At 71.1% G+C, this 227,679-nt stretch carries 198 protein-coding genes, 3 tRNA genes, 3 pseudogenes and 1 riboswitch (1 of these 205 only partly in view); of the genes and pseudogenes, 88 read left to right on the plus strand and 116 right to left on the minus strand.

Translation table 11 applies throughout. From position 1 onward, the window contains the following. The 4 genes from ACIG0D_RS12815 to glgB form a co-directional block, all read left to right on the plus strand. Positions 1–484, plus strand: a 484-nt coding sequence (locus ACIG0D_RS12815; protein WP_399799320.1) for an alpha-glucosidase C-terminal domain-containing protein, incomplete at its 5' end; no start/stop codon positions are given. Continuing rightward, positions 481–2,181, plus strand: a complete 1,701-nt coding sequence (gene treS, locus ACIG0D_RS12820) for a maltose alpha-D-glucosyltransferase (RefSeq protein ID WP_399799323.1) — start codon at positions 481–483, stop codon at positions 2,179–2,181. The genes ACIG0D_RS12815 and treS, both read left to right, overlap by 4 nt. Positions 2,182–2,289: 108 nt before the next feature. After that, on the plus strand, positions 2,290–3,687 hold the full coding sequence (locus ACIG0D_RS12825; RefSeq protein WP_399799326.1) for a phosphotransferase: 1,398 nt from the start codon (positions 2,290–2,292) through the stop codon (positions 3,685–3,687). Between the two features lie 32 nt (positions 3,688–3,719). Continuing rightward, the gene (gene glgB / locus ACIG0D_RS12830) at positions 3,720–6,536 is read left to right on the plus strand and encodes a 1,4-alpha-glucan branching enzyme (RefSeq protein WP_399799328.1); all 2,817 of its coding nucleotides are present in this window, start codon (positions 3,720–3,722) and stop codon (positions 6,534–6,536) included. Here glgB and ACIG0D_RS12835 read toward each other — a convergent pair. The 3 genes from ACIG0D_RS12835 to ACIG0D_RS12845 all read right to left on the minus strand — a co-directional run bounded on the left by ACIG0D_RS12835 (position 6,511) and on the right by ACIG0D_RS12845 (position 9,647). Further along, positions 6,511–8,748 (minus strand): HelD family protein, encoded by a 2,238-nt coding sequence (locus ACIG0D_RS12835; RefSeq protein WP_399799330.1) that lies wholly within the window; start codon positions 8,746–8,748, stop codon positions 6,511–6,513. The two genes, glgB and ACIG0D_RS12835, sit on opposite strands and share 26 nt — an antisense overlap. A gap of 189 nt (positions 8,749–8,937) precedes the next feature. Continuing rightward, the gene (locus ACIG0D_RS12840; protein ID WP_277347413.1) at positions 8,938–9,270 is read right to left on the minus strand and encodes a co-chaperone YbbN; all 333 of its coding nucleotides are present in this window, start codon (positions 9,268–9,270) and stop codon (positions 8,938–8,940) included. After that, positions 9,267–9,647: a MerR family transcriptional regulator gene (locus tag ACIG0D_RS12845; protein WP_399799334.1), complete on the minus strand. Its 381-nt coding sequence runs from the start codon at positions 9,645–9,647 to the stop codon at positions 9,267–9,269. Before ACIG0D_RS12845 ends, ACIG0D_RS12840 begins: the two co-directional genes overlap by 4 nt. Positions 9,648–9,720: 73 nt before the next feature. Here ACIG0D_RS12845 and ACIG0D_RS12850 point away from each other — a divergent pair, with 73 nt between their 5' ends. Then, positions 9,721–10,665 (plus strand): RNA polymerase sigma-70 factor, encoded by a 945-nt coding sequence (locus ACIG0D_RS12850; RefSeq protein ID WP_399799336.1) that lies wholly within the window; start codon positions 9,721–9,723, stop codon positions 10,663–10,665. A 131-nt stretch (positions 10,666–10,796) separates the two neighbouring features. Continuing rightward, positions 10,797–11,999, plus strand: coding sequence for an NAD(P)/FAD-dependent oxidoreductase (locus ACIG0D_RS12855; protein ID WP_399799338.1), 1,203 nt, complete (start codon positions 10,797–10,799; stop codon positions 11,997–11,999). Positions 12,000–12,576: 577 nt separating this feature from the next. Here the strand turns inward: ACIG0D_RS12855 and ACIG0D_RS12860 are convergent. After that, positions 12,577–13,974 (minus strand): cation:dicarboxylate symporter family transporter, encoded by a 1,398-nt coding sequence (locus tag ACIG0D_RS12860; RefSeq protein ID WP_399799340.1) that lies wholly within the window; start codon positions 13,972–13,974, stop codon positions 12,577–12,579. A 189-nt stretch (positions 13,975–14,163) separates the two neighbouring features. Here ACIG0D_RS12860 and ACIG0D_RS12865 point away from each other — a divergent pair, with 189 nt between their 5' ends. Together ACIG0D_RS12865 and ACIG0D_RS12870 are read left to right on the plus strand one after the other, a co-directional pair. Then, the gene (locus ACIG0D_RS12865) at positions 14,164–15,810 is read left to right on the plus strand and encodes an ATP-binding protein (RefSeq protein WP_399799343.1); all 1,647 of its coding nucleotides are present in this window, start codon (positions 14,164–14,166) and stop codon (positions 15,808–15,810) included. Beyond that, positions 15,807–16,493: a response regulator gene (locus ACIG0D_RS12870; protein WP_399799345.1), complete on the plus strand. Its 687-nt coding sequence runs from the start codon at positions 15,807–15,809 to the stop codon at positions 16,491–16,493. The genes ACIG0D_RS12865 and ACIG0D_RS12870 overlap by 4 nt, the downstream gene beginning before the upstream one ends. Here the strand turns inward: ACIG0D_RS12870 and ACIG0D_RS12875 are convergent. Both ACIG0D_RS12875 and ACIG0D_RS12880 read right to left on the minus strand, forming a co-directional pair. After that, positions 16,378–18,501: an ATP-binding protein gene (locus ACIG0D_RS12875; protein ID WP_399799347.1), complete on the minus strand. Its 2,124-nt coding sequence runs from the start codon at positions 18,499–18,501 to the stop codon at positions 16,378–16,380. The two genes, ACIG0D_RS12870 and ACIG0D_RS12875, sit on opposite strands and share 116 nt — an antisense overlap. A gap of 53 nt (positions 18,502–18,554) precedes the next feature. Then, the gene (locus tag ACIG0D_RS12880) at positions 18,555–19,106 is read right to left on the minus strand and encodes a hypothetical protein (protein WP_399799350.1); all 552 of its coding nucleotides are present in this window, start codon (positions 19,104–19,106) and stop codon (positions 18,555–18,557) included. Positions 19,107–19,174: 68 nt separating this feature from the next. Between ACIG0D_RS12880 and ACIG0D_RS12885 the strand changes: the two genes are divergently transcribed. The 3 genes from ACIG0D_RS12885 to ACIG0D_RS12895 all read left to right on the plus strand — a co-directional run bounded on the left by ACIG0D_RS12885 (position 19,175) and on the right by ACIG0D_RS12895 (position 22,926). Next, a complete protein-coding gene (locus tag ACIG0D_RS12885) occupies positions 19,175–20,008 on the plus strand; it encodes a 5'-methylthioadenosine/S-adenosylhomocysteine nucleosidase (protein ID WP_399799352.1) in 834 nt (277 codons plus the stop codon). 115 nt (positions 20,009–20,123) lie between these two features. Beyond that, positions 20,124–22,064 (plus strand): tetratricopeptide repeat protein, encoded by a 1,941-nt coding sequence (locus ACIG0D_RS12890; RefSeq protein WP_399800269.1) that lies wholly within the window; start codon positions 20,124–20,126, stop codon positions 22,062–22,064. A 154-nt stretch (positions 22,065–22,218) separates the two neighbouring features. Further along, complete coding sequence (locus ACIG0D_RS12895) at positions 22,219–22,926, plus strand: helix-turn-helix transcriptional regulator (protein WP_365764483.1); 708 nt, start codon at positions 22,219–22,221, stop codon at positions 22,924–22,926. A gap of 28 nt (positions 22,927–22,954) precedes the next feature. On the opposite strand, the gene ACIG0D_RS12900 is transcribed toward ACIG0D_RS12895, so the two are convergent. The 3 genes from ACIG0D_RS12900 to ACIG0D_RS12910 all read right to left on the minus strand — a co-directional run bounded on the left by ACIG0D_RS12900 (position 22,955) and on the right by ACIG0D_RS12910 (position 29,243). Continuing rightward, positions 22,955–27,619 (minus strand): hypothetical protein, encoded by a 4,665-nt coding sequence (locus ACIG0D_RS12900; RefSeq protein WP_399799355.1) that lies wholly within the window; start codon positions 27,617–27,619, stop codon positions 22,955–22,957. 45 nt (positions 27,620–27,664) lie between these two features. Then, positions 27,665–28,003: a trypco2 family protein gene (locus ACIG0D_RS12905; protein WP_399799357.1), complete on the minus strand. Its 339-nt coding sequence runs from the start codon at positions 28,001–28,003 to the stop codon at positions 27,665–27,667. A gap of 214 nt (positions 28,004–28,217) precedes the next feature. After that, positions 28,218–29,243, minus strand: a complete 1,026-nt coding sequence (locus ACIG0D_RS12910) for an ATP-dependent 6-phosphofructokinase (RefSeq protein ID WP_399799359.1) — start codon at positions 29,241–29,243, stop codon at positions 28,218–28,220. 203 nt (positions 29,244–29,446) lie between these two features. Here ACIG0D_RS12910 and pta point away from each other — a divergent pair, with 203 nt between their 5' ends. The 3 genes from pta to pyk all read left to right on the plus strand — a co-directional run bounded on the left by pta (position 29,447) and on the right by pyk (position 34,258). Next, positions 29,447–31,537 (plus strand): phosphate acetyltransferase, encoded by a 2,091-nt coding sequence (pta, locus tag ACIG0D_RS12915; protein WP_399799361.1) that lies wholly within the window; start codon positions 29,447–29,449, stop codon positions 31,535–31,537. Next, positions 31,534–32,739: an acetate kinase gene (locus tag ACIG0D_RS12920; RefSeq protein WP_399799363.1), complete on the plus strand. Its 1,206-nt coding sequence runs from the start codon at positions 31,534–31,536 to the stop codon at positions 32,737–32,739. The genes pta and ACIG0D_RS12920 overlap by 4 nt, the downstream gene beginning before the upstream one ends. Before the next feature lie 88 nt (positions 32,740–32,827). Further along, positions 32,828–34,258, plus strand: a complete 1,431-nt coding sequence (gene pyk / locus ACIG0D_RS12925; RefSeq protein ID WP_399799366.1) for a pyruvate kinase — start codon at positions 32,828–32,830, stop codon at positions 34,256–34,258. A gap of 98 nt (positions 34,259–34,356) precedes the next feature. Here pyk and ACIG0D_RS12930 read toward each other — a convergent pair whose 3' ends face one another. From ACIG0D_RS12930 to ACIG0D_RS12945, 4 genes are all read right to left on the minus strand, one after another. After that, positions 34,357–35,733 carry a hypothetical protein gene (locus ACIG0D_RS12930; RefSeq protein ID WP_399799368.1) on the minus strand — a complete coding sequence of 459 codons (1,377 nt, stop codon included), beginning with the start codon at positions 35,731–35,733 and terminating at the stop codon, positions 34,357–34,359. Beyond that, positions 35,723–36,289 carry a DUF6114 domain-containing protein gene (locus tag ACIG0D_RS12935; RefSeq protein WP_399799371.1) on the minus strand — a complete coding sequence of 189 codons (567 nt, stop codon included), beginning with the start codon at positions 36,287–36,289 and terminating at the stop codon, positions 35,723–35,725. Before ACIG0D_RS12935 ends, ACIG0D_RS12930 begins: the two co-directional genes overlap by 11 nt. A gap of 110 nt (positions 36,290–36,399) precedes the next feature. After that, positions 36,400–37,035 carry a DUF6230 family protein gene (locus tag ACIG0D_RS12940; RefSeq protein WP_399799373.1) on the minus strand — a complete coding sequence of 212 codons (636 nt, stop codon included), beginning with the start codon at positions 37,033–37,035 and terminating at the stop codon, positions 36,400–36,402. Between the two features lie 622 nt (positions 37,036–37,657). After that, positions 37,658–38,629 (minus strand): tetratricopeptide repeat protein, encoded by a 972-nt coding sequence (locus tag ACIG0D_RS12945; protein ID WP_399799376.1) that lies wholly within the window; start codon positions 38,627–38,629, stop codon positions 37,658–37,660. Positions 38,630–38,865: 236 nt separating this feature from the next. On the opposite strand from ACIG0D_RS12945, the gene ACIG0D_RS12950 reads away from it, so the two are divergent. After that, a complete protein-coding gene (locus ACIG0D_RS12950) occupies positions 38,866–39,477 on the plus strand; it encodes a TetR/AcrR family transcriptional regulator (RefSeq protein ID WP_399799378.1) in 612 nt (203 codons plus the stop codon). A gap of 57 nt (positions 39,478–39,534) precedes the next feature. Here the strand turns inward: ACIG0D_RS12950 and ACIG0D_RS12955 are convergent, their stop codons facing one another. From ACIG0D_RS12955 to ACIG0D_RS12965, 3 genes are all read right to left on the minus strand, one after another. Next, the gene (locus tag ACIG0D_RS12955) at positions 39,535–41,235 is read right to left on the minus strand and encodes a methylmalonyl-CoA mutase (protein ID WP_399799381.1); all 1,701 of its coding nucleotides are present in this window, start codon (positions 41,233–41,235) and stop codon (positions 39,535–39,537) included. Between the two features lie 73 nt (positions 41,236–41,308). Next, positions 41,309–41,647 (minus strand): DUF3817 domain-containing protein, encoded by a 339-nt coding sequence (locus ACIG0D_RS12960; protein ID WP_399799383.1) that lies wholly within the window; start codon positions 41,645–41,647, stop codon positions 41,309–41,311. A 67-nt stretch (positions 41,648–41,714) separates the two neighbouring features. Further along, a complete protein-coding gene (locus ACIG0D_RS12965) occupies positions 41,715–42,224 on the minus strand; it encodes a MarR family winged helix-turn-helix transcriptional regulator (RefSeq protein ID WP_399799386.1) in 510 nt (169 codons plus the stop codon). A 164-nt stretch (positions 42,225–42,388) separates the two neighbouring features. Between ACIG0D_RS12965 and ACIG0D_RS12970 the strand changes: the two genes are divergently transcribed. Genes ACIG0D_RS12970 through ACIG0D_RS12980 form a run of 3 tightly spaced genes read left to right on the plus strand, consistent with a single transcriptional unit; the run spans position 42,389 to position 44,465 of the window. Then, on the plus strand, positions 42,389–43,141 hold the full coding sequence (locus ACIG0D_RS12970) for a hypothetical protein (RefSeq protein WP_399799388.1): 753 nt from the start codon (positions 42,389–42,391) through the stop codon (positions 43,139–43,141). Beyond that, positions 43,138–43,818, plus strand: coding sequence for a DUF4166 domain-containing protein (locus tag ACIG0D_RS12975; RefSeq protein ID WP_399799391.1), 681 nt, complete (start codon positions 43,138–43,140; stop codon positions 43,816–43,818). Before ACIG0D_RS12970 ends, ACIG0D_RS12975 begins: the two co-directional genes overlap by 4 nt. Then, positions 43,815–44,465, plus strand: coding sequence for a TetR/AcrR family transcriptional regulator (locus ACIG0D_RS12980; protein ID WP_399799393.1), 651 nt, complete (start codon positions 43,815–43,817; stop codon positions 44,463–44,465). Before ACIG0D_RS12975 ends, ACIG0D_RS12980 begins: the two co-directional genes overlap by 4 nt. Before the next feature lie 7 nt (positions 44,466–44,472). On the opposite strand, the gene ACIG0D_RS12985 is transcribed toward ACIG0D_RS12980, so the two are convergent. Both ACIG0D_RS12985 and ACIG0D_RS12990 read right to left on the minus strand, forming a co-directional pair. Continuing rightward, positions 44,473–44,769: an MTH1187 family thiamine-binding protein gene (locus ACIG0D_RS12985; RefSeq protein ID WP_399799396.1), complete on the minus strand. Its 297-nt coding sequence runs from the start codon at positions 44,767–44,769 to the stop codon at positions 44,473–44,475. After that, entirely contained in the window at positions 44,766–45,116 is a 351-nt protein-coding gene (locus tag ACIG0D_RS12990; protein WP_399799398.1) for a DUF3817 domain-containing protein, read from the minus strand. The genes ACIG0D_RS12985 and ACIG0D_RS12990 overlap by 4 nt, the downstream gene beginning before the upstream one ends. 174 nt (positions 45,117–45,290) lie before the next feature. Here ACIG0D_RS12990 and ACIG0D_RS12995 point away from each other — a divergent pair, with 174 nt between their 5' ends. The 4 genes from ACIG0D_RS12995 to ACIG0D_RS13010 all read left to right on the plus strand — a co-directional run bounded on the left by ACIG0D_RS12995 (position 45,291) and on the right by ACIG0D_RS13010 (position 47,941). After that, on the plus strand, positions 45,291–45,923 hold the full coding sequence (locus tag ACIG0D_RS12995) for an AIM24 family protein (RefSeq protein ID WP_399800272.1): 633 nt from the start codon (positions 45,291–45,293) through the stop codon (positions 45,921–45,923). A 1-nt stretch (position 45,924) separates the two neighbouring features. Next, positions 45,925–46,575, plus strand: a complete 651-nt coding sequence (locus ACIG0D_RS13000) for an AIM24 family protein (protein ID WP_399799400.1) — start codon at positions 45,925–45,927, stop codon at positions 46,573–46,575. Then, positions 46,572–47,372 carry an AIM24 family protein gene (locus ACIG0D_RS13005; protein WP_399799403.1) on the plus strand — a complete coding sequence of 267 codons (801 nt, stop codon included), beginning with the start codon at positions 46,572–46,574 and terminating at the stop codon, positions 47,370–47,372. Before ACIG0D_RS13000 ends, ACIG0D_RS13005 begins: the two co-directional genes overlap by 4 nt. Positions 47,373–47,464: 92 nt before the next feature. After that, on the plus strand, positions 47,465–47,941 hold the full coding sequence (locus ACIG0D_RS13010; protein WP_365764444.1) for a MarR family transcriptional regulator: 477 nt from the start codon (positions 47,465–47,467) through the stop codon (positions 47,939–47,941). An 18-nt stretch (positions 47,942–47,959) separates the two neighbouring features. On the opposite strand, the gene ACIG0D_RS13015 is transcribed toward ACIG0D_RS13010, so the two are convergent. Both ACIG0D_RS13015 and ACIG0D_RS13020 read right to left on the minus strand, forming a co-directional pair. Continuing rightward, positions 47,960–49,372 (minus strand): sensor histidine kinase, encoded by a 1,413-nt coding sequence (locus tag ACIG0D_RS13015; RefSeq protein ID WP_399799405.1) that lies wholly within the window; start codon positions 49,370–49,372, stop codon positions 47,960–47,962. Beyond that, a complete protein-coding gene (locus ACIG0D_RS13020) occupies positions 49,369–50,034 on the minus strand; it encodes a response regulator transcription factor (protein ID WP_399799407.1) in 666 nt (221 codons plus the stop codon). The genes ACIG0D_RS13015 and ACIG0D_RS13020 overlap by 4 nt, the downstream gene beginning before the upstream one ends. Positions 50,035–50,153: 119 nt before the next feature. Here ACIG0D_RS13020 and ACIG0D_RS13025 point away from each other — a divergent pair, with 119 nt between their 5' ends. After that, the gene (locus tag ACIG0D_RS13025) at positions 50,154–50,762 is read left to right on the plus strand and encodes a PepSY domain-containing protein (protein WP_399799409.1); all 609 of its coding nucleotides are present in this window, start codon (positions 50,154–50,156) and stop codon (positions 50,760–50,762) included. Between the two features lie 199 nt (positions 50,763–50,961). On the opposite strand, the gene meaB is transcribed toward ACIG0D_RS13025, so the two are convergent. Continuing rightward, positions 50,962–51,918, minus strand: coding sequence for a methylmalonyl Co-A mutase-associated GTPase MeaB (gene meaB, locus ACIG0D_RS13030; RefSeq protein ID WP_365758156.1), 957 nt, complete (start codon positions 51,916–51,918; stop codon positions 50,962–50,964). A gap of 44 nt (positions 51,919–51,962) precedes the next feature. Beyond that, entirely contained in the window at positions 51,963–53,177 is a 1,215-nt protein-coding gene (locus ACIG0D_RS13035; RefSeq protein WP_399799412.1) for an acetyl-CoA C-acetyltransferase, read from the minus strand. A 146-nt stretch (positions 53,178–53,323) separates the two neighbouring features. On the opposite strand from ACIG0D_RS13035, the gene mce reads away from it, so the two are divergent. From mce to ACIG0D_RS13070, 7 genes are all read left to right on the plus strand, one after another. Continuing rightward, a complete protein-coding gene (mce, locus tag ACIG0D_RS13040; RefSeq protein ID WP_399799414.1) occupies positions 53,324–53,764 on the plus strand; it encodes a methylmalonyl-CoA epimerase in 441 nt (146 codons plus the stop codon). Between the two features lie 211 nt (positions 53,765–53,975). Beyond that, the gene (gene scy, locus ACIG0D_RS13045; protein WP_399799416.1) at positions 53,976–58,088 is read left to right on the plus strand and encodes a polarized growth protein Scy; all 4,113 of its coding nucleotides are present in this window, start codon (positions 53,976–53,978) and stop codon (positions 58,086–58,088) included. A gap of 219 nt (positions 58,089–58,307) precedes the next feature. Then, positions 58,308–59,243, plus strand: coding sequence for a cellulose-binding protein (locus ACIG0D_RS13050; RefSeq protein WP_399799419.1), 936 nt, complete (start codon positions 58,308–58,310; stop codon positions 59,241–59,243). Between the two features lie 85 nt (positions 59,244–59,328). Continuing rightward, a complete protein-coding gene (locus ACIG0D_RS13055; RefSeq protein WP_399799421.1) occupies positions 59,329–60,288 on the plus strand; it encodes an ABC transporter ATP-binding protein in 960 nt (319 codons plus the stop codon). Positions 60,289–60,293: 5 nt separating this feature from the next. Further along, on the plus strand, positions 60,294–61,067 hold the full coding sequence (locus tag ACIG0D_RS13060) for an ABC transporter permease (protein WP_399799423.1): 774 nt from the start codon (positions 60,294–60,296) through the stop codon (positions 61,065–61,067). Positions 61,068–61,176: 109 nt separating this feature from the next. Further along, complete coding sequence (locus ACIG0D_RS13065) at positions 61,177–62,511, plus strand: ABC transporter ATP-binding protein (protein ID WP_399799425.1); 1,335 nt, start codon at positions 61,177–61,179, stop codon at positions 62,509–62,511. Beyond that, positions 62,508–63,359 (plus strand): ABC transporter permease subunit, encoded by an 852-nt coding sequence (locus ACIG0D_RS13070; protein WP_399799427.1) that lies wholly within the window; start codon positions 62,508–62,510, stop codon positions 63,357–63,359. The genes ACIG0D_RS13065 and ACIG0D_RS13070 overlap by 4 nt, the downstream gene beginning before the upstream one ends. 12 nt (positions 63,360–63,371) lie before the next feature. Here the strand turns inward: ACIG0D_RS13070 and ACIG0D_RS13075 are convergent, their stop codons facing one another. Further along, positions 63,372–63,713, minus strand: coding sequence for an ATP/GTP-binding protein (locus ACIG0D_RS13075; protein WP_399799429.1), 342 nt, complete (start codon positions 63,711–63,713; stop codon positions 63,372–63,374). Between the two features lie 221 nt (positions 63,714–63,934). Between ACIG0D_RS13075 and ACIG0D_RS13080 the strand changes: the two genes are divergently transcribed. Beyond that, positions 63,935–64,963 (plus strand): LLM class flavin-dependent oxidoreductase, encoded by a 1,029-nt coding sequence (locus tag ACIG0D_RS13080; RefSeq protein ID WP_399799431.1) that lies wholly within the window; start codon positions 63,935–63,937, stop codon positions 64,961–64,963. Between the two features lie 97 nt (positions 64,964–65,060). Here ACIG0D_RS13080 and ACIG0D_RS13085 read toward each other — a convergent pair whose 3' ends face one another. Next, positions 65,061–65,453, minus strand: a complete 393-nt coding sequence (locus tag ACIG0D_RS13085; protein WP_399799434.1) for an SCO5389 family protein — start codon at positions 65,451–65,453, stop codon at positions 65,061–65,063. Positions 65,454–65,716: 263 nt separating this feature from the next. Between ACIG0D_RS13085 and nucS the strand changes: the two genes are divergently transcribed. Further along, on the plus strand, positions 65,717–66,388 hold the full coding sequence (gene nucS, locus ACIG0D_RS13090; RefSeq protein WP_399799436.1) for an endonuclease NucS: 672 nt from the start codon (positions 65,717–65,719) through the stop codon (positions 66,386–66,388). Between the two features lie 71 nt (positions 66,389–66,459). Here nucS and ACIG0D_RS13095 read toward each other — a convergent pair whose 3' ends face one another. From ACIG0D_RS13095 to ACIG0D_RS13110, 4 genes are all read right to left on the minus strand, one after another. Beyond that, positions 66,460–69,018 carry an ATP-binding protein gene (locus ACIG0D_RS13095; protein ID WP_399799439.1) on the minus strand — a complete coding sequence of 853 codons (2,559 nt, stop codon included), beginning with the start codon at positions 69,016–69,018 and terminating at the stop codon, positions 66,460–66,462. Between the two features lie 360 nt (positions 69,019–69,378). Continuing rightward, positions 69,379–69,702: an STAS domain-containing protein gene (locus tag ACIG0D_RS13100; protein ID WP_365758127.1), complete on the minus strand. Its 324-nt coding sequence runs from the start codon at positions 69,700–69,702 to the stop codon at positions 69,379–69,381. 176 nt (positions 69,703–69,878) lie between these two features. Further along, entirely contained in the window at positions 69,879–70,727 is an 849-nt protein-coding gene (locus ACIG0D_RS13105) for a 3-hydroxyacyl-CoA dehydrogenase family protein (protein WP_399799442.1), read from the minus strand. Positions 70,728–70,853: 126 nt separating this feature from the next. Then, positions 70,854–71,495 (minus strand): TetR/AcrR family transcriptional regulator, encoded by a 642-nt coding sequence (locus tag ACIG0D_RS13110; RefSeq protein ID WP_399799445.1) that lies wholly within the window; start codon positions 71,493–71,495, stop codon positions 70,854–70,856. A gap of 83 nt (positions 71,496–71,578) precedes the next feature. Between ACIG0D_RS13110 and ACIG0D_RS13115 the strand changes: the two genes are divergently transcribed. Genes ACIG0D_RS13115 through ACIG0D_RS13125 form a run of 3 tightly spaced genes read left to right on the plus strand, consistent with a single transcriptional unit; the run spans position 71,579 to position 73,722 of the window. After that, complete coding sequence (locus ACIG0D_RS13115; protein ID WP_399799447.1) at positions 71,579–72,370, plus strand: ABC transporter ATP-binding protein; 792 nt, start codon at positions 71,579–71,581, stop codon at positions 72,368–72,370. A gap of 10 nt (positions 72,371–72,380) precedes the next feature. Further along, positions 72,381–73,130, plus strand: coding sequence for an ABC transporter permease (locus ACIG0D_RS13120; protein ID WP_399799449.1), 750 nt, complete (start codon positions 72,381–72,383; stop codon positions 73,128–73,130). Between the two features lie 19 nt (positions 73,131–73,149). Next, positions 73,150–73,722, plus strand: a complete 573-nt coding sequence (locus tag ACIG0D_RS13125) for a cob(I)yrinic acid a,c-diamide adenosyltransferase (protein WP_399799452.1) — start codon at positions 73,150–73,152, stop codon at positions 73,720–73,722. Positions 73,723–73,768: 46 nt separating this feature from the next. Here the strand turns inward: ACIG0D_RS13125 and ACIG0D_RS13130 are convergent, their stop codons facing one another. Further along, positions 73,769–74,353, minus strand: a complete 585-nt coding sequence (locus ACIG0D_RS13130; RefSeq protein ID WP_399799454.1) for a hypothetical protein — start codon at positions 74,351–74,353, stop codon at positions 73,769–73,771. A 152-nt stretch (positions 74,354–74,505) separates the two neighbouring features. Here ACIG0D_RS13130 and ACIG0D_RS13135 point away from each other — a divergent pair, with 152 nt between their 5' ends. From ACIG0D_RS13135 to ACIG0D_RS13145, 3 genes are all read left to right on the plus strand, one after another. Continuing rightward, entirely contained in the window at positions 74,506–75,693 is a 1,188-nt protein-coding gene (locus ACIG0D_RS13135; RefSeq protein ID WP_399799456.1) for a sensor histidine kinase, read from the plus strand. Between the two features lie 63 nt (positions 75,694–75,756). Continuing rightward, complete coding sequence (locus ACIG0D_RS13140; RefSeq protein ID WP_399799459.1) at positions 75,757–76,398, plus strand: response regulator; 642 nt, start codon at positions 75,757–75,759, stop codon at positions 76,396–76,398. Between the two features lie 137 nt (positions 76,399–76,535). Continuing rightward, positions 76,536–78,374, plus strand: a complete 1,839-nt coding sequence (locus tag ACIG0D_RS13145; RefSeq protein WP_399799461.1) for a glycosyl hydrolase family 18 protein — start codon at positions 76,536–76,538, stop codon at positions 78,372–78,374. Between the two features lie 65 nt (positions 78,375–78,439). Here ACIG0D_RS13145 and ACIG0D_RS13150 read toward each other — a convergent pair whose 3' ends face one another. The 26 genes from ACIG0D_RS13150 to ACIG0D_RS13275 form a co-directional block, all read right to left on the minus strand. Further along, positions 78,440–78,886: a DUF2550 domain-containing protein gene (locus ACIG0D_RS13150; RefSeq protein WP_399799463.1), complete on the minus strand. Its 447-nt coding sequence runs from the start codon at positions 78,884–78,886 to the stop codon at positions 78,440–78,442. A gap of 162 nt (positions 78,887–79,048) precedes the next feature. Next, entirely contained in the window at positions 79,049–79,423 is a 375-nt protein-coding gene (locus ACIG0D_RS13155) for a F0F1 ATP synthase subunit epsilon (protein ID WP_043504149.1), read from the minus strand. A 117-nt stretch (positions 79,424–79,540) separates the two neighbouring features. Next, positions 79,541–80,977, minus strand: a complete 1,437-nt coding sequence (atpD, locus tag ACIG0D_RS13160) for a F0F1 ATP synthase subunit beta (protein WP_399799466.1) — start codon at positions 80,975–80,977, stop codon at positions 79,541–79,543. Further along, a complete protein-coding gene (locus ACIG0D_RS13165; protein WP_399799469.1) occupies positions 80,978–81,895 on the minus strand; it encodes a F0F1 ATP synthase subunit gamma in 918 nt (305 codons plus the stop codon). A gap of 21 nt (positions 81,896–81,916) precedes the next feature. After that, positions 81,917–83,524, minus strand: a complete 1,608-nt coding sequence (gene atpA / locus ACIG0D_RS13170; RefSeq protein ID WP_399799471.1) for a F0F1 ATP synthase subunit alpha — start codon at positions 83,522–83,524, stop codon at positions 81,917–81,919. Between the two features lie 140 nt (positions 83,525–83,664). Further along, the gene (locus ACIG0D_RS13175; protein WP_399799474.1) at positions 83,665–84,480 is read right to left on the minus strand and encodes a F0F1 ATP synthase subunit delta; all 816 of its coding nucleotides are present in this window, start codon (positions 84,478–84,480) and stop codon (positions 83,665–83,667) included. Then, a complete protein-coding gene (locus ACIG0D_RS13180; protein ID WP_365758097.1) occupies positions 84,477–85,025 on the minus strand; it encodes a F0F1 ATP synthase subunit B in 549 nt (182 codons plus the stop codon). Before ACIG0D_RS13180 ends, ACIG0D_RS13175 begins: the two co-directional genes overlap by 4 nt. Before the next feature lie 39 nt (positions 85,026–85,064). After that, on the minus strand, positions 85,065–85,301 hold the full coding sequence (gene atpE, locus ACIG0D_RS13185; RefSeq protein WP_171118085.1) for an ATP synthase F0 subunit C: 237 nt from the start codon (positions 85,299–85,301) through the stop codon (positions 85,065–85,067). A 76-nt stretch (positions 85,302–85,377) separates the two neighbouring features. Continuing rightward, positions 85,378–86,196, minus strand: coding sequence for a F0F1 ATP synthase subunit A (atpB, locus tag ACIG0D_RS13190; RefSeq protein ID WP_365758095.1), 819 nt, complete (start codon positions 86,194–86,196; stop codon positions 85,378–85,380). A 225-nt stretch (positions 86,197–86,421) separates the two neighbouring features. Continuing rightward, positions 86,422–86,859, minus strand: a complete 438-nt coding sequence (locus ACIG0D_RS13195) for a hypothetical protein (protein WP_365758093.1) — start codon at positions 86,857–86,859, stop codon at positions 86,422–86,424. Positions 86,860–87,147: 288 nt separating this feature from the next. Next, entirely contained in the window at positions 87,148–88,449 is a 1,302-nt protein-coding gene (locus tag ACIG0D_RS13200) for an MraY family glycosyltransferase (RefSeq protein WP_399799479.1), read from the minus strand. Positions 88,450–88,578: 129 nt separating this feature from the next. After that, positions 88,579–89,817: a serine hydroxymethyltransferase gene (gene glyA, locus ACIG0D_RS13205; protein WP_399799482.1), complete on the minus strand. Its 1,239-nt coding sequence runs from the start codon at positions 89,815–89,817 to the stop codon at positions 88,579–88,581. A gap of 184 nt (positions 89,818–90,001) precedes the next feature. After that, positions 90,002–90,667: a protein-tyrosine-phosphatase gene (locus ACIG0D_RS13210; protein ID WP_365758086.1), complete on the minus strand. Its 666-nt coding sequence runs from the start codon at positions 90,665–90,667 to the stop codon at positions 90,002–90,004. After that, positions 90,664–91,311, minus strand: a complete 648-nt coding sequence (locus tag ACIG0D_RS13215) for an L-threonylcarbamoyladenylate synthase (protein WP_365758084.1) — start codon at positions 91,309–91,311, stop codon at positions 90,664–90,666. The genes ACIG0D_RS13210 and ACIG0D_RS13215 overlap by 4 nt, the downstream gene beginning before the upstream one ends. A gap of 51 nt (positions 91,312–91,362) precedes the next feature. Further along, a complete protein-coding gene (gene prmC, locus ACIG0D_RS13220; RefSeq protein WP_166002300.1) occupies positions 91,363–92,208 on the minus strand; it encodes a peptide chain release factor N(5)-glutamine methyltransferase in 846 nt (281 codons plus the stop codon). Between the two features lie 36 nt (positions 92,209–92,244). Continuing rightward, complete coding sequence (gene prfA, locus ACIG0D_RS13225; RefSeq protein WP_399799485.1) at positions 92,245–93,312, minus strand: peptide chain release factor 1; 1,068 nt, start codon at positions 93,310–93,312, stop codon at positions 92,245–92,247. A gap of 107 nt (positions 93,313–93,419) precedes the next feature. Next, a complete protein-coding gene (rpmE, locus tag ACIG0D_RS13230; RefSeq protein WP_030944953.1) occupies positions 93,420–93,644 on the minus strand; it encodes a 50S ribosomal protein L31 in 225 nt (74 codons plus the stop codon). Positions 93,645–93,762: 118 nt separating this feature from the next. After that, positions 93,763–94,956, minus strand: coding sequence for an LCP family protein (locus tag ACIG0D_RS13235; RefSeq protein WP_399799488.1), 1,194 nt, complete (start codon positions 94,954–94,956; stop codon positions 93,763–93,765). A gap of 213 nt (positions 94,957–95,169) precedes the next feature. Continuing rightward, the gene (locus tag ACIG0D_RS13240) at positions 95,170–96,990 is read right to left on the minus strand and encodes a trypsin-like serine protease (RefSeq protein ID WP_399799490.1); all 1,821 of its coding nucleotides are present in this window, start codon (positions 96,988–96,990) and stop codon (positions 95,170–95,172) included. Positions 96,991–97,119: 129 nt separating this feature from the next. Continuing rightward, positions 97,120–99,120 (minus strand): transcription termination factor Rho, encoded by a 2,001-nt coding sequence (rho, locus tag ACIG0D_RS13245; protein WP_399799492.1) that lies wholly within the window; start codon positions 99,118–99,120, stop codon positions 97,120–97,122. A 411-nt stretch (positions 99,121–99,531) separates the two neighbouring features. Continuing rightward, the gene (thrB, locus tag ACIG0D_RS13250; RefSeq protein WP_399799495.1) at positions 99,532–100,515 is read right to left on the minus strand and encodes a homoserine kinase; all 984 of its coding nucleotides are present in this window, start codon (positions 100,513–100,515) and stop codon (positions 99,532–99,534) included. A gap of 442 nt (positions 100,516–100,957) precedes the next feature. After that, positions 100,958–102,016 carry a threonine synthase gene (thrC, locus tag ACIG0D_RS13255; RefSeq protein ID WP_399799497.1) on the minus strand — a complete coding sequence of 353 codons (1,059 nt, stop codon included), beginning with the start codon at positions 102,014–102,016 and terminating at the stop codon, positions 100,958–100,960. Between the two features lie 6 nt (positions 102,017–102,022). Then, positions 102,023–103,315, minus strand: coding sequence for a homoserine dehydrogenase (locus ACIG0D_RS13260; RefSeq protein ID WP_399799500.1), 1,293 nt, complete (start codon positions 103,313–103,315; stop codon positions 102,023–102,025). Between the two features lie 152 nt (positions 103,316–103,467). Then, positions 103,468–104,859: a diaminopimelate decarboxylase gene (gene lysA / locus ACIG0D_RS13265; protein WP_399799502.1), complete on the minus strand. Its 1,392-nt coding sequence runs from the start codon at positions 104,857–104,859 to the stop codon at positions 103,468–103,470. 17 nt (positions 104,860–104,876) lie between these two features. After that, positions 104,877–105,854, minus strand: coding sequence for an ArgS-related anticodon-binding protein NrtL (gene nrtL / locus ACIG0D_RS13270; RefSeq protein ID WP_399799505.1), 978 nt, complete (start codon positions 105,852–105,854; stop codon positions 104,877–104,879). A 123-nt stretch (positions 105,855–105,977) separates the two neighbouring features. Continuing rightward, entirely contained in the window at positions 105,978–106,508 is a 531-nt protein-coding gene (locus ACIG0D_RS13275; protein WP_399799508.1) for a response regulator, read from the minus strand. A gap of 113 nt (positions 106,509–106,621) precedes the next feature. Here ACIG0D_RS13275 and ACIG0D_RS13280 point away from each other — a divergent pair. Continuing rightward, positions 106,622–106,693, plus strand: a tRNA-Arg gene (locus ACIG0D_RS13280). A 153-nt stretch (positions 106,694–106,846) separates the two neighbouring features. Here the strand turns inward: ACIG0D_RS13280 and ACIG0D_RS13285 are convergent. The 9 genes and pseudogenes from ACIG0D_RS13285 to ACIG0D_RS13325 all read right to left on the minus strand — a co-directional run bounded on the left by ACIG0D_RS13285 (position 106,847) and on the right by ACIG0D_RS13325 (position 121,407). Beyond that, a complete protein-coding gene (locus tag ACIG0D_RS13285) occupies positions 106,847–107,185 on the minus strand; it encodes a hypothetical protein (protein ID WP_399799510.1) in 339 nt (112 codons plus the stop codon). 32 nt (positions 107,186–107,217) lie between these two features. Beyond that, a pseudogene (locus ACIG0D_RS13290) lies at positions 107,218–108,058 on the minus strand (site-specific integrase); the annotation flags it as partial. A gap of 179 nt (positions 108,059–108,237) precedes the next feature. Continuing rightward, positions 108,238–108,366 (minus strand): annotated as a pseudogene (locus ACIG0D_RS13295) (transposase); the annotation flags it as partial. 134 nt (positions 108,367–108,500) lie between these two features. After that, positions 108,501–109,061: a hypothetical protein gene (locus ACIG0D_RS13300; protein ID WP_399799513.1), complete on the minus strand. Its 561-nt coding sequence runs from the start codon at positions 109,059–109,061 to the stop codon at positions 108,501–108,503. A gap of 33 nt (positions 109,062–109,094) precedes the next feature. Beyond that, entirely contained in the window at positions 109,095–110,540 is a 1,446-nt protein-coding gene (locus tag ACIG0D_RS13305) for a PIN-like domain-containing protein (RefSeq protein WP_399799516.1), read from the minus strand. A 119-nt stretch (positions 110,541–110,659) separates the two neighbouring features. After that, positions 110,660–116,242, minus strand: a complete 5,583-nt coding sequence (locus ACIG0D_RS13310) for a DEAD/DEAH box helicase (protein ID WP_399799518.1) — start codon at positions 116,240–116,242, stop codon at positions 110,660–110,662. Continuing rightward, positions 116,235–117,185 carry a hypothetical protein gene (locus ACIG0D_RS13315; RefSeq protein WP_399799520.1) on the minus strand — a complete coding sequence of 317 codons (951 nt, stop codon included), beginning with the start codon at positions 117,183–117,185 and terminating at the stop codon, positions 116,235–116,237. Before ACIG0D_RS13315 ends, ACIG0D_RS13310 begins: the two co-directional genes overlap by 8 nt. Next, a complete protein-coding gene (locus ACIG0D_RS13320; RefSeq protein ID WP_399799522.1) occupies positions 117,185–119,278 on the minus strand; it encodes a hypothetical protein in 2,094 nt (697 codons plus the stop codon). The genes ACIG0D_RS13315 and ACIG0D_RS13320 overlap by 1 nt, the downstream gene beginning before the upstream one ends. A 1,130-nt stretch (positions 119,279–120,408) precedes the next feature. Then, positions 120,409–121,407, minus strand: a complete 999-nt coding sequence (locus ACIG0D_RS13325) for a Ku protein (protein ID WP_399799524.1) — start codon at positions 121,405–121,407, stop codon at positions 120,409–120,411. 70 nt (positions 121,408–121,477) lie between these two features. On the opposite strand from ACIG0D_RS13325, the gene ligD reads away from it, so the two are divergent. Further along, on the plus strand, positions 121,478–122,359 hold the full coding sequence (ligD, locus tag ACIG0D_RS13330; protein ID WP_365758034.1) for a non-homologous end-joining DNA ligase: 882 nt from the start codon (positions 121,478–121,480) through the stop codon (positions 122,357–122,359). 22 nt (positions 122,360–122,381) lie between these two features. Here the strand turns inward: ligD and ACIG0D_RS13335 are convergent, their stop codons facing one another. Then, the gene (locus ACIG0D_RS13335) at positions 122,382–123,188 is read right to left on the minus strand and encodes a nuclease-related domain-containing protein (protein WP_399799527.1); all 807 of its coding nucleotides are present in this window, start codon (positions 123,186–123,188) and stop codon (positions 122,382–122,384) included. A gap of 100 nt (positions 123,189–123,288) precedes the next feature. Between ACIG0D_RS13335 and ACIG0D_RS13340 the strand changes: the two genes are divergently transcribed. The 5 genes from ACIG0D_RS13340 (at position 123,289) to ACIG0D_RS13360 (ending at position 129,346) form a co-directional block, all read left to right on the plus strand. After that, positions 123,289–123,795, plus strand: coding sequence for a dual specificity protein phosphatase family protein (locus ACIG0D_RS13340; protein WP_399799530.1), 507 nt, complete (start codon positions 123,289–123,291; stop codon positions 123,793–123,795). Between the two features lie 147 nt (positions 123,796–123,942). Next, positions 123,943–124,719: a hypothetical protein gene (locus ACIG0D_RS13345; RefSeq protein ID WP_399799533.1), complete on the plus strand. Its 777-nt coding sequence runs from the start codon at positions 123,943–123,945 to the stop codon at positions 124,717–124,719. Further along, positions 124,719–125,993, plus strand: coding sequence for an ATP-binding protein (locus ACIG0D_RS13350; RefSeq protein WP_399799535.1), 1,275 nt, complete (start codon positions 124,719–124,721; stop codon positions 125,991–125,993). Before ACIG0D_RS13345 ends, ACIG0D_RS13350 begins: the two co-directional genes overlap by 1 nt. A 492-nt stretch (positions 125,994–126,485) precedes the next feature. Next, positions 126,486–127,850 carry an FtsW/RodA/SpoVE family cell cycle protein gene (locus tag ACIG0D_RS13355; protein ID WP_399799538.1) on the plus strand — a complete coding sequence of 455 codons (1,365 nt, stop codon included), beginning with the start codon at positions 126,486–126,488 and terminating at the stop codon, positions 127,848–127,850. Then, on the plus strand, positions 127,847–129,346 hold the full coding sequence (locus ACIG0D_RS13360) for a penicillin-binding transpeptidase domain-containing protein (protein ID WP_399799540.1): 1,500 nt from the start codon (positions 127,847–127,849) through the stop codon (positions 129,344–129,346). The genes ACIG0D_RS13355 and ACIG0D_RS13360 overlap by 4 nt, the downstream gene beginning before the upstream one ends. Here ACIG0D_RS13360 and ACIG0D_RS13365 read toward each other — a convergent pair. Further along, the gene (locus ACIG0D_RS13365; protein WP_399799542.1) at positions 129,321–129,920 is read right to left on the minus strand and encodes a Uma2 family endonuclease; all 600 of its coding nucleotides are present in this window, start codon (positions 129,918–129,920) and stop codon (positions 129,321–129,323) included. The genes ACIG0D_RS13360 and ACIG0D_RS13365 overlap by 26 nt on opposite strands. An 81-nt stretch (positions 129,921–130,001) precedes the next feature. Further along, positions 130,002–131,114 carry a ferritin-like domain-containing protein gene (locus tag ACIG0D_RS13370; RefSeq protein ID WP_399799545.1) on the minus strand — a complete coding sequence of 371 codons (1,113 nt, stop codon included), beginning with the start codon at positions 131,112–131,114 and terminating at the stop codon, positions 130,002–130,004. Between the two features lie 145 nt (positions 131,115–131,259). On the opposite strand from ACIG0D_RS13370, the gene ACIG0D_RS13375 reads away from it, so the two are divergent. The 4 genes from ACIG0D_RS13375 (at position 131,260) to ACIG0D_RS13390 (ending at position 134,384) form a co-directional block, all read left to right on the plus strand. Next, positions 131,260–132,198 carry a diiron oxygenase gene (locus ACIG0D_RS13375; RefSeq protein WP_399799549.1) on the plus strand — a complete coding sequence of 313 codons (939 nt, stop codon included), beginning with the start codon at positions 131,260–131,262 and terminating at the stop codon, positions 132,196–132,198. A gap of 51 nt (positions 132,199–132,249) precedes the next feature. Further along, complete coding sequence (locus tag ACIG0D_RS13380; RefSeq protein ID WP_399799552.1) at positions 132,250–132,906, plus strand: TetR/AcrR family transcriptional regulator; 657 nt, start codon at positions 132,250–132,252, stop codon at positions 132,904–132,906. Positions 132,907–132,916: 10 nt separating this feature from the next. Continuing rightward, a complete protein-coding gene (locus ACIG0D_RS13385; RefSeq protein ID WP_399799554.1) occupies positions 132,917–133,231 on the plus strand; it encodes a hypothetical protein in 315 nt (104 codons plus the stop codon). A gap of 103 nt (positions 133,232–133,334) precedes the next feature. Beyond that, a complete protein-coding gene (locus ACIG0D_RS13390; protein ID WP_399799558.1) occupies positions 133,335–134,384 on the plus strand; it encodes an NlpC/P60 family protein in 1,050 nt (349 codons plus the stop codon). Positions 134,385–134,389: 5 nt separating this feature from the next. Here the strand turns inward: ACIG0D_RS13390 and ACIG0D_RS13395 are convergent, their stop codons facing one another. The 6 genes from ACIG0D_RS13395 to ACIG0D_RS13420 all read right to left on the minus strand — a co-directional run bounded on the left by ACIG0D_RS13395 (position 134,390) and on the right by ACIG0D_RS13420 (position 140,908). Beyond that, on the minus strand, positions 134,390–134,866 hold the full coding sequence (locus tag ACIG0D_RS13395) for a hypothetical protein (RefSeq protein WP_399799560.1): 477 nt from the start codon (positions 134,864–134,866) through the stop codon (positions 134,390–134,392). Positions 134,867–135,133: 267 nt separating this feature from the next. Beyond that, positions 135,134–136,393, minus strand: coding sequence for a styrene monooxygenase/indole monooxygenase family protein (locus ACIG0D_RS13400; protein WP_399799563.1), 1,260 nt, complete (start codon positions 136,391–136,393; stop codon positions 135,134–135,136). 25 nt (positions 136,394–136,418) lie between these two features. Further along, positions 136,419–137,057, minus strand: a complete 639-nt coding sequence (locus ACIG0D_RS13405) for a GTP-binding protein (protein WP_399799566.1) — start codon at positions 137,055–137,057, stop codon at positions 136,419–136,421. After that, the gene (locus tag ACIG0D_RS13410) at positions 137,038–137,460 is read right to left on the minus strand and encodes a DUF742 domain-containing protein (protein WP_166002276.1); all 423 of its coding nucleotides are present in this window, start codon (positions 137,458–137,460) and stop codon (positions 137,038–137,040) included. The genes ACIG0D_RS13405 and ACIG0D_RS13410 overlap by 20 nt, the downstream gene beginning before the upstream one ends. Beyond that, the gene (locus ACIG0D_RS13415; protein WP_166002275.1) at positions 137,457–137,960 is read right to left on the minus strand and encodes a roadblock/LC7 domain-containing protein; all 504 of its coding nucleotides are present in this window, start codon (positions 137,958–137,960) and stop codon (positions 137,457–137,459) included. Before ACIG0D_RS13415 ends, ACIG0D_RS13410 begins: the two co-directional genes overlap by 4 nt. Next, positions 137,957–140,908 (minus strand): nitrate- and nitrite sensing domain-containing protein, encoded by a 2,952-nt coding sequence (locus tag ACIG0D_RS13420; RefSeq protein WP_399799569.1) that lies wholly within the window; start codon positions 140,906–140,908, stop codon positions 137,957–137,959. Before ACIG0D_RS13420 ends, ACIG0D_RS13415 begins: the two co-directional genes overlap by 4 nt. A gap of 356 nt (positions 140,909–141,264) precedes the next feature. Here ACIG0D_RS13420 and ACIG0D_RS13425 point away from each other — a divergent pair, with 356 nt between their 5' ends. Next, positions 141,265–142,053 carry a protein phosphatase 2C domain-containing protein gene (locus ACIG0D_RS13425; RefSeq protein WP_399799570.1) on the plus strand — a complete coding sequence of 263 codons (789 nt, stop codon included), beginning with the start codon at positions 141,265–141,267 and terminating at the stop codon, positions 142,051–142,053. Between the two features lie 118 nt (positions 142,054–142,171). Next, on the plus strand, positions 142,172–144,604 hold the full coding sequence (gene lon / locus ACIG0D_RS13430; RefSeq protein ID WP_399799572.1) for an endopeptidase La: 2,433 nt from the start codon (positions 142,172–142,174) through the stop codon (positions 144,602–144,604). A 69-nt stretch (positions 144,605–144,673) separates the two neighbouring features. On the opposite strand, the gene ACIG0D_RS13435 is transcribed toward lon, so the two are convergent. Next, positions 144,674–145,495 carry a lysozyme gene (locus tag ACIG0D_RS13435; RefSeq protein ID WP_399799574.1) on the minus strand — a complete coding sequence of 274 codons (822 nt, stop codon included), beginning with the start codon at positions 145,493–145,495 and terminating at the stop codon, positions 144,674–144,676. Between the two features lie 235 nt (positions 145,496–145,730). Here ACIG0D_RS13435 and ACIG0D_RS13440 point away from each other — a divergent pair, with 235 nt between their 5' ends. The 5 genes from ACIG0D_RS13440 (at position 145,731) to ACIG0D_RS13460 (ending at position 153,095) form a co-directional block, all read left to right on the plus strand. Continuing rightward, entirely contained in the window at positions 145,731–146,222 is a 492-nt protein-coding gene (locus ACIG0D_RS13440) for a MarR family winged helix-turn-helix transcriptional regulator (protein WP_399799576.1), read from the plus strand. Positions 146,223–146,345: 123 nt separating this feature from the next. Beyond that, on the plus strand, positions 146,346–147,023 hold the full coding sequence (locus ACIG0D_RS13445; RefSeq protein WP_399799579.1) for a spermidine synthase: 678 nt from the start codon (positions 146,346–146,348) through the stop codon (positions 147,021–147,023). A 123-nt stretch (positions 147,024–147,146) separates the two neighbouring features. After that, positions 147,147–147,887 carry a response regulator transcription factor gene (locus ACIG0D_RS13450; protein ID WP_043504074.1) on the plus strand — a complete coding sequence of 247 codons (741 nt, stop codon included), beginning with the start codon at positions 147,147–147,149 and terminating at the stop codon, positions 147,885–147,887. Next, the gene (locus ACIG0D_RS13455) at positions 147,884–148,993 is read left to right on the plus strand and encodes a sensor histidine kinase (protein ID WP_399799583.1); all 1,110 of its coding nucleotides are present in this window, start codon (positions 147,884–147,886) and stop codon (positions 148,991–148,993) included. Before ACIG0D_RS13450 ends, ACIG0D_RS13455 begins: the two co-directional genes overlap by 4 nt. Before the next feature lie 292 nt (positions 148,994–149,285). After that, entirely contained in the window at positions 149,286–153,095 is a 3,810-nt protein-coding gene (locus ACIG0D_RS13460; RefSeq protein WP_399799585.1) for a multifunctional oxoglutarate decarboxylase/oxoglutarate dehydrogenase thiamine pyrophosphate-binding subunit/dihydrolipoyllysine-residue succinyltransferase subunit, read from the plus strand. Between the two features lie 80 nt (positions 153,096–153,175). On the opposite strand, the gene ACIG0D_RS13465 is transcribed toward ACIG0D_RS13460, so the two are convergent. Beyond that, positions 153,176–153,355 (minus strand): DUF6104 family protein, encoded by a 180-nt coding sequence (locus ACIG0D_RS13465; RefSeq protein WP_003992906.1) that lies wholly within the window; start codon positions 153,353–153,355, stop codon positions 153,176–153,178. 128 nt (positions 153,356–153,483) lie between these two features. Between ACIG0D_RS13465 and ACIG0D_RS13470 the strand changes: the two genes are divergently transcribed. Together ACIG0D_RS13470 and ACIG0D_RS13475 are read left to right on the plus strand one after the other, a co-directional pair. Continuing rightward, positions 153,484–154,692 (plus strand): hypothetical protein, encoded by a 1,209-nt coding sequence (locus ACIG0D_RS13470; protein WP_399799588.1) that lies wholly within the window; start codon positions 153,484–153,486, stop codon positions 154,690–154,692. A gap of 1 nt (position 154,693) precedes the next feature. After that, positions 154,694–155,734: a helix-turn-helix transcriptional regulator gene (locus tag ACIG0D_RS13475; protein WP_399799591.1), complete on the plus strand. Its 1,041-nt coding sequence runs from the start codon at positions 154,694–154,696 to the stop codon at positions 155,732–155,734. 87 nt (positions 155,735–155,821) lie between these two features. Here the strand turns inward: ACIG0D_RS13475 and ACIG0D_RS13480 are convergent, their stop codons facing one another. The 4 genes from ACIG0D_RS13480 to ACIG0D_RS13495 all read right to left on the minus strand — a co-directional run bounded on the left by ACIG0D_RS13480 (position 155,822) and on the right by ACIG0D_RS13495 (position 159,199). Beyond that, entirely contained in the window at positions 155,822–156,388 is a 567-nt protein-coding gene (locus ACIG0D_RS13480) for a Clp protease N-terminal domain-containing protein (RefSeq protein WP_399800274.1), read from the minus strand. Continuing rightward, positions 156,388–156,597 (minus strand): helix-turn-helix domain-containing protein, encoded by a 210-nt coding sequence (locus tag ACIG0D_RS13485; RefSeq protein WP_360214730.1) that lies wholly within the window; start codon positions 156,595–156,597, stop codon positions 156,388–156,390. The genes ACIG0D_RS13480 and ACIG0D_RS13485 overlap by 1 nt, the downstream gene beginning before the upstream one ends. 120 nt (positions 156,598–156,717) lie before the next feature. Beyond that, positions 156,718–157,683 carry a zinc-binding dehydrogenase gene (locus ACIG0D_RS13490; RefSeq protein WP_365757982.1) on the minus strand — a complete coding sequence of 322 codons (966 nt, stop codon included), beginning with the start codon at positions 157,681–157,683 and terminating at the stop codon, positions 156,718–156,720. Between the two features lie 292 nt (positions 157,684–157,975). Then, complete coding sequence (locus ACIG0D_RS13495; protein WP_399799594.1) at positions 157,976–159,199, minus strand: NADP-dependent malic enzyme; 1,224 nt, start codon at positions 159,197–159,199, stop codon at positions 157,976–157,978. A 550-nt stretch (positions 159,200–159,749) separates the two neighbouring features. Here ACIG0D_RS13495 and ACIG0D_RS13500 point away from each other — a divergent pair. Genes ACIG0D_RS13500 through ACIG0D_RS13510 form a run of 3 tightly spaced genes read left to right on the plus strand, consistent with a single transcriptional unit; the run spans position 159,750 to position 162,501 of the window. Next, positions 159,750–160,718 (plus strand): ABC transporter substrate-binding protein, encoded by a 969-nt coding sequence (locus ACIG0D_RS13500; RefSeq protein ID WP_399799596.1) that lies wholly within the window; start codon positions 159,750–159,752, stop codon positions 160,716–160,718. A gap of 41 nt (positions 160,719–160,759) precedes the next feature. Further along, complete coding sequence (locus ACIG0D_RS13505) at positions 160,760–161,698, plus strand: amino acid ABC transporter permease (RefSeq protein ID WP_166002259.1); 939 nt, start codon at positions 160,760–160,762, stop codon at positions 161,696–161,698. After that, positions 161,695–162,501, plus strand: coding sequence for an amino acid ABC transporter ATP-binding protein (locus ACIG0D_RS13510; RefSeq protein WP_399799599.1), 807 nt, complete (start codon positions 161,695–161,697; stop codon positions 162,499–162,501). Before ACIG0D_RS13505 ends, ACIG0D_RS13510 begins: the two co-directional genes overlap by 4 nt. A 78-nt stretch (positions 162,502–162,579) precedes the next feature. Here the strand turns inward: ACIG0D_RS13510 and ACIG0D_RS13515 are convergent, their stop codons facing one another. Further along, complete coding sequence (locus ACIG0D_RS13515) at positions 162,580–163,371, minus strand: class I SAM-dependent methyltransferase (RefSeq protein WP_399799601.1); 792 nt, start codon at positions 163,369–163,371, stop codon at positions 162,580–162,582. Between the two features lie 101 nt (positions 163,372–163,472). On the opposite strand from ACIG0D_RS13515, the gene ACIG0D_RS13520 reads away from it, so the two are divergent. Then, positions 163,473–164,102, plus strand: a complete 630-nt coding sequence (locus tag ACIG0D_RS13520) for a CGNR zinc finger domain-containing protein (RefSeq protein ID WP_365757970.1) — start codon at positions 163,473–163,475, stop codon at positions 164,100–164,102. Here the strand turns inward: ACIG0D_RS13520 and sodX are convergent. Then, complete coding sequence (sodX, locus tag ACIG0D_RS13525) at positions 164,006–164,440, minus strand: nickel-type superoxide dismutase maturation protease (RefSeq protein WP_365758170.1); 435 nt, start codon at positions 164,438–164,440, stop codon at positions 164,006–164,008. The genes ACIG0D_RS13520 and sodX overlap by 97 nt on opposite strands. Before the next feature lie 145 nt (positions 164,441–164,585). Between sodX and sodN the strand changes: the two genes are divergently transcribed. Together sodN and ACIG0D_RS13535 are read left to right on the plus strand one after the other, a co-directional pair. Then, positions 164,586–164,981: a superoxide dismutase, Ni gene (gene sodN / locus ACIG0D_RS13530; protein ID WP_100828187.1), complete on the plus strand. Its 396-nt coding sequence runs from the start codon at positions 164,586–164,588 to the stop codon at positions 164,979–164,981. Between the two features lie 153 nt (positions 164,982–165,134). Next, positions 165,135–165,575: a hypothetical protein gene (locus ACIG0D_RS13535; RefSeq protein ID WP_399799606.1), complete on the plus strand. Its 441-nt coding sequence runs from the start codon at positions 165,135–165,137 to the stop codon at positions 165,573–165,575. Here the strand turns inward: ACIG0D_RS13535 and ACIG0D_RS13540 are convergent. Next, a complete protein-coding gene (locus ACIG0D_RS13540) occupies positions 165,556–165,990 on the minus strand; it encodes an HIT family protein (RefSeq protein WP_399799608.1) in 435 nt (144 codons plus the stop codon). The genes ACIG0D_RS13535 and ACIG0D_RS13540 overlap by 20 nt on opposite strands. A 61-nt stretch (positions 165,991–166,051) precedes the next feature. Here ACIG0D_RS13540 and ACIG0D_RS13545 point away from each other — a divergent pair, with 61 nt between their 5' ends. Then, positions 166,052–166,795, plus strand: coding sequence for a VOC family protein (locus ACIG0D_RS13545; RefSeq protein WP_399799610.1), 744 nt, complete (start codon positions 166,052–166,054; stop codon positions 166,793–166,795). Here the strand turns inward: ACIG0D_RS13545 and ACIG0D_RS13550 are convergent. The 5 genes from ACIG0D_RS13550 to ACIG0D_RS13570 form a co-directional block, all read right to left on the minus strand. Then, positions 166,792–167,220: a YciI family protein gene (locus tag ACIG0D_RS13550; protein WP_399799613.1), complete on the minus strand. Its 429-nt coding sequence runs from the start codon at positions 167,218–167,220 to the stop codon at positions 166,792–166,794. The genes ACIG0D_RS13545 and ACIG0D_RS13550 overlap by 4 nt on opposite strands. A gap of 16 nt (positions 167,221–167,236) precedes the next feature. Continuing rightward, the gene (locus ACIG0D_RS13555) at positions 167,237–167,458 is read right to left on the minus strand and encodes a hypothetical protein (RefSeq protein ID WP_365757960.1); all 222 of its coding nucleotides are present in this window, start codon (positions 167,456–167,458) and stop codon (positions 167,237–167,239) included. Between the two features lie 92 nt (positions 167,459–167,550). After that, positions 167,551–168,162: a GNAT family N-acetyltransferase gene (locus ACIG0D_RS13560; RefSeq protein ID WP_399799615.1), complete on the minus strand. Its 612-nt coding sequence runs from the start codon at positions 168,160–168,162 to the stop codon at positions 167,551–167,553. Positions 168,163–168,706: 544 nt separating this feature from the next. Further along, positions 168,707–169,870, minus strand: coding sequence for a family 2 encapsulin nanocompartment cargo protein polyprenyl transferase (locus tag ACIG0D_RS13565; RefSeq protein WP_399800278.1), 1,164 nt, complete (start codon positions 169,868–169,870; stop codon positions 168,707–168,709). A 121-nt stretch (positions 169,871–169,991) separates the two neighbouring features. Further along, entirely contained in the window at positions 169,992–171,398 is a 1,407-nt protein-coding gene (locus ACIG0D_RS13570; RefSeq protein ID WP_399799618.1) for a family 2B encapsulin nanocompartment shell protein, read from the minus strand. A 366-nt stretch (positions 171,399–171,764) separates the two neighbouring features. Between ACIG0D_RS13570 and ACIG0D_RS13575 the strand changes: the two genes are divergently transcribed. After that, positions 171,765–172,355 (plus strand): N-acetylmuramoyl-L-alanine amidase, encoded by a 591-nt coding sequence (locus tag ACIG0D_RS13575; protein ID WP_399799621.1) that lies wholly within the window; start codon positions 171,765–171,767, stop codon positions 172,353–172,355. A gap of 35 nt (positions 172,356–172,390) precedes the next feature. Beyond that, complete coding sequence (locus ACIG0D_RS13580) at positions 172,391–173,296, plus strand: 1-aminocyclopropane-1-carboxylate deaminase/D-cysteine desulfhydrase (protein WP_399799624.1); 906 nt, start codon at positions 172,391–172,393, stop codon at positions 173,294–173,296. Here ACIG0D_RS13580 and ACIG0D_RS13585 read toward each other — a convergent pair. From ACIG0D_RS13585 to ACIG0D_RS13595, 3 genes and pseudogenes are all read right to left on the minus strand, one after another. Further along, complete coding sequence (locus tag ACIG0D_RS13585) at positions 173,293–173,451, minus strand: hypothetical protein (RefSeq protein WP_399799626.1); 159 nt, start codon at positions 173,449–173,451, stop codon at positions 173,293–173,295. The genes ACIG0D_RS13580 and ACIG0D_RS13585 overlap by 4 nt on opposite strands. Before the next feature lie 409 nt (positions 173,452–173,860). Next, positions 173,861–174,232: pseudogene (locus tag ACIG0D_RS13590) on the minus strand (toll/interleukin-1 receptor domain-containing protein); the annotation flags it as partial. Between the two features lie 125 nt (positions 174,233–174,357). Further along, positions 174,358–175,953: a Na+/H+ antiporter gene (locus ACIG0D_RS13595; protein WP_399799629.1), complete on the minus strand. Its 1,596-nt coding sequence runs from the start codon at positions 175,951–175,953 to the stop codon at positions 174,358–174,360. A gap of 61 nt (positions 175,954–176,014) precedes the next feature. Here ACIG0D_RS13595 and ACIG0D_RS13600 point away from each other — a divergent pair, with 61 nt between their 5' ends. The 3 genes from ACIG0D_RS13600 to ACIG0D_RS13610 all read left to right on the plus strand — a co-directional run bounded on the left by ACIG0D_RS13600 (position 176,015) and on the right by ACIG0D_RS13610 (position 178,113). Continuing rightward, positions 176,015–176,275 (plus strand): UBP-type zinc finger domain-containing protein, encoded by a 261-nt coding sequence (locus ACIG0D_RS13600; RefSeq protein WP_086168698.1) that lies wholly within the window; start codon positions 176,015–176,017, stop codon positions 176,273–176,275. Positions 176,276–176,551: 276 nt separating this feature from the next. Further along, complete coding sequence (locus ACIG0D_RS13605; RefSeq protein WP_015657891.1) at positions 176,552–176,965, plus strand: anti-sigma factor; 414 nt, start codon at positions 176,552–176,554, stop codon at positions 176,963–176,965. Positions 176,966–176,982: 17 nt separating this feature from the next. Further along, a complete protein-coding gene (locus ACIG0D_RS13610) occupies positions 176,983–178,113 on the plus strand; it encodes an RNA polymerase sigma factor SigF (protein ID WP_399799633.1) in 1,131 nt (376 codons plus the stop codon). 3 nt (positions 178,114–178,116) lie between these two features. Here the strand turns inward: ACIG0D_RS13610 and ACIG0D_RS13615 are convergent, their stop codons facing one another. Beyond that, positions 178,117–178,569, minus strand: a complete 453-nt coding sequence (locus ACIG0D_RS13615; protein WP_399799635.1) for a hypothetical protein — start codon at positions 178,567–178,569, stop codon at positions 178,117–178,119. Between the two features lie 747 nt (positions 178,570–179,316). Here ACIG0D_RS13615 and ACIG0D_RS13620 point away from each other — a divergent pair. Together ACIG0D_RS13620 and ACIG0D_RS13625 are read left to right on the plus strand one after the other, a co-directional pair. Next, entirely contained in the window at positions 179,317–180,285 is a 969-nt protein-coding gene (locus ACIG0D_RS13620; protein WP_399799637.1) for a diacylglycerol/lipid kinase family protein, read from the plus strand. A 319-nt stretch (positions 180,286–180,604) separates the two neighbouring features. Continuing rightward, on the plus strand, positions 180,605–180,862 hold the full coding sequence (locus ACIG0D_RS13625; protein ID WP_003992873.1) for a WhiB family transcriptional regulator: 258 nt from the start codon (positions 180,605–180,607) through the stop codon (positions 180,860–180,862). Positions 180,863–181,059: 197 nt separating this feature from the next. On the opposite strand, the gene ACIG0D_RS13630 is transcribed toward ACIG0D_RS13625, so the two are convergent. Further along, the gene (locus ACIG0D_RS13630) at positions 181,060–182,526 is read right to left on the minus strand and encodes a PAS domain-containing sensor histidine kinase (RefSeq protein WP_365758168.1); all 1,467 of its coding nucleotides are present in this window, start codon (positions 182,524–182,526) and stop codon (positions 181,060–181,062) included. 454 nt (positions 182,527–182,980) lie between these two features. After that, the gene (locus ACIG0D_RS13635; RefSeq protein WP_399799640.1) at positions 182,981–183,685 is read right to left on the minus strand and encodes a TetR/AcrR family transcriptional regulator; all 705 of its coding nucleotides are present in this window, start codon (positions 183,683–183,685) and stop codon (positions 182,981–182,983) included. An 88-nt stretch (positions 183,686–183,773) separates the two neighbouring features. Between ACIG0D_RS13635 and ACIG0D_RS13640 the strand changes: the two genes are divergently transcribed. After that, complete coding sequence (locus tag ACIG0D_RS13640) at positions 183,774–184,523, plus strand: SDR family oxidoreductase (RefSeq protein WP_399799642.1); 750 nt, start codon at positions 183,774–183,776, stop codon at positions 184,521–184,523. 200 nt (positions 184,524–184,723) lie between these two features. Beyond that, complete coding sequence (gene nagB / locus ACIG0D_RS13645; RefSeq protein WP_399799644.1) at positions 184,724–185,509, plus strand: glucosamine-6-phosphate deaminase; 786 nt, start codon at positions 184,724–184,726, stop codon at positions 185,507–185,509. A gap of 84 nt (positions 185,510–185,593) precedes the next feature. Here the strand turns inward: nagB and ACIG0D_RS13650 are convergent, their stop codons facing one another. The 4 genes from ACIG0D_RS13650 to ACIG0D_RS13665 all read right to left on the minus strand — a co-directional run bounded on the left by ACIG0D_RS13650 (position 185,594) and on the right by ACIG0D_RS13665 (position 190,349). Next, positions 185,594–187,150: a glycoside hydrolase family 3 protein gene (locus ACIG0D_RS13650; protein WP_399799647.1), complete on the minus strand. Its 1,557-nt coding sequence runs from the start codon at positions 187,148–187,150 to the stop codon at positions 185,594–185,596. Between the two features lie 8 nt (positions 187,151–187,158). Continuing rightward, positions 187,159–187,989: a carbohydrate ABC transporter permease gene (locus ACIG0D_RS13655; RefSeq protein WP_399799650.1), complete on the minus strand. Its 831-nt coding sequence runs from the start codon at positions 187,987–187,989 to the stop codon at positions 187,159–187,161. After that, positions 187,986–188,984: a carbohydrate ABC transporter permease gene (locus tag ACIG0D_RS13660; RefSeq protein WP_399799652.1), complete on the minus strand. Its 999-nt coding sequence runs from the start codon at positions 188,982–188,984 to the stop codon at positions 187,986–187,988. Before ACIG0D_RS13660 ends, ACIG0D_RS13655 begins: the two co-directional genes overlap by 4 nt. Positions 188,985–189,071: 87 nt before the next feature. Beyond that, on the minus strand, positions 189,072–190,349 hold the full coding sequence (locus ACIG0D_RS13665) for an extracellular solute-binding protein (protein ID WP_399799655.1): 1,278 nt from the start codon (positions 190,347–190,349) through the stop codon (positions 189,072–189,074). 373 nt (positions 190,350–190,722) lie between these two features. Here ACIG0D_RS13665 and ACIG0D_RS13670 point away from each other — a divergent pair, with 373 nt between their 5' ends. The 3 genes from ACIG0D_RS13670 to mctP all read left to right on the plus strand — a co-directional run bounded on the left by ACIG0D_RS13670 (position 190,723) and on the right by mctP (position 193,484). Beyond that, complete coding sequence (locus ACIG0D_RS13670) at positions 190,723–191,487, plus strand: GntR family transcriptional regulator (RefSeq protein ID WP_365757924.1); 765 nt, start codon at positions 190,723–190,725, stop codon at positions 191,485–191,487. A 114-nt stretch (positions 191,488–191,601) separates the two neighbouring features. Further along, on the plus strand, positions 191,602–191,856 hold the full coding sequence (locus ACIG0D_RS13675) for a DUF3311 domain-containing protein (protein WP_365757922.1): 255 nt from the start codon (positions 191,602–191,604) through the stop codon (positions 191,854–191,856). Beyond that, positions 191,856–193,484, plus strand: coding sequence for a monocarboxylate uptake permease MctP (gene mctP, locus ACIG0D_RS13680; RefSeq protein ID WP_399799659.1), 1,629 nt, complete (start codon positions 191,856–191,858; stop codon positions 193,482–193,484). The genes ACIG0D_RS13675 and mctP overlap by 1 nt, the downstream gene beginning before the upstream one ends. Before the next feature lie 93 nt (positions 193,485–193,577). Here mctP and ACIG0D_RS13685 read toward each other — a convergent pair whose 3' ends face one another. After that, on the minus strand, positions 193,578–197,159 hold the full coding sequence (locus ACIG0D_RS13685; protein WP_399799662.1) for an NACHT domain-containing protein: 3,582 nt from the start codon (positions 197,157–197,159) through the stop codon (positions 193,578–193,580). 393 nt (positions 197,160–197,552) lie between these two features. Here ACIG0D_RS13685 and ACIG0D_RS13690 point away from each other — a divergent pair, with 393 nt between their 5' ends. The 3 genes from ACIG0D_RS13690 to ACIG0D_RS13700 all read left to right on the plus strand — a co-directional run bounded on the left by ACIG0D_RS13690 (position 197,553) and on the right by ACIG0D_RS13700 (position 201,786). Then, positions 197,553–198,059 carry a GNAT family N-acetyltransferase gene (locus ACIG0D_RS13690; protein WP_399799665.1) on the plus strand — a complete coding sequence of 169 codons (507 nt, stop codon included), beginning with the start codon at positions 197,553–197,555 and terminating at the stop codon, positions 198,057–198,059. A 45-nt stretch (positions 198,060–198,104) separates the two neighbouring features. Next, positions 198,105–198,241, plus strand: a riboswitch (cobalamin riboswitch). A 120-nt stretch (positions 198,242–198,361) separates the two neighbouring features. Further along, positions 198,362–200,773, plus strand: coding sequence for a ribonucleoside-diphosphate reductase subunit alpha (locus ACIG0D_RS13695; RefSeq protein WP_399799668.1), 2,412 nt, complete (start codon positions 198,362–198,364; stop codon positions 200,771–200,773). Next, positions 200,773–201,786 (plus strand): ribonucleotide-diphosphate reductase subunit beta, encoded by a 1,014-nt coding sequence (locus ACIG0D_RS13700; RefSeq protein WP_399799671.1) that lies wholly within the window; start codon positions 200,773–200,775, stop codon positions 201,784–201,786. The genes ACIG0D_RS13695 and ACIG0D_RS13700 overlap by 1 nt, the downstream gene beginning before the upstream one ends. A gap of 49 nt (positions 201,787–201,835) precedes the next feature. Here ACIG0D_RS13700 and ACIG0D_RS13705 read toward each other — a convergent pair whose 3' ends face one another. The 10 genes from ACIG0D_RS13705 to ACIG0D_RS13750 all read right to left on the minus strand — a co-directional run bounded on the left by ACIG0D_RS13705 (position 201,836) and on the right by ACIG0D_RS13750 (position 212,008). Then, positions 201,836–203,215, minus strand: coding sequence for a cytochrome P450 (locus tag ACIG0D_RS13705; RefSeq protein ID WP_399799673.1), 1,380 nt, complete (start codon positions 203,213–203,215; stop codon positions 201,836–201,838). Continuing rightward, positions 203,212–204,336, minus strand: coding sequence for an epi-isozizaene synthase (cyc1, locus tag ACIG0D_RS13710; RefSeq protein WP_399799676.1), 1,125 nt, complete (start codon positions 204,334–204,336; stop codon positions 203,212–203,214). The genes ACIG0D_RS13705 and cyc1 overlap by 4 nt, the downstream gene beginning before the upstream one ends. 232 nt (positions 204,337–204,568) lie before the next feature. Then, the gene (def, locus tag ACIG0D_RS13715) at positions 204,569–205,219 is read right to left on the minus strand and encodes a peptide deformylase (protein WP_365757907.1); all 651 of its coding nucleotides are present in this window, start codon (positions 205,217–205,219) and stop codon (positions 204,569–204,571) included. Between the two features lie 127 nt (positions 205,220–205,346). After that, the gene (locus ACIG0D_RS13720; RefSeq protein ID WP_399799680.1) at positions 205,347–206,354 is read right to left on the minus strand and encodes a tetratricopeptide repeat protein; all 1,008 of its coding nucleotides are present in this window, start codon (positions 206,352–206,354) and stop codon (positions 205,347–205,349) included. 116 nt (positions 206,355–206,470) lie between these two features. Beyond that, positions 206,471–207,712: an HD-GYP domain-containing protein gene (locus ACIG0D_RS13725; RefSeq protein WP_399799683.1), complete on the minus strand. Its 1,242-nt coding sequence runs from the start codon at positions 207,710–207,712 to the stop codon at positions 206,471–206,473. After that, positions 207,709–209,100, minus strand: a complete 1,392-nt coding sequence (locus tag ACIG0D_RS13730) for an HD-GYP domain-containing protein (RefSeq protein WP_399799686.1) — start codon at positions 209,098–209,100, stop codon at positions 207,709–207,711. The genes ACIG0D_RS13725 and ACIG0D_RS13730 overlap by 4 nt, the downstream gene beginning before the upstream one ends. A gap of 163 nt (positions 209,101–209,263) precedes the next feature. Further along, entirely contained in the window at positions 209,264–209,566 is a 303-nt protein-coding gene (rsrA, locus tag ACIG0D_RS13735; RefSeq protein WP_043503995.1) for a mycothiol system anti-sigma-R factor, read from the minus strand. After that, a complete protein-coding gene (sigR, locus tag ACIG0D_RS13740) occupies positions 209,563–210,261 on the minus strand; it encodes an RNA polymerase sigma factor SigR (RefSeq protein WP_399800282.1) in 699 nt (232 codons plus the stop codon). Before sigR ends, rsrA begins: the two co-directional genes overlap by 4 nt. A gap of 279 nt (positions 210,262–210,540) precedes the next feature. After that, the gene (locus tag ACIG0D_RS13745; RefSeq protein ID WP_399799689.1) at positions 210,541–211,191 is read right to left on the minus strand and encodes an alpha/beta family hydrolase; all 651 of its coding nucleotides are present in this window, start codon (positions 211,189–211,191) and stop codon (positions 210,541–210,543) included. 1 nt (position 211,192) lies between these two features. Beyond that, entirely contained in the window at positions 211,193–212,008 is an 816-nt protein-coding gene (locus ACIG0D_RS13750) for an SOS response-associated peptidase (protein WP_399799691.1), read from the minus strand. A gap of 51 nt (positions 212,009–212,059) precedes the next feature. On the opposite strand from ACIG0D_RS13750, the gene ACIG0D_RS13755 reads away from it, so the two are divergent. The 4 genes from ACIG0D_RS13755 (at position 212,060) to ACIG0D_RS13770 (ending at position 215,739) form a co-directional block, all read left to right on the plus strand. Continuing rightward, entirely contained in the window at positions 212,060–212,770 is a 711-nt protein-coding gene (locus ACIG0D_RS13755) for a M50 family metallopeptidase (protein ID WP_399799695.1), read from the plus strand. Between the two features lie 137 nt (positions 212,771–212,907). Next, a complete protein-coding gene (gene aroA, locus ACIG0D_RS13760; protein ID WP_399799698.1) occupies positions 212,908–214,251 on the plus strand; it encodes a 3-phosphoshikimate 1-carboxyvinyltransferase in 1,344 nt (447 codons plus the stop codon). Between the two features lie 18 nt (positions 214,252–214,269). Continuing rightward, the gene (gene rsgA, locus ACIG0D_RS13765) at positions 214,270–215,280 is read left to right on the plus strand and encodes a ribosome small subunit-dependent GTPase A (protein ID WP_399799700.1); all 1,011 of its coding nucleotides are present in this window, start codon (positions 214,270–214,272) and stop codon (positions 215,278–215,280) included. A 135-nt stretch (positions 215,281–215,415) separates the two neighbouring features. Beyond that, positions 215,416–215,739, plus strand: a complete 324-nt coding sequence (locus ACIG0D_RS13770) for a DMT family transporter (protein WP_399799702.1) — start codon at positions 215,416–215,418, stop codon at positions 215,737–215,739. A gap of 7 nt (positions 215,740–215,746) precedes the next feature. Here the strand turns inward: ACIG0D_RS13770 and ACIG0D_RS13775 are convergent, their stop codons facing one another. Continuing rightward, a complete protein-coding gene (locus ACIG0D_RS13775; protein ID WP_399799704.1) occupies positions 215,747–216,418 on the minus strand; it encodes a TetR/AcrR family transcriptional regulator in 672 nt (223 codons plus the stop codon). Positions 216,419–216,561: 143 nt separating this feature from the next. Beyond that, complete coding sequence (locus ACIG0D_RS13780; RefSeq protein ID WP_399799706.1) at positions 216,562–217,026, minus strand: hypothetical protein; 465 nt, start codon at positions 217,024–217,026, stop codon at positions 216,562–216,564. A gap of 77 nt (positions 217,027–217,103) precedes the next feature. Here ACIG0D_RS13780 and hisN point away from each other — a divergent pair, with 77 nt between their 5' ends. Together hisN and ACIG0D_RS13790 are read left to right on the plus strand one after the other, a co-directional pair. Further along, a complete protein-coding gene (gene hisN / locus ACIG0D_RS13785) occupies positions 217,104–217,904 on the plus strand; it encodes a histidinol-phosphatase (RefSeq protein WP_399799708.1) in 801 nt (266 codons plus the stop codon). Between the two features lie 135 nt (positions 217,905–218,039). Continuing rightward, on the plus strand, positions 218,040–218,450 hold the full coding sequence (locus ACIG0D_RS13790) for a cyclic nucleotide-binding/CBS domain-containing protein (RefSeq protein ID WP_399799710.1): 411 nt from the start codon (positions 218,040–218,042) through the stop codon (positions 218,448–218,450). A gap of 142 nt (positions 218,451–218,592) precedes the next feature. Here ACIG0D_RS13790 and ACIG0D_RS13795 read toward each other — a convergent pair whose 3' ends face one another. Further along, positions 218,593–220,047 (minus strand): catalase, encoded by a 1,455-nt coding sequence (locus ACIG0D_RS13795; RefSeq protein ID WP_399799713.1) that lies wholly within the window; start codon positions 220,045–220,047, stop codon positions 218,593–218,595. Between the two features lie 152 nt (positions 220,048–220,199). Here ACIG0D_RS13795 and ACIG0D_RS13800 point away from each other — a divergent pair, with 152 nt between their 5' ends. Continuing rightward, positions 220,200–220,616, plus strand: a complete 417-nt coding sequence (locus tag ACIG0D_RS13800; RefSeq protein WP_365757874.1) for a Fur family transcriptional regulator — start codon at positions 220,200–220,202, stop codon at positions 220,614–220,616. 153 nt (positions 220,617–220,769) lie between these two features. On the opposite strand, the gene ACIG0D_RS13805 is transcribed toward ACIG0D_RS13800, so the two are convergent. The 4 genes from ACIG0D_RS13805 to ACIG0D_RS13820 all read right to left on the minus strand — a co-directional run bounded on the left by ACIG0D_RS13805 (position 220,770) and on the right by ACIG0D_RS13820 (position 226,106). After that, positions 220,770–220,843: transfer RNA gene (locus ACIG0D_RS13805), tRNA-Met, on the minus strand. A gap of 98 nt (positions 220,844–220,941) precedes the next feature. Then, complete coding sequence (locus ACIG0D_RS13810) at positions 220,942–222,795, minus strand: sel1 repeat family protein (protein ID WP_399799716.1); 1,854 nt, start codon at positions 222,793–222,795, stop codon at positions 220,942–220,944. Positions 222,796–223,001: 206 nt separating this feature from the next. Then, a tRNA-Met gene (locus ACIG0D_RS13815) sits at positions 223,002–223,075 on the minus strand. A gap of 43 nt (positions 223,076–223,118) precedes the next feature. Beyond that, complete coding sequence (locus ACIG0D_RS13820; RefSeq protein ID WP_399800284.1) at positions 223,119–226,106, minus strand: UPF0182 family protein; 2,988 nt, start codon at positions 226,104–226,106, stop codon at positions 223,119–223,121. Between the two features lie 163 nt (positions 226,107–226,269). On the opposite strand from ACIG0D_RS13820, the gene ACIG0D_RS13825 reads away from it, so the two are divergent. Beyond that, on the plus strand, positions 226,270–226,815 hold the full coding sequence (locus ACIG0D_RS13825) for a PPA1309 family protein (protein WP_399799719.1): 546 nt from the start codon (positions 226,270–226,272) through the stop codon (positions 226,813–226,815). Between the two features lie 98 nt (positions 226,816–226,913). On the opposite strand, the gene ACIG0D_RS13830 is transcribed toward ACIG0D_RS13825, so the two are convergent. Beyond that, positions 226,914–227,679, minus strand: the 3' portion of a protein-coding gene (locus ACIG0D_RS13830; protein WP_399799721.1) for a PDZ domain-containing protein. It continues 332 nt past the right edge of the window; 766 of the gene's 1,098 nt are visible here — the last part of the coding sequence; its start codon lies off the right edge, out of view; it ends in the stop codon at positions 226,914–226,916.

Here is a 227,679-nt window from a genome sequence, read left to right on the forward strand (position 1 = left end):
CTCCGGCTACGAGCTGTGCGAGAACACCCCGCTCAGGGAGGGCAGCGAGGAGTACCTCGACTCGGAGAAGTACCAGCTGCGGCCCCGCGACTGGGACGACCCGGACAGCATCGCCCCGCTCATCACCCGGCTCAACGAGATCCGGAGGCGGAGCCCGGCCCTGCGGCAGCTGCGCGATCTCCACTTCCACCACGCGGACCAGGACGCCGTGATCGCGTACTCCAAGCGGCACGGTTCGAACACGGTTCTGGTGGTCGCCAACCTCGACCCTCACCACACCCAGGAGGCCACGGTCTCGTTGGACATGCCGCAACTCGGCCTGGACTGGCACGAGTCGGTGCCGGTGCGCGACGAGCTCACCGGCGAGACCTATCACTGGGGCAGGGCCAATTACGTGCGTCTGGAACCGGGCCTCCGGCCGGCACACGTCCTCACCGTCCTGCGACCGTCCAACCCGCAGATCGGAGGGTCACCCACACCATGACAGTCAACGAGCCCGTGCCGGACACCTTCGAGGACACGCCCGCCCAGGACCGTGACCCGGAGTGGTTCAAGCGCGCCGTCTTCTACGAAGTGCTGGTGCGCTCCTTCCAGGACAGCAACGGCGACGGCGTCGGTGATCTCAAGGGTCTGACCGCCAAGCTGGACTACCTGCAGTGGCTCGGCGTCGACTGCCTGTGGCTGCCGCCGTTCTTCAAGTCCCCGCTCAGGGACGGGGGTTACGACGTCTCCGACTACACCGCCGTGCTCCCCGAGTTCGGCGACCTGGCGGACTTCGTGGAGTTCGTGGACGCCGCCCACCAGCGCGGCATGCGGGTCATCATCGACTTCGTCATGAACCACACGAGCGACCAGCACCCGTGGTTCCAGGAATCCCGCAAGGACCCGGACGGCCCCTACGGCGACTACTACATGTGGGCCGACGACGACAAGAAGTACCAGGACGCGCGGATCATCTTCGTCGACACGGAGGTCTCCAACTGGACCTTCGACCCGGTGCGCAAGCAGTACTTCTTCCACCGGTTCTTCTCCCACCAGCCGGACCTCAACTACGAGAACCCGGCGGTGCAGGAGGAGATGATCTCCGCGCTGCGGTTCTGGCTGGACCTGGGCATCGACGGGTTCCGGCTGGACGCCGTGCCGTACCTGTACGCCGAGGAGGGCACCAACTGCGAAAACCTTCCGGCGACCCATGAGTTCCTGAAGCGGGTCCGCAAGGAGATCGACGCCCACTACCCCGACACGGTTCTCCTCGCGGAGGCCAACCAGTGGCCGGAGGACGTGGTCGACTACTTCGGCGACTACGCCGGCGGCGGCGACGAATGCCACATGGCCTTCCACTTCCCGGTCATGCCGCGCATCTTCATGGCGGTCCGGCGCGAGTCCCGCTACCCGGTCTCGGAGATCCTGGCCAAGACCCCCGCGATCCCCTCCGGCTGCCAGTGGGGCATCTTCCTGCGCAACCACGACGAGCTGACGCTCGAGATGGTGACGGACGAAGAACGCGACTACATGTACGCGGAGTACGCCAAGGACCCGCGGATGCGCGCCAACATCGGCATCCGCCGCCGACTGGCCCCGCTCCTCGACAACGACCGCAACCAGATCGAACTGTTCACGGCCCTGCTGCTGTCCCTGCCGGGCTCGCCGATCCTGTACTACGGCGACGAGATCGGCATGGGCGACAACATCTGGCTCGGCGACCGGGACGCCGTCCGCACCCCCATGCAGTGGACACCGGACCGCAACGCGGGCTTCTCCACCTGCGACCCGGGCCGCCTCTTCCTGCCCACGATCATGGATCCGGTCTACGGCTACCAGGTCACCAACGTCGAGGCGTCCATGGCGTCGCCGTCGTCGCTGCTGCACTGGACCCGCCGCATGATCGAGATCCGCAAGCAGAACCCCGCCTTCGGACTCGGCTCCTACACCGAACTCCAGTCCTCCAACCCTGCGGTCCTGGCGTTCCTGCGGGAGCACGGCGACGACCTGGTGCTGTGTGTGCACAACTTCTCCCGCTTCCCGCAGCCGACCGAGCTGGACCTGCGCGAGTTCGCCGGCCGCCACCCGGTCGAGCTGATCGGCGGGGTCCGCTTCCCCGCCATCGGGGACCTGCCGTACCTGCTGACCCTGGCAGGTCACGGCTTCTACTGGTTCCGGCTCCGCAAGGACGCCGCCTAGAACCCGCGGCGGGGCGGTTTCCCCCGTCCCGCCCGGGGCACGCATGCCGTAACCCCCCGAACACTCCGGGCAACCCCCGAAACCACTTCCGGGGAAAGGACGCAGCCCATGTCGGAAGCCGTCACCCGCCCCGTCCTCTCGGCCCGCCCCGGCCTCCTCGCGTCACTGGAGCCCCTGCTGAGTCAGTGGCTGCCGCGTCAGCGGTGGTTCGCGGGCAAGGGACGCCCGGTGACCGGGTTCACGCTGGTTGCGGCCACCGAACTGATGCCGCCCGGTGGCCGGCTGGGCCTGTACCACCTGCTGGTCCAGGTCCACCAGCCGCTCACCCCGGTGCCGGGCGCGGCCCCCGGCCCCGGCGACTGCTACCAGTTGCTGATAGGCGTGCGCGAGGCGCTGCCGCCACGGCTGGCGCCCGCGCTGATCGGCCATGTCACCGAGGGCCCGCTCGCCGGACGCACCGTCTATGAGGCCCTGTACGACCCCCGGCCCGCCGACCTGCTCCTGGAGGCCCTGCGCACCCAGGCCCGCATCGGCGGGCTGCGCTTCGAACGCGACCCCGGCCAGGAGATCCGGCCCGGCCTCGTCGCGCGCGCGGTGACCGCCGAGCAGTCCAACTCGTCCGTCGTCTACGGCGATACGTTCATTCTGAAGCTGCTGCGGCGGATCGTCCCCGGCGTCAACCCGGACCTGGAGCTGCCCCTGGCGCTGGCCCGCGAGGGCTGCCCCCGGGTGCCCGCGCCGACCGCGTGGCTGCGGGCCGAGCTGGGCGGTGAGCCGTACGTCCTCGGCGTGCTCCAGCCCTATGTGCAGGGCGCGGCCGACGGCTGGGAGCTGGCGCTGCGGGAGCTGGCCAAGGGCGAGGACTTCGGCGCCGAGGCACGGGCGCTCGGGCGGGCCACGGCCGAGGTGCACACCGCGCTGGCCCGCGCCCTGCCGACCGTCACCCTCGGCCCGGCCCAGCTCCAGCCGCTGGTCGACTCCATGGTCGAGCGTCTGGACGCCGCCGCCCAGGCGGTGCCCGCGCTGCGCCCGTACGCGCCGAACCTGCGCAGCGCCTTCGAGGCGGTGGCGCAGCTCGGCGCGGAGGGCCGCACCTGGACCGCCCAGCGCATCCACGGCGATCTGCACCTCGGGCAGTGTCTGCGCTCGCCGGCCGGGCAGTGGACGCTGATCGACTTCGAGGGCGAGCCGGCGAAGTCGCTCGCGGAGCGGCGGATGCCGCAGCCGACCGTGCGGGACGTCGCCGGGATGCTGCGCTCCTTCGACTACGCCGCGCACTCCGTCCGCCCCGGCGTGCCGGGCTGGGCGGAGACCTGCCGGGCCGCGTACTGCTCCGGGTACGCGGAGGCCGGCGGGGGCGATCCGCGCCACGACCCGGTGCTGTTGCGCGCGTACGAAACCGACAAAGCGGTGTACGAAGTGGTCTACGAGGCCCGGCACCGTCCCGACTGGCTCCCGGTACCGCTGTCGGCGATACGGCGCCTCGCCTCGACCCCATCGACCTGACCTTCCCTGACCCCTCCCAGGAGGCTCCGCCCGTGACTCCCCGCACCCCGTCCAGCGGTTCGGACCCGAAGCAGACGGCCGAGAATCGCTCCGCGCAGGAGACGGCGGCGAAACAGACCGTGCCCCGGCAGGCGACGGCGAAGAAGACCGCCACGAAGAAGGCTGCCGCCAGGAAGACACCGGCACAGAAGGCCGTGGCGAAGAAGACGGCGGCGGAGCAGGCGCCGGTGGAGAAGGCCGTGGCGAAGAAGGCCATGGCGAAGAAGGCCGCGGCCGGGGCGCTGGTGCCGAAGGCGCCGGCCGAGCGGGCGGTGGCGAAGAAGGCGGCGCGGAAGGCGCCTGCGCGGAAGGCCGTCGCCGGGCCGTCGGCCGCCGAGCAGGCCGCGGCGGCCGGGGCCGAGCCCGTCTCCGGTGCCGAGGAGAGCGCCGAGAAGGCCGTTGCCAAGCGCGCCTCCGCCAAGAAGGCCCCGGCCAGGAGCACCGCCAAGAGCCCGGCCAAGGCCGCGGCCGAGAAAGCGACCGCGAAGAAGGCGCCCGCCAAGAGGACAGTTGCCAAGAAGGCACCCGCCAAGAGGACCGCGGTCAAGCGCGCGCCCGCCAAGAAGACCACCGGCGCCGGAGCCGGGAAGGCCGTCACCGCGCCCCCCGTCGTCCCCGCGCCCTCCCCCGCGCTGGAGGCGGAGGACCGGGAGCGGCTGCTGGCGGGGACGCATCACGACCCGCACGCGGTGCTGGGCGCGCACGCCGTGGAGGGCGGGGTGGCCTTCCGGGCGTTCCGGCCGTACGCCAGGTCGGTCACGGTCGTCTGCGGGGAGCTGCGGGCCGAGCTGTACGACGACGGGCAGGGGTTCTTCTCCGCGCTGCTCCCCCTCCAGGACGTACCGGACGGGTACCGGATGGTGGTGGCGTACGAGGAGACGGTCGTCGAGACGGAGGACGCATACCGCTTCCTGCCCACCCTCGGCGAGCTGGATCTGTATCTGATCGGCGAGGGCCGGCACGAGCAGCTGTGGACGGCGCTGGGCGCGCACCCGATGACGCATCAGGGCGTGACCGGCACCCGGTTCACGGTGTGGGCGCCGAACGCCCGGGGCGTACGGCTGGCCGGGACCTTCAACTTCTGGGACGGCACCGGGTTCCCGATGCGCTCGCTGGGCTCGTCGGGGGTGTGGGAGCTGTTCGTGCCGGGGATCGGCGAGGGCGAGCTGTACAAGTTCGAGATCACCCGGCCGGACGGTTCGCGGACGCTGCGCGCGGACCCGATGGCCCGCCGCACCGAGACCCCGCCGAACACGTCATCGATCATCCACTCGTCGACGTACGAGTGGGGCGACGCGGACTGGCTGGCCCGCCGCGCGGAGCGCCCCGCGCACGAGGCGCCGTTCTCCGTCTACGAGGTGCACCTGCCGTCGTGGCGCCCGGGGCTGACGTACCGTCAACTGGCCGAGCAGCTCCCGGCGTACGTCAAGGACATGGGCTTCACCCACGTGGAGCTGATGCCGATCGCCGAGCACCCCTTCGGCGGCTCCTGGGGCTACCAGGTCACCGGCTTCTACGCGCCGACCGCCCGGCTCGGCTCCCCGGACGACTTCAAGTACCTGGTGGACGCGCTGCACCAGGCGGGCATCGGCGTCCTCATGGACTGGGTACCCGCGCACTTCCCGCGCGACGACTGGGCGCTGGCGGAGTTCGACGGCCGGCCACTGTACGAGCATCCGGACCCGCGCCGGTCGGCCCACCCCGACTGGGGCACGCTGGAGTTCGACTTCGGGCGGCGCGAGGTGCGCAACTTCCTCGTCGCCAACGCGGTCTACTGGTGCGAGGAGTTCCACATCGACGGGCTGCGCGTCGACGCGGTCGCCTCGATGCTCTACCTCGACTACTCACGCGAGCCGGGCCAGTGGGTGCCCAACGAGCACGGCGGGCGGGAGAACCTGGACGCGGTGGCGTTCCTCCAGGAGATGAACGCGACCGTGTACCGCAGGGCGCCCGGCGTGGTGACCATCGCCGAGGAGTCCACCGCCTGGGACGGGGTGACCCGCGCGACCCACCACAAGGGCCCGAGCGGCTTCGGCGGCCTCGGCTTCGGGCTGAAGTGGAACATGGGCTGGATGCACGACTCGCTCCAGTACATGAGCAAGGACCCCGTGCACCGCAGGCACCACCACCACGAGCTGACGTTCTCGATGGTGTACGCGTACAGCGAGAACTACGTCCTGCCGATCTCCCACGACGAGGTGGTGCACGGCAAGCGTTCGCTGGTGTCGAAGATGCCGGGCGACTGGTGGCAGCAGCGCGCCAACCACCGCGCCTACCTGGGCTTCATGTGGGCCCACCCCGGCAAGCAACTCCTCTTCATGGGCCAGGAGTTCGCCCAGGGCGCGGAGTGGTCGGAGGCGCACGGCCCGGACTGGTGGCTGCTCGACCCGGCGTACGGCGCGGAGGCCGACCACCGCGGGGTCCGCGACCTGGTCCGGGACCTCAACTCCGTCTACCGCGCCACCCCGGCCCTGTGGGAGCGGGACGTCCACCCGGACGGCTTCCAGTGGATCGTCGCGGACGCCGCCGACGACAACGTCCTCGCCTTCCTGCGGCTGGACGCGGAGGGCACGCCGCTGCTGTCGGTCAGCAACTTCTCCCCGGTCGTCCGACACGACTACCGCCTCGGCGTCCCCGACGACATCCCCGCCTGGCACGAGGTCCTCAACACCGACGCCGCCCGCTACGGCGGCAGCGACGTCACCCGCCCCGACCCCGTCAAGCCGGAGGCCCAGGGCTGGCACGGCCGCCCCGCGAGCATCCGGCTGACGCTCCCGCCGCTGGCTACGGTGTGGCTGCGGCCTGCCTGAGCCCTTCCGGGAGGGCGCCGGTGTGCAGGACGCCGAGGCGCTGGGTGGCGCGGGTGAGGGCGACGTAGAGGTCGCTGGTGCCGTACCGGGCGGGTTCGACGACCAGGACGGAGTCGAACTCCAGGCCCTTGGCCTGGCGCGGGTCGAGGAGGACGACGGTCCGCGTCAGGTCGGGTTCGGCGCCGGCCGTCACCCCGTCCAGGCGGGCGGCGAGACTCCGGTGGAGGTCGCGCGGGGCGATGACGGCGAGGCGGCCCTCCGCGGGGGTCAGCTCCCCGACCGCCTTCGCGACCGCGCCGGGCAGGTCGTCGGTGGCGCGCACCCAGGGCCGTACGCCCGTGGAGCGGACCGAGCTGGGCGGTTCGAAGCCGGGGTTCTCGGCCCGGACGACGGCCGCCGCGAGGTCCATGATCTCGGCGGGGGTGCGGTAGTTGACGCGAAGCCGGGTGTGCTCCCAGCGGTCCTCGACGTACGGCTGGAGGATCTTGTCCCAGGAGCCCACGCCGGCCGCCTCCGCGGTCTGCGCCGGGTCGCCGACCAGGGTCATCGAGCGGGTCGGGCTGCGCCGCATCAGCAGCCGCCACGCCATCGGCGACAGCTCCTGTGCCTCGTCGACGATGATGTGCCCGAACGCCCAGGTGCGGTCGGCCGCCGCGCGCTCGGCGGCGCTGCGGTGGTCGGCCTCCTCGTGCCGCTCGGCGAACCGCTCGGCGTCGATGATGTCGTGCGCGGACAGCACCTCGGAGGCCTCCGGGTCGTCCTCCTCCTTGTCCTCGAACTCGTAGGTCCGGGAGGCGTACGACACGTCCAGCACGCCCTGCGCGTAGGCGATCTGGGTCTCCCGCTCGCGCTCGGTGCGGGCCCGGGCCGCCCGGTCGTCCTCGCCGAGGAGTTCGGCGGCCTCGTCCAGCAGGGGTACGTCCGCGACCGTCCAGGCCCGGGTGACCGGGCGGCGGATGGCGGCGGCGTCCTCGTCGCCGACGTACCCCTCGGGGTCGGCGAGGAAGTCGGCGACCAGCCGCTGCGGGGTGAGCACCGGCCACAGCCGGTCGATCGCGGACCACACCTCGGGGTTCTCGGCGAGGTCGTCGCGGATCTGGGTGATGTCGGCGGGGTCAAGCAGGCTGGAGCCGTCGTAGGGGTCGGTGCCGATGCGCTCGGCGTACAGCTCGGTGAGGGTGTTGAGGATGTGGCCCTCGAAGTGCTCGCGGGCCGCGTTGTGCGGCAGCCTGGTGGCCCGGGTCCGCTCGCGGGCGACGCTGACCAGGCCGTCGTCGAGCATCAGGACCTCCCGGTCGTGCTCGATCGCGATGACCGGATCGGGCAGCGCCTGCCGGTCGCGCACGACGGCGGCGAGCACGTCGGCCATGTCGGCGCGGCCCTTGACCGCGGCGGCCTCCGGAGTGTCCGTGGCGGTGGCCTTCACGCCGGGGTACAGCTCGCCGACGGTGGCGAGCAGCACCCCGGTCTCGCCGAGGGAGGGCAGCACCTCGCCGATGTAGCCGAGAAAGGCCGGGTTGGGGCCGACGATCAGCACGGCCCGCTTGGCGAGCAGTTCCCGGTGCTCGTAGAGGAGGTAGGCGGCGCGGTGCAGGGCGACGGCCGTCTTGCCGGTGCCGGGCCCGCCCTCCACCACCAGCACTCCGCGGTGCGGGGCGCGGATGATCTCGTCCTGTTCGGCCTGGATGGTCTGGACGATGTCGCTCATCCGGCCGGTGCGCGCGGAGTTCAGCGCGGCGAGCAGCACGGCGTCGCCGCTGGGGTCCTCGTGGCCGGTCCGCTCCCGGTCGCCGACGTCGAGGAACTCGTCGTGCAGGGCGGTGACCGTGCGGCCCTCGGTGGTGATGTGCCGGCGGCGGCGCAGGCCCATCGGGGTGTGGCCGGTGGCCAGGTAGAAGGGGCGGGCGACCTCGGCCCGCCAGTCGATGAGGACCGGGGTGCGCTCGGCGTCGTCGGCGCGCAGGCCGATGCGGCCGATGTGGTGGCGGACGCCGGAGGTCAGGTCGATCCGGCCGAAGCAGAGGGAGCCGTCGACCGCGTTCAGCGCGGCGAGCAGCCCGGAGCGCTCGGCGACCAGGATGTCGCGCTCCAGCCGGGCCTGCATCGGCTTGTCGCCCTGGGCGAGAGCGTCCGTGACGGAGGACTCGGCCTCGCCGCGCAGCAGGTCGACACGCGCGTAGAGATCGTCGATGAATTCCTGCTCCTGACGCATTTCATCGTCTGGAAATTCGGAGTTTGACAATTCCGCTCCCGGCCGGATATACTGTGGTCACTGAACTTCCCGCGACCAATTGCAATTGAAGTCGCGAATCATTGAATATACGCAAAGAAATCCCCCGGACGCAATTGCCCGGGGGATTTCTCGTACGTTCGTCGCTACGTTCCTCGCGCGCGCGTGGGTTCAGAGCGCCTCGGCGATCTCCTCAAGCAGCCGCCGCTTGGGCCGCGCCCCCACCATCGACCTCACCGGCTCCCCGTCGCGGAAGACCATGAAGGTCGGCATGGAGAGCACCTTGTACGCGTTCGTGGTCTCCGGATTGGTGTCCACGTCCAACTGCACCACCTTCAGCCGCTCCCCCTCCTCCGCGGCCACCGCGCTGAGCACCGGCCCCATCTGCCGGCACGGCGGGCACCAGTCCGCGGTGAACTCCACCAGCACCGGCAGCTCCGACCCGATCACCTCCGCCGCGAAGTCCGCGTCCGTCACCTCGGCCACACCCGCTGCCCTGATCACAGCCCCTGCCCTCCCAGTTCGCACATCGGATCCTCGGCCAGCGCCAGCCGCACGCCGATCTTCGCCCGCACCGCCTGCAACTCGCCGATCAGCGCGTCGAGTTCGTCCAGCTTGCGCCGGTAGACCGCGAGCGAGGCGGGACAGGCGTCGCCCTCCGGGTGCCCGGCCCGCAGACACTCCACGAAGGGCCGCGTCTCCTCCAGGTCGAACCCGAAGTCCTGCAGCGTCCTGATCTGCCGCAGCAGCTTCAGATCGTCCTCGTCATACGTCCGGTACCCGTTGTCGTCGCGCCGCGCGGGCAGCAGCCCCCGCGCCTCGTAGTACCGCAGCGTCCGCGTCGTGGTCCCGGCCCGTGCGGCCAGCTCGCCGATTCGCATGAGAAGGACCGTAAGCCTTGACGCCGACGTCAAAGCAAGGCGCCAACGGCCCCCGGGCGATTAGGATCGCGGCATGGCCCTGATCACGAGTGACGTGGACCGCTTCGAGGCCGCGCGGCCCCGGCTGGAGGCCATCGCCTACCGGCTGCTCGGCTCGGCGAGCGAGGCGGAGGACGCCGTGCAGGAGACGTTCCTGCGCTGGCAGGCGGCCGACGTCCGGCGGATCGAGGTGCCCGAGGCCTGGCTGACCAAGGTCCTCACCAACCTCTGCCTCAACCTGCTCACCTCGGCCCGGGCCCGGCGTGAGACATACGTGGGGCAGTGGCTCCCCGAGCCGCTGCTCGCCGGGGACCCGATGCTCGGCCCGGCCGACACGGCCGAGCAGCGCGAGTCGGTGTCGTACGCCGTCCTCGTCCTGCTGGAGCGCCTGTCACCCAACGAGCGCGCGGTGTACGTGCTGCGCGAGGCCTTCGACTACTCGCACCGGGAGATCGCCGAGATCCTGGACATCACCGAGGCCGCCAGCCAGCAGATCTTCCACCGGGCCAAGAAGCACGTCGCGGCCGGCAAGGCGCGCACCCGGATCGACGAGGCCGCCGCGCGCCGGGTCGTCGAGGAGTTCCTGGCCGCGGCGACCAGCGGCCGTACCGAACCTCTCGTACGCCTGCTCACCCAGGACGCCGTCTCCGTCGGCGACGGCGGCGGGAAGGTCCCGGCCCGCGCGAAGGCGTTCGAGGGCGCGCTCGCGGTCGCCAAGTTCCTGCGCGGCCTGTTCAAGCCCGGCGAGTCCAAGCGGGCGCTGGTCGGCGGCGCACCCGACATCTACGCCACGACCGCCAACGGCGAGCCCGCCATCGTGGCGGTCGTGGACGGCCGGGTCGTCGCGATCACCTGCCTGGAGGTCACCGAGGAGGGCATCGCCGCGGTCCGCAGCCAGGTCAACCCGGACAAGCTGGTCCGCGCGACCGAGCAGTGGGCGGCCGGGGACTTCGGCGGCACCCCGCTCTACACCCTCTGACCCGCCTGCACGCGATGTGACGTGCTTCACACCTTGATCCTGTCAGGAATCGCCGGGCCGCCCGGTTCAAGGGGCGAACCGCGCAAGACAGCGGCGGAACCCTCGCAGTACCCGCAGACAGGAGCAGGCCCATGCAGCACCGCATCGTCGTCCTCGGAGCCGGCTACACCGGAGCCGTCGCCGCCGGCCGCCTCGCCCGGCGGCTGCACCGCGCGGACGTCGCCATCACCCTCGTCAACCCGGAGCCCGACTTCGTCGAGCGCGTCCGGCTGCACCAGCTCGCGACCGGCCAGACGCTCACGCACCGGCCGTTGCGCGAGATGTTCGCCGGCACGGGCGTGGCGCTGAAGCTCGCGAACGTGACGGCGGTGGACGTGGACCGCAAGACGGTGACGGGCACCCCCGTCGACGGCCCCGAGCAGGAAGAACTGGAGTACGACACGCTGGTCTACGCCCTCGGCAGCGGCTGGAACGACGGAGGCGTCCCCGGCGTCGCCGCACACGCCCACGACATCGCGAGCCGCCCCGGCGCGCTGCGCCTGCGCGAACGCCTCGCCGCCCTGGAGGCCGGCCGGCCCGTGGTGGTGGTCGGGGGCGGCCTGACCGGCCTGGAGGCCGCGACCGAGATCGCCGAGGCCCGCCCGGACCTCGACGTGTCCCTGGCCGTCCGCGGCGCCCTCGGCGACTGGCTCTCGCAGAAGGGCCGCGCGCACCTGCGGAAGGTGGTGGACAAGCTCGGCATCACGGTCCACGAGCAGACCGCGGTCGCCGCCGTGGCGGCGGACAGCGTGACCACGGCCGACGGCCGGACCCTGCCCGCCGAGGTCACGGTGTGGACCACCGGCTTCGCCGTCCACCCGATCGCCCGGGCCACCTCCCTGGAGGTCACCGACCGCGGCCAGATCGTGGTCGACGGCACGATGCGCTCGGTCTCCCACCCGGACGTGTACGCCGTGGGTGACGCGGCGATGGCGATCGGCCCGGAGGACAAGCAGCTGCGGATGTCCTGCGCCTCGGGCGTCCCGATGGCCTGGCAGGCCGCCGACGCCATCGCCGCCCGCCTCGCCGGCACCAAGGTCCCCCACGTCTCGATCCGCTACTACCAGCAGTGCGTCTCCCTCGGCCGCAAGGAGGGCCTGATCCAGTTCGTCACCGCCGACGACCGGGCGAAGGACGGCGCCCTGACGGGCCGCGTGGCCGCCCTCTACAAGGAACTCATCTGCAAGGGCGCGGCCTGGGGCGTCGCCAATCCCACCGCGGGCCTGCCGACCCGCCGCCGTCACGTCGTACGGCAGGAGACCGGCAGCCGTACCCACGCGGAGGCGGCGGCCTGACGGGGGCGCCGGCCCGACCCGCGCCCCCTGCCGAAGCCCCCACCGAACCGCCGGTATCGGCCGACGCGCCCACCACGTCGGCCGATACCGGCGGTTCAACCATGCCCGGCGCTCGGCCACGCCGGCGGCCCGGCCACCCCCGGCGGCCCGGCCACCCCCGGCGGCCGGCCACCCCCGGCGGCCGGGCACCCCCAGGGGCAGCCACGCCCGGCGGTACGACCACACCGCCCGGCAGTCCGGCCACGCCCGGCGTCCGGCACACCCAGGGGCGACCACGCCTGACGGCTTCGACGACGCCTGACGGTCCGACGCCCGATGGTTCGACCACACCCGGCAGCCCGGCACCGCCCGGCGGTCCGGCAGGCACCGCCCGGTGGTCCGGCAGGCACCGCCCGGCGGTCCGGCAGGCACCGCCCGGCGGTCCGGCAGGCACCGCCCGGCGGTCCGGCAGGCACCGCCCGGCGGTCCGGCAGGCACCGCCCGGTGGTCCGGCAGGCACCGCCCGGTGGTCCGGCAGGCACCGCCCGGTGGTCCGGCCCACGGCCCTCCGGGTGCCGCCGCCGGCGGCTCGCGACGCCTACGCCTTCGCCAGCTCCACCCGCCGCTCGGGCGTCTCCTCGGCGGCCTCCGTCGGGGCGGCACCGTGGTCGTCGAGGAGGGTCTTCTCGTCGAACGGGGCCCGGCCCGCGAGGACCTCGGCGACCCGCTCCTTGTCGATCTCCTTGGTCCAGGTGCCGATCAGGACGGTGGCGACCGCGTTGCCCGCGAAGTTGGTCAGGGCACGTGCCTCGCTCATGAAGCGGTCGATGCCGACGACGAGGCCGATGCCGTCCACCAGGGCGGGCTTGTGCGACTGGAGGCCGCCCGCGAGGGTGGCGAGGCCCGCGCCGGTCACACCCGCCGCGCCCTTGGAGGCGACCAGCAGGAACAGCAGCAGCGGGATCTGCTCGCCGACCGACATCGGCGTACCCATGGCGTCGGCGATGAACAGGGACGCCATGGTCATGTAGATCATGGTGCCGTCGAGGTTGAAGGAGTAGCCGGTCGGGACGGTGATGCCGACCACCGGCTTGCTGACGCCCAGGTGCTCCATCTTGGCGATGAGCCGCGGCAGCGCGGACTCCGAGGAGGACGTGGACAGGATCAGCAGGAACTCACGGCCCAGGTACTTGAAGAACGTGAGGATGTTCAGCCCGGAGACGATCCGCAGCAGCGCGCCGAGGACGAGGAAGACGAAGAGGAAACAGGTGACGTAGAAGCCGAGCATCAGCACGGCGAGGCTCTTCAGCGCGTCCAGACCCGCCGACCCGGTGACGGCGGCGATGGCACCGAAGGCGCCGATCGGCGCGGCCCACATGACCATGGCGAGGATGCGGAAGACCAGCCGCTGGATGTGCTCGACCCCGCGCAGGATCGGCTGGCCGGCGGAGCCCATGGCCTGGAGGGCGAACCCGGCGAGCAGCGCGATGAGCAGGGTCTGCAGCACCTCGCCCTGGGTGAAGGCGGAGACGATCGTGGTCGGGATGATGCCGAGCAGGAACTCGGTGGTGTCCTTGGCCTCCCCGTCGACCTGGGCGTGCCCGGCGTCCTTCACCGCGTCGGTGACGGCGAGCCCGGTGCCCGGCTCCAGGAGGTTGCCGACGACGAGGCCGATGGCGAGGGCGACCAGCGACATCGCGAGGAAGTAGACCAGGGCGATACCGCCGACGGCACCCACCTTCGCGGCCTTCCGCACCGACCCGATACCGAGCACGATCGTGCAGAAGATGATCGGCGAGATCATCATCTTGATCAGGTTCACAAAGCCCGTACCGATGGGCTTCAGCTCGACCGCGAAGTCCGGAGCGGCCAGACCCACGGCGATACCGAGGGCCACCGCGATGATCACCGCGATGTAGAGATAGTGGGTGCGGTCCCGCTTGTCCCGCTTGGGCGCGGGGGCTGCGGCAGGTGCCGTTTCGGGTGTGCTGGTCACGGCTGCCCTCCTTGACGACGTCGTCGGCATCACCGGCGTGCGGCTCACGTCCGGGGGAAGATGCGGGGATTCTCCGGGGGAAGATCCGGCGAATCTCCGGGGAATGCACGTGACTATCTCCCGCCCTGTGAGGGCGGTCACCCTTCCGTTCATTTAGTTCACACTTCGACGGAGAGGCAGACTGAGGCCATGCGCATCCCGCCCGTCCCCCGCCCCCGCAGCCTGGCCGGCCAGCTCTTCGCCATGCAGGCCGTGCTGATCGCGGTGGTCGTCGCCGGGTACGCGTTCTTCACCTACGTCAGCGACCGCCGCCAGGCCGAGGAGGCGGCCGGCCGCCAGGCCGCGGCAGTGGCCCGCTCGGTCGCCGACTCCCCGTCCGTACGGGAGGCGATCCGCACCCCGGACCCGACGGCCGCGCTCCAGCCGTACGCCCTGCGGGTCATGCGGGACACGGAGGTCGACTTCGTCACGATCATGGACCCGCGGGGCATCCGCTGGACCCACCCCCGGGAGAGCGAGATAGGGCGGCCCTTCCTGGGCCACACCGAGCGCGCCCTGCGAGGCGAGACGTTCACCGAGACGTACACCGGAACCCTCGGCCCGTCCGTCCGCGCGGTCACCCCCGTGGTGGACGGGGACGGGGAGGGAGACGGGCGGATCATCGGCCTGGTCAGCGCGGGCATACGGGTCGAGGCGATCACCGAGCGGGTCCGCGGCCAGCTCACCGCGCTGCTGGGGGTGGCCGCGGGGGCCCTGGCCCTGGGCGCGATCGGCACCTACGTGATCAACGCACGCCTGCGCCGCCACACCCACGGCATGAACGCGACCGAGCTGAGCCGTATGCACGACTACCACCAGGCCGCGCTGCACGCCGTACGCGAGGGACTGCTGATGCTCGACGGGCAGTACAGGGTGGCGCTGATCAACGACGGCGGCCGGGAGTTGCTGGGCGTGTCCGGGGAGGTGATCGGCCGCTCGGTGGCGGAGCTGGGCCTGCCCGCCCCGCTGACGGGGGCGCTGCTGGCGTCGGAGCCGCGCGTCGACGAGGTGCACCTGACGACCGACCGGGTCCTGGTGGTGAACACCTCACCGGTGTCGGGCGGTGAACGCCGCGGCACGGTGGTGACCCTGCGCGACGTGACGGAACTCCAGTCCCTGATGGGCGAACTGGACTCGGAGCGCGGCTTCACCCAGGCCCTGCGCTCCCAGGCCCACGAGGCCGCCAACCGCCTGCACACGGTCGTCTCCCTCATCGAGCTGGGCCGCGCGGAGGAGGCGGTCGCCTTCGCCACCGCCGAACTGGAACTGGCGCAGGCGCTGACGGACCAGGTGGTGGCGGCGGTCGGCGAACCGGTCCTGGCCGCACTGCTGCTCGGCAAGACGGCCCAGGCCAACGAGCGGGGCGTGGAACTGGAGGTGTCGGCGGAGAGCCGCCTCGACGACGGCGTGCTGCCGGAGGACTTGTCCTCCCGCGACCTGGTCACCATCCTCGGCAACCTCATCGACAACGCGGTCGACGCGGCCCAGGGCAGTGTGCGGGCACGGGTCACGGTCGCGGCGTACACGGAGGACGGCGAACTGGTGCTGCGGGTGTCGGACACCGGCGCGGGCGTGGACCCGTCGCAGGCGGACCTGGTCTTCCAGCGCGGCTTCTCGACGAAGCCGGCGACGACCGGCCCCGGCGGCCGGGGCCGTGGCCTGGGCCTGGCCCTGGTCCGCCAGGCGGTGCACCGGCACGGCGGGAACCTGACGGTGACGGAGGCGGAGGGCGGGGGCGCCGAGTTCGAGGCCCGCCTGCCGCTGCGGGCCGCGGCGGTGCCGGGAGGCCTGGCATGACCCACCAGGAGCCGATCCGCGTCCTGATCGTGGAGGACGACCCCGTCGCCGCCGACGCGCACGTGATGTACGTCGGCCGGGTCCCGGGTTTCGTCGCCGTCGGCACGGCGCACACGGGCGCGGAGGCGCGCCGCGCGCTGGACCGCACCCCCGTGGACCTGCTGCTGCTGGACCTGCACCTCCCGGATGTGCACGGCCTGCAACTGGCCCGGTCCCTGCGGGCGGCCGGCCACCACGCGGACGTCATCGCGGTCACGTCGGCGCGTGACCTGGCGGTCGTCCGGGAGGGCGTCTCGCTGGGAGTCGTGCAGTACGTCCTCAAACCCTTCACCTTCGCGACGCTGCGGGACCGGCTGGTCCGCTACGCGGAGTTCCGGGGCGCGGCGGGCGAGGCGAGCGGCCAGGACGAGGTCGACCGCGCCCTGGCCACCCTGCGCGCCCCCGGCCCGGCCGCCCTGCCGAAGGGCTTGAGCGCACCGACGCTGGAGCGGGTGACGATCGCCCTGCGGGAGGCGGAGGAAGGGCTCACGGCGGCCGGGGTGGCCGAGGCGGTGGGGATCTCGCGGATCACGGCCCGGCGGTATCTGGAGCATCTGGTGGATGCGGGGAGGGCGGGGCGGAGTCCGTTGTACGGGCAGGTGGGGAGGCCGGAGTTGGTTTATCGGTGGGTGCGGGCCCGTTGAGCCGAGCAGCACGACGAGCCTGGGCGGCCTCCCTGTCGGCACCCGCACGCTCGTAGGCATCGGCGGCCCGCAGCCAGTGGTCGCGGGCCCGTGCCGGATCACCGGCGGTGTCATGGACGAGAGCCAGGGCACAGAGTGTCTGTCCTGCACCGTGCCAGTCCTGCGACTCCTCGCAGATTTCGAGGCTGTTGAGGCATGCCGTGACGGCCTCGGTCACCCTGCCGCGCGCGTTGAGCGCGACACCGTAGTTGTGCCAGGTCCGTCCTTCGCGTGGCCTGTCCCCCGTCTCTCGGTAGAGGTCCAGGGCCCTGCGCAGGGCCGCCAGCGCCTCGTCCACCCGCACCGCCTTGCGGAGTATGAGCCCGAGGTTGTTCCATGCGCCGGCCTCGCTGTGCCGGTCTCCCATGGAGCGGAACAGCCGGAGCGCCGTCTGGAATGCCTCGACCGCCTCGTCCACATGTCCCACGCCGGACAGGACGGTACCGAGATTGGACGCCGCCATCGCTGTGCCGATCCGATTGCCCAGTGCGTGGTACAGGTCACCCGCACGTTGGTGTGCCTTCCAGGCCTCGCGCAGGCGGCCCGTCCCTCGCAGGGCGATACCCATCCTGTTCCAAGCGGCGGCTTCACCTTGCCGGTCCCCCGCTCGACCGGCGGCGACCTGGGCGGCGCGGTGGACGATGACACCCTCTTCGAAGCGGCGCCGCCATTCGAGGTACTCGGCGATGACGGCGGCGAGACAGGCCGCCTCGAAGGCGACCTTCCTGTCGACGGCCCACTGCGTCGCCGCTACCAGGTTCTGGCATTCCCTGTCGAACCATGCCACCGCCTCCTCACGATCGCGGAACAGCTGTGGAAACGGCTGCCCGGCGCGGCCCCGCAGCCGCGCGTCGGCCGCCTCGGCACGCTCGAGGTAGTGAGCCAGGACCCTGGTCCGTACTGATCCTCGCTCGTCCGCGGTCGCCTTGCCCGCCGCGTGGAGTCGGACCAGATCGTGCATCCGCCAGCGGCCTCTGAGTTGGCCCTGCTCCACCAGGTGGGCGCGTTCGAGTTCGACCAGCAGGGCACGCGCCTGCCCGTAACCGCCGTCGAAGAGAGCCGCGATCACGTCGAGTCCCGATTCCGTACCCGGCATGAGGGCGAGGAGCCTCAGCAACCACGCCTGCTCGGCGGGAAGCCGCCGATACGAGAGGTCGAACGCTGCCCGGACGCTACGCTCCCCGTCATCGAGATGGGCGAGCAGGTCATGGGAGGCGGTGAGGTCTTCCACCAACTCGGTGACTGGTTTCTCCCGGTCCTCCACGAGCAGTGCGGCCACGATCTGCAGGGCCAGCGGTAGATGTCCGCACAGCTCGGCCAGCCGACCGACCGCCCTGCTCTCCCGGCCGGCCCGGTCGTCGTCCTGATGGGCGATCCTCAGGGCGAGATCCAACAAGTCGTACGCGGCTTCGGGTGTGAGCTGGTCCAGGGGCACCAATCGCGCCCCCAACTGCGGCAGCCGGTGCCGGGAGGTGACGAGGACCCGGTGCCGGGACTCCCCCGGCAGCAGCGGCCGCACCTGCTGCGGCGTCGACGCGTTGTCGGCCAGCACCAGGACGGCTCCGTGCTCTCTGCCTCGCCGCGCCAGCATCGAGCGATACAGCGCTGCCTGTTCGCCCTCTGTGGCCGGCATGTCCTCGACCTCCACGCCCAAAGCGCATAACAGCGACCGCAGCGCCTGCTTCGCCGTGGCCGGCGCATCGTCATGCCCGTGCAGATCGACGAAGAGCACCCCACCCGGAAACCACCCCCGCTCCCGCGCCGCGTACGCCGCCTCCACCGCCAGCGCCGTCTTCCCGATCCCGCCCAGCCCGGACACGGCGGTGACGAGCACGGCCTGCTGCGGATCGCCGGGCGCGGCCGGGTCGAGGGCATCGAGGAGCCGGGCCAGTTCCGCGTCGCGCCCGGTGAAGCCGGCGGCCTTGGCGGGGAGGGAGTCCAGCGCGGTGGGCGCGGGAGCCCGGGCCACACCGGTGACCGGCCCGTAGAAGTTGCCGCCCCGGAAGTCGACGTGATCACCTCTCATGCCACGTCGTCACTCCCGCCGAACGGCAGGGCGTACACCACGACCTGCACGGCAAGCCCGATTACGACCAACGCCTCGACCACCGAGATGATCAACAGCCCACGGCTGACATCCCCGGCCCAGTACACGGCAAGCGCGCTCAGCGGTACGACACAGAAGGCGAGCAGATCGACGACAAGCTGCGTGACCTTCCGAGCCACCCGCCGCGTGTCCCCACGATGAAAGCTCTCCCACCGGAAGACCGACTCCTCACCGGCCAGCCGGGCGAGCCGGGGCCCCAGCTCACCCCGCACATACGCCCCGATGGCGGAGATCTTCTGGTCGTTGACGAGATACGTCCACCCCAGCACCACGCACACCGGCGGCAGTGCGAGCAGCATCGACGCCTGCCTGGCCTGCGCCGCCGCGGCGATGACGGCGGCGACGACCGCGAGGGTGACGTACAGCAGGTTGTCCCGGAACCCGATCCGCGCCTTCTGCTCGTCCTTGACGCTCTGGTACTCGGCGAGCAGCAGCTGCCCGGCGGTGACGTCACTCTCGTCCGGCACGTCGTCGCCCTTCTCCCCCGCTGTCCAACAGCCCGCCCTTTACGACCACTTGCCAGTACTTTAGGGGTGTGCCACAGACACATCCCAGGGTTCCCACCGTCGTCGTCCTCACCGCGCTCGCACTGGAGTACGCCGCCGTGCGCCGGCACCTCGAGGACCGGGAGGAGTTCGTCCACCGCGACGGAACCCGCATCGAGCAGGGACGCCTCGCGGGCACCGACTGGTACGTCGCCCTGGCCGAACTCGGCGAGGGTGTGAGGACGGCCGCCGCCGTCACCACCCGGCTGATCGACTGGCTGCGCCCGGAGGCGGTGCTGTTCGTCGGGGTCGCGGGGAGCCTCAAGGACGACATCGCGATCGGGGATGTCGTCGTGGGCACGAAGGTGTACGGCATCCACGGCGGCAAGTGGACACCGGACGGCTTCCTGTCCCGCCCGGAGTCCTGGCCGGGCTCCAACGCGCTGGTGCAGGCGGCGCGTTCGGCGGTCCGGGACATGTCCGCCGTACGCACGCACTTCAAGCCGATCGCCTCGGGTGACGTGGTCCTGGCCGACGCCGAGTCGGAGATCGCGAAGCACCTGCGCGCGAACTACAACGACGCGGCGGCGATCGAGATGGAAGGCTCCGGCGCGGCCCACGCGGCGCATCTCAGCGGGCAGCTGGACGCACTGGTGATCCGCGGTATCAGCGACCGCGCGGACCCGCGGAAGCACACGGCCGAAGCCGACGGCTCCCAGGAGCGGGCCGCCGCCCAGGCGGCCTCGGTGGCCGTGGAGGTACTGCGCAAGCACCACCCACGCGGCCGTTCCTCCGACTCCCGGGAGGGCCCCCATACCGGCGGCGACCACATCGACTTCCGGGGCGGCACCTTCTACGGCCCCGTCATCGGCAAGCAGCAGTAACCCCGCCGGCAAGGCCCCGGTCCACGGCCCGGTCCCGGTGGCGACGACCACCCTCCCACCCCGCCCTCCGGGCTTCACCGGCCGCACGGAGGAACTGGACCGCCTGCTGCCCCGCCTGGCCCCGGCCTCGGAGGAGGGCACCCCGCTTCTCATCTCCGCAGTCACCGGCATGGGCGGCATCGGCAAGACGGCTCTCGCGGTGGAGGCGGCACACCAGGCCCGTGCGAAGGGCTGGTTTCCGGGTGGGTTCCTGTTCGTGGACCTGCGCGGCTACGACGACAACCCGGTGACGGCGGACCAAGCGGTCCTGGCCTTGCTGGACGCGATGGGCGTACAGGGCACGGACCTCCCACCCACAACGCCCCGCCAGTACGACGCGTACCGCACCCTGCTCGCCGAGCGGCGCGACCGGACGCTGCTGATCCTGGACAACGCGTCGGCCCCGTCCCAGTACGTCCCGCTCCTGCCCGGCACGGACCACCACCGCGTGTTGATCACTTCGCGGGACCGCCCGGACGCCCTCCCCGTACGCGTCATCGACCTGGAAACGCTCGATCCGGAGGAGTCCGCGGCACTCATCACCCGCGCTCTCCACGACGCGGACGAGCGCGACGACCGCCCGTCCCGGGAACCGCAATCCCTCCTCGAACTCGCCGCCCTCTGCGGCCACTTGCCCTTGGCCCTCCAGATCGCCGCCGCGATGCTGCGCAGGCGGCGACAGCGGGACATCGCCTCACTCGTGGCCGAGATCAGGGAGGTCGGGGACGCGCTGGTCATCCTCGACAAGGGCAGCCCCGGCATGGATCTGTACGGCCGCTCGCTCGTACTCCGCCCCGTACTGGAGACGTCGTACCGCCGGCTGCCGCCGGAGCAGGCCCGGCTGCTGCGACTGTTGTCCCTGGCGCCCGGGGCGGACAGCGGCACGGAGGCCGTGGCCGCGCTGGCTGCCCTGGACGCGGATGCCGCGCTGTCCCTGCTGGAGGAGCTTGCGGCCAAGCATCTGGTGACGTCTCGATGGACATCCGCTTCCGGACTGCGGTGGCGGCTGCACGACCTGGTGCGGGCGTTCGGGGCGGGCCTGGTGGCGCGGGAGGAGGCGGAGGCAGCGCGGGAGCGGGTGCTGAGGTTCTACTACCGGTGGGCGGATGCAGCCGATGACCGGTTGCGGTGGCTGCCGGGGAGACCGGTACCAGAGCGGTTCGAGGACCGGCGGCAGGCGCTGGCATGGCTGGACGCGGAACGCGCAGCACTGGTGGCGGCGGCCTTGTGGGTGCGAGAAGAGCGCTTCGCGGACACCGCGAGGCGTCTGGCCATGTGTCTGGGGACGTATCTCCACTGGCGTCGGTACTTCGACGACACGATCGTGATCATCAGCGCGGCTCAGGAGGCGGCTCAGCGTGCCGGAGACCGTCCGGGTGAAGCGTTCGCATGGAACGACCTGGGCATGGCCCTTACTGAGGCGGACCGGACCGAAGAGGCGATCAGCGCCTACGTCCGCGCCCGGGACCTGCTCGAGACGGTCGGAGACCGCCATGAGGAGGCCAAGGCGTGGAACAACCTCGGCATCGTGCTGGCGCGGACGAGGCAGGTGGGGTCGGCGATCGAGACCCTCACCCGTGCCCGCGACCTGCACCATGCCGTCGGAAACCGTCATGGCGAGGCCGGAGCTTGGAACAACCTGGGCTCCGTGCTGCGGCAAGTGGGCCGCCTGAGGGAGGCAGTCGACGCCCACACCCGCGCCCGCGACCTGTTCCAGGCCACCGGAGACCGCCACAGCGAGGCCAACGCGTGGGGGAACCTCGGCAACGCCTTGCAGGACACGGGCAAGGCGGGGGAGGCGATCGACGCCTACGACAAGGCCCTGGAGATCTGCCAGGAATTCGAGGACTGGTACGGGGCGGGCGCGGCCCTCTTCAACCTGGCCCTCACCCACCGGGACGCCCAGCGTCCCGCCGAGGCCCGCGCCAGATTCCTCCGGGCCGCCCACGCCTTCGACCTCGCGAACGCCCCCGCCGATGCCGCCGAAGCCCGCGCCGCCGCCCAGTCCCTCGAGTAACCCCCGAAGGTCCCCAAAGAGATCACACCCGGTCGTCAAGGGGTGACCGACAAGTAATGGCCACCGATGGCCAAAACCGTACGTTCCTACGATCCGTAATTGTGGCCGAACAGACCGTAGTCACGGATCGCACACCCCCGTACCTTGATGCATCGTGCGCCGACCCTCAGCTCAGCCGAACCAGCCCGCCCCGCCCTTCAACGCCCTCGCCGCCCGCCGACTCAGGGCGGCACTGGGCATGGGGCCCGAGCATGTCGCCTACGGCATGCGCGCGTCGTACGGACTGCCGTACGTGACGCCGGACCTCGTGATCGCCTGGGAACGCGGGGTGGCGAGCCCCAGCAGTCCGGAGCTCACCGCGCTCGCGGGCGTGCTGTGGTGCTCCCCGGGGGAGCTGATAGGCAGCCCGCGGACACTGAAGGAGCACCGCATCGCCCGCGGACTGGCGCCGGAGGACGTCGCGCGGGCGACCGGGCTGGAGCTGCTGGCGTACCAGCGGATGGAGGAGCACGACGAGTGGCGCGGCAACGACCGCCAGTCCGCCGCCCTCGCCGACCTGCTCGACCTGGACCTGCCCGCGTTCGTCTCGGTCACCGGCCGGGAGGCCAAGCTGGCCGAGCTGCTGCGCAGCGCGGTGAGTACGCGCTGGCAGGCGTACGTCCGCCCGGTGGGCAAGATCGTGCCCTTGGACAAGCACATCCTGGAGGGCACCCTCCAGGAACTGCACCAGGACTACCAGGGGCACATGACGGCCACCCTCAGCTGGGGCGGCGGCGGGCGGGACTCCGACGCGTCGGGGCAGGAGTTCCTGGACCGGATCGTGGAGTACTTCTGGACGACGGCCCAGCGCCACACCGCTTAACAGGCCGAGTGGACCAGGCACGACCCGGCTAGCCCGGCGCTTCACCGAAGAGCCGTGTGTGGGTGTCCAGTACACGGGAGAGGTGTGCGTCGGCGAGTCCGGGTTCGTCCTGGGAGACGCCGCGCCAGAGGGTCAGAGCCTCCGCCGCGGTCTCGCGGGCCTCCTCGTGGTGGACATCCGCCAGGAGCCGGGCCTCGGCATGCGCGGAGAGCGCCTCGGCGAGGCGGATGCGGTGTGCGGTGGGGTCCGTGCCGACCAGGCGGCGGCTGAGATCGAGGGCCTGCGTGGTGGCGTGAAGGGCGTCGGCATACTGTCCCGCCACAGCCGAGCGAAGGCCGTGGACGGCCAGGGTCTCGGCGAGGTGGGGTTCGTACGCGGTGGCGTCCGCCCGCACCAGGCTGTTGCAGATCTCCACCGCCTCCGCGCCGGCCGCGAGCGCCATGCGACTGCCCTCCTCGTCCCGTGGGGCGTAGAGGGCGAGCCCACGGAGGCCGGACGCGAGCGCGGCTTGCTGGACCGCGTCCTCCGGGGTGGACCGGGCGACTGCGACCGCCTGCGCGAGGAGGGACATGCCCTCGGCGGTCTTCCCCTGTTCCGCGACGCAGCCACCCAGAGTTAGGAGGGCGCGGACGAGGACGGGGCCCTGGACCTCCGGAGCGACGGATCGCGCCACCTCCACCGCCTGGTGCAGGACTTGGCGCGCCTCCGGCTGTCCCACGCAGTACTTGAGCAGACCGAGGAGAGTCAGCGCGTCGGCGAACACCGGTCGCTGCGCCGGATCCTCCTGGTGGCGATCGCGCAGCAGCGTGACCGCCTCTTCGGCGGTCGGCAACGCTTCGCGGCGCCGACCTGCTTCTGTCATGACGGCGGCAAGCATGGCCATGGAAACGGCCAGTTCCGAGCCGTGTTGGGCCGGGTCGTGGTGGGCGAGCCTGCGGCACGTGGCCACCGCTTTTCTCAGGGCGGTCACCGCGGGGCCGTGACGGCCTGACAGGGAGCGGAGGTGGCCCACCATGAACAGTTCGTTGGCGTACTGGGGCCCATGGACCGCGTTGTCGCGCGCCGCCAGGGTCTTGCGGACCTTGACCAGCGCCTCCCAGCTGTCCAGCGCCTCGGCTCTGTGCCCGGCGGCGGTGAGCAGAGGCGCGAGGAGGGACAAGGCGGTGGCGAGCCCCTGCCTGAACGCGTCCGGGTCGCTCCACGACAGGCGGCGCAGCAGCTTCACCGCTTCCGCTGCCGGTGGGATGGCCGCCTCCGTCTGCCCCAGGGCGAGGAGACAAGTGGACCTGTTCACCAGGGCGATGGCCAGCCCTTCCTGGGCCCGGCCCGTGCGGCCGGCCGCGATGAGGCGACGCTGGACGCCGATCGCCTCGTCGAAGATCGGGAGGGCCTTGTCAAGCCTGCCGATGGTTTTCCAGCGGAGGGCGAGGTTGTTGAGGCTCAGGCACAGGTCCGGGAGGAAGGCGTCGGCTCGCCGCTCGTCCAGCCGACGGTAAAGGGCAACCGCCTTCCGGGAGCTCGAGAGGGCTTCCTCGTGCTGTCCGGTGGCACTCTGCTGGATGGACAACGTGTTCAGGCTCATGGCGAGATCCGTCGTGAAGACCCCCGGTTCCTTCCGGGCCAGGGACCGGTAGTGACCGACCGACTTCTCGGCGGCCTCGCACGCTTCCCGGGTCTTTCCCATGGAGTTGAGCTGGTTGGCGTATGTGTTCAGGCTCCCCGCGAGCTGGGGGGTGTGCGCCGACGGGTCTTGCTCCGCCAGCTTCTCGTAGAGTTTCACGGCCTCGGCGGCCACCGGAAGAGCATCCCCGTACCGTCCGGCGTCGTCCAGAGTGTTCGCCTGGGAGTTGAGGCTGAGCGCGAGGTCGGCGAGATGGGCTTCGCGGTCCTCGTCGGCCAGGCGGCGGCGGATGCGTACCGCTTCCTCGGTCGCCGCGAGCGCTTCTTTGTGCCGGCCCATGGCCGTGAAGCAGTTGGCGTGCGTTCCCAGCACCAGGGCGAGGCGGGAACGGAAGGCGTCCGGGCGCTGCTCGGCCAGCGCCCGGTACAGCGCCACGGCCTCCTTGCTCTTCCGCACGGCCTCTCCGGGGCGTCCGGAATCCTTCAGCCAGATGGCCTGGTTGTTCAGCGCGTCGGCGAGGGCGGGCCGGTAGGTCTCGCCGTGCTGCTCCACCAGGTCGCGGCGGATGCTCACGGCCCTGGCGATGTTTTTCAGCGCTTCGCCGAAGCGGCCGAGCTCGCCTTGGGCGGTGGAGAGGGCGCTGAGCGCGTGGGACTGTTCACTCAGGTGGACGGCGGACGGCGGCGCGTCCGTCTCCTTGATGAACTGCTCGTATTCGCGCACCGCTTTGTCGGCGCAGCTGAGCGCCTTCTCCCGCTCCCCGACGCTGCTGAGAGCGATCGACAGGTTGATGAGGCCGGCGGCGTGTTCGGGGAGGTGGGTACGGCGGTCCTGCTCGACGAGCCGCGCGGCCAGTTCGCTGCACTTCTCCGCCGCCGCCAAGGCCTCTCTGGCCCGTCCCACGTCGGTCAGGCGGCCGGTGAGCCGTCGCATCGTCCTGACGAGGTCGGCCAGGCGGGCGGGGTCCGCCTCGTACTGCTCGCGGTGGACGGCCGCGAGCCGTTGCGTCACCTCGACGGCCAGCGGCCCCAGGCTGTGGGTGGGCCGCGGCAGGCGGTCGGCGAGGTCGGCGAGGTCCTGAGCAGTCGCGTCGGTGGCCAGCTGCCTCAGGGCGGACACCAGCGGTTCCGGGCGCTCCACCCGCGTGGCGACGTCCACCGCGACCGGGAGCAGGGTGTCCTTGCGGCGTACGCACAGGGCGGCGAGTTCGGCGTCGAGCACGTCGCGGTGGGCGGGGTGGGCGGCGGCACGGGCGTAGACGGTGAGCAGACGAGTGGTCTGCGCCGCGGTCAGTCCCCCCTTGTCGAGCAGATCGTCCACGAGGACGGGATCGTCGCGCAGCTGCCGGCCGATGAAGTACTCGGCCAGGCGGTCCGGGCGGGGCTCTCCCCAGATCCCGCCATCCCGAGGCGGGTAGAGAGCGCTGATCCAGTCCCTGACCGCGTACAGGTCCCCGACACGCAGGCCGGACAGCACCGGCACGCTGCTCAGCAGGCTGTCCGCCTGCCGGCGGTCGTGCGCACCGCATAGGAACGCGGTGGTCAGCACCAGGGGAAGGTCCTGGGGTCTCATCTCGATTCCGGAGCGATCGGCGGCCTTCTCCCAGTAAGTGATCTCGTGCTCCAGCAGCCGCTCGTCCAGCGACAGCCCTGAGGAGTCGATGTCATGGGCCCGTCCCAGCGTCCCGGCGTCCAGCAGATCGACGAGCGCCGTCATGTGCAGGGTGAGCGCCTCCTGAAGGCCCTCGGCGGAGCGGAGCCGGTCCCGGAAGGACTTCTTCAGGTCCCCGGCGATGGTGGACCAGTCCCCCAGGCGGTCCCTCTCCTGGAGGGCACCGGAGAGGCTGTCGACTGCCTGGCCGTATGCCTTGCGGATGTCGGTTCCGTGCGGCTGCAGCGGGGGCAAGGCGGTCACGGGCGCCGCTTCGACCACATCCCGGGCCGGAGGTTGCGCGCCGCGACGGGCCAAGTCCCACCAGTCTCCTCGGGTACGGGCGAGGAGCAGCAGTCTGAACGGTGTGCTCCCCTGGTGCGCGGCGAGGGCGCGCAGCAGCAGGGTGAGCCGGCCGAGGCGGGTCTCGGCGTCGTCCAGGATCACCAGGAGGGGTACGGCCGCGTCCGCCAGCTTCCCTACGGCGGCGTCGTCGGCATCCTCATTATTGAGCCATACGACAGTCCAGCGTTCCGCTTCGAGCCGGCCGGCGAGTTCCATGGCCAGGCGCGTCTTGCCCCGCCCGCCGGGGCCGTGCACCAGGCGTATCCCCACACCGGGTTGGTCGCACCAGCTGCCGAGTTCGTCCAGCAGCCGCGCACGGCCGCGGAAGGGCACCACCGCCCTGTGGGCGTCCAGCAGCGCTGCGGGAGAGGGGCCGGGGACCGGCCGCGCGGGCCGGTGGTACAGGCTCTGCCACTCCGCGGGCTCCAGCCGTGCCGGCACGTCGTGCTCGGCCAGAACGCTGCGGAACGCGGGGTCGTGCAGCAAGACGTAGGCGGGTGAGATCTCCAGACGGGTGTTGCCGAATCGGGCGAAGTCGAAGTCGGTGGCCACGACGCCGATGAGTACGTCCTCGCAGAAGACCGCGGCACCCGAGAGGCCGCCCCAGGGGGCCTGCATACGGTCGGGGGTGCCGCCGAAGCGCTCGCCGACCCGCATCAGGTGGCGGTTGTTGACGGAGCGGTCCGTGCGGTTGACCGTGCCGGTCACGCGGTAGAGGTCGCGCGGCTGCTCCTCGCGCTGGACGATGTTCGGCAGCCCCACGGTCTGGCAGGGGACCTCGGCTTGGTGCGTGACCAGCCGGCCCCAGCGGACCGGTGCCGGGGACACCGCGGCTCCTTTCCCCTCCTGGTAGGCCGTCTCGGCCAGGAGAAGGGCCGCGTCGTCCATGCCCGCCGGTGTGCCCCGCCAGACCACCGTGGCGGTGTACCGCCCCTCCTCACCGGGGTGGAAGAAGGTCACCTCCCGGCCGACCCCCGGGACGACGTGGGCCGAGGTCAGCAGAAGGCTGCGGCTGATCACGAAACCCGACCCGGGGCCTGTCACCCCGTCCACCCCGATCACACGCCTGTCGTCCACGCTTTGCCCCCCAGTGCACCGTGTCGTTCCGGCCGAGCGGTGGTGTCAGTTCGGGATGCGTGCGGACACGTCCCCCGGTCCCTGGGGCCGGTCGGGGTCGCCGTGGATCGGCAGGTCCCTGCCGTCCGCCCGGCGCGGGGTGAGCGTCACCGTGACCCGGTGCGTGCGCGTCCGCCCGGCACTCGCCTCCGCGCCGGCGGTGACCACCCAAGCTTTGAATCCGCCGTTGCCCTTGGCGTCGTGGCGCAGCTCGACCGCGAACTCCATCTCGATGGGCCCCACGTCGAACGCGATCTCGGCACCCGCCCCGCGTGCGTGAGCCGCCAGGAGTTCATCGCGCAGTGCCGCGACCGCATCCGCCAGCTCGATCTTCACCGACCCCACCGGTGACCTCCCCCCGCCGCGCCACAGAGCGCGTCTGTGCGTCGCAGAGTACAGCCGGGCGGCCCGGCGCGGTGGTGGATTCGTTGAGATCGCCCGGGTACGAGAGAAGACCGCCGCCTCCTGCGAGGCGGCGGTCACACCTGCGTCCTGCCCGCTGCGGGCCGGATCGGTTCGAAGAGGGACCCTGGGAAAAGCCGGACCCGGGAAAGGGGCCCTAGAAGACCGACTCCGCCTCGTCCATGCGGTCCTTCGGCACCGTCTTCAGCTCCGTGACCGCCTCCGCCAGCGGCACCATCACGATGTCGGTGCCCCGCAGCGCGGTCATGTTGCCGAACTCGCCCCGGTGGGCGGCCTCCACCGCGTGCCAGCCGAAGCGGGTCGCGAGCACGCGGTCGTACGCCGTCGGCGTGCCGCCGCGCTGGACGTGACCGAGGATGACCGGCTTGGCCTCCTTGCCGAGGCGGCGCTCGAGTTCGTGGGCGAGGGCGGTGCCGATGCCCTGGAAGCGCTCGTGGCCGTACTGGTCGATCGCGCCCTTGCCGTAGTCCATGGTGCCCTCGGCGGGGTGGGCCCCCTCGGCGACGCAGATGACGGCGAACTTCTTGCCGCGGGCGAAGCGCTCCTCGACCCTCTTGACCACGTCCGCGGGGTCGAAGGGGCGCTCGGGCAGGCAGATGCCGTGCGCGCCGGCGGCCATGCCGGACTCCAGCGCGATCCAGCCGGCGTGGCGGCCCATGACCTCGACGACCATCACGCGCTGGTGGGACTCGGCCGTCGTCTTCAGACGGTCCATGGCCTCCGTCGCGACGCCGACGGCCGTGTCGAAGCCGAAGGTGCGGTCGGTGGAGGAGATGTCGTTGTCGATGGTCTTCGGGACGCCGACCACCGGCAGGCCCGCGTCGCTCAGCATCCGGGCCGCCGTCAGGGTGCCCTCGCCGCCGATCGGGATCAGCGCGTCGATGCCGAAGTCCTCGACCATGTCGCCGGCCCGCGAGCACGCCTCGCGCAGCCGGTCGCGCTCCAGGCGGGAGGAGCCGAGGATCGTGCCGCCGCGCGCGAGGATGCCGCTGACCGCGTTGAGATCGAGGCTGCGGTAGCGGCGCTCCAGCAGGCCCGCGTATCCGTCCTCGAAACCGATGACCTCATCGCCGTAGTTGTCGACCGCTCGGTGCACGACCGACCGGATCACTGCGTTCAGGCCGGGGCAGTCGCCGCCTGCGGTGAGGACTCCGATACGCATCGTGCTGTGTCTCCTGCTCGCTGTTGATACCGGTGAGCCACTTCCGATTGTTTCACGTCCCACCCCCCGGTGCCGCTCACCGCTCTTGACGGGCGCCTTATCCATCGCCGGAGGTATTGTCAAGAGGGTTCTGCTCACCTCGGTGGGCGATTTTTGTACCCCACACGAGACGAAACCCACTCAAGAAGGAACGGAGAGCACGCGTGACGCGCAGCGTGTACGTGACCGGTATCGACCGCGGCGACGGCCGCCAGGTCGTCGAGCTGGGGGTCATGGAGCTCCTGACCCGGCAGGTCGACCGGGTGGGTGTCTTCCGTCCCCTCGTGCACGACGGGCCCGACCGGCTGTTCGAACTGCTGCGCGCCCGGTACCGGCTGTCGCAGGACCCGGCGACCGTCTACGGCATGGACTACCAGGAGGCCTCCGCGCTCCAGGCCGAACGGGGCACGGACGAGCTGGTCGCCGGCCTCGTCGACCGCTTCCACCTGGTCGCCCGGGACTACGACGTCGTCCTCGTCCTCGGCACCGACTACGCCGACACGCAGTTCCCCGACGAGCTGTCGCTCAACGCGCGGCTCGCCAACGAGTTCGGCGCGTCCGTGATCCCGGTCGTGGGCGGCCGCAAGCAGACCGCCGAGGCGGTGCTCGCCGAGACCGTCAACGCCTACCGCGCCTACGACGGCCTGGGCTGCGACGTGCTCGCCATGGTCAGCAACCGGGTGGCCCGCGAGGAGCGCGATCACATAGCCGAGCGGCTCGCCGACCGGCTGCCCGTGCCCTGCTGGGTGCTCCCCGACGAGCCGGCCCTGTCCGCGCCGACCGTCTCCCAGATCGCCCACACGCTCGGCGCCAAGGTGCTGCTCGGCGACGACTCCGGGCTCGCCCGGGACGCGCTGAACTTCGTCTTCGGCGGCGCCATGCTGCCGAACTTCCTGGGCGCCCTGACCCCGGGCTGCCTGGTGGTGACCCCCGGCGACCGGGCGGACCTGGTGGTCGGCTCGCTGGCCGCGCACAGCGCCGGCACCCCGCCGATCGCGGGCGTCCTGCTCACCCTGAACGAGGTGCCGAGCGACGACGTCCTCACCCTCGCCGCCCGCCTCGCCCCCGGCACCCCGGTGCTCTCGGTGTCCGGCAACAGCTTCCCCACCGCCGAACAGCTGTTCTCCCTGGAGGGCAAGCTGAACGCGGCCACCCCGCGCAAGGCGGAGACCGCGCTCGGCCTGTTCGAGCGGTACGTCGACACCGCCGACCTGAACAAGCGGGTCTCCGCGCCGAGCAGCGACCGCGTCACCCCGATGATGTTCGAGCACAAGCTGCTGGAGCAGGCCCGCGCGGACAAGCGCCGGGTCGTCCTCCCCGAGGGCACCGAGGAGCGGGTGCTGCACGCGGCCGAGGTGCTGCTGCGGCGCGGTGTCTGCGACCTGACCCTGCTCGGGCCGGTCGACCAGATCCGCAAGAAGGCCGCCGACCTCGGCATCGACCTCGGCGACTCCCAGCTGATCGACCCGGCCAAGTCCGAGCTGCGGGACTCCTTCGCCGAGCTGTACGCGGGGCTGCGCGCCCACAAGGGCGTGACCGTGGAGCTGGCGTACGACGTCGTGTCCGACGTGAACTACTTCGGCACCCTGATGGTCGAGGAAGGCCTCGCCGACGGCATGGTGTCCGGGTCGGTGCACTCCACCGCCGCGACCATCCGCCCGGCCTTCGAGATCATCAAGACCAAGCCGGAGGCGTCGATCGTCTCGTCCGTCTTCTTCATGTGCCTCGCCGACAAGGTGCTCGTCTACGGCGACTGCGCGGTCAACCCGGACCCGAACGCCGAGCAGCTCGCGGACATCGCCGTCCAGTCGGCGACCACGGCTGCCCGGTTCGGGGTGGAGCCGCGGATCGCGATGCTGTCGTACTCCACCGGTACGTCCGGTTCCGGCGCCGACGTCGACAAGGTGCGCGAGGCGACCGAGCTGGTGCGCTCGCGCCGGCCGGATCTGAAGATCGAGGGTCCCATCCAGTACGACGCCGCCGTGGAGCCGTCCGTCGCCGCGACCAAGCTTCCCGGGTCCGAGGTCGCCGGGCAGGCAACGGTTCTGATCTTTCCGGACCTCAATACAGGTAACAACACCTACAAGGCCGTGCAGCGCTCGGCCGGGGCGATCGCCGTCGGCCCGGTGCTCCAGGGTCTGCGCAAGCCCGTCAACGACCTGTCCCGGGGCGCGCTCGTCCAGGACATCGTCAACACCGTCGCCATCACGGCGATCCAGGCCCAGTCCCCGATCGAGAAGGCAACCCAGCAGTGAGCTCCTCCCGTGTCCTCGTCCTGAACTCCGGCTCCTCGTCGGTGAAGTACCAGCTGCTGGACATGCGTGACAGCAGCCGGCTGGCGGTGGGCCTCGTCGAGCGCATCGGTGAGGAGACCTCGCGCCTGAAGCACACCCCGCTGCACACCGGCGGCGAGAGCCGGGAGTGGACGGGCGCGATCGCCGACCACGACGCCGCGCTGAAGGCCGTCTCCGCGGAACTGGCCAAGGACGGCCTCGGCCTCGACTCGCCCGAGCTGGCCGCGATAGGCCACCGGGTGGTGCACGGCGGCAAGCACTTCACCGAGCCGACCGTCATCGACGACACGGTGCTCGCCGAGATCCGGCGGCTGATCCCGGTCGCCCCGCTGCACAACCCGGCCAACCTGACCGGTATCCGCACGGCGATGGCGCTGCGGCCCGATCTGCCGCAGGTCGCCGTCTTCGACACCGCGTTCCACACCACGATGCCGGAGTCGGCCGCGCGCTACGCGATCGACGTGAAGACCGCCGACGAGCACCGCATCCGCCGCTACGGCTTCCACGGCACCTCGCACGCCTACGTCTCCCGGGCGACCGCGAAGCTGCTGGGCAAGGCACCCGAAGAGGTGAACGTCATCGTGCTGCACCTGGGCAACGGGGCGTCCGCCTCCGCCGTCCGGGGCGGTCGTTGCGTGGACACCTCCATGGGACTGACGCCTTTGGAGGGGCTGGTGATGGGTACCCGCTCCGGCGACCTGGATCCGGCTGTCATCTTCCATTTGATGCGTGTTGGCGGAATGTCCACGGACGAGATCGACACTCTTCTCAACAAGAAGAGCGGCCTCATCGGCCTGTGCGGTGACAACGACATGCGGGAGATCCGCCGACGGGTGGACGAGGGCGACGAACAGGCGCGACTCGCCTTCGACATCTACATTCACCGCTTGAAGAAGTACATAGGCGCCTATTACGCCGTGCTCGGCAAGGTGGACGCGGTCGCCTTCACCGCCGGGGTCGGCGAGAACGCGGCACCCGTGCGGGAGGCGGCCGTGGCGGGCCTGGAGGAGCTGGGCCTGGCGGTGGACGCCGAGCTGAACGCCGTACGCAGCAGCGAACCGCGGCTGATCTCGCCCGAGCACGCCCGGGTCGCGGTCGCCGTGGTCCCGACCGACGAGGAACTGGAGATTGCGACTCAGACGTACGCGCTGGTAAATGGCTGATCGATTCTCACCTGAGCGGCATCCCGCCCTTTTGTATTTTCCGCCAGCCGGAATATTCCGCAGCGAAACAAACCGATAGGATCGCCCCATGCGCCGTTCGAAAATCGTCTGTACTCTCGGCCCCGCGGTCGACTCCCATGAGCAACTGGTCGCGCTGATCGAAGCCGGCATGAACGTGGCCCGCTTCAACTTCAGCCACGGCACCCACGCCGAGCACCAGGGGCGGTACGACCGACTCCGGGCCGCGGCCAAGGAGACCGGCCGGGCCATCGGTGTCCTCGCCGACCTCCAGGGCCCGAAGATCCGGCTCGCGACCTTCGCCGAGGGCCCGGTCGAGCTGGTGCGCGGTGACGAGTTCACCATCACCACCGAGGACGTCCCGGGCGACAAGACGATCTGCGGCACGACCTACAAGGGTCTGCCCGGTGACGTGTCCAAGGGCGACCAGATCCTGATCAACGACGGCAACGTCGAGCTGAAGGTCACCGAGGTCGACGGCTCCCGGGTGAAGACGATCGTCATCGAGGGCGGCGTCATCTCCGACCACAAGGGCATCAACCTGCCCGGCGCGGCCGTCAACGTGCCCGCGCTGTCCGAGAAGGACGTCGAGGACCTGCGGTTCGCGCTGCGCATGGGCTGCGACCTGGTCGCCCTCTCCTTCGTCCGGGACGCCAACGACGTGCACGACGTCCGGAAGATCATGGAGGAGGAGGGCCGCCGGGTCCCCGTCATCGCCAAGGTGGAGAAGCCGCAGGCGGTGGCCAACATGGAGGACGTCGTGATGGCGTTCGACGGCGTGATGGTCGCCCGCGGCGACCTGGCCGTCGAGTACCCGCTCGAGAAGGTCCCCATGGTGCAGAAGCGGCTCATCGAGCTGTGCCGCCGCAACGCCAAGCCGGTGATCGTGGCGACCCAGATGATGGAGTCGATGATCACCAACTCCCGTCCGACCCGCGCCGAGGCCTCCGACGTGGCCAACGCGATCCTGGACGGCGCCGACGCGGTCATGCTCTCCGCCGAGTCCAGCGTGGGCGCGTATCCGATCGAGACCGTCAAGACGATGTCGAAGATCGTCCAGGCGGCCGAGGAGGAGCTGCTCGCCAAGGGCCTGCAGCCGCTGGTCCCGGGCAAGAAGCCGCGCACCCAGGGCGGTTCGGTGGCCCGCGCCGCCTGCGAGATCGCCGACTTCCTCGGCGGCAAGGGCCTGGTGGCGTTCACCAAGTCCGGTGACACCGCCCGCCGGCTGTCCCGCTACCGCGCTTCCCAGCCGATCCTGGCCTTCACCACCGACGAGTCCACCCGCAACCAGCTGGCGCTCAGCTGGGGCGTGGAGCCCAACGTCGTGCCGTTCGTGAACAGCACCGACGAGATGGTCGACCTGGTGGACCAGGAGGTCATGAAGCTCAACCGCTTCAACCCCGGCGACATCATGGTCATCACCGCCGGCTCCCCGCCCGGCGTCCCCGGCACCACCAACATGGTCCGGGTGCACCACCTGGGCGAGGGCGACCGCAACTGACGCCACCCCGTCCTTCGCGCGTACGACACCGAGGGCGCCCCCTGCGACAGGGGGCGCCCTCGGTGCTGTGCGGCTCCCGAACGGGTCGGCGGGGCTGGTCAGTCGGTGACGTACTGATGCAGCCCGGGGACGTGCAGGGTGCCGCCGAACTGGCCGGCCTGCTGCACCTTCACCTTCGTGAAGTAGATCAGCGGGATGTTGAGCGGCGGCGGGTGCTCCGGGTCGAACGTCACCGGGATCAGCCCCAGCAGATTGCCGGAGATGCGCTCGGTGTACATGACCGTCTCGCCGTCGCGGATGGTGGACGTCGAGCCCTTGGCCGCCTGCACGTGGTAGGTCTTGCCGGTCAGCTCGTCCTTCACCGTCTGGTGCAGGTCGCCGATGTCGGTGCCGTCGGATATGACGTACTTCAGCACCTTCTTGACCGTGCCGTTGGCGGTGCGCACCTCGACGATGCCCTTGTAGTCGGCGCCCTTCAGCGTCAGCGAGCTGGCGTCCAGGAACCACGGGTCGTCGGGCAGCGGCACGGTGTTGTCGACACCGCCCTCCGCGTCGGTGGCGGCCGGACAGTCGTCCGGGTCCGTGCTCGGGCTCGCCGACGGCGACGGGGTGGCCGTCGCCTCGCCGGCGGACTCGGTGGCCTCCGGGACGGCCCCGGGCGCCTCGGACGCCGTGTCCCCGGCGTCGTCGGCGGTGTCCCGCACGTCGTCGGTGACCTGGTCCGTGGTGTCCTTGACCGGGTCCTCGCCGCCGGTGCCACTGCCGGTGCCGGAGTCCTCTCCCTGGCCCGTGCTCGGGCTCGGGCTCGCCGAGGCGGACGGGGACGGGCTGGGGCTCGGGGACTCCTGCGCGCCGCCGCCGGTGATGCCGTCGACGACACCGTCCACGACCCCGGTGACGGTGTCGCCGACGGTCTCCAGCACGCCCTTCTGCGTCTCGGTGGGCGAGGGCGTGGGGGCGCTCTGCGGATCCTTGGTCACCGGCGCCTCGGCGGACGCGGAGGCGGACGGCGCGGGCCCGGACCCGTCGGCGGAACCTGAATCCGCCGAAGAGCCGTCACCCGAGCCGGAGTTGCCGGAGCCGGAGTCCTGGTCGCCGGAGCCGGACGTCGCCGACGGGGTCGGCTCGGCGCCGCCGTCCGACGGGCTCTCGCTCGCGCCGGCCGAGGCGGACGGCGACGGCGTGGCCGTGGGGGTCTCGCCCTTCTCGGCGTCCTCGAGGGCCGCCACGCACTCCTTGTACTCGTCGGCCGTCAGGCTGCGCGACGCCGGCTGCTGGTCCTCGGCGAGGGCGAGCTTCGGCGTGAACCCCATCCCCATCAGGACCGCGGTGGGCATCGCCGCGAGGGCTATCGCCTTGCCGGCCGGCATGTGGAACCTGGTGAACAACGGCTTCTTGGGTGCCGCGTGGCGCGGCCCGGTTCTCACACGGGACTCGCCCACATCGGCCCCGTGGGTCACCTCGTCAGCCGGCACTGTGCCTCCCGTTCGCCTCGTTGCCGGGGCTGGATCCCGACAGATCGTCGGATGCACCCACCGTGTCCGTGTCCGTGACCGGGGCCTGCGTGGCGGTGCCCATGGGGGCGACGGCCGCTCCCTCGGCGTCCGCCGGCTGCTGCGCGGGCGGCGCGTCCTCGGCCCAGGACACCGCCATCGCGCCGCCGATCAGGGCGAACAGGAAGCCGATGAGGAAGCCGCCGAGGTTGGAGACGGGGATCGATACCAGCGCCAGCAGGATCGCGGCGACGCCCGCGAAGACCCGGACGTGCTTCTGGAACCAGAGGCTGATGCCCAGGACGACGAGCAGTACCCCGATGATCAGGGATCCGGCACCCGCCGTGGTGGCCATCGCCAGCGTCAGATGACCGAGCCGGAGATTTGCGTACGGGAAGTAGGCGATGGGGAGTCCGCCGAGCATGACGAACAGGCCGGCCCAGAACGGCCGGGTGCCCCGCCAGGCGCGGAAGTTCCGCCGAAAGACCCGGAGGTAGTGCTCGTCGGTGCCGGGCGCGGCAGGAGTCTCGGCGCTCATGGAAAACAGCTCCCTGGAACGGCGTTGCCGTGGTGAGTGGTACTGCGGATGCAGAGTCGGAGAGTTGACGGGCGGGGAGGCCGGTGGCTCCCCCGCCCGTCAGCGAGTGCTTAGTAGCACTCCTTGACACCCGTCGACAGCGACATCTTCAGGCCGCTGAGCTTGAAGGTTCCGGCGGTGGTCGCCCACGCCGTCTGCTTCACGTCGGTGAGGGTGACCGAGTCGGCCTGCTGGGCGAAGCCGTACGGGTTCGACTGCTCCTTGCCGCCCTTCATGCCCGGACCCTTGGTGGCGTCCTTGGCGGCCACACCGATGTCGATGCCCCGGAAGACGGCGTCACCTTCCAGCTCGGCGACGTCGATGTAGAGGTTCTCGGCCTTGACCGGCTCCTTGCCCTGGCCCGCCCGCAGGATCAGGCTGACGTTGCCGAGCACCGGGATGTTCGGTGTGACGACCGACTGACACATGTTCCTGATGGTCGCGGACTGGAACGCCGAGACGGCGACGGGGTGAACCGTCTTCTTGCCGTCGAGCGTGTAGCCCTCGTCGAGCGCGCCGTACTGCACGAAGCCCGTGCCGTCGAGACGCTCGGTCGTGACCTTGAACGACTGTCCGGAAACGCTGAACGACGCGGCGAGAGCGCCCTGCGCGAGGGCGACGCCTATCGCCGCCGTGGCGGCCACGCTGGGCACCATGACCACGGCGAACCGCTTCCATCTGGTCCCACCACGCACCTGGGACTCCATATTTCCTCCTTCTCGGACGTACATCTCCTGGCCCGGACTGGCCCCCTACGGCGGCTCAGCGGGGCAGGGATGGGAGAAGTGCTACGTCCTCGGAAAGGAGAGCGCCCGCACTCGGCGGCGCGTACCGCGCCCGAATCACCGGCGATCACCCCCGAGCGACAACCACTGGTCGCGCCTGACACGCATCACGCACAACCCTGCCGGACAGGCTTCGCCCGCTGGCGAAGACCCCCCTGTCCAAGAGCCGGCGCCTCGGGCGACGGCTCTGCTCGGTGGGGACCCAGGAAATCCCGTGACCCGACCGGCTGTCGGGTGCTGGGAATGGACCGAGCGTCGCCGATCGTGGTGCATTCTCGCCGCCCGCACAAGGGGGTTCGTTACTCGCTAGTAACGGCCGGATAACCGAACAACGACCCGCCGGTCTCGCTCGGCGACGCTGGGTGCAGTCGGGTGGGAGGACAAAAGAAGGAATGTCGGGATGGAATCCGACAGAACCACGCCCCCGACTTACTGGCAGTAACAGCGGCCGCGATTGCCAAGATTTGGCAAAGCGCGGCCGCTTCGGCGCCACGAGGGCAGCCGCGCCCCTTGCGGAACACGGCTGGAAAGGGCCGTAAAAGGGCTAGAACAGAGCGCGTGCCAGCGCTCTGCGGGCCGCGGTCACCCGCGGGTCGTCGGCCCCCACGACCTCGAACAGCTCCAGCAGCCGCACCCGGGCCGCGTCCCGGTCGTCGCCGGCCGTGCGCCCGACGGTCTCGATGAGCCGACCGAACGCGTCCTCGACATGCCCGCCGACCAGATCCAGGTCGGCCGCGGCGATCTGCGCCTGGACGTCGGCCGGCTTCTCGGCGGCGTCCTTGCGCACCTGCTGCGGGTCCATGCCCTGCACCCGCTGGAGCAACTCGGCCTGCGCGAGGCCGAGCTTGGCCTCCGGGTTGGCCGGGTCGTCGGCGAGCACGTTCTTGTACGCCTGGATGGCCCCGCCCAGGTCGCCCGCGTCCAGCGCCTGCGCGGCGGCGTTCAGCGCGGTCTCGTGCGGACCGGCCGGCTGCGCGGGCGGCTCGGCCGCGCCGGGCTCGGCCTCCGGGTCGACGGTGAGACCGGTCAGGCCGAAGCGCTGCTCGGCGACGGTGACCAGCTGGTCGAGGACCTGCCGGATCTGCGGCTCCGGAGAGGCCCCCTGGAAGAGCGGCAGCGCCTGCCCCGCGACGACCGCGAAGACGGCCGGGATGCCCTGGATCCCGAACTGCTGCATCAGCATCTGGTTGGCGTCGACGTCGATCTTGGCGAGGACGAAGCGCCCGTTGTACTCGACGGCCAGCCGCTCCAGGACCGGGCTCAGCTGCTTGCAGGGCTGGCACCACTCGGCCCAGAAGTCGATGACGACCGGGACTTCGGTGGAGCGCTGGAGGACGTCGCGTTCGAAGGTGGCCTCGTCGACGTCGATGACGAGATCGGCCGGGGAGACGGCCCCGCCCCCGCCCTGGCGGGCCGCTTGGGCGCGCGCCTGCTCCGCCTTCGCCTTGGCCTCCTGGGCCGCCTTGACCGCGGCGAGGTCGACGACGCCGCTCATGGACATGTTCCGTGGCTGCATGCGTCTATCCTCCCCCGTTCCCGCGCGTGTGTGAAAAGCGGTGTCAAAAGCCGGCGCCGGGTCCCCACCCCACGCCCTGTGGTCATCGCTCACGTGTGCCGTGTCCGTTCGGACGCACACGCTTTCGCTACGAGTCGTAGCGTAATACCGGGCGCGCTCCTCCGGACACCCCGCACCGGTGATCTCGCTCACTGTGGCCACGAAACGCTTGCGGACGGCCGGATATGGTCGACGCCATGCAGAGCCGCACCCCCGCCGGCCGCGCCGGACGCCCACGCAGCGCCGCCGCCGACGCCGCCATCCTGGCCGCGACCCGGGCGGCCCTGGTGGAACTCGGCTGGTCGAAACTCACCCTGGGAGACGTCGCGACCCGCGCCGGGGTTGCGAAGACGACGCTCTATCGCCGCTGGGCGGGCAAGAACGAGCTGGTCGTCGACGCGGTCGCGGAACTGTTCGACGAACTCCGCCTCCCCGACCGGGGCACGCTCGCCGCCGACATCGAGGGTGTGATCCTCCAGTTCGCCGCGATCCTGGCGCGGCCGGAGGCGAAGAGCGGACTGATGGCGGTTCTGGCCGAATCCACGCGCGACGCCGCCCTGCGCGAGCGGATCCGCACCTCGATCGTCGACCGCCAGAAGCGCCTGGTCCTGGAGGGCCGCGCCCGCGCGCAGCGACGCGGCGAACTGCCTCCCGAGACCGATCCCGAGGACGCGGCCCGCACCGCGGACCTGATCTTCGACGTGGTGGCGGGCGCGGTGGTCCACCGCGAACTGGTCAGCGCGGAGCCGGTGGACGAGGACTGGGTGCGCAGCTTCACCCGGCTTCTGCTCCAGGGGCTGTCCGCCTAGGAAAAGCGTTCGGGGGCGGGCGCGTCGGCACCCGCCCCCGGCTCCACTCGGCTCGGCTCAGAACCCGGCGGGCTCGGTGTACACGCCCCACTCGTCGCGCAGCACCCCGCAGATCTCGCCCAGGGTCGCCTCGGCGCGCACGGCCTCCAGCATGGGCTCGATCATGTTGGAGCCGTCGCGGGCGGCGGCCAGCATCCCGTCGAGCGCGGTCCGGACCCGGGCCTCGTCGCGCTCGGCGCGGCGCGCGGCGAGCACCCGCACCTGCTCCCGCTCCACCTCGTGGCTGACGCGCAGGATCTCCAGGTCGCCGGTGACCGACCCCGTGTGGGCGTTGACGCCCACGACCTTCTTGTCGCCTTTCTCCAAAGCCTGCTGGTAGCGGAACGCGGACTCGGCGATCTCGCCGGTGAACCAGCCGTCCTCGATGCCGCGCAGGATGCCGGAGGTCATCGGCCCGATGGGGTGCTGCCCGTCGGGGTGGGCCCGCAGGCCGCGCTCCTTGATCTGCTCGAAGATCTTCTCGGCGTCCGCCTCGATCCGGTCGGTGAGCTGCTCGACGTACCAGGAACCGCCCAGCGGGTCGGCGACGTTGGCGACGCCGGTCTCCTCCATCAGCACCTGCTGGGTGCGCAGCGCGATCTCCGCGGCCTGCTCGCTCGGCAGGGCCAGGGTCTCGTCGAGCGCGTTGGTGTGCAGCGAGTTGGTCCCGCCGAGCACCGCGGCCAGGGCCTCGACGGCCGTCCGCACGACGTTGTTGTACGGCTGCTGCGCGGTCAGCGAGACGCCGGCGGTCTGGGTGTGGAAGCGCAGCCACTGCGCCTTCTCGTTCTTCGCGCCGTAGACGTCGCGCATCCAGCGGGCCCAGATCCGGCGCGCGGCGCGGAACTTGGCGATCTCCTCGAAGAAGTCGACGTGCGCGTCGAAGAAGAAGGACAGTCCGGGCGCGAAGACATCGACGTCGAGCCCGCGCGAGAGCCCCAGTTCCACGTACCCGAAACCGTCGGCCAGCGTGTACGCCAGCTCCTGCGCGGCCGTCGCGCCCGCCTCGCGGATGTGGTAGCCGGAGACGGAGAGGGGCTTGTAGGCGGGGATGTTGGCGCTGGTGTACTCCATCAGGTCGCCGATGAGGCGCAGATGGGGCTCGGGCTGGAAGAGCCACTCCTTCTGGGCGATGTACTCCTTGAAGATGTCCGTCTGGAGCGTGCCGTTGAGGCGCGAGATGTCGGCGCCCTGCCGCTCGGCGGCCACCAGGTACATGCAGAAGACGGGCACGGCGGGCCCGCTGATGGTCATCGAGGTGGTGACGTCCCCGAGCGGGATGTCCCGGAACAGCACGTCCATGTCGGCCGCGGAGTCGATGGCCACCCCGCAGTGGCCGACCTCGCCGAGCGAGCGCGGGTCGTCGGAGTCACGCCCCATCAGCGTCGGCATGTCGAAGGCCACGGAGAGGCCGCCGCCGCCGGCGGCCAGGATCATCTTGTACCGCTCGTTGGTCTGCTCGGCGTTCCCGAATCCGGCGAACTGCCGGATGGTCCACGTCCGCCCCCGGTACCCGGTCGGATACAGGCCGCGCGTGAAGGGGAACTCCCCGGGCCACCCGATCCGCTCGAAGCCCTCGTAGACGTCCCCCGGCCGGGGACCGTACACCGGTTCCACGGGGTCTCCGGAGAGCGTGGTGAAATCCGCGTCGCGCTTGCGCGCTGCGTCGTACCGGGCCTGCCAGCGTCGGCGACCCTCCTCGATGGCGTCAGCGTCCATACCTTCGAATTTACTAGGACGTCCTAGTAAATGTCGATGGCTGACAGCCGTACGTGTCCGTACGGCTGTGCGCTTACGCCTTGGCGACCGCCGGCGAGCCCTCGGCGACCTTGGCCTCCAGCTCGCGGCTGATCTTCCGCTCGACGAAGAACGCGGCGGTGGGAATGGTCCCGGCCAGCAGCACCCACGCCTGCTTGGCGATCGGCCACCTGGCCTTGGAGCCCAGGTCGAAGGCGAAGATCAGGTAGACCACGTACAGCCAGCCGTGGGCGATGCTGACGACCTTGGTGAAGTCCGCCGCGCCGTCGCTGTGGAGCGCGTACTTGCCGATCATGCCGAAGGTCAGCAGGACGAGCAGCACACCGGTGACGTAGGCCATGACGCGGTAGCGCGTCAGCACGCTCTTTTTCATGCGTACGAGCGTAACCAGGCGTTCCGGGAGATCTTGGCCGGGGTCCCGGCCGGGGTACCGGGTGCCGTCACTCCTCTTCGAAGTCGTGTGCCGCCACCCGCAGCGGCCGCAGCATCGCGAAGATCTCCGCGCATTCCTCGGCGTCGTAGACGCCGAGCCCGAAATCCATGGCCATCAGGTCGCGGGTGGCGGCCTCGACGACCTCGCGGCCCTTGTCGGTGATGGAGGCGAGGGTGCCGCGGCCGTCGTTCGGGTTGGGGCGTTTGTCGACGAGGCCGGACTTGACCAGGCGGTCCACGGTGTTCGTCACGGACGTCGGGTGGACCATGAGGCGTTCGCCGATCTTGGACATGGGCAGTTCGCCGGCCTTGGAGAAGGTGAGCAGCACCAGCGCCTCGTACCGCGCGAAGGTCAGTCCGTACGGCTTGACCACCGCGTCGACCTCGGCGAGCAGGATCTGGTGCGCCCGCATGATCGAGGTGATCGCGGCCATGGACGGCACGTTCCCCCAGCGCTGCTTCCAGAGTTCGTCGGCGCGGGCGATGGGGTCGAAAGGAAGGCTGAGCGGCTTCGGCACGTCATCAGAGCCTACCGGCCGGTCATATGCCGGTCAGCTCTGTCTCGCCTTTCGGTCTCCACTCGTTCTACGCCTCTTCTTTGAGCAGTCGCTCAAATCAGTGCTACCGTCCTGTCCTGCCGTTTGAGCGGACGCTCAAAACGAACACGGACTGGGGGATTCCGATGGGGCTCTATATAGAGGCACGGATCAGAACCGACCTCGACGACCTCTGGGCCCGCACCCAGGAGCCCGCCCAGCACCAGCGCTGGGACCTCCGCTTCACCGAGATCACCCTCCTCCCGCGCGCGGAGGGCACACCGCAGCGCTTCCGGTACGCCACGCGCGTGCTGCCGTTCCTGACGATCGCCGGCACCGGCGTCTCGGCCGGCGAGCGGGAGCGGCCCGACGGCACCCGCACCTCCGCGCTGCGCTTCTCCTCCCCGCATCCGCTGTCCCTGCTCGCAGAGGGCAGCGGCTACTGGCGGTACGTGCCGGACGGCGACGGCATCCGCTTCCTCACCGGCTACGACTACCGGCCCCGCTGGGGCGCCTTCGGCGCGCTCGCGGACCGCTGGGTGTTCCGCCCCCTCATGGGCTGGGCCACGGCCTGGTCGTTCGACCGGCTGCGGCTCTGGCTGGAGCGGGGCATCACCCCGGAGCGCGCGCTGTGGAACTGGCTGGCGGAACTGGCCGTCCGCGCGGTGGTCGTCGCGGTCGCCGTCACCGGCCTCGGCCTCGGTTCCGCGCTGCGCCTGCTGGGCCCGTTCGCGGCGTCGACGGCGTACCTCTGCCCGCTCCTGCTGGCGGTCGCGATCTGCCTGGCCCTGTTCAAGGAGCCTCTGTCCTGCACCCCGGCCGCCCGCCGCTGCCTGCGCACCCCGCCCACCCGCGTGCGTGCGCCCCGCCTGCTGAGCACCCTGGAGAACCCGCGATGACCTCGATCTTCCGTACGGTCATGGGCGCCGACTTCGACCGTCTGCACCCGCGGCTCCAGCGCCGCTTCTCCGTCGGCCTGGCGAGCGGCGAGGCCTGCACCGGCCGGGGCGTCATGACCCGGATCTGGCACGGCGGGGCGTTCGTCAGACCGTTCCTCGCCCTCGGCGCCACCCGCAACATCCTCGTGCCGCGCACCGGCCGGAACGTGCCCTTCACCATCGAGAACGTCCCCTACACCGACACCTTCGGCCGGGAGACGGTGAGCTTCGTGCGCACCTTCGGGCTGCCCGGCCGCCCCCGCCGCTTCGACGCCCAGATGGTGGTCAGCCCCAAGGGCGACCGCGTCCTCGACTACCTCGGCACCCACCAGCACCTCGCCAGCGAGCTGCACCCGAGCGCCGAGCCCGACGGCTCGCTGCTGATCCGCTCCGGCGAGCACCGCTTCCGCGAGGGCCCCGTCGACGTCCGCGTGCCCGCCCTGATCGGCGCGACGGCGGAGGTCCGCGAGTCCTACGACGACGCGGCCGGCCGCTTCCGCATCCAGGTCCGCGTGGTCAACGACCGCTTCGGCCCGCTCTTCGGCTACGAGGGCACCTTCACGGCGACGTACACCGACATCCGGACCTGCGGCGTACGCCCCGGCCTGCGTCCCGTCCGCGAGGAGGCCCGCGCATGAGCCCCGAGACCGCCAAGGCGCAGGAGACCAAGACCAAGCTGCTGGAGGGCGCCCTGCGCACCCTCACCGAACAGGGGATCGCCAAGACCTCGGCGCGCACCGTCGCGGCGGCGGCCGGCGTGAACCAGGCGCTGGTCTTCTACCACTTCGGTTCGGTCGACGAACTGCTGGCGGCGGCCTGCCGGTACGGCGCCGAGCAGGCCGTCTCCCGCTACCGCGCGCGCCTCGCCGAGGTCACGTCGCTCTCCGAGCTGCTGGCGCTGGGCCGGGCGATCCACGAGGAGGAGCGGGCCGGCGGCCATGTCGCCCTCCTCGGCCAGCTCCTCGCCGGCGCGCAGACGCACAGCGCCCTGGGCCCCGCCACGGCGGGCGGCCTCCAGCTGTGGATCGACGAGATAGAGCAGGTCCTGACCCGGGTCCTGGCCGGGACGCCCTTCGGCGAGTTCACCGACCCCGCGGGGCTGGCCCGCGCGGTGGCGGCGTCGTTCGTGGGGATCGAGCTGTACGAAGGGGTGGACGCGGCGGGCGCGGCGTCGGCGCTGGACGCGCTGGAGCAGCTCGGTGTGCTGGTGAGCGCCCTGGAGGCGCTGGGTCCGGTGGCCCAGCGGGCCGTACGGCACCATCTGCGCCGCACGGCCCGTCGCTGAGGCGGTGCTACTCGGCGGCCAGGTGCCGTTCGACGGTCTCCACCTTGGAGGTGAGGCCGTCGGTGACGCCGGGCCGGATGTCCGCCTTGAGGACGAGGGACACGCGCGGCGCCCGCGCCTCCACGGCGGCCACGGCCCGCTTGACGACGTCCATCACCTCGTCCCACTCGCCCTCGATCGAGGTGAACATCGCGTCGGTGCGGTTGGACAGGCCGGACTCCCGGACCACGCGCACGGCGTCGGCGACGTACTCCCCCACGTCCTCACCGACGCCGAGCGGGGTCACGGAAAAGGCGACGATCATGCGTTGACGACCCCCTCGTTGCGGGCGCGGGCCGCGATCACCGCGTCCTCGGCCTCACGGCGCAGCCGGCGCTCGGCGACGAAGCCGCCGCCGGGGATGATCGAGTAGGCGAAGTACAGCAGCCCCGTCTTCGTGTCCCACTTGGTGCGGTTCCAGGCGTCCGCCCAGAAGATCACGTACAGGACGAACAGCACGCCGTGGATCGGGCCCAGCACCGGGGCGACGTCGAAACCGGACGCGACCGTGTACTTGATGATCGTGCAGGCCGCGAGAATGATCCAGGAGATGCCCTCCGGCACGGAGACCAGACGGAGGCGTCGGATGGCGGAAGCGGTCTTGAGGTCCACGGGTCACCTTCGGTGGGAGATTGCGGTCGCCGGTTTGTGAACGCACGCACAAGCGCGCGTCCATTGTGGCAAACGGCCACCCCCGGGACGCGTCAGGGGTCCGCTCCGGGTCCGTTCAGGGTCGCGAGCCCTGTCGGCGGGCCTCCTGCGGCGGCTACCGTCACCGACGTGGCGATGTTCCGACTTCAGGGCGGCAGGGTGCTCGCCGTCGACATGACCGGGGACGCCGTGCGCGCCAAGAACGGGTCGATGGTCGCGTACGACGGACAGATGGCGTTCAAGAAGCTGAGCGGGGGTGGTGAGGGGATCCGGGGCATGGTGACCCGGCGGATCACCGGCGAGCAGATGACCGTGATGGAGGTGAAGGGGCACGGCACGTGCTGGTTCGCGGACCGGGCGTCCGAGATCAGCCTCGTGACGCTCCAGGGCGACAAGCTGTTCGTGGAGTCGAGCAATCTGCTCGCGACCGACGGCGGGCTGCGCACCGGCACCGGTTTCACCGGACTGCGCGGCGCCTCGCAGGGCAACGGGCTGTTCACGACCACCGTCGAGGGGCACGGGCAGGCGGCGATCACCTCGGACGGGCCCGCGGTGGTGCTGCGGGTCAGCCCGCAGTATCCGCTCTCGGTCGACCCGGGGGCGTATGTGGCGCACCAGGGGAACCTGCGGCAGTCCTTCCAGTCCGGCGTGACGTTCCGCACGTTCCTCGGCGAGGGCGGCGGCGAGGCCTTCCAGATCCGCTTCGAGGGGGACGGGCTGGTCTACGTGCAGCCCAGCGAGCGGAACACGATCGCGGGGGACGTGTGAGATGACCTTCCGGGAGATCAATCCGAAGATGGTCGAGGCCACCGTCGCGCCGGGGCAGCGGCTGTTCAGTCAGCGCGGCGCGATGCTCGCCTACCGGGGCGAGGTGACCTTCACCCCGAACCTGGCGGGCGGCCGGGGCGGGGTGATGTCGATGATCGGCCGCCGGCTGGCCGACGAGGACACCCCCCTGATGACCGTGGAGGGCAACGGCACGGTCCTGTTCGGGCACGGCGGGCACCACGTCCAGGTGATCAACCTCGCCGGCGACACCCTGTACGTCGAGGCGGACCGGCTGCTCGCCTTCGAGGGCACGCTCCAGCAGGGGACGATGTTCATGGGCTCGCAGGGCGGCGTCATGGGCATGGTGCGCGGCCAGGTCACCGGGCAGGGGCTGTTCACCACCACCCTCAAGGGCCACGGGTCCGTCGCCGTGATGGCGCACGGCGGTGTGCTCGAGATCCCGATCACCCCGCAGCGCCCGGTGCACGTGGATCCGCAGGCGTACGTCGCCCACCACGGTGACGTCCGCAACAAGCTGTCGGCCGCGCTGGGCTGGCGGGACATGGTGGGCCGCGGGTCCGGCGAGGCGTTCCAGCTGGAGCTGAGCGGCAGCGGCGCGGTCTACGTCCAGGCCTCGGAGGAGAAGCTGTGAGCACCTACGCGACGCCCGGCGGCGGCCCGGTGGTCTTCGACCCCGCGACGCTCCCCGCCGACGACAACGTGAACCCGTACACCTTCTGCGTGGAGCTGGAGGGGACCCGGTGGTTCCTGCAGAAGGGGAAGATGATCGCCTACTACGGCTCGATCGAGTTCAACGGCATCGGGCACGGCCGGCTGGAGCGGCTGGTGCGCACGGCGTTCCACTCCCCGCTGCACGCCTCCGACTGGGTGGTGGCGGAGGGTTCGGGGAAGATGCTGCTCGCCGACCGGGCCTTCGATGTGAACTCGTACGACCTGGAGGACGGCAATCTGACCGTTCGGGCAGGCAATCTGCTCGCTTTTCAGCCAACTCTCTCCCTCAAGCAGTCGATCGTGCCCGGCTTTCTGACACTCCTCGGAACCGGGAGGTTCGTGGCCGCATCTAACGGTCCGGTGGTGTTCATGGAACCCCCGATCCGGGTGGACCCGCAGGCGCTCGTCGGCTGGGCCGACTGCCCGTCACCGTGCCATCACTACGACCACGGGTACCTGACGGGTGTTCTGGGCGGTCTACGTGCGATGACGGGCCTCGGCGGGGCCTCCGGAGAGGAGCATCAGTTCGAGTTCGTGGGAGCGGGCACCGTCCTGCTCCAGTCCACCGAGACCCTCGTTCCCGGGCAGGATCCGGGTGCGGTTCCGCAGCAGGCGGGAGTGCCCGGCGGCGGCACGCCGGGAGGGCACGGGGGGCCGGCCGGGGCACCGCGCCTTCCCGGACAGCTGGGAGACCTCCAGCGTCGCTTCGGGCTGTGAGCGGTAGTCTGCGGAGTGTGACATCGAACGCGTGCGCACTGTCACACCACCTAAACTAGTTCACCTTTCAACTTCTTAGGTAGACTTCATTCATGGAGACCGAGACGGCCACGCGCTGGCTGACCGATGCGGAGCAGTGTGCCTGGCGCACCCACCTGGAGGTCAACAGACTGTTGACATACCAGCTCGAAAAGGACCTGCAGCCGTTCGGCCTGACGATGAACGACTACGAGATCCTGGTGAATCTCTCCGAGTCGGACGATCTGCGGATGCGAATGAGCGACCTGGCCTCCGCCACCCTGCAGTCCAAGAGCCGCCTCTCGCACCAGATCACGCGCATGGAGAACGCCGGCCTGGTGCGCCGGGAGAACTGCGAGTCCGACCGCCGGGGACTGTTCGCGGTCCTCACCGACCACGGCATGGAGACGATGCGGAAGGTCGCCCCGCACCACGTGGCGTCCGTGCGCAGGCACTTCATCGACCTCCTCTCCCCCGAGGCCCTGACCGAGCTCGACAAGGCCCTCAAGCCCATCGCCGAGCATCTGCGCGGCCAGCGCGGACGCCCCTGACCGCACAGTGCCAGAGGACTAGGCCAGTGGCAGGCGGAGTTCGAACAGGGCTCCGCCGCCCGGCGCCGCACCGGCCGTGAGAGTTCCGCCGTGCCGGACGGCCACGTCGCGGGCGATCGCCAGGCCCAGCCCGGCGCCGCCCTCGTCCCGGCTGCGGGCGTCGTCCAGCCGGACGAACCGCTCGAAGATCCGCTCCCGGTCGCCCTCCGGCACCCCGTCGCCGTCGTCGGCGACCCGCACCACGGCCGCCCGGCCCCCCTCCCGCCGTACGGTCACGGTGACCGCCGAACGCGCGTGCCGCTCGGCGTTGTCCAGCAGATTGGCCAGCACCCGGCCCAGCTGGCCGCGTGATCCGGCCACTTCCGCACCGGCCGCCCCGGCCTCGACGGTCACCATCGGCCGCCCCGCCGCCTCCTCCCGGGCCAGCGCCACCACGTCGACCCGGGTGCCGGCGGGCCGCTCCCCCGCGTCCAGCCGGGCGAGCAGCAGCAGGTCGGCGGCGAGCCGTTGCAGCCGTACGGTGTCCTCGACCGCGCCGTCCAGGTCCAGCAGCTCGGGATGGGCGGCGGCCACCTCGAGCTGGGTGCGCAGCGAGGCGATCGGGCTGCGCAGCTCGTGGGAGGCGTCGGCGACGAACCGGCGCTGACGCTCCACCGAGGTCTCCAGCGCGGCCAACGTCTCGTTGGTGGTGCGGGCCAGGCGGGCGATCTCGTCGTGGGTGCCGGGCTCGGGCACCCGCCGGGACAGGTCCTCCGAGGCGGTGATCTCCGCCATCTCGCGGCGGATGTCCTCGACCGGGCGCAGGGCGCGCCGGGTGACCAGCCAGGTCACCGCGGCCACGACGGCCAGCAGCAGCGGGAACCCGATCAGCATCGCGCCGGAGGCGGTGCGCACCGCGTCCTGCTGGGCCGCGAGCGAGGCACCGGCGTAGACGCGGACCGTCTCGTCGCGCGCGTCGGTGACCTCCGCCGCGGCGAAGCGGTACTCCTCGCGCTCGCCGTCCACGGTGGCGGTGCCCTGCCCGTGCCAGTCGATCTCCCCGAGTTCGCCGAGTTCGCCGGGCTCCGGGGTCTCCCGGTCGTCGTCCTCCGGCTCGGCCGCGGGGCTGCGGAGCGGGGTGACGCCGGACGCGCCGGTGCCACCGATGGCCTCCAGTCCCTCGCTCACGGCCAGCACCCGGCCCTCCTCGTCGACGATCTGGACCGGGTTGTCGTCGCCGTCCGGCAGGTCGAGGCCGGCGTACGGGGTGCGGGCGGCGATCTGGGCGGCGACCTGGCGGGCGACACCGTCGGCCTCGGAGTCCGCCCGGCTCTCCAGGTTGCCCCGCAGCGACAGCAGGACGGCCGCACCGGCCGCGAGCAGCGCGACGGCGACCACGAGCGTCGCGGCCAGCGTGGCGCGCGCCCGCACGGAACCGAACAGGCGGCTCATCGCGGGGCCTCCAGACGGTAGCCGGCGCCCCGGACGGTGCGGATCAGCCCGGCGCCCAGCTTGCGGCGCAGCGCGCTGACGTACACCTCGACGATGTTCGGATCGCCCTCGTAGGCGAAGTCCCAGACGTGCTCCAGGATCTGCCCCTTGGACACCACCTCGCCCGCGCGCAGCGCGAGCTGCTCCAGCACCGCGAACTCCTTGGCCGTGAGAGGCACTTCCGCGCCGTCCTTCTCCACCCGCCGGGCGCCGGTGTCCAGCCGCAGCTCGCCGACCGTGATCACCGGTGCTCCGCCGCCCGTGTTCCGGCGGCGCAGCAGCGCCTTGATCCGGGCCACCAGGACGACGTACGAGAACGGCTTGGTCAGGTAGTCGTCGGCGCCGGTGTCCAGGCCCTCGGCCTCGTCGTACTCGCCGTCCTTGGCGGTCAGCATCAGGATCGGCACGTCGTTGCCGGCGGCGCGCAGGGCGGAGCAGACGCGGTAGCCGTTCATCCCCGGCAGCATGATGTCGAGGACGACCAGGTCGTACGGCGACTCGCTCGCCCGGTGCAGGCCCTCCAGGCCGTCGTGGACGACGTCCACGGCGTAGCCCTCGGCGGTCAGGCCCTTGGCCAGGGACAGGGCGAGGCGTCTCTCGTCCTCGACGATCAGCAGGCGCATGGAGTACAGGGTCGCAAAGCGAAGCTGAAGCGGTCTTCAGGCGGCTTCAGCGTGGCTTCAGGTTCGGCTCGGCAGGGTGGATCACGTCGAAACCGAGCGAGTCGACCTGGAGGGTCCTCATGAAGCGCAACATCGTCATCGCCGCCGTCACCGCGACCGCCCTGATCGGTGGTGGAGCGGCGGTCGCCTTCGCGAACGGTGACGACGGGGCGAAGAGTGTCGTCGCGGACGGCTCCACCGACCGGGCGCCGGCGAGCAAGGTGACCGCCGTGCAGGCCATCGACGCCGCGCTGAAGGAGCGGGCGGGCACGGTGGTCTCCGTGGACCTGGACGACGACCGGGACGACGACGCCGGGGACGACGACCGTGACGTCGCCGCCTGGGAGGTCGACGTCCTGGGCTCCGGCACCACCTCGTACACCGTCCGGGTGGACCCGGCGAGCGGGAAGATCCTCGGCACCGAGACCGACCACGACGAGGACGACGCCGCGGAGGCGCGGCGCGTGCTCAAGGGTGCGGACGTGGACGCCCGTGAGGCCGCGCGGGCCGCTGCCGCGAAGGGTGTGGTGACGTCCGTGGACCTGGACGACGAGGGGCGCTCCGCGGGGTGGAGCGCGGAGACCGCCAAGTCCGAGCGGGACTGGCACGTCGACCTGAAGACGGGGAAGGTCACGGCGGAGCGGGATGACTCCGGTTCCGGCTCGGACTCCGACTCCGACGAGGACTGAGCGGGGTAGGTCCTGCCGGGCTGGGCTTCGTCGCCGGGTGCGGGCAGCGGAGGGTTGCTCGCGCAGTTCCCCGCGCCCCTCGAACGCGGCTCCGCCGCGTGGGCGCGTCAGCGCCCAAAGGGGCGCGGGGAACTGCGCGACCAGCCCCCACGAACCCGCACCCGGCGACGCGGCGCAACCCCCCTGGACGTCAGCCGCCCTAGGCCTCCGTCAGCCCCGCCACCAGCTCGTCCGCCGCGCGGTAGGGATCCAGCTCCCCCGCGACGATCCGCTCGGCCAGTGCGCTGAGCCTGCGGTCGCCGTGGAGGTCGCCGATGCGTTCGCGCAGGGCGGTGACCGCGATGGTCTCGACCTCGCGGGAGGCGCGGGCGAGGCGGCGTTCGGTGAGGACGCCGCGTTCCTCCATCCACGCCCGGTGCTTCTCCAGGGCCTCGACGACCTCGTCGACGCCCTCACCGCGCGCGGCGACCGTCTTGACGATCGGGGGCCGCCAGTCGCCGGGGCCGCGGGACTCGCCGAGGCCGAGCATGTGGTTCAGTTCGCGGGCGGTCGCGTCGGCGCCGTCGCGGTCGGCCTTGTTGACGACGTAGACGTCGCCGATCTCCAGGATTCCGGCCTTCGCCGCCTGGATGCCGTCGCCCATGCCGGGGGCCAGGAGGACGACGGAGGTGTCCGCCTGGGAGGCGATCTCGACCTCCGACTGCCCCACGCCGACCGTCTCGACGAGGATCACGTCGCAGCCCGCGGCGTCCAGGACGCGGATCGCCTGGGGCGCGGCCCAGGCGAGGCCGCCGAGGTGGCCGCGGGTGGCCATGGAGCGGATGTAGACGCCGGGGTCGGAGGCGTGCTCCGACATGCGGACGCGGTCGCCGAGGAGGGCGCCGCCGGAGAACGGGGACGACGGGTCGACGGCCAGGACGCCGACCCGCTTGCCCTGCTTGCGGTACGCGGTGACCAGCGCGGACGTGGACGTGGACTTGCCGACGCCCGGGGAGCCGGTCAGGCCGACGACGTACGCGTTGCCGGTCAGCGGGGCGAGCGCGGCCATGACCTCCCTGAGCTGCGGGGACGCCCCCTCCACCAGGGAGATCAGCCGGGCCACGGCCCGTGGCCGGCCTTCCCTGGCCTGGGCGACCAGCGAGGAGACGTCCTGCATCACAGCTCCGTTCACTAGAGATCCGCTCGTCCGCTTCCGGGAACTCAGGCCTTCGGCACCCGCACGATCAGCGCGTCGCCCTGACCGCCGCCACCGCACAGCGCCGCCGCGCCGACACCGCCGCCGCGACGCTTCAGCTCCAGCGCGAGGTGCAGCACGAGACGGGCGCCGGACATGCCGATCGGGTGCCCCAGGGCGATGGCACCACCGTTGACGTTCACCTTTTCGATGGAAACGCCAAGGTCCTTCATTGACTGCACGGCGACGGCGGCGAAGGCCTCGTTGATCTCGATCAGGTCGAGGTCGGAGACCTCCAGGCCCTCCTTCTTCAGGGCGTGCGCGATCGCGTTCGACGGCTGCGACTGCAAAGAGTTGTCGGGACCGGCGACGTTGCCGTGCGCGCCGATCTCGGCGATCCAGTCCAGGCCCAGCTCCTGCGCCTTGGCCTTGCTCATGACCACCACGGCGGCGGCGCCGTCGGAGATCTGCGAGGAGGAGCCGGCGGTGATCGTGCCCTCCTTGGAGAACGCCGGGCGCAGCTTCGCCAGGGACTCCACGGTGGTGTCGCCGCGGATGCCCTCGTCCTTGCTGAAGAGAACGGGGTCACCCTTGCGCTGCGGGATCTCGACCGGGGTGATCTCGGCCTCGAAGATGCCGTTCTTCTGCGCGGCGGCGGCCCGCTGGTGGGACAGGGCGGCGATCTCGTCCTGCGCCTCGCGGCTGATGCCGAGGCGGCTGTTGTGCTTCTCCGTGGACTCGCCCATGGCGATGTTCTCGAAGGCGTCGGTCAGACCGTCGTACGCCATCGCGTCGAGCATCTGCACCGCGCCGTACTTGAAGCCCTCGCGGGACTTCGGGAGCAGGTGGGGCGCGTTGGTCATCGACTCCTGGCCGCCCGCGACGACGATGTCGAACTCGCCGGCGCGGATCAGCTGGTCGGCCAGCGCGATGGCGTCGAGGCCGGAGAGGCACACCTTGTTGATGGTGAGCGCCGGGACGTTCATGGGGATGCCCGCCTTGACGGCCGCCTGGCGGGCCGGGATCTGGCCCGCGCCGGCCTGGAGCACCTGGCCCATGATCACGTACTGCACCTGGTCGCCGCCGATCCCCGCACGGTCGAGGGCGGCCTTGATCGCGAAGCCGCCGAGGTCGGCTCCGGAGAAGGACTTCAGCGAGCCGAGCAGCCGCCCCATCGGGGTACGCGCACCCGCGACGATGACGGACGTCGTGCCGTTTGTCCCAGAAGTTCCAGAAGACATGAGCTGCGATCCCCTTACCGGCTGCACAGCCGAGGAGTGAACGAGGGTTTACTCGAATGTACTGAGCGGTATCCCGCCCGTCATCGGGCTGTCGGTGTGATCGCGCGCACGTTGCGTAACCACCTCCGGAGCGCTGCACTGAGTCCATGCTGACGCGAATCGACCACATCGGGATCGCCTGTTTCGACCTCGACAAGACCGTCGAGTTCTACCGTGCCACCTACGGCTTCGAAGTGTTCCACTCCGAGGTCAACGAAGAGCAGGGCGTGCGCGAGGCCATGCTCAAGATCAACGATACGTCCGACGGCGGGGCGTCGTACCTCCAGCTCCTCGAACCCACCCGCGAGGACTCCACCGTCGCCAAGTGGCTCGCCAAGAACGGCGAGGGCGTGCACCACATCGCCTTCGGCACCGCGGACGTCGACGGGGACGCGGCCGCCATCAAGGACAAGGGCGTGCGGGTGCTCTACGACGAGCCCCGGCGCGGCTCCATGGGGTCGCGGATCACCTTCCTGCACCCCAAGGACTGCCATGGCGTCCTGACAGAACTGGTCACTTCGGCGCCTGTTGAGTCACCTGAGCACTGACCCTCGTACATAGGGGCCGGTAGGGTTGGGGTCGGTCGCCCCGCTTCCACCGGGGCGACCCGTGCCGGGGTCCGGGTTTCGGGGGACGAGCGTCGGGGCAGCAGCCCGTGTTCCGTCGTTGATCTGACACCATTCCCCGGGGGCCCCGTTCGGCGGATGGACGGAGCTCGTTTGGAGAGACTTGCGACCAGGGGACGGATGGGACCGCGCAGTGCGGGGCTACGAGAGCCAGGAGCGAGAGCCGGCGGCTGACGTCGACCACCTCTCTCGGTTCGAGGCCGAGATGAAGCGGCTGAGGACCGAGCGGGAAAAGGCCATCCAGCACGCCGAGGACCTCGGCTACCAGGTCGAGGTGTTGCGGGCCAAGCTGCACGAGGCGCGCCGCACCCTCATGACCCGGCCCGCCTACGACAGCGCCGACATCGGCTATCAGGCCGAACAGTTGCTGCGCAACGCGCAGATGCAGGCCGACCAGATCCGCGCCGACGCCGAGCGCGAGCTGAGCCAGGCCCGCGCGCAGACCCAGCGCATCCTCCAGGAGCACGCCGAGCAGGCCGCCCGGCTCCAGGCCGAGCTGCATCAGGAGGCCGTGACCCGGCGCCAGCAGCTCGACCAGGAGCTGGCGGAGCGCCGGCAGACCGTCGAGTCGCACGTCAACGAGAACGTGGCGTGGGCGGAGCAGCTGCGCGCCCGCACCGAGCAGCAGGCGCGCCGGCTGCTGGAGGAGTCCCGCGCGGAGGCCGAGCAGGCGATGGCCGCCGCCCGCGCGGAGGCCGAACGGCTCACCGCCGAGGCCCGCCAGCGCCTCCAGTCCGAGGCCGAGGCGGCCCGCGCGGAGGCCGAACAGCTGCTGCGCCGCGCCCGCGCGGACGCCGAGCGGCTGCTCAACGCGGCCTCCACGCAGGCGCAGGAGGCCACCGACCACGCCGAGCAGCTGCGCACCTCCACCGCCACCGAGTCGGAGGCCGCCCGCCGGCAGGCCGCCGAGCTGAGCCGCGCCGCCGAGCAGCGGATGGCACAGGCCGAGGAGGCGCTGCGCAAGGCGCAGTCCGAGGCGGAGAAGCTGGTCACCGAGGCGAAGGAGGCCGCCGCCAAGACCCTGGCGAGCGCCGAGGCCGCCAACGAGACGCGCACCCGCACCGCCAAGGAGCAGGTCGCCCGGCTGGTCAGCGAGGCCACCAAGGAGGCCGAGTCCACCAAGGCGGAGGCCGAGCAGCTGGTCGCGGACGCCCGCGCGGAGGCCGAGAAGATCGTCGCGGAGGCCGTCGAGAAGGCCCGTACGATCGCCGCCGAGGAGACCGCCACCCAGCTGTCGAAGGCGGCGAAGACCGCCGAGGACGTGCTGACCAAGGCGTCCGAGGACGCCAAGAAGACCACCAAGGCCGCCGCCGAGGAGGCCGAGCGGATCCGCCGCGAGGCCGAGGCCGAGGCGGACCGGCTGCGCGCCGAGGCCCACGACATCGCCGAGCAGCTCAAGGGCGCGGCGAAGGACGACACCGAGGAGTACCGCGCCAAGACGGTCGAGTTGCAGGAGGAGGCCCGCCGGCTGCGCGGCGAGGCCGAGCAGCTGCGCGCCGACGCCGTCGAGGAGGGCGAGAAGATCCGCGCCGAGGCCCGCAAGGAGGCCGTGGCGCAGATCGAGGAGGCGGCGAAGTCCGCCGAGGAGCTGCTGGCGAAGGCGAAGGCCGACGCGGACGAGCTGCGCCGCACCGCCACCGCGGACAGCGAGAAGGTCCGCACCGAGGCCATCGAGCGGGCCACGACGCTGCGCCGGCAGGCCGAGGAGACCCTGGAGCGCACCCGCGCGGAGGCCGAGCGCCACCGCGAGGAGGCCGTCGAGCAGGCCGAGACCGTCAAGGCCGAGGCCGAGCGGGCCGCGCGCGAGATGCGCGAGGAGACCGAGCGGGCGGTCGCCGCCCGCCAGGCGGAGGCCGCCGACGAGCTGGCCCGCCTGCACGCGGAGGCCGAGCAGCGGCTGGCCGCGGCCGAGCAGGCGCTGACGGAGGCCCGCGAGGAGGCCGCCCGGATGCGCCGGGAGGCCGCCGAGGAGACCGACCGGCTGCGCGCCGAGTCCGCCGAGCGGATCCGTACGCTCCAGCAGCAGGCCGAGACGGAGGCCGAGCGGCTGCGCAACGAGGCCGCCGCCGACGCGTCCGCGTCCCGCGCGGAGGGCGAGGCCGTCGCCGTACGGCTGCGGTCGGAGGCCGCGGCGGAGGCGGAGCGGCTGAAGCAGGAGGCGCAGGAGAGCGCCGACCGGATGCGCGCCGAGGCGCAGGCCGCCGCCGAGCGGCTGGCCGCGGAGGCGTCGGAGACGCTGGCCGCCGCGCAGGAGGAGGCCGCCCGGCGCCGCCGCGAGGCCGAGGAGACGCTGGGCGCGGCCCGGCAGGAGGCCGACCAGGAGCGCGAGCGGGCCCGCGAGCAGAGCGAGGAGCTGCTGGCGAGCGCGCGCAAGCGCGTGGAGGAGGCGCAGGCCGAAGCGGTCCGGCTGGTCGAGGAGGCCGACCGGCGCGCCACCGAGATGGTGGCCGCGGCGGAGCAGCACGCCCAGCAGGTGCGCGACTCGGTCGCCGGGCTGCACGAGCAGGCGCAGGAGGAGATCCAGGGCCTGCGCAGCGCCGCCGAGCACGCGGCGGACCGTACCCGCCGGGAGGCCGAGGAGGAGGCGGACCGGGTCCGCGCCGACGCCTACGCCGAGCGGGAGCGGGCGAGCGAGGACGCGACCCGGCTGCGCCGCGAGGCCACCGAGGAGGTGGAGGCCGCCAAGGCGCTCGCGGAGCGCACCATGGCGGAGGCGCTGGCCGAGTCGGAGCGGGTGCGTTCGGACGCGTCCGAGTACGCCCAGCGGCTGCGCACGGAGGCGTCGGACAACCTGGCCGAGGCCGACCAGGCGGCGGCGCGCACCCGCGCGGACGCCCGCGAGGACGCCAACCGGATCCGCTCGGACGCGGCGACGCAGGCCGACACCCTCATCACGGAGGCGCGCGCCGAGGCCGAGCGCCTGACCACGGAGACGGCCGCCGAGGCCGAGCGGGTGCGCACCGAGGCGCTGACCGAGGCGGAGCGGCTCACCACCGAGACCACGGCCGAGGCCGAGCGGGTGCGCGGCGAGGCGCTGGCGGAGGCCGAGCGGGTCACGGCACAGGCGGCCGCGGAGGCCGAGCGTGTCACGACCGAGGCGGTCACCGAGGCGGAGCGGCTGCGTACGACGACCGCGACCGAGGCGGAGCGGGTGCGCACGGAGGCGCTGGCCGAGGCCGACCGCGTCACCACCGAGGCGCTGGCCGAGGCGGAGCGGGTGCGTACCGAGGCGGTCGCGAACGCCGAGCAGCTGCTCGCGGACGCCACCGGCGAGGCGGAGCGGCTGCGCGCCGAGGCCGCCGAGACGGTCGGGTCGGCGCAGGCGCACGCGGAGCGCATCCGCGCGGAGTCGGAGCGGGTCAAGTCCGAGGCGGCCGAGGAGGCCGAGCGGGTCACCACGGCGGCGCGCGAGGAGGCCGAGCGGACCCTGGACGAGGCCCGCAAGGAGGCCAACAAGCGGCGTTCGGAGGCGGCCGAGCAGGTCGACAAGCTCATCTCGGAGACCACCGCGGAGGTCGACAAGCTGCTCGCGGAGGCGCAGGAGCAGGCGCTGAAGACGACCGCGGACGCCGAGTCGCAGGCCGACACGATGGTGGGCGCGGCCCGCAAGGAGGCGGAGCGGATCGTCTCGGAGGCGACGATCGAGGGCAACTCCCTGGTGGAGAAGGCGCGTACGGACGCGGACGAGCTGCTGGTCGGCGCCCGCCGGGACGCGACGGCCATAAGGGAGCGCGCGGAGGAGCTGCGCGACCGCATCACCACCGAGATCGAGGAGCTGCACGAGCGGGCCCGCCGCGAGGCCGCCGACACGATGAAGTCGACCGGCGACCGCTGCGACGCGCTGATCAAGGCCGCCGAGGAGCAGCTGGCCAAGGCCGAGGCGAAGGCGAAGGAGCTGGTGTCGGAGGCCAACTCCGAGGCCGGCAAGGTGCGGATCGCCGCGGTGAAGAAGGCCGAGGGGCTGCTGAAGGAGGCCGAGCAGAAGAAGGCCAAGCTCGTCAAGGAGGCCGAGGAGCTGAAGGCCGAGGCGGTGCGCGAGGCCAAGCGCACGGTCGAGGAGGGCAAGCGCGAGCTGGAGATCCTGATGCGCCGTCGCGAGGACATCAACGCGGAGATCTCCCGTGTCCAGGACGTGCTGGAGGCGTTGGAGTCTTTTGAGGCGCCGGCGGCCGGCAAGGACGGTGGCGTCAAGGCCGGTGCGACGGTGGGCGCGCCTCGTTCGGGTGGCAAGTCGTCGGACGGGTAGCCAGGGAGACGGTCAGCGGTGTTTGCTGGAGCCTTTGGCCACGTCCATGACGCGGCCTTTGGCCAAGCCTTTGACGACGTGTTTGGCAAGCAGTCCGACGGTTAGCCACTCAAAAGGGGTGTCATTCTCCAGATCAAACACGCATCCGCTCGATGACACGCCGCTTCGGCCCCTAGGATTCCCCTTATCACCTCACCGGTCTCATTCGACAGGAACCCCATGAGCGACACTTCCCCCTACGGCTTCGAGCTTGTGCGGCGTGGATACGACCGCGCTCAGGTGGACGAACGTATCTCCAAGCTCGTCTCCGACCGTGACAGTGCTCTCGCCCGCATCACCGCTCTGGAAAAGCGCATCGAGGAGCTCCACCTCGAAACGCAGAACGCCCAGGCCCAGGTCAGCGACGCCGAGCCGTCGTACGCCGGTCTCGGCGCGCGCGTGGAGAAGATCCTGCGACTCGCCGAGGAAGAGGCCAAGGACCTGCGCGAGGAGGCCCGTCGCGCGGCCGAGCAGCACCGTGAGCTGGCCGAGTCGGCGGCCCAGCAGGTGCGCAACGACGCCGAGGCGTTCGCCGCCGAGCGCAAGGCGAAGGCCGAGGACGAGGGCGTCCGGATCGTCGAGAAGGCCAAGGCCGACGCCGCGCAGCTGCGTGCCGAGGCGCAGAAGGACGCGCAGTCCAAGCGCGAGGAGGCCGACGCGCTGTTCGAGGAGACCCGCGCCAAGGCCGCGCAGGCCGCCGCGGACTTCGAGACGAACCTGGCCAAGCGCCGCGAGCAGTCCGAGCGCGACCTGGCGTCCCGTCAGGCCAAGGCCGAGAAGCGCCTCGCCGAGATCGAGCACCGCGCCGAGCAGCTGCGCCTGGAGGCCGAGAAGCTGCGCACCGACGCCGAGCGCCGCGCCCGCCAGACGGTGGAGACCGCCCAGCGCCAGGCCGAGGACATCGTGGCCGACGCCAACGCCAAGGCCGACCGGATCCGTTCGGAATCCGAGCGCGAGCTGGCCGCCCTCACCAACCGCCGCGACTCCATCAACGCCCAGCTCACCAACGTGCGCGAGATGCTCGCCACGCTCACGGGCGCCGCGGTGGCCGCGGCCGGCACGCCGACCGAGGACGAGCCGATCTCCCGCGGGGTGCCGGCGCAGCAGTCCCGGTAACCGGCACCGTCCCGGTCACCAGCACCGCGCAGAGCCCTCTGCCACTCCGGTGGCAGGGGGCTTTGTCCCGTTTTAGCGTGGCCGCATGATCGAGCTCGAGGGGCTGACCAAGCGGTACGGCGAGAAGGTGGCGGTCAACAATCTGACGTTCGCCGTGAGACCCGGCATGGTCACGGGCTTCCTCGGTCCGAACGGCGCGGGCAAGTCCACCACCATGCGGATGATCCTGGGCCTGGACCGGCCGACCGCCGGGGACGTCCGGATCGACGGCAGGCACTACGACCGGCTCAAGGACCCGCTGAAGTACCTCGGCGCGCTCCTCGACGCGAAGGCCGTGCACGGCGGGCGCAGCGCCTACCACCATCTGCTGTGCCTCGCGCAGAGCAACGGCATCCCGAGACAGCGGGTGCACGAGGTGCTGGACACGGTCGGGCTCACGGCGGTGGCCCGCAAGAAGACCAAGGGGTTCTCGCTGGGCATGGGGCAGCGCCTCGGGATCGCCGCCGCGCTGCTCGGCGACCCGCGCATCCTGATGTTCGACGAGCCGGTCAACGGGCTCGACCCGGAGGGCATCCACTGGATCCGCACCCTGATGAAGTCGCTGGCCTCGCAGGGGCGGACGGTGTTCGTGTCGAGTCATCTGATGAGCGAGATGGCGCTGACCGCGGACCATCTGGTGGTGATCGGTCAGGGCCGGCTGCTCGCCGACACCTCCATGGCGGACTTCATCGCGCGCAACTCGCGGTCGTACGTCCGGATCCGCACGCCGCAGCCGGAGCGGCTGCTCGACGTGCTGCACGGGGCCGGGATCACGGCCGCGGACGGCGGCGGGGCGTTCGAGGTGGACGGCGAGAAGCCGGAGCGGATCGGCGAGCTGGCGGCCGAGCACCAGGTGGTGCTGCACGAGCTGAGCCCGCAGCAGGCCTCCCTGGAGGAGGCGTTCATGCGGCTGACCGCGGAGTCGGTCGAGTATCACGCGCACTCGGACGCGCCACCCGCGCCGCAGCAGCGGCAGCAGTGGGGCGACGGCTGGAAGAAGGGCTGAGGAGTATGGCGGCCACCCAGGTCATCCGGTCCGAGTGGACGAAGATCCGCTCGGTGGCGTCCACGGTGTGGACACTCTCCCTCGCCGCGCTGGTCACCATCGCGCTCGGGATGCTCATCGCCGCGCTGTCGAAGAACGAGTTCGGCGCCATGAACGCCCGGGACCGGCTGTCGTTCGACCCGACGTTCATCAGCTTCGCGGGGATGAGTCTCGGCCAGCTCGCGATGATCGTGTTCGGGGTGCTCGTGGTGTCCAACGAGTACAGCACCGGCATGATCCGCACCTCGCTGGCCGCCGTACCGCAGCGCGGCACGTTCCTGTTCGGCAAGCTCGCCGTGGCGACCGTGCTCGCGCTGGTCGTGGGCATGGCCACCAGCTTCGCCGCGTTCTTCCTCGGGCAGGCGATGCTCGGCGATCTCCGGGCGCACCTCGGCGATCCGGGGGTGCTGCGGGCGGTGATCGGCGGCGGGCTGTACATGACGCTGATCGCGATGTTCTCGATGGGCGTCGCCGCGATGCTGCGCTCCCCCATGCTGTCGCTGGGCATCCTGATGCCGTTCTTCTTCCTGATCTCCAACATCCTCGGCAACGTCGGCGCCACGGAGAAGGTCGGCCGGTTCCTGCCCGACCAGGCCGGCAGCAAGATCATGCAGGTGGTGGTGCCGGTCGACGACGACACCCCGTACGGCCCCTGGGGCGGGCTCGGGATCATGGCGCTGTGGGTGGTCGCGGCGCTGGCCGGCGGTTACGTGCTGCTCAAGCGGCGGGACGCCTCGTAGCGGTTGTTCTTTACTCGCCCTTGGGTGGAACCGTCAGCGCCCCGATATCCTCCTAACCCTTACGGGGGCGTGTGCCCCGCTGTCCTGAACCTTTCGATGGGTGCGGAGCATGATCGAGGCAGTCGGCCTGACCAAGCGCTACGGCGACAAGACCGCTGTGTACAACCTTTCCTTCCAGGTGCGGCCCGGCGCCGTCACCGGCTTCCTGGGGCCCAACGGCTCCGGCAAGTCGACGACGATGCGGATGATCCTCGGCCTGGACAACCCCACCTCGGGGCAGGTGACGATCGGCGGCTACCCGTACCGCAAGCTGCCGAACGCGCCCCGCCAGGTCGGCGCGCTGCTCGACGCGAAGGCCGTGCACGGCGGCCGTACGGCCCGCAACCATCTGCTGTCCCTGGCCCAGCTCTCCGGTATCCCGGCCCGCCGGGTGGACGAGGTGCTGGGCGTGGTGGGCCTCCAGGACGTGGCCCGGCGCCGTTCCAAGGGCTTCTCGCTGGGCATGGGCCAGCGGCTCGGCATCGCCGCGGCGCTGCTGGGCGACCCGCAGGTGCTGCTGTTCGACGAGCCGGTCAACGGGCTCGACCCCGAGGGCATCCTCTGGGTCCGCAACCTGATGAAGTCGCTCGCGGCGGAGGGCCGTACCGTCTTCGTCTCCTCGCATCTGATGAGCGAGATGGCGCTGACCGCCGACCACCTCATCGTGATCGGGCGCGGGCAGCTGCTCGCCGACATGAGCGTGCGGGACTTCATCGCGGCGAACTCGGCCGGGTTCGCCCGGGTGCGCACCCCGGACACCGAGCCGCAGGCACGCGAGAAGCTGTCGGCCGCGCTGACCGAGGCGGGCGGCCAGGTGCTGCCCGAGCAGGACGGGGCGCTGCGGGTGACCGGGCTGCCGCTCCCGCGCATCAGCGACATAGCGCACGAGACGGACGTACGGCTGTGGGAGCTGTCGCCGCACCAGGCCTCCCTGGAGGAGGCGTACATGCGGATGACGCAGGCCGCCGTCGACTATCGCTCGACCACCGACCAGAAGGCGGGCCTCCAGCAGCCGCTGCCGCCGGGTGCCCAGCCCCCGATGCCGGTGCCCGGGCAGGGCCAGCCGGGCTGGTACGCCCCGCCGCCGCCCCAGCAGGGCGGGCAGCCGTTCGCGATGCCGCAGGCGCCGGGGCCGTACGGCGGCCCGGGCCCGTACGGCGGCCCCGAGGCCGCGGGCGCGCCCGCCGCCCCCGCCGCCCCCGCCGGTCAGCCGAACCCGTACGCCCAGCCGGCGCCGCAGCAGCAGCCGTCCGCGCCCGCCCAGGCGCCGGCCGCTCCGCCCGCGCCCGCCGCCGCCCCGGCGGCCGGGGCGCCCGCGCCGCAGGGCCAGCCCCCGGCCGCGCCCGCCGGGCCGCAGGCCTCCGCCCCCGTCTCCGACCCGACCCAGTCCGAGGACGCCCGATGAGCACGCCCCAGACCCCGACGTCGCCGGCCGCGCCCGGCATGCCGCCGTACTCCGGTTACACCTCGCCGATCCCCGTCGTGCGCACCCACCTCGGGCACGCCATCGCCTCGGAGTGGACGAAGATCAAGTCGGTGCGGTCGACGATGTGGACGCTCGGCGTGTTCGTCGTGCTCGTCGTCGGCATCGGCCTGCTGACCGGCACCGTGGTCGGCAGCTCGACCTCCGAGGGCGACCTCGGCTCGGAGAGCGCGCTGGCCCTCGGCTTCTTCGGGCTGCTGCTCGGCAGCATGTGCATCATCACGCTCGGCGTGCTGACCACGGCGTCCGAGTACGGCACCGGGATGATCCGTACGACGATGACGGCCTGCCCCTCGCGCGGCCGGGTGCTGACGGCGAAGGCGATCGTTTTCTTCGCCGTCGCGTTCACCGTGACGCTGGTCTCGTCCGGGCTGGTGGCGGTCGCCCAGGTCGGCATGGTGGACGCCCGGGACCCCTCGGGCGGCGAGTGGCTGAAGGCCACGGTCGGCGTCTCGCTCTACATCGCGCTGCTCGGCCTGCTGTCGCTGGTCGTCGGCTCGATCATCCGGCACTCCGCGGGCGCCATCACCATCATGATCGGCGCGGTGCTCGCCCCGCTGGTGGTCGCGCTGTTCATGTTCTCCGCGTCGCTGGAGGACCTCCGGGAATTCCTGTTCGAGTACTCGATCCCGAACCAGCTCGGCGTCTTCTACGCCAACTCCCTCAGCGAGTCGGGCCCGTCGGGCTGGGACCCGCTGTGGATCATGCTCGGCATCACCGCCGTCGCCTTCGCCGGTGCCTACGCGCTGCTGGAGCGGCGCGACGTCTGAGAGCGAGACCGCTCAGAACCTCGGAGCGTTACGGGACCGCTGCACCCGCATGGTGCGGCGGTCCCGCGCGTTCCAGCAGGACTTGTGCCAGTGGCGGCGGTCGTCGACGCCCGCGTGCTGGGGCCAGACGACCACGTGCGGGACGCCGTCGGGGATCAGCTGGTCGCAGCCGGGGCAGCGGTAGCTCTTGCCCTGCGCGCTCGCGCCCGCGACATGGCGCACGCTCCACTCGTCGCCCTGCCAGTCCACGCTGGACTGCCAGCCGCCGTAGCGGCCCGGCCGGTCGTCCTCGGCGCCCTGGCCGGAGGAGACGGCATTCTTCGGGCCCTTGGGTCGGTTGCGACGCGGGGACACGGAACACCTCACGGAGCTATACAGGAAGCGGGGTCCCATCCAGCCTACGCGTCCGCGACGGGGGTACGCGGAACCCGGCGAACTCCACAAGTCCCGCCGCCCGACCAGGCATTCTGCAGACAATCGGCAAATTCATGCACGAGGCCGTGTCCTCGGCACGTGTCAGACGGTTATGCCGGGTGGGGGAGCTCCGTGTCGGAGCCAAGGAAGCAGGAAGAGCGATGCGCGTAGGAAGTTTCGTGTTGGCGGCCCAGTTCCCGGGTCAGGGCCAGGGGGAGGCGCTGCACCGCGCGGTCCGCTCGGCGGAGGTCTCCGAGGAGGCGGGGCTCGACTCGGTCTGGCTGGCCGAGCACCACTTCGTGCCGTACGGCACCTGCCCGTCGGCCATCACCCTGGCCGCGTTACTGCTCGGCCGCACCCGCCGCATCCGGGTCGGCACGGCGGTCAGCGTGCTGCCCACCACCCACCCCGTGGCCCTCGGCGAGCAGGCCGCGCTGCTCCACGTGACCAGCGGCGGACGGCTGTCCCTGGGCGTGGGCCGGGGCGGTCCCTGGGTGGATCTGGAGGTGTTCGGCGCCGGCCTGGAGGCGTACGAGAGGGGCTTCCCGGAATCACTCGATCTGCTGGTGCGCTGGCTGCGCGAACCCCGCGTCGAGGCCGCCGGGGAGCGCTATGCCTTCCGCGAGGTGCCCGTGGTGCCGCGGCCGTCGGAGTCCCTGACCGAGATCGAGGGCCCGGAGGTGCTGGTCGCCTGCACCTCCCCCGCCAGTGTCCGGATGGCGGCGGAGCGCGGGCTGCCGATGCTGCTCGGCATGCATGTCGGGGACGAGGAGAAGGCCGAGATGGTCGGCCTGTGGCGCCGCCTCGCCCGCGCCGCCGGCCGGCCCGCGGAGCAGCTCGCCGACCCGGGCCATGTGTCGGCCGGCGTCTGCCAGATCGCGGACCGGCGGGCCGACGCGGCCGAGACCCTGACCAAGGCGATGCCGGGCTGGCTGAAACAGGGCCTGGACGCGCATGTGACGGTGGACGGCCGGGAGCGTCGGATGCGCGATCCGATGGCCTACACCGAACTGCTCTGCGGGCTGCACCCGGTGGGCACCCCGCGGCTGTGCGCCGACCGGCTCGCGGCGACCGGCGAGCGGACCGGCATCTCCCGTTTCGCCCTGCTGGTCGAAGGGTCGGGAGACCTGGCGGCGACGGAGGAGAACGTACGGCGACTGGGCGCCGAGGTGCTGCCACAGCTGCGGTGAGCGGCGGAATCCGGAGACGGGCGGCGCGGGGAGCTTGCCGCCCCGGTAGCGATCGCACCTCCCGTGGACGAGAGCGGCAAGCAAGCGCCTCGCTGCGTCAGCAGTCCCGAAGCTCCGGGGACTGGTTGAGCAACTGGCTGCGCACCGAGGTGAAGCGGGCCAGCGTCTCGTCCGCCGAACCGTCCGGCGGGAACACGGCCACCCGGTGGCAGTTCTGGAAGGCCAGCCGTACACCGAAGTGCCGCTGCAGCGCACCGCGGATGGCGTCACTCGCGAGCGCGCGCAGGAGCTGACCGCGCGCCTGCTCGTCCGGCGGGGGCGTCTGGTTGTCGGCGAACTGGCCGCCGTCCACCTTCAGCTGGGCCACCAGGGAGCTGATCATCTCCCACGCGTAGGGCAGGGAGGTCCGGACGCAGTCGACGAAGTCAGCTTCGTCGACCTCGCCTCGCTCGGCCTGTTCGAGTAGGGCCGGTGAGACGTCGAGCGACATGGGTACTCCTCTCGCACCCCCGACCAGCAGGGGTTGCCGGACAGATGAGGGAGCTCGCGCACACCGGACACCCGGACACCCTGTGTACACGCGTCGCGACCTCCCGTTCCCTACGGTAGGCAACAGACCGTGACGGCACCAGGAGAATGGGGATACAGGCAGATCCCGGTGGGCACACAATCGGCCACGACCGAACACGAGTGTTCTGGATAAACAGGACGCGAATCGCGTGCGGCCCGGGGTGTCGAGTAGCGTTGCCGACCATGCGTCTCGTCATTGCCCGATGCTCGGTCGACTACGCCGGCCGGCTCACCGCCCATCTCCCCTCGGCACCCCGTCTGATCCTGGTGAAGGCGGACGGCAGCGTCTCCATCCACGCGGACGACCGGGCGTACAAGCCCCTCAACTGGATGTCGCCGCCGTGCACCCTGAAGGAGGGCAGCGGTGAGGACGAGGGCGTCTGGACCGTCACCAACAAAGCGGGCGAGAAGCTGATCATCACCATGGAGGAGGTCCTCCACGACTCGACGCACGAACTCGGCGTCGACCCCGGCCTGATCAAGGACGGCGTGGAAGCACACCTTCAGGAACTGCTCGCCGACCGCATCGAAACGCTCGGCGAGGGCTACACGTTGATCCGCCGCGAGTACATGACGGCCATCGGCCCCGTCGACATCCTCTGCCGGGACGCGGAGGGGCAGACCGTCGCGGTCGAGATCAAGCGGCGCGGCGAGATCGACGGCGTGGAGCAACTGACCCGCTATCTCGAGCTGTTGAACCGCGATCCCCATCTGGCGCCGGTGCGCGGCATCTTCGCCGCGCAGGAGATCAAGCCGCAGGCCCGCGTCCTCGCCACGGACCGTGGCATCGGCTGCCAGGTGCTGGACTACGACGCGCTGCGCGGCATCGAGGACGACAAGCTGCGGCTGTTCTGAGCGTCATTCGCCACGGCGTGGAAAGGCCGGGTCCCGGTTGGGGACCCGGCCTCTTTCGTGCCGTCCGGGCCTCAGATCACCGACTCGGCGCTGCTGGGGGTGCCCGCGTCGCTGCTCTGCGGGGCGCTGGCGGAGCTGGTGGTCTCGGCCGGGGCGCTCGCGGAGTTGGAGGTGGACGGGGGGTCCGTGGGAGCGCTGGTCGGCGACTCCGTCGGAGTCGTCGGGGTGGTGGTCGGCGTCTGTGTGGGGGTGTCCGTCGGCCTGGGGGACGACGACGTCGGCGGCCTGGTCGTCGACGGCGGCTTCGTCGTCGAGGACGGCGGCTTGGTCGTCGGGTCCGACGGGTCCCCGCTCGGGTCGCCGCCGCTCGGGTCGTCGGACGGCTCCCCGGACTCCGAGCCGGTGGCCGAGTCCGTCGGCGTCGGGTCGTCGGAGGTGCCGAAGGTGCCGTCGGGGCCCGGATCGGTCGGGCGGCTGGTCGCGCTGCCGGTGTCCGGGGCGCCGTCGCCGTCGCGGTCCGCCTCGTCCGCGCCCAGGCTGTCGTCGCCGGTGCCCTGGCTGGCCGACGGGTTGACGCCGACCTGGTCGGAGGGGCTGTCGGCGTCGTTGCTGGAGGTGGCGCCGAGCGTCACCACCGTGCCGAGCACCGCCACGAGCAGCGCGCCCGCGCCAGCCGCGACCAGGTTGCGCCGGGCGAGGCCGCGCAGCCCGCCGCGGGCCTTGCGGGAGGCCGTACCGCCCGGGCCGGGGTGGTGGGTGACGAGCGTGTCGGCGGGGCGGGGCAGCTGCGGGAACGGCGTCGGGGCCGACGGGACACCGCCGGGCGGCGAGGCGGACTCCTCGTGGCGGGCGGCGGGCACCTCGTCGCCGGCGGGGGCGCCGAGCACCGGCGCCGCGGTCACCAGGCCGACGCCGGGGGTGTTGCCCGAGCGGTCGTCGACGAGGGCCAGCGCGCGGCGGCCGGCGACGGTGCCACGCTTGTCGGCGAGGGCGCCGCGCAGGCCGATGGAGGCCTCCAGTTCGGCGCGGGCCCGGTCGAGGCGGCCCTCGCACAGCGCGAGGATGCCGAGCTCATGGTGGAAGTAGGCCTGCTCGGCGACCTCTCCGGCGAGCCGGGAGGCCTTGGCTCCGGCGCGCAGGCTGCGCTCCCAGGCGCTCCAGTGGAGGCCGGCGGCGAACGCGGGGGCCGCGGTGCGGGCCAGCTGCACGGCGGGGCTCTCCTCGTCCTCGCCGGGCGGGGTGGTGACCGGGACGACGACGTCGAGCGCGGCGAGCAGGGCGTCGGCCTCGGCGCAGACCCGTTCGGGGGTGACCGAGGGGTGCCCGGCCCACCAGGCGTAGTGCCGGGCGGCGGTGAGAGCGGCGTCCTGGACGCCGTCGGCGTATCCGGCGGCCTCCAGCTGGGTGCGCACTCCGGCGGCGAGCCGGTAGCGGGGGCCGACCGGGGTGACCAGGGCGCAGCCGAGGAGTTCGCCGAGGGCGGCGTCGGCGTGGGTGTCGCCGACCAGGGCGGGCAGATGCGCCTGGTGCGGGACCTCGCCGCCGAGGGCGACGGCGAACCGCAGCGTGGCGCGCGCCGACTCGCTCAGCCGGGAGGCGAGCAGGGCGGCGGGCGCGGCGCCCTCGGCGAGGGACGGCAGGGGTATCTCGTCGCGGACGTCGGCGGCGAGCGGGACATCGGCGGGGGGTTCCTGGAAGACGCCGAACTCGTCGAAGGCGTCCGCGCCGTTGCGCAGCCGGTCGCGCTGCCGGAGCAGGGCGCCGGCCTGGACGAACCTCAGGGGCAGGCCCTCGGACTCGAACCAGAGGTCGCCGGCCCAGTTGGCCTCGTCCTCGGTGAGGGTGCGGCCGACGGCGTGCCGCAGGAGTTCCAGGCCGCCGGCGCGGTCGAGGCCGCCGAGGAAGACCTCTTCGAGGGCGGAGTCGGCGGAGGGCGCGGGCACGTCGGGGGTGGCGGCGATGAGGAAGGCGCACTCGGGGGTGGCGTCCAGCAGCTCGTCGAGGGCGGCGCCGCCGAACTCGATGTCGTCGAGGACGACGACGGCACCGATCTGCCGCACCGCTTCGAGGAGTTCGTCCCGTTCCGGCCGGTGCAGGGGGGCGCCGTGGACGGCGTAGAAGAGGTCGTACAGCAGCTCGCCGGCGGTGCGGTGGAAGCCGCTGAGGCGGATCACGCCGTCGGGGGCGAGGTCCGCGCAGTCCTCGGCGACGGTCTCGAGGAGGCGGCTGCGGCCGGAGCCGCCGGGGCCGGTGAGGCGTACGGAACGGCCGCGGGCGAGGAGGCGGACGAGGCGTTCGCGTTCCTCCTGGCGGCCGAGCAGCGGCAGTTCGGGCAGGGCGGGGCCGGGCGGCGCCGGCGGGCGGGCCGCGCGGGCCGCCTCGGCGCGTTCGGCCGCGGTCAGCTTGGCGGGCCGGCCGGGCCGTTCGGCCGGCGGGCAGAGTTCGATCTCGCTGCCGTCGACGGGGTTGACGGTGAGCAGGAAGTCGCCGGAGACGAGCTGGACCGTGCGGGCGAGCGCCGGTGCGTGCTGGCCGAAGTCCGGTGTGAGGGGGTCCCTGGGCGGGCGCTGGCGCGGCGCGTGGCCGTCGTCATGGCCGTGGTCCTCGGGTCCCAGGTTGTTCGGGTCCATAGGTTCAAGCCCCCCAAAAGCGTCGAGTGCGGCCGGCCCCTCCCGGCCGTGTCGCACACCGCGCTGTCGCTTCTGGTCCGGGCCCGCTCGAGGGTGGATCGGACAGCGGGCGACCGAACCTTAAACCTTCGCTCAGTATCCATGACAGCCCGGGGTACCGCGCAGTCCGAGACGTCACGCTCTCGGAAGGATTGGGCGCGACGTACGTTTCGGGACCGGAACGTCCGGCTCCGCACCGTACTCCTGCCGGCGCCGCCGCGCCGGTGTTCGCCCACCGGGTCCCCCCGCCGGGGTCCCCGTGCCGGTGTTCCCCCGCCGGGGTCCCCGTGCCGGTGTTCCCCCGCCGGCCGTTCCCATGCCTCACACGCGCGGCAGGGACTCCACGCCGATGCCGCCCTCGATCGCCAGGATCCGGTGCAGCCGGGTGGCCACCAGCAGGCGCTGCATCTGCGGCGGTACGCCGCGCAGCACCAGCCGGCGGCCGCAGCGGCCGGCCCGCCGGTGGGCGCCCATGATGACGCCCAGCCCGGTGGCGTCCCAGGAGTCCAGTGCGGACAGATCGAGGACGATGTCGCCGACTCCGCCGTCGACGGCCGAGTGCAAAGCCGCACGGGCGTCCGCCGCGGTGCGGACGTCGAGGCGGCCCTCGACGACCACCTCGGCGTGGTCGCCCCTGATGTGCATATGCGCTCCCCGTGCGTTGGGTGACGTACTCCATGACATGACGGTGGCCGTGCAACGTCGGACATGGCCGGTGGCTTGCACCGTCTGACTGCTTCGGCGGCGGTGTGGTTGCTGCTTGTAAGCGAACCGATACCGAATTCACCCCTAGGTGTGATGATCCTGGGGCGGGTGCTGTCTCAGTGCTTGTAGAAGCCCTGCCCGCTCTTGCGCCCGATGTCACCGGCGTCAACCATCCGGCGCATCAGCTCCGGCGGGGCGAACTTCTCGTCCTGGGTCTCGGTGTAGATGTTGCCGGTGGCGTGCAGCAGGATGTCGACGCCGGTGAGGTCCGCGGTGGCGAGCGGGCCCATGGCGTGGCCGAAGCCCAGCTTGCAGGCGAGGTCGATGTCCTCGGCGGTGGCGACGCCCGACTCGTAGAGCTTGGTGGCCTCGACGACGAGCGCCGAGATGAGCCGGGTGGTGACGAAGCCGGCCACGTCGCGGTTGACGACGATGCAGGTCTTGCCGACGGACTCGGCGAACTCCCGCGCGGTGGCGAGGGTCTCGTCGCTGGTCTTGTAGCCGCGGACCAGCTCGCACAGCTGCATCATCGGGACCGGCGAGAAGAAGTGGGTGCCGACGACGCGCTCGGGCCGCTCGGTGACGGCGGCGATCTTGGTGATCGGGATGGCGGAGGTGTTGGAGGCGAGGATCGCCTCGTCCTTCGTCAGCTTGTCGAGGGCACGGAAGATCTCGTGCTTGACCTCGAGCTTCTCGAAGACGGCCTCGACGACGACGTCCGCGTCGGCGACGGCGTCCAGGTCGGTGGTGGCGGTGATCCGGCCGAGGGCGGCCTCGGCGGCGTCCGCTTCCAGCTTGCCCTTGGCGACGAACTTGTCGTACGAGGCCTTGATGCCGTCGGTGCCGCGCTTCAGCGCCTCGTCGGTGACGTCGCGCAGGACGACGTCCCAGCCCGCCTGGGCGGAGACCTGGGCGATGCCGGACCCCATGAGACCGGCCCCGATGACGGCGAGCTTCCGTGCCACTGTGCGACTCCCCTGATACGCGCTGTCCTTGTTCCTCTCGGGCGGACACTAGCGCTCGTGAGGGGCCGTGTGACCGGTAAGTAATGCGCGTCACGTCTCAGATGACGGACATCACACCGGCAGGGGTCACGCGGCGCCTCGTACGGCGTAGTTGAGCACCTTCTCGCTCAACAGCTCCTCCATCTCGTCGAGCAGCAGGAGCACCTCGCGTGACACCTCGGCGGGTCTGCCGCCGGCCATCATGCGGCGCCCGATCTCGGCCATCACGGTCTGGTGCAGCCAGTTGACCTGACCGGCGATCAGGGTGGGCATGGGGTCGTCGTCGGCGGCGCCGGTCTCCTCGCGCAGGGTGCGCTCCAGGTTGTCGACGACCTCCTGGCCGATCGCCCAGAGCCGGGAGCGCAGGGCGGGCGAGTCATGAATCACCGTCATGAACCGGGCATAGCCGTCCATGAGCCCCATCCGGGGTGAGACCGACTCGACCTCCTCGCGCAGTTCACGCAGTACGGCCCGGGCGGCGGACTCGCCGTCACCACGGCCGCGCACCCAGCGCGAGAGCCGGTCGACGACACCCTTGGAGCGGTCGAGGAACAGGTCCTCCTTGGCCGGGAAGTAGTTGTAGACGGTGTTGACGGAGACGTTCGCGGCGTCGGCGATCTCCGCGACGGTGACGGCGTCGAAGCCGCGCTCGATGAACAGGCCCGTGGCGACATCGGAGATGTACTGCCGGGTCTGCCGCTTCTTCCGTTCCCTGAGTCCCTCGGCCATGCCCGCATGCTAGCCGCCTTCGCTGGGGCCGATGAAAACTTGGGGTCATTGCAAAATTTCAGTGGCTCTGTTTTTCTGGGGTCATGGCAATCATCAGCGCGGCCGGACTGGCCCGGACCTTCCAGACGAAACACGGCCCCGTGGAGGCCGTCCGCGGTATCGACCTCGCGGTCCGGCCGGGCGAGATCCTCGGCTTCCTCGGCCCGAACGGGGCGGGCAAGACCACCACCCTGCGGATGCTGACCACCCTGCTGAAGCCGACCGGCGGCGCGGCCACCGTCGCGGGCCACGATCTGGCGACCGACCCCGTCGGGGTGCGCCGGGCGTGCGGGTACGTCGCCCAGTCGGGCGGCGTCGACGGGCAGATCTCGGTGCGCGAGGAGCTGGTGACCCAGGGGCGGCTGTACCGGCTGACCAAGGCTCAGGCGCGGGAGCGCGCCGAGGAGCTGGCGCGGGAGCTGGACCTCACCGGGCTGCTGGACCGCAAGGCCGCCGCGCTCTCCGGCGGTCAGCGCCGCCGCCTGGACATCGCGATGGCGCTCACCCACCGCCCGCGGGTCCTCTTCCTCGACGAGCCGACGACCGGACTCGACCCCGGCAGCCGCGCCGGCCTGTGGGACCTGGTCCGCCGGCTGCGCGACGAGCACGGCACGACCGTGTTCCTGACCACCCACTACCTCGACGAGGCCGACGCCCTCTCCGACCGCCTGGTGATCGTCGACCGGGGCGTGGTGGCGGCCGAGGGCACCCCGAGCGCCCTGAAGCTGCGCTACGGCGGCTCGCTCGACGCCACCCTCCAGGACACCTTCCTCGCGGTCACCGGCCGCACCGCCGCCCCGGCCGACGCCACCCCCGTCTCCGTAGAAGCCGTCTAGGAGCCCCCGGATGCTGTTGCACGACACCGCGCTGATCTTCGGTCGCTACGCCCGCCAGACGCTGCGCTCCCGCTTCGCCCTGCTCTTCGGCGTGCTGATGCCGCTGCTCCATCTGCTCTTCTTCGGCCCGCTGCTGACCGGGCTGCCGCTCGGCGGCGCGGGCAGCTCCTGGCAGGTGCTGGTGCCCGGGCTGCTGCTGCAGCTCGGGCTGTTCGGCGCCCTGTTCGCCGGGTTCATGATCATCGTTGAGAACGGCCAGGGCGTCGTCGAGCGGATGCGGGTGACGCCGGTCAGCCGGCTGGCGCTGCTGCTGGGCCGGGTGCTGCGGGACGCCGCCGTGTTCCTCTTCCAGGCGGTGCTGCTGGTGCTGGCCGCGCTGGTGATGGGGTTGCGGGCGCCGCTGGCCGGCGTGCTGATCGGCTTCGGCTTCGTCGCCCTGCTGACCGTCTCGCTCGCCTCGCTGTCGTACGCGCTGGCGATGAAGGTGCGCAGCCCCGGGGAGTTCGGGCCGCTGATCAACGCCGTCAGCATGCCCTCGATGCTGCTGTCGGGCCTGATGCTGCCGATGAGCCTCGGACCGGCCTGGCTGGACGCGCTCTCGCACTGCGTGCCGTTCCGCTACCTCGTGGACGCGATGCGCGACGCCTACGTCGGGCGGTACGCGACCACACACATGCTGTACGGCGTCCTGGTGGCCGTCGCCATGACCGTGCTCTCCGTGACGGTGGGCACACGGGTCTTCCGTACCGCCGGGGCGTAGGCGTCACTACGCTGGCCGCATGGTCAACCTGACACGCATCTACACCCGGACCGGCGACCAGGGCACCACCGCCCTCGGCGACATGAGCCGGGTCGCCAAGACCGACCTGCGGATCGCGGCGTACGCCGACGCGAACGAGGCCAACGCGGTGATCGGCACGGCGATCGCGCTGGGGAACCTGGAGGAGGAGATCGTCAAGGTCCTCACCCGCGTGCAGAACGACCTGTTCGACGTGGGCGCGGACCTGTCGACGCCGGTCGTGGAGAACCCCGAGTACCCGCCGCTGCGGGTCGAGCAGTTCTACGTCGACCGGCTGGAGGCGGACTGCGACCGCTTCAACGAGCGGCTGGAGAAGCTGCGCTCCTTCATCCTCCCCGGCGGCACCCCGGGCGCGGCCCTCCTCCACCAGGCCTGCACGGTCGTCCGCCGGGCCGAGCGCTCCACCTGGGCGGCGCTGGAGGCGCATGGCGAGACGATGAACCCGCTCACCGCGACCTACCTGAACCGCCTGTCGGACCTGCTGTTCATCCTCGCCCGTACGGCCAACAAGAACGTCGGGGACGTGCTGTGGGTGCCGGGCGGGGAGCGCTAGGCGCGGCCCCCGCACCGGGCGAGCGGGTTCCGACACGCCTGGAGCGTCAGCGGATTTCCTCCTTGGTGAGCGCCGGCCCGCTCTCCTCGGCCGCCCCGGCGGGGGCCTTCTTCGGCCAGATGAAGTAGGCCAGCGCGACCAGCCCGTGGATGCCGGCGGCCCGCAGCGCCGCCCACTGGAAGGCGCGCAGGGACGAGATGTCGCCGTCGTCGCCGACGTACCAGACCGCGCCCTGGAGCAGGCCGCAGGCGACGGCCGCGGCGAGCAGCGTGCGCAGCCAGAGGCGCGCCTCGTGGCGGGCGCGGGGCAGGCCGTAGCGGGGGGCGCCGACGGGTTTCGGCGCCCCGCCCAGGCGGTGCGCGGCGTGGCCGTCGAGCCAGCGGATGGTGTAGTGGCCGTAGGCCACGGTGTAGCCGATGTACAGCGCCGCGAGGCCGTGCTCCCAGCCCGGCTCGGCGCCGTTCTTCAGGTCGATGGCCGTCGCCGCGAACAGCACCAGTTCCAGGACCGGCTCGCACAGCAGCAGCACCACACTGGTGCGGCGCCACTTCAGCAGGTAGCGGGCGGCGAGGCCGAGCGCGAGCAGCACCCAGAAGCCCACCTCGCAGGCGATGATCAACGCGACGATCACGACGTGCTCCCTTCGGTCACCCTTCCAGGCTCCCGGCGAAAGCGGCGCGGCTCGTCGTCGGCGGTGACGAACTCGCGGTACATCGAAAGATGCAGTCGGGGACCCTTCCCGGGAATCAGGCGAGCGCGGCACGCGCCGTGTTGGATGGGACCATGCCCGCTGCGCGACTCCCCCGCCCGCACCGCTTCGACGCGTATGCCGCGCTCGCCGGGCTGCTCGGCGGGCTGCTGCTGTGGGGCTTCGGCCTGGCCACCCGGCCGAAGGGAGAGCCGATCGTGCTCTTCCCGGGCGCCTGGCCGATCCTGGTGCCGCTGGCGGTGACGGCCTGCTGCGAGCTGATGCGGCGGGCCGCCCCGCGTGTCGCCCTGCCGGTCGCCACGGCCGCGCTGGTCGCCGACACCGTCACCCAGGGCAACCTGGTCACGCTGGTGATGTTCACGGACGTGATGTACGCGGCCGTGCTGTACGGCACCCCCGCCGCGGCCCGCCGTATCCCCTGGGTCACCGGACTGCTGTCGGTGGCCGCGACGGTGGTGCCGTTCGCGGTGTGGCGGGTGCCGGAGGCGCTGCTGATCGGGGTGGCCGTCGGCATCATGTCGTTCGCGCCCGCCTCCACCGGACTGATCGTCCGCAACCACCGCGACGCCGCCGAGGCCGCCCGGCTGCACGCCGAACAGACCGCCCTGCTCGCCGAGATGGACCGCGTGCAGGCGGTCGGCGCCGAGCGCGCGAGGATGGCGCGCGAGCTGCACGACATGGTCGCCAACCATCTCTCGGCGATCGCCATCCACTCCACCGCCGCGCTCTCCCTCGACGACCCGGCCACCACCCGGCGGGCCCTCGGGGTCATCCGGGAGAACAGCGTCATGGGCCTGGCCGAGATGCGCCGTCTGATCGGCATCCTGCGGGACGCGGGCGCCGAGACCGAACCGGCCGCCGCGCCCACCCTGGACGGCCTCGGCGCGCTGGTCGGCACGGCCCGCGCCAACGGCCTGGACGTCACCCTGGACGCCGCGTACGACCGCGTGCCCGCGCCGGTGGAACTGGCCGCCTACAGGATCGTGCAGGAGTCCCTGACCAACGCCCTCAAGCACGCCGGGCCCGGCCGGGTCACCGTGCGGCTGGCGCAGTTCGACGGCTCCCTCACCATCGCCGTGACCAGTCCGTACGGCGACCGGGACGCGCCCCGCGCGCCCGGCTCGGGGGCCGGTCTGATCGGGATGCGGGAGCGTGCCACGCTGCTGCACGGCACGCTGGAGGCCGGGCCCGAGGACACCCCGGACGGCAAGATCTGGGCCGTCCGCGCGACCCTGCCGACCACCGAAGGCGACCTGCCGTGACCGCCGTGACCCCGCCCGCCGAAGGAGACATACCGTGACCCCGCCCGCCGAAGGAGCCCCCGCATGATCCGCGTCCTCGTCGCCGAGGACCAGTCCGCCGTCCGCGCCGGACTGGTGCTCATCCTGGGCAGCGCCCCCGACATCGAGGTGGTCGGCGAGGCGGCGGACGGCGAGCAGGCGGTGGCGCTGGCCCGGGAGCTGCGGCCCGACCTGGTGTTGATGGACGTACAGATGCCGCGCCTCGACGGGGTGTCGGCGACCCGTCAGGTGGTCGCCGAGCAGCTCGCGGACGTGCTGGTGCTGACCACCTTCGACCTCGACGAGTACGTCTTCGGGGCGCTGCGCGCGGGCGCGGCCGGGTTCCTGCTGAAGAACACCGACGCGAAGGATCTGCTGGCGGCGGTGCGGACCGTGGCGCGCGGGGAGGGGCTGATCGCGCCGGCGGTGACGCGGCGGCTCATCGCCGAGTTCGCGGCCGGGGCGGCGCGCGAGCCGAAGGCCGATCCGGCGGTGCTGGAGCAGCTGACCCGGCGGGAGCGCGAGGTGCTGTCGTGTCTCGGTGAGGGGCTGTCCAACGCGGAGATCGCGGGGCGGCTCGACATGGCGGAGGCGACGGTGAAGACCCACGTCAGCCGGTTGCTGGGGAAGCTGGAGCTGCGCAGCCGGGTGCAAGCGGCCGTACTGGCGCAGGAGTTGGGGATGTGACGGTGGTCGTCGGCGGGCGGCCGGAGTAGTGGTCCAGACCTATTGACCTATGGTCCAGACCTTTCTATTCTCGCGGCACCGTGGGCGTGAAGGCTCAGTCACGCCCGCCCCCGACATCCCCACAAAGGAGGCGCAGCATGCGCTTCAGACACAGAGCCGCGGCGGGGTTCGCGACCCTGTTGCTCCCCTTCGCCGGACTGACCGGGCTGTCCAGCCCCGCCCAGGCCGCCGCCGAAGCCACCTCGGCCACCGCCACCTACGTCAAGTCCTCGGACTGGGGCAGCGGCTTCGAGGGCAAGTGGACGGTGAAGAACACCGGCACCACCACCATCAGCTCCTGGACCGTCGAGTGGGACTTCCCCTCCGGCACCTCCGTCACCTCCGGCTGGGACGCCGACATCACGTCCTCCGGCAACCACTGGACCGCCAAGAACAAGGCGTGGAACGGCACCCTCGCCCCCGGCGCCTCCGTCTCGTTCGGCTTCAACGGCACCGGCACCGGCTCTCCCGCCAACTGCAAGCTCAACGGCGGCAGTTGTGACGGCGGTCCGAGCGTCCCCGGCGACAACCCGCCGAGCGCCCCCGGTACCCCGACGGCCTCCGAGATCACCAACACCTCGGTGAAGCTGACCTGGAAGGCGGCCACCGACGACAAGGGCGTCAAGAACTACGACGTGCTGCGCGGCGGCACCAAGGTCGCCACCGTCACCGGAACGAGCTACACGGACACCGGCCTCACCGCCGGCACCGACTACTCGTACACCGTCCAGGCCCGCGACACCGCCGACCAGACCGGCCCGGTCAGCGGCTCGGTCGCGGTCCGCACCACCGGCGGCTCCACCGACCCCGGCCCGCAGCCCGGCAGCAAGGTCAACCTCGGCTACTTCACCGAGTGGGGCGTCTACGGCCGCAACTACCACGTCAAGAACCTGGTGACCTCCGGCTCCGCCGCGAAGATCACCCACATCAACTACGCGTTCGGCAACGTCAAGAACGGCCAGTGCGTCCTCGACGACGCCTACGCCGCCACCGACAAGGCCTACACCGCCGACCAGTCCGTCAGCGGCGTCGCCGACACCTGGGACCAGCCGCTGCGCGGCAACTTCAACCAGCTGCGCCAGCTGAAGGCCAAGTACCCGCACATCAAGGTGCTGTGGTCGTTCGGCGGCTGGACCTACTCCGGCGGCTTCGGCCAGGCCGCGCAGAACGCCACCGCCTTCGCCAAGTCCTGCAAGGCCGTGGTCGAGGACCCGCGCTGGGCCGACGTCTTCGACGGCATCGACATCGACTGGGAGTACCCGAACGCCTGCGGCCTGACCTGCGACACCTCGGGACCTGCCGCATTCAAGAACCTCATGCAGGCGCTGCGCGCCGAGTTCGGCCCGAACTACCTGGTCACCGCCGCCATCACCGCGGACGGCTCGGACGGCGGCAAGATCGACGCGGCCGACTACGGCGGCGCCGCGCAGTACCTCGACTGGTACAACGTGATGACGTACGACTACTTCGGCGCCTGGGACAAGACCGGCCCCACGGCCCCGCACTCCCCGCTCACCTCGTACCCGGGCATCCCGAAGGCCGGCTTCAACTCGGCCGACGCCATCGCCAAGCTCAAGGCCAAGGGAGTCCCGGCGAGCAAGCTGCTGCTCGGCATCGGCTTCTACGGCCGCGGCTGGACCGGCGTCACCCAGTCCGCCCCCGGCGGCACCGCCACCGGCGCCGCGACCGGCACCTACGAGGCGGGCATCGAGGACTACAAGGTGCTCAAGACCGCCTGCCCGGCCACCGGCACCATCGCCGGCACCGCGTACGCGCACTGCGGCACCAACTGGTGGTCCTACGACACCCCGGCCACCATCGGCACGAAGATGACCTGGGCCAAGAACCAGGGCCTCGGCGGCGCCTTCTTCTGGGAGTTCAGCGGCGACACCGGCAACGGTGAGCTGGTCTCCGCGATCAGCAACGGCCTGAAGTAACAACTGGCGAGTCCCAAGCCTCGTTCGCCCTTCCCCGTACGTCGTCCGGAGGAGGGTGAACGAGGCTACGCCACGTTCACCCGCTGTCCGGGCGGGGCTGCCTCAAGCCACGCGAGGAAACCGGTCAGCGCGTCTTCGCTCATGGCCAGCTCCAGCCGCGTGCCCCGGTGCGTACAGGCCAGCACCACCGCGTCGGACAGCAGCGCCAGCTCCTCCTCCCCCTCGGGCAGCCGGCGGCCCAGCACCTCGATCGAGGAGCGCTCCAGCACCCGGCGTGGGCGGACGGCGTAGGAGAAGACCCGGAACCACTCGACGCGGTCCCCGTTGTAACGGGCCACGCCATAGGCCCAGCCCTTGCCGCTGGTGTCGCCCTGCTCGGGGACGTCCCAGCGCAGCGAGCAGTCGAAAGTGCCACCGGAGCGCTGGATGAGCCTGCGGCGCAGTCCGAAGACGAACAACCCCAGCACCACGACGGCGACGACGATTCCGCACACAGTCAGAGCGAGGACCATCGGCACCGACCTCCTCGTCTCCTAGGTAACGGAACGGAAAAAACCTCTATATCTGCCTCAGCCGCGGCCGGCTCCGGATTGCTCCGGTGCCGGCCGCGGCTGAGTGACGTCACTACTCGGCGCTCCCCCAGAGCCTAGACGGCCCGGGAGCGACCCTCGGGGTCAGCGCGCCGCCGCCGCACGCAGTCGGACGTCCGCGCGGCGCTGGGCGGCTTCGTCGCCCTCCGCCTTCGCGCGCTCCAGCTCCTGCTGGGCACGCTGGACGTCGATCTCGTCCGACAGCTCGGCGATCTCGGCCAGCAGGGACAGCTTGTTGTCCGCGAACGAGATGAAACCGCCGTGCACAGCGGCGACGACCGTTCCACCATCACTCTTACGGATGGTCACCGGGCCCGACTCCAGCACACCGAGCAGCGGCTGGTGACCGGGCATGACGCCGATGTCGCCGGACGTGGTGCGCGCGACGACCAGGGTGGCCTCGCCGGACCAGACCTCTCGGTCGGCCGCGACCAGCGCGACGTGCAGCTCAGCAGCCAAGGTTGGCTCCTCGGGTCACCACCCGGCTCTCCTGCCGGGTGTTAGGTACAAGTCTAATGGGCGTGACAGAGGGGGCGGGACGAGCCCGCCCCCTCACGCGTCACACAAGCACTGGGGTCAGGAGACGCCCAGCTCCTTCGCGTTCTTCTTCAGGTCCTCGAGACCACCGCACATGAAGAACGCCTGCTCCGGGAAGTGGTCGTACTCGCCGTCGCAGATCGCGTTGAACGCGGCGATCGACTCGTCCAGCGGCACGTCCGAACCCTCGACGCCGGTGAACTGCTTGGCGACGTGGGTGTTCTGGGACAGGAAGCGCTCCACGCGACGGGCACGGTGGACGACGAGCTTGTCCTCCTCGCCGAGCTCGTCGATACCGAGGATCGCGATGATGTCCTGCAGGTCCTTGTACTTCTGCAGGATGTTCTTCACGCGCATCGCGGCGTTGTAGTGGTCCGCCGAGATGTACCGCGGGTCGAGGATGCGGGACGTGGAGTCCAGCGGGTCCACGGCCGGGTAGATGCCCTTCTCGGAGATCGGACGGGACAGAACCGTCGTCGCGTCGAGGTGGGCGAAGGTGGTGGCCGGGGCCGGGTCGGTCAGGTCGTCCGCGGGGACGTAGATCGCCTGCATCGAGGTGATCGAGTGACCGCGGGTCGAGGTGATGCGCTCCTGGAGGATGCCCATCTCGTCGGCCAGGTTCGGCTGGTAGCCCACCGCGGAGGGCATACGGCCGAGCAGGGTCGACACCTCGGAACCGGCCTGGGTGAAGCGGAAGATGTTGTCGATGAAGAACAGCACGTCCTGCTTCTGGACGTCGCGGAAGTACTCCGCCATCGTCAGACCGGCCAGGGCCACGCGCAGACGGGTGCCCGGCGGCTCGTCCATCTGACCGAAGACCAGCGCGGTCTTGTCGATGACGCCCGACTCGCTCATCTCGTCGATGAGGTCGTTGCCCTCACGGGTGCGCTCACCGACGCCCGCGAACACCGACACACCGTCGTGGTTGTTGGCGACGCGGTAGATCATTTCCTGGATCAGCACGGTCTTGCCGACGCCGGCGCCACCGAACAGACCGATCTTGCCGCCCTTGACGTACGGGGTCAGCAGGTCGATGACCTTGATGCCGGTCTCGAACATCTCGGTCTTGGACTCGAGCTGGTCGAAGTTCGGCGCCTTGCGGTGGATCGGCCAGCGCTCGCCCTCGTAGGCCTCGTCGGAGTTGAGGACCTCACCGATGGTGTTGAACACCTTGCCCTTGGTGAAGTCACCGACCGGCACGGAGATGGGGGCACCGGTGTCGACCACCGTGGCCTGGCGGACCAGACCGTCGGTGGGCTGCATCGAGATCGTGCGGACCAGGCCGTCACCCAGGTGCTGGGCGACCTCCAGGGTCAGCGTCTTCTTCGCGCCGGCCTGGGCCGGGTCGGCGACCTCGACGTGGAGGGCCTGGTACATGTCCGGGATCGCGTCGACGGGGAACTCCACGTCGACGACCGGGCCGATGACCCGGGCGACGCGGCCCGTAGCCGTCGCGGTCTCAACAGTGGTGGTCATTTAGTAGTCACTCCCCGCGGTCGCGTCGGCGAGAGCGCTGGCGCCACCGACGATCTCGCTGATTTCCTGGGTGATTTCGGCCTGGCGGGCCTGGTTGGCAAGCCGGGTGAGCGTCTCGATGAGCTCTCCGGCGTTGTCGGTGGCCGACTTCATCGCGCGCCGCGTGGCGGCGTGCTTCGAAGCGGCCGACTGGAGCAGCGCGTTGTAGATACGGCTCTCCACGTAGCGCGGCAGCAGGGCGTCGAGGACGTCCTCCGCCGAGGGCTCGAAGTCGTACAGCGGAAGCAGCTCGCCCTTGGGCTTCGCCTCTTCCGAGACCTCTTCGAGGCTCAGCGGCAGCAGCCGGGACTCGACGGCCGTCTGCGTCATCATCGACACGAACTCGGTGTAGACGAGGTGCAGCTCGTCCACGCCGCCGTCCGCCGTCTCCCGCTCGATCGCCTCGATCAGCGGCGCCGCCACCTTCTTGGCGTCCGCGTACGAGGGGTCGTCGGTGAAGCCCGTGAACGACTCCGCGATCGTGCGCTCGCGGAAGTTGTAGTGGGCGACACCGCGGCGGCCGACGATGAAGACGACGACCTCCTTGCCCTCACGCTCGAGCCGCTCGGTCAGCTGCTCCGCCGCCTTGATGGCGTTGGCGTTGAAGGCGCCGGCCAGACCGCGGTCGCTCGTCAGGAGCAGGACCGCGGCACGGGTCGGGTTCTCCGCCTCCGTGGTCAGCGGGTGCCGGGTGTTCGAGCCGGTGGCGACCGCCGTGACCGCGCGGGTCAGTTCCTTCGCGTACGGCGTGGAGGCCGCCACCTTGCGCTGCGCCTTGACGACGCGCGAGGCGGCGATCATCTCCATCGCCTTCGTGATCTTCTTGGTCGCGGTGACGGATCGGATGCGACGCTTGTAGACCCGGAGCTGGGCTCCCATGAGTCAGGTCCCTTCCTTACGTCACTTGGAGGCGCTGGTCGCCTTCGGAGCGGCCGAAGCTTCCTCGCCGAGCAGCTTGCCGTCGGAGGTCTCGAACTGCTTCTTGAACTCCACGATGGCGTCCGCGACGGCCTGCAGGGTGTCGTCGGACATCTTGCCGCCCTCGCGGATGGAGGTCATGAGGCCCTGCTCCTTGCGGTGCAGGTACTCGAGCATCTCCCGCTCGAAGCGACGGATGTCGGCGACCGGCACGTCGTCCATCTTGCCGGTGGTGCCGGCCCAGACGGAGACGACCTGGTCCTCGGTGGCCATCGGCTGGTACTGGTCCTGCTTCAGCAGCTCGACCATGCGCTGACCGCGCTCCAGCTGGGCCTTCGAGGCCGCGTCCAGGTCGGAACCGAAGGCGGCGAACGCCTCCAGCTCACGGAACTGGGCGAGGTCCACACGGAGGCGGCCGGAGACCTGCTTCATCGCCTTGTGCTGCGCGGAACCACCGACTCGGGAGACGGAGATACCGACGTTCAGCGCGGGGCGCTGACCGGCGTTGAACAGGTCCGACTCCAGGAAGCACTGGCCGTCGGTGATGGAGATGACGTTGGTCGGGATGAACGCCGAGACGTCGTTGGCCTTGGTCTCGACGATCGGCAGACCCGTCATCGAACCGGCGCCCATGTCGTCGGAGAGCTTCGCGCAGCGCTCCAGCAGACGGGAGTGCAGGTAGAAGACGTCACCCGGGTAGGCCTCACGGCCCGGCGGACGGCGCAGCAGCAGGGACACGGCGCGGTAGGCGTCGGCCTGCTTGGACAGGTCGTCGAAGATGATCAGGACGTGCTTGCCCTGGTACATCCAGTGCTGGCCGATGGCCGAGCCGGTGTACGGCGCCAGGTACTTGAAGCCGGCCGGGTCGGACGCCGGGGAGGCGACGATGGTCGTGTACTCCAGGGCGCCGTTCTCCTCCAGCGCGCGGCGGACGCCGGCGATGGTGGAGCCCTTCTGGCCGATGGCGACGTAGATGCAGCGGACCTGCTTCTTCGGGTCGCCCGAGCGCCAGTTGTCGCGCTGGTTGATGATCGTGTCGACGGCCAGGGCGGTCTTGCCGGTCTGGCGGTCGCCGATGATCAGCTGACGCTGACCACGGCCGATCGGGGTCATCGCGTCGACGGCCTTGTAGCCGGTCTCCATCGGCTCGTGCACCGACTTGCGCTGCATGACCGTGGGGGCCTGCAGCTCGAGGGCACGACGAGCGTCGGTCTCGATCTCGCCGAGGCCGTCGATCGGGTTGCCGAGGGGGTCGACCACGCGGCCGAGGTAGCCCTCGCCGACCGCGACGGACAGCACCTCGCCGGTGCGCCGCACCGGCTGACCCTCCTCGACGCCGCTGAACTCGCCGAGGACGATGGCACCGATCTCGCGCTCCTCGAGGTTGAGGGCGAGGCCGAGGGTGCCGTCCTCGAACTTCAGCAGCTCGCTGGCCATGGCCGAGGGCAGGCCCTCGACCTTCGCGATGCCGTCGCCGGCAAAGGTGACCGTGCCGACCTCCTCGCGCGAGGCCGCGTCCGGCTTGTACGCCTGGACGAAGTTCTCCAGCGCGTCCCGGATCTCCTCCGGCCGGATCGTGAGCTCCGCCATCTGGGTTCCCTGCTCTCCTTGTTGGGCCCGAAGTTTCACTTTGGGGGGATGGGGACACCCCCCAATAGGAGGTGAATCCTCTGCACGGCCCAACCAGGGCCGTAAGTTGCGTACTGCTTTTCTCGAAATCCGCGGTGCGGTCAGCTCGCCATGCGGCGAGTGGCGTCCTCGAGCCGGTCCACGATGGAACCGTTGATGACCTCGCCGCCGACCTGCACCCGGATCCCGCCGAGGACCTCGGGGTCCACGTCGAGGTTGAGGTGCATCCGACGGCCGTAGAGCTTCGCGAGGGCGGCGCCCAGGCGCTGCTTCTGCGCGTCGCTCAGCGGTACCGCCGAGGTGACGGTGGCGACCATGCGGTCCCGCCGTTCGGCGGCGAGCTTGGACAGGGACTCGAGTCCCGCTTCCAGGCTACGTCCCCGCGGCGCGGTCACAAGGCGCGTGACCAGACGCTCGGTGGTCGCCTTGGCCCGGCCGCCGAGCAGGCTGCGCAGCAGCTCGCTCTTGGCCGCCTTGGACGCGGCGCGGTCGGTCAGCGCGGCGCGCAGCTCGGTGGAGGAGGCGATGATCCGGCCGAACCGGAACAGCTCGTCCTCGACGTCGTCGAGCGTGCCCGCCCGCTGGGCGGCGGTGAAGTCGGCGGTGTTCGCCAGCTGCTCCAGCGCGTCCACCAGGTCGCGGGTCTGCGACCAGCGGGAGCGCACCATCCCGGCCACCAGGTCCACGGCCTCGCCGCCGACCTGCCCGCCGAGCAGACGCTGGACCAGCTCGGCCTTGGCCTCACCGGCCTGCGCCGGGTCGGTGAGGACCCGACGCAGCGACACCTCGCGGTGGAGCAGCGCGGTGACGGCGGCCAGCTCGTCGGCGAGCTTCGCCGCGTCGACGGCCGTCGAGTCCGTCAGCGCGTCGAGACGCTCACGTGCGGCTGCCAGTGCCTCGCGGCTCGCTCCGTTCATCGCGCTGCCTCGGCCTTCTCCTCAAGCTCGTCGAGGAAGCGGTCGATCACACGGCTCTGGCGGGCGTGGTCCTCCAGGGACTCGCCGACGAGCTTGCCGGCCAGTTCGGTGGCCAGCTTGCCGACGTCCTGCCGCAGCGCGGACGAGGCGGCCTTGCGGTCGGCCTCGATCTGGGCGTGACCGGCGGCGATGATCTCCTCACGCTGCCGCTGGCCCTCGGCCCGCATCTCGGCGATGAGCGCGGCACCCTGCTCCTGCGCCTCCTGGCGCAGACGCGCGGCCTCGTGCCGGGCCTCGGCGAGCTGGGCCTTGTACTGCTCAAGGACGCTCTGGGCCTCGACCTTCATGGCCTCGGCCTCTTCGATACCGCCTTCGATCGCCGCGCGGCGCTCCTCCAGAACCTTGTTGATGTTCGGAAGCAGCTTCTTCCAGAAGAAGAAGAACACGATGGCGAAGGCGATGGTGCCGACGAGCAGCTCGGGACCCGGAGGAACGAGCGGGCTCTGCTCCTCCTCGGCCGCCAGCTGTACCAGGTTGGCGATCACATCAGTGCCTTTCGTCGAAGTGTGTCAGGTGGCTAAGGACTAGCGACCGAACACGAACGGCATAACGATGCCGATGAGGGCGAGCGCCTCACAGAAGGCGAAGCCGAGGATCTGGTTGGCGCGGATCAGGCCGGCCGCCTCGGGCTGACGGGCCAGGGCCTGGGTGCCGTTACCGAAGATGATGCCGACGCCGATGCCGGGGCCGATGGCGGCGAGGCCGTAGCCGATGGAGCCGAGCGAACCGGTGACAGCGGCGAGGGTCTCAGTGGCAGCCATGCTGATTCTTCCTTCTCTTTCACGGACCGGCGGGGGTTGGCCACCGGACGGTTTGGGGCTTGCGGGGCGGGTGGTCTCAGTGGTGCTCGGCCAGAGCGCCCTGAATGTAGGAGCAGGCCAGCAGCACGAACACGTACGCCTGGACGGCCTGCACGAAGAGCTCGAAGAGGATCATGACGACGGTCATGACGAAGGAGACACCGGCCGCCGGGATCATCCAGCTGTTGAGCAGGTACCACGAGGCGACGGTGAACATGACGAGCATGAGGTGGCCGGCGAACATGTTGGCGAACAGTCGCACCGCGTGCGTGAACGGCCGGACCAGGAGGTTCGAGAAGAACTCGATGACCATGACCAGCGGCAGAACCCCGCCCAGCGACTTGTCGTAGCCGGTGACGTTCTTGAAGAAGCCGACGAAACCGTGCCGCTTGAAGGTCAGCGCGACCCAGGTGATGTAGACGATCGCGGCGAGCACCACCGGGTAGGCGATGATCGACGACACCGGGAACTGCGCGAGCGGGATCACGGACCAGATGTTCATGATCCAGATGAAGAAGAACAGCGAGACCATGAGCGGGACGTACTTCTCGCCCTCACGCTTGCCGAGGGTCTCGTAGACGATGCCGCGGCGCACGAAGTCGTAGCCGGCCTCGCCGATCATCTGGAGCTTGCCCGGGACGACCTTGGCCTTGCCGAAGGCGGCCCAGAAGAAGGCGACGACCAGGACGGTGGTGATGAGCGCCAGCAGCATCACCTTGTTGAACTCGAACCCGCCGACCGTGGCGATCGGCTTGAAGAGGAACGAGTGCAGGCCAGGGGCCGGAAAACCACATCCGTCGGACAGGATGCGGCAATCCCAGCTGAATGAGGCGAGCTGGGTCTGGTCAGCACTCACCGCGGGCTCCTTCGACGTGACGCATGGGTTCGGCAACCTCGTTGTGTCGGCGCGGCGCGCAGCCGCGGATCGGCACCGGACTGGTGTTACGGATGTGGGGGCGGCTGAGGGGCATCGAGCCTCGCGATCGAACAGGCGTCAGCTCAGATGCCCGCGCCCGCGATGCCGCAGTTGGCACCGGACGATAGCAGGAGTTCTCACCGCTCTTTATCCCGCCCCTACTCCTCACGACGGCGGCCCCGTCTTCTCGGGCTTCTCACTCTTCGCGGAGTCGGGATCGACATAGAAGATCTTGGCCTTCATGTGCGCGCGGGCCTGCGCCGCCATCCACACGACGGTGGCGACGACGAGGGAGATCGCGAACGCCTTGGCGTTGAAGAGAGAGGTGTCCTTGAAGAGGGCGACGAAGATCAGGAGCAGGAGGAGCTGAGCGACATAAAGCATCAGCCCCATGGCCTGGAAAAGCTGCGGCAGCGTTTTTGCCGTCCACTGCAGGACGTAGAGACCGATCCCCATGAACAGGATCGCCAGCACCGCTCCGACGGCGGCTCCCAGCGCACCCTTGCCGCCGGCCACCCCACCGCTGACGGCGACGGCGACCACACCGGCAGCGGCCGTGGGCACGGCACACTGCACAAGGTTCCGGACGTCGTTGGACGGCATGGCGGCAACTCCGCTTTTCACAGGGGGCAGGGGTGTCGTCATGGACGAGCGTAGCCCCGGGGTGAGTGAGAACCTCACGCGAAGAGACCGTCGCACTACGGTCCTTCGGCTCTGTCCGGGGGTTCTCGTGAACGGTATCACAAACTATTTGATGAGGTCTTTACCTGCTGGGTGTGCCGGCTGTCACACATGAGAGTGACCCTGCGCGTCTGTGCAAAAACCGCGCCCACTTGTCTGGTATTGGGGCGGTTCGTTCCCCCATGAGTTGGCAATGCTCTAGTCAGATTCTTACCTTGAGAGCCGCGATCGGGGGCCGACGGCCGTCGCGCCGTTGACACCGGACACCCCGGCGGCCACGGGCGTCCGCGGTTCCTGCTCGGCGGGCCCGTCCGCGAGCGTCTGCGAGGAGGCGACGACCACCCTGCGGCGCCGGTAGCGCGGCGGCACGAAGCGCTCGGCCCAGACGGGGGCGCGCGGGGTGAAGCGCGGCAGCAACAGCAGCACCAGGCCGATCGCGCTCAGTACCACGACGCCCAGCACAATCCACATGGACGCACTGTTCACGGAGTACGCCAGGGCGCCGAACGCGATCAGCGCCGACCAGAAGTACATGATCAGCACCGCGCGGCTGTGCGAGTGGCCGATCTCCAGCAGCCGGTGGTGCAGATGCCCGCGGTCCGCGGCGAACGGCGACTGGCCGCGCCAGGTGCGGCGCACGATCGCCAGGATCAGGTCGGCGGCCGGGATGGCGATGATGGTCAGCGGCAGCAGCAGCGGGATGTAGACCGGGACCGTCTGGTGCACGGTGTTGCGCTCGGAACCGGAGAACAGGTTCATCACGTCGGGGTCGACCTGCCCGGTGACGGAGATCGCGCCGGCCGCCAGCACCAGGCCGATCAGCATCGAGCCCGAGTCGCCCATGAAGATCCGCGCGGGGTGCATGTTGTGCGGCAGGAAGCCCAGGCACATGCCCATCAGGATCGCCGCGAACAGGGAGGCGGGGGCGGCGGCCTCGATGCCGTACGAGTACCAGATCCGGTAGGCGTACATGAAGAACGCGGCGGAGGCGATGCAGACCATGCCGGCCGCGAGGCCGTCGAGCCCGTCGACGAAGTTGACCGCGTTGATGGTGATGACGACCAGGGCGACGGTCAGGAGCGTGCCCTGCCACTGGGTGAGCGCGACCGTGCCGACGCCCGGCACCGGCAGCCACAAGATCGTCAGACCCTGCATGACCATCACGCCCGCGGCGATCATCTGGCCGCCCAGCTTGATCAGGGCGTCGATCTCGAACTTGTCGTCCAGGACGCCGATCAGCCAGATCAGGGCGGCGCCGGAGAGCAGCGCGCGGGGTTCGTTGGACTTCTCGAAGACCTGGTTGAGATTGGTCAGGTGGTCGGCGACCAGCAGGCCGGCGCACAGTCCGAAGAACATCGCGATACCGCCGAGCCGCGGAGTCGGTTCCCGGTGCACGTCCCGGGCCCGGATCTCCGGCATCGCTCCCGCCACGATCGCGAACTTCCGTACCGGCCCTGTCAGCAGATACGTCACCGCGGCCGTGATGCAGAGCGTCAGCAGGTATTCACGCACGGGCTTCCCCACAGGTCTCGCTGGCCATCTCAGCCCCACACCCTAGCGAGGCACGCATATGTGTGGGGACTTACGGGTAGCGACGATGGTTGCACGGCCGGCTGTGCACGGAAGTGCGCCTACCCCCGCTCAGCGCGGATACGGCGGAAATCGGCCCGCCAGCTCCCGCACTTCTTCACGCACCGCCTTGGCCCGCGCGGGCTCGCGCAGCGCGGTGGCCATCAGGGCGCCGACGTGAGCCATCTCCCCCTCCCGCATGCCCTGTGTGGTCACGGCGGCCGTGCCCAGGCGCAGGCCGCGGACGTCGCCGTGGGGCAGGGCGCAGCAGTCCAGGATCATCCCGGCGGCGGCGAGCAGACCGCGGGCTGTACGGCCGTCGACGCCGAGCGGGGACGGGTCGGCGGTGATCAGGTGGGTGTCCGTGCCGCCGGTGGTGACCACCAGTCCCTGGGCGGCCAGCGCGTCCGCGAGAACCCTCGCGTTGACGACCACCTGATGGGCGTACGCGGTGAACGCCGGTGTGGCCGCCTCGCCGAACGCGACGGCCTTCGCGGCGATGGTGTGCATCTGGGCGCCGCCCTGGGTGAACGGGAAGACGGCCCGGTCGATCCGCTCGGCCAGTTCGCTTCCGCACAGGATCATCCCGCCGCGCGGACCGCGCAGCACCTTGTGGGTGGTGGCGCACACGACATCGGCGTACGGCACCGGATTCGGCGCCGCTCCCCCGGCGACCAGGCCGATCGGATGCGCGGCGTCGGCGATGAGATAGGCGCCGGCCTCGTCGGCGATCTCGCGGAAGAGGGCGTAGTCGAGGTGGCGCGGGTAGGCGATGGACCCGCACACGATCGCCTTGGGCCGGTGGCTGCGGGCCAGGGCCCGCACCTGCTCGTAGTCGACGAGCCCCGTCTCGCCGTCGACGCCGTAGCCGACGAAGTCGAACCAGCGGCCGGAGAAGTTGGCGGGCGAGCCGTGCGTGAGATGGCCGCCGTACGGCAGTCCGAGGGCGAGCACGGTGTCGCCGGGGCGCAGCAGCGCGGCGTACGCGGCGAGCACGGCGGAGGACCCCGAGTGGGCCTGCACATTGGCGTGCTCGGCCCCGAACAGCGCCTTCGCCCGGTCGACGGCGATCCGCTCGGCGACATCGACGATCTCGCACCCACCGTGGTACCGGGTGCCCGGATACCCCTCCGCGTACTTGTTGGCGAGCGGCGAGCCGAGCGCCGCGAGCACGGCGGGCGAGGTGAAGTTCTCCGCGGCGATCAGCTGGAGCGTCGTCGACTGCCGGTCCAGTTCCCCGAGCAGCACCTCGGCCAGCTCAGGGTCCTGTGCGCGCAGGACGTCGGTCTCTGGGGCAGGGATGACCGTCATGGTGGGCTCCGGTCGTCGACGCTGACGTACGACCAATGTAGGCCCACCCCGCCCACCCCGCCCCGCGATCAGGTCCGTGCGGGTGCCCCGGGTCAAGTGCCTGGACCAACCGTCCGCCGGCCCGGGGGAGGGTGGCCTGGGCCCATTCCCGACGCGTCTCTCGCACCGCTCGGCCCGCCCGGGATCAGGTGCGGGCGGGAACCCCCGTCAGCGCCGTCACCACCGGGTCCAGTGCCTGGTGTATCTCGTCGCCCACCGAGCGGAAGAACGTCAGGGGCGCGCCGTACGGGTCGTAGACCTCGTCCGCCTCCGCGGTCGGCGCCAGGAGCCAGCCGCGCAGGGCGGCGGCGGCGCGGACCAGGGCGCGGGCGCGCATGACCACGCCGTCCTCCAGCGGGGGGAGGGTGGCGGGGTCTATCGCCTTCACCAGGCGGGTGAACTCCTTGAGGGTGAAGGTGCGCAGGCCCGCGGAGTGGCCCATGGAGATGACCTGGGCGCGGTGGTCGCGGGTGGCGGTGAGGACGAGGTCGGCCTTGATGACGTGCTCGTCCAGCAGCTCACGGCCGACGAAGCCGGAGGCGTCCGCGCCGAAGTCGGCCAGCACGGTCTCCGCGTTGGCCTCCATGGGCGCGCCCTCGTGGCCCCAGGTGCCGGCGCTCTCCACGATCAGCCCGCCGCCCAGCACGCCGAGCCGCTGCGACACGAAGTGCCGGGTCAGCCGCTCGGTGATCGGCGAGCGGCACACATTGCCGGTGCTGACGTGGAGGATGCGGAAGGTGTCCCTCGGGAATCCGAAGGTCGTCGTCTCTTCCCCGCTGCCTATGCCACGCCCCGCTTCGGGGGGTGTCAATTCGCCACCTCGAGGTCGGGTACGACCTTCCGCAACTCGTCCGCCGACAGCGCGCCCTGGCGCAGCAGCAGCGGCACCTCGCGGGTGACGTCGACGATGGAGGACGGCACGTTGCCGGGGGTCGGGCCGCCGTCCAGGTAGACGGAGACGGAGTCGCCGAGCATCGCCTGCGCCTCGTCGCAGTTCTCCGGCGCCGGGTGCCCCGTGAGGTTCGCCGACGACACCGCCATGGGGCCGACCTCGGTCAGCAGCTCGATGGCGACCGGATGCAGCGGCATCCGCACGGCGACCGTGCCGCGGGTGTCGCCCAGGTCCCACTGGAGCGACGGCTGGTGCTTGGCGACCAGCGTGAGCGCGCCCGGCCAGAACGCGTCGACCAGCTCCCAGGCCAGCTCGGAGAAGTCCGTGACGAGCCCGTGCAGGGTGTTCGGGGAGCCGATGAGCACGGGGGTGGGCATGTTGCGGCCCCGGCCCTTGGCCTCCAGCAGGTCACCGACGGCTTCCTTGGAGAACGCGTCGGCGCCGATGCCGTACACCGTGTCGGTCGGGAGGACCACCAGCTCGCCACGGCGGACGGCGGACGCGGCCTCACGCAGACCCGTCACGCGGTCGGTCGCGTCGTTGGTGTCGTATCGCCGTGCCATATCAGCGAGCCTCCTCGTACACGTGCTTCAGGGAGAGATGGGGGGTGGTGCTCACGGCAGTGCCTTGCGGGCCGTGGCGAACCGGGGGCGGTTGTTGAGGTCGGGGTGGTCGGCCGCGTCGGCCCACCCGCGTTCCTCGGTGAAGATCCACGGCACCTGGCCGCCCTGGGTGTCGGCGTGCTCGATCACGACGACACCGCCGGGGCGCAGCAGCCGGTGCGCGGTGCGTTCCAGGCCGCGGATGAGGTCGAGGCCGTCCTCGCCGGAGAACAGGGCCATCTCCGGGTCGTAGTCCCTCGCCTCCGGGGCGACGTACTCCCACTCGGTGAGCGGGATGTACGGCGGGTTGGAGATGACCAGGTCGACCTGGCCGTCGAGGTCGGGGAAGGCGGTCAGCGCGTCGCCCTGGCGCAGGTCGACGCGGGAGCCCTCCATGTTCTTGCGGGTCCACACCAGGGCGTCCTCGCTCAGCTCCACGGCGTGCACCCGGGAGCGGGGCACCTCCTGGGCGAGGGCGAGCGCGATGGCGCCGGAGCCGGTGCACAGGTCGACGATGCACGGCTCGACCACGTCCATGGCGCGTACGGCGTCTATCGCCCAGCCGACGACCGACTCCGTCTCCGGGCGGGGCACGAACACCCCGGGTCCGACCTGGAGTTCCAGGTACCGGAAGAAGGCGCGGCCGGTGATGTGCTGGAGCGGTTCGCGCTGTTCCCGGCGCGCGACGACCTCCCAGTAGCGGGCGTCGAAGTCGGCGTCCTTCACGGAGTGCAACTCGCCCCGCTTCACGCCGTGCACGAACGCGGCGAGCTCCTCCGCGTCGGTGCGCGGCGAGGGCACGCCGGCGTCGGCCAGCCGCTGGGTGGCCTGGGCCACCTCCGCGAGCAGCAGGTTCACGCTCGTCCTCCGTGTGGGTACTTGCTCGTACGTGCCTTACGCGGCTGCGAGCTTGGCGGCCGAGTCCGCGTCGACACAGGCCTGGATCACCGCGTCGAGGTCGCCGTCCAGGACCTGGTCAAGGTTGTACGCCTTGAAGCCGACGCGGTGGTCCGAAATCCGGTTCTCCGGGAAGTTGTAGGTACGGATCTTCTCGGAGCGGTCGACGGTGCGGACCTGGCTGCGGCGGGCGTCCGCGGCCTCCCGCTCCGCCTCCTCCTGCGCCATGGCGAGCAGCCTGGACCGCAGGATACGCATCGCCTGCTCCTTGTTCTGGAGCTGGCTCTTCTCGTTCTGGCAGGAGGCGACGACTCCGGTCGGGAGGTGCGTGATGCGCACGGCGGAGTCGGTGGTGTTGACCGACTGGCCGCCCGGGCCGGAGGAGCGGTAGACGTCGATGCGCAGGTCGTTCGGGTTGATCTCGACGTCGACCTCCTCGGCCTCCGGGGTCACGAGGACACCGGCCGCGGAGGTGTGGATACGGCCCTGGGACTCGGTCGCGGGCACGCGCTGCACGCGGTGCACGCCGCCCTCGTACTTCATCCGCGCCCACACGCCCTGCCCGGGCTCGATCTGGCCGCGGGCCTTGATGGCGACCTGGACGTCCTTGTAGCCGCCCAGCTCGGACTCGGTGGCGTCGATGATCTCGGTCTTCCAGCCGACTCGCTCGGCGTAGCGCAGGTACATGCGCAGCAGATCGCCGGCGAACAGCGCGGACTCGTCGCCACCCGCGCCCGCCTTGATCTCCAGGAGGACGTCCTTGTCGTCGCTGGGGTCGCGCGGGACGAGCAGCAGGCGCAGCTTCTCGGTCAGCTCCTCGCGCTGCTTCTCCAGCTCCTTGACCTCGGCGGCGAAGTCGGGGTCGTCGGCGGCGAACTCGCGGGCGGTCTCGACGTCGTCGCCGGTCTGCCTCCAGGAGCGGTACGTGGCGACGATCGGGGTCAGCTCGGCGTAGCGCTTGTTGAGCTTGCGCGCGTTGGCCTGGTCGGCGTGGACCGACGGGTCCGCGAGCTTCTTCTCCAGGTCGGCGTGCTCGGCGACGAGCTCCTCGACGGCCTCGAACATCTGTGGCTCCTGTGTCGTACGGGGGGTGAAGTGGGCGGCGACCAAAAACGCCGGTCCCGGCACGCCCGCGGAGGGGGCGTGACCGTGGACCGGCGAAGAGGGGCTCGCTACTTCTTGGAGCCGGCGGCAGCCTTGCCGAAGCGGGCCTCGAAGCGGGCCACACGGCCACCGGTGTCGAGGATCTTCTGCTTGCCCGTGTAGAACGGGTGGCACTCGGAGCAGACCTCGGCCCGGATGGTGCCGGACGCGATGGTGCTACGGGTGGTGAACGACGCGCCGCAGGTGCAGCTGACCTGCGTCTCGACGTACTCGGGGTGGATGTCGCGCTTCAAGGTGTCTCCTAGTTTCGGGAGGGCGCCGGGTCGCTGCCGCGGGCTGCGGGAGCGTGAACCGGGGCCGACGTACCAGTCTGCCAGGACTGGGGCCATCCCCCAAAACCGGGGGTGCCTGTCATTTGTTCCCCACGGGCCCGGGCTGGCTGACCACGCCCTTGGCCTCGCCGGTGGCCGTGCCTTCGGTGGCCGACTTCGGGATGGGTCTGTCGTTCTTCAGGGCCGTCCAGACCTGCTGGGCCTTGGCTTCGGCGAGGAGGACCCGGTTGGGGTCCGCCGGGTCGTAGACGACCGGCATGGTGACCATGGTCATGTCGGACGCGCCGATGCCCTGCAGACCGCTCGCGAAGGACATGAGGGCGTTGACCGAGCCGAGGTCGGAGTCGGTCGTCACGGTCTTCGTCGCGGTGTCGGCGAGGTCGTAGAGCTTCTTCGGGTTGCCGAAGAGGCCGATGTCCTCGACCTGGTTCAGCAGGGCCTTGAGGAAGGCCTGCTGGAGCTGGATGCGGCCGAGGTCGGAGCCGTCGCCGACGCCGTGCCGGGTGCGGACCAGTCCGAGGGCCTGCTCGCCGTTCAGCCGGTGCGGGCCGGCCTTCAGGTCGAGGTGGCTGTCGGGGTCCTTGATGTCCTGGGTGGTGGTGACCTCGACGCCGCCCAGTTCGTCGATCAGCTTCTGGAAGCCGCTGAAGTCGACTTCCAGGTAGTGGTCCATGCGGATGCCGGTCAGCGACTCGACGGTCTTGACCGCGCAGGCGGCTCCGCCGGTGGAGTACGCGGAGTTGAACATCACGTCGGACGCGGCCGGGTGGGTGTCGCCGTCCGTGTCGGTGCAGGCGGGGCGGTCGATGAGGGTGTCGCGGGGGATGGAGACCACGCCGGCCTTCTCGTGGCCCTCGTAGACGTGCACGATCATCGCGGTGTCGGCGCGGGCGCTGCCGTCGTCGGTGCCGCCGCCGAGTTTCCTGTTGCCGCCGGAGCGGGTGTCCGAGCCGAGGACCAGGATGTTCTGCGAGCCGTTGTCGGCCTTGTCCGGGCGGTCGGTGCCGAGCGCCTGGTCGATGTCGACGCTCTCCAGGTTGCCGTTGAGCTTGAAGTAGACGTACCCGACGCCGGTGCCGCCGAGGACGACGATGCCCGCCGCGGTCCAGGCCGTGATCAGCAGCCCCTTGTGGCGCTTGTCCCGGGGCTTGCGGCGACGGCCCTTGGCGCGGCGGCGCGGGCCGTCGGCGCCGGTCCCGGCGCCGGTACCGGTGCCGGTGCCGGTGCCGGTGCCGCCCGGTATGCCGGGCTCCGGCGTGCTTGCGGCAGACATGTGCTCCCTCGGCTCTCGTCGTTCGGTTACCCCCAGCGGTGGCGGTCAGACTCGGCCGTGCCGCGCACGACCCGGTACCGCTCCATCGTCACCCGCCGGGTGGGACGGGGAAACTCGGCACAGGGTTGCATGACGCACTGTGCCCACCCGGGGTCCGGGTGGGCACGGTGCGTAGCCGTGGTGAGCGGTCGCTTTCGCCGCTCACCTGGGGTTTCAGCCGAAGATGTCGTACTGCTTGAAGTCGGTCCCGACCGAGATCCTTGTGGCGAAGATCTCGCTCGTGGCCTTGCCGGTGCCCTTGTAGAGGTAGAGCGTGCCGCCGGGCGTGCGGGCCAGGAAGTCGGCCCGGCCGTCGCCGGTGACGTCGCCGACCGCGTCGAAGGCGTTGTACGTCGTGCTGCTCCAGGTGCGCACCTTGATCCGGCCGGAGAAGGCCGCGGTGCCCGCCTTGCCGGTGCCCTTGTACAGGTACACGTCGCCGCTGCTCTTGGCGCGTGCGATCAGGTCGGTCCTGCCGTCGCCGGTGAAGTCGCCGTGGCCGCGGACCGAGTTGTACTGGTTCCAGCCGGAGCCGACCTTGACGCGGGTGGCGAAGGAGCCGTCACCCCTGCCCGGGTAGATCCACAGCACGCCGGCCGAGTCGACGGACAGCAGGTCGGGCAGGTAGTCGCCGGTGACGTCGCCCGGGGTGACGATGCGGGTGCGGGTCCTCCAGTCGTCGGCGAGCCGCCGGGTGGACCACGAGTTGCTCGAGCGCACGTAGTGGGTCCAGAAGACGTCGCCGTCGCTGCCGCGGCGGTGGACGAGGTCCTGGTAGCCGTCGCGGTCGAGGTCGGTCTGGAGGATCACGTCGGCCCCGGTCCAGTCGCCCCAGCTCTCGCGGGCCGCGAAGGACGTGCCGGTGGAGTTCTTGGAGTAGCCGGTCCGGGTGGCGGCGTTGCGCACCCACAGGTCGGCCTTGTGGTCGCCGCTCACATTGGTGTCGTCCAGGCGCGGGTAGGCGGCGCCGACATAGGTGCTGACCTTGGTGAAGACGCTGTAGGCGCCCTTCTCGACGCAGTCCTGCACACCCCAGGACACGATCCCGACGATCCGGCCCCCGACCACCAGCGGGCCGCCGGAGTCACCGTTGCAGGCGGTGGTGGTGCCGCTGTCGCTGCCGGTGGCGGGCTTGCCCGCGCACACCATGTGGCCCTTGACGAAGCCGGAGCCGTAGGTGGCCGCGCAGGTGGTGTCGGACTGGATGGGCAGCGTGGCCGTCTTCAGCGTCTCGGACATGCCGTCGTGCGTGGAGCTGATCCGGCCCCAGCCGTAGACCTGGGCGCTGGTCCCGGCCGCGTAGGAGGCGGTGTCCCCGGACGTCGTCATCCGGATCGGCGTCGCCTTGACGGCGTACGGCAGGGTCAGGACGGCGATGTCGGCGTCGATGGTGACCGGGCTGTACGACGGGTGGCGCCACTGCCGCCAGACGCCGCTGAGGCTGCCGCCGTGCAGGTCGGTGATGTAGCCCTGGTCGTCGACGGTGGGCAGCTGCGCGGTGCCGGTGATGACCGAGCCGTGCGCCTGCCAGTCGTATCCGGCGACGCAGTGCGCGGCGGTGAGGATCTTCGTCGGCGCGACCACCGCGCCGCCGCAGAAGAAGCCCTCGTCGTCGGACGGGTCGGCGGTGTCCTTGTCGTCGCCGTACCAGAGCTGCGCCATCCAGGGCGCGGAGGTGATGGTGGTGGTCGTACCGCCGATGATCTTCGCGTCGACGGTCGACTCGGTGGTGCCGGAGCTGTACGACGACTTGCTCAGGCGCCCGCCGGCGGTGTCGTCCGCGGCGATGGCGGTGGCGACCCGGCGCTCCAGCTCGGCGGCCGACGGGGAGCCGGTGGCGGGCTTGACGGTGGGCTGCGGCAGCTCGGTCGCCGCGTCCGCGGAGCCGGTCAGCAGCGCGGCGGCGACGGCTGCTGCGATACCTGCCGCGGAGACGGGCAGGGCGATGCGTATCCGGCGTCTGTGCCGGCCACGGCCGGATGTGGTCGTGGACAAGAAGGTCCCCCCAGAGGTGCATGAGTGAGAAGGGAGCGAGCTGATGCGCCCCTTCCTCTCAGCGCCGAAAGGCCGGTCCCCGTCACTGGCGTGACAGGGACCGGCCTCGAGCGGACGGGTGGGCGGCGACTAGTCGCCGTTGCCCGGCGTCGGCGTCGTCTTCTGGATCTGCATCAGGAACTCGACGTTCGACTTGGTCTGCTTCATCTTGTCGAGCAGCAGCTCGATCGCCTGCTGCTGGTCGAGCGCGTGCAGCACCCGGCGCAGCTTCCAGACGATGCCCAGCTCCTCGGCACCGAGCAGGATCTCCTCCTTGCGGGTGCCGGACGCGTCGACGTCCACCGCCGGGAAGATCCGCTTGTCGGCGAGCTTCCGGTCGAGCTTGAGCTCCATGTTGCCGGTGCCCTTGAACTCCTCGAAGATCACCTCGTCCATGCGGGACCCGGTGTCCACCAGGGCGGTGGCGAGGATGGTCAGCGAACCGCCGTCCTCGATGTTGCGCGCCGCACCGAAGAACCGCTTCGGCGGGTACAGCGCGGTCGAGTCGACACCACCGGACAGGATGCGGCCGGAGGCGGGCGCGGCCAGGTTGTAGGCGCGGCCCAGACGGGTGATCGAGTCGAGCAGCACGACCACGTCGTGACCCAGCTCCACCAGGCGCTTGGCGCGCTCGATGGCCAGCTCGGCGACCGTGGTGTGGTCCTCGGCCGGGCGGTCGAAGGTCGAGGAGATGACCTCGCCCTTGACCGACCGCTGCATGTCGGTGACCTCTTCCGGACGCTCGTCGACGAGGACGACCATCAGGTGGCACTCGGGGTTGTTGTGCGTGATCGCGTTGGCGATCGCCTGCATGATCATGGTCTTGCCGGTCTTCGGCGGGGCCACGATCAGACCGCGCTGGCCCTTGCCGATCGGCGAGACGAGGTCGATGATGCGGGTGGTCAGCACGCCCGGGTCGGTCTCCAGACGGAGCCGGTCCTGCGGGTACAGCGGCGTCAGCTTGTTGAACTCCGGCCGCCCGCGGCCGTGTTCGGGCGCCATGCCGTTGACGGAGTCGAGGCGGACCAGCGCGTTGAACTTCTCGCGCCGCTCGCCTTCCTTCGGCTGGCGGACCGCACCGGTGATGTGGTCACCCTTGCGCAGGCCGTTCTTGCGGACCTGGGCCAGGGAGACGTACACGTCGTTCGGACCCGGCAGGTAGCCCGACGTACGGATGAAGGCGTAGTTGTCGAGGATGTCCAGGATGCCCGCGACGGGGATCAGGACGTCGTCCTCGGCGATCTGCGGCTCGGAGGCGATCTCGTCGCGCCCGCGACGGCCCCGGCGGTCGCGGTAGCGGCCGCGACGGCCACGGCGGCCGCCCTCGAAGTCGTCCCCGTCCTCATCGGCCCGCTGCTGGCGGTCGCGGTCACGGTCCTGGCGACCGCCGCCGCCCTGCTGCTGGTTCTGCTGCTGGCGCTGTCCGCCCTGGCCCTGCTGGTCGTCGCCCTTGCGGCGGTCGCGGTCCCGGCCGCGCTCGCGGCGGTCGCGGCGGCGGCCCTCGCCGCCGTCACCGGCGTCGCCCCGGGCCTCGCCCTGCTGCGGCTGCGCCTGCTGCGCGGGCGTCTCGGCCTTCGGCTCGCTCTTCGCCTCGGCGGCGATCGTCTCCGGGGCGGTCGCGGCGGGGGCACCGGCCTCGGCGGTGGCGCGACGGCGACGGCGCTCGGCCGGGGCGTCGTCGGACGCAGGCTGGCCGGGGATCTCGATCTGCTGCTGGGCCACGGCCTTCTCGGCCGGGGCCTCGGACTTCTCCGCCTTCTTCGGCGCGGGGGATTCCTCACCCGTACGGGCCTTGGAGGTGGCGCGGCGCTTCGGCTTGGTCTCGGTGGCGGTCTCGGCCTTGGCGGGGGCTCCCCCGGCGGCCTGCGCCTCCTTGATGACCTCGATCAGCTGGCTCTTGCGCATACGCGCGGTGCCCCTGATTCCGAGGCCGGATGCGACCTGCTGCAGCTCGGCCAGCACCATGCCCTCGAGGCCGGTACCGCGGCGCCGCCGGGAGCCGGCACCGGTGGCAGGCGCGGAGGCGTCCGTGGCGGGCGCGGCAGCGGTCTCCTCGACACGTGCGCCCATCAGATCGGTGGTGTCGCTCACGAAGGGTCCTTCCCTGGAGCGGACGTCGGCCTGTCTGGCTCGGCGACCGGTTGTGCTGTCCGGCTTCGGTCCTTGCTCTGTGAACCGTGCCGGGGCGGTGGTCCGCCTGCTAAGCGGCGGAAGAGATATCTGGTGATGGCGCTTCCTCGAGCCGTGGCACCTGGTGTCACGTGGCGTGGTCGCACCGGTTCCGGAGCGTGCCCGGCGGGCCGCTCAGTGTCGACGTACGACGTACTGCCCGCATACGAGGTACGAGACACAGTGCGACTTGGGGGGCTCCCGGAAGAATGTCTGTCCCGGACGGGGACACGAGGCACCTCGCCATGGTGGGGTCGGGTGCAGACTTGAGGTTAACACTACCGGATCCAACAAACATTCCCCCTCTCCACATCCGGCAATCGGCCGCTGTTTTCAATCCGCGCCGTGGGCGCCGTTCGCTCCGCCGGTCGTTCCCCCGGCCGCGCCGCCGTTCGCCCCGCCGGTCGCGAGCGGCAGCACGCTCGCTCCGTGCAGGTCGAGGGCCAGCCGGTTCGCCGCCCAGTCCGCGCCGGCCAGCGCCTCCACCTTGTCGGCCGTCTCGGCGTCGGCGAGGGCCATCACCGTCGGTCCGGCGCCGGAGATCACCGCGGGGATCCCGTCGGCCCGCAGCCGCTCCACCAGTGCGGCGCTCTCCGGCATGGCGGGGGCGCGGTACTCCTGGTGCAGCCGGTCCTCGGTGGCGGGCAGCAGCAGCCCGGGGCGCCTGGTCAGGGCCTCGACGAGCAGTGCGGCGCGGCCGGCGTTGGCGGCGGCGTCGACGTGCGGCACGGAGCGCGGGAGCAGGCCGCGCGCGGTCTCGGTCAGGACCGGCTTCCCGGGCACGAAAACCACCGGAACGATGGAATCCGCGGGATCCATCCTGATGGCGCGCGCGGCGCCGTTCTCCATCCAGGAGAGGGTGAAGCCGCCGAGCAGGCAGGCCGCGACGTTGTCGGGGTGGCCCTCGATCTCGGTGGCGAGTTCCAGCAGCGCCGCGTCGTCGAGACGGGCCTCGCCGCCTATGGTCACGGCGCGCGCCGCGACGATGCCGGCGCAGATGGCGGCGGAGGAGGAGCCCAGGCCGCGGCCGTGCGGGATGCGGTTCGCGCAGACGATCTCCAGGCCGCGCGGCTGTCCGCCGAGGACGTCGAAGGCGGCGCGCAGGGAGCGGACGAGGAGGTGCCGCTCGTCGCGGGGAAGCGTCTCGCTTCCCTCACCCGCGATGTCGATGTGCAGCCCGGAGTCGGCCACCCGGACGACCACGTCGTCGTACAGACCCAGCGCGAGGCCGAGGGCGTCGAAGCCCGGGCCGAGGTTGGCGCTGGTGGCGGGGACGCGCACCCGGACGGCGGCGGCGCGGAACGCTGGACCGGCCATCGCTCGTTGACTCTCCTTGAGCTGCGTGATGGTCGAAGACACTCGATGACGTACGAAAACCCAGGGGCCGCTGGAGGCCGCCGGCGGGACCGCTGATCACGAAGACGGCGCGGCACCGCGGCATATGCGGCGGGCGGGTTCGGTACAGCCTATCGAAGGAAGGTTCTGTGGCGACATAGGGCGCACAGGAGGCGCACGATGCGTGTCGTAAGCCCCTGGTGCACCCTCCATAGGGAAGTTCCCCGGGCGAGCGCCGTCTTACGCCTGAACGTGGCGCCGGTGACACCGGCACCGGGGCCGGCCGCACCGGGCCCGGGCCCCTGGCGACCGCACCGGGCCCGGACGCTCGGCGGTCACGCCGCGCCCGGGTGCCCGGCGGTCGGGCCCGGGCCCCCGATGTTCAGGCCCGGGTGCCCGGCGGTCGGACCAGGGTGCCCAGTGGTCAGGCCAGGCCCAGGCGCTCGGCCGCCGTCGCGGCGTCGACCGGGACGGTGACCGGCTGCGGGGCGCCGGCGACGGCCCAGTCGGGGTCCTTCAGGCCGTTGCCGGTGACGGTGCAGACGATCCGCTGGCCCGGGTCGACCTTGCCCTGCTCGGCGGCCTTGAGCAGACCGGCCACCGAGGCGGCGGAGGCGGGCTCCACGAAGACGCCCTCCTGCGCGGCCAACAGGCGGTAGGCGCGCAGGATCTCACGGTCCGTCACCTCGTCGATGAGGCCGCCGGACTCGTCGCGGGCGTTCAGCGCGTGCTGCCAGGAGGCGGGGTTGCCGATCCGGATGGCGGTGGCGATGGTGGAGGGGTCCTTGACGACCTCGCCGCGCACGATGGGCGCGGAACCGGAGGCCTGGAATCCCCACATCCGGGGCGTACGGGACGACACGCCGTCGGCGGCGTACTCCTTGTAGCCCTTCCAGTAGGCCGTGATGTTGCCCGCGTTGCCGACCGGCAGGACGTGGATGTCGGGCGCGTCGCCGAGCATGTCCACGATCTCGAACGCGGCCGTCTTCTGGCCTTCGATACGCACCGGGTTGACCGAATTGACCAGCGCCACCGGGTAGTTGTCGCTCAGCGCCCGGGCGAGGGTCAGGCAGTCGTCGAAGTTGCCGTCGACCTGGAGGATCTTCGCGCCGTGCACCAGGGCCTGGCCCATCTTGCCGAGCGCGATCTTGCCCTGCGGGACGAGAACGGCCGAAACCATACCGGCGCGCACCGCGTACGCGGCGGCACTGGCAGACGTGTTGCCGGTGGAGGCGCAGATGACGGCCTTCGCGCCCTCCTCCTTCGCCCGCGAGATGGCCATGGCCATGCCGCGGTCCTTGAAGGACCCGGTGGGGTTCGCGCCCTCCACCTTGAGGTGGACCTCGCAGCCCGTGCGCTCGGAGAGCACCTGCGCGGGCACGAGGGGCGTGCCGCCCTCGCGGAGCGTCACGACCGGCGTGGTGTCGGAGACGGGCAGCCGGTCCCGGTACTCCTCGATGATTCCGCGCCACTGGTGGGTCATTGCTGGTTACTCTCCTTCAACCCGCATGATGCTGGCGACACCGCGCACGGTGTCGAGCTTGCGCAGCGCCTCGACGGTCCCGGTGAGGGCGGCGTCGGACGCGCGGTGGGTGACGACGACGAGGGACGCCTCGCCGTCCTTCCCCTGCTGGCGGACGGTGTCGATCGAGACACCGTGCTCGGCGAAGACCGTCGCGACCTGGGCGAGCACGCCCGGTTTGTCGGCCACGTCGAGGCTGATGTGGTACCGCGTGACGACCTCGCCCATGGGCGAGACGGGCAGCGCCGCGTACGCGGACTCGCCGGGGCCGGTGGCGCCGCTGAGCCGGTTGCGGCAGACCGCGACGAGGTCGCCGAGGACGGCGGAGGCGGTCGGGGAACCGCCGGCGCCGGGGCCGTAGAACATGAGCTGCCCGGCGGCGTCGGACTCGACGAACACGGCGTTGTACGCGCCGCGCACCGAGGCGAGCGGGTGGGTCAGCGGGATCATGGCCGGGTGCACGCGCGCGGTGACGGACTCCCCGTCGGCGGCCCGCTCGCAGATGGCGAGCAGCTTGATGGTGCAGCCCATCTCCTTGGCGGAGGCGAAGTCCGCCGCGGTCACCTCGGTCATGCCCTCGCGGTAGACGTCGTCGAGACGGACCCGGGTGTGGAAGGCGATGCCGGCGAGGATCGCGGCCTTGGCGGCGGCGTCGAAGCCCTCGACGTCGGCGGTCGGGTCGGCCTCGGCGTACCCGAGCGCGGTGGCCTCGTCGAGCGCCTCCTGGTAGCCGGCGCCGGTGGAGTCCATCTTGTCGAGGATGAAGTTCGTCGTGCCGTTGACGATGCCCATCACCCGGTTGATCTTGTCGCCGGCGAGCGACTCGCGCAGCGGCCGGATCAGCGGGATGGCGCCGGCGACGGCGGCCTCGTAGTAGAGGTCCCGGCCGTGCTCCTCCGCCACCGCGTGCAGGGCGGCGCCGTCCTGGGCGAGGAGGGCCTTGTTGGCGGAGACGACGGAGGCGCCGTGCTCGAAGGCGGTGGTGATGAGGGTGCGGGCGGGCTCGATGCCGCCGATGACCTCGACGACGACGTCGATGTCGCCGCGTTTGACGAGGGCGGTCGCGTCGGTGGTGACGAGGGCGGGGTCGATGCCCTCGCGGACCCGGTCGGGCCGCCGCACGGCCACGCCGGCCAGCTCGACCGGCGCGCCGATCCTGGCGGCGAGGTCGTCGGCGTGCGTCGTCATGATGCGCGCCACCTCTGAGCCGACCACTCCACAGCCCAGCAGCGCCACCTTCAGCGGACGCGTACGCATCATCCGACCTCGTTTCCTCTTACCGTCTTCGGTTGCACCAGTCTCACTCACCGGACCGCAGTTTCTGCCACCGGTCCGGATCGTGAGACGTCTATTTCATTTTCGCAGGGGCGTCGGACAGGAGATCTTCCGCCCCGGCGGCTCACCTGCGGGGATCAGCCCACATCGAGCCGCAGCAGATCGTCCTCGGTCTCCCGGCGGACGATCACCCGCGCCTCGCCGTCCCTCACGGCGACGACCGGCGGACGCGGTACGTGGTTGTAGTTGCTGGCCATGGAGCGGCAGTACGCCCCGGTGGCCGGTACGGCGATCAGGTCGCCGGGCGCCAGGTCGGCCGGCAGGAACGCGTCCCGGACGACGATGTCCCCGCTCTCGCAGTGCTTGCCGACGACGCGCGCGAGCATCGGCTCGGCGTCGGAGGTGCGGGAGACCAGGGCGACGCTGTACTCGGCGTCGTACAGCGCCGTACGGATGTTGTCGGACATGCCGCCGTCGACGGAGACGTACGTCCGCAGCCCGTCCAGCGGCTTGATGGTGCCGACCTCGTAGAGGGTGAAGGCGGTGGGCCCGACGATGGCGCGCCCCGGCTCGACGGAGATCCGCGGCGTGCGCAGCCGGGCGGCCTCGCACTCGCGCGTGACGATCTCGGTGAGCGCCTTGGCGATCTCGTGCGGCTCACGGGGGTCGTCATCACTGGTGTACGCGATACCGAGACCACCGCCCAGATCGATCTCGGGCAGCTCGACGCCGTGCTCGTCGCGGATGTCCTTCAGCAGCCCGACCACGCGGTGGGCGGCGACCTCGAAGCCGGACATGTCGAAGATCTGCGAGCCGATGTGGCTGTGGATGCCGATCAGCTCCAGCCCGTCGAGCCGGAGCGCCCGCCGCACGGCCTCGGCGGCCTGTCCGCCCGCGAGCGGGATGCCGAACTTCTGGTCCTCGTGCGCGGTGGCGATGAACTCGTGCGTGTGGGCCTCGACGCCGACGGTGATACGAATCTGCACCCGCTGCCGCTTGCCCAGCTCCTGCGCGATGTGCGCGACCCGGACGATCTCCTGGAAGGAGTCGAGCACGATCCGCCCGACACCGGCCTCGACGGCCCGGCGGATCTCCGCGGGGGACTTGTTGTTGCCGTGGAAGGCGATCCGGTCGGCCGGCATCCCGGCGGACAGCGCGGTCGCCAGCTCACCACCGGAGCAGACGTCGAGGTTGAGCCCCTCCTCGTGCAGCCACCGCACCACGGCACGCGACAGGAACGCCTTGCCCGCGTAGAAGACATCGGCGTCCTGCCCGAAGGCGGTGCGCCAAGCCCTCGCCCGGGCCCGGAAGTCGCTCTCGTCGAGGATGTAGGCGGGCGTGCCGAACTCCTCGGCGAGACGCTTGACGTCGATCCCGCCGACGGCGACGACGCCGTCCTCGGTGCGGGTCACGGTCTGCGCCCACACCTTCGGGTCCAGGGCGTTGAGGTCGGCCGGCGGGGCGGAGTAGTGGCCCTCGGGGAGGACGTCGGCGTGACGGGGCCCGGCGGGGTGTGCGGAACGGCTCATGGCGTGTCGTGGCTCTCTCAGAGGTGTTCGGGTGCGTCGATGCCGAGCAGGGACAGGCCGCCGGCCAGCACCGTCCCGGCGGCTTCGGCGAGGGCGAGCCGGGCACGGTGGACGGCCGAGGGTTTCTCCGCACCGCGCGGCAGCACCGCGGGCAGGACGGGCCAAACGGCGTCGGCGACGCTGACGAGATGCCGGGCGAGGCGGTCCGGGGCACGGTGGGTGGCCGCCGCGGCGAGGACGCGGGGGTGATCGGCGAGCAGCCCGACGAGTTCGCCGGAGCCGTCCACGTCGTCGACGGGCCCCGGCTCGGCGCTGAATCCGAGGTCGGCGGCGTTGCGCCCGAGAGCCCGGGTGCGGGCGTGGGCGTAGCGCACGCGGAAGAGGGGGTTGCTCTCCCGCTGGACGAGGTGGTCGGCGGTGATCCGGGGCCGGTCGTGCGGCGCGGGGTGCAGCAGCGCCCAGCGGGCGGCGTCAGCCCCGAGCGGCGCGGGGTCCTCCGGCGCGGGCACCGGCCGCAGCGTCACGGGCTCCCCGTGCCCGATCTCGACGCGCCCGCCCTGCGACCCGACGATGCGTACGAGTACGTCGGCGACGACTTCGGCACGCACCTCGTACGGAATCCGAAGGTCCACGACCTGCCCGGCGAGGGCGTCCCCGTGCCCGTACCGCGTCCCCTCGTCGAGGATCTGCCGGACGAGCCGCTCGGCGGCGGAGTCCTGGAGCCGGATGTTGAGAAACCCCGGCCCGGTGATCCGCACCCCGCCGACACCGTCGGCGCCCACGAGATACGGCCGGATCACCTCGGCGACCCGCAGCGGCGGCTGCCCGGCGGGCCGGGCCAGCTGCAGCGCGATGTTCGTCGCGTAGTCCCCCCAGCCCCCCGCCCCCGGCGGCGCCACCACGGCCCGCGCGGGAACGGTCACGCTCAGCTCCCCCGCGTCGACAGCACGACGCACCGCGTGCAGCACGGTGCGCGAGAGCTCGACGGGGGTCACGGGACAAGCGTAGGGGAGGAGGGGGGTGGGTAGGCGAGCCGGTTTGCGAGGGCTTCCGCTATGTGGACGCTGGGGGCGCTGGTGATGTGACCGTGGGTCGGTGCCGGCAGCGCCTTCGGGATGTCAACTACCGGGACGCCCGGCGATCTCCCCTTCCTCGGCGGCGATCAGCCCGCCGCCACCCTGCCCGGTCTCGCCCTCACCCTCTCCCTCGTCCTCGCCGCCACCCTTCTTCCCGTCGATCAGCCGGCGCACGATCCGCACGAGCTCCGACGGCTCGAAGGGCTTGGCGAGGAAGGCGTCGACGCCGATGTCGAGGCCGCTGTCGACCTCGTACTGCGTACAGGCGCTGACGATGGCGAGCGGAAGATCACGGGTCCGCGGGTCGGCCCGCAGCAGGGCGGCGGTCCGCAGCCCGTCGAGTCTCGGCATCACGACATCGAGGGTCACGACATCGGGCCGCACCTGGTGCACGACATCCAGACATTCGGCACCATCGGCCGCGGTCACGACCTCGAGGCCCTCCAGCTCGAGATTGACCCTGATCAGCTGCCGGATGACCTTGTTGTCGTCCACAACAAGCACCCGGCCGGACGCGCCTGGCACAACTTGAGAGTAGGTCCGGACCGGCCACCGCGTCCCGGTTTTCCCCACTTCCACCCCCTGCGGGCGACCCGACCCACCCCACCACCGGGAAACCCGTTCATGAACACCCCCTCGGAGCTGGTAGTGTTCTACCCGTCGCCGCGAGACACCGCGAACGACAGGCCCCCGTAGCTCAGGGGATAGAGCAACGGCCTCCGGAGCCGTGTGCGCAGGTTCGAATCCTGCCGGGGGCACCTTGGATTAGGTGCCTAAAGACCCCGCCACCAGCGCAAACGCTGAGGACGGGGTCTTCGCGTATGTACAGGCGTGTGCCGCTCGGAGCGGCCGTATGTCGGCGTCCGTGGACTATTCATGGACAGGATCTTGAGACGTTTCCCCTCGTCGAGTCAGGCTCGGACCTCGCGGACCAGGGTGCCGTCCCCGTCGTAGAGCTCCAGGGAGTACGTCAGCCCGAAACGGTGGAGGAGGCCGGCGAGGTCATCGAGCCGTCGCGGGTCAACGACTCCGTTCAGCAAGACGTCCGGCCCATCGACGGGGTCGAACTCCACTTCGCACCAACGGGTTCCTACCTCGTAACCGTTCCAGGAAGACGCCCTCGACCTCCAGCCGGCTCGGACGAAGCGCTCGGCGACGGGCGAGGCGTCTCGGCAGCCGTGCAGGATGCCGTTGTTGCCCACCTCGGCCCACTCAGGATCGAGCTCTTCGCCTTCCTCGGAGATGTGCACCCTTGGAGTATGAGGGTTCCTTTGTCCCGTGATCACTCGTACTCCCGCAGCAACTCTCCGATCTTGCGGTTGACGATCTCCTGTCGCCCGTCGATGCACTTGGCGTAGCGGCTCAGCACGACCTCCACGCTGTTGCCCGCTCGCTCGGCGACCTCCGTCGGGTCCACCCCGGAGTTGAGCCAGGTCGACAGCGCCGAGTGCTGGAGGTCATACGGGCGAGCCGCGAGCGGGGAGGCGACCGCGGCCGGCGGAAGCGCCAGTGCTCGGGCCTCCTGCCAGACGCGGTAGTAGGTCGAGGAGCCGACCACTCCCCCGCGCTCGTTGGTGAACAGCCGCCCGTCCTCGGCGGTGCCGAACGTGTCGAGGTGCTGCCGGAGGATGGTGACGAGCTGGGGCGGGATCGGGACGAGCCGAACCTCTTCCGCCGGAACGTTCTAGAGGCCCCGGTCGTCGTGGGTTTCGCCGGAGCCCGTCCACTGCTTTCCGACGCTGGGGCGCGTCCGGTTCAGCAGCACCGTTCCCCAGCTGTCAGCAGGGAGCGGACCTGCGCAGGATTGGCGACCACCCGGGGATCGACTTCCCCGGCCACACCTTCGGTTTCTTCCAGCGGATTCCCGTGATCGGGTTCTCTTTGAACTCCCCGAGGTCGACTGCATAGTGCAGCGCATTGACGAGTGTCCGATGCTTGCGCCGGACGGTCTCCGCGGCTGCCGCCGTCCCGTCGAGCTTTAGCTTGAGCGAATCCAGGACGGCCCTGCCGATCGCAGCGTCACCGAGGTCCGAGAGCGGACGCGATGCCTTGGCCACCCAGTGCAGGGTGTTCGCGATCTCGGTCGGCAATTCGCGCTCGTCCGGTCCGGGAAGGACGTCCGCGACAGGGTCCAGGTCTGGTCCGGCCAGCCGTGCGCCACCGGACCCTTGAGCAGCTCACGCTCCAACACGGCGAACAGATCGTCGCTCAGCAGCGGCAGTGATGCCGGCCCCTTCGAGGCCAGGGCCCTCGGCCCGCCGCGGGACGAGGCCTTGCGCCAGCGCTGCACCGACCGGACGCTGACACGCAGGTCGTGCGCGATCACCGCGTTCTCGTCGCCGTGCCGGAACCGCTCGGCCGCCTCCAACCGCACCTTCTCACGGAAGACCCGACGTTCCTCGGTCAAGCGACCGCCCTGGGCATACCTCATGTACTCGGCATACCGCAGGGATCATGAGCCGTCAGCCCTCCGGCACCACGCTTTGAAGGTCAGTAGTTGCGCTCGTTCAAGCCGCCGACCAGCGTATTATCCGTAAGACTAACGGCCTCCGGAGCCATCTGGGACTATTCGAGAATCCGCGTTGGGAATGAGCGGCGAGAGATCAACGGCAACTTCCCATTGGGCCCCGAAATCCTGATTTGCCTACCCTGCTGGACTGAGACCTTGACGGTAGAAGCGGCGCTAGCGGTCAGTGTGATGAGTTGCGACAGCTCCTCCCGGGCGATTCCCGTGACCACCTCGTTGCCGCATACAAGAACTGCGAAAACTAGGGACGCCGCTTCTGAAGTAATTCTCTTCTTGTCTTCTCCAGAGAACGTGAAGAAGTAGTCTCCGGGCCCCTTGCCGTCATTGTATTTTATAAACAAATGGCGATCATGGTTCACCACGTAGTGGCCATACTTCACGCTTGCGCGATTGAGTGCTGTGAACATCCCCGAGTCGACGATCGCGACTAGTGCCGCACCGTGCATGAAATCCTTGTGATCAATCACCTTTCCTCCTTTCGGCCCATCAAAGACGACAGCCGGAAATCCGGGTGTTCGAGATTTCCATAGCGTATCGATCATCTGATCACTGAGCCTGAGGTTTGGAAGATTTCCTGCATGCAATGCTGGCGAACTCATGCTTTACAAAGCTAGTTGGGACACTGGTAAGCGTCAGCGGCTGGAGCGCCTGTTGCTCTCTGCCTGCTGCGCTGCCAGCCGACGCAGGACAGCGCGGTCAGTCTGAGGGACGGACCCCAGCAGGTCCATGAACCATGGTGCGATCCACGACGAATCCCGGTGAAGCCACTCGCCTGGCGAAAGGACTGTACCGGAGACCCAGTCGCCAGAGGGCGGCTCGCTGCTTCTCGCGGCCGCAGCAATGCCTACAGACGGCTCCGTTTCCCCTACAGCCCGCCGCCCGAGCTGAGCTGTCACACCGATCAGCCACCACTGGGACAACCGCTGGGCCGGCAACGGCAACTTCACAGAATCACGTAGGGTCGACGAGACGAGTCCCACTGCATTGAGCGCATCAAGCGCCAGCCCCTCCGGCGGGTTCAGGTGTGGCGCTGTCTCCTCCGTGACCACCAGCGATGTATCTGGGACCTTCACTTCTAATGCCTCTGACACCCGCTCGATCTCCGCGTACGTGTCCGCGGCGAGCTCGGCGTCGAGGAACTCCCTGATCCCGCCGAAGAAATGCGGCGGCGTCTCGATCCTCAGGTCTGCCTGGGCCCTTCGCCTCAGCTCGTCGACAAGGCTCGGCCACGGACGGGAGCTGCTCGCGCCAGAGCGCTGCTCGTACCAGTCCTCCTTCGTGTCATTCGACACAAACAGTACGCAGCGCCCACTGGGCGGCAGTTGGCGGACATGCTCGATCAGCTCCTCCCAGAGGAGGAAGTCGCCAGCGGACTTCAGCGGCGTATCCTTGTCGGAGTCGGAGAATCCGGGCGGAATCTTGTTCGGGAATCTGAAGGCCGTCGCTTCCTCCAGACGCTTACGCAGGACGTCATCGTCCGGCTGCTCGCCGACACCTTCCCCGTAAAGCTTCGCAATCCGCGGAAGGATGGGGTCTTCCGCGTCGGATGAGTTCAGGGCTAAGCCATGGTCGGCTTTGAGCATGTCCAAGTGGCGTTTGAACTCGTGCCGGTACACGTCCAAGTGGGCATCGACGTCGGCATCCGCGACCAGGGCGTCCAGCCCCGCTATCTCCTGCTGGGCTCGGGCATACTTGTCGAGCTGGGCGCACACGACGTCCTTGGCCTCGACAATCGCTTTGCGGGCTGCCATGAGCTTCTTGTTGACCTCTGTGGCGGCGCTTGCGAGAGCCCTTTTGCGGGATTCCAGTGTGCTGCGACGGCCGCGGACGAACTCAAGACCGACCTGGTAGGGCATCCACAGCCGTCCTGCGGTCTGCTCGAGCGCCGCCAGGACCTCTTCTCTGGAAGTTTCGGTGTACTCGTACAGGCTCAGCAGAACATTCGTGTCCAGCACGATGACGCCGTCTTTGAAAAAAACGCTGCGCTCAGCGTCTTCAGCCGACGGCCCGGGCTGGAGCCACGCCGCGAACCGCCGCAACAACACCGGTTCGGTCATATCCCCCTCCGGCTCAGCCATGCCCCTCCCTTAGTCGATCCCCTTGACACAAGCAACTGACAGTCGACAGACGTGTATGCGGATGCAGGACTGCGCTGCTCGTTGCGGCTTCAGAGCCGCAACGAGCAGATCGCAGACCTTTAAAAGCCGTCGAAATCGGCGAGCATGGCTGACACCCGCGCCGGGGCTTTGTCGAGGAGGAAGTCGTCAACGAAGACCACGTCGGGAACACCTCGGCTGTCGGCTGCGGCGGCGTCGCGCACGGTGCTGATGCGGGGCGAGGACAACGTGGCGTCGGCCGCCTCGAACGGGCCCTTGGCAGCGACCCAGACCCGCTCCTCGAAGAGGACCGCAGGACCGGTGCCGCCCAGGTCGTCCACGAACACCGCATCACCAGGCGGAAAGTCGGACGCCCAATTCCGCAGCAGTCCCGCGGCCCGGCGACCCCGCTGGCTGCTGGCCGCGCCCGCGCCTTGGAGGGTGCCTAGGAGCTCGCCGGCCAGTCGCCAGTCCAGGAGGCTGTGGTACGCCATGTTCGTGTAGTCGCGCAGGCACTGGTAGCACGAGCCGCGGCAGTCGCGGCCGTGCGCGCCGTCCGCGAAATCGGCCAGCATCCTGTTGGCGGTCGCCATGAGCTGCTCGAAGACCTCCCGTTCGGCGAGGTGTGTGCAGTAGCCGGCACCGTTGTCCAGGGTGTCCGAGAGGAAGGCGAAAGTGCGCGCCTTGCTGCTCCCGGAGCCTGCACCGTGGATGCCGGATGCGATCTCGTTGGGCTGCACCTGCAGGAGTGAGCCCGCGGCCGTGCGCAGCAGGGCTGCCAGCGAGTACCAGGCCGCCCGCCTGCCCGAGCGGTCGTCGGGGAAGCCGGTGCTCTGCGGCACGGAGGTGAGGTTCAGGCGCAGGCCGAGCGCCGGGATCTCGCCTGCCTGGGGTCCGAGCAGAAACAGGTCCGTGCGCTGGGTGGCGCCGATGGCGGTGGCAAGCGATTCCTCGTCGGCAGCGATGTCCTTCGCCAGCCAGGGGAACAGCTCAGCCGCCCCGGTCTCCAGGTAAGCGCCGGACCAGCGCGCGGTCGGGCTTACTTTCGCGAAGTGGAACAGTCGCCCGCCGTTGTCGTTGACCGCGTACCGCTCGCCCTTGCCGGCGTGGACCACCATGCCGGGCGCCGCGATCTTCTGCGGTGCGCCGCGCTCAAGGTCTGCGGCAGTGCGGGGGGCGAGGGACCTGGCCCTCCATGCGAAGTTGCCGTCGAAATCGCGGGCTTTGCCGCCGGAGTAGAAGCCGGCCGGTTCGCGCAGTTCGATTTCGCGGTAGGAGCCGTCGGCCGTTCCGCAGGCACGGCAGGGCTGCGGCGGGGCGTCCTCCTGCTCCGGCAGCTCCTGCACGTCCTTGGCAAGGTGGCCGCAGGCGAGGCAGATTCCAATAAGAACGGGCTGCCCCAGCGGCTCGTCCACGGCTCGGGGGAATCGTCCGGTCGGCTCGAACGCGACGGCGCCGACCGCCGTGTGGACCTGTCCGTCCTTGACTGTCTCTGCGCCGGGGGCGAACTGCGAGATCGCGATGTCCAGCGACCGGTCGACCACTCCGCTCGGCGGCCAAGGGTAGGAGTCGAAAGGGCGCTTGGTGTACAGGTAGCGGGCTGAGGTGGGGAATCCGAACATCGGCAGCAGGCCGGACTCTGCCAGCCGCTGGCTGAGTTCGTGGTGGCCGTGGGTTTCGTCGGCGATCTGGGTGACGCTGTTGACGAGCTCCTGGGCTACCCATCCCGCCGCCTGCGCCGGGGGCCAGGTGCTGCGGGTGCGGTCGGCGAGGGCTTCGGCGAGGCTGCGGACCTCGGCGTCGTGGGACTTGATCCATACGCTGACTGCGTCGCTGACGGCGGGCCAGTCCGCGGTGCGGCCGAACTGGCCGTGGACGTTGCGGGTGGGATCCGGCCCTGCGTCGTCCCCGGCCGCGCCCTGCACCGCGTCGAAGGCCCTGCGCAGCACCTCGGCAGTGAGGACCCGCTGGTAGATGTCCTTCATGTCGGTGGACAGGTACGGCGGCGGGGTCGGGTCGTTGGTGATGCGCTGGGGGTCTTGGAAGTAGTGCTCATCGTGGCTGCGGCCGCGGCACACAGTAAGCGCGAGCGCGACCGGCGAGGTGCGCCGTCCTGCCCGTCCGACGCGCTGCTGGTAGTTGAACCGGGTCGGCGGCATGTTCGCCATCAGGACCGCGGACAGCGGGCCGATGTCGACTCCTGCTTCCATTGTGGTGGTGACGGAGAGGACGTCGAGGGTGTCGGGGAGCTCGTGCTCCTTGCCGTCGAGCAAGATCCCCTGGAAGCGGGCCTGACGGGCCTGGGCGTCCAGACGGTCGGTCTGACCGGTGAGTTCAGCGGCGTTGAGGCGGAAATTGCCGAACTGCCTCCGCGCCATCCAGGCGTAGTAGTCGGCGTCTGTGCCGTCGAACGGTTTGGGCACGGCGGGAAGGGGCCGCCGACACTTCGTGCAAATTCCGATGCCGGGGTGGAGGTGTCGGCGGCGGCAGACGGAGCAGGTCCAGGACACCGCTCGCCCGTGGCGCAGGGCGACGTGCTCGGGCTGGATGACGTACTTCTTGACTGCCTCCCCCCAGATCCGCTCGACGGTCTTGCGGAGGTCGTCCGGGTCCTGCCCCAGGTGATCGGCTGCGCTGGCCCAGAAGTCCCGCAGCTTCTTGGGCGGTTCGTCAGCCGGGCTGCGCAGTCCTGTGAAACGGCGCATGTGGCCGAGGACCCGCAGGCTGGCCCGGGCCAGTGCGGCGTCGGAGGCCCGCTCGGCTTCGAGCGGTGCCTGGTCGGTGGCGAGGGTGAGCCAGCCCAGGCCCAGGGACTCGAAGTCGCGTCCGGCGCTGCCGAACAGCCCGTTGAGCAGCTCGCTGGTGAGGGCTTCACGGATGTCCTGGCGCAGTTGCTCCTGCCGTTCGCTCAGAGCCAGGCTGGATTCATCGCGCACCTTGCCGCCGGGGGGCTCGGGCCACCGGTACAGCAAGGTCCAGGGCTGCGGCTGGGCGCCCTTCTGGTAACTGGTCTGCTGCAGGGACGCCTTTGGGCCGCCGGGGTTGATGCCGCACTGGACCAGGCGTTCGGCGACGGCGGCGCCGTGGCTGTCGAGGCTGGGCACACGGCTGAGGCGGCTGTAGAGCGCGGCCTCTTCTTCCGGGCCGGGGAGGTCGTCGTCGAGGCTGTCGAGGTCGGATACCTGGGGTTTCTGGAGCTTCTCCCATGCGTCGAAGGTCTCCGGGTCGCGGGCGCGCAGCCGGGAGCGTGCTGCCTTGGCCGTCTCCTTGCTCACGGGGTTGTCGGGGGACTTGCGATAGAAGCCCGATACGGCTGCGAGGTCGGCGACCGGATCGCCCTGACCTTCGACCTCTTCAGCGAGCAGCAGGCGCAGGAGGTCCTGGTAGTGGCGCAGCCCCAGGCCCGCGGACAGCTTCGCCGCGTCCTGCCGGCTGTCGGAGAAGACCACCGCCTGCCGGTTCGGCAGCAGGGAGAGGATCCCGGTGGTCAGTACCTGGTTGATCTTCTCGAAACCGGTGCGCATGGACCTGACTGGTGTGCGCATGCGGCGCGGGTCGCTCAGGCTGAGGCGCTCGCTGCCGACCTGCTTGAGCTCCCAGTCGTCGCCGCAGTTGGGGCACTGGGTCGGAGCCGCGGGGAGGTCATCCGCCTTGAGCCGGGGCCTTCCCCTCTTGGGCTGCGGCACGCTGGTGTGGAAGGACCAGCCGGTGTGGTCTCGCTGGTTGCGGAGGATGCCGGTGCGCGGGTCGTACTGGCTGCGCTTGAACTCGAAGCCGGCGCTCAGCTTGCCCTTGTCCGAGGTGGCTTCCCACTCCAGCTTCTCCACCGCCGGGTCGTCCTTGCGCGGCCAGTAGACGATGTAGTTGGCCGCGCTCGGCCCTAGGGCTGCGGCGTCGGGCAGTGAGTCGAGGTCGGGCAGGTCCGCGAGCAGGCCGGCTTCGAAGGGGCGCCCCTTGGCGACGTTACGGAAGGCCGATGCCGGCGCATAGCCGCCGAGGAATGCATCTCCGCAGTTCTGGCAGTAGAGAAGTTCCAGGACGCGTGCGTCGCAACTGCAGCGCGGCGTGGGACGCGAGTACAGCTTGCCGACGGTCCTCTCCATGCCTTCCGGGCGCGGGGCGTCGGGGCACTGGGGGTCTGAGCAGGCCCACACGCCGGGGATGTTGCGGAAGAAGAGGTGTCCACGCAGCTTAGGGGTCTGAGGGTCGGCCGAGCGGCGCAGCGCAGTGAGGACTCCGCGCAGCGCCTTCTCCTGCGTGGCGGTGACCGCGGCAGGGAAGATGCGGGCGGCGACGGCGGTATCGAAATCGGCGATGAGCCGGTCGCCGTCGCGCAGTGCGTTGACCAGTGCGTCACCAGCTCCGGTCTCTGCCAGGAGCTGGTCGGCCTGGGCAGGGTCGGGATCGACCAAGGCGGCGTAGGCGTCGGCGTGCTCGGAGATGTCGGTGCGGGTGTGGGTCGGCAGCACGAGCTGGCCGCCGAGAACCTCGAACCGGTTGCGGTCGACGCCGAAGAACTCCTGCAGGAAGTCCAGGTCTCGCGGGGCTTCGAGGGAGGCGGATGCGGCCAGGATGCGGAACTTGTCCGGCCTGCGATCCAAGCCGAGGCGGTGGCGCAGGTTGCGCAGGAGGTAGGCGATCTCTGTCCCTGCGGTGCCGCGGTACATGTGGAGCTCGTCGACGACCAGGGTGAAGCGGGCGTCGGGCACTTCCTCCAGCCAGCGGCGCGTCTTATCGAAGATCTGCGACTCACGCGAGCGCATCAGCATGACATTGAGCATGCTGTAGTTCGTGATCATGATGTCAGGTGGAGCCTGGATCATGTCCCAGCGGCAGCGCATCTCTGCGCCGTCCAGCCGGGGGATGAAATAGCGGCCGTCGCCGGGGGCCTTCTGCGCCTGGCGGGAGCGCTCCTCGGTAGCGGTGAACTCCTTGCGCAGCGTCTTGACACCGGCTGCCGAGCCGATCTCGCCGGGGACGGGGGTTGCCCCGGTGTAGCGGCCGAAGTAGAAGCGGTGGCCGGGCCGCGACCGGGCGAGCCATGCCCTGGCGTCATCGCTGTCCAGCGCCCTGCGCAGGCGCATCATCTGGTCGTCAACGAGCGCGTTCATGGGGTAGAGGACCAGAGCGCGTACCGCTGCGTGCCGACCGGCCTCGCCTGCCCGCTGCGGCTGGTAGTCGCCGTCGGGAGAGGCCCACCAGCGGTTCACCGGCAGGGAGGCGGCAGGCCACGTGGCGGACTCGCGGACGAGGTCGGCCAGGACGGGCAGCATGAACGACTCCGTCTTGCCCGACCCCGTCCCGGCCGTGACGACGACATCGCGCCCGTCCCGCACAGCGGCGGCCAGGGCCTGGTGCTGGTGCTCGTACAGGGAGGGGACGCCCTGCATCAGTCCGAGCTGCACCAGTTCCGCGAGGTCGGGGTGGGCCCCTGCTGCCTTCACCGACTCCGCGATGCCCGCAGCCATCTGGACGTAGCGGGGGCGGACCTCCAGCAGGGGGCGCCGCCAGGCTCCGCCGTCCATGTCGAACAGTTCTTGGCGTTCGCGTTCGAGGTGCTCGTCAGCGAGTCCGAACGGCGTGTTGTAGTAGCGGAAGAGCGCATCCCTCAAGTGCTCGAACGAACTGAGGATGTCCACGTCCCGGCCGGTACGCCCGGGCTGCTGCGAAGCGGTATCACTCATCGTTGTTCTCCCCCAGGTGCTGTCCGAGCGATTGTGCGATCTTGATGGCTACGACGTGGGGCACGTTGTCGTAGGCGAGGTTCTCGGCTTGAGCGTTGATGCGGGGCGCGAGGCCGCAGCACATCACGGCGACGCGCCGGTGCAGGTCGGGCAGGGGATATCCCCAGTCGACGAAGAGAGTCCCGAATCGCTCACGCCCGCAGTCCTTTTCGGGCCGCCAGCGCAGCACGTCCGCTGCCTGGTTCCGGGTCTCCAACGCAAGGTAGACGCCCTGCTCGTGACTGGTCTCGTACCACTGGCCATTGCGCAGGACCTGGCATACGCGCTTGCTGTCGCGCCGCTTGAGCCGGTACAGGCCCTCGTCCCGGGGCCGCGGGACGGGCCGGTATTCGCCGCGCTCGAGATCGTACTGTTCCAGCGGTTTGCCGAACTCCGGTGCAGAGGTCGGCGCTCCAGGGCTTAAGGGGGGCAGCAGCGCAGCTCCTTGTAGCGCGAAGCACGGTGTGTAGGAGACGCCGAGCTCGGTCGCCCAGCTTGTGAGCCCTGCTTCGTCGTCGAACTGGACGATGAGGGACGGGGGCAAGGGGATGTCCCTGGGCGGACGGGCGCTGGGCACCCGGAACAGTTCCAGCAAGCCGTCCTTCTCCGCCTGCGCTACGCGCGCGTCAAATGCGGCCGTCCGGCTCCCGGTGAGTACCGCCAGCCCTCGCGCCTGCGGCAGGCGGGTCAGGACTGGCGGAGTCGCACACCAGCGCCGGTTGCGCCAGTCGATGTCCATGTAGGCCAGGGAGACGGCGTCGCGCAGCCAGCGGCCCGGGGCTCCCGGTTCGATGTCAGGGCAGTGCTTGGATGCCAGCCACCACATCCCCTGCTTGACGTCGGACAGGCTGCCGGCGCCCTGTTCGCTCAGCCAGCGCAGCAGAAGGCCTCCTGTATCGGTCATCAGGCTTCCCGCCTTCCGCTGATTGCTTCCGCAGCCGCTACGTAATCGAGCCAGGCGGGGTCCTGCAGACGCTGGGCGGCACTGAGGATGGCATACGCCCAAGCGTAATCGTCAGGCGCTGGAGTGGGCGCGGGTATGTCTTCTGCTTCGGCCAGCGCCCTGACCGACCAGCGGGCCGCTGTCCGGTAGACCAGCCACACATAGCCGCCTGGTACCTCAATCTCAAGGCAGGGGCCGAGCGCCTGTGCGGGTAGCCGGGAGGCCATCCAGGCGGGGACCGACTGCTGCTTAACCTGGCGCACTCCGCCATGAGGATCGAGCAGCATGGCTTCCAGGACGCTGGAGCGCAGCAATTCAGTCCGCGGGGGGCGGATACTGCGCGGCGCCTCCGCACCACGGATGACAGCCTTGGAGCCTGCTGCGTCGCTCAGCTCGGGCCGGGCGGTGCCGTCGCAAAGGTATCCGAGCGTCCCAGTGCCGGGCGGCAGTCCCTCGTGCAGCCCGTCGTGCAGCGTGAAGACCTGACTGCTGTCCGCCGTACCCACACGGTGCTCTCCTTCTTCGAGGGGGACCATGCTGAGCGGGAAAGGCACCCGTGGGTCGGCGCGCAGCTTCTCGGTACGGCCGTCGAGGACGACTTCTACCCGGCCGTCGGGAGAGTCACTGGCCGGCAGCAGGAGATCGGGAGCACCGCCGCGGAGGAAATGGCCCGCTACTCCCGCACCCACCCGGTATTCGGGTGCGATGCGCAGACCACCCGACAGCGCAGCGCGGTGCCGGATCTGGGGTTCAAGGACATGCGCGTGGTCTCCACCCCGGTCGAGGGTGCGGGTGAACGCCAGCCCGTTGACGGCGCGCACGCCCTTGAACAGCTTCCACCCCGGCACCGGCGTCGGCGCTTCGCGGACAGTGCGGCCACCGAGGGTATCGACCATGGAGCGCACTGCGCGAACAGCCGAGTCAGCGGCCAAGATCCAGTGCTGCTCGCCGGGCTCAAAGTAATCAGTGCTCACCCACTCGCCCAGATGCGGGTGCAATCGCAGTAGCACCACCTCCTGCGGCGCCCACTCAAGGACCAGGTCGTCGCCCTCAAGGTGCAGGCCGTGTCCCAATTGCTGCAAGGAGGGATGCAGCGACTCCAGCCCCTCGTAGACGTTTCCGTACGCCTTGCGCAGCGTGAACGTACGGCCGCCTGGCACAGCGACGCGGGTCTCGCCGATGCCGTCGCAAGCTTCGGCGAGCCATTCCAGGCGCCTGCCGCGGTCCGCGACCACGAGTCGCAATCCGACGGCGCGGCGCCGCTGCTCTCGCTCCGGCTCGTGAAGGGTACCGTCCCAGTCATCGGCGAGCCGCTTGACCAGGCTGGCGATCAGGGTGTCGCCCGTGTCCGGGGCGCTGGCGAGCTCCTCCATAAGGCGGGGCGACAGGCGCCGGTCCCGGCCTGCTGTCCACACGCGCAGGCGCCGCAGCAACTCGCGACCGGAGACCTCGTCAGGGTTGTGTGGCCGCAAGCGCGTGGCGGCGAAGAACCGGGTGAGGACCTGCCGGTCCGAGTCGCGCACCAGCGCCTGCGAGATAGGGAAGCCGATTTTCCAGTAGAATTTGTCGGTGCTGACCGTGCTGGTGCCGTAGAGGCCACCCGTCTGCTCAAGCCAGGTGTCGAGCTCCTCCCACATCACTGCGACGTCCTCGAAGGCGTGCTCGAGCTTGTTCGCCCGGGAGCTGGAGGGCTGCTCACCGAACAGCTGGATCCACCGTCCGTAAAAGTTGGTCTTCAACATGCCGTCAGAGGACGCCATGCGGGTAGCCGCCAGCACAGACAGCGCCAGCACCGGCAGGCTCGGCGGCGGGACCGCGCTCCCGCGCTGCTCCCATATCTCACACTCGCGCTGAATGCGACTGAACAGTGGTCTGTCCGGATCGCTCCAGTTAAGTTCGCCGGCGACAGCCTGGGCGAGGCCCACTCCTATACGCTCGGCCAGCTCCCGCTCGACCTCGGCGTCGACGTACAGGACGGTGCTCCGCAGCGCATTGCCCGCACCGAAGAACTCTGCAGAGAGCACCTCGTGCCACTGCTTGTACTCAGACCTCATCTAACCTTTCCAGCTTCCCCACCCAGAGCCGCGTGCCCCTCTACGGCTGTGGGCACGCGCGCTCGCGCCCCTGGCACCCCGGCTCTCCCCGCCACGGCGGATGACCCTGCCACCCGTTCAGCCCAACCAACGCTACTCAGGGAACTCCCCGGTGACAGGCGTATGCGCCTGTCCGCCGCCCTTACGGCTGACTGGCGGGTCGCTACCCGCCCCCTTTCCCTGTCGAAGGCCCTTGCCCGCAACCGGGTGGCACCCCATACCACAACCGAACCGCCCGTCGGAGCGCAGGCGTTCAGCTCCGCAGCGGGCTGCCGTAGCTGGGCTAGGTCAGAAGCGTGATGCGCCGAAGGCGGCGCTGACCAGAGGTTCCTGGCGCGTACGTTCCGTCAACGAAGGCCGAGGTGCAGTAACACCCTCGCCGCGCAGTGCGGAAAGGCTGCTTCCGACCTCGGCTGACTCCCCATCAACCGACTGGCATGACGCCAGAGGGATCCCGACAACAGCCCCCTTCAGCCCTAACGGCTACCGGAGCGCAAAGGAACCGGCTTCGGACGCAGAATATCCCTGCTCTCTACACGAAATGACCCCCGTGCCGAAATCGTGATATTGCCTGTCAGGCAAGCGGGTCGGCCGCGCATCGTTCTCACCCTCTGCAGGTCGCGTGCTAACTCTGAGAGCACGCTCCTGCTTGCTGGTCCGCCCGGTGCGCACAGCCGCTGGCGCAGCCGGGACGTACTCGCCAATGCGAGTGCGCTGCCCTGCTGGACGCTCAACCCCCAGCAAACACCGCGGGTCGGCAACGATCTCAGCGGAACCGCGCTCCGCGCTGCCCCGGCACCCCTTCCCGCTCCGCCGGGTACCCGCAGACTGCCCACGGACTACCCGTGGACGGAGCTTGCGCCATCTGTCGTACATAGGCCCCGTGACCTGCGCGAATGCCGGAGCCCGCAACGCCCTCCGGAGCCGTGTGCGCAGGTTCGAATCCTGCCGGGGGCACTCGCCCGTCACATGTAGGTGTAAAGATGTGACCAGGGCGGATGCCGACAGCAGAGGGCGGAAGTCAGTCTTACTGGCTCCCGCCCTTTCTTGTTGCCACCGCACCCGTTCGCGCTTGTTGGCACCCCACCCGTTCACGCCGAGCGCTTGCGGGACGGCGTCGTCTTCTTTGCCGGTGTCTTCTTGGCCGTGCTCTTCGTGGTGGCCGTCTTCTTCGTGTTCTGGGACGTCGACTTGGCCGTCGTCTTCTTCGTGGCGGTCTTCTTCGTCGGCTTCTTGGCTGTCGAGGTCGACTTCTTGGTGTCCGTCTGCTTCGGGGCCGGGCGGGAGGTGAGGGATCTGACCTGGGCCTCCTCGCCTCGGGACTCCTTGGCGGCGCGGACGCTGTTCTCCAGGGCGGCCATCAGGTCGAGGACCTTGCCGCCGTGGGCCGGCTCGGGGGCCTCGGGGGGTGCCTCGCCGGCGGCCTTGGCGGCGATGACCTCCTCGACGGCCTCGCGGTACTCGTCGTGGAGGTCGGTGAGGTCGACCTCACCGAGGGTGTCCATGAGGGCGTCCGCGAGGTCGAGTTCCTTGTCGCGGACGGTGACGTCGGTGTCGGGGGCGACGCCCTCGGGGGCGCGGACCTCGTCGGGCCAGAGGAGGCCGTGCATGACGATGACGTCGTCGACGACGCGGAGCATGCCGAGGCGTTCGCGGCCACGCAGGGCGAACTTGGCGATCGCCACCTTGTGGCTGCGCTTGAGGGCCTCGCGCAGGAGGGTGTACGGCTTGGCGGCGGGGGCGCCGCTCGCGGCGAGGTAGTACGCCGCGTCCATCTGGAGGGGGTCGATCCGCTCGGCCGGGACGAAGGCGACGATCTCGATCGTCTTGGCGGTGGGCAGCGGGAGGTGGGCCAGGTCCTCGTCGGTGATCGGGATGATCGTGCCGTCGGCGTCCTCGTAGCCCTTGCCGATCTCCGACTGGGTGACCTCGCGGTCCTCCAGCTCGCAGACCTTGCGGTAGCGGATGCGGCCGCCGTCCTCGGTGTGGATCTGGCGGAAGGAGATCGAGTGGCTCTCGGTGGCGTTCACCAGCTTGATGGGGATGCTGACCAGGCCGAAGGAGATGGCTCCGTTCCATATGGATCGCACGCGTCCCGCCTTTCCACCGGTGAGCGGCCTCGCCGGGCGGTATGTCCCGGTTTTGTGTGATTCTCATCGTATGACGCCGATGACCGTGGTGGAGGGCCGGAGGCTCGCGCTGAGCAACCTGGAGAAGGTGCTGTATCCGGCGTCCGGCTTCACCAAGGGCGAGGTGCTGCACTACTACGCCACCGCCGCCGACGTCCTGCTCCCCCATCTGCGCGACCGGCCGGTGTCCTTCCTGCGCTACCCGGACGGTCCGGACGGGCAGGTCTTCTTCACCAAGAACGTGCCGCCCGGTACCCCCGACTGGGTCATGACCGCCGAGGTGCCCCGGTCGGAGGGGCCGGCCCGGATGGTGCTGGTGCAGGATCTGGCGAGTCTGATGTGGGCGGCGAACCTGGTCGCCGAGTTCCACACCCATCAGTGGCTGGCCCAGACCCCGGACGTGGCGGACCGGATCGTCTTCGATCTGGATCCGGGGCCGCCCGCGACCATCGTGCACTGCTGCGAGGTCGCCCTGTGGCTGCGGGAGCGGCTGGCCGAGGACGGGATCGAGGCGTACGCCAAGACCTCCGGATCGAAGGGGCTGCATCTGCTGGCGGCGGTGCGCGGGGCGTCCTCCGAGCAGACGTCGGAGTACGCCAAGGCACTCGCCATGGAGGCCGAGCGGGCCATGCCACGGCTGGTCCTGCACCGTATGACGCGCAGCCTGCGCCCCGGCAAGGTGTTCGTCGACTGGAGCCAGAACGCCGCCCGCAAGACGACGGCGACCCCGTACACCCTGCGGGCGCGCGCCGAGCCGTGGGTCTCCGCGCCGGTGACCTGGGAGGAGGTCGAGGCCTGCGGGGACCCCTCTCAGCTGGCCTTCCGGGCGCCGGACCTCGCCCCACGGGTGCAGGACTACGGCGATCTGCTGGCGCCGCTCCTCGATCCGGACCGCGCGGCCCCGCTGCCCTGACGGTTCGGTGCGGGAGAGGCGGTCAGACCCGCAGCCATGTTCGCCGGTCCCGGGCCATCGCGTGCAGCGCCTCCACGTCCGCCGGTTTCAGGACTCCCCCGAGGCGGCCGAGGCCGTCGAGGTCGGCGTCGGTCAGGACGCGGACCTCGCGGACCGGGCCGGGGACGTTCAGGCGGGCGGGGGCGAGGAGGGCGAGGACGGGGCGGACCTCGGCGGTGAGGGCGTGGGAGGCGCGGGAGGCCTCGGTACGCAGCCGGCGCAGGAGCGGGACGGGTTCGCGGCGGCCGAGGGCGACCATGGGGTCGGCGACGTGGACGCGCTGTCTGCGGGCGTTCAGGGCGTGGACGGCGAACAGGCCGCCGGGGCCGATCAGCAGGTGGTGGATGCGGTCCCCGCCGGGCAGCGGCAGGGAGTGCAGGGTGTGCCAGCCGGCCCCGTCGAGGGCGTCCAGCGCGGCGCCGATGGTCTGCTCGGCCTCCAGGGCGCGGCGCCGCGGGTCGGGGCGCAGCCCATGGGGCGGGTCGCGGTCGACGGAGACGAGCAGGGCCTCGCCGGGGCGGTTCGGGGCGAGGTCGTCGTCGGGGTGGAGGCTGAGCCGGGCCAGCTCGGCGGGGGTCGGCACCGGGGGCGGGCCGACCGTGACCGGGCCGGTGACGAAGGGGCGCAGGGCGGCCAGGACGGCCTCTCTGCGGTCCTCCCGCAACAGGTTCACCCGCGCCGTCTCACGGTCGTACCAGGCGATGTTCGCGCCGTCCGGGAGACAGACGTAGAGCCGGTCCCGGCCGTGGCGCCGGGTCGGTATGACGCGCAGTGCGCTGGGTCCGCTCATGCATCATCACCCCTTGACCATGGGAACAGGCGGGGTGCTGTGGGTGCAAGAACCCGGCTACCGTGGAGAGGAGTTGGGAGGGCGGTGGGGGGAGGCGCTGTTGCGTACCCGCGGGAAGCAGCCCGGCGTGCCGGCTCCGGACGGTCCGTGGCACGAGGTCGTGCCCGGTCTGTGGATGGGCGGGCACGAGTTCCGGGACTCGTCGGGGCGGCTGGAGTTCGCCGTCGTGCGGGACGAGTTCGATCTGGTGCAGACGCTGCTCAGGCTGCCCGGGCACGGGCCCGATCCGGGTGTCGAGCACCAGGTGTGGCCCATCCCGGACGGTCCGCTGGACGGCACCCAGCTCGCGGGGGTGATCCGGCTGGCGGAGGCCGCGTGCGACGCGCTGGACGCCGGGCGCCGGGTCCTCGTGCGCTGTTACCACGGGTACAACCGGTCGGGGCTGGTCGTCGCGCACGCCCTGGTCCGGCGGGGCCGCTCCGCCGAGGAGGCGATCCGGCTGATCCGGGCCCGCCGCTCGCCGTGGGCGCTGCACAACGAGCTGTTCGTGGAGTATCTGCGGGCGGGGCTGCCGACGGTGCGGCTGCTGGAGGAACTGGCAGAGTGATCCCCAGCCGAGGAGGGTTCTCGTCGCCGGCCCCCGGCCGGGAAGGTCCTCTCTCCGGCCGCCGCGAGGGCCCCTCGCGGTGCGCAAAAAGGACGTCCGTACGAATAAGGTGTACGGGTCCCTGGTCAGCCTGATCACCGGAGTGCCGTGCCCGTTCGCGTCCGTGCCCGCGCCTTGGCCGTCGCCGCCCTGCTGCCGGTCATCGGCGTCGCCGCCACGGCCTGCGGGGACGCCGGCGGGTTGCAGAGCGCGGGGCCCACACCGACCGCCGAGGGCCCGGCCCTGCTCTGGCCGACGCTGCCGCCAGCGTCCCGGCCCGCCTACGAGATCGGCGAGGTGGAGCGCGAGGTGGTCGAGGGCGTGCGGGTGCCCGGCGGGAACGTGCACACGGTGGACCCGGTGGCGGTCGTACGGGCCGAGATCGACGCGCGTCCGAAGGAGTACGAGGGTTCCGGCGCCCGCTTCCACGAGACGGGCGCGCGGATGGCCGAGTGCGCCGCGGGGCCGGGGCGCGGCGGTTGCCCCGTGCTCGCGCCGTACTACCGGGATCTGACCGGCGACGGGCACGACGATCTGACGCTGGGCTTCCGGCAGCTGCCGGGCGAGCTGACCGCCGTACGGGTGTACACCGTGGAGAACGGCCGGCTGGTGCGGGTCATGACGTGGGACGACGCCGTCAGCGGGGTCGAGCTGGCCGGGCGGTCGGTGATCATCCGGTCGCCGTCGGAGGTGAAGGGGTACGAGTACCGGCTCCAGTGGAGCTGGGACCCGGAGCAGCGGGCGATGCTGCTCACCCACGACGAGATGCTGCGCACCGACCGGCGGGCGCCCTCCCCCGGGCCGAGTGCGATGTCTCCTTCGCTCGCCGAGGCCTCCCCCGCCGAGACCTCGCCCGCCGAGACCTCCCCCGCGGAGAGCCCGTGATGAGGCTTCCGCAGTGGGCCGGCGCCCTGGCCGTCAAGGCGGCGCTGTTCATCACGGTGATGTGCTGCGCCCTCGCCGCGCTGCTCGGCGCGCTGGTCCACGTGTCGGTGACCAACCAGACCGTCGGCGAGGCCCGGGACCTCGCGCTGGCCCGGCTGGTGGACGCCACGGAGGCGTACGAGGCGGGCGATCCGCTGCCGCCGGGCGCCGGCGTCGACCCGGAGGAGCTGCCCGGGGCGCTGCGCGAGCTGGCCGCGGACGGGCAGCGCGGCACGATGGTCGCCGGCCATCAGGGCCGGCCCACGATGTGGGCGGCGGGCCCCGCCGAGGGCGGGCACGCGCTCGCCGTGGCCGTCGACTACGCGCAGCAGGCCCGCACCATCGACGGCCTCGACCGGGCGATCGTCGGGTCCTCGGCGCTGGCGATCGGGGCGACGCTGCTGGTCGGCGCGTTCGCGGTGACCCGGGTGACCCGGCGGCTGCACGCCACGGCGCGGGTCGCGCGGCGGATCAGCGCCGGTGATCTCGACGCGCGGGTGCACGACCGGCGCGCCGAGGACCCGGGCCGGCCGCAGGACGAGGTGGCCGCGGTGGCCGCCGCGCTGGACTCCATGGCGGCGTCGCTCCAGGGCAAGCTGCTGGCCGAGCAGCGGTTCACCGCGGATGTGGCGCACGAGCTGCGCACCCCGCTGACCGGGCTGCACGCGGCGGCCGAGCTGCTGCCGCCGGGCCGGCCGACGGAGCTGGTGCGCGACCGGGTGGCCGCGCTGCGCACGCTCACCGAGGACCTGCTGGAGATCTCCCGGCTGGACACCGGGCGGGAGCGGCTGGAGCTGGACAGCGAGGAGCTGGGGGCGCTGGCCCGGCGGGTGGTGGGGGCGTCCGGCACGGACACCGAGGTGCGGCTGGTGCGGGACGCGCGGGTGGAGACCGACCGGCGGCGGCTGGAGCGGGTGCTGGGCAACCTGGTGGCGAACGCGCACCGGCACGGGCGGGCGCCGGTGGTGCTGACGGTGGACGGGCCGGTGGTCACCGTGCGGGACCACGGGGACGGCTATCCGGAGTACCTGGTGGCGCACGGCCCGCAGCGGTTCCGCACCGAGGGCGGCGCGCGCGGGCACGGCCTCGGGCTGACGATCGCGCTCGGCCAGGCGGAGGTGCTGGGCGCCCGCCTGGAGTTCGGCAACGCGCCGGACGGCGGGGCGGTGGCCACCCTGAGGCTGCCCCGGACACCGCCGGGCCGGGCCGCCGAGGGGCCCGGCGACGCGGGGTGACCTCGCGCCGAACCGCCGAGGGGCCCGGCGACGCGGGGTGACCTCGCGCCGAACCGCCGAAGGGCCCGGCGACGCGGGGTGACCTCGCGCCGAACCGCCGAAGGGCCCGGCGACGCGGGGTGACCTCGCGCCGAACCGCCGAGGGGCCCGGCGACGCGGGATGACCTGGCGCCGGACCGCCGAGGGGCCCGGCGACGCGGGGTGACCTCGCGCCGAACCGCCGTGGGGCCTCGGCGGCGCGGGGTGACCTCGCGCCGAACCGCCGTGGGGCCTCGGCGGCGCGGGGGATGACCCCGCCTGGCGCAGTGCGGCGGGCGGCGCGTCCGGGCCGCTCCTAGGGTGGCGGTGAGTCACCGCAGCCCCGTACCCCCCGTATGGAGCCGCCCCGTACGCCCGTGTGGAGGTACCCCCATGTCCCCTGTGGTACCTCCTCACGGAGGGCACACGGGCCGCAAGGCCCGACCAGTCAGTCTATTTGGGTAGGTTCCGGACATGACGAAGGCCGGAACCGGAACCGCCGTGGCCGCGGCAGCGCCCGCTCCCGCGGTACGCCTCCCCCGGCGCCGTGGCGTCGAACTCGCCCTCATCGTCGTGGCCGTCCTGCTCCCGGTGTGCGGCTACTGCGCGGTCGGTCTCGCCCGGCACGGCTCCCTCCCGCCCGGCGCCGCCGGCTACGGCGCCGGACTCGGCGTGCTCGCGCTCCTCGCCCATCTGGCGGTACGGCTGCGCGCCCCGTACGCCGATCCCCTGCTGCTCCCCATCGGCGTCCTGCTCAACGGCCTCGGCCTGGTCCTGATCTACCGGCTCGACCTGGAAACCCCGGCGGACCGGGCGGCCCCGGCCCAGCTCGTGTGGTCCACGCTCGGGGTGGCCCTGTTCATCGGCGTCGTCTTCTTCCTGCGCGACCACCGCTTCCTCCAGCGCTACGCGTATGTGTGCGTGGCCGCCGCGCTCGCCCTGCTCACCCTGCCGATCTTCTTCCCGGCGGTGAACGGCGCCCGCATCTGGATCCGGATCGCCGGGTTCTCCATCCAGCCGGGCGAGTTCGCGAAGGTGCTGCTGGCGGTGTTCTTCGCCGCGTACCTGGCCGCCAATCGCAACGCGCTGGCGTACACCGGCCGCAGGATCTGGCGGCTCCAGCTGCCCACCGGCCGGGTCCTCGGGCCGATCCTCGCGATCTGGCTGCTCAGCGTGGGCGTGCTGGTCCTGGAACGCGACCTCGGCACCTCGCTGCTGTTCTTCGGCCTGTTCGTCGTGATGCTCTACGTCGCCACCGGCCGCACCGGCTGGATCGCGGTCGGCCTGCTGCTGGCGGTGCTGGGCGCGGTCGCCGTGGCCCGGCTGGAGCCGCACGTGCACGGCCGGATCGAGGACTGGCTGCACCCGTTCGCCACCATCGACGCCGGTCAGGGCCCGAACCAGGTCGCGCAGTCGCTGTTCGCCTTCGCCGCGGGCGGCATGCTGGGCACCGGCCTGGGCCTCGGCCACTCCGTCCTCATCGGCTTCGCCGTGAAGTCCGACTTCATCCTGGCCACCGCGGGCGAGGAGCTGGGCCTCGCCGGGCTGTCCGCGATCTTCCTGCTCTACGCGCTGCTGGTGGAACGCGGCTACCGCGCCGGCCTCGCCCTGCGCGACCCGTTCGGCCGGCTGCTCGCCGTCGGCCTGGCCTCCATCGTGGCGCTCCAGGTGTTCGTGATCGCGGGCGGGGTGACCGGGCTGATCCCGCTGACCGGCATGGCGATGCCGTTCCTCGCCCAGGGCGGCTCCTCGGTCGTCACCAACTGGGCGATCGTGGCGCTGCTGATCCGGGTGAGCCACGCGGCGCGCAAGCAGTACGACGGGCAGGTGGCCCCGTGACCCGGCACATCCGGCACGCCGCCGCCTTCTGCGCCCTGCTGCTGGTGGCGCTGCTGGTCAACGCGGCCCGCATCCAGGTCTTCCAGGCACCCGCCCTCGACGACAACCCCGCCAACCGCCGCCAGGCCATCGCGCGGTACGCGCAGCCGCGCGGGGACATCCTCGTCGGCGGGCGCCCGGTGACCGGCTCCAAGGACACCGGGGGCCGGCTGCGCTACGAGCGGACGTACACCGACGGCCCGCTGTACGCCCCGGTCACCGGCTTCGCCTCCCAGGTGTACGGCTCCTCGCTGCTGGAGCACGTCGAGGACGGCATCCTCTCCGGCACCGATCCGATGCTGTCGCCGCTGGCCCTGATCAACGACCTCACCCGGGCGCGCACCCCGGGCGGCGACGTGGTCACCACCCTCAACGCGGCGGCCCAGCGGGCGGCGTACACCGGGCTCGGGGCGCGCAGGGGCGCGGTGGCCGCGCTGGAGCCCGCGACCGGGCGGATCCTGGCCCTGGTCTCGACACCGTCCTACGACCCGGAGTCGCTGTCCGGCAACGGCGTGACGGTGGGCCGGTCCTGGGCGCAGCTGAACGAGGACCCGAACAAACCGATGCTGAACCGGGCGGTGCGGCAGACGTATCCGCCGGGCTCGACCTTCAAGGTGGTGACGGCGGCGGCGGCGCTGGACGCGGGGGTGGTCAGGGACCTCGACAGGCCGACCGACTCACCCGACCCGTACACCCTGCCGGGTACGACGACGAGGCTGACCAACGGGAACGAGGGGTGCGAGAACGCGCCGCTGCGGGTGGCCTTCGAGTGGTCCTGCAACACGGTGTTCGCCAAGCTCGGCGCGGATGTCGGGGTGGAGGACATGGCGGCCACGGCGGAGGCGTTCGGCTTCAACGACACGGATCTGCGGATCCCGTACTCGGTCGCGACGAGCACCTTCGACACCACCGTCGACAAGGCGCAGCTGGCGCTGTCCTCGATCGGCCAGTACAACACCCGGGCGACGCCGCTGCAGATGGCGATGGTGGCGGCGGCGGTGGCCAACGGCGGGCAGCTGCGGGAGCCCTATCTGGTGGAGCGGACGACGACGGCGCACGGGGCGACCGTGCAGTCCGCCGGGCCGCGCCCGGTCCGCCAGGCGATGCACCCGTCGACCGCGGTCCGGATGCGGGCGCTGATGCGGGGCGTGGTCGAGGAGGGCACGGGCAGGAACGCGGCGATCCCGGGCGCGATCGTGGGCGGCAAGACCGGTACCGCGCAGCACGGCATCGGCAACTCCGGTGTGCCGTACGCGTGGTTCGTCTCGTGGGCGCAGGGCGCGCGGGATCTGGAGCCGAAGGTGGCGGTGGCCGTGGTGGTGGAGGACGCGTCGGCGGACCGGGGCGACATCACCGGCGGTGGGATGGCGGCGCCGATCGCCAAGGCGGTGATGGAAGCGGTGCTCGCCGGCGGAGGGGACGGTCCTCGCGCTAGCGGCGGCGGTCGATGGCGGTGAGGTCGATCTCGACGGGGAACGGGACGGTGACTTCGAGCTTGTCGTGGAAGATGCCGGTCGGCGTGTAGGCGGCGGTGGCGGGGTCCAGCTCGTAGACGTAGACGACGGGGAGGCCGTCGTTCTCCTCGACTCGCCAGAAGTGGCGGATGCCGGCCTTGGCGTACTTCAGGGGCTTCATCTCCCGGTCCCGCGCCACCGAGTCCTCGGAGACGACCTCGATCGCGACGACGACATCATCGGGAAGGAGCCGCGTGGTCCTTGGCCCGGTGTCGGCGCCGGCGCGGACCACCAGGACATCGGGCTCCGGGCGGTTGTGCTTGTCGAGCGTGACGGTGAACTCCCGGTAGACATCGAACTCGTCCGGCGCCTGTTTCAGCAGGGCGGCTTCCAGGAGCCGAAGCGTCCGCATGTGGAAGAACGTCTGCGGGCTCACGAAAACCAGGCTCCCGTCGATCAGCTCCGTGTGCGGAGGAAGGTTCGGGAGCCGGTCCAGGTCGTCCGCCGTCCAGCCGCCCTGCGGCGGGCGCGGCCACTGGTAGTCGTCGTCCAGCCCGTAGTCACGCGCGGCGCTCATGATTGCTCCCATGCGACGGAGTCTGCCTGGCAGGATCAGCGTACCCAGGCGCATATGCCGATTCGCCCGTCGATCGTGTGATCAATCGGCCAGGCGTTGACCCTGCTCGATCGCCTCCGTCACCTCCGCCACCCGCTCCCGCTCCTCCGCCGCGAACCGCTCCGCGTCCAGGTGGTCGGCGATCTCCTCGTCCTGGGTCATGAGCAGGTCGAGGCTCGCGTCGCCCAGTTCCAGGACGCCCATGTCGACGTAGGCCTGCTGGAGGCGCCTGCCCCACAGGCCGATGTCCTTGACGCAGGGGACGATGCGGCTGAAGAGGAGCTTGCGGAAGAGGGCGAGGAATTCGGAGCGCTCGCTGTACTCCTGCGCCTCGGCCCGGGGGATGCCGAAGTTCTCCAGGACCTCCTCGCCGCGCAGCCGGTCGCGCATGGCGTAGCAGCCCTCGATGACGAACTCCTCGCGTTCGCGCAGTTCGGCGTCGGTGAGCTGCCGGTAGTAGTCGCGCAGGGCCATGCGGCCGAAGGCGACGTGGCGGGCCTCGTCCTGCATGACGTAGGCGAGGATCTGCTTCGGGAGTTCCTTGGTGGTGGTGTCCCGGATCATGCCGAAGGCGGCGAGGGCGAGGCCTTCGATGAGCACCTGCATGCCCAGGTACGGCATGTCCCAGCGGCTGTCGTTCAGGGTGTCGCCGAGGAGGGACTTGAGGCTGTCGTTGATGGGATACAGCAGGCCTATCTTCTCGTGGAGGAAGCGGCCGTATATCTCGGCGTGGCGGGCCTCGTCCATGGTCTGGGTGGCCGAGTAGAACTTGGCGTCGAGGTCGGGGACGGACTCCACGATCCGCGCGGCGCAGATCATCGCGCCCTGTTCGCCGTGCAGGAACTGGCTGAACTGCCAGGAGGCGTAGTGCCGGCGCAGCTCGGCGCGGTCCTTGTCGGTGAGTTTGGCCCAGTAGGGGGTGCCGTGGAGGGCCAGGGCCTCGTCGGGGGTGCCGAGGGGGTCGTACGGATCGACCGGTAAGTCCCAGTCGATGCGTTTCGTTCCGTCCCACTGCTTGTCCTTGCCCTTCTGGTAGAGGGCGAGGAGGCGGTCCCGTCCGTCGTCGTATTCCCAGGTGAAGCGGGCGGCGCCGGTCGCGGGGACGGCCCAGCGGGGGTCGTCCGGTGTCGTGACGTACTGGTCGAAGGTCGGCATGTCCCGCAGGCTCCCGCGTGGTAGACGCGCGGTCAACAAGTCGCGCACAGGGGATTGACGGGCTTGCTGACAGGCAGTCTCATAAGCAGTGACCCACGGGTAACCGGAACGCCGCTCCTTACGACGAGATGGGACTGGGACTGCCATGACGACCCTGACGGAAGCCGACGCGGTCGAGGGGCTGCGCGACGCGCTCGGCCTGCTCAAGGACCGGGAGCAGGTGGCCGAGCGGCTGCTCGACTCTTCCGCCAAGCACTCCTTCGACCCCGACAAGGAACTCGACTGGGACGCGCCCTTCGAGGAGGGCAAGTGGTTCTGGCCGCCGGAGCTGGTGTCGCTGTACGACACCCCGCTGTGGAAGCGGATGAGCGAGGAGCAGCGCATCCTGCTGTCCCAGCACGAGGCGGCGGCGCTCGCCTCGCTGGGCATCTGGTTCGAGATCATCCTGATGCAGCTGCTCGTGCGGCACATCTACGACAAGGCGGCGACGAGCGCGCATGTGCGCTACGCGCTGACCGAGATCGAGGACGAGTGCCGGCACTCGAAGATGTTCGCCCGGCTGATATCACGCGGGGAGACCCCCTGGTATCCGGTCAGCCGGACCCACCAGCACCTCGGCCGGCTCTTCAAGACCATCTCCACCACGCCGGGTTCCTTCACCGCGACCCTGCTCGGCGAGGAGGTGCTGGACTGGATGCAGCGCCTCACCTTCCCCGACGAGCGGGTGCAGCCGCTGATCCGGGGCGTCACGCGGATCCACGTCGTGGAGGAGGCGCGGCACGTCCGCTACGCCCGTGAGGAGCTGCGCCGCCAGATGGTGACCGCCCCGAAGTGGTCCCAGGAGTTCACCCGGATCACCTCCGGCGAGTTCGCCCGCGTCTTCTCCGTCGCCTTCGTGAACCCCGAGGTGTACACCAACGTCGGGCTCGACAAGCGCGAGGCCATGGCCCAGGTGAAGGCCAGCGGCCACCGCAAGGAGATCATGCAGACCGGCGCGAAGCGGCTGACCGACTTCCTGGACGACATCGGCGTCCTGCGGGGCGTGGGCCGCCGGCTGTGGAAGTCCTCGGGCCTGCTGGCCTGAACGCCGCACGCTGCCCGCCCGCGGCGGGGGCCGCCGGTTACGCTGCCGGTCATGACCCCTCAGGCCCCCGCCCGCACCTACCGCCGGCTCAGCGTCGAGGAACGGCGCAACCAGTTGCTCGACGCCGCGCTGTCCCTCTTCGCACACCGGGCCCCCGAGGACGTCTCGCTGGACGACGTGGCGGAGACCGCCGGGGTGTCCCGGCCGCTGGTGTACCGCTACTTCCCCGGCGGCAAGCAGCAGCTCTACGAGGCGGCGCTGCGCACCGCCGCCGAGGCGCTGCGGGGCTGCTTCGACGAGCCGCGCGAGGGCGCGCTGCTGCCCCGGCTCTCCCGGGCCCTCGACCGCTATCTGGCCTTCGTCGACGAGCACGACGCCGGCTTCGCCGCCCTCCTCCAGGGCGGCAGCGTGGTGGAGACCTCCCGTACGAACGCCATAGTGGACGGCGTACGGCGGGCCGCGGCCGAGCACATCTACCGCCACCTCGGCGTCGCCGCGCCCGGCCCCCGGCTGCGGATGACCGTCCGCATGTGGATCACCGCGGTCGAGGCGGCGTCCCTGATGTGGCTGGACGAGGAGAAGCAGCCGCCCGCCGAGGAACTGCGGGACTGGCTGGTCGACCAGTTCGTCGCGGTGCTCTCGGTGACCGCCGCCCGGGACGAGCAGACCGCGGCGGTGGTGCACGCCCTCACCTCGGCGGATGGCTGACACTGGTGCCGTGAAGAGCGAAGAGACCCCCTTCGAGGGCGGGCCGATGGACGGCCGGACCCTGCCCGTGCTGCTGGGGATCACCGGGCACCCGCCCAAGACGTACCGCATTCCCGTCCCGGACCCGGCGGGCGGGCCGCCGACCGTGCTGGTCTACCGCCGGGTGTCGCGCGGCCAGGGCCGGCTGACCCGGCGCTGGAAGTACGTCCACGACCCCGAGGGCGAGCGGGACGGCGGCCGGCCGAAGTGGCCGTGGACGAAGCCGGCCCGCCCCTCCGGTCCCGGTGCCACGCCGGGCGGCAACCGGGACGACGCCGACGGGTGACGCGGTTACGCCATCCCGAGCACGCCCGGCGCGCGGGCCGCGCAAACCCGCCGGATGCTCACGGTGCGGCGCGGAGACTCCGCCCCGCACCGGAGGTGATGACGTGTCAGGAAGGCTACTGCGTCTGGTCTGTACGGCGGCCGTGGCCGCCCACGCCGCCCTCGTGCCCGCCACGGCGACCGCCGCGCCCCAGCCCGAGCCGAACCGGGACCGGGGCGTCGCCGAGCTGCTGACGGACCTTCAGCGGCTGTACCGGGAGGCCGAGAAGGCGACCGAGACGTACAACGCCACCGAGGAGAAGCTGCGCGCGCAGCGCGCCGAGGTCGAGCGGCTCGACCTCGCGCTCGCCCGCGCCCGGCTGTCCCTGCACGACAGCCGGGGCGCCGCCGGCCGGCTCGCCCGCCAGCAGTACCAGAACACCAGCACCGACATCTCCCCGTACGTCCGCCTGCTCCTGGCCGGCGATCCGCAGCACGCCCTCGACCAGGGCCATGTGATCGGCCGGCTGGCCCGGGAGCGCGCCGAGACGGTGGGCCGCCTCACCGGCACCGAACGCAAGGCCGCCGAGCTGGCCCGCAAGGCCCGCGCGGCGCTCGACACCCAACTGGCCCTCGCCGAACGCCGCAAGAAGCAGCGCGACGACGTCCGCCGCCGCCTCGACGACGTCGGGAAACTGCTCGCCTCCCTCACCCCCGCCCAGCTGACGGCGCTGGCCGCCTTCGAGGAGCGGGGCATCGAGAAGGCCCAGCGGGAGCTGGTGACCTCCGGCGCCCTCGGCGACGACGCGAAACCGTCCGCCCGGGGCGACCGGGCCCTCGACTACGCCCTGCGCCAGCTCGGCAAACCCTACGAGTGGGGCGCGGAGGGGCCCCGGACGTACGACTGCTCGGGCCTGACGTCCGAGGCCTGGGCCGCGGCGGGCGTCACCATTCCCCGCACCAGCCAGGAACAGTGGGCCCGGCTCCCCAGGGTGCCGCTCACCGAGCTGCGCCCCGGCGACCTGGTGATCTACCATCCGGACGCCACGCATGTGGCGATGTACGCGGGCGACGGCCAGGTCGTCCACGCCCCGCGCACCGGCGAGAAGATCAAGCTCTCCCCGATCGCCGGCAACCCGATCCTGGGAGCGGTGCGTCCGGATTCAGCGCCGTGAGGGCGTCACCGCGCGTTGAGGTAGAGCTGCGGCGACCAGTTGGTGCAGTTCGAACGCTGGCCGAAGCCGCCGCGGTTGCACGCCTGGACCGTGAAGTTGTAGTCCCCGTACCCGGCGGGCATCGCCCACTGCATCCGCGCGCCGGCCCGCAGTTCACCCTGCTTCCAGCCGTGGCTGCCCGGTTGGGTCCAGCGGACGTTGTAGTGCGTGGTGTTGCTGGTGTAGCCGCCGTAGTAGAGCGTCACGACCCGGCCGCAGGAGGCGTACCTCGCCCCGACGTAGGGAGTGTGGTCCCACTTGTACTTGGGCGGCGACCCGCCGATGTTCCTGCCGCCGTCGGGCGGATAGCCGTCGCGGTGGTAGCACCCCTGTGCGGGAGCCGTGTCCGGTGCGGCAGCGGCGCCGGGCGCCGTCATGATCCCGATCGCGACGACGCACGCGGACGCCGCCGCCGCCGCTCGACGAAACTTCGGCACACTCATTCTTCCCACCGTCCTCCCGGTGAGCAGAACCCGCCTGCCGCCGTGCCCGAGCCCCGGCGTCGGACGCACGTACGCCGAAGGGTGCCGGACGCGCGCACGCCGAAGGGCACGGCGCGGCCGCGGCAGGTCCTTATGCTTGATCGTCCCCTGATTGGGCCCAGTCGTACGGGCCGCAGTTCCCGCCCCTGCTCCCGTCCAGCCTAGTTCGGGTCCGCCCCAGCCGCCTGTCGGGGCGCGGGGGCGGACCGGACGGTTCGCGACTGCTCGTCAGGCTCCCGCGCCGGAGACCTCGGCGAGGTAGGCGGCGGTCTTCTCCGGCTCGTAGAAGAAGTTCTCGAAGTCCGCCGGGTTGTTGAATCCGTTGGCGAAACGGTCGGCCACCGGCTGGAGCTGACCCGCGGCGCCGATGAGGTTCAGGACGTGCTCCGGCGGCGGGGCGAGCATCGTGTTGGTCCACTTGGTGACGTGCTGGGCGGTGGCCCAGTAACGGTCGAACGTGGCCCGCATCCACTCCTCGTCGAACGGCTTGTCGCCGTGCTCCAGGATGGACGCGAGGTACGCCGCCGCGCACTTGGACGCCGAGTTGGAGCCCTGCCCGGTGATCGGGTCGTTGGCGACGACCACGTCGGCGACGCCGAGGACCAGACCGCCGCCCGGGAGGCGGCCGATGGGGTTGCGGACGGTCGGCGCGTAGCGGCCGGCCAGGGTGCCGCCCGCGTCCGTCAGCTCGACCTTGGTGGCCCGCGCGTACTCCCAGGGCGTGAACTTCTCCATGAGTTCCAGGGTCAGGGAGAGGTGCTCCGCCGGGTCCTTGACGCCCTGGAAGGCGTCCAGCGGGCCGCCGGGTATGCCCTCCCAGAACAGGATGTCGGCGCGGCCGGAGGTGGTGAGCGTCGGCATGACGAACAACTCGCCGACGCCGGGCACCAGGTTGCAGCGGACCGCGTCGAACTCCGGGTGCTCCGGGCGCGGGCCGAGGCCGTGGACGTAGGCCACCGCGAGGGCGCGCTGCGGCTCGCTGTACGGGGAGCGCTCGGGGTCGCGGGCGAACATCTGCACCAGCTCGCCCTTGCCGGCCGCGACCAGCACGAGGTCGTAGGCGCGGGAGAAGTAGTCGAGGTCGCCGACGGCCGCGCCGTGGATGACGAGCTGGCCGCCGCGCTGGGCGAAGGTCTCCATCCAGCCGGCCATCTTCACCCGCTGGTCGACCGACTGGGCGTAGCCGTCCAGCTTGCCGACCCAGTCGATCGCGCGCTGGGTCGGGCCCGGGTCGTGCGAGCCGGGGGCCGCCACGGAGACGCCGAGTCCCTCGATCTTCGGGGCCTGGGACTCCCAGAAGTTCAGCTGGAGGTCGCGCTCGTGCTGCAGTGCGGTGTGGAACATGCACTGCGTCGACATGACCCGGCCGGAGCGGATCTCGTCCGCCGTCCGGTTGGACATCAGGGTGACCTCGTACCCGTGCGACTGGAGGCCGAGGGCGAGCTGGAGTCCGGACTGGCCGGCTCCGACGACGAGTATCTTCCGCATGCGGGGTTACGTCTCCTACTCGGGACTACTCGGGGGTTTCGTCGAGCGCGTGGCCCACGAGGGACAGAAGGGTCTCGATGACCGAGATCCGGCGGCGCGCATCCATGATCATGACAGGTATGTGCGCGGGAATCGTGAGGGCCTCGCGAACGTCCTCCGGGTCGTACAGCTCGCTGCCGTCGAAGTGGTTGACCGCGACGACGTAGGGCAGCCCGGAGCTCTCGAAGTAGTCCAGGACCGGGAAGCAGTCCTTCAGCCGGCGGGTGTCGGCCATGACGACGGCACCGATCGCGCCGCGCACGATGTCGTCCCACATGAACCAGAACCGCTGCTGGCCCGGCGTGCCGAACAGGTAGAGCACCAGGTCGTCGTCGAGCGTGATGCGGCCGAAGTCCATGGCCACGGTCGTGGTCAGCTTGCCGGGCGTGGCGGAGAGGTCGTCGGTCTCCTCGCTCGCCTCGGTCATCAGGGCTTCGGTCTGCAGCGGGGTGATCTCCGAGACGGAGGTGACCAGCGTCGTCTTGCCGACGCCGAATCCGCCCGCCACCACGATCTTCGTGGCGATGGGCGCCCGGGTGCGGTCCGTCTGCCAGGGCTGTTCGGGCCCCTCTTCCTCGAGGAGCGGGGAGACGCCGTGAGCGGCATCAGAGACGACGGAGTCCACTCAGCACCCTTTCCAGCAGCGCCCGGTTCGGGCGGCCCGTGCCGTGCCCGGTACCGGTTCCGTACACCCGGATCTTTCCCTGGTCCGCGAGGTCGCTGAGGAGCACGCGGACCACGCCGAGCGGCATCTTCAGCAGCGCGGCGATCTCGGCCACCGTACGCATACGGCGGCACAGTTCGACGATGGCCCTCATCTCCGGCATGACCCGGGTGGTGAGGGAACCGTTCGTCAGTTCCCTGCGCTCCTCGGCGGCGTCCAGCGCGGTCGTGGTGGCCACGAAGGTCTCGACCAGCAGGACGTGCCCGAAGCGAGTGCGGCCGCCGGTGAGCGAGTAGGGGCGTACCCGGGCGGGTTTGCGGTCGCCGCCGCGGACCGGGAGATGCGGCTTCGGTGTGGCGCTCATCGGGCACTCCCCGTCGACTCGGACTCCAGGGATTTCCGCAGCTCGCTGCGGAGTTCGGGGGTGAGGACATGGCCGGCGCGGCCGACGAAGAGCGCCATGTGGTAGGCCACCACGCTCATGTCGCAGTCCGCGGAGCCGTGCACCCCGAGCAGGGAGCCGTCGCTGATCGACATCACGAACAGGCTGCCCTCGTCCATCGCGACCATGGTGTGCTTCACCCCGCCGAAGTCCATCAGCCGGGCGGCGCCGACGGTCAGGCTGCCGATGCCGGAGACGATGGTGGCCAGGTCGGCGGAGGAGCCGCGCGGGCCGGCGGGGCGGCCCTCCCGGGCGGCCCGGGCGGCCTCGTTGCGGCCCGGGTCGGAGGAGAGCAGCAGGAGTCCGTCGGAGGAGACCACCGCGACGGAGAGGATGCCGGGCACCTCCTCGACGAGGTTGGTCAGCAGCCAGTGCAGATTGCGGGCTTCACTGCTCAGTCCGAAGGTACTGGGCGCGGTCAACTGCTTGCCTCCTCGACTGTGCCCCCCGTGGCTTCTTCGGCGTGTGCGTGTGCGGGTCCTGAGGTGGTGCGGTGCTGTGCGGGTACGTCCGGTGACCGGGTCTCGGTCGTCTGTTCGGCGATCTCCGCCTCGACGTCGCGGCGCCCGGCCTCCGCCCCCCGACGGAAGCCGCCCAGCCTGCGGCGCAGTGCCTCGGCGTCGACGCCGCCGGTACGCGGCCGGGGCACCGACGCGGGCGCGGTGATGTTCGGGGTGCGCTTGGGCAGCCCCTTGTCGGTGAGCTGTTCCTCGCCCTCGTCGGGGGCGCGGTCGTGGGTGTCCGGGCCGATGGCGTACGGGTCGGCGGGCTCCGCGGAGTCGGGCTTCGTGGGCGCGGTCTCCGGGAGCAGCAGCTCCATGGTGGTCTCGGACGGGGTCTGCTGGGCGGGGTCGTCCTGCGTCGCCGTTTCGGAGCGGGCGGGCGCGCGCCCGGGTCCCGGCTGCGGCTCGGTCGCCGGCTCCTGCTCCTGCTGCTCCGCGCGTACGTCGGTCCCGGCCGGTTCTTCCGGTCGTACGGCCGTGTCCGCCTCGGGGCGCGTCTGCTCGGCCGGCTCGGCTCCGGACGCCTCGGCGGAGTCGGCGGCATCGGCGGAATCGGCGGCGGAGTCTTCGGCGGTGTGCTCGGCCGTGCCGTCGGCGGCTCCCTCGGCCGCGTCCTTCTCCCGTACGGCCTTCTCCGCGAGCGCGACCAGCGGGTCGGCCTGGTGGGTGCGGCCGTGCAGGACGTTGGAGTTGGCCTCGGCGTCGGCGCCGGGGAGGGAGAAGGTCTGGGTGCCGTCCGGGGCGGGCGAGGCGCTGGGCACGGCGGCCGGCCCGGCCTCGGTGAGCAGCGGCTGCGGCAGCACGACGACCGCCGCGACACCGCCCTGCTTCTGCTCGCGCAGCTGGACGCGGACGCCGAGCCGGTGGGCGAGCCGGGCCACGACGTACAGCCCGAGTCCGAGCCCGTCGTCGCCCTCCTGGTCGTACGCGGCGTCGGGGTCGAAGTCGGCGAGCCGGGCGTTGAGCCGGGTCATCCGCTCCTCGGTCATGCCGATGCCGCCGTCCTGGACGGAGATCATGACCTCGCCGTTCTCCAGCAGCCAGCCGGAGACCTCGACGGGCACGTCCGGCGGGGAGAACGAGGTGGCGTTCTCCATCAGCTCGGCCAGCAGGTGGGAGAGGTCGTCGGCGGCGAAGCCGGCGATGTGCGCGTGCGGCGGCAGCGCGGAGATCCGGACCCGCTCGTACCGCTCGATCTCGCTGACGGCGGCGCGGACGACGTCGACCAGCGGGACCGGGCCGGGGTGGTGCTGGATGTGCTCCGTACCGGCGAGGACGAGCAGGTTCTCGCTGTGCCGGCGCATCACGGTGGCGAAGTGGTCGAGCTTGAACAGGGTGGCGAGCCGGTCCGGGTCCTGCTCGCGCTCCTCCAGCTGCTCGATGACGGCGAGCTGACGCTCGACCAGGCCGAGCGTGCGCAGCGCCAGATTGACGAAGGTGGAGCCGATGCTGGTGCGCAGCCGCTCCAACTGGGCGGTCGACTCCTCGAGTTCCGCGCGCAGCTCCTCGCGGGCGTCGGCCATCTTCTGCCGCTGCCCGACCAGGTGCTTGCGGTCGGCCTCCAGGGTGGCGACCCGTTCGTGCAGGGCGACGGCCTGGGCGTGCAGGGTGTTCACGGAGCGGACGACGCGGGCGAACTCGTCGTTGCGCCCGGTGAACTTCACGGGCTCCTCGGCGGCCGGGTCGGCGGCCTCGGCGAGCCGGGCGGAGCCGATCCGCAGCACGGCGAGCGGACGGGTGAGGGAGCGCGCCATGGCGGTGGCGACGCCGACGGCGAGCAGCAGCAGCGCGCCGAGGATGCCGATCCGGATCTCCAGCCCGGTGACGTCGTCGTCGCGCAGCGCCTCCAGGTCCTTGGTGCGGCGGTCGTAGAGCGCGGCCTCGACGCCGCGCATCGCGTCGACGCGGGCGGAGAGCGCGGCGTTCAGCTTCGCGGCGTCGGTGGCGAGGTCGCGGTCGGAGAGGGTCGGCTGGTCGGTGAGGGCGGCGAGGTACTTCTCGGCGGAGTTGACCTCGGGGCCGGTGACCGTGGAGTCGTAGGAGGCGCGAGCGGCCTTGGGGGCGGTCTCGCGGAAGTCCGCGAGGGCCGCGTCGGAGCGCAGCCGGGCCTGTTGGGCGGCGGCGGTGAGGGCGGCGCGCGCCTTGGTGTCCGCCTGGGAGGACGTGCCGGCGGTGGTGGGCAGGCCGGTGACGGGGTCGATGACCGTCTGGGTGGAGCGCGGCACGCTGAGCGCGGCGAGCAGCAGACCGCGGGCGGCGGCGGCCTGCTGGACGGCGGTGTCGAGCTCGGCGAGCGCGTACGCTCCGGCGCCCGCGCGCGGCGGGAGCTGCTCGGCCAGGTCCTCGGCGAGCCGGTGGAGTTCCGCGATGGCGTCGGAGTACGCCTGGTGCGCTTCGAGAGCGGTGCTCTTGCCGGTGAGCGCCGCGCGGCGGACGGCGGCGATGCCGTCGAGGTCCTTCAGCAGCCGCGCCGGGGTGTCGGTGTCGCCGCGCAGCTCCTCGACCTGCCGGTCGACGCGGGCGCTGCGCTGCTCCGAGGGCGCCTTGGACTTGGGGCGCCCGGCCGCGACGTACGAGATCACCTCGTCGCGCTCGTCGGCGAGGGCGTGGGCGAGGGCCAGGGCGTCGCGGGTCTGCTCGGAGAGCGTCACCAGCTCCTGGGTGTCGCTCGCCTGTCCGGCCGCGGCGAGCACGGACGGCGCGCCCGCGCCGGCGATGGCGGCGGCCACGACGGCGACGGCCACGATGAGGCGGTTGCGTACGTGGGTGGGGCGACCCTTCCCGACGGGGGTGTGCTCCGCTGCCCCCTCGGGGGCCGTCTGCCTGCCTGTGCGCCGAGGCCGCTTCTTCTGCACCGGTGCTCGCATTCCTGACTCGTGTACCCGTGGACCCGGGTGACGCTCCGTCAACTGGCGCGTACTCCCGGTACAGTTCCCGACCCTCCCAGTGCCGGTGGGCAGGGGGCGTGCATCGCCTGACCCGCCACCCGAAGGAGTGAACATCGGACGGGAGTTGGCGGGCAAGTTCCTCTGGCGTGTGCGACGGCCTTGCGCGGCGGGCCGGTTGGACGTCGGCGGCAGGCTTTGGCAGTATTCGCCGCCACGCCTTCCCGGAGTGCGCCATTCCCTCCCAAACCCGGCTGCTGACCTGCGAGGGTCCGGGGATCCGGCGACCGATGCCAGCCTTTCGCGGTCCTTGTGAAGGGCTCGTGCAGACTGGCGGGATGCGTACGGAACTTGTCACGGTGCCCGGCGATCCGGCGCGCCCCAACGAGGACTTCGCCGGTGTCTGCCTTCCGGCTTCCGGGCAGGGTGGTTGCCTGGTCGTCCTGGACGGCGTGACTCCGCCCCGGGGAGGCACCGGCTGTCTGCATTCCGTTCCCTGGTACACCGCGCGCCTCGGCGGGGCGCTGACCGAACTGACCGTTTCGCTCCCGGATGTTCCGCTGTCCGAGGCACTGGCCCACGCGATCGCTCGTACCTCTCAGCTCCATGGCGAAGCCTGTGACCTTTCTCACCCGCGCACCCCGCAGGCGACGGTGGTTCTGGCCCGCTGGACGGAGACGGCCGTCGACTACCTGGTGCTCTCCGACTCGGCCCTGCTCCTGGAGTCGCCCGACGGTGCGGTGACCCCCGTCCTCGACGACCGTCTCGCGCGCCTGCCCCGCGCGGCGCTCGTCTCCGACACCGTGATCGACGCCACCTTGCGCAACCGGGAGGGCGGGTTCTTCACCGCCGCCGCGGATCCGGCCGTCGCGGCCCGCGCGGTCACCGGGACGCTCCCGCGCGCGTCGGTCACCGCCCTGACCGCCCTCACCGACGGCGCCGCCCGCTGGACCGAGACGTTCCGCGAGGGCGACTGGACCGACCTCCACACCGCCGTCCGCAAGCAGGGCGCCCGCTGGCTGGTCGACCGGGTGCGGACCCTGGAGGAGGCGGACCGCGAGCGGCGGGCGCACCTGGGCCGCGGCAAGCCGCACGACGACGCGACGGTGGTGTTCGTGGAGCTGTGACCGGCCGATACGCCCCGCTCCCCCGGTGATCGCTCACAGCGAACAACCGCCGGGGAACATTCACGCTCCCCCAAGCATTGAGTCGGCATAACTCAACTTGACTGCCGAAGGGGAGATCATGGCTGCTGAGTCCACGGCGTTCACACCGCTCACCCTGCCTGTGCTGCCGCTCGACGACGAGGTCGTGCTGCCCGGGATGGTGGTTCCGCTGGACCTCAACGACGCGGACGTACGGGCCGCGGTGGAGGCCGCTCAGGCGGCCGCGCGGTCGGAGCCGGGCAAGCCCAAGGTGCTCCTCGTCCCCCGCGTCGACGGCACCTACGCGAACACCGGCGTCCTCGGCACCGTCGAGCAGGTCGGCCGCCTCGCCGACGGCGACCCGGGCGCCCTCATCCGGGGCCGGGGCCGCGTGAAGATCGGCGCCGGCACGACCGGGCCGGGCGCCGCCCTGTGGGTGGAGGGCACTCGGATCGACGAGAGCGTGCCCGACCCGCTGCCGGGACACGTCACCGAGCTGGTCAAGGAGTACAAGGCCCTCGCCACCGCCTGGCTGAAGAAGCGCGGCGCCTGGCAGGTGGTCGACCGGGTGCAGGCCATCGACGACGTCTCCGCGCTCGCCGACAACTCCGGCTACTCCCCGTTCCTCACCACCGAGCAGAAGGTCGAGCTGCTGGAGACCGCCGACCCGGTCGCCCGCCTCAGGCTCGCCACCCAGCAGCTGCGCGACCACCTCGCCGAGCAGGAGGTCGCCGAGACCATCGCCAAGGACGTCCAGGAGGGCGTCGACAAGCAGCAGCGCGAGTTCCTGCTGCGCCGCCAGCTTGAGGCCGTCCGCAAGGAGCTGCGCGAGCTGAACGGCGAGAACGGCAAGGATCCCGCCGAGGAGTCCGACGACTACCGCGCCCGCGTCGAGGCCGCCGACCTGCCCGAGAAGGTCCGCGAGGCGGCCCTGAAGGAGGTCGACAAGCTGGAGCGGGCCTCCGACCAGTCCCCCGAGGGCTCCTGGATCCGCACCTGGCTGGACACCGTCCTCGAACTGCCCTGGAACGAGCGCACCGAGGACGCGTACGACATCCAGGGCGCCAAGGCCGTCCTCGACGCCGAGCACGCCGGACTGGAGGACGTCAAGGAGCGCATCACCGAGTACCTGGCGGTGCGCAAGCGCCGCGCGGAGCGCGGTCTCGGTGTCGTCGGCGGGCGGCGCGGCGGTGCCGTGCTCGCCCTGGTCGGCCCGCCCGGCGTCGGCAAGACCAGCCTCGGCGAGTCCGTGGCGCACGCCATGGGCCGCAAGTTCGTCCGGGTCGCCCTCGGCGGGGTCCGCGACGAGGCGGAGATCCGCGGCCACCGCCGTACGTACGTCGGCGCGCTGCCCGGCCGGATCGTCCGCGCCATCAAGGAGGCCGGCTCGATGAACCCGGTCGTCCTGCTCGACGAGATCGACAAGGTGGGCTCCGACTTCCGCGGCGACCCGGCGGCGGCGCTCCTGGAGGTCCTGGACCCGGCCCAGAACCACACCTTCCGCGACCACTACCTGGAGGTCGAACTCGACCTGTCGGACGTCGTCTTCCTCGCGACGGCCAACGTCCTGGAGGCCATCCCCGAGGCCCTGCTCGACCGCATGGAGCTGGTCCGCCTCGACGGCTACACCGAGGACGAGAAGGTCGTCATCGCCCGCGACCACCTGGTGCCCCGGCAGCTGGAGCGCGCCGGGCTCGACGCCGAGGAGGTGACCGTCGACGAGAGCGCGCTGCGCAAGCTGGCCGGCGAGTACACCCGCGAGGCGGGCGTGCGGAACCTGGAGCGGTCCATCGCCCGGCTGCTGCGCAAGGTCGCGGCCCAGCACGAACTGGGCGATCGGGAGCTGCCGTTCACCATCACCGACGCCCATCTGCGCGACCTGATCGGCCGCCCGCACCACGTGCCGGAGTCGGCCCAGGACCCGGCCGAGCGCCGTACGTCCGTGCCGGGCGTCGCGACCGGCCTGGCGGTGACCGGCGCGGGCGGTGACGTCCTCTACGTGGAGGCGTCGCTGGCCGACCCGGAGACCGGAGCGGCGGGCCTGACCCTGACCGGTCAGCTGGGCGACGTGATGAAGGAGAGCGCGCAGATCGCGCTGTCCTTCCTGCGCTCCCACGGCGCCGAACTGGAGCTGCCGGTGGCGGACCTGAAGGACCGGGGCGTGCACATCCACTTCCCGGCGGGCGCGGTGCCGAAGGACGGCCCGAGCGCGGGCATCACGATGACGACGGCCCTGGCGTCCCTCCTGTCCGGCCGCCTGGTCCGCACCGACGTGGCGATGACCGGCGAGGTCTCCCTGACCGGCCGCGTCCTGCCCATCGGCGGCGTCAAGCAGAAGCTGCTCGCCGCGCACCGCGCGGGGGTCACCACGGTGATCATCCCCAAGCGCAACGAGCCCGACCTGGACGACGTCCCGGCCGAGGTCCTGGACAAGCTCGACGTCCACACCGTGACGGACGTCCGCCAGGTCCTGGAGCTGGCCCTCACCCCGGCGACGAACTCCGCCGAGCCGCAGGTCCCCGTGGCGGCGTGAATCACCGAAGGCCCGGGCCCCGTGACGGGACCCGGGCCTTCGCCCCCCGTGCGCGCCCGCGGCCGTACGTCAGCCGAGGGCCAGCGCCTGGACGCGGTCCAGCGCGCCGTTGAACCAGTTGTGGTCACCCACGGTCGGGCCGGTCGAGGTGTACTGCCACATCGTGTAGTACGCCCACCCCGCCGGCAGCTCCCCCACCGTCGACGCGTAGCGCGCGATCCACAGCGGGTTGTACTGGGCGAAACCCGCGTAGTTGCCGGTGCACTGCTTCCACCAGCTCGTGGCGGTGTAGATGACGGCGTCGCGGCCGGTGCGGGCCTTGTAGGTGTTCAGGAAGTCGCGGATCCACGAGACCATCGCGGTCTGCGACTTGCCGTAGCAGGCGGCGCCGTAGGGGTTCCACTCGATGTCGAGGGCGCCGGGCAGGGTCTTGCCGTCGCGGGACCAGCCGCCGCCGTTGTCGACGAAGTAGTGGGCCTGGGCGGCGCCGGTGGTGGTGTCGGGGGTGGCGAAGTGGTAGGCGCCACGGATCATGCCCACGTTGTACGAGCCGTTGTACTGCTGCGCGAAGTACGGGTTCTTGTAGTACGTGCCCTCCGTGGCCTTCACGTAGGCCCACCTCACACCGCTGTTCCACAGGGTCGTCCAGGCGACGTTGCCCTGGTGACTGCTGACGTCGACGCCTTCGGTCTGGGTGGCGTCGCCGGGGGTGGGCGTGCCGTGGACGCCGTCGTGGGCGGGGACGCCCCTGCCCATGTACGCCGTGCCGCGGGCGGGGACGTCGGCGGCGGACGCGGGGACGGCGAGCAGCAGGGAGAGGGCGGCGAGCAGGGTGCCGGCGAGGGTGAGGCGGCGCCGGCGCCGGGTCGTACCGGATCTGTGCACGGGCATGAGGTGCCTCCGAGGACTGGGGAACTCGTCGAGAGGTGCTCGGTGCAGGGAGATGCGGCTGGCGTGAGCATGCCAGTAGTTGCCTGGTGAAGAAGCTACGCACGTAGACGTTCGGGTGGGAAGAGGGCCCGGTTGCCGCCGTTGGTCTATGCCTGCGAAATACTGACGGAGCTGCGGCGATGGCGGCCTTTGACAGGAACTTTCAGGATCGGGAAACCGGATCAGGGGTGCTGACGTGCACGAGGACGAAAACGGCGGCGGACACGGAGGCGAATCCGCGGCGTCGCCGAGTGGTGTGGACCAGGAATACCTGGCCCTGGAGCGGGAGCTGACGGTGCTGATGCGGCGGGCCCGCGCCAAGCAGGGCGAGATGGCCCGCGCGGTCCACCCCGACCTGGAGTCCGCGGCGTACGGCCTGCTGGTGCGGCTGGACGAGTGCGGCCGGCAGCGGGCCACCGAGCTGGCGGCCTACATCGGCGTCGGCAAGGCCACCATGTCCCGCCAGCTGCGCGCCCTGGAGGACCTGGGCCTGGTGGCCCGCGAGCCGGACCCCGCCGACGGCCGCGCCTGGCTGGTCCACCTCACCGAGGAGGGCAGCCGCCGGGTCCAGCGGGTGCGCGAGGCCCGCCGCGCCCGCTACGTCAGCCAGCTCGCCCACTGGGACCGCCGCGAGGTGGCGGAGCTGGCCCGGCTGCTGCACCAGCTCAACCAGGGAATGGAGAAGTAGCCGGGGCACCCGGGTCGAGCACGCGCGGGCCGGGCACGCCCCGGTCGAGCCCGCTCGGGCCGCGCGCCGGGCAGTCGCCGAAATTCCCCCGACGGCCCGTCAGCGAAGTGCCAGGATGGACGGATGTCCACCGCTTACGAGATTCCTGAAGTGCTGGACCGCCGCGAGGGCCCCTACGGGGAGGTCGTGCTGCGCCGGCACGGTGACCTGCTGCAGATCATCGCGAACGGCTGCTTCCTGATGGACACCTCGGACGGCCGTTCGGAGCGGCGGCTGATCGACGCGGCGCTGGGCGCGCTCGACGACCGGCCCGCGCCCCGTGTGCTGATCGGCGGCCTCGGGGTCGGCTTCTCGCTCGCACACGCCGCCGCGAACGCCCGCTGGGGGCGCATCGCGGTCGTGGAGCGCGAGCCCGCCGTGATCGACTGGCACCGCCGCGGCCCCCTCGCGGAACTGTCCCGCACGGCCCTCGCCGATCCCCGCACGGAAATCGTCGAAGCCGATCTGGTCACGTACGTCAATGAGACATCCGCCACGTACGACGCGCTGTGCCTGGACATCGACAACGGGCCAGGATGGACCGTCACGGACGGCAACGAGGGGCTCTACGCACCGGCCGGACTGGCAAGCTGCGCAAGGGTGTTGAGACCCGGTGGGGTGCTCGCGGTGTGGTCCGCGGAGCCCTCCCCGGAATTCGAAGAAACCTTGCGGAATGCCGGATTCCAGCATGTGCGTACCGAAGAGATCCCCGTTGCCCGGGGCGTTCCGGACGTCGTGCACCTCGGCGTCCGACCTGGATAGCAAAGCCGCGGTGACTCCCCGTACGCTGCTTCCCTGACGCGGATCATTCAAGCGTCAATCGCAGTCATGCGCAGACAAGGGATCACCCCACTGATTCCGGAAAGCACACTTTTGGGGCGGGCGATGGAGCAGACACACACCTCCCACAACGGCACGGCGACGACCACCCCGGGCGCACAGCGCCGGGTCCTGGTGGTCGAGGACGACGCGACGATCGTCGACGCCATCGCGGCCCGCCTGCGCGCCGAGGGATTCCTGGTGCAAACGGCCGGTGACGGTCCGGCGGCGGTCGACACGGCGGAGGCCTGGCAGCCCGACCTGCTGATCCTCGACATCATGCTGCCGGGCTTCGACGGTCTGGAGGTGTGCCGCCGGGTCCAGGCCCAGCGGCCCGTCCCGGTCCTGATGCTCACCGCGCGCGACGACGAGACCGACATGCTGGTCGGCCTCGGCGTGGGTGCCGACGACTACATGACCAAGCCGTTCTCCATGCGGGAGCTGGCGGCCCGGGTGCACGTCCTGCTGCGCCGGGTGGAGCGGGCCGCGCTGGCCGCCTCCACCCCGCGCAGCGGCATCCTGCGCCTGGGCGAACTGGAGATCGACCACGCGCAGCGCCGGGTCCGGGTGAAGTCGGAGGACGTGCACCTCACGCCCACCGAGTTCGACCTGCTGGTGTGCCTGGCGAACACCCCGCGCGCGGTGCTCTCCCGTGAGCAGCTGCTCGCCGAGGTGTGGGACTGGGCGGACGCCTCCGGCACCCGCACCGTCGACAGCCACATCAAGGCGCTGCGCCGGAAGATCGGCGCCGAGCGGATCCGCACGGTGCACGGCGTGGGCTACGCCCTGGAGACGCCGACGCCATGAGCGACGGGCGGAGAGCCGCACGGAGGAGCCCCGGCGAGCCCTGGGGCGGCGTACGCCCGTTCTCGATCAAGACCAAGCTGGGGGCGCTGGTCGTCATCTCGGTGCTGATCACCACCGGGTTGATGATGGTGGCCATGCGCACCGAGACCGAGCTGCGCTTCATCACGGTCTTCTCGATGATCGCCACCCTGCTGATCACGCAGTTCGTGGCGCACTCGCTCACCTCTCCGCTGGACGAGATGAACGCGGTGGCCCGCTCCATCTCGCACGGCGACTACAGCCGCCGGGTGAGCGAGAACCGGCGCGACGAACTCGGCGACCTGGCCCAGACGATCAACGTCATGGCCGACGAGCTGGAGGCCCAGGACCGCCAGCGCAAGGAGCTGGTCGCCAACGTCTCGCACGAGCTGCGCACCCCCATCGCGGGCCTGCGCGGGGTGCTGGAGAACATCGTCGACGGTGTCACGGAGGCCGACCCGGAGACCATGCGTACGGCGCTGAAGCAGACCGAGCGCCTGGGGCGGCTGGTGGAGACGCTGCTGGACCTGTCCCGGCTGGACAACGGCGTCGTACCGCTGAAGAAGCGGCGGTTCGAGGTGTGGCCGTATCTGTCGGGCGTGCTGAAGGAGGCCAACATGGTGGCCTCCGCGCGCGCGGGCATCGCCTCCGGCTCCGGCAGCCACACCCGCACCGACGTCCATCTCCACCTCGACGTCTCCCCGCCGGAGCTGACCGCGCACGCCGATCCGGAGCGCATCCACCAGGTCGTCGCCAACCTGATCGACAACGCCGTCAAGCACAGCCCGCCGCACGGCCGGGTGACGGTGAAGGCGCGGCGCGGGGCGCAGCCGGAGTCGCTGGAGCTGGAGGTGCTGGACGAGGGTCCGGGCATCCCGCGTTCGGAGTGGCACCGGGTGTTCGAGCGGTTCAACCGGGGTGTGGTCAGCCGGCCGCACGGCCCGGGCAGCGACGGGGGCACGGGGCTGGGCCTGGCGATCGCGCGCTGGGCGGTGGATCTGCACGGCGGGCGGATCGGAGTGGCCGAATCCGAGCGGGGTTGCCGGATTCTTGTCACTCTTCCGGGACTGCCATCCGTGCCGAGTTGACGTAAAGTTCGAAGCGGAGCCACAAGATCCACGGACGTCCGCGCTGCCGGACACGTGTGATCAGGCAAGGGCCCGCGCCTCGTGGCGCGCAGGGCCTGGCTCGTCGTACCCGTTGCGGCTGGTCACAGACCGGAACCACGCTTGTTTCCCGCCATTATCAAGCCCGAAACACGCTTTCCGATGTGACTTACGCGACGATGAACGGGCCGGGCCTGACCTTCGCGGTCATGGAGGCGTAGCCTTTATTCCCGCTGTCCATCACCTTGTGAAGCGGAAGAGGGCGGTTGCCGCCGTGTCGCCACAGTCCCCCAGTAACGCATCGAGCATCTCCACCGACACCGACCAAGCGGGCAAGAACCCCGCTGCCGCGTTCGGTGCCAACGAGTGGCTCGTCGACGAGATCTATCAGCAGTACCTCCAGGACCCGAATTCCGTAGACCGCGCCTGGTGGGACTTCTTCGCCGATTACAAGCCGGGGGCGGCAGGCGCCCCGGTTCCGGCGGGTACCGCGGCCGCGGGGGCCGCGGAGACCACCCCCACCGCTCAGCCGCCGGCCGCACCCGCGGCTCCGGCCGCGCCCGCCGCCCCGGCCGCCCAGGTCCCGGCTCCGGCTCCGGCTGCCCCGCAGTCCGCCGCCGCGCCGGCCCAGGCCGCTCCGGCCGCCCAGGCCGCCCCGGCGCCCGCCAAGCCGACCGCGAAGCCGCAGGCGAAGGCCGAGCCCGCCAAGGAGTCCGCGGGCCCCGATCTGGTGACGCTGCGCGGCCCCGCCGCCGCGGTCGCGAAGAACATGGACGCCTCGCTGGAGATGCCGACCGCCACCTCGGTCCGCGCCGTCCCGGTGAAGCTGCTGTTCGACAACCGCATCGTCATCAACAACCACCTCAAGCGCGCCCGCGGCGGGAAGATCTCCTTCACGCACATCATCGGGTACGCGATGGTGCAGGCCATCAAGGCCATGCCGTCGATGAACTGGTCGTACCAGATCAAGGACGGCAAGCCCACCCTGGTCAAGCCGGAGCACGTCAACCTCGGCCTGGCGATCGACCTGGTGAAGCCGAACGGCGACCGCCAGCTGGTCGTCGCGGCGATCAAGAAGGCCGAGACGCTGAACTTCTTCGAGTTCTGGCAGGCCTACGAGGACATCGTCCGCCGCGCCCGCGAGGGCAAGCTGACCATGGACGACTTCACCGGCGTCACGGTCTCCCTGACCAACCCCGGCGGCCTCGGCACCGTCCACTCCGTGCCGCGGCTGATGCCCGGCCAGTCGGTGATCATGGGCGTCGGCTCCATGGACTACCCGGCGGAGTTCCAGGGCACCTCCCAGGACACCCTGAACAAGCTCGGCATCTCGAAGGTCATGACGCTCACGTCGACCTACGACCACCGGGTCATCCAGGGCGCCGCCTCCGGCGAGTTCCTGCGCACCGTCGCCAACCTGCTGCTCGGCGAGAACAACTTCTACGACGGCATCTTCGAGGCGCTGCGCATCCCCTACGAGCCGGTCCGCTGGCTGAAGGACATCGACGCGTCCCACGACGACGACGTCACCAAGGCCGCCCGCGTCTTCGAGCTGATCCACTCCTACCGGGTCCGCGGCCACGTCATGGCCGACACCGACCCGCTGGAGTACAAGCAGCGCAAGCACCCCGACCTCGACATCGTCGAGCACGGGCTGACGCTGTGGGACCTGGAGCGCGAGTTCGCCGTCGGCGGCTTCGCCGGCAAGTCGATGATGAAGCTGCGCGACATCCTCGGCGTGCTCCGCGACTCGTACTGCCGCACCACCGGCATCGAGTTCATGCACATCCAGGACCCCAAGCAGCGCAAGTGGATCCAGGACCGCGTGGAGCGCCCGCACGCCAGGATGGAGCGTGAGGAGCAGCTGCGCATCCTGCGCCGGCTGAACGCGGCGGAGGCCTTCGAGACCTTCCTGCAGACGAAGTACGTCGGCCAGAAGCGCTTCTCGCTGGAGGGCGGCGAGTCCGTCATCCCGCTGCTGGACGCGGTGCTGGACTCGGCCGCCGAGTCCCGCCTGGACGAGGTCGTCATCGGCATGGCCCACCGCGGCCGCCTGAACGTCCTCGCCAACATCGTCGGCAAGTCGTACGCGCAGATCTTCCGCGAGTTCGAGGGCAACCTCGACCCGAAGTCGATGCACGGCTCCGGCGACGTGAAGTACCACCTGGGCGCCGAGGGCACCTTCACCGGCCTGGACGGCGAGCAGATCAAGGTCTCGCTGGTCGCGAACCCCTCGCACCTGGAGGCGGTGGACCCGGTCCTGGAGGGCGTCGCCCGCGCCAAGCAGGACATCATCAACAAGGGCGGCACGGACTTCACCGTCCTGCCGGTGGCGATCCACGGCGACGCGGCCTTCGCGGGCCAGGGCGTGGTGGCCGAGACCCTGAACATGTCGCAGCTGCGCGGCTACCGCACCGGCGGCACGGTCCACATCGTCATCAACAACCAGGTCGGCTTCACGGCCGCCCCGGAGTCCTCGCGCTCGTCGATGTACGCCACGGACGTGGCGCGCATGATCGAGGCCCCGATCTTCCACGTGAACGGCGACGACCCGGAGGCCGTGGTCCGCGTCGCGCGGCTCGCCTTCGAGTTCCGCCAGGCGTTCAACAAGGACGTGGTGATCGACCTCATCTGCTACCGCCGCCGCGGTCACAACGAGTCGGACAACCCGGCCTTCACCCAGCCGCTGATGTACGACCTGATCGACAAGAAGCGCTCGGTGCGCAAGCTCTACACCGAGTCCCTGATCGGTCGCGGCGACATCACCCTGGAAGAGGCCGAGCAGGCGCTCCAGGACTACCAGGGCCAGCTGGAGAAGGTCTTCACCGAGGTCCGCGAGGCCACCTCGCAGCCGACCGCCGTGGAGACCTCCGACCCGCAGGCCGAGTTCCCGGTCGCCGTGAACACCGCGGTGACCACGGAGGTCGTCAAGCGGATCGCCGAGTCCCAGGTCAACATCCCCGACCACATCACCGTCCACCCGCGCCTGCTGCCGCAGCTCCAGCGCCGGGCGACGATGGTCGAGGACGGCACCATCGACTGGGGCATGGGCGAGACCCTCGCCTTCGGCTCCCTCCTGCTGGAGGGCGTCCCGGTCCGCCTGGCGGGCCAGGACTCCCAGCGCGGCACCTTCGGCCAGCGCCACGCGGTCATCATCGACCGCAACACCGGCGAGGAGTACACGCCGCTTCAGTACCTCTCCGAGGACCAGGCGCGGCTGAACGTCTACAACTCGCTGCTGTCCGAGTACGCGGCCATGGGCTTCGAGTACGGCTACTCGCTGGCCCGCCCCGACGCCCTCGTGCTGTGGGAGGCCCAGTTCGGCGACTTCGTCAACGGCGCCCAGACGGTCGTGGACGAGTTCATCTCCTCCGCCGAGCAGAAGTGGGGCCAGACCTCCGGCGTCGTCCTGCTCCTGCCGCACGGCTACGAGGGCCAGGGCCCGGACCACTCGTCCGCCCGCCCGGAGCGCTTCCTCCAGCTGTGCGCGCAGAACAACATGACGGTCGCCATGCCGACCTCGCCGGCGAACTACTTCCACCTCCTGCGGTGGCAGGTGCACAACCCGCACCACAAGCCGCTGGTCGTCTTCACCCCGAAGTCGATGCTGCGCCTCAAGGCCGCCGCGTCGAAGGCGGAGGACTTCACCACGGGCCAGTTCCGCCCGGTCATCGGCGACAGCTCGGTGGACCCGGCGGCCGTGAAGAAGGTCGTCTTCTGCGCGGGCAAGGTCTACTACGACCTAGAGGCCGAGCGGGTCAAGCGCGGCGTGAAGGACACCGCGATCATCCGTATCGAGCGGCTGTACCCGCTGCCGGGTGCCGAGCTCCAGGCGGAGATCAAGAAGTACCCGAACGCCGAGAAGTACCTGTGGGCCCAGGAGGAGCCGGCGAACCAGGGTGCCTGGCCGTTCATCGCGCTCAACCTGATCGACCACCTGGACCTGGCGGTCGGCGCCGACGTCCCGCACGGCGAGCGCCTGCGCCGTATCTCGCGTCCGCACTCCTCGTCCCCGGCCGTGGGTTCCGCGAAGCGGCACCAGGCCGAGCAGGAGCAGCTGGTGCGTGAGGTGTTCGAGGCGTAAGCCCCGGACGGTCGTCCGTTACGCGAACCGGGCCGCATCCCCGCGCAGGGGATGCGGCCCGGTCGCCGTTTTTCGGGCTGCTACTCGTCGTCCTCGTCGTCCAGCCGGGCCAGCCAGGTCGCCAGCCGCTCCACCGGCACCTCGAAGTCGGGGTTCAGATCGACGAACGTCCGCAGCTGCTCGGCGAGCCACTCGAAGGTGACCTCCTCCTCGCCGCGCCGCTTCTCCAGTTCCTCGATGCCACGGTCCGTGAAGTACATGAGGTCAAGGATAAGTGGGCGGGTGTCCCGGTCGGCGGTTGACTTTCCGCACCCGCGATATATCGTGAATGAGGTGAGACGCGATATGGCGCGTCGTCGACGGTGTGCTGGTCGAGGAGGTCTGCACCATGTCCGAGTGGTCCGTCGCGGAGCCGAGCAAGCTCACCTTCGACGAGCCGGTGCGCGAGCTGCACGTCCGGATCGTGAACGGGACGGTGAACGTGGTGGGCACGGACGAGGCGCCCGCCCGTCTGGAGATCTCGGACGTCGAGGGCCCGCCCCTGCGGGTCACCCAGGAGAACGGCACCCTGACGGTGGCCTACGAGGACCTGCCCTGGAAGGACTTCCTCACCTGGCTCGACCCCAAGGGCCGGCAGCGCAGCGCCGTGGTCTCCCTGGCCGTCCCCGTGGGCACTCGCGTCCGCGTGGGTGCCGTCGCCGCCACGTCGGTGGTCTCGGGCGTCGGTGGCGAGGTGGACGTGCGGGGTGTGTGCGGGGACACCACGCTGGTCGGGCTCGCCGGACCGGTCCGCGCGGACACCGTCTCGGGCAACCTGGAGGCCCAGGCACTCACCGGCGATCTGCGGTTCCACTCCGTCTCCGGTGACCTGACCGTCGTCGAGGCGGGATCCTCGGTGAAGGCCGAGTCGGTCAGCGGCTCGATGATCGTCGACCTGGACCCGGCGGGCCGCCGGACCGACGTCAGCCTCACCAGCGTCTCCGGCGAGATCGCCATCCGTCTGCCGCAGCCGGCGGACGCGGAGGTGGAAGCCCACACCGCCGGCGGGACCGTCTCCAGCGCCTTCGAGGACCTGCGGGTCGGCGGCCCGTGGGGCGCCAAGCGCATCACCGGCCGCCTCGGCGCGGGCAACGGCAGCCTGAGGGCGACGACCGTCACGGGCGCGATCGCCCTGCTGCGCCGCCCACCGGAGGCGGCGGTGCCGGGCGAAGGGGGGCCGGGGGAAGGGGGGCCGGGGGAGGAGGCCCGGGAGACCGGGCCCCGGGCGACCGGACCCCAGGAAGCCGGGCCACGCGAGGCCGGACCCCGGGAAGCCGGACCCCGCGAGGCCGGACCCCAGGAAGCCGGGCCACGCGAGGCCGGACCCCGGGAGACCGGACCCCGCGAGGCCGGACCCCAGGAAGCCGGGCCACGTGAGGCCGGACCCCGGGAGGCCGGACCCCGGGAGGCCGGACCCCGGGAGGCCGGACCCCGGGTGGCGGGTTCGCCGGACGGCTCGGGGGACAATGCCGCTGCCGGCCCGGGCGAGGACCCGTCCCCGACCAGCGACCCGACCAGCGCCCCGGCCGACGGCACGACCGACAAGAAGGTGCTCTGACATGCCCCCCGTCTTCGCCCATGGCCGCCTCCGCCTCTATCTGCTGAAGCTGCTCGACGAGGCCCCGCGCCACGGCTACGAGGTGATCCGCCTCCTGGAGGAACGCTTCCAGGGGCTGTACGCGCCGTCCGCCGGCACGGTGTACCCGCGCCTGGCCAAGCTGGAGAGCGAAGGCCTGGTCACCCACACCACCGAGGGCGGTCGCAAGGTCTACGCCATCACGGACGCGGGCCGGGGCGAACTGGCCGAGCGCAGCGGTGAACTGGCCGACCTGGAGCTGGAGATCCTGGAGTCGGTGGCCGAGCTGGCCGCGGAGATCCGGGCCAATGTGCGAGGCGCGGCCGGGGATCTGCGGCGCGAGATGCGGGCCGCGGCGGCAAGCCAGGCCCGGCAGGGCGCGGGCGGCGCCGAGGAGCCGGTGGACAAGGAGGCCTGGCGCGCGGCGAAGGAGGAGATGCGGCGCGTCAAGCAGGAGTGGAAGGAGCAGGCCCGCCGCGCCAAGGACGAGAGCCGCCGGGCCCGCGAGGAGGCCCAGCGCGCCCGGCGCCAGGCGAAGGAGGCGCAGGAGCGGGCACGGGCGCAGGCCCAGGAGGAGGTGCAGCGCATCGCCCGGCGGGTGCAGGAGCAGGTGCAGGACCACTTCGCGCGGGGCGACTGGCCGACCGGCCTGCGGGAGGGCCTGACGGAACTGACCAAGGAGTTCGGCGAGTTCGGAAAGGACTTCGGCAAGGAGTTCGGCAGGGACCTGGGCTTCGGCCTCGGCAACGGGACCAGGGCGGCCAAGGCGGGCCCCGAGCCGGAGTTCTCGACCACCCACCAGGACTTCCCGGCCGACTACGAGCCGTCATGGGCCCATGAGCCCCCGACCGGCGATTCCGCCCGCGACCTGGAGCGCCTCCTGGACCGCTTCCGCGACGACATCCGCGACACGGCCCGCGACCACGGCGTCACCCAGGATCAACTCCGCGAGGCCCGCCGCCACTTGTCCACGGCCGCGGCCCACATCGGCGCGTTGCTGCGCGCCCCGAAGCCGAAGGCGTAGCCGGCGAAGGTGCAGCCGCCGAGGCGCGGCCGGCGTACACCTCACCCACCCCTCACCTCACCCGCCGCGCCCCCACCGCACTCGTCCTCACCCCGCCCGCGCCTCTCCCCCGCCGTCCAGCACCCGCGTCGCCGACTCGTAGGTGACGCCGTGGTCGGCCAGCACCTCCGCGGCCACGCCCGGGCGGGCCGTGAGGGCGAGGAGGATGTGGTGGTCGCCGATGGACTTGTCGCGCCGGGCGAGGGCGATGCGCAGGGACTTCTCCAGAACCTCCTTCGCCTCGCGACCGAAGGAGGGACGGCCCGACCCCCACCAGGCCTTCTCCTTCGGCGACCCGGACATGGCACCGGCGCCGTGCACCTCCTCCACCCGGGCCACGATCTCCGCCACGTCGATCCCCAGCCCGGCCAGCGCCTCGGTCTCCGCCTGGGACAGCCCGGCCCGGCGCCGCGCCTCGGCCAGCGCCCCGGTCACCGAGTCCCGGCGCGAGTCGGCTCCCAGCGCCGCCAGGACGAAGGAACCCCGGCTCGCCTCCCGGTCGAGCAGGGCCAGCAGCAGATGCCCGGCGTCGACGGTGCGCGCCGACTCGCGCCCGGCGTGGGCGACGGCCCCCTTCACCACCTCACGGGCGTCCTTGGTGAACCGCTCGAACATCATCGCCTCCCGTACTTCTTGTGCACGGCCTGCCTGCTCACTCCGAGTTCCGCGGCGATCTCCTGCCACGACCAGCCCTGCTGGCGCGCGCTGCGCACCTGCACGGCCTCCAACTGCTCCAGCAGCCGGCGCAGGGCGGCGACGGCCCGCAGCCCGACCCGGGGGTCGCGGTCACCGGCCCGCTCGGCCAGATCCGTTGCTTCGGTCATGCTGTCAACGTACGTTGACAACGAGGAGGCGTCAACCCTGGTTGACATCCGGGGTGCGAAAACGGCCGGCCCGAACATCGCCGGACCGGCCGTCAGCTTCGGGCATCCCGCCCGCGCTGCTCAGGAGTGAGTGAGCACGATCTTGCCGAACTGGTCGCCCGCGGCCAGCCGCTCGAACCCCTCGCGCGCCCGGTCCAGCGGCAGCACCTCGTCGATCACCGGCCGCACGCCCGTGGCCGCGCAGAACGACAGCAGGTCCTCCAGCTCGTCCTTGGTGCCCATGGTCGAACCGACCACCTTCAGCTCCAGGAAGAAGATCCGCGTCAGCTCGGCGTGCGAGGGCCGGTCGCCGCTGGTGGCACCGGAGATGACCAGCGTGCCGCCGGGCCGCAGCGACTTCACCGAGTGCGACCAGGTCGCGGCGCCCACCGTCTCGATCACCGCGTCGACCCGCTGCGGCAGCCGCGCACCGGGCTCCACGGCCTCCACGGCCCCGAGTTCCAGCGCCCGCTTGCGCTTGGCCTCGTCGCGGCTGGTCGCGAAGACGCGCAGCCCGGCCGCCTTGCCGAGCACGATGGCGGCCGTGGCGACGCCGCCGCCCGCGCCCTGCACGAGCACCGAGTCACCGGGGCGCACCCCGGCGTTGGTGAAGAGCATCCGGTACGCCGTCAGCCAGGCGGTCGGCAGACAGGCGGCCTCCTCGAAGGACAGCTCCTTCGGCTTGGGCAGGATGTTCCAGGTCGGCACGGCGACCTGCTCGGCGAAGGTGCCCTGGTAGCGCTCGGTGAGGATGGAGCGGGGTTCCTTCGGGCCGACACCGTGGCCGCTCTGGCCGATGACGGAGTGCAGGACGACCTCGTTGCCGTCCTCGTCGATCCCGGCGGCGTCGCAGCCGAGGATCATCGGCAGCCGGTCCTCGGGGAGGCCGACGCCGCGGAGGGACCAGAGGTCGTGGTGGTTGAGGGAGGCGGCCCTGACGTTGACGACACTCCAGCCGGGACGGGCCTCGGGGGCGGGGCGCTCCCCCAACTCCAGGCCGGTGAGCGGCTGGTCGCGGTCGATTCGGGCGGCGTAGACAGCGAACATGGGGGCGACGATAGGCGTACGTCCGGTCCGACGGAACCGCACCACCCTGTGAGACATACCCTCTTGCACGCCGGGCGACCGCACGCCCCTTCACGGGCGCGGGGCTGTGTCGATATGCGAATCCGCCGCGTGCGCGACCGGCCACAGACCACCCGCAGCGGCGTACGGCGGGCGCCGCCCCTCCCCCACGCGAGGCGCGGCCACCCGACCAGCCCAACGCCCAGGTAAAAAAATGACCCCGCCCGGAAGGACGGGGCCATTCGGCCGATCTCAGCGCCTCGGCGCGTCGGCGTTACCGCCGTGCCACGCCCTCCGCCCGGGCCGCCGCGGCCACCGCCGCCGTCACGGCCGGAGCGACCCGCTCGTCGAACGGCGAGGGGATGACGTAGTCGGCGGCGAGGTCGTCGCCGACCACCGAGGCCAGCGCCTCGGCCGCCGCGATCTTCATGCCCTCGGTGATCCGGGAGGCCCGCACCTGGAGCGCGCCGGCGAAGATGCCGGGGAACGCCAGCACGTTGTTGATCTGGTTCGGGAAGTCGGACCGGCCCGTGGCCACGACCGCCGCGTACTTGTGCGCGACGTCCGGGTGCACCTCGGGGTTCGGGTTGGCCATGGCGAACACGAACGCGCCCTCGGCCATGGAGGCGACGGCCTCCTCGGCCACCGTGCCGCCGGAGACGCCGATGAAGACGTCGGCACCCGCGAGGGCGTCCTCCAGGGAGCCGGTGAGGCCGGCCTTGTTGGTGAACCCGGCCAGCTCGCGCTTGACGTCGGTCAGGTCCTCCCGGTCCGCCGAGACGACGCCCTTGCGGTCGGCGACCGCGACGTCACCGATGCCGGCCTCGACCAGCATCTTGGCGATGGCGACACCGGCCGCGCCGGCGCCCGAGATGACGGCCCGCAGCTGCCCGATCTCCCGCCCGCTGAGCCGGGCCGCGTTGCGCAGCGCGGCCAGCGTGACGACGGCCGTGCCGTGCTGGTCGTCGTGGAAGATCGGGATGTCGAGCCGCTCCTGGAGGCGGCGCTCGATCTCGAAGCACCGGGGTGCCGAGATGTCCTCCAGGTTCACGCCGCCGAAGGACGGGGCCAGCCGCACCACGGTCTCGACGATCTCGTCGACGTCGGTGCAGGCCAGCGCGATCGGGACGGCGTCGACGCCGCCGAACTGCTTGAAGAGGATGGCCTTGCCCTCCATCACGGGGAGGGAGGCCTCGGGTCCGATGTCACCGAGCCCCAGCACGGCCGTACCGTCCGTGACGACGGCCACGACCGACGACTTCCAGGTGTAGTCGTGGACGAGGTCCGGCTGCTCGGCGATCGCGGTGCACACTTTCGCGACGCCGGGCGTGTACGCGAGGGACAGGTCGTCCTTGTCGCGGATCGGCACGGTGGCCTGCACAGCCATCTTGCCGCCGCGGTGCAGCGCGAACGCCGGATCGAAGGAATCGAGGGGCTCCGCACCGCCCTCCTGGTCCGTATGCGTCTCGCTGCGAGGATTGACGATCTCCGCTGCCACTTCGTTTTACCCCTTAGGTGTTCATGGTTTGAGGGTTTGATCCGCTCCTGGTGAGGAGTGGGCGGGCACCGCGTATGACCCGGTCAGTGATGCGTACGGGCACATACACGACGGGCGCGCCGCACACGCGCCCTGCCCCGGATGAGGGGTGTAAAGAACCTTCTTACCGGACGAAGGGCGTCGCCGACGAGTCCATAACGCGAAGGTCACATGCCGGTGACATGACTCATGGATGAATATGGGGACAAGGGCTCGACAAACCCTTGACAAGCGCTCGACATCCGGCAAAAGCCAGATATCGCTCATCCACATACTGAGACGCGCCGAAGATCTTCCGGCTGGAAGGAGGCATTCCCGCAGAAGGTGCGGCCGTGTTGTCCGGAGTGATGCGGTTCGGGGGTCACCCGTTATCCGATTTTGACATAGCGGGCCGCCTGAATGGCTCAGTCCGAATGGCAAGATGCCGTAATCACACGAGGTCGCGACACCCGAAGGTGTGTGTTCTCGTCGACCCATCGGCAACTCCACCCATCCGCCGGAGGAACCCACCATGACCGCAAGCACCATCCGTCGTACGACCGCCATGCGCGCTCGGCTCGCCGCGGTCGGCTCGATCGCGGTCGCAGGCGCCCTGCTGCTCACCGGCTGCGGCGACCAGACGGAGAACGGCGGCGGCTCGGACAGCACGGACACCGCGACGAAGGCCGTGGAGGCGCCGCTGGCCGACCGACTGCCCAAGGAGATCCGGGACAAGGGCATCATCAAGGTCGGTTCGGACATCGCCTACGCCCCCGTCGAGTTCAAGGACGCCTCCGGCAAGACGGTCGGCATCGACCCGGACATCGCCGACGCCATGGGCAAGCAGCTCGGCGTCGACTTCCAGTTCGAGAACGGCACCTTCGACACCCTGATCACCGGTCTGCGCTCGGGCCGCTACGACATCGCCATGTCCGCGATGACCGACACCAAGGACCGCCAGGAAGGCATCGACTCCGACACCGGCAAGAAGGTCGGTGAGGGCGTCGACTTCGTCGACTACTTCACCGCCGGTGTCTCGATCTACACCAAGAAGGGCGACGACCAGGGCATCAAGACCTGGTCCGACCTGTGCGGCAAGAAGATCGTCGTGCAGCGCGGCACGGTCTCCGAGGACATGGCCAAGGCCGAGTCGAAGAAGTGCCCCAAGGGCAAGAAGATCACCATCGAGGCCTTCGACAACGACCAGCAGGCCCAGACCCGCCTGCGCGGCGGCGGCGCGGACGCCGGCTCCTCCGACTTCCCGGTCGCCGCGTACGCCGTGAAGACCTCCGGCGGCGGCAAGGACTTCCAGCTGGTCGGCGAGCAGGTCGAGGCGGCGCCGTACGGCATCGCGGTGGCCAAGGACGACGCCCAGCTGCGGGACGCCCTGAAGGCCGCCCTGGACGCGATCATCGCCAACGGCGAGTACGAGAAGATCCTGGACAAGTGGGGCGTCGCCGAGGGCGCCGTCGAGGAAGCCGTCATCAACGGCGGCAAGTGACCGCGTGACCTCCGCACTGCGGGCACTGAAAGGCAACACCCGTGACTGTTGACATCGACAAGACGACGGGACCGGCGGACACGCCCCCGGCCGGGCCCGAGGCCATCAAGGCCATCCCGGTCCGGCACTACGGCCGGTACGTCTCCGCCGTCGTCGCCCTCGCGCTGTTCGGCGCGGTCGTCTACGCGTTCTCCCAGGGCAGGATCAACTGGGACGCGATCCCTCAGTACTTCTTCGACGACCGTGTCCTGAGCGGCGTCGGCAAAACGCTTCTGCTGACCGTCCTGTCCATGGCGATCGGCATCGTCGGCGGCATCCTGCTCGCCGTCATGCGGCTCTCCCGCAACCCGGTGACCTCGTCCATCGCGTGGTTCTACATCTGGTTCTTCCGCGGTACGCCGGTCCTGGTGCAGCTCGTGGTCTGGTTCAACCTGGGCCTGGTCTTCGAGTACATCAACCTCGGGCCGGTCTACAAGGACGAGTGGTCGGACTTCATGACCCCGTTCCTGACCGCGCTGCTCGGCCTCGGCCTGAACGAGGCCGCGTACATGGCGGAGATCTGCCGCGCCGGTCTGCTCGCGGTCGACGAGGGCCAGACCGAGGCGGCGCACGCCCTGGGCATGAGCCACGCCAAGACCCTGCGCCGGATCGTGATCCCGCAGGCGATGCGGGTGATCGTGCCGCCCACGGGCAACGAGGTCATCAACATGCTGAAGACGACCTCGCTGGTCTCCGTGGTCCAGTACTCGGAGCTGTTCCGGGTCGCCCAGGACATCGGCCAGACCTCCGGTGCCCCGGCCGAGATGCTCTTCCTCGCCGCGGCCTGGTACCTGCTGCTGACCTCGGTCTTCAGCGTCGGCCAGTACTACCTGGAGCGCTACTACGCCCGCGGCTCCACCCGCCAGCTGCCACCCACCCCGTGGCAGAAGGTGAAGGCGAACATGTTGTCCCTCGGCCGCCCGAAGGGGGGCATGGCATGACCGAGAAGCTCAGCAAGACGGATGAGCCCGTGAAGAAGTCCGTCGTCCCCATGGTCAAGGCCGAGGGCGTCCACAAGTCCTTCGGGCACATCGAGGTCCTCAAGGGCATCGACCTGGAGGTCAAGCAGGGCGAGGTGTTCTGCCTCATCGGCCCCTCCGGCTCCGGCAAGTCGACCTTCCTGCGGTGCATCAACCACCTGGAGAAGATCAACGGCGGCCGGCTGTACGTCGACGGCGAGCTGGTCGGCTACCGCCAGAAGGGCGACAAGCTGTACGAGCTCAAGGACAGCGAGGTCGCGCTGAAGCGCCGGGACATCGGCATGGTGTTCCAGCGGTTCAACCTCTTCCCGCACATGACGGCCGTCGAGAACGTCATGGAGGCCCCCGTCCAGGTCAAGGGCAAGAGCAGGACGGAGGCCAGGGAGCGCGCGATGCAGCTCCTGGAGCGCGTGGGCCTCGGCGACAAGACCGGGAACTACCCCTCGCAGCTCTCCGGCGGCCAGCAGCAGCGCGTGGCCATCGCCCGGGCGCTGGCCATGGACCCGAAGCTGATGCTCTTCGACGAGCCGACCTCGGCGCTCGACCCGGAGCTGGTCGGTGACGTCCTCGACGTCATGCGCGACCTCGCCGAGTCCGGCATGACGATGGTCGTCGTCACCCACGAGATGGGCTTCGCCCGCGAGGTCGGCGACAGCCTGGTCTTCATGGACGGCGGCGTCGTGGTCGAGTCCGGCAACCCCCGCGACGTCCTGACCAACCCCCAGCACGAACGCACCCAGGCGTTCCTGTCCAAGGTGCTGTGAGCGGTCCAAGGGTGCTGTGAGCGGTACACACGCCGAGGGGCGGTACGGAACACCCGTACCGCCCCTCGGCGCGTTCCGTCACTTGAGCGCCAGCAGCAGCGTGTCCGACGGCGAGCACCACACGGGGCGGGCCTCGGCGAAGCCCTTCTCGCGCAGCACGCGGGCGTGCCAAGCGGGGGACGGCATGTCGCCGTCGGCGTGTTCGCCGTAGATCTCGAAGCGGCGGGCGGTGGGGCCGGCGAGGACCGGGTCCTCGGCGGCCAGCTGCCACCACTCGGCCCAGTCGAGCACGCCGCCGCGCTTGGCCTCGTCCATCCGGGCGTGGCGCAGGGCGCGCTCGGCGGCGTTGATCCGGGGCGTGGTGTCGTCGATCATGTGGTCCGCGTTCATGAAGACACCGCCGTCGCGGACCAGCTCCGCGACCTGACCGTAGAGGGCCGCGAGGGGTTCGCTGTGCAGCCAGTGCAGGGCCGTCGCGGTGAGGACGGCGTCGTAGGAGTCGTAGGGCAGTTTCGCCGGCCAGTCGGGGTCCATGAGGTCGGCGGTGACCAGGGTGACGCGGTCGTCGCCCGCGAAGGTGCCCTCGGCGATGGTGAGCAGCGCCGGGTCGAGGTCGACGCCGGTGCTGGTGGCCCCGGGGAAGCGGGCGAGCAGCCGGGCGGTGATGGTGCCGGTGCCGCAGGCGAGGTCGAGGACGCGGGGAGCGCGGCCGACGGTCGCCTCGACCATGTCCAGCATGATCCGGAACCGCTCCTCGCGGTCGGGCATGTACCACTCCTGCTGCCGGTCCCAGCTCTGCTGCCAGGCCTGCCAGTCGGTACCGGCGGCCCGGGTGCCGTCCGTGGTCCCGGTGGTGCCCGTCTCCGTCATCGTCACCCTCCCTGACGTACGCACGCGTAATACCCTGGAAGCACGATCGTCTGTTACCCGACCGCAACCACGACCATAGAGCGCCCGCGTAAGGACTACAAGTGGAACTGGCCTATTACTCGGATTACGCCGTACGTCTCGTCAACAGCGAGGAACCGGTCCGGGGCAAGGACTCGCTGACGTCCGTCGAGGCCGTCCGCGGTCTCTTCGGCGACAACCAGTCGGCGGCCCGGCGCGCGACCGAGGCGGACGTCACCCGCTTCCGCTCGGTCCGCGCCCGCCTGCGCGCGGTCTTCGAGGCGGCGGACGGCGGCGACGAGACGCTGGCCGTGGACCTGCTGAACTCGCTGCTCCTGGAGTTCCCGGTGAGCCCCCAGATCTCCGGCCACGACACCCGCGACGAGGACGGCCGCCCCCTGTGGCACATGCACCTCGCCGACCACCCGTCGAACGCGACCGCCGGCTACGCGGCCATCGCCGCGATGGGCCTGGCCTTCCACCTCACCGAGTACGGCGTGGACCGCCTCGGCCTGTGCGAGGCGGCGCCGTGCCGCAACGCCTACCTCGACACCTCCACCAACCGCTCCCGGCGCTACTGCTCCGACCGCTGCGCCACCCGGGCGAACGTGGCCGCCTACCGCGCCCGCAAGCGCCTGGAGGCCGACCGGTCGCACAGCACCGGCCTGGCCGCCGACAGCGCCCAGCGCAGCAGCGCGAGCGGCGAGCGCTGATCCGGCTTGCGCGGCCGGTACCGGAAGCGCACCCGGCCCAGCACCAGCTCCTCGGGGACGGTGCCGTAGTCGGTGCTGTCGCCGCCCGCGTACGCGTTGTCCCCCAGCACCCACCAGCCGCCGTCCCGGCGCTCCGCGGCCCGTTTCACCACCAGCAGGTCCTGCTGGAACGGATGGCGCAGGACGACCACGTCACCGGGCCGGATCCGGGCGCCGTAGTGCACCACCAGCCGGTCCCCGTGCAGCAGTGTGGGCACCATCGACGGTCCGGTCACCTCCGCCAGCCCGAAGGGCGCCACCGCCCCCCTGCGCTCGGTCTCCTGCGACAGCTCCCGCATCCCCGGCACCTCCCCGGTTCGATCCTCCACCAGTCTCAGTCTCACCCCGGACTTTTGTCCTAAGCCCTAGGGGGCACTCGCGAAATCCCGTCCCTCAGGGAGTAATGTCCCACCTGAGAAGACGATCACGAGGAAGGAATGCTCCATGCTTTCCCGCCTGTTTGCCCCCAAGGTCAAGGTCAGCGCACACTGCGACCTGCCCTGCGGTGTGTACGACCCGGCCCAGGCCCGCATCGAGGCGGAGTCGGTGAAGGCCGTCCAGGAGAAGATGGCCGCCAACGACGACCCGCACTTCCAGGCGCGTGCGACGGTCATCAAGGAGCAGCGCGCGGAGCTCGCCAAGCACCACGTCTCGGTGCTCTGGAGCGACTACTTCAAGGCCCCGCACTTCGAGAAGTACCCGGAGCTGCACCAGCTGGTCAACGACACCCTGAAGGCCCTCTCGGCCGCCAAGGCGTCGACCGACCCGGCCACCGGCCAGAAGGCCCTGGACTACATCGCCCAGATCGACAAGATCTTCTGGGAGACCAAGAAGGCCTGACCCACAGGCCCGCCCCGATCCGCGATCGGTGCACCATCGCAGGTCACCGGGCATCCCACGGGGGCCGGTCGGAACACCGACCGGCCCCCGTCGGCGTTCGTTAGCATCGAACGGCAGGGCGCGAACGGCCGCCCGGGAGGGGGGACTTCACGCGTGACCGCCGTGAACGACGGTGCCGACACCGGCCGGGAGCCGCTCGACGCCGACCGGGTCAAGCACCTGGAGTTCATCCAGGCGACCATCGCCCGGCTGGGCAACAACTCGTTCCTGGTCAAGGGCTGGGCCCTCACCCTGGCCGCCGGTTTCCTCGCGCTGTCGGCCAGCCAGAGGAGCTGGGTGGTGGCGGGCGTCGGAGTGGTACCGCTGCTGTGCTTCTGGTTCCTCGACGGGCACTTCGTGCGCCAGGAGCGGCTCTACCGGCGGCTGTACGACGCCGCCCGCCGCCCCGGCTCCACGGTGGAGGTGCTGTCCATGGACGTACGGCCGTTCCGCCCGGAGATGCCGCTGCGCCGCGCCGTGCTGTCCGACACCCTCGCCCTGTTCCACGGCGCGCTGCTCGCCGCCGACCTGGTGCTCATCGCCGTCTGGAGCTGACGCCCGCGGCCCTCAGCCGCCCCGCCAGCTCGTCCAGCGCCGCCTCGTCACGGGGCGCCTCGCGCGGCGGCCAGAAGTCGCCCATGGCGTCGCCGTGGTGGCGCGGCACCAGGTGGACATGCGTGTGGAAGACGGTCTGGGTGGCGGCCCGCCCGGCCGAGTTGATGATGTTCATGCCCGCGGGGGCGAGCACCGAGCGCAGCATCCGGCCGACGGTCAGCACGGAGCGCGTCAGGTGCCCGACCTCTTCCTCGCCCATCTCCCAGATGTCCGCCGAGTGGACCCGCGGCACCACCATGGTGTGCCCCCAGGTGGCGGGGGTCAGCGGGAAGAACGCGAGCGTGTGGGCGTCCTCGTGGACGACCCGGGCCCGGGCGGGGTCGGCGACGACGGCGCAGAAGGGGCACGGTTCCATCGGGTCGAACACTCCTCGTAATCACGGGGCGGGTGCCGATCTTCCCTCTACGATCGCCCGCATGGCCATCCGCTGGACGTACGCCTTCATCGACCGCCCCGCCGCGCTCCTCGGCCCGGCCCGGGACTTCTGGACCGCCGTCACGGACACCCGGCCGTCCCCGCCCCGGGGCGAGAAGGGCGAGTTCGCGACGCTGCTGCCGGGCGGCGGGGCCGATCCCTGCGTGAAGGTGCAGGGCATGGACTCCGGCGACGGCGGGGCGCATCTCGACTTCGCCGTGGACGACGTACCGGAGTTCACCGACGGCGCGCTGCGGCTGGGCGCGCGGATCGTCGCCGAGCACGAGGGGTGGGCGGTGCTGCGCTCGCCGGCCGGGCTTCCGTTCTGCGCCGTGCCGTGGCTCGGGGAGTCGGTCCGGCCGCCGGTGGTGCGCGGCAGCCGCCTGGACCAGGTGTGCCTGGACGTCCCGCCGTCGCGGTACGACGCCGAGGTCGCCTTCTGGGGCGGACTGCTGACCGGCTGGTCCTCCCGGCCCGGATCCCTGCCGGAGTTCCACGTCGTGGCGCCGCCGCCCGGGCTGCCGGTGCGGGTGCTGCTGCAGCGCCTGGGCACCGAGCGGCCGGCCTCCGCCCACCTCGACCTGGCCTGCGCGGACATCGAGACGACCCGCGCGGAGCACGAACGGCTCGGCGCGGTACGGGTGGTCCGGGGCGCGCACTGGACGGTGCTGCGGGACCCGGCGGGCGGCACGTACTGCCTGACCGGGCGGGACCCGGAGACGGGCGGGCTGCCGGGCCCGGCCTAGGCCGGGCCCGTCTGGATCTCGTCGGCGCCGTCCAGGACGGGCCGGATCACCACCGGCAGATCGGCGACCCCGTCCGGGCCGGGGCAGCGGGTGACGCGTTCGGCGATCTCCGTGACCCGCTCCAGGCTCCGGCAGTCCAGCAGCCAGTAGCCGGCCGGGATCACCTCGGCCGTGTCGTAGGGATCGTCCGCGATCACCGTACGGCCGTCCGGGCCGCGGGTGACCAGCCGGGTGCGGGCGGGTTCGGCCAGGCCCTGGGCGTCGACCAGCTCCCCGGTCCGGGCCAGCTCGGCGTTGATCGCACCCATGTAGGCGTACATCGCCTTCACGTCGTCCTCGGTCCAGGCGGGGGCGTGCGCGGAGGCCTGGCCGCGCATGCTGTCGTAGTCCGCCTGGGTGCCCTGAACGACGACCAGGTACTTCATGGGTGCGCTCCTCGGTTCAGGGTTTCTTCAGGTGTCCGGCGTGGCGCGCGTGCTCGGCGGGGCGTCCGGGCCGTTCCTCGACGGCTTCGGCGCCCTGCGGGACATACGCCTCGCACCGGGGGTTCCGGCACGGGCCCGCCACCCAGGTCGGCACCCACGCGCCCAGCGTCTTGTGCCGCCGGACGACTGTCTCCACGGGCTGTCCGCAGGCGGGACAGGCGCGTTTTTCGCTGTCCATGTCCTCAGGGTAGGACGGCCGACCGCCGTCCGCCCCTCGCCGCGGGCCTCGGCGTACATCCGCACCGGCATCGCCGATCAGCTCACGATGGCTCAGGCCTGGGGCTCCCGCCACATCGGCCACATCGTGGGACCGTCGGGCAGCTCCAGCACCCGGTCGGCCAGCACCGTGAAGCCCAGCCGCTCGTAGAGCCGGCGGCTGTCGGCGTTGCTCGCCTCCAGATAGGCGGGCAGGCCCTCGCGGTCGCAGCGGTCGAGGACCGAGGTGAGGAGCGCCGTGCCCAGACCCTCGCCCCGGCGGCCCGGTGCCACGCCGATCATCCACAGGTACTCGTGGGCGCGGTCGGCGGGGTGGATCTCCCCGGTGAGCCGGCCGATCAGCTCCACGCGCTCGTTCGCCGGGTCGACGGCCTCGCGGACCTGGGCGGGGCCGTCGTCGTGTCCCTCGCCGGCCGGGTCGGCCGGGTCGGCCGCGGGCACCGACAGCCACAGCGCGCACGCCGAGCCGTCCTCGGTGACGTCGATCCGCCCCGCCTCGAGCACGATGTCCGTGAAGGCGGCCATCAGCCGGTGGTGGGTGCTGCGGAGGTAGTCGTCGCCGGGGAAGACCCAGCGGCTGACCGGGTCCTCCCGGAACGCCTCGTCCAGCAGCCGGACGACCAGCTCCCGGTCCCTCTCCCCCGCCGCCCGGATCCCCACACCCATGTCCCGCCCCTCCGTCTCACCCTGACGCGCCTCAACCTGCCGTAACCGTGCGGCTGTTGAGCCTAGCCGGTGCGCTGGACGGGGCCGGGGACGGGGCGGCCAGCGGGCGGCATCGGGATGGGTCGGGCTCTGGACCGGGGAGGCCCGAGGGCGGGGCTGCGCCGGGGGCAGGGCTGCGCCGGGGACGGGGCGGGCCCGAGGGCGGGGCGTGGCCCGAGGGCGGGGCGGCACCGGGGACAGGGCGGGCCCGAGACCGGGGCGGCACCGAGACCGGGCCGGGCCCGATAGCGGGGCGGCACCGAGACCGGGGCGGCACCACGGACAGGCCGGGCCCGAGAGTGGGGCGGCACCGAGACCGGGGCGGCACCGCGGACGGGATGGGGCCGGAGACGAGTGGGCCCCGCACACCGTGGGGATGTGCGGCACCCCTGGGGCCGGAACCCCGGGGTCCCGCGCGGGGTCAGGAGCCGCGCGGTCCCGGAGGCTCCGGGGTCCGGGCGCCCCGTACGGCGTGGTGCGGGCGTACAGGGCTCGGTGACGACGACTAGGCCGTGCGCCGGGTGACGAACTCGGCGAGGGCCAGCAGACCGCCCGCCGCCTCCGGCTGTGGGATGGCGCGGGACAGCTCCTGCATCGCCCGGGCCATGTGATCGGCCGCCTGGGCCTGGGCCCACTCCCGGCCGCCCGCCCGTTCCACGGCGAGCAGGGTCGGCTCCAGGTCCCCGCCGTCGTACGGGACTGCGTACAGCTCGGCGAGTTCCGCCGCCGCCGGGGTGCCGGAGGCGAGCGCGGCGACGACCGGCAGGGACTTCTTGCGGGCGGCGAGATCCGCGCCGGCCGGTTTCCCGGTGCGGCTCGGATCGCCCCATATGCCGATCACGTCGTCGATCAGCTGGAAGGCGAGCCCGGCCTCCCGGCCGAACGCGTCCATCGCCTCGACGTCCTCGGCGGGCGCCCCCGCGTACAGCGCGCCCAGCGCGCACGCGCACCCCAGCAGCGCCCCGGTCTTGGCCTCGGCCATGACCAGCACCTCGTCGAGCGCGACCTCGGCGGGGTCGCGCCGCTCCAGCGCGGTGTCCGCGTGCTGCCCCTCGCACAGCTCCACCACACAGGCCGCGAGCCGGGCCGCTGCCGCCGCGGCCGCCGGGTGCGGATCCTCGGCGAGCAGACGCAGGGCCAGTGCCTGGAGGGCGTCGCCCGCGAGGATGGCGTCGGTGTCGCCGAACACCGTCCAGGCGGTGGGGCGGTGCCGACGGGTGGTGTCCCGGTCCATGACGTCGTCGTGCAGCAGCGTGAAGTTGTGCACCAGCTCAACCGCCGCGGCCGCCCGGACGGCCGACGCCTGGGCGGCCGGCCCGCCGAGCGCGGCCGCCGCCGCGAGGACCAGCGCGGGCCGGATCGCCTTGCCCGCGTTGCCCGCCGCCGGAGTGCCGTCCGCGTGCTCCCAGCCGAAGTGGTAGCGGGCGACCCGGCGCATCGAACGCGGCAACGACTCGACGGCCGCGCGCAGTTCGGGGTCGACCGACGCCCGGCTGCGCTCCAGGATCACCGCCGCCTCGTCCCCGGAGAGGCGGGCCGGGCCGCCGTCCGTGTCGGTCGCGATGGGACTCCGCCTTTCGCGCGTGTCGACACCCCGGTGCGGGCCCGCCGGCCGGGGACCGGCGGCACCTGTGCGGGTCCCGGCGCGGCGCTGCTCGGCCTGCGTCATGGACTCGGTCACGGCGTCCCCCTCGCGGGCTTCACGGACGGCGGACCGTCCACTCCGATCGGCATACGCGGAGGATCTACCCGCCCTTTCGGGCGGGGACACGGACCCAGGGCGAGAAGGATCACCGCCAGCGGCCGATCTCGACGTTCTCCAGGACACCGAGGGCGTCCGGGACGAGGACAGCCGCCGAGTAGTACGCCGTCACCAGGTACTTGATGATGGCCTGCTCGTTGATGCCCATGAACCGCACCGACAGACTGGGCTCGATCTCGTCCGGGATGCCGGACTGGCGCAGGCCGATGACGCCCTGGTCGGCCTCGCCGAGACGCATGGCGATGATGGAGCTGGTGCGGGCCTCGGTGACCGGGATCTTGTTGCACGGGTAGATCGGCACGCCGCGCCAGGTGGGGATACGGTTGCCGCCGACGTCGATCGTCTCCGGCACCAGGCCCCGCTTGTTGAGTTCGCGGCCGAACGCGGCGATGGCCCGCGGATGGGCGAGGAACATCTTGGTGCCGCGCCGGCGGCTCAGCAGCTCGTCCATGTCGTCGGGGCTGGGCACGCCGTCGTGCGGCTGGATCCTCTGGTCGTACTCGCAGTTGTGCAGCAGACCGAACTCGCGGTTGTTGATCAGCTCGTGCTCCTGGCGCTCCTTCAGCGCCTCGACCGTGAGCCGCAGCTGCTGCTCGGTCTGGTTCATCGGCTGGTTGTAGAGGTCCGCCACGCGCGTGTGGATGCGCAGCACGGTCTGGGCGATGCTCAGCTCGTACTCACGGGGCCGGGCCTCGTAGTCGACGAAGGTGTGCGGGATGTCCGGCTCGCCGGAGTGGCCGGCCTCCAGGTCGATCGCCTTCTCGCCGTACTTGTTGGTGCGCTGCTGCGGCAGGGAGCGCAGCTGTTCCAGATGGGCGCGCAGCGAGTCGGAGCGCCCCGCGACCTGCTCGAAGTCCTGCCGGGACAGCACGAGGACGGTGCAGGGGGTGATCGCGCGGGCCGTGTACTCCCAGATGGCGTCCCCGTCGAGCAGTGCCTGGTCGCCGAGGTAGGAGCCGTCGGCCTGGACGCCGAGGCTCTCGTCGTCGCCGTAGGGCCCGGTGCCGACCTTCTCGACCCGGCCGTGTGCGACGAGGTAGACCGCGTCGGTCTGGCTGCCGAAGGAGACGATCACCTCGCCGGCGGCGAACTCCCGCTGCTCGCAGCGCCGGGCGAGCTCCGTCAGCACCTCCTCGTCCTCGTACGACCGCAGCGCGGGCAGTTCGCCGAGCTCCGCGGGGATGACCTCGACGCGGTCGCCGGTCTTCACAAAGGTGATGCGTCCGTCGCCCACCGCGAAGGTCAGTCGCCGGTTCACCCGGTACGTACCACCCTGTACGTCCACCCAGGGCAGCATCCGCAGCAGCCAGCGCGAGCTGATCTCCTGCATCTGGGGAACGGACTTGGTGGTGGTGGCCAGGTTCCGCGCGGCAGCCGTGCCGAGGCTCTGCTGCGGCCTGCCCTGCTCCGTGCGGACCTCTTCGCCTACCGACATAGAAAATTGCCCTCCCGGTCATGCCTGGCAGCGTTCTGCGCCGGGCACCGATCTCGCGATCTCCCGACCAGCCTTCCATCACGGAGTGTGCTCGTGCTATTACACGAAAGGGCGGGAATGGATCACTGAGGGATGGGCACACATAGGTTCTCCCTTTCCCGCGGCGTCCCCGACTTTCCGCGGCGCCCCGACGGACTTCCACGGCTTCCCGAACGGGACCGGGCGGGCGCGCACAGGCGGAAGCGCGTTGTCCGGATCGGCTCGCACGCTGTGCGAACGGATGGTTCCGCGGCGTCGCGCTTCGGTAGAGCAGCGGTACGGACGGCCGCGACGGGCGGCCGTCACGCACCGGCGAAAGGGGCGCGCATGGCCTCACCGATGTCCGCGGACCGGTTCCTCGACGTCCTGCGGGCGGAAGGCGTCACGGTCGTCGAGGTCGGCGACTGGCGGCGGCACAACCGCAACCACAAGGGCCCGTGGGGCCCCGTCCACGGAGTGATGCTCCACCACACGGTGACCCGGGGCAGCCGGCACACCGTGGAACTCTGCCGGAAGGGCTACGCCGACCTGCCGGGGCCGCTGTGCCACGGCGTCATCACCAAGGACGGCACCGTCCACCTCGTCGGCTACGGCCGCGCCAACCACGCCGGCCTCGGCGACGACGAGGTCCTGCGCGCGGTGATCGCGGAGAAGGGGCTGCCGCGCGACAACGAGGCGAACACGGACGGGAACCGGCACTTCTACGGCTTCGAGTGCGAGAACCTCGGCGACGGCGAGGATCCCTGGCCCGCGGCCCAGCTGGAGGCCGTCGAACGGGCCGCCGCGGCGGTCTGCCGCGCCCACGGCTGGACGGAGCGGTCGGTCATCGGACACAAGGAGTGGCAGCCGGGGAAGGTGGACCCCCGCGGCTTCACCATGGCCTCGATGCGGGAGCGGATCCGGGAGCGGCTGAAGTAGGCGTGGGCGGCGCCGGTGACGCCTCGGGAGTGAGAATGGGTCCCGTGACCAGCAACGACGCCCTCGCCGCCCTGCGACCGAGGCTTCCCTCGCCCCTCCAGGAGGTGCTGGACGAGCGGTTCGCGCGCCGTGGCGTGCGGCTGCTGCTCAAGCGCGACGACCTCATCCACCCCGATCTGATCGGCAACAAGTGGCGCAAACTCGCGCCCAACCTCGCGGCGGCGGACGGCCGGCCGATCCTCACCTTCGGCGGCGCGTACTCCAACCACCTGCGCGCCACCGCCGCCGCGGGCCGCCTGCTCGGGGTCCCCACGATCGGCGTCGTCCGCGGCCACGAACTGGCCGACCGCCCGCTGAACCCGTCCCTCGCGCGCTGCGCGGCCGACGGCATGAGCCTGCACTTCGTCGACAGATCGACGTACCGCCGCAAGACGGATCCGGCCACCTTGGCGGTGCTGCTGCACGCGGCCCACGCGGAGGACGCCTACGTCGTCCCCGAGGGCGGCAGCAACACCCTCGCCGTCCACGGCTGCACGGCCCTCGGCGAGGAGCTGCGCGACCACGCGGACGTGGTGGCGATCGCCTGCGGCACCGGCGGCACACTGGCGGGCCTGGCGGCGGGGGTGGGCCCGGAGCAACGCGTCCTGGGCATACCCGTCCTGAAGGGCGGCTTCCTCGGCGACGAGATACGTACCTTGCAGAAGGCGGCGTTCGGCGGACCGCGCGGTGACTGGTGGCTCGACGAGCGGTTCCACTTCGGGGGGTACGCCAGGACGACACCCGAACTCCATGCGTTCGCCAAGGAGTTCGAGGAACGGCATGGGGTGGGCGTGGAACGGCTTTATGTGGCCAAGATGCTGTACGGGCTCTTCACCCTCGTGGACGAAGGTGCGTTCGCTCCGGGGACGGTCGTCGCCGCTGTGCTGACCGGCGCTCCCTAGCGGCCCTTGCGGCCGAATCCACGAACACCCCTCTTCTTGGCAAGCAGTTTCTGGGCCAGGAATTTCTTCCCCATGGCGACGTAGGCATCGGCAAGGGCCTTGGTCGTGCGCCGGACGTCTTGGTGGTCGTCGCCGAGTATGCGGCGCTGGCGCACCAGTGCGTCCTCGATGATCGGCCGCGCGCCGCGCAGATCCCCGAGATCCGCCGTCGCGTGTCCGTGCCAGGTCGTACTGGTCGGCGAAGCGGTGGGCGTACTCCAGCGCGATCTGGCTCTTGCCGATGCCGCCCCGGCCGCGGAGGGCGGAGACCGCGGTGTCGTTGTCGGCGAGCAGGCCTTCGCGCAGCGCGACCAGCACGGCCTCCCGGCCGGAGAAGTCGGGGTTCTTCCGGCGTACGTTCCACACCTCGGCACGCTTGGTGCTGTCCGGCAGACGGTGTCTGGCCTCCTCCGCCACGTCGGTGCCGGGCGCCTCCGGTTCCTCCCGCGCGGGCGCCGCGCCGCCCGGGAACGGCGGCGGGCTGCTCGGCCGGCCGCCTCCGTCGACCGCCGTCAGCAGGGCCTCGAGGGCGGCCTCCTCGTCCAGGCCGTGGAGGTCCTTGCGGACCCGCGTGGCGAGCATCGCGGGGACGTCGTGGTTGGTGAGCGGTTCGACGGCGAGGGGGATGATGCGGTCGCGGCGGGCGACGACGGCGGTCCACTCCTCGTTGGTCCACCGGTCGCGTTCGAAGTACGAGCCGGAGAACAGCGCCACGACCGCGTCGGCCTGCCGCAGCCCTTCCTCCATGCGCTGCACGAAGTCGTCGCCGGTGCGCCAGTCCCACACGTCGAGCATGACCTGGTGGCCGTGGCGCTCCAGGTGGTAGCCCACCCACTCGGCCCACGAGCGGTCGGCGCCCGCGTAACTGATGAAGAACCGCTGTGTGGTGCCGGTCACCGAGCCCCCCGAGTCACCAAGTCCCGTATGTGTTCTGCCCTGTTCGCCGCGTCCTGCCCGGCGTCCGCTCCGAACCCTCGGGACCCATCATCCCCCGTGGCACTGACAACGCACCTCGCATCACATCACGTCGCCTCCCGGTACGCCGCCGCTTCCTCCAGGTCGAGCCGGCGCAGCAGGGTCCGCAGCATCTCGTCGTCGATGTAGCGCAGGTCCCGCAGCTTGACGAAGACCTCCCGCTCGGCGCCGATCATCTCCCGCGCGAGCCTGCGGTAGGTGTCGTCGGCGGTCTCCCCGGTGATGGGGTTGGGCTGGCCGAGGCGTTCCCAGACGGCGTTGCGGCGGCGTTCCAGGACGGTGCGCAGGCGGTCGGCGAGCGGGCCGGGGAGGGTGTTGCGCTCGTCGGCGAGGAGGTCGTCGAGGCGCTGTTCGGCGGCGCGTGAGGCCTGCGCCTGGGCGTTGGCCTCGGCGAGGGTCTCGGCCTGCCGGTCGCGGCCGGGCAGGCGCAGCAGGCGGATCAGCGGCGGCAGGGTGAGGCCCTGGACGACGAGGGTGCCGATGACGGTGGTGAAGGTCAGGAAGAGGATGAGGTTGCGGCCGGGGAAGTCCTCGCCGCCGTGCATCGTCACCGGGATGGAGAAGGCGATGGCGAGGGAGACCACGCCGCGCATGCCGGCCCAGGAGATGACGAACGCCCCTTTCCAGGTGGGGTTCTCCTCCCGTTCTCGGATCCGCGCGGACAGCGCTCGCGGCAGGAACGTCGCCGGGTAGACCCAGACGAACCGGGCGACGACCACGACGAGGAAGAGGGCGATCGCGTACCAGGCGGCGTCGGCGCCCTCGTACTCACCGAGTCCCCGCAGCACGACGGGCAGTTGGAGTCCGATGAGGGCGAACACGGACGACTCCAGGACGAAGGCGACCATCTTCCACACCGCGTCCTCCTGGAGGCGGGTGGCGAAATCGACCTCCCACGCGCGGTGGCCCAGGTAGAGGGCGACGACCACGACCGCGAGGACGCCCGAGGCGTGCACCTGTTCCGCGACGCCGTACGCCACGAACGGGATCAGCAGGGAGAGCGTGTTCTGCAGCAGCGCCTCCTTGAGGTGGGTGCGCAGCCAGTGGATCGGCATCATCAGCAGCAGTCCGATGCCGATGCCGCCGACCGCGGCGAGCAGGAACTCGCCGATGCCCCCGGCCCAGGTGGCGCCCTCCCCGACGGCGGCGGCGAGGGCCACGCGGTAGGCGGTGATCGCGGTGGCGTCGTTCACCAGGGACTCGCCCTGGAGGATGGTGGTGATCCGGGAGGGCAGTCCCACGCGGCGGGCGATCGCGGTGGCCGCGACCGCGTCCGGCGGTGCCACCACCGCGCCCAGGACCAGCGCGGCGGTCAGCGGCAGGTCGGGCACGATCAGATAGGCCGCGTAGCCGACGACTACGGTCGCGAAGAGCACGTATCCGACCGAGAGCAGGGCGACGGGCCGCAGTTGGGCGCGCAGGTCGAGGTAGGAGCTGTCGGTGGCCGCGGTGTGCAGCAGCGGGGGCAGCAGCAGCGGCAGGACGATGTGCGGGTCGAGGGTGTAGTCGGGGACGCCGGGGACGTACGACACCGCCAGACCGGCCGCGACCAGGAGCAGCGGTGCCGGTACGGGGGTGCGGCGGCCGGCCGCGGCGACCGCGGCACTGCCGGCCACCAGCAACAGCAGGGGCATCACGTCCATGGCTCTCGCCCGCTCTCGTTTTCCGCGCGGTCATCCGCACACCCGTCGTAATCTGGCAATCATGAAACAGTGCACGCACGCCGACGCGCTGCCGCACCCGGAACCTTCCGCGCTGAGCGAGACGTGCCCGGAGTGCCTGGCGGCCGGTACGCACCCGGTGCAGCTGCGGCTGTGCCTCACCTGCGGTCACGTCGGCTGCTGCGACTCCTCGCCGGGGCGGCACGCCACCGAGCACCACGAAAAGTCGGGGCACCCGGTGATGCGCACGTTCGAACCGGGTGAGAATTGGCGTTGGTGCTTCGTCGACCACGTGCTGGTGTGACCCGCTCGTGACCTCGGTTCCGGACAGTGGGATCCGGACGGTTCGAGCGTCTGACGCCGGGGTACGTCAACCCGGCGCACCCTGTTCCGAATTGGGTCCGCCCACCCTCTAGCCACTGTGCGTATTCATGTGTTTACTATGAGTGACAGCAGGGGGATGGGGTCCCAGGGGACAGGAAAATCGAGAGCGCGGTAGCGTCACCGCTGAACCACACATCGCGTTACCCCGGGGGGCGACCCTCGGCCCCGTAGAGCTTGTACCACCTTGGAGGTGAGGGTGTCCCAGATCGCAGGCGAGCCCGCGACCCAGGACTTCGTCGAAGTCCGGCTGCCGGCTGCGGGTGCCTACCTGTCGGTGCTGCGGACGGCCACGGCCGGCCTCGCGGCCCGTTTGGACTTCACCCTCGACGAGATCGAGGACCTGCGCATCGCGGTGGACGAGGCCTGCGCGATCCTGCTGCAGCAGGCCGTGCCCGGCTCGGTGCTCAGCTGTGTCTTCCGGCTCGTCGACGACTCGCTGGAGGTCACCGTCTCCGCGCCGACCACGGACGGTCACGCCCCCTCGCGCGACACCTTCGCCTGGACCGTGCTGTCCGCCCTCGCGGGCAAGGTCTCCTCCGCGGTGGACGACGACAAGACCGTTTCGATCAGCCTCTACAAACAGCGCGGCGCGGGACCCGGGCCGGCGTGAGGAACGGGGACGGGCCGGTGCGGGACGAAGAGCGCGGCACACGGGAGCTGCCGGCCGAGGGCACGGGCGGGCCGGCGGGTGCGGGCAGCCCGGACGCTCCGAGTGGTCCGGACGGTTCCCGACGCATGGCGGACGGCATCGACGGCATCCCCGAGCAGGCCCGGCCGCACCCGGAGGAGGACACCCCGCGGGCGGACTTCCTCCGCGACGGGCAGCGGGATCAGGACAGTGCCGTGCAGGTCGCGCCTTCGGAGCGGCGGAACGGGGGCTTCCCTGTCCGGGCCGAGGCGCGGGCTCGGGGAAGGGCGACGGGCGGGACGATGAGCGAGCACGAGCGAAATTCCGAGGACGAAGCGGCGGTCACGCGCCACACGCCGGCCGCGCACCAGAACCCTCAGGACCGCAGCGGGGCGCGCGCCCTCTTCGTCGAGCTGCGCTCGCTGCCGCAGGGCAGCCCGGAGTACGCGGAGCTGCGCAACCGGCTGGTCCGGATGCATCTGCCGCTCGTCGAGCACCTCGCGCGCCGCTTCCGCAACCGGGGCGAGCCGCTGGACGACCTCACGCAGGTCGCCACCATCGGGCTGATCAAGTCGGTCGACCGCTTCGACCCGGACCGCGGCGTGGAGTTCTCGACGTACGCGACTCCGACGGTCGTCGGCGAGATCAAGCGGCACTTCCGGGACAAGGGCTGGGCGGTGCGGGTGCCGCGCCGGCTGCAGGAGCTGCGGCTGTCGCTGACCACGGCGACGGCTGAGCTGTCGCAGCTGCACGGCCGCTCCCCCACGGTCCACGAGCTGGCCGAGAAGCTGGCGATCTCGGAGGAGGAGGTCCTGGAGGGCCTGGAGTCCGCCAACGCGTACTCCACGCTGTCCCTGGACGTCCCCGACACCGACGACGAGTCCCCGGCGGTCGCGGACACCCTGGGCGCGGAGGACGAGGCGCTGGAGGGCGTCGAGTACCGGGAGTCGCTCAAGCCGCTCCTGGAGGACCTGCCGCCGCGCGAGAAGCGGATCCTGCTGCTGCGGTTCTTCGGCAACATGACCCAGTCGCAGATCGCGCAGGAGGTCGGCATCTCGCAGATGCACGTCTCCCGACTGCTGGCGCGCACGCTGGCGCAGCTGCGGGAGAAGCTGCTCGTCGAGGAGTGAGGACTACTTCCGGGCGTTGCCGGGCCCGCGGATGCCGAGGGCCCGGGTCGTCTCGGCATTGATCAGCAGCACCAGCGCGGCGATGGCGACGACGGCCAGCGCGATCCCCGCCGGGATGGACATGCTGTCGGCCTGGAGCAGGTTGTAGGCCACGGGCAGCGCCATGATCTGCGTGATGACGGCGGGACCGCGGCTCCAGCTGCGGCGGGCCAGCAGCCCCCGCGCGGCGAGCAGCGGCAGCAGCGCCAGGACGACGAGCGTGATGCCCCCGGTGACCGCCTGCCGACGCCCGTCCGGCTCCCCGGTCAGCCCGAACACCAGCATCCACACCCCGCCGACCACCAGCGCCAGCCCCTCCAGCCCGGCCAGCACCGCCGCAGCGGTAAGCCGAACAGGCCGCGGGCCCGCCTCATCGACATCGACGGCTTCAGGGCTGGGCTTCTGCGCAGAACTCACCCTTGCAGGGTAGCGGCCGGGGGGTGGGGGGCGCGGGAGAGGTGGGGGCGGGGCGGTGGGCCCCGGCTGGGGACGGGGCGCAGGGGGCGGCCTTCGGGCGGGCGAGGTCGGGTCGGGCCCGGGTCGGGGGTGGGCTCTGGTCGGGTGTGGGCCCGGATCCACCGCGGGCCCGGGTCGGGGGTGGGCTCTGGTCCGGTGTGGGCCCGGATCCACCGCGGGCCCGGGCCGGGTATGGGCTCAGGTCGGGTGTGGGCCCGGGTCGGGGGTGGCCCGGGTCGGGGCAGGCGCGGACACCGGCCCCGCCCGCCCCGGCCACGTATGGGCCGCTGCGACACGGGCCCCAGGCGCCGAGCCGGGTGAGGGCAGCTGCGACACAGACCGCAGGCCCCGAGCCGGGCGCGGCGGCTGCGATACGGGCCGTACGCCCGAGCCACGTACCGAGAAGCCCTGAGCGCTGCCCCGAGCCACGGGCGGCGAAGCCCGGAGCGCGAGGCCGAGCACCGACCGCCGACCGCCGGGGCCAGCGTCCCAGTGAGACACAGGGCACAGTCCCACACGGGTGCAACGCGGCGCCGTACCGATGGGGGGCCGCCCGGTAGCGGGCGGAGGGGTGCCGCGGCGTAGGGCGGGACGGGTGCGCCCGGGCCTTGGGTTCCGCGCCCCCGTGTCCCGCTTCGCGCCTCGAACTCTGGCGTGATCTCCACTCCGGTCTGGGCCCGGTACCCCCCAGTAGGTACGCTGCCATCCATGCGTGCACTTCTCGTGGTCAATCCGGCGGCAACCACCACAAGCGCACGTACGCGCGATGTGCTGATCCACGCGCTCGCGAGCGAGATGAAGCTGGAGGCGGTCACCACCGAGTACCGCGGTCACGCTCGTGACCTGGGCCGGCACGCGGCGCAGAGTGAGGACATCGAGCTGGTCGTGGCCCTCGGCGGCGACGGGACGGTCAACGAGGTCGTCAACGGTCTGCTGCACGCCGGCCCCGATCCGGAGAACCTGCCGCGCCTGGCCGTCGTGCCCGGCGGATCGACGAACGTCTTCGCCCGCGCGCTGGGCCTGCCCAACGACGCGGTGGAGGCGACCGGCGCGCTGCTGGACGCCCTGCGCGAGGGCAGGGAGCGGACGGTCGGGCTCGGGCTCACCTCCGGGACGCCGGGCAGCGACGACGAGGCGGTCCCGCCCCGCTGGTTCACCTTCAACGCGGGCCTCGGCTTCGACGCGGGGGTGGTCGGCCGGGTCGAGCAGCAGCGCGAGCGCGGCAAGAAGTCGACGCACGCGCTCTACGTCCGCCAGGTCGTGCGGCAGCTGCTGGGCGAGCCGCACCGCCGGCACGGGACGATCACGCTGGAGCAGGACGGCGAGGAACTGGCGACGGATCTGGTGCTGTCCATAGTCTCGAACACCGCCCCGTGGACGTTCCTCGGCAATCGCCCCATGTATGCGTCACCTAAGGCATCGTTCGACACCGGCCTCGACGTATTCGGTCTCAGCCGCCTGTCGACGGCCGCGGTTGCCCGGTATGGCACCCAGTTGCTCACTTCGTCCCCGGAGCGCGGACCCAAGGGCAAGCACGCCGTGTCCCTGCACGATCTGACCCGGTTCACCTTGCATTCGAAGGTCCCCCTGCCCCTCCAGATGGACGGTGACCACCTGGGGCTGCGTACGAGCGTGACGTTCACAGGCGTACGCCGTGCACTGCGTGTGATTGTGTGAGCAGAAGGGGCGAAAGTCCTTTCACTCGAACGTTTAGGCCAGGATCCACCCCATGGAAGTACGGCTGTGACCTAGTCGACACCGAGGAATCAAAAAAAACTTTCCGGAAGGGGTTGTATCCGCCGCTGAGGTTTGCGAGTCTCTACGTGGCGATCGGGACGGCCCGCAGGATCGGCCTCCAGAGATCACCGGAACCCCTCTTCAAACCACAGGACCACGCCAGGGAACCTGGCAGTCGGCCCTTCACTTGTTGAGGGATTCGTGAAAGCGTTCACATTCACAAGCAACCTGCACGTAATACCAAGGAGAGGTAGCAGCCATGGACTGGCGTCACAACGCCGTTTGCCGCGAGGAAGACCCCGAGCTCTTCTTCCCCATCGGCAACACCGGTCCTGCGCTGCTGCAGATCGAGGAAGCCAAGGCCGTCTGCCGTCGCTGCCCGGTGATCGAGCAGTGTCTGCAGTGGGCGCTCGAGTCCGGCCAGGACTCCGGCGTCTGGGGTGGTCTCAGCGAGGACGAGCGCCGCGCGATGAAGCGCCGCGCCGCCCGCAACCGGGCTCGTCAGGCCTCCGCCTGACATCACCCACCCCGCTGACAGCCTGAGCTTGGCGGCGCGTACAGCGAGTACGCAACTCCCGCCCCCGAGCACGCAGCGCGCAGTACCCCGATGCGCTTGAGAGCAGCAGCGAGCACTGGCCTCGGACCGATCAAGGTCCGGGGCTCTTTGCTTTCCCCGGAAGGCCGCGGGGTTGCTTCTCCACGGAGAGCCGTGGGCTACTTCTGCGCCCGCACCGGGATGTCCAGCAGCACCTGGGTGCCGCGCTCCGGCGCCGGGACCATGTCGAAGGTGCCGCCCAACTCCCCCTCGACCAGCGTCCGTACGATCTGCAGGCCCAGGTTGCCGGAGGTGTGCGGGTCGAAGCCGGGCGGCAGGCCGACCCCGTCGTCCTGGACGGTGACCAGAAGGCGGGCCTCCTTCGTCGTACCGCCACGGACCGCCGAGACCTCGACGGTTCCGGTGTCGCCCTCCCGGAAGCCGTGCTCCAGGGCGTTCTGCAGGATCTCGGTCAGCACCATGGACAGCGGGGTGGCCACCTCGGCGTCGAGGATGCCGAAGCGGCCGGTGCGCCGGCCGGTGACCTTGCCCGGGGAGATCTCGGCCACCATGGCGAGCACCCGGTCGGCGATCTCGTCGAACTCCACCCGCTCGTCCAGGTTCTGGGACAGCGTCTCATGCACGATCGCGATCGAACCCACCCGCCGAACGGCCTCCTCGAGCGCCGCGCGGCCCCGCTCGGACTCGATCCGGCGGGCCTGGAGGCGCAGCAGGGCGGCCACCGTCTGGAGGTTGTTCTTCACCCGGTGGTGGATCTCCCGGATGGTCGCGTCCTTGGTGATCAACTCACGTTCGCGGCGGCGCAGTTCGGTGACGTCCCGGAGCAGCACCAGGGAACCGATGCGGGTGCCCTTGGGCTTGAGCGGGATCGCCCGGAACTGGATGACCCCGTCGTTGGCCTCGATCTCGAACTCGCGGGGCGCCCAGCCGCTGGCGACCTTGGCGAGGGCCTCGTCCACGGGACCGCGGGTGGGGGCCAGTTCGGCGGTGGTCCGGCCGAGGTGGTGGCCGACCAGGTCGGCGGCGAGGCCCATGCGGTGGTAGGCGGAGAGGGCGTTCGGGGAGGCGTACTGGACGATGCCGTCCGCGTCGAGGCGGATCAGGCCGTCGCCCACGCGGGGCGAGGCGTCCATGTCGACCTGCTGGTTGGCGAACGGGAACGCGCCGGCCGCGATCATCTGGGCGAGGTCGGAGGCGGACTGGAGGTAGGTCAGCTCCAGGCGGCTCGGGGTGCGCACGGTGAGCAGGTTGGTGTTGCGGGCGATGACGCCGAGGACGCGGCCCTCGCGCCGTACGGGGATCGACTCGACCCGTACGGGGACCTCCTCGCGCCACTCCGGGTCGCCCTCGCGCACGATCCGGCCCTCGTCGAGCGCGACGTCCAGCATGGGGCGGCGCCCGCGCGGGACCAGGTGGCCGACCATGTCGTCCTGGTAGGAGGTGGGGCCGGTGTTCGGCCGCATCTGGGCGACGGAGACATAGCGGGTGCCGTCGCGGGTGGGGACCCACAGGACCAGGTCGGCGAAGGAGAGGTCGGAGAGCAGCTGCCACTCCGAGACCAGCAGATGCAGCCACTCGAGGTCGGAGTCGTCGAGGGCGGTGTGCTGGCGGACCAGTTCGTTCATGGAGGGCACGTGTGCGAGCGTACCTGGCGGTTTGTACGGCGTTGAAATGCGCCGGTCTGCAGCCGCATGGCCCCTGAAGACACCCGCGGGCCGCGGCGCCTGGGAGGGACCCTCAACCCTCCCGGCACCGCAGCCCGGAGCAATATCGGCCGTGGGGTGTGCGGTCCCGGTCGGCCGAAGGATGAGGAGCCGGGGCAGTCAGGGCAGAGAGCTCCGGTTCCTCGGTCCGTCTTCCTGTGCGGGGAAGACGGATGCTGTGGTTCCCACGCATGGGACTACCGCACAGTAGGTTTTCGCGAGGATGGTCTGCAACGATTGTGGACTAGACCACTCCGCGTGTCCATGCGTCGGAGGTTGTTTGTTGCCGGCCGTTTGCCGCCGGCGGTGTGCTGTCGAAGACCATGCGGCGCGGGCCGTCGCCGTTGCCGACCCCTGGCAGCCTAACCCGCTCCGGTCATCCGCGGGGCCAGATAGTCATGGCAATTTCGGCGAGCGCCTCCAGTTCCGCCCGGCTCGCGCCGTCGCGCGCCTGCTGGGACATGCCCTGGATCATCGCCCCGGCGTGCCGGGCCAGGGCCGCCGCGTCGGTGTCGGGCGGCAGCTCGCCCGCGGCGATGTCCGCTCTTATCCGGCTTTCGATGGCCGCGATGGCGGCGTTGCGCCGGTCGCGCAGGTCCTGCTCCACCTCGGGGGTGGAGCAGTTGGTCGCCGCGTGGACGACGAGACAGCCGTGCGGCCGGCCGGGGGCGGTGTACTCGACGGCCGCCTCGCGCAGCATGCGGTGCACGCCGGCCCGGGCGGTGGGTTCCTCGGCGAGGGCGCGCGCGGTGAAGGAGCCGTAGCGCGCGCCGTACACCTGCACGACCTCGTCGAACAGCGCGCGCTTGTCGCCGAACGCGGCGTAGAGGCTGGGGGCGCCGATGCCCATGGCGCGGGTGAGGTCGGAGACGGACGTCGCTTCGTACCCGCGCTCCCAGAAGGCCATGATCGCCCGCTCCAGGGCGGTCTCGCGGTCGAAGGAGCGGGGCCGGCCGCGCCCGCGACGACCGGCGGAGGCGGCCTCGCGCTCGACGGAGGGGGCCTTGCGCCCAGCGGGGGCGGCCTCCTCCCCGGTGGCGTCCTGCGCCTTGTTCTCCTGCGTGCTCACCATGGAGTGCATTTTATAGCGGGCGCTAGACAAATGTCAGCGGCCTGCTCTACCGTCTTTTCTGTAGCGACCACTAGCGAATTGCGAAGGGGGCGTCGTCATGGGCGCGCTGAGCGGGAGGACGGCACTCGTCACGGGGGCGAGCAGGGGGATCGGGCGCGGGATCGCCGAGCGGCTGGGCCGCGACGGGGCGCGCGTCGCGGTGCACTACGGAACGAACGAGGTGGCGGCGAAGGAGGCGGTCGCGGCGATCGAGGCGGCGGGCGGCTCGGCCTTCACGATCGGCGTGGAGCTGGGAAAGGCCGGGGACGCGGAGGCACTGTGGGCCGAGTTCGACCGGCACGCGGACGGCGTCGACATCATCGTGAACAACGCGGGGATCGGCACGTCGTCACCCCTGACGGACATCGACGAGGCGGAGTACGACCGGCTCTTCGCGGTGAACGTGAAGGCGCCGTACTTCATCGTCCGGCACGGCCTCGGCCGGCTGCGCGACGGCGGCCGGATCGTCAACATCTCGACCGGGCTCGCGCGCAACGCGGTGATGCCGGACCTGACGGCCTACTCGATGACGAAGGGCGCCCTGGACGTCTTCAGCCGGGACCTGTCCAAGGTGCTGGGCCCCCGGGGCATCACGGTGAACTCGGTGGCTCCCGGCTTCATCGAGACGGACAACACGGCCCCGCTCCTCAGTACGGAGGAGGGCCGGGCCCAGGCCGAGGCGATATCGGCCCTGGGCCGGGTGGGCACCCCGGCGGACGTCGCGGACGTGGTGGCGTTCCTGGCCTCGGAGCAGGCCCGCTGGGTCACGGGCGGCTGGCTGGACGCGACGGGGGGTTCGCTGCTCTGAGCCGAGCTTCGGCAGGGCGGGGGGCGCGGACGGGGCCACCGCGCAGGGCTCGGGTCGGGGCTCGCCGACGGGGACGGAACCCCGGTCCGCCACTCCCCCGCGACACCTGGGACGGGCGCCGCCGCTCTGTTAGATTGGTCTAAACCACATGACCCTTTCGGGTGCCCTTCGAGTCCCCTCTTCAGATCGGCAGGCCAAGCGTGGAAGTTGTCATCGTTCCGGACGCCCAGGCCGGCGGCGAGCTGATTGCCGAGGCCATGGCCCAGCTGCTCCGGCGCAAGCCCGACGCCCTGCTCGGTGTGGCCACCGGCTCCACCCCGCTGCCCATCTACCAGGCCCTCACGGCCAAGGTGCGCGCCGGCGAGGTGGACGCCTCGCGGGCGCGGATCGCACAGCTCGACGAGTATGTGGGGCTGCCCGCGTCGCACCCGGAGTCGTACCGCTCCGTGCTGCGGCGGGAGGTGCTGGAGCCGCTGGGGCTGTCGATGGACGCGTTCATGGGGCCCGACGGCGAGGCGGAGGACGTCCAGGCGGCCTGCGAGGCGTACGACAGGGCGCTCGCCGAGGCGGGCGGGGTGGATCTGCAGCTGCTCGGGATCGGGACCGACGGTCACATCGGGTTCAACGAGCCGTGCTCCTCGCTCGCGTCGCGGACGCGGATCAAGACGCTGACCGAGCAGACCCGGGTGGACAACGCGCGGTTCTTCGACGGTGACATCGACCAGGTGCCGCATCACGTCATCACACAGGGCATCGGGACCATCCTGGAGGCGCGGCATCTGGTGCTGCTGGCCACCGGGGAGGGGAAGGCGGACGCGATCGCCGCGACGGTGGAGGGGCCGGTAGCCGCGGTCTGTCCGGCGTCCGCGTTGCAGTTGCATCCGCACGCGACGGTCGTCGTCGACGAGGCGGCGGCGTCCAAGCTGAAGCTGGCGGACTACTTCCGGCACACGTATGCGAACAAGCCGGAGTGGCAGGGGATCTAGGGGTTCAGAGCGCCCTTCGGGGCGCGTCAAAGGCGCCGGGCTCCACAAGGGCCCGGCGCCTTCACGTCGCAGGAGCGGGAGCGGTTACGCGCCCGCGATGATCTCCGCCGCCGCCCGGCCGCAGACCCTCGCCGCGCCGTGGGTGGCGATGTGGAGGGCGCCGCGGGCGGGGGCCTGGGGGACGCCCATCTCGACGACGATCGTGTCGGGGCGGGCGGTCAGGACGGTGTCGAGGGCCGCCGCCATCCAGGGGTGGCGGTGTTCGTCGCGGACGACGGCGACGATGCGGCGGGACCCCGCCGCCGCCAGGGCCCTGCGGCCCACCTCCTCACCCGAGCCGCCGGAGCCACCCGGACGGTCCGAGGTACCCGGACGGTCCGAGGCACCCTGGCCACCACCCGAGTCGCCCGAGAAGGTGCCCGTGTCCGTGCCGGGGAGCAGTGCGGCGAGTTCGGCGGCCACGCCCCACGGGGTCTCGTCGCCGACGGCGATGTTGGCGACGGGGGTGAACGCGGCGACGTACGGCGCCTCGGTGAGCGGGGTGTAGCCTGCCGCGCCGGTCACTTTCAGGGCCCGCCGGGCGGCGGTCAGGCCGATGTCGGTGGCGGGGCCGGGCTCGGTGGGAGCGGCCTGGGCGGTCCAGCGGGCCAGGGCCCGGACCCGCCGCGCCGCGTCCGCGAGGCGTTCCTCGGCGAGTTCGCCGGACCGCACGGCGTCGACCAGGGCGTCGCGCAGGCGGCGTACCGTCTCGTCGTCGGCGAGCCCGCCGCCCACGCAGATGGCGTCGGCGCCCGCGGCGATGGCGAGGACGCTGCCGCGTTCGATGCCGTAGGTCGCGGCGATGGCCTGCATCTCCATGCCGTCGGTGACGATCAGGCCGTCGTAGCCGAGTTCGCCGCGCAGCAGGTCGGTGAGGATGCGGGGGGACAGGGTCGCCGGGCGGTCCGGGTCCAGGGCGGGGACCAGGATGTGCGCGCTCATCACGGCCCGGCTGCCGGCCGTGATGGCGGCGCGGAAGGGGGCCAGGTCGCGGTCGCCGAGGACCGCGGGGTCCACGTCGATGCGGGGCAGGGCGTGGTGGGAGTCGACGGCGGTGTCGCCGTGGCCGGGGAAGTGCTTGGTGCAGGCGGCGACGCCGGCGGACTGGAGGCCCTCCACGTAGGCCGCGGTGTGCCGGGCGACCAGGCCGGGGTCGGCGCCGAAGGAGCGGACGCCGATGACCGGGTTGCCGGGGTTGGAGTTGACGTCCGCCGAGGGCGCCCAGTTGAGGTTGACGCCGCAGGCGGCGAGGCGGCGGCCGAGTTCCCGGGCGACCTCGCGGGTCAGCTCGACGTCGTCGACCGCGCCCAGCGCGTGGTTGCCGGGGAAGGAGGAGCCGGTGCGCACCTCGAGGCGGGTGACGTCGCCGCCCTCCTCGTCGATGGCGACCAGGACGTCCTCCCGCTCGGCGCGCAGCTGGGCGGTAAGGGCGGCCAGTTGCTCGGGCGAGGCGATGTTGCGGCCGAACAGGCCGACGGAGGCCAGGCCCTCGCCGAGGCGGCGCAGCAGCCAGTCGGGGGCGGTGGTGCCGGTGAAGCCGGGCTGGAGGACCGTCAGCGCGTCCCGGGTCAGAGTGTCGGTGTCGCTGGCGAATGTCGTCATCGAGGGGGTTATCCCTTCACGGCGCCGGCGGTGAGGCCGCTGACGGCCCTGCGCTGGAGGAAGACGAAGAGGATCAGGATCGGGATCGCGAAGAGGGAGGAGGCCGCCATGGTCGCGCCCCAGTCGTCGCCGAACGCGGTGCGGAAGCTGGACAGCCACAGCGGCAGCGTCTGCGCCTCGGCCTCCTTGTTGAGCACCAGGACGAGCGCGTACTCGTTCCACGCGGTGATGAAGCCGAACAGGGACGTCGACATCAGGCCGGGCGCGAGCAGCGGCAGGATGACCCGGCGGAAGGCCTGGCCGCGGGTGCAGCCGTCGACCATGGCCGCCTCCTCCAGTTCCTGGGGCACGGCGGCGACGAAGCCGCGCAGCGTCAGGATGGTGAAGGGGAGGATCATCATCATGTAGAAGAGCGTCAGCGGGACGAGGCTGTTCAGCATCGACGCGTCCCGGACGATCATGTACATCGCGATGACCATGACCTCCCAGGGCGCCATCTGGGCCAGCATGAAGCCGACGATGAAGCCGCGCCGCCCCTTGAACCGCATCCGGGCTAGGGCGAAGGAGCCGGCGAGCGCGATGATCAGCGAGAAGAACACCGCGAGGACCGTCACGGTCAGCGAGTTGGTGACGTAGGTCCAGAAGTGGTCGACGCTCGTCGCGGTCCTGAAGTGCTCGAAGGTGTAGTCGGTCGGGAACCAGACCGGGTCCTCGGAGATGATGTCGCCGGTCGGCTTGAAGGCCGTGGTGAACATCCAGTACACGGGGAAGACGAAGACCGCGAACAGGACGACGGCCGTGATGTTGGGCCACAGGCGGCCGAAGAGCGAGCGCTTCACAGCGCGGCCTCCTCTTCTCCCTCTTGCTTGAGCACGATCCGCAGGTAGTAGGCGGTGAGGCCGAGCAGGATCAGGATGGTCAGGACGGCGATCGCGGCGCCCATGCCGTAGTGCTGGTTGCCGACGCCCTCGATGTAGGCGTAGACGGGCAGGATCTCGGTGAGCCGGTCCGGGCCGCCGCCGTTGATGGTGTAGACCTGCACGAACGCCTTGAAGACCCAGATGATCTCCAGGAACGTCGTGGCGTAGAGGAACGGGCGCAGGAACGGCAGGGTGACCGTGGTGAAGCTCCGCCAGGCGCCGGCGCCGTCCAGGGCGGCGGCCTCGTACAGTTCGTCGGGGATCGTGGTGGTCGCGGCGTAGAGGTTGATCGCGACGAACGGGATGGACTGCCAGACGATCAGCACGGTGACGACGAAGAACGTCGACATCTGGCTGCTGGTCCAGCTGTAGTCGGCCATGGATTCCCAGCCGAGCTTGGCGAGGACCCAGTTGACGACGCCGAAGCGCTGGGCGAACAGCCACTGGTAGACGGTGGTGGCGGCGACCACCGGCATCGCCCAGGCCAGCACCAGGCCGATCATCAGGGTGAGCCGCATCCGCTTGCCGAGGCGGGCGAGGAGCAGGCCGGTCAGGGCGCCGAGGATCATGATCAGGACGACGTTGGCCGCCGTGAACAGGATCGAGCGGAGGGTGACCCGCCAGAAGTCCTCTCCGGTGAGGACCTCCTTGTAGTTGTCGATGCCGTTCCACTCGGTGACGTGCTGGATCAGCTGCGCCATGTTGAGGTTCTGGAACGACAGCAGGACGTCCTTGAGCAGCGGCCAGCCCAGCAGCAGCACGGTGGCCGCGCAGGCCGGCAGCAGCAGGAGGTAGGGGCCGAGCGCGCCGGCGCGGGACCCGGCTCGCGGTCGGGGCCGGCCGGAGCCCTCGCCGTCCGCCCCCTTGCGGACGTCCGCCGGGCCGGAGGGCGGCCGTTCGGTCTGCACGGTCATGCTCGCCATCTCTTCTCTAGACCTACGACTGTCGCGGGGCGGGGGCCGTACGGTGGGTCCGCGCGGCCCCCGCCCTCGGCGAGCGCCTTACTGCTGCTGCGCCAGGCGCTTGTTGAACTCGTCCTCGACCTGCTGGGCGGCCTGGGCCGGGGACTTACCGTTCAGCACCGCGGTCATGTAGGTCTTGACCGGGTTGGGGGCGTTCTCGACCGCGGCCCACTCGGGGATCAGCGGGGTGGTGCCACCGCCCGCGGCGGCCGGCGCCATGGCCTCGGCGGCCGGGTTGCCCTTGACGTTGCCCTGCAGCGACTCCTTGTTGGGGATGACGCCGTTGAGCTTGGCGAGCCGGCCCTCGTACTTGTCGGAGAGGGCGATCTTCAGGAACTCCTTGGCGAGTTCCTGCTTCTGGCTGCCCGCGGCGACGGCGAGGTTGGAGCCGCCGAGGAAGACGCCCTCGGGCTTGCCGGCCGTGGCGCCGGGGATGGTGAAGTAGCCGATCTCCTTCTCGATGTCCGGGTTGGCCTTGATGGCGATGCCGGCTTCCCAGCCCATGCCGATGAAGGCGCCGACGTTGCCCTTGCCGAAGACCTCGCCCTGCTGCGGGGTGGCCTCGTCCTTGTCCTTGGGGGCCTTGGAGAGGGCCTGGAACTTCTTGTACGTCTCCATGGCGGCGGCGACCTTGGGGTCGTCGAGGTTGGAGACGTACTTGTCGCCGTCCTTCTTGACCAGTTCACCGCCCTCGCCGACGACGAGGCCGACGAAGTGGTACCAGTTCTGGCCGGGCAGGTAGATGGGCTCGGCGTCGGTCTTCTCGCCGATCTGCTTCAGGTCGGCGTAGAACTCGTCGCGGGTCTTGGGCAGGTCCTTGATGCCGGCGTCGGCCCAGACCGTCTTGTTGTAGACGACGACGCGGTTGGCGAAGTACCAGGGGGCCGCGTACTGCTTGCCCTCGTAGACCGAGGAGTTGTTCAGGGACTCGGTCCAGTCGGCGCCGATCTCGGCCTTGAGGTCGGCGAGGTCGGCGAGGCCGCCGGTCTTGGCGTAGGCCGGGGTCTGGGTGTTGCCGATCTCGAAGACGTCCGGCGGGTTCTCCTCCGACAGGGCGGTGGTCAGCTTCTGCTGGATGCCGTTCCACTGCTGGATCTCGAACTCGACCTTGGCCTTGGTCTTCTTCTCGAAGGCCGCGGCCACGTCCTTCTGCCACTGGTCCGGCGAGGAGCCGTCCATGACCCACACCGTCAGGGTCTGGCCCGCGTAGCCGTCCGCCCCGCCCTTGTTCTCGCCGTTGCCGTCGTCGCCACCGCACGCCGCGAGCGAGACCATCATGCCCGCGACACCGATCGCGGATATCAGCTTGCGCTTCACGCCACCCTCCTCAGGGATGCCTCAAACCCCCCTGCTCCCCGCGGTGAACCGACGTACCGCCCATGGGGCCGGGACCTGGACCAATGGTGTAGACCAGTACGGGGAGCTTGGCCCAGACCAAATGGCGTGTCAAGGGTCTGAAGTAGGGCCCGACCAGCCGTTATGGGACCTACATATGCAGGAACCTTTAAGTAAGAACCCCGCGAAAACAGCGGCTCGAGGCGTCATACTCGGGTAGACCACTTCAGTGGGCTGGACTAGACCAAAGCAGGCGGCGACGGTATACAGAGGGGATCATCGGAGCGTGCGGACGACACCTCCGAAGGAGACCTCTACGGAGGACGACACCTCTACGGAGCCGGGAAGGCGGAGCATGAGCACCGACGTCAGCAGTGCGGAGAACGAGAGCGGGGCGACCGTCCGTACCGCACGTGTGCCCAAGTACTACCGCCTGAAGAAACACCTGCTCGACATGACGGAGACGCAGGCGCCGGGCACCCCCGTCCCGCCCGAGCGCACGCTCGCCGCCGAGTTCGACACCTCGCGCACCACCGTGCGCCAGGCGCTCCAGGAGCTGGTCGTCGAGGGCCGCCTGGAGCGGATCCAGGGCAAGGGCACCTTCGTCGCCAAGCCGAAGGTCTCCCAGGCGCTCCAGCTCACCTCCTACACCGAGGACATGCGCGCCCAGGGCCTGGAGCCCACCTCGCAGCTGCTGGACATCGGGTACATCACCGCCGACGACCGGCTCGCCGAGCTGCTCGACATCACCACCGGCGGCCGGGTGCTGCGCATCGAGCGGCTGCGCATGGCCAACGGCGAACCGATGGCCATCGAGACCACCCACCTGTCCGCCAAGCGCTTCCCCGCGCTGCGCCGCTCGCTGGCCAAGTACACCTCCCTCTACACCGCCCTCGCCGAGGTCTACGACGTCCACCTCGCCGAGGCCGAGGAGACCATCGAGACCTCGCTGGCCACCCCGCGCGAGGCGGGCCTGCTCGGCACCGACGTCGGCCTGCCGATGCTGATGCTCTCCCGCCACTCCCTGGACCGGGAGGGCAAGCCGGTGGAGTGGGTGCGGTCGGTGTACCGGGGCGACCGCTACAAGTTCGTGGCGCGCCTGAAGCGCCCCGCCGAATAGCGATTTTGTAAAGGCGGTGACCGATATGCGGACGAGGGGTTCCTCTTCCGCGACACCGTGACCTAGATTGCCAGCCCAATCAGGCAGGTGATCAGTGAGGGGACGGAGCCGCCGATGTCACAAGCCCCAGAAGTCGGCAGAGGAGCGGTGGTGACGCCGGTGCGCGTCGTCATCGCCCTCTGCCTCATAGCGCCGTTCGTGGCCATGCTCTGGGTCGGTTCGTACGCGAAGACCGACCCGTCGTTCATCGGCATCCCGTTCTTCTACTGGTACCAGATGGCGTGGGTGCTGATCTCCACCGTGCTGACGATGATCGCGTTCAAGCTGTGGCAGCGTGACCAGCGCGCCCGCCGGGGCGGTGAGCGGTGATGAAGGACGGCGTGAACGGCGTCGCACTCGCCGTTTTCATCTTCTTCTTCCTGGCCGTCACGGTCATGGGCTTCCTCGCCGCGCGCTGGCGCAAGGCGGAGAACGAGCACAGCCTCGACGAATGGGGTCTGGGCGGCCGGTCGTTCGGCACCTGGATCACCTGGTTCCTGCTCGGTGGCGACCTCTACACCGCGTACACCTTCGTCGCCGTACCGGCGGCGATCTACGCGGCGGGCGCGGCCGGCTTCTTCGCCGTGCCGTACACGATCCTCGTCTACCCGCTCATCTTCACGTTCCTGCCGCGGCTGTGGTCGGTGTCGCACAAGCACGGCTATGTGACGACCTCGGACTTCGTGCGCGGCCGGTTCGGCTCGAAGGGCCTGTCGCTGGCGGTGGCGCTCACCGGCATCCTCGCGACCATGCCGTACATCGCGCTCCAGCTCGTCGGCATCCAGGCCGTGCTGGACGTGATGGGCATCGGCGGCGGCGAGGACACCAACTGGTTCATCAAGGACCTGCCGCTGCTGATCGCCTTCGGTGTGCTGGCCGCGTACACCTACTCGTCGGGTCTGCGGGCCCCGGCGCTGATCGCGTTCGTCAAGGACACCCTGATCTACATCGTCATCGCGGTGGCGATCATCTACATCCCGATCAAGCTGGGCGGCTTCGACGACATCTTCGCCAAGGCGGGCGAGGCGTTCGGCGAGACCAACCCGGCGACCGGCGCTCCCCGCGGTGCGCTGGTCCCGGCCGAGGCGGGCCAGTGGACGTACGCCACGCTGGCGCTCGGCTCCGCGCTGGCGCTGTTCATGTACCCGCACTCGATCACCGCGACGCTCTCCTCCAAGAGCCGTGAGGTGATCCGCCGCAACACCACGATCCTGCCGCTCTACTCGCTCATGCTGGGCCTGCTGGCCCTGCTGGGCTTCATGGCGATCGCGGCCGGGATCAAGGTGCAGAACGGCCAGCTGGCCATCCCGCAGCTGTTCGAGAACATGTTCCCGGACTGGTTCGCGGGTGTCGCCTTCGCGGCGATCGGCATCGGCGCGCTGGTGCCCGCGGCCATCATGTCCATCGCGGCGGCCAACCTCTTCACCCGCAACATCTACAAGGACTTCATCCGGAAGGACGCCACGCCCGAGCAGGAGACCAAGGTCTCCAAGCTGGTGTCGCTGCTGGTGAAGGTGGGCGCGCTGGCCTTCGTCCTGACCATGGACAAGACCGTCGCCATCAACTTCCAGCTGCTGGGCGGCATCTGGATCCTGCAGACCTTCCCGGCCCTCGTCGGCGGCCTGTTCACCCGCTGGTTCCACCGCTGGGCGCTGCTCGCCGGCTGGGCGGTCGGCATGATCTACGGCACGGTCGCCGCGTACGGGGTGGCCTCGCCGACGCAGAAGCACTTCGGCGGCTCGTCGAAGGAGATCCCCGGCATCGGGGAGATCGGCTACATCGGTCTGACCGCGTTCGTGCTGAACGTGATCGTGACGGTCGTCCTGACCCTCGTCCTCCGCGCGGCCAAGGCGCCCGACGGCATCGACGAGACCAAGCCGGAGGACTACACGGCGGACGCGGGCGACCCCGGCGTCCAGGTGGAACTGCCCCCGGCGACGGCGGGCTCCGCCCACTGAGCAGCCCTGTCTGCCGTCCGGCGGCGATCCGCGTGCGCGGGTCGCCGCCGGTCGCGTGAGCGGCCTGCGGGCCCCGGACTGCCGAGGCAGGCGTCAGTCGTCCCGTGTCCGTTGCGCCATCTGCGACCAGAAGCGGTCCAGTTCCCGTACGCGCATGCCCACCCAGTGGGGAGTCTTGCGGCGCAGGACCCGGGGCAGGCAGCGGCGCCAGCGGCCGGGGAGGAGGGCCTGTTGCTGGCGGCAGAAGGGCTCGCGGATCTCGCCGCGGGGGACGCAGCCGCGGGGCGGGTAGGGGCAGAGCTGGAACTTGCAGTCGGGCAGGCAGGTCTCGCCGGGCGGGGGCACCACGGCGGTTCCGCCCCGGAGTCCGGGCCGCAGCGGTTCCCGGTCGGTGCGGATGCACGGCGGCAGGGGCGTGTCCGGCTGCTCCACGCGGGTCAGCCGCTCCTCGACCTCGTCGGGATGGCCGTCCCGCTCGATCAGGTTCAGCATGATCAGTACGTCGGCGACGAGCCGCTGGGCGCGCGGGTCGAGGGTGCTCCAGCCGACCGAGGGCGGAATCCACAGGTTGTGCTTGCGGTACCCGCCACCGCCGCGGGGCCGGGAGCCGATGGTGTCGCTGACGCCCTTCTCGTCGATCCACAGGAACCGCTCGGGCCGGCCCGTCTCGAGGGCGAGGGCCGCCAGATCGGCCGCCTCGGCGACGAACGGGTGCAGCCGCCGGGGCTCCTGTCCGTTCCCCTCCGCCCCGCCGGCGACGCCGGGCGCCCGGTTCACCGTACCGGCCATCGACAGCCACCGTTCCACGGTCTGGACGGCGCTCGTCCCGCCGATCCCCGTACCCGGCCGGCGCGCCCCGTCCGACTGCTCCTCCTGCCACCCCGCGCCGCCGCCGCGGACGTGCTCGTGCCGGCCCGCGGTGTCCGGCATCTCCCACAGGCACAGCGCCTGGAGCAGCACGAGCTGGGTGTACCAGCAGCGGGAACGCTGGAGCACGGTCTCCGCCTGGCGGATCAGCTCGGCGCGGTTGCCGGGGTAGGTGTGCGGATGCCGTTTGCGCCGGTTCGCCGCGTATTTGAACCCCTGGGCCAGCGCGGTCTCCAGGGCGAGCGGCAGATCGGGCGGGCCGCCGGTGTACTTCGGGTCCAGGTGGCGCAGCCATCGGGTGAGCCGCTCGCGGGCCTCGTCGCGGTGCGCGTCGTCGACGGAGCCCAGCAGCATGGGCACCATCCAGGCGCGCATCACGAACTCCCGGAAGAGGGCGACTCGCCGTTCCCGGTACCGCTGGTTCAACGCCCGGCGCCGGCGCATCAGTTCCTCGACCCGCTCCGGCGTCCGCGTCCGCGCGCTGCCCCGCGCGCTGCGGGCCCGGGTCATCTCGGCGGCCCACGCCTCGTACTCGCGCCGCTTCCACGCCTTCAGGTCGTTGATCTTGGTGTTGTACTCCTCGATGGGATCGGTGGTCAGCCCGACCCGCTCCCGGATCACCGCGAAGGCCGCGTTGCCCCCGCTGCCGAACTCCTGCGCGGCGGCCAGGCGGACCGGATACGACGGCTCCATGGTGCCCATCCGGAACAGCCGCCAGTACAGCGGCGTGGTGTCCATCCGGTCGGAGACCTGGCGCAGGGCCTCACCGAGCCGTTTGAGCAGCCTCAGCTTGGCGTCCTGGAGGGTGCGCGGATCGCCCTTGATGTGCGGCCAGCGGGCGTGCACCGCGGCGACGATGTCCGTCAGGTAGCCCGGGTCGGGCTCCACGCTCTCCACTTCGGCCGCCGCCGCGTAGAGGTGGAGGGCCTTCGGGTCGTCGGTACGGCGCTGAGCCGCCGCGGTGAGCAGGCGCGAAAGGGGCCGCCCGCGCACCGGGGCGTGCCGCCACCGCTCCCGGATCTCCTTGCCGATCTCCGCGCGCACCCCGCCGCCGTCGGCCGCGAGTTCCGCCGTCCGCCGACGGGACAGCAGGACGAGGGCGATGAGCAGTTCACGGCTGGGGCCGGGCGGCTGCAGCGCCTCTTCGACCAGCCGGCCGGCCTCCCGTTCGCCGAGGTGGTTGAGCAGGCGGAAGCCGAAGTAGGCCTGGATGATGCTGTGCGGGAAGCGGACCTTCTTCTCGAAGCTCTCGACGAGGTCGAGCTTGCCCGCGTTCGCGACGTAGCCGGCGAGCAGGGCGTGGCACTGGTCCCGGTTCCCCCCGCGCAGCCGCCGGCCGGTCTCCTCGCCGAGCCGGTCGCACAGGGCGTCCCAGATCCGCTGCCGGTGCCATTCGGAGAACACGGTGGCGCGTCCGCCGTACCGGTCGAAGCCGCGCCGGGCGGCCCACAGATGGCCGGCGCCGGTGCGGGCGCGGCGGGCCGGGCCCGGGTGGATGTCCCGGTCGAGCAACTCGCCGAAGCCGACCTCGAGCTTGTCCTGGAGCAGCCCCACGCACGCCAGGGCGCAGACCACCTCCAGGGTCTCGCGCCGCTCGCGCGGGCCGAGCGCGACGGAGTCCCGCAGCAGGCCGTCGCACAGGGCGGTCTCCCAGGTCTCCAGCAGCCACAGCCGGAGCGTGCCGCGGTCCCGGCTGCGGGTGTCCAGCCGGTACGGGTCGTCGCGCGGGCGGTCCCGTTCGAGCAGGCCGTGCTGGTGGAGTTCGCGGGCGAGCTGGAGGTAGATCGGCGACTCGGTGACCTCGGCGGTCTCCACGATCCAGTCCACCCGGCGCTCGTCGGTGTCCGGCACCCGGGAGGCGACGAAGTGCAGGGCCTCCTCCTCGCTCAGCGGCTCCAGTTCCACGATGGCGGCGGGGGTGCTCTCCAGCGGGCTGTGCGGCCGGGAGGCGATGACGAGCGGCAGTCTCTCGTCGTGGGCGCGTTCGATGGCCCGGCGGATGATGTTGTCGCGGTTCTGCTGGGCGCTCTCGTCGAGCAGCGCCTCCTCCAGGCCGTCGGCGAGGACGACGACCTTGTCGTCGGCGAGCAGTTGCTGCCAGACCCGCTCGTTCTTGGTGCGGGCGAGGAGGCCGCGGGGCGCCTCCTCGGCGAAGCGCCGTTTGGCGAGCAGTTCGAAGTTCAGGGCGGTCCCGTCGTCGGCGTCGCGCAGCCGGATCGGCACCGGCACGGCCTGCTGCTGGGCCAGCAGTTCGGTGAGCCGGACCAGTACGGCGGTCTTGCCCGCGCCGACGCCGCCGACGAGCAGGTAGGGCCGCCGGGTCTCGCGCTGCCGCAGCCGCTCGGCGATGACCTGGGCGACCTCCTCGCGGCCCACGATCCGGTCGATGTCCGGTCCGGCGGTGAGCACCAGCCGGCGGGGGCAGGAGCGGGCGCGGGCGAGGTAGCGGCGTTTGGTCCAGCTGTACCACCAGAACAGGAAGAGCGCGGCGGCGACGGACGCGGTGAGGACGGGGCCGATGAAGCGGAGGAGGTCGTCGAGGCCGTTGGTGGTGCCGCCCAGGCGGTCGAGGGCGCTCTCCTCGCCGGTGACGAGGTTGTAGACGGCCTCCCCGCACCAGGCGACCACCAGCAGCGCGCCCAGCAGCCAGACGGCCCGGGTCACGTTGGTGTACGACAGCCACCTGCGCCATTTCCTGGGGCGTCCGCCGCCGCGCCGGGCCTCCAGACGGACCGTCAGGGCGTGCCAGCAGCCGAGCAGCCCGCGCCGGACCCGGCCCGCCGCGCGCCGCAGTTCCAGTGTCGCCATCGGCGCGTCACGCGGGCGCCGCGTGCCCGGCGGGCGCCGTACGACCCTCGTCACGGGACGGCCCTCGTCACGGGGCAGCCCTCGTCACGGGAGGCCCTGGTCGTGGATCGGCCCCGGTCACAGGACGGCCCACGTCATCGTGCGCTCCGTCATGGTCCAGCCCTCGTCATGGTCCAACCCCCGTCATGGTGCGCCCCCGTCACGGTCCGACCCCCGCCGTGCTCCGACCCTCGTCGTGCCCCCGTCATGGTGCGGTCTCCTCACGAGACCCCTGCTTCCATGGAATCACTCCGGTGGGGGCCCGCAACCCGGCTGTGGAAACCCCGGCGGGGCCCTGCGAGCCCTGTGGAAAACCCCGGGCCGCTGTCACACCCCTCGGGCACACTCGGCCCCATGGAGATCCTCATCCGCCCTGTCACGCCCGCCGAGTACGACACCGTCGGCGAGATCACCGCCCAGGCCTATCTCCGGGACGGTCTGCTCGACTTCGGGGAGAGCGACGCGTATCTGGAGGAGCTGAGAGACGTGGCGAAGCGGGCCGCCGCGGCGGAGGTGCTGGTCGCCGTGGCGGAGGAGCGCGTCGTCGGGGGCGTGACCTTCGTCCCGTCCGGTGGGCCCATGGCCGACGTCGCGGGCCCCGGCGAGGCCGAGATACGCATGCTGGCCGTCGCCCGGGAGGCCCGGCGCCGCGGCGCCGGCGAAGCCCTGGTGCGCGCCTGTGTCGACCGCGCCCGCGCCACCCCGGGCTGCGTCCGCGTCGTCCTGTCCTCCCAGCCCACCATGCACAGCGCCCACCGCGTCTACGAACGCCTGGGCTTCGTCCGCACCCCGGAGCGTGACTGGAACCCGCTCCCGGAACTGGACGACATCACTCTGCTCACCTACGAGTTGACGCTCTGAAACCGCTACGACACAACATCTGGGGGTGCCATCGCCGCCCGACACAACATGTATGCTCATGCTCGCTGTCGCCGCAGGGGAATCCGGTGTGAATCCGGAACTGTCCCGCAACGGTGTACCCATGCCCGTATATGCGGGTATGGGCGTCAGTCCGAGGACCTGCCGACAGTGCGCCCGACCATCCGGTCCGGGCGCCTGACGTCCGGGCCTCGTGGAATGGGCCGGTGGACGCGACGCCGCGTGCGCTCGTGAGCTGCCCCCTGCCCTCGCAGGCCCCGTGCCGAGCGAGGGAGAGCCCCCACGTGACCATCGCGCCCGCAGATCCGGCCTCAGCAGCGGTCCCGTCCCACGACGCAACGGTCCCGTCCCACGACGCGGCCGTCCCGTCCCACGACGACGGTCCCGGCGCCGCGCTGCTGCGGATCCTGACCGAACTGACCGCCGATCTCCCCGACGCCGACCCCGGCCGGGTCGCCGCCGCCGCGCTGCGCGGCCGGTCCGCCCGCGCGGACGAGACGGAGCTGCGCGAGCTGGCCACGGAGGCGGCCGCCGGCCTCATCTCCGAGGACCCCGCCTACAGCAGGCTGGCCGCCCGGCTGCTGGCGATCGGCATCACCGCCGAGGCCGCCTCGCAGGGTGTCACGTCGTTCACCGAGTCCGTCGCCGTCGGCCACCGCGAGGGCCTGATCGCGGACCGCACCGCCGCGTTCGTCCGGCTGCACGCCGAGCGCCTGGACGCCCTCGTCGACCGCGCCGCCGACGACCGCTTCGGCTACTTCGGCCTGCGCACCCTGCACAGCCGCTATCTGCTGCGCCACCCGATCACCCGCAAGGTGATCGAGACGCCCCAGCACTTCCTGCTGCGCGTCGCCGCCGGTCTCGCCGAGGACGACACCACCCGCTCCGTGGAGGAGGTCGCGGCGCTCTACGGGCTCATGAGCCGCCTCGACTACCTCCCCTCCTCCCCCACGCTGTTCAACTCCGGCACCCGGCACCCCCAGATGTCGTCCTGCTACCTCCTGGACTCCCCCAAGGACGAGCTGGACTCCATCTACGACCGCTACCACCAGGTCGCCCGCCTGTCGAAGCACGCCGGCGGCATCGGCCTGTCGTACAGCCGGATCCGCGCGCGCGGTTCGCTGATCCGCGGCACCAACGGCCACTCCAACGGCATCGTCCCGTTCCTGAAGACCCTCGACGCCTCGGTCGCCGCGGTGAACCAGGGCGGCCGGCGCAAGGGCGCGGCGGCGGTCTACCTGGAGACCTGGCACGCCGACATCGAGGAGTTCCTGGAGCTGCGCGACAACACGGGCGAGGACGCCCGCCGTACGCACAACCTGAACCTCGCGCACTGGGTCCCGGACGAGTTCATGCGCCGTGTGAACGCCGACGAGCAGTGGTCGCTGTTCTCGCCGTCCGACGTGCCGGAGCTGGTGGACCTGTACGGCGAGGAGTTCGACGCGGCGTACCGCGCGGCCGAGGCGAAGGGCCTCGCCAAGAAGACCATGCCCGCCCGCGATCTGTACGGCCGGATGATGCGCACCCTCGCGCAGACCGGAAACGGCTGGATGACGTTCAAGGACGCCGCCAACCGCACCGCCAACCAGACCGCGGAGCCGGGCCACGTCATCCACTCCTCCAATCTCTGCACGGAGATCCTGGAGGTCACCGACGACGGGGAGACGGCGGTCTGCAACCTGGGCTCCGTGAACCTGGGCGCCTTCGTGGACCCGGCCCGTCAGGACATCGACTGGGAGCGGCTGGACGCCACCGTCCGCACGGCCGTCACGTTCCTCGACCGCGTCGTGGACATCAACTTCTACCCGACCGAGCAGGCGGGCCGCTCCAACGCCAAGTGGCGCCCGGTGGGCCTCGGCGCCATGGGTCTGCAGGACGTCTTCTTCAAGCTGCGGCTGCCGTTCGACTCGGCCGAGGCGAAGGCGCTGTCCACGCGGATCGCCGAGCGGATCATGCTGGCCGCGTACGAGGCCTCCGCCGACCTCGCCGAGCGCAACGGCCCGCTGCCCGCCTGGGAGAAGACCCGTACCGCCCGCGGGGTCCTGCACCCCGACCACTACGACGTGGAGCCGACCTGGCCGGAGCGCTGGTCGGCGCTGCGCGAGCGGATCGCGGAGGTCGGCCTGCGCAACAGCCTGCTGCTGGCCATCGCGCCGACCGCCACCATCGCCTCGATCGCGGGCGTCTACGAGTGCATCGAGCCGCAGGTGTCCAACCTGTTCAAGCGCGAGACGCTGTCCGGTGAGTTCCTCCAGGTGAACTCCTACCTGGTCGCCGATCTGAAGAAGCTCGGCGTGTGGGACGCCCGCACCCGTGAGGCGCTGCGCGACGCGAACGGCTCGGTGCAGGGCTTCGCGTGGATCCCCGAGGACGTACGGCGGCTCTACCGCACCGCGTGGGAGATCCCGCAGCGCGGCCTGATCGACATGGCCGCGGCCCGCACCCCGTTCCTGGACCAGGCGCAGTCCCTGAACCTCTTCATGGAGACGCCGACCATCGGCAAGCTCTCCTCGATGTACGCGTACGCCTGGAAGTCCGGGCTGAAGACGACGTACTACCTGCGCTCGCGGCCCGCGACGCGCATCGCCCGCGCCGCCCGGGCGCAGCAGCCCACCGTCCCCGTGCAGCAGGCCGCCGACCCCGACGCGGTCGCCTGCTCCCTGGAAAACCCCGAGTCCTGCGAGGCCTGCCAGTAATGACCACCCGTAACGCCAATCTCCTCGACCCGGGCTTCGAGCTGACCCTGCGTCCCATGCGCTACCCGGACTTCTACGAGCGCTACCGGGACGCCATCAAGAACACCTGGACCGTGGAGGAGGTCGACCTCCACTCGGACGTCGCCGACCTCGCCAAGCTGTCCCCGGGTGAGCAGCATCTGATCGGCCGGCTGGTCGCGTTCTTCGCGACGGGCGACTCGATCGTGGCGAACAACCTGGTGCTGACCCTGTACAAGCACATCAACTCCCCGGAGGCGCGCCTGTATCTGTCGCGCCAGCTGTTCGAGGAGGCCGTCCACGTCCAGTTCTATCTGACGCTGCTGGACACCTACCTCCCCGACCCGGACGACCGGGCGGCGGCGTTCGCGGCCGTCGAGAACATCCCGTCCATCCGGGAGAAGGCCGAGTTCTGCTTCAAGTGGATGGACTCGGTGGAGGAGATCGACCGGCTGGAGACCAGGGCCCACCGCCGCCGTTTCCTGCTGAACCTGATCTGCTTCGCCGCGTGCATCGAGGGCCTGTTCTTCTACGGCGCGTTCGCCTACGTCTACTGGTTCCGCAGCCGGGGCCTGCTGCACGGCCTGGCCACGGGCACCAACTGGGTGTTCCGCGACGAGACGATGCACATGTCCTTCGCGTTCGACGTGGTCGACACCGTCCGCAAGGAGGAGCCGGACCTCTTCGACGACCGGCTCCAGCAGGAGGTGACGGACATGCTGCGGGAGGCCGTCGAGGCGGAGCTGCAGTTCGCCCGCGACCTGTGCGGTGACGGTCTGCCGGGCATGAACACCGAGTCCATGCGGCAGTACCTGGAGTGCGTGGCCGACCAGCGTCTGACCCGGCTGGGCTTCGCCCCGGTGTACGGCTCGGAGAACCCGTTCTCCTTCATGGAGCTCCAGGGCGTCCAGGAGCTGACCAACTTCTTCGAGCGGCGTCCGTCCGCGTACCAGGTGGCCGTCGAGGGCACGGTGGACCTGGACGAGGACTTCTGAGCCGCACCGCCAGGGCCGGCCGCCGACCGGGCCGGCCCTGGCGGGGACGTCACCTCGGCACCGCCCGCAGCAGCAGCCGCTGCGGCCTCAGGGTGATGCCGACGCGGGTGGCGTCGTCGGAACCGGGCACCTGCTCGAAGCGGTACTTCGTCGCCACCGCTGCCGTGATGAGCGTCAGCTGGGCCATCGAGAAGTGGTCGCTGGGGCACTTCCGATTACCCACGCTGAAGGGGCTCATGGCATATTTCGGCACTTCCTTGGCGCGTTCCGGAAGCCATCGGTCGGGGTCGAAGTCGAGGTGGTGCGCGTACGATTGCGGGTCGCGCTGGATCGCGTACGGGCTGTACACGATGTCGGCGCCCGCCGGAATGCGATAGTCGCCGAGCGCGGTGTCGGTCACCGCCCGTCGGGTCAATATCCAGACGGCCGGGCGCAAACGCATCGCCTCGACGACGACATTGTTGGTGTGCCGCAGCTTGCGGACGTCCTCGAATGCCACGGGACGGCCACCCGTTACGGATTCAACCTCTTCCCGGACCTTGTCCGCGTGTTCCGGGTGTTCCGCGAGCACCTGGAGCAGCCACATGATCGTGGAGGCGACGGTTTCGCTTCCGGGCGTGAGTATCGCGACCACCTGGTCGTGGATCTCCTGCTCCCCGATGGGCTCGCCATTCTCGTCCTTCGCCTCCAGCAATGCCGTCAGCAAATCGTCCGGCTTTTGACCGGATGCCCGGCGCTCGGCGATGATCTCGTCGACGAGCAGATGCAAATCGGCCAACGCGCGGTTGAATTCGCGGTTGGCGGGCAGCGGCAGCCGGTACAGCGGCCCGAGCGGGACCACCATCCGCCGGTACATGCCCTGGAACACGACCGCGAGCGCGGTGCACAGCCGCTCGGCCCGCTCGTCCATGTACTCGCCGCGCAGCAGACAGCGGGCGGCGATCCGCACGGCCACCCGGAACGACTCCGAGGTGCAGTCGATGGTCTCGCCGGGCCGCCAGCGGGTGGTCAGCGCGTGCGCCTCCTCCTCCATGATCGGCCCGTACGCGGGGATGGCGTCCAGCCGGAAGGCGGGCTGGATGGTGCGGCGCTGGCGGCGGTGGCGCGGGCCGTTGGCGGTGGCCACGCCCTCCTTGCCGAGCAGGCCTTCCAGGGACTCCCACAGCGGCCCGTCGATCTTGAAGTCGGGGCTGAGCGCGAGCGCCCCGGTGAGCGCGGGGGTGGTGACCGCGTACACCGTCTTGGGGCCGAGCCTGAGCCGGACGACATCGCCGTGCTCGCGCAGCCGGGACATGAAGGCCAGCGGGTCGCGGACGAGCTTCAGGCCGTGGCCGAGGAGCGGTACGGCTCCGCCGGCGAGGGGCGGTTCGCGCAGTTCGGTCGTCCGGGCCGCCTCGGGGGCCGCGGGCTTCACGGACTCGACGGTCATTTCTCACCTGCCGCTTCGTTGTCGACGTACGGGGGCGTGGACCGGTCGTCCCAGCTGTCCACCCGGTACCGGCCGGACTCGTGGTGGAACCAGTAGACGGAGCTGAACCAGTTGCGCATATTCGCGACGCAGGTGCGGACGGCGACGCTGAGTTCCTTTCCCCGTACCGTGCCGTCGGCGAGGTCGTCGGCGAACCGCAGCGCCTCCCGTTCGGCGACGAGGAAATCGGATATGCATCGCTCGACCCGCTGCCGGATTTCGGCGATCGCTTCCTCGAGGGTCAGCCCTTCATGGGTGATGAGACTGATGCCGAGATTGTGGACCTCATCGCCCGCGATTTCCTTGGGCAGCGAACAGAGGTCGTTGTACCAGGCGGCGAATTCCTGACTGAGCAGTGCCGCCCGCCGAAATGCCGGGTGTTTCCGTACGGAATCCGGGAGTTCGATTCCGGCACTGGGTTCCAGCAGATCGGTCCAGATCCAGTGCGCGAAGGTGAGCCGGCGGAGTTCCAGGTATTCCTGGACCGTGGGCACGAATCCCTCGGTGCGGTTGCGGAATTCCCGGTCGTACGCCTCTATCACCGCGTGGAAGTGCCGGGCGAAGCGCGCGTTCCAGGTGTCCGGCAGGAACGAGTACAGCCGCAGCACGCTGTCCGCGAAGCCGGCCACCACCGGGTCGTCGTGGCCCAGGTGGCCCTGGGGGTGGTCGAGGGCGGTGTGCAGCCGGGTGCGCAGCCGGTCCCAGGCCAGGGGGCGGCGGTGCACGATGTCCCGGTCGTGGCGGTCGTCCCAGACGAAGAACCAGGCGCTGTAGTCCCCGATCGCCTGCATGACCTCGTCCGGCGCGCCGAGGTAGTACCCCGCCATCAGGTCGGTGTAGCACAGGCCGTCGGCATATTCCTCCACCTTGTCCGCCGGCATCAGCCGCTTTTCCAGCAACCAGGTACGGGTCTTCTCCTGGAGCCTGGGCCAATACGGGTGCAATTGCCTGGTAAACGCCGCCTCGATCACCGGGAGAGCGAGCGACGGTGGAACGGCGACCGCGGTCGCGGTGGTGCTGTGTGGGAAAGCAGGCACGAACAAACCCCTCTCAGCCGCCGGTTGGCACACACCCTCGGTCATGCCGGGCGTGCGCCGTTGCGTAACCCCGCACTTCCATTCAGCACCACAACTGACCGTTCTGGGAACGGATTTGCTCCACTCACTACCGCATACTGCCGAGACACCCCTCTTGTGTGACTGGTTCTGGATCACCGCGGAAGCGGAAGCGGTCGAACGCACGACGGACAGAAGAACGGCGCCCGACCGGGAAGGAAAGTCCGGTCGGGCGCCGTACGGAAGAGGCGGGTGGTGCTCAGTCGTTCGCGACCACGGGGTAGCGGGGCTCGTTCTCGGCCATCTGCCGCAGCGCGTCCTTGCGGTCCCGCTTGGAGAGCCGGTCGATGTAGAGGTAGCCGTAGAGGTGGTCCGTCTCGTGCTGCAAACACCGAGCGAAGTACCCGGTGCCGCGGACCTTGATCGGGTTGCCGTACTCGTCCTGGCCGGTCACCTCGGCGTAGTCGGGCCGGGCCAGCGGCATGTACGCGGTCGGCACCGACAGGCAGCCCTCGTTGCTGTCGTCCAGCCGGCGCTTCTCCGCGGGCAGCTCGACCAGCTTCGGGTTGCACACCACACCGACGTGGCGCACGCCCTCGTCGTCCGGGCAGTCGTAGACGAAGACCTTCCGGTCGACGCCGATCTGGTTCGCGGCCAGGCCCACGCCCTCGGCCGTGCGCTGCGAGGCGAACATGTCGTCGACCAGCTTGCGCAGCTCGTCGTCGAACTCGGTGACGTCCTGGCACTCCTTGTGGAGCACCGGGTTCCCGACGACGGTGATCGGCCGGGAGGTGCCGCGCTCACGGTACGCCCGCTCGCGCTCCTCGCAGTCCTCCGTGTCGATGACGAAGCCCTCGTCGTCCACGGGGAGCACGCCCACGTGCTGCTGATCGGTGTCCTGCTGCGCCATGACCGACGTATGCCTTCCTGGAAAAAACAAGGGTGCGATGCGCATCCAGGGTACGGGCAACGCGCCCCCTCGGGGGCGCGGGGAACTGCGCGGACAACCCACGCCGACCCGCACCCGGCAACGACGCTCAACACACCTCTTCGAGATCCCGCCAATCCCTGGAATCCGGACTGTCGGCCACCCACCCGTCCAGCAACCCCCGTACCAGGGAGGCTGGGGCGGCGACGCCACACTCCCGCTCCGGCACCCACAGCTGCCCGTCCGTCCGGTGCCCCAACGGCCCCGGATGCCCCGGCTCACTGTGGTCGTGGGGATCCAGATGCTCCCCGTCCCCCTCGTCCGCCGGCATCCGCGACTCCGAGCACATCCGGCACAGCAGCCGCACCGACGACGACCAGTCCTCCGCGGCGAACCCGGCCTCCGCGGCCAGTTGCTCCAGCGCGTCCCGGTCCGCCTCGGTGGCCGCCTCCAGCAGCACCACCCACGTCGGCACCGGCGAGGGCGCCCACAGCTCGATCTCGTCGAAGACGGGGTAGGTGTGCCCGGCGGCCGTGGTCCGCTCCCCGTGGGGCACCCCGTCGTGCAGCACGACCTCGCCCCAGCGCCGCCCGGAGGACGGCAGCGGAATGGACAGCACCTCTATCCGGGCCGGGTCGAGCCGCCGCCCCCACACCACCTCGGCCTCGCCCTCGGGCGACAGCCGTACGGCCGCGCTGCCCAGGTCCATGCCGACGGGCTCGCCGGAGGCGGTGGCACCTCCCCCGGCCTTCGGCCGGGAGGTGCCCCCAGGCACGTGCAGCCCGTAGGCCTGCCAGGCGCGCCGGGCCAGCGGCCAGTCCTGGAGCGCGGTGGCGGCGATGCCGACGTTCCACCAGTCGGGCGCCCCGGTCTCCCGGTCCAGCAGCGCCACGGCCCTGAGTCCCGCCGCGCGGGCCTGCTCCCAGTCGTGCCGGAACTTGTGCAGCAGCGCGAGGTTGAACCAGGAATCCGACAGCCAGGGCTCCAGATCGGCGGCGCGTGTCAGCAGCGCGCCCGCGTCCTCGTACCGGCCGTCGCCGATCAGCGTGAACGCGCGGTCGGTGGCCTGCCGCCACGAGGCGGAGGGCCGGTGCCGTCCCTTGCCGAAGATCCTCACGATTCCCGCCTGCCAGTTCCGTGGAGTGGGCCGGCTGTGCCCCCGGACAGCCTCTCGGACTCCCTCTCCTTCGCATCCAACCACGTACGCCTGGAGAGGCGCTCATTACCCATGGGTTACCCACCCACGGGCAGGGTCAGACAGTCCCGTGACAGGACCCGGGCCAGCGCTTCCACCACCTCCGGGGCGTACTCCCCCGCCGTCGCGAGGCGCAGTTCCTCCAGCGCCGTGAGGGGCCCGCCGGGCCCGGCTCCCCGGGCCTTCTCCTCGTACGCGTTGACCACCCGCACGATCCGCGCGGCGAGCGGCTGCTCCGCACACGGGTCGGCCTGCCGCTCCACGATCTCGGCGACCTGCGGGCTCACCCCGGTCTGCCGGACGACGGCCCCGCCGAGCAGCGCGATCCTGCGCTGTTCGGCGGCGGGCAGGCCCGCGGTGGCCCCGGCGGGCACCGGGTCGACCAGGCTGAGCTGCCCGATGTCGTGCATGAGCGCCGCGTACTCCAGGACGGTCAGCTCGGGCTCCGGCAGGCCCAGGTCCCGGCCGACGGCGCGGCTCAGCGCGGCGACGCGGCGGGCGTGCCCGGCCGGGGTGTAGCCGGCGATCTCGGTGGCGCGGGCGAGGGAGGCGATGGTCTGCCGGTAGGTGGCGCGCACGGCGGCGTACCGGCGGACGGCGACCTGGGTGAGCAGCAGCGGCACGCTGAACACGGGCAGCGCCCACAGCCCGGCGACCGCGACCGCGAGCGCGATCACCGCGCCGGTCGCGCACACCGCGGAACCGACACCCGGCATGGCCCGCAGCTCGTCGCGCAGCAACGGGCCGAACGGCCAGCCGGTGCGCGAGCGCGCCAGCGCGGCGGCCAGCACGGCGTCGCACAGCGCGGTGAGGACGAGCAGCGCGACCAGCAGCAGCGCGTACGCGGGCCCGACCCAGCCGTCGAACACGCCCCGGTTGTACAGCGGTTGGAAGCAGGCGGCGGCGAAGCCGACGGTGAGCACCCGGCGGGCCAGATCGTCGTACGTCGGCCCCCGGCCGCGGGCGAGGTGCGGGACGCAGCCGGCCAGCGAGGCGGCGAGCACGACACAGACGACCTGGGCGACGCCGTGGGCGGTGGGCCGGCCGGCGTTCTCCCCGAGCAGGGCGTACGACAGCGCCCCGGCGGCGCCGACCGGCGCGGCCTCCCGGATCCGCTCGGCCCCGGTCCAGCGGGTCAGCTCACCGAGGGCGACCAGCGCGCCGAACGCCAGGGCGACACCGCGTTCGGCGAGCCCGGTGGAGAGCGTGGCGGCGAGGGAGAGGGCGGTGAGCAGGGCGGCACTGGTGTGGATGAGGGTCCGCGGCAGGACGGGCGTCACCGGTGGGCCTCCTGCCTGCCGGGGGTCGTGCCGGGAGACGTGCCCTGGGGCTGCCCGGGCCCGGCCGCGGGGGTCGCTCCCCGGGCCGCTTCCGGCCCGGTCCCGGTCCCGGGTGGGGCCGGCGGCCGGGATGGCGGGACCTCGTCGGCGGTCACCACCGGATGCCAGCCGTGTCTGCCGAGGGCCCGCACCAGCGCCTCCACCATCCGCGGGTCGAACTGCGCCCCCGCGCACCGCTCCAGCTCCGCGACCGCCGCCTCGACGGGCCGGGCCCGCCGGTAGCTCCGGGTGGAGGTCATCGCGTCGAAGGCGTCGGCGACGGCGACGACCCGCGCGGACTCGGGGATGCGGTCCCCGACGAGCCCGTAGGGGTAGCCGCTGCCGTCCATCCGCTCGTGGTGGTGCAGCACGGCGGCCCGGGCCTCGCCGAGGAAGGAGATGCCCCGGACCATCTCGTGCCCGTACTCCGGGTGCAGCTCGATGATCCGCCGCTCCTCGGGCGTCAGCGGCCCGTCCTTGCGCAGCAGCCGGGTGGGCACGCCGAGCTTGCCGACGTCGTGCAGGATGCCGGCGAACCGCAGCACCTCGACCCGCTCGTCGTCCATGCCCAGCTCGCGGGCGATCATCATGGAGGCCTGTCCGACCCGCTCGCCGTGGCCGCGGGTGTACCCGTCCTTGATCTCGACGGCCTGCACCAGCGCCCGGATGGTGGCCTGGTGGGCGGCCCGCTCCCGGTGGTACTGGGCGAAGGCCCACCAGGAGACGCACATCGGCAGCAGCACGAGCAGTGAGACGACCGGCCCGTACCGGCTGCGCCACAGTACGGCCATCATCAGTCCGGCCAGTCCGTGCACCCCGAGCGGGGCGAGCGAGCGCGTGAAGAGCCCTCGCCAGGCCCGGCGGGCCGGTACCCGCTCAGCGATCAGCAGGACGCTGCCGTCGAGGAGGGCGAGGACCGCGCAGAACACCAGCACCGCGACCGCGGCGGGCAGCAGCGCGTACGGGAAGTCGGCGGACGCGACGGCCTCCCGTCCGCCCAGCAGCCCGAACACCCGGGCCGCGGCCCACACGGCGAGAACCGGCTCGGCGGCCCGCCAGATCCGGCGCAGCAGCACGGGCCGCTGGTCGACCCGGGCCAGCAGCGCCCCCGGCAGCGCGACGAGCGCGGCGGCGGGCGGCGGCAGCAGGAAGGCCCCGGCCAGCAGCACGGGGTGGCAGGCGCCGGGCGACCGGCGGGCGGTGATCCGCTCTCCGCCGGTGTGCAGGGCCGCCAGCAGCGCCACGGCCCACCAGGGCGCGCCCGCCGCGGGCAGCGGGGCCAGACAGATCAGTGCGGCGAGGGCGACACCGGCGACGTACACCCGGGCCCGTGCCGGAACCGCCTCCATGACGACGTCCCTCCCCAGCCCCCGTCCCTGTCTCTCCAGGCTGGGAGCCTAGGGCGGCCGGGGGGAGGGTGCGGACCGTTGGTCCGCCGATTAGCACGTTCGGGTGACGGAAGCCCCGCGTGGCGGGGTCGGGACTCCTCGAGGGGTCGGGACGCCCGAGGCGTCAGGACTCCTGAGGTGTCGCCGTCACATCGTGCTCGGGCACGGTCTGCCCGGAGCGGATCAGCTCGATCCGCCCCATGACCTTGGCGCGCAGGTCGGTCGGCACCTCGTCATGCCCGCAGCACCGCTTGACCAGCTTCTTCACCGCCTGCTCGAGGCCGTACTTCTCCAGGCAGGGCGAGCATTCCTCGAAGTGGTGCTGGAACTTGTCCCGGTCGAGGGGCGGCATCTCACTGTCGAGGAACTCGTACAGGTGGTCCAGGACCTCACTGCAGTCCGTCTCGTGCGGCTCTCCGCAGCTCATGAGCCCGAGCCTTTCGCTTCGTTCGACGACTCTCCGGCGCCGGCCGGGACCAGCCCGCGCTCGCGGGCGTAGTCCTCGAGCATGCCGCGCAGTTGACGGCGGCCCCGGTGCAGCCGGGACATCACCGTTCCGATGGGTGTCCCCATGATGTCCGCGATCTCCTTGTACGCAAAGCCCTCCACGTCGGCCAGGTACACGGCGATGCGGAATTCCTCGGGGATCGCCTGCAGCGCTTCCTTCACGTCCGAGTCGGGCAGGTGGTCGAGCGCCTGCGACTCCGCGGAGCGCAGACCCGTCGACATGTGCGACTCGGCACGGGCGAGCTGCCAGTCCTCGATCTCCTCGGCCGCGCTGCGCTGCGGTTCACGCTGCTTCTTGCGGTAGGAGTTGATGAAGGTGTTGGTGAGGATCCGGTACAGCCACGCCTTGAGGTTGGTGCCCTCGCGGAACTGGTGGAAGGACGCGTACGCCTTGGCGTACGTCTCCTGCACCAGGTCCTCGGCGTCGGCCGGGTTGCGCGTCATGCGCAGTGCGGCCGAGTACATCTGGTCGAGGAATTCGAGCGCGTCCCGCTCGAAGCGCGCGCTGCGCTCGGCGGTGGTCTCCGCGCCCGTGTCCGCGCTGATGCCCTGGCCCTCGGGCAGCTCCGCCTGGCCGTTGTCGGTCCCTGCGTCGGTACCGCTGACCGGACCCACCTCCTCGAAAAGCTTTGCGGAACCGAATCCGGTCCCACCCGAATCGGAGGATAGACGACGATCCGGTCCGCCCGCCGCCCGAATAGGGGCGGTCTTGGCCGCGTGCAGCACCGTCCAGTCCAGATCGGCACGGCTGCTGCGGCTCGGGCAGTACGTCGAACCCATGCGGCGGACTTCCTCTCCTACGACGTCCGTGCTGGTCGGTCAGCACTTCTGTCCGCCTCAACAGCGACCGCGGTCCGGGCATTCCCGCGGCATTGCCGAACTCTTCCCGAAGCCTTACCCGAGGGAGCCGGTCCACTTCACGACCGCGTCCGTGACCACCGCCAGGGCCTCGGCCTGGTCCAGCGGCGCCCGCTTCGGCACGGCGAGGCCGTGATCGGCGTACGGCACCTCGACGAGCTCGAAGTCCCCGTCGGGGAACTCGCCGGGCTTCCCCCACGGGTCGTTGCCGCCCTGCACGACCAGGGTGGGCACCCCCGCTCCGGCCGCCCCCAGCAGCTCCTCGGCGCGGGACTTCTCCGGCTTGCCCGGCGGGTGCAGCGGGAAGGCCAGCGCCAGCACGCCGGCCGCGCCCAGCTCGGCGGCCGTACGGCAGGCCACCCGGGCCCCGGCGCTGCGCCCGCCCGCGATCACCGGCAGGCCGGGCCGGGCGAGGGCGGGCCACAGGCCCCGCCACCCGGTGTCCAGTGTCTTCGGCGCGGGCGCCATCTTCTTCCCGGCGACCCGCCAGGGCTGCTCGACGAGCGCCACGGTCACCCCGTGGCCCGGCAGCGCGGCCGCGACCGCCCGGAGGTCCCGGGCCTCGACGCCGCCGCCCGCGCCGTGGCCGACGGCGAGGACGAGGCGGGCCTTGCGGGCCCGGTGCCAGGTGATACGGGCGGTGCCCGCGTCGGTCTCGACGAGCTGGGTGGTCTCGGTGGTCGTCACATCAGAAGAGTGTGCCCTCCTCGGGGGCCGCCAGCTCCTTCAGCAGCTCCGGTCCGTTGTTGCGGACGTTGCTGACGGCCGTGGACACCGGGTAGGCGCGCATCAGGCCGGGCGGCGGCGGGGCGAGCAGCTCGCGCAGCTCGTCGGGGTCGGTGCGGGACGGGTCCAGCCAGGCGTCCCAGCGGTCCGGGGTGAGCATCAGCGGCATCCGGGGGTGGATCTCGGCGAGCGTGCCCGGGCCCTCGGCGGGGGCCACGGCCAGCGGGGAGGTCTCCGCCTCGGTGGTGATCACCGAGCAGGTCGCCCACCAGGCCCGCGGGTGATCGTCGGGCAGCGTGCGGTCCCGCCAGAACTCGTACAGCCCCGCCATCGCGAACACGGACCCGTCGGCGGGCAGCACGAAGTACGGCTGCTTGCGGGGCCGCTTCCTGCGCCCCTCGACCTCCAGCTCCCGCTCCTGCCTGCCGGTGACCCACTCGTAGTAGCCGTCGGCGGGCAGGATGCAGCGCCGGGCGGCGAAGGCGCGGCGGAAGGCGGGCTTCTCGTGCACGGTCTCCGCGCGGGCGTTGATCATCCGGGCGCCGCCGTCGGGGGTCTTGGCCCAGGACGGCACGAGCCCCCACTTGAGCCTGCGCAGCTGCCGAACCGGACGCGGGTCGTCCGCGTCTTTCAGAGGACGGTCCAGGACGGCGTAGACCTCTTTGGTCGGCGCCACGTTGTAGTCGGGCTCAAGAGTCTCCTCCGGCTCCCACTTCTCGATCTCGAAGACTCCTGCGAGATCCTCGGGCCTACGACTCGATGCATACCGTCCGCACATGCGTGCCACACTGCCAGACTCCGTACGACCCGAGGGAGCGCCCCAGCAATCATGGACACCACAGCCACCTCTCTCTGGGACGAACTCGTCGGCACCCAGCCCGACCCCGACCTGTGGGTGGTGATCGCCACCCTGGTGGCCGCGCTGGCCGTGATCGCCCCGCCCGGTCTGTGGCGGCTGTCCCGCAACGCGATCACCATCGCCCACGAGGGCGGCCACGGCCTGGTCGCCCTGCTCACCGGCCGCACCCTCACCGGCATACGGCTGCACTCCGACACCAGCGGCCTCACCGTCAGCCGCGGCAAGCCGTACGGCCTCGGCATGATCCTCACCGCCGCCGCGGGCTACACCGCGCCGCCGCTGCTGGGCCTGGGCGGCGCCGCCCTGCTGGCCTCCGGCCGCATCACCCTGCTGCTCTGGCTGGCGACGGCCCTGCTGCTCGCGATGCTGGTGATGATCCGCAACGCGTACGGCGCGCTGACGGTGGTGCTGACCGGCGGCCTGTTCGTCCTGGTGTCCTGGCTGACCGGCCCCCAGGTGCAGGCGGCGTTCGCGTACGCGGTGGTCTGGTTCCTGCTGGTGGGCGGCGTACGCCCGGGGTTCGAGCTCCAGTCGAAGCGGCGCCGGGGTGGCGCCCCCGACTCCGACGCCGACCAGCTGGCCCGTCTGACGCACGCACCGGCGGGCGTGTGGCTGTTCCTGTTCCACGCGGTGTCGCTGTGCTCGCTGACAGGCGGGGTCCGCTGGCTTCTCGGGCTGTGACCACCCGCCCAGGGGCCCGCCCGGGGGCGCGGGGACCGCGCGACCGCTCACCGGGGGGCGCGAGCCCACGCGACCAGCCACAACGGCGCCGCACCCGACGACCGGCCGGTCCCACCCCTTCCTTATAAAGTGAACCCATGGCCCCGAACCCCGCCACACCTCCCGCCCTCTGGCCCGCCCCGCACGCGAGCGGAGCCGTCGACGCGACGGTCCACGTGCCGGGGTCCAAGTCCGTCACCAACCGCGCCCTCGTGCTTGCCGCCCTGGCGAGCGAGCCCGGCTGGGTGCGCCGCCCGCTCCGCTCGCGCGACACCCTGCTGATGGCCGGTGCGCTGCGGGCAATGGGCGTGGACATCGAGGAGACGGTGTCGTCCAGCTCGGCCGGCGCGGGGGCCGCCGACGTCACGGGCGAGGCCTGGCGGGTGCTCCCCAACGGCCTGCGCGGACCGGCCACGGTCGACGTCGGCAACGCCGGCACGGTGATGCGGTTCCTGCCGCCGGTCGCCGCCCTCGCCGACGGTCCCGTCCGCTTCGACGGCGACCCGAGGGCGTACGAGCGTCCCCTGAACGGCGTCATCGACGCGCTGCGCGTGCTGGGCGCGCGGATCGACGACGACGGCCGGGGCGCGCTGCCGCTGACCGTGCACGGCGGGGGCGCCCTGGACGGCGGCCGGGTGGAGATCGACGCGTCCTCGTCGTCGCAGTTCGTGTCGGCGCTGCTGCTGTCGGGGCCGCGGTTCAACCAGGGCGTCGAGGTCCGTCACATCGGCCCCACGCTGCCCTCCCTGCCGCACATCCGGATGACGGTGGAGATGCTGCGCGCGGTCGGCGCCCAGGTGGACACCCCTGAGTCGGGCGGCGAGCCGAACGTCTGGCGGGTCACGCCAGGCGCGCTGCTGGGCCGCGATCTGACGGTCGAGCCGGATCTGTCCAACGCCCAGCCGTTCCTGGCGGCGGCCCTGGTGACCGGCGGCACGGTGCTGATCCCCGACTGGCCGGCCCGCACCACGCAGCCCGGCGACCGGCTGCGGGAGATCTTCACGGAGATGGGCGGCTCCTGCGAGCTGACGGAGCACGGCCTGCGGTTCACCGGTTCCGGCGCGATCCACGGCATCGATGTCGACCTGGGCGAGGTCGGTGAGCTGACCCCGGGCATCGCGGCGGTGGCCGCGCTCGCCGACTCCCCGTCCACGCTGCGCGGCGTGGCGCATCTGCGGCTGCACGAGACGGACCGGCTGGCGGCCCTGACCAAGGAGATCAACGAGCTGGGCGGCGACGTCACCGAGACCGCCGACGGTCTGCACATCCGCCCGCGCCCGCTGCACGGCGGGATCTTCCACACGTACGAGGACCACCGCATGGCGACCGCCGGCGCGATCCTGGGCCTGGCGGTCGAGGGTGTGCAGATCGAGAACGTGGCGACGACGGCGAAGACCCTCCCGGACTTCCCCGAACTGTGGACCGGGATGCTGGGGCAGTAGGGACGCGGGGACACACGCATGCGCCGCTACGGCAAGCACACCGACGAGGACGACATCCGCAGCCGCCCCAACCGCAAGGGCAACCGGCCGCGTACGCACATCCGGCCCAAGCACGAGGACGCCGCCGAGGGCATGGTCCTCACCGTCGACCGGGGCCGCCTGACCTGCCTGGTCGAGGACCGCGTGGTGATGGCGATGAAGGCCCGTGAACTGGGCCGCAAGGCGGCCGTGGTCGGCGACCGGGTGGCCCTGGTCGGCGATCTGTCCGGCAAGAAGGACACGCTCGCGCGGATCGTGCGGATCGAGGAGCGCTCCTCGGTGCTGCGCCGCACGGCCGACGACGACGATCCGTTCGAGCGCGTGGTCGTCGCCAACGCCGACCAGCTCGCCATCGTCACCGCCCTCGCCGACCCCGAGCCCCGCCCGCGGCTGATCGACCGCTGTCTGGTGGCGGCGTACGACGGCGGTCTCACCCCGCTGCTGGTGATGACGAAGTCGGACCTCGCCCCGCCGGACAAGCTGCTGGAGCTGTACGGCGACCTGGACATCCCGTATGTCGTCACCAGCCGTGAGGAACTGGAGAACGGCGACGCGGCGGACCGGGTGCGCGAGCACCTGGGCGGCAAGATCACCGCCTTCGTCGGCCACTCCGGTGTCGGCAAGACGACCCTGGTCAACGCGCTGGTGCCCGAGGAGCGACGCCGGCTGACCGGCCATGTGAACGCGGTGACGGGCCGCGGTCGGCACACCACGACCTCCGCACTGGCGCTCCCCCTCGCCGGCGTGGACGGCTGGGTGGTCGACACTCCGGGCGTACGGTCGTTCGGCCTCGCCCACATCGATCCGTCCCGGGTGATCCACGCCTTCCCCGACCTGGTGCCGGGCACCGAGGGGTGTCCGCGCGCGTGCGGTCACGACGAGCCGGACTGCGCGCTGGACGACTGGGTCGCCGGGGGCCACGCCGACCCGGCCCGCCTGTACTCGCTGCGCCGGCTGCTCGCCACGCGGGAGCGGCGGGAAGGCGACTGACCTCCGCGTTGTTTGTCCTGGGGTAGGTCCGGTAAGGGCATAATCGCACCGAGCCAGAAGCAAGCCTGACCAAAACCGGGCGAAGCGGCCACAGTGCGCAACGGGGATTCACGGGGACAAACGGGAGGACAGCACATGGCGTGGCTGCTGGTCATCGTGGCCGGATTGCTCGAAACCGGTTTCGCTGTCTGCCTCAAGCTCTCGCACGGCTTCACCCGGCTGTGGCCGACGATCGCCTTCGCCGCCTTCGCCCTGGGCAGCTTCGGTCTGCTCACCCTGTCCCTGAAGAAGCTCGACGTGGGTCCGGCGTACGCCGTGTGGACCGGAATCGGGGCGGCGGGCACCGCCATCTACGGAATGATCTTCCTCGGCGACATCGTGTCCACGCTGAAGATCGTCTCGATCAGCCTGGTGATCATCGGCGTGATCGGACTCCAGCTGTCCGGCTCGGCACACTGAGTCGACCTCAGACCGGCTGCCGGGGCAGCACCGCGCGCACCAGCTCGGCGACGCCGCCCTCGCCCGGCGGGGCGGCCACACAGGACAGGGCCAGCCGGACCACCAGCTCGCAGGAGCGGGCCAGTTCGGCGTCCTCCGCCTTGTCCCGGCCGGTCCCGTCGCCGGGGCCGGTGAGGACGGCGACGGCACGGTCGCGCACCAGGGCCACGAAGTTGCCGGGTGACGGCAGCGGCCCGTCCGCGCGCCGCTGCGCGGGCACGGCGGTGGTGGGCGGTACGGCGGCGAGGGCCGGGGCGGGCAGCCGCTCGCTCCAGCAGCCGGTGAGCAGGGCACGGACCAGCGCGTTCTCCCGGGCGGCCGTGGCGATCCACTCGGCGGCGGCGGTGAGCCGCTGTCCGGTTTCCACCCGGGGGTCCTCCGGGCGCGCGTCAGTGTGGGGGTCCGCGCGGGAGGGCGCCGGCACGGTGAGCGCGCGGTCGACCCCCGCCAGATACGCGTCCGCCTCCCGCCGCACCAGTGCGCGGGCGAGACCGTCCTTGCTGCCGAACTCGTTGTACAGCGTCTGCCGGGAGACCCCGGCCGCCGCGGCCACGTCCACCATCCGCACCGCCGACCACGGCCTGCGCGCCAGCGCCCGGTAAGCGGCGTCCAGCAGGGACTCCCGCGCTGCAGGCATCATCGCCTCCCTCGCCGACCGGCGGCTCTGCGCCCAGATTTGACGCGGCCAAAACCACTGTCAAGGGTTCACGCAGGCACAAAGGGCGCACGAGAGACCGCGCGCGGGGCGGCGGAGCGGGGCGCTGGACGTTCGGCGAGGTCAGGTCAGTCGTAGAAGAAGAGTTCCAGGTCCTCCACCGACCCAGGCCCGTACAGGAACCCCTCGGCGCGGGCCACCTCCGCCCCGGGCGGGGTCTCGCCGGCCGGGAGCCGCCGCATCCACAGCTCGCCCTGCTCGCCGACCGCGTAGATCCCGGAGAGCAGGACGGCCATGCCCGCGGAGCGCGGCGGGCGGCGCCCGGCGACGGGCGTGAGGTCCCAGCCTCCGGCGCGGGCGGCCAGCCGGAGCGCTCCGGCCCAGTGGGCGATCCGCCCGAGCCGGACGGGCCAGAGGTCACCGGTGAAGGGAGGCAGCCGTCCGCCGTGGAGGGGGTTGGTCGCGGCTCCGACGTCCGCCATCACCTGCCGCTCCACGGCGTCGCGCGCCCAGTGCCCCTCCTGGGCGTCCTCGATCGCGGCGGACAGCCACTCCTCCGCGCTGTCGAGCCGCGCCGCGAACGTGTCGTGCATGCCCGCAGCATCGCATCCCCCGGCAGCGGCGGGCCCCGTGTGGCCCCGCACCTCGCAGGCCGGATACCGTTCCTCACATGCCGGACTACCTCAACGACCTCCGCCTCGCCCACGTCCTCGCGGACGCCGCAGACGCCGCCACCATGGACCGCTTCAAGGCCATCGACCTCAAGGTCGAGACGAAGCCGGACATGACCCCGGTCAGCGAAGCGGACCAAGCCGCCGAGGAGCTCATCCGCGGCCAGCTCCAGCGCGCCCGGCCGCGGGACGCGATCCTCGGCGAGGAGTACGGCGTCGAGGGCACCGGACCCCGCCGCTGGGTGATCGACCCGATCGACGGCACCAAGAACTATGTGCGCGGCGTCCCCGTCTGGGCGACCCTGATCGCGCTGATGGAGGCCGGGGAGGGCGGGTACCAGCCCGTCGTCGGCGTGGTCTCCGCGCCCGCGCTCGGCCGCCGCTGGTGGGCGGCGAAGGGTCATGGCGCGTTCAGCGGGCGCAGCCTGCAGAAGGCGACCCGGCTGCACGTCTCGCGAGTCTCGAAGCTCGCGGACGCCTCGTTCGCGTACTCCTCGCTCTCCGGCTGGGAGGAGCAGGGCCGGCTGAACGGCTTCCTGGACCTGACCCGCGAGGTCTGGCGCACGCGCGCGTACGGCGACTTCTGGCCGTACATGATGGTGGCCGAGGGCTCGGTGGACCTGTGCGCGGAGCCCGAGCTGTCGCTGTGGGACATGGCGGCGAACGCCATCATCGTCACCGAGGCGGGCGGCACCTTCACCGGCCTCGACGGACGCCCGGGTCCGCACAGCGGCAACGCGGCGGCGTCGAACGGCCTCCTCCACGACGAGCTGCTGGGCTACCTGAATCAGCGCTACTGAGCTTCACGCGCCCCCTTGTTGACCCTCCCTTTGCCTGCCACTCTGAGAGTCCCCCCACTTGTGAATTTGTGAATCCCGGAACAAGCCCTGACCCGGGGCCTGACCAGGGGATTCCTTAGGAGGTGGCTCCAGCCCATGCTCGTCCGCGACGCCATGAGCACCGTCGTCCTCACCATCGGCCCCACCCACACCCTCCGCCAGGCCGCTGCCCTGATGGCCGCCCGCCGCGTCGGCGCGGCCGTCGTCCACGACCCGGACGCCGGCGGTATCGGCATCCTGACCGAACGCGACATCCTCAACTCCGTGGGCCTCGGGCAGGACCCGGACACGGAGTGCGCGCACGCCCACACCACCACCGACGTCGTCTTCGCCACCCCGGCCTGGACCCTGGAGGAGGCGGCCCGCGCCATGGCGCACGGCGGCTTCCGGCATCTGATCGTCCTCGACCGGGACGAGCCGGCCGGCATCGTCTCGGTCCGCGACCTCATCCGCTGCTGGGTCCCGGCGAAACTGCACAGGGCCACCGCGCCGGCCGTATCGGCGTAGAGCACCGCCCGCATCCGCGCAGATCAACGGCCGTATCCGCGCAGACCACCGGCCGTACCGGCGTGGAACGCACGGCGGGCCGGGCCCCGAGGGGAACCCGGCCCGCCGCCTACGGCAAGCGATCCAGTGCTGGTGGGGTTGTTCAGCCGCGCAGGGCCTGGACCGCGGCCTCCAGCCGCTTGCCGAAGTCGGCGTCCGCGTTGCGGAAGTTGCCGATCGCGCGCTCGACGATGTCCTCGCGCGAGACCTTGGCGATGAAGCCCGCCAGGTTGTTGATCAGCCGCTTCTGCTCGTCGGCGCTCATCAGCCGGTAGAGGTTGCCCGCCTGGACGAAGTCGTCGTCCTCGGTGTGGCGCGGGGTCGGGTGGTTGCCGGTGCCGCCGGTGAAGGCGTCGAACGGCTGCCACAGCGGCCGGCCCGTCTGCTGCGGACCGCCGAAGCTGTTCGGCTCGTAGTTCTTGGCGCCGCCGTGCCGGCCGTCGTAGAGGAAGCCGTCGCGGGAGTTGGTGTTCGCCACGGTCGCGTGCGGGCGGTTCACCGGCAGGTGGTCGGCGTTGATGCCGACGCGGTAGCGGTGCGCGTCGCCGTAGGCGAACAGCCGGCCCTGGAGCATCTTGTCCGGCGAGGGGCCGATACCCGGCACGAAGTGCGCGGGCGAGAAGATCGACTGCTCGACCTCGGCGAAGATGTTCCGCGGGTTGCGGTTGAGCTCCAGCTTGCCGATCTCGATGACCGGGTAGTCCGCGTGCGGCCACACCTTGGTCAGGTCGAACGGGTTGAAGCGGTACGTCGCCGCCTCGGCCGCCGGCATGATCTGCACACCCACGGTCCAGCTCGGGAACTCGCCGCGCTCGATGGCCTCGCGCAGGTCGCGCTGGTGGGAGTCGGGGTCCTCACCGGCGAGCCTGTTGGCCTCTTCCTGGGTGAGGTTCTTGATGCCCTGGTCGGTCTTGAAGTGGTACTTGACCCAGAAGACCTCGCCGGCCTCGTTGTTCCACTGGAAGGTGTGCGAGCCGAAGCCGTCCATGTGCCGGTACGAGGCGGGGATGCCGCGGTCGCCGAACAGCCAGGTCACCTGGTGCGTGGACTCCGGGCTCAGGCTCCAGAAGTCCCAGACGTTGTCCGCCTCCTGGGAGCCCGTGTACGGGTCGCGCTTCTGGGTGTGGATGAAGTCCGGGAACTTGATCGCGTCGCGGATGAAGAACACCGGGGTGTTGTTGCCGACGAGGTCGTAGTTGCCCTCCTCGGTGTAGAACTTCACCGCGAAGCCGCGCGGGTCGCGGACGGCGTCCGCGGCGCCGAGGTTGCCGGCCACGGTGGAGAACCGCAGGAACACCTCGGTCTGCTTGCCGACCTCGGAGAGGAACTTGGCCCGCGTGTACTTCGTGACATCGGCGGTCACCGTGAAGGTGCCGTAGGCGCCGGCGCCGCGGGCGTGCACGACTCGCTCCGGGATGCGCTCGCGGTTGAAGTGGGCCAGCTTCTCCAGGAGGAGCTGGTCCTGGACGAGCACCGGGCCGCCGACGCCCGCCGTCTCGCTGTTCTGGTTGTCGGCTACCGGAGCACCGGCCTCGGTGGTGAGCGGTCCCTGAGTCACGGACGCACCTTCCTGTCTTCCCTGTCCCTTGTTCTAACGCCGATCTCGATCCTACAATAGACATTGTCTAAGTCAAGCAAGTCTCCAATCCAGGGGAGACTCCAACTTCACACCCATTCGGGATACAGGTCCCCTGCTGTTAGGCTGGTGCCATGAGCGACCTTCTTGATCGACTGCGCGGACGCGGATGGCGGATGACCGCGCAGCGGCGTGTTGTGGCCGAGGTCCTCGACGGCGAGCACGTTCACCTCACGGCCGACGAGGTCCACGCCCGAGCCGTCGCGAAGCTGCCCGAGATCTCCCGGGCGACCGTCTACAACACCCTCGGCGAGCTGGTCTCCCTGGGCGAGGTCATCGAGGTCACCACCGACAAGCGAGCCAAGCGGTACGACCCGAACGCACACCGCCCGCACCACCACCTGGTGTGCGCCCAGTGCGGCTCGATCCGCGACGTCCACCCCACGGGCAACCCGCTGGCCGACCTCCCCGACTCCGAGCGCTTCGGCTTCACGGTCTCGGACGTCGAGGTCACCTACCGCGGCATCTGCCCGAACTGCGCCTCGGCGTAGCTCTCACTCCACGGCAAGGCCCCGGCACCCACCTGGTGCCGGGGCCTTCCGCATGCCAGGCGCATAGGCATGGGCGCGGACAGTGCTCACGCACGGAACGCGGAGAAACACCGAGGGCCGGAACCCTTTCGGATTCCGGCCCTCGATCTTCAGTAGCGGGGACAGGATTTGAACCTGCGACCTCTGGGTTATGAGCCCAGCGAGCTACCGAGCTGCTCCACCCCGCGTCGACGAATGCAACATTACGTCAACGTGCCGCCCGAGGCAAATCGCGTCGACGCGGTGGCCCGGAGGGGCGGGGTGCAGGACGACGATCGAGACGCCCTCACGCCGACAGTTCCTCCCGCAGCGCGTCCCGCAGCCGCGCCGCCCGCTCGGCCACCTCCGCCGGCCCCAGCGAGACCGCGAGATCCGCCCAGCGCTGCCCTTCGACCAGCTCGCCGCGACGCGCGTAGACGAGGGCGAGCCGGAGCGCCGCCCGCCCGTGCCCGTCGTCGGCGGCGCGCTTCCACCACATGACCGCCTCGGGCTCGCTCCCCTCCCGGGCCAGCAGCAGTCCGAGATTGAACGCCCCGTTCCGGGAGCCAGCCTCGGCCGCCTCCCGGTACCACCGCGCCGCCTCGACGACGTCCCCCCGCGCCGCCGCCAGCATCCCCACCCGCACCTGCGCCCGCCGATGCCCCTGCGACGCCGCCCGCTCGTACCACTCCTCGCACTCGGTCCGCCGGTGCACCGGCTCCCCCAGCTCCGGCCCGGCCCCCGCCGGCTGCCGCGCGTCGAGCACGGTCGCCAGCCGGTACGCCGCCTCCGCGCTCCCCCCGCCCGCCGCGCACCGCAGATGCCGCTCCGCCTCCTGCTCGTCGCCCTCCCGCAGCCGCGCGATCCCGACCTGGAGCGCCGCCTCCGTATGCCCGGCCGCAGCCGCCCGCTCGTACCACCGCAGGGCGGCCTCCTCCTCCCCCCGCCCCGCGTAGAGAATCCCTAGGTTGAACGCCGCGTCGACGCTCCCCGCCTCCGCGGCCTTGGAGAACCAGGGCTCCGCCCCGGTCTCGTCCCCGCCCTGGAGCAGCAGGATCGCCAGCGCGTTCGCCGCCTCCCGGTGCCCGGCGTACGCCGCCCGCCGGTACCACTGCTCGGCCTGCGCGGTCCGTCCCTGCTCGGCGCAGAGCAGCCCCAGGTTGTAGGCGCCGTTCACGTCCCCGGCGTCCATCGCCGCCCGGTACCACCGCTCCGCGGTCTGTGTCTGCCCGCGCTCGGCGTGCAGCGCGCCGAGCGCGTTGGCCGCGTTGCCGTCGCCCTCCTGCGCGGCCCGCAGCCACCACACGGCGGCGCTCTCCTCGTCGCCGGCGTCGCGCAGCAGGAACCCGAGCGCGCACGCGGCCCGCGCCTCCCCGTCCTTCGCGGACGTCAGATACCAGCGGCCGGCCTCCTTCAGCTCACCGCGCCGCTCCAGGATCGCCCCGAGGTACAGCGCGGCCCGCCGGTGACCGCGCGCGGCGGCCTGCCGGTACCACTGCTCGGCCTCCTCCGCCGCCCCAGCCGCACCACCGCCACCGCCACCGCCTCCCGCCCCGCATACGACACCGTTGTCACCGTCGGTGTCCCCCGCGGCGGCGGCTCTCCGGTCCAGCGCGCGCGCCAGCCGGTACGCCCCCTCCCGGTGCCCCCGCTCGGCGGCGGCCCGCATCCACTTCTCGGCCTCGGTGTCCCCGCGGTGCTCCAGCAGATCGGCGAGCGCGTACGCGCCCAGCACATGCCCCTGCTCGGCGGACTGGCGCAGCCAGTACTCGGCGGCGGGCTCGTCCCCGCGCTCGCGGTAGTGCCGCCCGAGCGCGTGCGCCGCCGCCGCCGAACCGGCGACGGCGGCGATCCGCCACCAGCCCGCGGCCTCGTCGGGGTATCCCCGCTGGTACAGCAGGACGCCCAGGTTGTTGGCGGCGGCCCGGTCCCCGGCGGCGGTCGCGGCACGCAGATGGGGCTCGGCTCCGTCGAGATCGCCGCGGCGCAGCAGCATCGCCCCGAGAACGCTCATCGCCTCGATGTCACCGGCCTCCGCGGCGAGTCGCTGCCGCGCCTCCTCGGCCGCCTCGGCGGCCTCGTCACGGGTTTCCTCCTGGCCGGTCGGCTGCACAAACCGCCCTGTCTCGAACAGAGTTGCCATGTCCCCCATAACGTCCATCGTCGCACCACCCGCAACCCGGGTACACCTCGTATACCGAAGCCAGTGAGGTCACTTCAGCGTTTTGTCGACATGCCCACAGAGAGACAAGTCAAACACAGATTTCCCAACTCCCCACGGCGGCACGGCGATGCACCGCATCGGCACATGAGTTCGCACATGCCGAAGGCCCGGATCCCTGTGAGGATCCGGGCCTTCGATTTCAGTAGCGGGGACAGGATTTGAACCTGCGACCTCTGGGTTATGAGCCCAGCGAGCTACCGAGCTGCTCCACCCCGCGCCGTTGTTCCTCAACCGTATCACGGCGCGGGGGGAGCACTTGATCAGTTATCTGAGCCGGGCTTCGGGCTGGGACTGGCGGAAGCGCCCGAGTCACCGCCACCGCCGCCGTCACCGCCGGCCTCTCCGCCGGAGCCACCGCCTGCGCCGGTCCTGTCGGCGCGCCCCTGAGCCTCCTCGGCTCGCTTCAGCGCGTCCTCCAGGTCCTGCTGCGCCCGGCCGTACGCCTCCCAGTCGCCCTTCTGCAGGGCCTCCTGGCCGGCGTCGAACGCCTTCTGCGCGTCGGCGAGTGCCTCTTCGACGGTCGGGTCCCCGGTCGTCGGCGGCTGGGTCGGCTCGTCGCGGCCACCGTCGTCGCCCTCGTCCTCGGGCGGCTGCGGAGCCGAACCCTCCGCGCCGAACACCTTGTTGAGGGCTTCCTCGAGGGTGTCCTCGAACGCGGTGTTGCCGCCGTAGGTCACCAGGACCTTGCGCAGCAGCGGGTACTTCAGCCCGCCACCGCGGACGTAGACCGGTTCCACGTAGAGCAGTCCGCCGTCGAGCGGCACCGTCAGCAGGTTGCCGTACTCGACCTCCGAGTCACCGCCTCGCAGCAGCCTGATGGACTCGGCGATGTCCTGTTCGGAGTTGAACTGGCTCTGCACCTGCTTGGGTCCGGAGACCGTGGTGCTCGTCGGCAGTTTCAGGATTCTGATCTGCCCGTAGCCGCTGGTGCCCGCCTCCGCGTCGACCGCCATGAACGCACTCAGGTTGTCGCGGCCGTTGGGCGTGAAGGTGGTCGTCAGCGAGAACGCCTGTTCCTTCTGGTCGGGCATCTTCATGCTCAGGTAGTACGGCGGCACCGCGTCGCCCGTCTTGTTGGTCGGGTCGTCCGGCACCTGCCACACCTCGCTGCCGCTGAGGAACGTCTCGGCGTCCTTCACGTGGTAGCGGGTGAGCAGTTCGCGCTGCACCTTGAACAGGTCCTGCGGGTAGCGCAGGTGGGCCATCAGCTCCTCGGAGATCGCGCTCTTCGGCTCGACCGTGTCCGGGAACGCCTTCATCCAGGTCTTCAGGACCGGGTCCTGGGTGTCCCACTGGTAGAGCTTGACCTCGCCGGTGTACGCGTCGACGGTCGCCTTCACCGAGTTGCGGATGTAGTTGACCTGGTTCTGCTGGGCGACCACCGCGCGCTGGTCGTTGGTCGCGGTCAGCGAGTCCGCGGTGGTGTCACCGAGGGTCGTACGGGAGGCGTACGGGTAGCCGTTCGTCGTCGTGTACGCGTCGACGATCCACTGGATCTTGCCGTTCACGACCGCCGGGTAGGCGTCGCCGTCGATGGTCAGCCACGGGGCGACCGCCTCGACGCGCTCCTTGGGCGTGCGGTTGTACAGGATCCGCGAACCCTCGCCGATGGCGCCCGAGTAGAGGATCTGCGGCTCGTTGAACGCCACCGCGTACGCGGCCCGGTTGACGGGGTCGGAGAGGTTGACCCCGCTGTCCGCCCGGTAGCTGTAGGTCTTCTCGCCGCTGTCGTCGGAGTAGTCGATCTCCTTCTGGGGACCGCCGACGATCGAGTACGTGGTGGTCTTCTCGCCGTAGTAGATCCGCTGCTGGTACTCGGGCAGGTCGCCCTTGGACGGCAGGTCGGACTCGGTGAAGACCGGGCGGCCCTCGGAGTCGGCGGTGGTGCCCTTGGCGGCGACCACGCCGTAGCCGTGGGTGTAGCGGAAGTGGTTGTTGATCCAGTTCTTCTTCGGGATGCCGGCGAGGTTCAGCTCGCGCAGACCGATGACCGTGTCCTGGTCCTTGCCGTCCTGGCTGTAGCGGTCGACGTCCAGGTTGGTCGGGAACGCGTAGTAGTTCCGCATCTGCTGGAGCTGCTGGAACGTCGGCGAGACGATGTTCGGGTCCATGATCCGGATGCTCGCCGCGCCGTCCGCGTCGTCCCGCAGCTGCGCCTTGTCCTCGGTCTTGCTGGTCCCCGGGTAGTCGCTGACCTTGGTCCCGTCGATGCCGTAGGCCTCACGCGTGGCCTTGAGGTTCTTCTCGACGTACGGCGCTTCCTTGGCCTGCTCGTTCGGCTGGACCTGGAACTTCTGGACGATCGCCGGGTACAGCCCGCCGATCAGGATCGCCGAGAGCACCATCAGGCCGAAGCCGATCAGCGGCAGCTGCCAGGTGCGGCGCCAGATCGTGGCGAAGAACAGCAGCGCGCAGATGACGGCGATGCAGAACAGGATCGTCTTGGCCGGCAGATAGGCGTTGGCGTCCACATACCTGAGGCCGGTCCAGTTGTCCGTCGCCTTGAAGTCGCTGGACTTCACCGCGAGGCCGTACCGGTCGAGCCAGTAGGCGACCGCCTTCAGGGCGACGAAGATGCCGATCAGCACCGACAGGTGCCCGGTCGCGGCGGCCGTGGCGCGGGCGCCGGGGCTGGTGACGCGCAGCCCGCCGTACAGGTAGTGGGTGAGCGCGGCGGCGATCACGGACAGGATCACGGCGGCGAAGCCGAAGCCGAGCAGGAACCGGTACCAGGGCAGGTCGAACGCGTAGAACTTCACGTCCAGGTGGAACTGCGGGTCCTTCTGCCCGAAGGGCACGCCGTTGACCCACATCAGCCAGGTCCGCCACTGACCGGAGGCGGAGGCGCCGGCGATCAGCCCGACCAGGGCCGTGATCCCCAGCAGCAGCCACTTCTTGTACGGCGCGATGCCCATCCGGTAGCGGTCGAGGCTCTGCTGCTCCATCGACATCGCGCTCAGCGGCGGCCGCAGCCGGTGCGCCAGCCAGATGTTGAAGCCGACCGCCAGGGCCATGAGCAGGCCGAAGACGAAGAAGAGTCCGATCTTGGTCCACAGGGTGGTGGTGAAGACGGACGAGTAGTTCACCGACCGGTACCAGAGCCAGTCCGTCCAGAAGCCCGCGAACATGGTGAACGCCATGCCGAGCACGGCAAGGACGCCCAGTGTCATGAGCAGGGTCCGGACACGCCGGGACGGGCGGCCCACTCTGATCCGTGGCCCCGTCGGGCCTCCGCCGCGGTCCGGCATCTGGAAAGCCAAGGTGGCACCTCGAAAGTCGCTGTTGGTCTGTCAGGCCCCCGGTGTCGCGGGCCGTGGGACGGGCCCCGTGATCGTAGGCCCTCACCTATGCAACTTACTCACGCTTTACTCGGTTCCCGATTCCGGGCGGGAACGAGGCAGGATTGTGACCATGTCCAACACTCCCATGGCGGCGAGCCCGCTCACCCGGGCCGTGCTCGAGATCGACGAGTACGCCTCCGGCCTCGGCTGGGACCAGCCCGCCCGCCTTTTCGCCCTCGTAGACACCGCGCGGTTGCGGGCCCAGGAACCCGCCCTCGCGGCGCAGCTCGGCCTGGGGGACGAGCAGGAGACCTCCGCCGGTCTCACCCCGATCGAGCAGGACGAAGTGCCGACGGACAAGCCGCTCGACGAGTTCCTCGGCACGATCGCCTGGCCCGACGCGGTGGACGGCTGCGCGCTCACCGTGGAGCGCCTGATGCTGCCGCCGTCCGCGGAGGCCCAGGTTCCGCAGGATCTGGACGAGGCCGCGCTGACGAAGTGGGTGGCCGAGCACCCCGAGCGTCAGGAGGTCCGGATGACGGTCGCCGTCCTGCGCGACGGCGCTCGTGAGTCGGCCCTGCGGCTGCGCGAGAAGGACTCGCCGACCGAGGTGCTCACCGGCTCCGACCTGGTGCCGGGCCTGGCGGAGGCGCTGGCGGCGACGTTCGAGGACTGAGAGAGGCCGTTACGGTGCCGGGGGCGCTCCGCGAGACGCGGGGCGCCCCCGCCATGTCCGGGCACCGTCTCCACCACACTGCCGACGGGTGCGGCGGATCAGCCCTTGGTGGTGCACTTCGGCAGGTCGGCGGTGTCGCCGCTGCGGATGTCCTTCAGGGCGCCGAGCGCGTCGTCGATGGTGTCCACCTTGACGAGGGTGAGGCCCTCGGGGGTGTCCTTGGCGGCGGCGGCGCAGTTGTCGGCGGGCGTCAGGAAGAACTCGGCGCCCTTGCCGCGCGCGCCGACGGTCTTCATCTCGACCCCGCCGATGGGTCCGACCTTGCCGTCGTCGTCGATGGTCCCGGTCCCGGCGACGAAACGGCCGCCGGTGAGGCTGCCCGGGGTGAGCTTGTCGTAGATGCCGAGGGCGAACATCAGTCCGGCGCTGGGCCCGCCGACGTCGGCGAGCTTGATGTCGATGCTGAACGGGAACGTGTGATCGGTACCGGCGGAGATCCCGACGATGGCCCGCTTCTCACCGCCGTCGTCGGAGGTCTTCGTGGTGATGACGACGTTCTCGGTCTTCTGCGGCGCCCGCTTCTCCTTCTCCGCGGCGGCCTGCTCCTTGGCCGGCACGATCGTGAAGCGCACGTCCTCGCCGGGCTTGTGCTTGGTCACCAGCTCGGCGACGTCGGCGGGCTCCTTGACGGCCGTACCGTCGACCGCCTTGATCACATCGCCCGCGTGCAGCCTGCCCTCGGCCGGCGAGCCCTTGACCACGGTGGAGACGATCACCCAGGACTGCACCGGGATGTCCAGTTCCTTCAGGGCGGCGACCTTGGCGCTCTCCTGGGACTGGCTGAACTCCTCGGCGTTCTCCTGG

Source organism: Streptomyces sp. NPDC052773, assembly GCF_044547145.1.
Classification (GTDB): domain Bacteria; phylum Actinomycetota; class Actinomycetes; order Streptomycetales; family Streptomycetaceae; genus Streptomyces.

What these genes read in the sequence shown, in the direction of transcription:
- ACIG0D_RS13475 (WP_399799591.1), top strand. Translation starts at nt 154,694, where the DNA reads ATGCCCCCCGTCTTCGCCCATGGCCGCCTCCGCCTCTATCTGCTGAAG.
- ACIG0D_RS13670 (WP_365757924.1), top strand. Translation starts at nt 190,723, where the DNA reads ATGAGCACCGACGTCAGCAGTGCGGAGAACGAGAGCGGGGCGACCGTC.
- ACIG0D_RS13175 (WP_399799474.1), bottom strand. Translation starts at nt 84,480, where the DNA reads ATGAACGGAGCGAGCCGCGAGGCACTGGCAGCCGCACGTGAGCGTCTC.
- ACIG0D_RS13470 (WP_399799588.1), top strand. Translation starts at nt 153,484, where the DNA reads ATGTCCGAGTGGTCCGTCGCGGAGCCGAGCAAGCTCACCTTCGACGAG.
- ACIG0D_RS13490 (WP_365757982.1), bottom strand. Translation starts at nt 157,683, where the DNA reads ATGTTCGCTGTCTACGCCGCCCGAATCGACCGCGACCAGCCGCTCACC.
- ACIG0D_RS13630 (WP_365758168.1), bottom strand. Translation starts at nt 182,526, where the DNA reads ATGAACGAACTGGTCCGCCAGCACACCGCCCTCGACGACTCCGACCTC.
- ACIG0D_RS13395 (WP_399799560.1), bottom strand. Translation starts at nt 134,866, where the DNA reads ATGAGTGTGCCGAAGTTTCGTCGAGCGGCGGCGGCGGCGTCCGCGTGC.
- ACIG0D_RS13465 (WP_003992906.1), bottom strand. Translation starts at nt 153,355, where the DNA reads ATGTACTTCACGGACCGTGGCATCGAGGAACTGGAGAAGCGGCGCGGC.
- ACIG0D_RS13365 (WP_399799542.1), bottom strand. Translation starts at nt 129,920, where the DNA reads ATGAGCGCCGCGCGTGACTACGGGCTGGACGACGACTACCAGTGGCCG.
- ACIG0D_RS13315 (WP_399799520.1), bottom strand. Translation starts at nt 117,185, where the DNA reads ATGACCGATACAGGAGGCCTTCTGCTGCGCTGGCTGAGCGAACAGGGC.
- meaB (WP_365758156.1), bottom strand. Translation starts at nt 51,918, where the DNA reads ATGCAGGACGTCTCCTCGCTGGTCGCCCAGGCCAGGGAAGGCCGGCCA.
- thrB (WP_399799495.1), bottom strand. Translation starts at nt 100,515, where the DNA reads ATGGCCGGTCCAGCGTTCCGCGCCGCCGCCGTCCGGGTGCGCGTCCCC.
- ACIG0D_RS13510 (WP_399799599.1), top strand. Translation starts at nt 161,695, where the DNA reads ATGACCGAGAAGCTCAGCAAGACGGATGAGCCCGTGAAGAAGTCCGTC.
- ACIG0D_RS13730 (WP_399799686.1), bottom strand. Translation starts at nt 209,100, where the DNA reads ATGGAGGCGGTTCCGGCACGGGCCCGGGTGTACGTCGCCGGTGTCGCC.
- ACIG0D_RS13095 (WP_399799439.1), bottom strand. Translation starts at nt 69,018, where the DNA reads ATGGACCCGAACAACCTGGGACCCGAGGACCACGGCCATGACGACGGC.
- ACIG0D_RS12960 (WP_399799383.1), bottom strand. Translation starts at nt 41,647, where the DNA reads ATGAAAAAGAGCGTGCTGACGCGCTACCGCGTCATGGCCTACGTCACC.
- ACIG0D_RS12945 (WP_399799376.1), bottom strand. Translation starts at nt 38,629, where the DNA reads ATGCAGCCACGGAACATGTCCATGAGCGGCGTCGTCGACCTCGCCGCG.
- ACIG0D_RS13595 (WP_399799629.1), bottom strand. Translation starts at nt 175,953, where the DNA reads ATGGACGTGATGCCCCTGCTGTTGCTGGTGGCCGGCAGTGCCGCGGTC.
- ACIG0D_RS13570 (WP_399799618.1), bottom strand. Translation starts at nt 171,398, where the DNA reads ATGTCGGTAGGCGAAGAGGTCCGCACGGAGCAGGGCAGGCCGCAGCAG.
- ACIG0D_RS13010 (WP_365764444.1), top strand. Translation starts at nt 47,465, where the DNA reads ATGGAGACCGAGACGGCCACGCGCTGGCTGACCGATGCGGAGCAGTGT.
- ACIG0D_RS13705 (WP_399799673.1), bottom strand. Translation starts at nt 203,215, where the DNA reads ATGACCGTCGAGTCCGTGAAGCCCGCGGCCCCCGAGGCGGCCCGGACG.
- ACIG0D_RS13445 (WP_399799579.1), top strand. Translation starts at nt 146,346, where the DNA reads ATGTCCACCGCTTACGAGATTCCTGAAGTGCTGGACCGCCGCGAGGGC.
- ACIG0D_RS13775 (WP_399799704.1), bottom strand. Translation starts at nt 216,418, where the DNA reads ATGATGCCTGCAGCGCGGGAGTCCCTGCTGGACGCCGCTTACCGGGCG.
- ACIG0D_RS12985 (WP_399799396.1), bottom strand. Translation starts at nt 44,769, where the DNA reads ATGATCGTCGCCTTTTCCGTGACCCCGCTCGGCGTCGGTGAGGACGTG.
- hisN (WP_399799708.1), top strand. Translation starts at nt 217,104, where the DNA reads ATGCCGGACTACCTCAACGACCTCCGCCTCGCCCACGTCCTCGCGGAC.
- ACIG0D_RS13135 (WP_399799456.1), top strand. Translation starts at nt 74,506, where the DNA reads ATGCCCGCTGCGCGACTCCCCCGCCCGCACCGCTTCGACGCGTATGCC.
- ACIG0D_RS13565 (WP_399800278.1), bottom strand. Translation starts at nt 169,870, where the DNA reads ATGACGCAGGCCGAGCAGCGCCGCGCCGGGACCCGCACAGGTGCCGCC.
- ACIG0D_RS13235 (WP_399799488.1), bottom strand. Translation starts at nt 94,956, where the DNA reads ATGTCTGCCGCAAGCACGCCGGAGCCCGGCATACCGGGCGGCACCGGC.
- ACIG0D_RS13115 (WP_399799447.1), top strand. Translation starts at nt 71,579, where the DNA reads ATGGCAATCATCAGCGCGGCCGGACTGGCCCGGACCTTCCAGACGAAA.
- ACIG0D_RS13100 (WP_365758127.1), bottom strand. Translation starts at nt 69,702, where the DNA reads ATGCACATCAGGGGCGACCACGCCGAGGTGGTCGTCGAGGGCCGCCTC.
- ACIG0D_RS13165 (WP_399799469.1), bottom strand. Translation starts at nt 81,895, where the DNA reads ATGGGAGCCCAGCTCCGGGTCTACAAGCGTCGCATCCGATCCGTCACC.
- ligD (WP_365758034.1), top strand. Translation starts at nt 121,478, where the DNA reads ATGACGCCGATGACCGTGGTGGAGGGCCGGAGGCTCGCGCTGAGCAAC.
- ACIG0D_RS13820 (WP_399800284.1), bottom strand. Translation starts at nt 226,106, where the DNA reads ATGCCGGACCGCGGCGGAGGCCCGACGGGGCCACGGATCAGAGTGGGC.
- def (WP_365757907.1), bottom strand. Translation starts at nt 205,219, where the DNA reads ATGGCGCAGCAGGACACCGATCAGCAGCACGTGGGCGTGCTCCCCGTG.
- ACIG0D_RS12850 (WP_399799336.1), top strand. Translation starts at nt 9,721, where the DNA reads ATGGCCCTGATCACGAGTGACGTGGACCGCTTCGAGGCCGCGCGGCCC.
- ACIG0D_RS13195 (WP_365758093.1), bottom strand. Translation starts at nt 86,859, where the DNA reads ATGCCGTCCAACGACGTCCGGAACCTTGTGCAGTGTGCCGTGCCCACG.
- prfA (WP_399799485.1), bottom strand. Translation starts at nt 93,312, where the DNA reads ATGTTCGAGGCCGTCGAGGAGCTCGTCGCCGAGCACGCCGACCTGGAG.
- ACIG0D_RS13620 (WP_399799637.1), top strand. Translation starts at nt 179,317, where the DNA reads ATGCGTGCACTTCTCGTGGTCAATCCGGCGGCAACCACCACAAGCGCA.
- ACIG0D_RS13320 (WP_399799522.1), bottom strand. Translation starts at nt 119,278, where the DNA reads ATGAGGTCTGAGTACAAGCAGTGGCACGAGGTGCTCTCTGCAGAGTTC.
- ACIG0D_RS12835 (WP_399799330.1), bottom strand. Translation starts at nt 8,748, where the DNA reads ATGCGTCAGGAGCAGGAATTCATCGACGATCTCTACGCGCGTGTCGAC.
- ACIG0D_RS12935 (WP_399799371.1), bottom strand. Translation starts at nt 36,289, where the DNA reads ATGAGCGCCGAGACTCCTGCCGCGCCCGGCACCGACGAGCACTACCTC.
- ACIG0D_RS13435 (WP_399799574.1), bottom strand. Translation starts at nt 145,495, where the DNA reads ATGCCCGTGCACAGATCCGGTACGACCCGGCGCCGGCGCCGCCTCACC.
- ACIG0D_RS12955 (WP_399799381.1), bottom strand. Translation starts at nt 41,235, where the DNA reads ATGGACGCTGACGCCATCGAGGAGGGTCGCCGACGCTGGCAGGCCCGG.
- glyA (WP_399799482.1), bottom strand. Translation starts at nt 89,817, where the DNA reads ATGACGGTCATCCCTGCCCCAGAGACCGACGTCCTGCGCGCACAGGAC.
- nucS (WP_399799436.1), top strand. Translation starts at nt 65,717, where the DNA reads ATGCGTCTCGTCATTGCCCGATGCTCGGTCGACTACGCCGGCCGGCTC.
- ACIG0D_RS13000 (WP_399799400.1), top strand. Translation starts at nt 45,925, where the DNA reads ATGACCTTCCGGGAGATCAATCCGAAGATGGTCGAGGCCACCGTCGCG.
- ACIG0D_RS13755 (WP_399799695.1), top strand. Translation starts at nt 212,060, where the DNA reads ATGGACACCACAGCCACCTCTCTCTGGGACGAACTCGTCGGCACCCAG.
- ACIG0D_RS12950 (WP_399799378.1), top strand. Translation starts at nt 38,866, where the DNA reads ATGCAGAGCCGCACCCCCGCCGGCCGCGCCGGACGCCCACGCAGCGCC.
- ACIG0D_RS13060 (WP_399799423.1), top strand. Translation starts at nt 60,294, where the DNA reads ATGGCGGCCACCCAGGTCATCCGGTCCGAGTGGACGAAGATCCGCTCG.
- ACIG0D_RS13600 (WP_086168698.1), top strand. Translation starts at nt 176,015, where the DNA reads ATGAAACAGTGCACGCACGCCGACGCGCTGCCGCACCCGGAACCTTCC.
- ACIG0D_RS13450 (WP_043504074.1), top strand. Translation starts at nt 147,147, where the DNA reads ATGGAGCAGACACACACCTCCCACAACGGCACGGCGACGACCACCCCG.
- ACIG0D_RS13575 (WP_399799621.1), top strand. Translation starts at nt 171,765, where the DNA reads ATGGCCTCACCGATGTCCGCGGACCGGTTCCTCGACGTCCTGCGGGCG.
- ACIG0D_RS13690 (WP_399799665.1), top strand. Translation starts at nt 197,553, where the DNA reads ATGGAGATCCTCATCCGCCCTGTCACGCCCGCCGAGTACGACACCGTC.
- atpA (WP_399799471.1), bottom strand. Translation starts at nt 83,524, where the DNA reads ATGGCGGAGCTCACGATCCGGCCGGAGGAGATCCGGGACGCGCTGGAG.
- ACIG0D_RS12845 (WP_399799334.1), bottom strand. Translation starts at nt 9,647, where the DNA reads ATGCGAATCGGCGAGCTGGCCGCACGGGCCGGGACCACGACGCGGACG.
- ACIG0D_RS13790 (WP_399799710.1), top strand. Translation starts at nt 218,040, where the DNA reads ATGCTCGTCCGCGACGCCATGAGCACCGTCGTCCTCACCATCGGCCCC.
- ACIG0D_RS13560 (WP_399799615.1), bottom strand. Translation starts at nt 168,162, where the DNA reads ATGGGTGTGGGGATCCGGGCGGCGGGGGAGAGGGACCGGGAGCTGGTC.
- ACIG0D_RS13150 (WP_399799463.1), bottom strand. Translation starts at nt 78,886, where the DNA reads ATGGTCCTCGCTCTGACTGTGTGCGGAATCGTCGTCGCCGTCGTGGTG.
- ACIG0D_RS12855 (WP_399799338.1), top strand. Translation starts at nt 10,797, where the DNA reads ATGCAGCACCGCATCGTCGTCCTCGGAGCCGGCTACACCGGAGCCGTC.
- ACIG0D_RS12910 (WP_399799359.1), bottom strand. Translation starts at nt 29,243, where the DNA reads ATGCGTATCGGAGTCCTCACCGCAGGCGGCGACTGCCCCGGCCTGAAC.
- ACIG0D_RS12870 (WP_399799345.1), top strand. Translation starts at nt 15,807, where the DNA reads ATGACCCACCAGGAGCCGATCCGCGTCCTGATCGTGGAGGACGACCCC.
- lysA (WP_399799502.1), bottom strand. Translation starts at nt 104,859, where the DNA reads ATGAGCCGTTCCGCACACCCCGCCGGGCCCCGTCACGCCGACGTCCTC.
- sodX (WP_365758170.1), bottom strand. Translation starts at nt 164,440, where the DNA reads ATGCGGGAGCTGTCGCAGGAGACCGAGCGCAGGGGGGCGGTGGCGCCC.
- ACIG0D_RS13625 (WP_003992873.1), top strand. Translation starts at nt 180,605, where the DNA reads ATGGACTGGCGTCACAACGCCGTTTGCCGCGAGGAAGACCCCGAGCTC.
- ACIG0D_RS12825 (WP_399799326.1), top strand. Translation starts at nt 2,290, where the DNA reads ATGTCGGAAGCCGTCACCCGCCCCGTCCTCTCGGCCCGCCCCGGCCTC.
- ACIG0D_RS13500 (WP_399799596.1), top strand. Translation starts at nt 159,750, where the DNA reads ATGACCGCAAGCACCATCCGTCGTACGACCGCCATGCGCGCTCGGCTC.
- ACIG0D_RS13770 (WP_399799702.1), top strand. Translation starts at nt 215,416, where the DNA reads ATGGCGTGGCTGCTGGTCATCGTGGCCGGATTGCTCGAAACCGGTTTC.
- mctP (WP_399799659.1), top strand. Translation starts at nt 191,856, where the DNA reads ATGAAGGACGGCGTGAACGGCGTCGCACTCGCCGTTTTCATCTTCTTC.
- ACIG0D_RS13065 (WP_399799425.1), top strand. Translation starts at nt 61,177, where the DNA reads ATGATCGAGGCAGTCGGCCTGACCAAGCGCTACGGCGACAAGACCGCT.
- ACIG0D_RS13260 (WP_399799500.1), bottom strand. Translation starts at nt 103,315, where the DNA reads ATGATGCGTACGCGTCCGCTGAAGGTGGCGCTGCTGGGCTGTGGAGTG.
- ACIG0D_RS13120 (WP_399799449.1), top strand. Translation starts at nt 72,381, where the DNA reads ATGCTGTTGCACGACACCGCGCTGATCTTCGGTCGCTACGCCCGCCAG.
- ACIG0D_RS13640 (WP_399799642.1), top strand. Translation starts at nt 183,774, where the DNA reads ATGGGCGCGCTGAGCGGGAGGACGGCACTCGTCACGGGGGCGAGCAGG.
- ACIG0D_RS13545 (WP_399799610.1), top strand. Translation starts at nt 166,052, where the DNA reads ATGGCCATCCGCTGGACGTACGCCTTCATCGACCGCCCCGCCGCGCTC.
- ACIG0D_RS13425 (WP_399799570.1), top strand. Translation starts at nt 141,265, where the DNA reads ATGCGTACGGAACTTGTCACGGTGCCCGGCGATCCGGCGCGCCCCAAC.
- sodN (WP_100828187.1), top strand. Translation starts at nt 164,586, where the DNA reads ATGCTTTCCCGCCTGTTTGCCCCCAAGGTCAAGGTCAGCGCACACTGC.
- rsrA (WP_043503995.1), bottom strand. Translation starts at nt 209,566, where the DNA reads ATGAGCTGCGGAGAGCCGCACGAGACGGACTGCAGTGAGGTCCTGGAC.
- ACIG0D_RS13485 (WP_360214730.1), bottom strand. Translation starts at nt 156,597, where the DNA reads ATGACCGAAGCAACGGATCTGGCCGAGCGGGCCGGTGACCGCGACCCC.
- ACIG0D_RS13110 (WP_399799445.1), bottom strand. Translation starts at nt 71,495, where the DNA reads ATGGCCGAGGGACTCAGGGAACGGAAGAAGCGGCAGACCCGGCAGTAC.
- ACIG0D_RS13355 (WP_399799538.1), top strand. Translation starts at nt 126,486, where the DNA reads ATGACGAAGGCCGGAACCGGAACCGCCGTGGCCGCGGCAGCGCCCGCT.
- ACIG0D_RS13685 (WP_399799662.1), bottom strand. Translation starts at nt 197,159, where the DNA reads ATGGCGACACTGGAACTGCGGCGCGCGGCGGGCCGGGTCCGGCGCGGG.
- ACIG0D_RS13380 (WP_399799552.1), top strand. Translation starts at nt 132,250, where the DNA reads ATGACCCCTCAGGCCCCCGCCCGCACCTACCGCCGGCTCAGCGTCGAG.
- mce (WP_399799414.1), top strand. Translation starts at nt 53,324, where the DNA reads ATGCTGACGCGAATCGACCACATCGGGATCGCCTGTTTCGACCTCGAC.
- aroA (WP_399799698.1), top strand. Translation starts at nt 212,908, where the DNA reads ATGGCCCCGAACCCCGCCACACCTCCCGCCCTCTGGCCCGCCCCGCAC.
- atpE (WP_171118085.1), bottom strand. Translation starts at nt 85,301, where the DNA reads ATGGCTGCCACTGAGACCCTCGCCGCTGTCACCGGTTCGCTCGGCTCC.
- treS (WP_399799323.1), top strand. Translation starts at nt 481, where the DNA reads ATGACAGTCAACGAGCCCGTGCCGGACACCTTCGAGGACACGCCCGCC.
- ACIG0D_RS12975 (WP_399799391.1), top strand. Translation starts at nt 43,138, where the DNA reads ATGACCTCGATCTTCCGTACGGTCATGGGCGCCGACTTCGACCGTCTG.
- atpD (WP_399799466.1), bottom strand. Translation starts at nt 80,977, where the DNA reads ATGACCACCACTGTTGAGACCGCGACGGCTACGGGCCGCGTCGCCCGG.
- ACIG0D_RS13050 (WP_399799419.1), top strand. Translation starts at nt 58,308, where the DNA reads ATGAGCGACACTTCCCCCTACGGCTTCGAGCTTGTGCGGCGTGGATAC.
- ACIG0D_RS13540 (WP_399799608.1), bottom strand. Translation starts at nt 165,990, where the DNA reads ATGGAACCGTGCCCCTTCTGCGCCGTCGTCGCCGACCCCGCCCGGGCC.
- ACIG0D_RS13080 (WP_399799431.1), top strand. Translation starts at nt 63,935, where the DNA reads ATGCGCGTAGGAAGTTTCGTGTTGGCGGCCCAGTTCCCGGGTCAGGGC.
- ACIG0D_RS13055 (WP_399799421.1), top strand. Translation starts at nt 59,329, where the DNA reads ATGATCGAGCTCGAGGGGCTGACCAAGCGGTACGGCGAGAAGGTGGCG.
- ACIG0D_RS13070 (WP_399799427.1), top strand. Translation starts at nt 62,508, where the DNA reads ATGAGCACGCCCCAGACCCCGACGTCGCCGGCCGCGCCCGGCATGCCG.
- ACIG0D_RS13410 (WP_166002276.1), bottom strand. Translation starts at nt 137,460, where the DNA reads ATGAGCGCCACACCGAAGCCGCATCTCCCGGTCCGCGGCGGCGACCGC.
- cyc1 (WP_399799676.1), bottom strand. Translation starts at nt 204,336, where the DNA reads ATGACCGAGGGTGTGTGCCAACCGGCGGCTGAGAGGGGTTTGTTCGTG.
- ACIG0D_RS13350 (WP_399799535.1), top strand. Translation starts at nt 124,719, where the DNA reads ATGAGGCTTCCGCAGTGGGCCGGCGCCCTGGCCGTCAAGGCGGCGCTG.
- ACIG0D_RS13400 (WP_399799563.1), bottom strand. Translation starts at nt 136,393, where the DNA reads ATGCGGAAGATACTCGTCGTCGGAGCCGGCCAGTCCGGACTCCAGCTC.
- lon (WP_399799572.1), top strand. Translation starts at nt 142,172, where the DNA reads ATGGCTGCTGAGTCCACGGCGTTCACACCGCTCACCCTGCCTGTGCTG.
- ACIG0D_RS13810 (WP_399799716.1), bottom strand. Translation starts at nt 222,795, where the DNA reads ATGGACGTTATGGGGGACATGGCAACTCTGTTCGAGACAGGGCGGTTT.
- ACIG0D_RS13300 (WP_399799513.1), bottom strand. Translation starts at nt 109,061, where the DNA reads ATGAGTTCGCCAGCATTGCATGCAGGAAATCTTCCAAACCTCAGGCTC.
- ACIG0D_RS13750 (WP_399799691.1), bottom strand. Translation starts at nt 212,008, where the DNA reads ATGTGCGGACGGTATGCATCGAGTCGTAGGCCCGAGGATCTCGCAGGA.
- ACIG0D_RS12995 (WP_399800272.1), top strand. Translation starts at nt 45,291, where the DNA reads ATGTTCCGACTTCAGGGCGGCAGGGTGCTCGCCGTCGACATGACCGGG.
- ACIG0D_RS13650 (WP_399799647.1), bottom strand. Translation starts at nt 187,150, where the DNA reads ATGACGACATTCGCCAGCGACACCGACACTCTGACCCGGGACGCGCTG.
- ACIG0D_RS13020 (WP_399799407.1), bottom strand. Translation starts at nt 50,034, where the DNA reads ATGCGCCTGCTGATCGTCGAGGACGAGAGACGCCTCGCCCTGTCCCTG.
- ACIG0D_RS13420 (WP_399799569.1), bottom strand. Translation starts at nt 140,908, where the DNA reads ATGCGAGCACCGGTGCAGAAGAAGCGGCCTCGGCGCACAGGCAGGCAG.
- ACIG0D_RS13515 (WP_399799601.1), bottom strand. Translation starts at nt 163,371, where the DNA reads ATGACGGAGACGGGCACCACCGGGACCACGGACGGCACCCGGGCCGCC.
- ACIG0D_RS13580 (WP_399799624.1), top strand. Translation starts at nt 172,391, where the DNA reads ATGGGTCCCGTGACCAGCAACGACGCCCTCGCCGCCCTGCGACCGAGG.
- rsgA (WP_399799700.1), top strand. Translation starts at nt 214,270, where the DNA reads ATGCGCCGCTACGGCAAGCACACCGACGAGGACGACATCCGCAGCCGC.
- ACIG0D_RS13370 (WP_399799545.1), bottom strand. Translation starts at nt 131,114, where the DNA reads ATGCCGACCTTCGACCAGTACGTCACGACACCGGACGACCCCCGCTGG.
- pyk (WP_399799366.1), top strand. Translation starts at nt 32,828, where the DNA reads ATGCGCCGTTCGAAAATCGTCTGTACTCTCGGCCCCGCGGTCGACTCC.
- ACIG0D_RS13375 (WP_399799549.1), top strand. Translation starts at nt 131,260, where the DNA reads ATGACGACCCTGACGGAAGCCGACGCGGTCGAGGGGCTGCGCGACGCG.
- ACIG0D_RS12865 (WP_399799343.1), top strand. Translation starts at nt 14,164, where the DNA reads ATGCGCATCCCGCCCGTCCCCCGCCCCCGCAGCCTGGCCGGCCAGCTC.
- ACIG0D_RS13125 (WP_399799452.1), top strand. Translation starts at nt 73,150, where the DNA reads ATGGTCAACCTGACACGCATCTACACCCGGACCGGCGACCAGGGCACC.
- ACIG0D_RS13035 (WP_399799412.1), bottom strand. Translation starts at nt 53,177, where the DNA reads ATGTCTTCTGGAACTTCTGGGACAAACGGCACGACGTCCGTCATCGTC.
- ACIG0D_RS13305 (WP_399799516.1), bottom strand. Translation starts at nt 110,540, where the DNA reads ATGGCTGAGCCGGAGGGGGATATGACCGAACCGGTGTTGTTGCGGCGG.
- ACIG0D_RS13660 (WP_399799652.1), bottom strand. Translation starts at nt 188,984, where the DNA reads ATGACCGTGCAGACCGAACGGCCGCCCTCCGGCCCGGCGGACGTCCGC.
- ACIG0D_RS12970 (WP_399799388.1), top strand. Translation starts at nt 42,389, where the DNA reads ATGGGGCTCTATATAGAGGCACGGATCAGAACCGACCTCGACGACCTC.
- ACIG0D_RS13675 (WP_365757922.1), top strand. Translation starts at nt 191,602, where the DNA reads ATGTCACAAGCCCCAGAAGTCGGCAGAGGAGCGGTGGTGACGCCGGTG.
- ACIG0D_RS13700 (WP_399799671.1), top strand. Translation starts at nt 200,773, where the DNA reads ATGACCACCCGTAACGCCAATCTCCTCGACCCGGGCTTCGAGCTGACC.
- ACIG0D_RS13635 (WP_399799640.1), bottom strand. Translation starts at nt 183,685, where the DNA reads ATGCACTCCATGGTGAGCACGCAGGAGAACAAGGCGCAGGACGCCACC.
- ACIG0D_RS13215 (WP_365758084.1), bottom strand. Translation starts at nt 91,311, where the DNA reads ATGGCACGGCGATACGACACCAACGACGCGACCGACCGCGTGACGGGT.
- ACIG0D_RS13310 (WP_399799518.1), bottom strand. Translation starts at nt 116,242, where the DNA reads ATGAGTGATACCGCTTCGCAGCAGCCCGGGCGTACCGGCCGGGACGTG.
- ACIG0D_RS12980 (WP_399799393.1), top strand. Translation starts at nt 43,815, where the DNA reads ATGAGCCCCGAGACCGCCAAGGCGCAGGAGACCAAGACCAAGCTGCTG.
- ACIG0D_RS12940 (WP_399799373.1), bottom strand. Translation starts at nt 37,035, where the DNA reads ATGGAGTCCCAGGTGCGTGGTGGGACCAGATGGAAGCGGTTCGCCGTG.
- ACIG0D_RS13800 (WP_365757874.1), top strand. Translation starts at nt 220,200, where the DNA reads ATGAGCGACCTTCTTGATCGACTGCGCGGACGCGGATGGCGGATGACC.
- thrC (WP_399799497.1), bottom strand. Translation starts at nt 102,016, where the DNA reads ATGACCCACCAGTGGCGCGGAATCATCGAGGAGTACCGGGACCGGCTG.
- ACIG0D_RS13550 (WP_399799613.1), bottom strand. Translation starts at nt 167,220, where the DNA reads ATGAAGTACCTGGTCGTCGTTCAGGGCACCCAGGCGGACTACGACAGC.
- ACIG0D_RS13480 (WP_399800274.1), bottom strand. Translation starts at nt 156,388, where the DNA reads ATGTTCGAGCGGTTCACCAAGGACGCCCGTGAGGTGGTGAAGGGGGCC.
- ACIG0D_RS13015 (WP_399799405.1), bottom strand. Translation starts at nt 49,372, where the DNA reads ATGAGCCGCCTGTTCGGTTCCGTGCGGGCGCGCGCCACGCTGGCCGCG.
- ACIG0D_RS13825 (WP_399799719.1), top strand. Translation starts at nt 226,270, where the DNA reads ATGTCCAACACTCCCATGGCGGCGAGCCCGCTCACCCGGGCCGTGCTC.
- ACIG0D_RS13335 (WP_399799527.1), bottom strand. Translation starts at nt 123,188, where the DNA reads ATGAGCGGACCCAGCGCACTGCGCGTCATACCGACCCGGCGCCACGGC.
- ACIG0D_RS13455 (WP_399799583.1), top strand. Translation starts at nt 147,884, where the DNA reads ATGAGCGACGGGCGGAGAGCCGCACGGAGGAGCCCCGGCGAGCCCTGG.
- ACIG0D_RS13025 (WP_399799409.1), top strand. Translation starts at nt 50,154, where the DNA reads ATGAAGCGCAACATCGTCATCGCCGCCGTCACCGCGACCGCCCTGATC.
- ACIG0D_RS13145 (WP_399799461.1), top strand. Translation starts at nt 76,536, where the DNA reads ATGCGCTTCAGACACAGAGCCGCGGCGGGGTTCGCGACCCTGTTGCTC.
- ACIG0D_RS13555 (WP_365757960.1), bottom strand. Translation starts at nt 167,458, where the DNA reads ATGGACAGCGAAAAACGCGCCTGTCCCGCCTGCGGACAGCCCGTGGAG.
- ACIG0D_RS13140 (WP_399799459.1), top strand. Translation starts at nt 75,757, where the DNA reads ATGATCCGCGTCCTCGTCGCCGAGGACCAGTCCGCCGTCCGCGCCGGA.
- ACIG0D_RS13780 (WP_399799706.1), bottom strand. Translation starts at nt 217,026, where the DNA reads ATGCACGACACGTTCGCGGCGCGGCTCGACAGCGCGGAGGAGTGGCTG.
- ACIG0D_RS13085 (WP_399799434.1), bottom strand. Translation starts at nt 65,453, where the DNA reads ATGTCGCTCGACGTCTCACCGGCCCTACTCGAACAGGCCGAGCGAGGC.